Raw genomic sequence first — 220,781 nt, forward strand, 5'->3', positions numbered from 1 at the left:
CGACAGCGCCAGATCGGCCGCATCGGCGGGGAGCGGACGATGCGAGCCATTGGGCTTGATCGTTTCCTTGAGGTGCAGGCCGGTCGCGCGGCCGAACACCACAAGGTCGATCAGCGAATTGGAGCCCAGACGGTTCGCGCCGTGGACCGACACGCAAGCCGCTTCGCCGACCGCATAGAGGCCCGGCACCACGACTTCCGGATCGTCGCCGACCTTCGTCACCACCTGCCCATGATAGTTACAGGGAATGCCGCCCATATTATAATGGACGGTCGGCGTCACCGGAAGCGGCTGGCGGGTCAGGTCAACGCCCGCGAAGATCTTGCCGCTTTCGGTGATGCCCGGCAGACGCTCGGCCAACACCTTGGGATCGATATGGTCGAGGTGCAGGAAGATGTGATCCTTGTTCGGACCAACGCCGCGCCCTTCGCGCATTTCCATCGCCATCGAGCGCGACACGACGTCACGCGACGCGAGATCCTTCGCCGAGGGGGCATAGCGCTCCATGAAACGCTCGCCTTCGGAGTTGGTGAGGTAGCCGCCCTCGCCACGCGCGCCTTCAGTGATCAGCACGCCCGCGCCATAGATGCCCGTCGGGTGGAACTGCACAAACTCCAGATCCTGGAGCGGCAGGCCCGCGCGCAGCACCATGCCGCCGCCGTCGCCGGTGCAGCTATGCGCCGAAGTGGCGGAGAAGTACGCACGCCCGTAACCGCCCGTCGCCAGCACGACCGCCTTGCTGCGGAAGCGATGGATCGAACCATCTTCCATGCAGATGGCGATGACGCCGCGACACTCGCCATTTTCCATGATCAGGTCGATGGCGAAATATTCGATGTAGAAGTCCGCGTCATATTTCAGGCTCTGCTGATACAGGGCGTGCAGCATGGCGTGGCCGGTGCGGTCGGCGGCGGCGCAGGTGCGCTGCACCGGCGGGCCAGCGCCCATATTCTGCATGTGACCGCCAAACGGACGCTGGTAGATGGTGCCATTCTCGTTGCGGCTGAACGGTACGCCCGCATGTTCCAGCTCGATCACGGCCGCAGGCGCTTCCCGCACCATATATTCGATCGCATCCTGGTCGCCCAGCCAGTCCGATCCCTTGACGGTGTCGTACATGTGCCAGGTCCAGTGGTCGGGCGAGTTGTTGCCGAGGCTGGCCGCAATGCCCCCCTGAGCAGCAACGGTGTGCGACCGAGTTGGGAACAGCTTGGTGATGCAGGCGGTCTTCAGGCCCGCTTCGGCGCTGCCCATGGTGGCGCGCAGGCCCGATCCGCCCGCACCCACCACGACTGTATCGTAGGTGTGATCGATGATCTTATAGGCTTCGCTCATTACTTGACGATCCCCGTGAAGGCGATCTTGGCGATCGCGAAGACGCCCGCGGCCGCGCCGCCAAAGGCATAAAAGTTCAGCAGCAGCATGGAGAGGAAGGCCAGACCCTTGTCATGGACATAATCCTCCAACATCACCTGCATGCCGAGGCGCAGGTGCCAGAAGATGCTGACCAGCATCAGCATCAGCGGCACCGCGACCAGCGGGTTGGCGATCCAGTTATGGACGCTCTGATAATCCAGCCCCGGCAGCGCGATCAGGCTGAACAGCAGCCACAGCACCAGCAGCAGGTTGCCGATCGCGGTATAACGCTGCGCCAGCCAGTGATGCGCACCGTGACGGGCAGAGCCCAGTCCACGAACGCGGCCGATTCCGGTTCCCGTTCCCATCAGAATTTCCCCGTGCAGATAGCGGCCCAGAAGGCGATGGTGAGGAGCGTCGAGATGACGAAGGTCAGCACGGACCAGGTCCGGTTGTTCTTCAGTTCATAGCCAGCGCCCATGTCGAGCACGAAGTGGCGCAGGCCCGACGTCAGATGCTGGAAAAAGAACCAGCTCAGGCCCGCCATAACCAGATAACCGATCGGCGAGGTCGCGCATGCCACGAAGGTCGCATAGGCTTCCGGCCCCGATGCTGCGGCCATCAGCCACCAGACGAGACCCAATGCACCCGCCGTCGCCAGGCCATTGCCCGTCACGCGGTGCATGATGGAAACGGCCATAGCAGGCCCCCATTTCCAGATCGTCAAATGCGGCGAGAGCGGCCGGCTCGTGGTTCGCGCCATATCTACCTACGTCCCTGATGCTTGTCCCTGATTCCCGTCCCCTTAAGAGCGATCGGTCAAGAGGGCAAGCCGCGCCGAAAGAGCGGCCGGGCGATCACGGCTAAGAACTGATTAACCAGATAGCGCTATGACCCGACGGACAAACAAGAGAATTGAGGTTTGCCGCATATGACGTCCGTCGCACCAGCGAAGAGCGCAATGATCGCCAGCATGGCGGAAATAGATCCCACCGGCGAATTGGCGGCGGGGCTTCGCGAGATTCGGGACATGATAGGCGACGGCGCGTCGATCGCGGCCCGTACCTTCTTCGACAGCTACATGGATCAATCTCATCTGCGCAGCGTCCTGGCCGCCTCCACGATCGCCAAGATCGAAACCGAAGCACATGAATATGTACGGCAGAAGCTCAGCTTCTATGAGGCAGGCAGTTGGGCGGGCAGCTCCATCGCCTGCGTCCGGTTGGCCCGCAAACGCGGCTTGCCCCTGGGCCTCGTCCTGACGGCGGTATCGGAAGCCAACAAGCAGTTGACCAACCTCGTCTGGCAAAAGGCGGCGGACGATACCACCCGCCAGCGGCTTGTGAACATCATCACCATGGTCAGCATGGTCGATGCCAGCATGATGACCAACGCCTTCGCGGGCGACGAGGCAGAAGCGCAGCGCAACGAACGCCAGCGCATCGGCACCCTGTTCGAACAGCGCATCATGGGCGAGATCGACGGTGCCTCCCAGCTCGGCGAATCGCTGCGCGAACAGGCGAAGGATGCCTCTGCCGCCACACGCGGCATGTTGGGCAAGGCTTCGGAAGTCGCCGCCGCCGCCGAACAATCGGCAATCGCGATGCGTGAAGCAGCCCGCACCTCGGCAGGGCTCATCCGCGCAATCGAGGATGCCCGTACCGAAGTCGAAAGCGCCGCGGATGTTGCGCAGCGCGCCGCCCGGCAGTCGGGCGATGCGGTGACGATGTCGGCAACTCTGACTGAGCATGCGAAATCGATCGAGTCGATCCTGGGCCTGATCCGCGACATCGCGGGCCAGACGAACCTGCTCGCTCTCAACGCCACCATCGAAGCGGCGCGCGCGGGCGACGCGGGGCGCGGCTTTGCCGTCGTGGCGCAGGAAGTGAAGAGCCTTGCGAACCAGACGGCGCGTGCGACCGATGAAATCGCGGGCAAGATCGCGGATATTCAGGCTTCGACGCGGCAGTCGGTGGAAACCAATGAACGAATCCGCGATACGGTTGGGGAAGTGCAGTCGAGCGCCGATCGCATCCGTCATGCCATGGACGCCCAGGCGCAGACGGTTACCATGATCACCGCCGCTGTCGATGAGACGGCGCTGGCGGCCGACTCCATGTCGAGTACCATTTCCGCCATCCGTCAGGATACGGAAGTCGTTGCTTCCGAAATCGACCAGCTGGAGCGTGGCTTCATGAGCGTCGAGGGCAAGCTTGCCAGCCTGCGGGCCGCATCCTCCGATTTTGGACGACAGGTGGCCTGAATTTCAGGGAAAAGGCAGCCGGAGAGCGACTGATGCCCTCTCGACTTCCCCTTCCCGCTTGAAGCTTCTAAAGGGCGCGGCATGACTGATGCCGCGCCCTCTTCCGTCCAAAGCTGGAAAGTCACCTTGCCCTGCACACGTGCGGAGGCGGAGGCGTTGGACGGTGACATCGCGGGCTTCGCGCTCATGGACAAGCCGCCGGTGCTGATGACCAGCGAAGCGGCGCCGGATGATGAAAATGCATGGCAACTTGATGCCTATTTTGAAGGCAAGCCCAGCCCCGCCGCCATCAAGCTGCTCCGTACCCTCGTCCCCAGCGCGAGTGGGACCAAGCCGCAGATCGAACAGTTGCCCGATGAGGATTGGGTAACCCTGAGCCAGCAGGGACTGGAGCCAGTCACGGCCGGACGCTTCCACATCCGCAATCTTGCCAGCGATGCGGAGCAGCCGGGCCACGTCAATTTCCTGATCGAAGCGAGCCGCGCCTTTGGCACCGGGCAGCATGAGACCACCGCAGGCTGCCTTCTGATGCTGGACCGCATGCGGCGCGTCGGCATGCGCTTTGGCAATGTGGCGGATATTGGCACGGGCACCGGATTGCTCGCCTTCGCAGCGCTCCATTTGTGGCCCCACGCCTATGCCACCGCTTCGGACATCGACCTGGTCGCCGTCGACATCAGCGCGGAAAATGCCTCGGCCAACGACATCGCGGTCGGCAAGGGCCAAGGCCAACTGGCGCTGTATGTCGCGGCGGGCGTTGATCATCCCGCCATCGCAACGCGTGCGCCTTATGATCTGCTGATCGCGAACATACTCGCTGGCCCATTGATCGAACTCGCGCCCTCACTTTGCGCGCTCGTGGAGGAAGGGGGCACGATCCTGCTCGCCGGACTGCTGAAGGAACAAGCGTATGCCGTTCTGTCAGCCTACCGCGCTCAGGGCATGCGGCTTGCCGAGCGCATGGACAATGGCGACTGGCCGACGCTGCGGCTGCGCAAGCGTCCGCGCATCGGCTGGAAACGCCCAACCCGGCTGGACAGGCAGGCGCGCGGTGAGGCGCCGGGGTTCGGCAGCCTCTAAAACCGGACCGAGCAACGGATGGCCCTGGCACGGTCATCCGGCTGACTAGGGCGCCAGGAATCCATTTCAAGACGTGATGCAACATTGCCACAGTGCGTTGTGCAATGCGGTATGTCGTTGTTTGTGATGCTTTACTCATCCCGCTCAGCCTCCCTAAAGCGCGCTCAGACAACATCCGGTTACCCCAGAAAAGGAGCCCCTCATGAAAAAACTGATCGCTTCGGCGTTGCTGCTTGCCAGCGTTTCCGCACCGGCCTTCGCTCAGGACGCCGTGCCCTTTTCCGGTCCCTATGTCGGCGCAGTCGTCGGTGTGGACCATGTCGATTTCGACTCGGTCAACCATGACAGCGGCCTGCTGTATGGCGGCGTGATCGGCTATGACGTCAACGTCAACGGCGCCGTGTTCGGCATTGAAGGCGAATATGCCGATTCCGACGTCAAGAAGTTCGGCGTTCGCACCGATCGCGACCTCTATGCCGGCGTCCGCATCGGCGGCGAAGTGGTGCCGAACGTGTTGGCCTATGCCAAGGGCGGCTACACCAACGCCAGACTGGAAGACGCGCTGAACAACAACGTCAAACTGGACGGCTACCGTCTGGGCGCCGGTCTGGAAACGACGGTCCAGGGCTTCATCGTTCGCGCTGAATATCGCTATTCGCGTTACGAGCAGATCGGTGGCGTGAACCCTGAGCGTCATCAGGGCGCGCTGATCCTCGGCTACCGTTTCTAAGACACGGCTATAGCAGAAAAAGAAGGGCGTCCCTCTCATGAGGGGCGCCCTTTTCTTATGCGCTCGGAGTGTTGGGCAGGGCAACGCTTGCCACGCACTCCCAGCGGCCTAATGTTGCCTTGCCACTCTCATCAGCGAGGCTTGCCATGACTATCACTCGCCGCGTCACGGTTCATGAAGGCCCCGGTGGAACCTTCGAGAGCATGGCCGTCTTCGACAAAGCCGCAGGCGCACCCCGGCCCGGCATCCTGCTTTTCCCTAATGCACTGGGGACCAAAGAAGCGGACTTCGCCTACGCCGAGAAGGTCGCGGAACTGGGATACACGCTATTCGTCGCGGACATCTATGGTCAGGGCAAGCGAGCCAGCCGCGATGACCCCGACATGGGGCGCTACATGAACGAGGTGAACGCCGACCGCGCCCTGCTGCGCGACCGGCTCAACGCGGCTCATTCCGTCCTCAAATCACTTCCCGAAGCGGACGCGAGCCGGACGGCCGCGATCGGCTTCTGCTTCGGCGGCAAATGCGTGCTAGACCTTGCGCGCAGCGGAGCCGACATCGTCGGCGGCGTCAGCTTCCATGGAATTTATGACGCGCCACCTTTTCCCAACGCCGCCATCAGGGCGAAGCTGTTGGTGTGCCACGGTTGGGACGATCCCTTGGCTCCTCCAGCAGCCACGGTGGCCTTGGCCGACGAACTGACGAAATCCGGATGCGACTGGCAGATCCATGCCTATGGCCATACCGGGCACGCATTCACCGATCATGCGGTCAACATGCCGGACAAGGGCCTCGTCTACAACCCTGACGCAGACCACCGCAGCTTCCGGTCGATGAGAGACTTTCTCGCCGACCTGTTTAACTAGGCTGACCCCCTTCAGGGCATCCAGCTCAAAGCTCCCCGATCATCTCCGCCAAAACCGCAAGGCAGTCCTTGGCAAGCTGCTTCGACCGTGCGGGGGACCAGCCAAATTCGGGATCGGGCAAATCGTCATTGTCCTTGAAGGGCATTTCCAGCGTCATCGCGACCGCGCCGAAACGTTCGGCGACCTGATTGGTGGACATGGTCAGATTGCCCTTGCCCGGCGCCGATGAAGGATAGCCGCGCGTCGTCTGGAAATCAGGCGTCCGGGCCGCGAGCGTATCCCGAAAGCGATTATAGAGGGCGAGTTGCCGCTCGCTGAGTGAAGGGATGCCTTCAAAGCCCGCCAGGAAGACTGCGGCTATGGCTTCGTCGCCATGCACGTCCATGGCGAAATCGACACCCGTCCGGTCCATCTCCTGCCGGACAAGGTAGACCTCCGGACTGCGGTCCATCGACGGTTCGTGCCATTCACGGTTGAGGTTCACGCCCGCCGCATTGGTGCGCAGATGCCCCCGGCGGCTGCCATCAGGGTTGATGTTGGGAACGATGTGGAATGTCGCCTTGGCGCGGAGCAGCCGGGCGACGGCATCCTCCTCGTCGCAAAGCCGTTCCAGCGCGCCTTCCATCCACCATTCGGCCATCGTCTCGCCGGGATGCTGGCGGGCGTAGAGCCAGACCTGCTTTGGCCCGTCGCCCAGCGTCAGAAGGTCGAGTGGCTGCTTGTCGAGCGTCAGGCCCAATTCCCGATGCTCGACCCCGAGCTGGCAACCCGCCCAGGCGATCAGGTCATGATGCCGCTCCATCGAATAGGGCGCGAAATAGGCGACCCACAGCACGTTGCGATCCGGAGAGAGGCTGATGGTGAGGACGCCGTCGGCATAGCTGGTATCCGCCTGCGTCCAGACTTCCCGATCCTCGCTGATCCGCGCCTTATAGCCCGGCCAGCCATCGGGATAGGCGGAGGTCCCGCCATTGACGATAGCCAGTTCCACTTCGCGCCCGGCAACGCCCGCGATGCGAAAGTGGAACCATTGGTAGAAATCGCTTTGCCTGTCCTTGACGATCTCCAGCTCGGCCCGGACCCGATCGCCAGTATCGATTATGGAAAGAACACGAATATTGCCGCTGTCGAAGGCATTGCTGATCGAGATGGTCATTTCACGGTTATAGTGCGCCCCGATTCCCCCGGATAGCCCCCGATCAACGCACTGGCGAGCTTTTGCGCGGCGATACCGGGCTGAGCGGCTGGTGTACCCTCCCGCGCCTGGGTGAGCGCCCGGCCTTCCCAGATCGTCGTCGAATCGGATCGCCTGCGGATTTGCACCTGCAACTCCGTCGTCACCATATCCTTCGGCCGCCCCGAGAGGTTGATGCCGATGCCCAGGCCCAGCCCTGAATAGCCGCCGCTGCCCACCGCACCGCCAACGCCTACACTCACGGGCTTGCCATCATTGCCGTATCCGGTCGGACGGAAAGATCGGCGGAAGCCGACCGATGCGACATAGTCGCTGCGCGCTCCGGCAGGTGGGGCGCTGAAGCCCGCACGCTGCAACTCCTGCTCGACAGCGGCGGCATAGGTCCGGAACTCCAGCCCTGCATCGGGATTCGCGGCCATTTCTTCCACCACCAACGTTCCGCTTTGCGCCGGATTTCCGACATGGAAGCGGGTTACCTCGACGGGCGGCACCGCCGTTGCGCATCCAGCGAGTGACAGGGCAAGGAATGGGGGCAGGAGTATCTGCTTGATCATGCTAATCTCCGACAAAGATGCGGCAGTCCATAGACGATGCCGAACCAGATATTCCTTCAACAGTTGAAGCCATGTCTTTGCTGCATATGGCATGAACGGGGCAAAAGTGCAGCCAGTCGCCCTTGACTTTCAGCCGCCCCACCCATAGGGGCTGCGCTTCGATTTTCCGATCACGCAAGATTCTTAGAAGGCTGACTTCCATGAAGATCCGCAACTCGCTCAAGTCGCTTAAGGGCCGTCACCGGGACAACCGCGTGATCCGCCGTCGCGGCCGTACCTATGTTATCAACAAGACCAATCGCCGCTTCAAGGCCCGCCAGGGCTGATTGAGCGAGCCGATCTCCGCCGTCATATTCGACGTCGGACAGGTTCTGTACCATTGGGAGCCCCGGCTCCTCTACGAGCGCCTGATCGATGATGATCGGGCGCTCGACGCGTTTCTGCGCGATGTCGTGTCGATGGAATGGCATTGCCAGCACGACATGGGCCGCCCCTTCGCGGAAACCAGCGCTGAACTGATCGATCGCCATCCGGAACATGAAGCGCTGATTCGGATATGGGGCGAGCGTTTCATCGATAGCGTCCAGCCCGCCGTTGCGGGCATGGCGGAATTGGTCGGCGAATTACGTGCGCGGGGCGTAGTGCTCTACGGCCTCACCAATTTCAGCGCCGAATTCTGGAAGCCATTCCATGCGCGGGAGGCGGATTTCTTCACCCACTTCCGCGACATTCTGGTTTCTGGCGCTGAAGGGTTAGTGAAGCCCGACCCTGCCATCTACCGCCTGGCGCTCAGCCGGTTTGGCCTGCGCGCCGAGGAAACATTCTTCATCGATGATCGGGAAGAAAATGTCGCGGCGGCGGAAGCGCTGGGCATTCGCAGCCACCTCTTTCGCGACGCAAAGACCTTGCGTCGCGATCTGGCAGCGCAAGGCCTGCTACAGCTTAATCCCGCCCTGTAAGCTCATCGCCGCGAATTGCGGTGACATGCAGCACGTTGGTCGATCCCGGAGTGCCGAAGGGGACGCCTGCCAGCACCACGATCTTGCTGCCCTTCTGGGTCATGTTGTGCCGCAGCGCCATGCGTCGGGCCTTGCCGACCATTTCCTCGAACGTGTCGATATCCTTCGTGCGCACCGCATGCACGCCCCAGGTCAGGCCCAACTTGCGCGCTGTGTCCAGCCGAGGGGTTAGCGCCAGGATTGGCGTCAGTGGACGCTCACGCGCCACCCGGCGAACCGTGCTGCCTGATGAAGTGAAGCAGGTGATCGCGCTGGCCCCAACGACCGAGACGATACCCGCCGCCCCTTCCGCCAGCGCGTCGGCGGTGGTCGCGTCGGGCTTTGTTTCGGTGAAATGCAGCCGCGCGACATAGCCGGGGTCACGCTCGACGCTGTGGGCGATGCTGTCCATCATCGCGACTGCCTCTTCAGGCCAATCGCCCGCCGCCGTTTCCGCCGACAACATGATCGCGTCCGCGCCATCATAGACGGCAGTGGCGACATCCGACACTTCCGCGCGGGTGGGCGTCGGCGCCTTGATCATCGATTCGAGCATCTGCGTCGCGACCACCACGGGCCGCCCCATGCGCCGCGCCGTCGCGACGATCTGCTTCTGAAGCGGCGGCACGGCTTGGGGCGGCAGTTCGACGCCCAGGTCGCCGCGCGCGACCATCACGCCATCGGCCAGCTCCAATATCTCCTCCAGCCGCTGGACCGCGGCAGGCTTCTCGATCTTGGCCATCAGCGCGCCATGGCCGCCCATCAGCTTGCGCGCTTCCGCAAGGTCTTCAGGACGCTGGACGAAGCTCAATGCGATCCAGTCGCAGCCCTGCTCCACCGCGAAGCTGAGGTCGCGCCGGTCCTTTTCCGTCAAGGCGGGGACGGGCACAACCACATCGGGCACGTTGACGCCCTTGCGGTTCGACAGGGTGCCGCCGACCTCGACCACCGTTTCGATCCGGTCATCGGACACATTCTTCACCCGCAGCACCAGCTTGCCGTCGTCCAGCAGCAGCCGCGTCTCAGGCACCAACGCCGCGTAGATTTCCGGATGCGGCAAGTTCACGCGCCGTGCATCGCCCGGCGTTTCGTCGCGGTCGAGTATGAAGGATGCACCCACCTCCAGAACGGCAAGGCCGCTCTTGAACGTACCGACGCGCAGCTTTGGCCCCTGCAAGTCGCCCAATATGGTCGTCGGCCGCCCGAATTCCTTTTCCAGCGCCCGGATGGACGCGATACGCGCCGCATGCTCTTCATGCGCTCCATGGCTCATGTTGATGCGGAAAGCGTCTGCCCCGGCGATGAACAGCGCGCGGATCACTTCCGGCGTGTCGCTCGCGGGGCCAAGGGTCGCCAAAATCCGGACCTTGCGCGAACGGGGCGGCAGTTTCGTCATTCTCAAAAAGCTCCTGGCCGTCATGGTCGCGCCCTGGCTTGCCAGAGCGCCGTTTTCGATTATCCCTACTGCACGACAGGATGATGTAGATCAGCGAAAGGATCGCCTTGGCCGACAATATGCTCAACGATGCGGTTGCCGCAACCGCCTTCCGCCGCCTGATTGCGCATTTGCAGCACAGGACCGACGTCCAGAACATCGATCTGATGGGAACGGCGGGCTTCTGCCGCAATTGCCTCGCCGACTGGATAGCGGAAGCCGACGGCAATCTGAGCAAGGACCAGGCGCGCGAAATCATCCACGGCATGCCCTTTCCGGAGTGGAAACAGCGCCATCAGAGCGAGGCGACGCCGGAACAGATCGCAAAGATGCAGGAGAGTGTGGCGAAGAACGCTGACAATCATTAGGAGCGTGCGCCAACCCGATTCACATTCTATCCGGAGATACATTATATGAGCGAGGGCAACGTCGCCGCCGATCAGCTACGCCTTCTTATCGAGCGCATCGAGCGGCTCGAGGAAGAGAAAAAGGGCATCGGCGACGATATCAAAGACGTGTATCTGGAGGCCAAGGCGACCGGCTATGATCCGAAGATCATGCGCCAGATCGTCCGCCTGCGCAAAATGCCGCAGCATGACCGGCAGGAAATGGAAGCTATTCTCCAGACCTATCTATCCGCCCTGGGCATGGAATAACGCACTCGTCTTCCGTTCGTCCTCAGCTTGTCGAAGGCCCCTTCTTTCTTCAAGAAGGACCTTCGACAAGCAAGGCGCGGGAGACACATCATGTCCGAGATCATCGTCAGCACCACCAGCCGCCTCGAAGGGCGTCCGGCAAAGGAATATCTCGGCATCGTCACTGGTGAGGTGATCGTCGGCGCCAACCTCTTCCGTGACCTGTTCGCCAGCGTGCGGGATATCGTCGGGGGGCGTTCGGGCGCTTATGAGGATGTCCTCCAACGCGCCCGTGAACAGGCAATCGGGGAGATGCGGATGCGGGCGGCGACGCTGGGCGCCAATGCCGTGGTAGGCGTCGATCTCGATTATGAAGTGCTGGGTTCCAACGGGTCGATGCTGATGGTGTCGGCATCCGGCACCGCGATCCTCGTCTAGTTGCGCTTGGGCAGGACGCCCGCTAGAGAGCGCGCTTCGGATCAGACAAGATTAGGAGCAGGCCGTGGCCGGCCATAGCAAATTCAAGAACATCATGCATCGCAAGGGCGCGCAGGACAAAAAGCGTTCCTCGATGTTCTCCAAGCTCAGCCGCGAAATCACCGTGGCGGCGAAGATGGGCATGCCCGACCCGGACATGAACCCCCGCCTCCGCCTGGCGATCAACGCCGCCAAGGCGCAGTCCATGCCCAAGGACAATATCCAGCGCGCCATCGACAAGGCGATCGGCGGCGACACGGAAAATTACGAAGAAATTCGCTATGAAGGCTACGGCCCCGGCGGGGTCGCCATCATCGTCGAGGCGCTGACCGACAACCGCAACCGTACCGCGACCAACGTCCGCACCGCCTTTTCCAAGAATGGCGGCAATCTGGGCGCGTCTGGCGCGGTCAGCCATGGCTTCGACCGCATGGGCCTGATCACCTATCCGGCGAGCGCCGGCGATGCCGATGCGATCTTTGAAGCCGCTCTGGAAGCGGGGGCGGACGATGTGTCGTCGAACGAAGACGAACATGAAATCTGGACCGCCATGGACGCGCTGCACGAAGTCGCCAAGGCGCTGGAAGGCAAGCTTGGCCCGGCCGAAGGCGCGAAGCTCGCCTGGAAGCCACAGACGACCGTCGAAGTCGATGAAGGCAGCGCCGCGACCCTGATGAAGCTGGTCGACACGCTGGAAGATGATGACGACGTCCAGACCGTGTGGGGCAATTATGAAGTGTCCGACGAGGTCATGGAGAAGCTGGGTTGATAAACACCCTCCCCTCTCCCCGGCGGGGAGAGGGTTGCTCGGCGTCGAGAATACGGCTGCTACCTTCCCCTCTCCAAGTCCGGCTAACCGGCAAGCCGGCAAGCCTCCCTATCCTCTCCCCTGAAGGGGCGAGGACAAATCCATGATCATCCTTGGACTCGACCCCGGGCTTGGCACCACTGGCTGGGGCTTGATCGCGGCTGACGGCAATCGCCTCACGCACATCGCCAACGGGCAGATCAAGACCGACGCCGACATGGCGCTGGCGACGCGGTTGCTCGCACTTGATCTTGCACTGACCGACCTCATCCTTGAACATCAGCCCAATGGCGCTGCGGTCGAGGAAGTGTTCGTTAATGTGAACCCGCAATCAACGCTGAAGCTGGGGCAAGCGCGCGGCGTCGTGCTGCTTGCGGCATCCCGGTCGGGGATGGAGGTTGGCGAATATGCCGCGCGGCTCGTCAAAAAATCCGTCGTCGGCGTTGGCAACGCATCGAAGGATCAGGTCCACGCCATGGTTTCGCGGCTGTTGCCGGGAGCCAAGGTGGCGGGGCCGGATGCGTCCGATGCGCTCGCCGTGGCGATAACGCATGCCCATCACCTTGCCAGCGCGCGTCGCATTCCGCGCCGATGAGGGAGCAGATAGGCCTGGAAGCGGGATCCCGGATCAAGTCCGGGATGACGGATGTGTTATAAGGCGGTCACTGCCAGTCGAAGGGCAGCGGCGCTTCCCGAAAGGCAAATCGGTCGAGATGGTCGGCCACAACTTGCTTGAAACGATCCACGTCAGCACCCTCCACCGGGTCGATAGTCACCGTCAACGCCTCGTCACCGGCCATCATGCGGATCGGCCCCATAGGAAAGGCGATCACGCCCTGCTGCGCATCGAAGTCGGTTTCAAACTTGTGGCTCCAATGCTTGCAGAGCTGCTGAAGATAGCGACTGGCATTTTTGGTCGGCACATTGGCGGTCAGGGTCATAGGTCGAGCCTTTCGATCTTGCTGGCCGCTTTGTCGATCAGCGCGGCGACGTCGAACATGCTTTGGGAACCGGCGCCTTCCCTTTCAAGCCGCCCACGCACGTCCATGGAAAGATTGTGCATCACCCTCAGGAGCCTTCTGCCCTTCCGCATGTGAAAAAACCCGCCGGATCAAGCCCGGCGGGTTTTTGGATTGGCTAACGAATGGCCGTCAGTCGGGTTTCTTGGCAACGCTCACCAAGGCCGGGCGCAGCAGGCGATCGCGGATCGTATATCCCGCCTGCATTTCCACCAGCACGGTCCCGGGCTCAACATCATCCGACGGCACTTCCATCATCGCCTGATGCTTGTTGGGATCGAGCGGCTCTCCGACCGACACGAGCTTTTCAATGCCGTTGCGGCCAAAGACGCCTTCCAGTTCGCGGCCCGTCGCTTCGAGGCCAGCGACCAGTCCCTTGAACTTTTCATCGTCACGCAGTTCCGCCGGGATAGCTTGCAGCGCGCGGCCCAGATTGTCCGCGACCGACAGCATATCCCGCGCGAACGACGTTGCGGCATAGGCGCGCGTGTCGGCCAGTTCCTTTTCAAGCCGCCGACGGACATTCTGCGTTTCGGCATGGGCGTAGAGCGCGTCCTGCTTCGCCGCCGCCAACTCACCCTCCAGGGCTGCAAGGCGTTCGGCAGCCGCACCGCCCGCAGGCGCTGCGTCTTCGGGCAGTTCGTCAACGACTTCAGTATTTTCGATATTCAGCTTGTCTTCGCTCATCTCATCAATCTCGATAACGTCTGCGCAGTGAAATCCACCATGGGGATCACCCGCGCGTAGTTCAAGCGCGTTGGGCCAATGACGCCAACCACGCCGACAACACGGCCATCGCCGCCACGGTAAGGCGCGGCTATGACCGAAGAACCGGAGAGGGAAAAGAGCTTGTTTTCCGAGCCGATGAAGATTTTCGTCGCGCTGCCCGCCAGCGCGCCTTCCAGCAGGCGCGAAATCTCCTGCTTGCCTTCCAGTTGTTCGAGCAACTGGCGCACCCGTTCAAGATCGGCGGCAGTGCCGTCATCCAGCAGATGCGCCTGACCGCGAACGATCAGTACCGGACGGTCATCCGCATCCTGCGACCAGACAGCAATTCCGCGCGCCACTAGTTCCCGCGCCGCACCCTGAAGCGCGGTTCGCTCGCCCTCCATCTCGCGGCGCAGCGCTTCGCCCGCTTCCCTGAGCGTCAGGCCCGCGAAGCGCGCCGACATGAAGTTCGCTGCTTCATTCAGCATGCTGGGCGTCACGCCTGCGGGCATGTCGAGCACGCGGTTTTCTACAGAGCCGTCCTGTCCCACCAGCACGGCCAGCGCCTGACGACCATTGAGCGGCACAAAGCCGAATTGGCGCATCACCGGCTCGCGCTTGGGCACCATGACGATGCCCGCGCAGGCAGAGAGGCCCGATAGCGCGGCAGTCGCTGCGGACAATGCTTCCTCGATCGGGCCACCCTCGGCAATGCCTGCCTCTATCGCACGGCGTTCCTCGACCGAGGGTTCGGCGGCCTGCATCATGCCATCGACAAAAAGGCGCAAACCGGTTTCGGTCGGCATGCGCCCTGCCGAAGTGTGCGGGGCGGCCAGCAATCCCAGCTCCTCCAGATCCTGCATGACGTTGCGGATCGATGCGGGCGACAGGCTGAGCGAGGCGATCTTGCTGATGGTGCGCGAACCCACAGGCAGGCCGGTGCCGAGATAGCTTTCGACCACCACCCGGAAAACGTCGCGCGCCCGCTCATTGAGTTCGGTAACCGGTGTGACCGCCATGCGCCCCTATCTAGGCGAGCGAAGGGCCGTACTCAAGCCGGGGCTATCTGACGGCGGACGGCTTCACCATCGCGTTGATGTCCAGCATCCGGGGAACGGCCGCAATGGTAGCACGCAGCTTGCCATAGCTGGCGTCCATGCACCCCGACTGAAACTCCAGTCGGGTGGTCGGCTGCTGATCCCTGGTCCATTCGATGGTGTAGCCGGGCATGTCGGTCGCGAATCGGGTGCAATTCTCCCCATGGGTGATGCGCCGGACTGTTCCTGCGGGAGGCCGGAACTGCGCCAGCGCGGCGCGGAAACGGCGATATTGCGCTGGGGTGACAGTGAAGCGCGTCGCGCCCGGAACGGTGGTGAACCGCTCCGGCTCCAGCAGGCCCGAACCATCAGGCGTCACCTGCAGACTGTAACTGGGGCAAATGCCGAAACAGGGACCCGCCGAAAAGCGGATCGTGTCTCCGGCGGCGGTGGGCTTTTCAAGTTCGGGCCTTTCCGCCGCACAACCAGCCGTCAGGGCAACGCCCGCCAAAATCATCATCCAACGCAACTGCATGCAGGCTTCCTATCATCTTTCACGCGTATCGCCACTGGCATGACGCCGCGCCCGGCGCTAAGCCCCACCGACTGAACGCTTCGGAGAAATAATTTTATGCGTCCTTCCGGCCGCGCGCCCGACCAGATGCGCGACATCACCATGGAGCCCGGCTTCACCATTCATGCCGAGGGCAGCTGCCTGATCAGCTTCGGCGATACGCGGGTGCTGTGCACCGCTTCGGTCGAGGAAAAGGTGCCGCCCTTCCTGCGCGGCAAGGGATCGGGTTGGGTCACGGCCGAATATGGCATGCTGCCCCGCGCCACCCACACCCGCGGCAGCCGTGAGGCAGCCAAGGGCAAGCAGTCGGGGCGCACGCAGGAAATCCAGCGGTTGATCGGCCGGTCGCTGCGCACCGTTGTCGACCTCAAGAAGCTGGGCGAGCGGCAGATTGTTGTCGATTGCGACGTTATCCAGGCAGATGGCGGCACCCGCACCGCCGCGATTTCCGGCAGCTGGGTGGCGCTGCGCATTGCCATCGACAAGCTGATCGCTTCGGGCGCGCTGGCCGAAGACCCGATCATCCAGAAGGTCGCCGCGATCAGCTGCGGCATCTATAATGGCACACCCGTGCTGGACCTCGACTATGCCGAGGACAGCAATGCCGAGACTGACGCCAACCTGATCCTGACCGGCGACGGCAAATTTGCCGAAGTGCAGGCGACGGCCGAGGGCGCGGCATATGACGAGGAAGAATTGCTCCGCCTGCTGCGTCTGGCGCGCATCGGTTGCTCGCAGATCTTCGCCGCCCAGGACAAGGCGACGGGCCGCTAAGCGCATTCGTCCGTTCGTTTCGAGCGTTTCGAGAAATGCCATCTATGCACTACGCGCTTCTCGACTATGCTCGAAGCGAACGGGGAGAATGACATAATCATGAGCGACGATTTCGGACAGGAACAGGCGATCCGCAAGCTGGGGCCGGGCAAGCTGGTGATCGCCAGCCATAATCCCGGCAAGGTGCGGGAAATCGGCGAACTGCTGGCCCCCTTCGGGATCGAGACTGTGTCAGCGGCGGCGCTGGACCTGCCTGAGCCGGAAGAAACCGGCACGACGTTCATCGCCAATGCAGAGCTGAAGGCGATGCAGGCGGCCGACCTGTCGGGGCTCCCCGCGCTGGCCGACGATAGCGGGCTGTGCGTCGAGGCGCTGAATGGCGATCCGGGCATCTTCTCCGCTCGCTGGGCAGGCGAGACGAAGGATTTCAACATCGCGATGCAGCGCGTATGGGATGCGATCGAAGCCAAGGGGCCTGACGCCGGGCATGGCGCGCATTTCATCTGCGCGCTGGCGGTGGCTTGGCCCGATGGTCATGTCGAGGCGTTTGAGGGGCGGGTTGACGGCATCCTCAGCTGGCCGCCGCGCGGGGACAAGGGCTTTGGCTATGATCCGATGTTCCAGCCGTTGGGCCACACGATCAGCTTTGGCGAGATGGAGCCGAAAAAGAAGCATGCGATGAGCCATCGTGCGGATGCCTTCGCGCAGCTGGTCGCGGCGGTTTTCTAAAGAAGCAAGGCGGGCTTATTCGCCCATGCTGGCCAGACGGGAGCCGAAGGGGCTGTCGTCTGCGTCCAGCGGGCCTTTTCCGAAAGCGTTGCCCGCTGGGAAATAGCGGCAGACGAGATAATCGTAGTTCTGCCCTTCAGCGAGGGCGCAGCCGACCTTTTGCGTGCCGCGCCAGATCATCTGCGTATAATGGCCGACATCTTGCCAGCGGCCAGACATGCTGATGTCCGGCAGCTTGCCTCCACGCCGGAACAAGCGCTTTTCATCGAGGAAAGCGCCGATCATCGCCTCATACCCGTAGAGGCGTCGCGGACCCATCCAGAGATTTTCACCGCTGGGAACAGCGCGAGACGCACGCGGGGAATGTTGGAAGCGGTTGGTCACGGCCATCTGCCGGGCATATCGAGCAGCGTCCTGGGCGAGGTCGCTGTCCCATGCCAGAGGCGTGAGGCCCAGCGATTGTCGCTCATCATTGTGCATGCCCAGCACCACGTCGCGCAGCAATATGTTGCCACGTTCCGCCTCCTCCATGCCGTAATAGGCGGCGGGCATGACCGCCTGGGTGGGCGCCGCTCGGCTCGACGGCGAGGCTTTGACGGGCTGAGTCGCAGTGATTCCCGTCATCGCCAGCGCTGCCGTTGCTAGCCCTGCGGCCCAAAGCCGTCTAAGGACGCCCCCATTCATGCCCCTGCCCCTGATCGATTCCCCGGCCCCCGCGCCTGAAGCTATGGCCTTATATGTGCATTGGCCATTTTGCGTTTCCAAATGTCCTTATTGCGATTTTAACAGCCATGTCCGTGCGGAGATCAATACCGATGCGTGGCGGGCGGCGCTGCTGGACGACCTGGCTCATGAAGCGGGGCTGACTGGCGGTCGACCGCTCTCATCCATCTTTTTCGGCGGTGGCACGCCATCGCTGATGCCGCCGGAGATCGTCTCGAACATCATCGACGCTGCTGCCAGCTACTGGCGGCCCACGGCGGACATGGAAATCACGTTGGAGGCCAATCCGAGTTCAGTGGAAGCGGCGCGGTTTGCCGATCTGGCGCGTGCGGGGGTTAACCGGGTGTCACTGGGGGTGCAGGCGCTGGATAATCAGGCGCTGCATTTTCTGGGCCGCGCGCATGATGTGGGCGAGGCGCTGGCCGCGCTGGATGTCGCCCAATCGGTATTCGGGCGGGTGAACCTGGACCTCATCTATGCCCGTCCTGAGCAGAGTGAGGCGGACTGGGAGGCGGAACTGGCGCGCGGCCTTGCCTTCGGAACGGATCATCTGTCGCTTTACCAGCTGACGATCGAGCCGGGGACGCGGTTCGCCACGCTCGTGGCCCAGGGGAAACTGGTGCCTGCTGATCCCGACCATGCCGCGACCCTCTATGAGCAGACGCAGGCCATGACCACAGCCGCCGGTCTGCCCGCCTATGAGATCAGCAACCATGCCCGGCCGGGTCAGGAGAGCCGACACAATCTGACCTATTGGCGTTACGGCACATATGCGGGCGTCGGTCCGGGCGCCCATGGGCGGCGCGGTGGGATGGCCACACTGCGGCACAAGAAGCCAGAAAACTGGATGGGCGCGGTGGACCGGAACGGCCATGGACTGCAAAGCGAGGAACTGCTTACGCAGGAGGATCGCGGGCGCGAGGCACTGCTGATGGGATTGCGCCTGGCCGAAGGAGTCGATCTCAGCCGGATTTCAGCGCTATCCGGCCTGACGGTGGAGCAGTTGATCGACGGAGAGGCTGTGGCGCGGCTTGCCAAGCTAGATCTGATCGAACGGAAGGATCAGCATCTGCGCATCACGCCAGCAGCAATGCTGCTGCTGGACGCCATCCTTCCCGAGATCGTCAGGGTCTAGCTGGAGCCGGCAGGAAGTCAGTTAGCCGCTGCGACGCCTTCGTCGGTCATCAGCTGCTGAAGCTCACCGGCTTCATACATTTCCATCATGATGTCGCTGCCGCCGACAAATTCACCCTTCACATAGAGCTGGGGGATGGTCGGCCAGTCGGAGAATGCCTTGATCCCCTGCCGCACCAGCTGGTCTTGCAGGACATCGACAGTTTCATAGGCAACGCCAAGATGTTCGAGGATCGCGATGGCGCGGCTGGAAAAACCACATTGCGGGAACAACGGGGTTCCCTTCATGAAAAGCACCACATCATTGCTGTTCACGATATCGGCGATCCGCTGATGCACGGCGTCGGTCATGGTTGGTCCAGTCCTGTCGGGCGCCGCAGGAGACAAGCGGCGCGCTTGAAAAACGATATCGGTTAGTTGGGAACGGCAGTCGTCAGTTGCAAGGCGTGGAGCACCCCACCCATCCGACCGCCAAGCGCAGCATAGACCGCGCGCTGCTGGGCGACCCGGCTCATGCCCCGGAAGCTTTCCGCCACGACGCGCGCCGCATAATGATCGCCATCCCCGGCGAGGTCGGTAATTTCCACGTCCGCGTCCGGAATAGCCGCCCGGATCATGTCCGCAATGTCTTGCGCAGCCATCGGCATGGGGCGTGTCCGTCCTGCTTACTGGGCTTCGATGAACTGGCGGCGCGCGATCACCTGCTGCTCTTCCAGAGCCGCTCGCACGCCGGGCTCGTCAATGTCTACGCCCGCCTGGGTCATGTCGCCCACCAGCTTGCGAATGACATCCTCGTCGCCCGCTTCCTCAAAATCGGCCTGCACTACGGATTTGGCGTAGGCGTCGGTCTCCTCCGGCGTCAGCCCCATCTTGACCGCGGCCCATTCGCCGAGCAGCCGGTTCCGCCGCGCCTGGATGCGGAACTGCATTTCCTGGTCATGGGCGAACATATTTTCAAAGGCCTTTTCGCGGTCGTCGAAAGTCGTCATGCCTGTGCCTTGTCAAAAAGAAGCTGAAGTCTGGGATGAGATAGGAAGATCGGGACGGTTACGCAACGGCAGGAACAAGCCACGGCCGCACCCCGGCGTCCTTCGCCTCGAACTGGCTGATCATATCGGCCTGCCCCAAAGTCAGCCCGATCTCGTCCAGCCCGCCAAGCAGGCAATGCTTGCGGAACGGATCAATTTCGAACTGGAACCGGTCCTGAAACTGCGTGGTAACGGTCTGATGCTCCAGATCGACATGGATGGGATCGGTCTTCGCGACCTCCATCAGCCGGTCGATCGCTTCCTGGGGCAGAACCACGGTAAGGATGCCGTTCTTGAACGCGTTGCCGGAGAAAATGTCCGAGAAGCTCGGCGCGATCACTACCTTGATGCCAAGGTCGGCAAGCGCCCAGGCGGCATGTTCGCGGCTCGAGCCGCAGCCGAAGTTGTCGCCCGCGATCAGGATGGGGCTGCCAGCATATTCCGGGTCGTCAAAGACATTGCCCGGCTCCTTGCGCAGCACCTCGAACGCGCCCTTGCCAAGGCCCGAGCGAGAAATGGTCTTCAGCCAATGCGCCGGAATGACGATGTCGGTATCGACATTCTTCATCCCGAACGGATAGGCCTTGCCCTCAACGATATTCAGCTTGTCCATCAATGCGCCCGCTTGGTCTCCAGGCGGCGGCTATCTTCCGCACGCCCGAGAGTCGCCGCCATGGCGGCACTGGCCAGCGCGCCGAGCGCCAGCACCCAGAATACCTTCTTCATGCGACCACCTCTCCCTGTTTTTCGTTCAGCAATTCCCGCACGTCGGTCAAATGCCCCGTAATGGCCGCAGCGGCTGCCATGGCTGGGGAGACGAGATGAGTCCGCGACCCCGGTCCCTGACGGCCCATGAAGTTGCGGTTGCTGGTGGATGCGCAGCGTTCTCCGGCTGGCACCTTGTCGGGATTCATGCCCAGACACGCCGAACAGCCCGGTTCGCGCCATTCGAAGCCCGCCTGGGTGAAGATGCGGTCGAGCCCTTCGGCCTCCGCCTGCTGCTTTACGAGGCCAGATCCGGGAACGACCAGCGCCTGCTTGATGCCGCTGGCGATATGCTTGTCCTTCAGCAGGGCGGCGGCGGCGCGCAAATCCTCGATCCGGCTGTTGGTGCAACTGCCGATGAAGATATGTTCGACGGCTACATCCTCCATGCGCTGTCCGGCGGTGAGGCCCATATAGTCGAGGGACTTTTGCGCGGCGGCGCGCTTGGACGCGTCGGCGAAGCTTTCCGGATCGGGGACGACGCCGGTCACCGGCACGACGTCCTCGGGGCTCGTGCCCCAGGTGACGTTGGGCACGATATCAGCGGCATCGATGACGACCGTCTTGTCGAACTGCGCGCCTTCATCGGTGGCCAGCGTCTTCCAATAAGCGACGGCGGCATCCCAATCGGCGCCCTTGGGGGCCATCGGGCGCCCCTTCAGGTAAGCGAAAGTCTTTTCGTCCGGCGCGAAGAGACCGGAGCGCGCGCCCGCCTCGATCGACATGTTGGCAACCGTCAATCGTCCCTCGATCGACATGTCGCGGAAGACAGAGCCGCGATATTCCATGACATAGCCGGTGCCGCCCGCCGTGCCGATACGGCCGCAGATCGCCAGCGCCACATCCTTGGGCGTAACGCCAAAGCCCAATTCGCCTTCGACGACCACTTCCATCGTTTTCGATTGCTTCAGCAGCAGTGTCTGCGTGGCGAGCACATGCTCAACCTCCGACGTGCCGATGCCGAAGGCCAGCGCGCCTAGCGCCCCGTGCGAGCTGGTGTGGCTGTCGCCACAGACCAGCGTTGTGCCCGGCAGGGTGAAGCCTTGCTCAGGTCCCACGACATGGACGATCCCCTGCTCCCGGTCAGCGTCGCCGATCAGGCGAACGCCGAATTCCGGCGCGTTCCGCTCCAGCGCGGCAAGCTGCTGCGCGCTTTCGGGATCAGCGATGGGAATGCGGTTGCCCTGCGCATCGCGGCGGGGCGTCGTGGGCAGATTGTGATCCGGCACCGCAAGCGTCAGATCGGGACGGCGCACCGGGCGGCCCGCTATCCTTAGACCCTCGAAAGCCTGGGGACTCGTCACCTCATGAACGAGGTGGCGGTCGATATAGATGAGGCAGGTTCCATCGGGACGGCGTTCAACGACATGCGCGTCCCAAATCTTCTCGTACAGCGTGCGGGGCTTGACCATAACCCTTTCCCCCTAGACCCAGAGCGGGCGCGGCGAAAGGGGGCATGGGACCAATATTTGCTGTCTACGCCGATAGCATGCTTGCCAAAGGCCGGTCAGGATGCGCGGTAATCCTTTATGATGCGGCCAGCGGCGCCGACATCCGCCTCATGGCTTTCCTCGCGCCAGGTTTCGGCGAGAGCAGCGGTCTCCCATTCCTGCATTGCGGGGTGGGCCAGCATGTGATCGACCCATCCGTGCGCTACTGGCCCGACATTCAGGTCATAGGTCCGTACCCGGAATGCGACGGGCGCGTAAAAGGCGTCGATCGCGGTGAAGGCTGGCCCGGCGAGGAAGGGACCGCCAAAGCGCTTCAGCCCCTCCCCCCATAATTCCGAAAGGCGCGCTATGTCGCGGTTCAGCTGTGGCGAGGGCAGGTCGCGTTCGACTCGCACGCCGACATTCATGGGACATTCGTTGCGCAGGGTCGCAAAACCGCTGTGCATTTCCGCGACGGCGCTTTGGGCGAAGGCGCGGGCGGACTCCTCCTGTGGCCATACGGCAGGGTGGCGATCGGCGAGATAGAGGGTGATGCCGAGCGAATCCCACACCGTTCGATCGCCGTCGATCAAGGCAGGCACCTGCCCGGTCGGTGAAAAGTTGCGGAAGGCAGAGTAATTTATGCTCTGCACAAATGGCTCAAGCCTATCCGTGAAGGGAATGCCGAGCGCCTTCATCAATACCCAGGGACGCAGGGACCAGCTGGAATAATTCCGGTTCGCGGTAATGAGCGTGTAAGGCATGGGGCTCTCCCGTCGGGTCTGACACCTCCAGGATAAGCGTCCGGCCGTTCGGGCGAAAGCGCAAAGCGGGCTCGTATGCGCTTGCTAAGCGATCGACAAAAAGCCCGCCGCCAGGGGCCGTCGGCGGCGGGCTTCCTGTCATCGGTGCGGGCAATCAGCGCAGGCGGCCGAGCCGGTGATAGAGGTTGGCGAACTTCACCGAATCCGGCGTGTCCTTCACCTTCTGCAGATAATCCGCCACCGCCGTCCTGAGCAGCGAGAAATCCTCGGTCGAGAAAACCGCGCGGGACCTTGTAGGTTCAGTCATTTCGTCCTCCTTTCCTTGGTTCTTCAAGCTGCGAACTGGTTCATCGTATTATGGGAGCCGCCAGCCTTGAGTGCGGCCTCCCCGGCGAAATACTCCTTGTGATCATCGCCGATGTCGCTGCCCGCCATATTCTGGTGCTTAACGCAGGCGATGCCTTCGCGGATTTCGCGGCGCTGGACGCCCTCGACATAGCCGAGCATCCCCGCGTCGCCGAAATATTCCCGCGCCAGATTGTCGGTCGACAGCGCAGCCGTGTGATAGGTCGGCAGCGTGATGAGATGATGGAAGATGCCCGCCCGCGCTGCGGCGTCCTTCTGGAAGGTGCGGATCTTCTCGTCAGCCTCGCGACCAAGATCGGTGGCGTCATAGTCCGCGCTCATCAACCGGGCGCGATCATAGGCGGAAACGTCCCTGCCCTCGGCCTGCCAGCTGTCGAATACCTGCTGACGGAAGTTCAGCGTCCAGTTGAAGCTCGGCGAGTTATTGTAGACAAGCTTGGCGTTCGGGATGACCTCGCGGACGCGATCGACCATGCCCGCAATCTGTTCGACATGGGGCTTTTCGGTTTCGATCCACAGCAGGTCGGCGCCGTTCTGAAGCGAGGTGATACAGTCCAGAACGACCCGGTCCTCGCCCGTGCCGGGACGGAACTGGAAGAGGTTGGACGCCAGGCGCTTGGGCCGCAGCAGCTTGCCGTCGCGGGCGATGACGACATCGCCGCGCAACGTCGATGGATCGGCGACCTCTTCGACATCGAGGAAGATGTTATACTGGTCGCCAAGGTCGCCCGGCTCGCGGCTGAAGGCGATCTGCTTGGTGAGGCCCGCGCCCAGCGAATCGGTACGCGCGACGATGATGCCGTCGTCGATACCCAGTTCGAGAAAGGCATAACGGCAGGCGCGAATCTTCGCGAGGAAGTCCTCGTGCGGAACGGTGACCTTGCCGTCCTGATGACCGCATTGCTTCTCGTCCGAAACCTGGTTCTCGATCTGGAGCGCGCACGCCCCCGCCTGGATCATCTTCTTGGCGAGCAGATAGGTCGCTTCGGCATTGCCGAAGCCTGCGTCGATGTCGGCGATGATCGGGACGATGTGGGTTTCGTGATTGTCGATCGCGGTGGTCAGGCGATGAACCTCAACCTCGTTGCCGGCGTCGCGCGCTTTGTCGAGGTCGCGGAACAGCATGCCCAGTTCACGGGCGTCTGCCTGACGCAGGAAGGTGTAGAGTTCCTCGATCAGCGCGGGAACACTGGTCTTTTCGTGCATCGACTGGTCGGGCAGCGGGCCGAATTCGGAACGCAGCGCCGCGATCATCCAGCCGGAGAGGTAGAGATATTTGCCTTTGGTCGTGCCGAAATGCTTCTTGATGCTGATCATCTTCTGCTGGCCGATGAAGCCGTGCCAGCAACCTAGCGACTGGGTGTAGTTCGCGGGGTCAGCATCATAGGCGGCCATGTCGCGGCGCATGATCGCGGCGGTGTAGCGGGCGATGTCGAGGCCGGTGGGGAAACGGTTCTGGAGGCGCATTCTGGCGACCGAATCGGCGGCGATGCCGTTCCAGTTGGGTTCTTCCCCCAGCAGGGTGGAAGCGCGGGTGATTTGTTGGGCGTAGGTCATGGAAATCCCCTGAATGAATTGGCGAATTAAAAACGTTCTGGGGGAGGACGACCGGATACGGGAGGGGGCCTGAGGTTCAGTTGTCGATCTTTACAAACTTTCTCTGTATAGTTGTAATGTCTGCACAGGAGCGCACGCGAACATGGCCAAGGATCGTCCCGTCTATATGGGGCCGCGATTGCGGCGGTTGCGGCGGGAATTGGGGCTGACGCAGTCGGATATGGCGGCAGACCTGGAGATTTCCGCTTCCTATGTCGCGCTGCTGGAGCGAAATCAGCGGCCCTTGACCGCCGACATGCTGCTGCGGCTGGCACGCACCTATCGCATGGACATGAGCGAGCTGGCGGGCGACGGCGGGGCGGAGCAGACGGCGCGGTTACAGGCGGCACTGAAGGACCCGATGTTTGCCGACATCGACCTTCCCGCGCTGGCGATGCAGGACGTCGCGATCAACTATCCCGGGTTCAGCGAAGCGCTGCTGCGGCTGCATACCGCCTATCGCGAGGAACAGTTGGCGCTGGCGGATCGGAGCGGCGATCGCGCCGACGCACCCGACGAAGCGCCCGACCCGGCAGCGGAGGCGCGCCGGTTCCTGGGTGCGCGACGCAACAGTTGTCCGGCGCTGGACGATGCAGGGGAGAGGATCGCCGCGCAAATCGAACAAGCAGGCGGCACGGCGGCATGGCTGAAAAGCAAGCATGGCCTGCGCGTCCGGCGCCTGCCGCCCGATGTCATGGCGGGGTCAATGCGGCGGCTGGACCGGCATCGCGACGCGGTACTGATCGACGATGCGCTGGACGGCGCGAGTACCGCCTTTCAGTTGGCAATACAGATCGCCTATCTGGAAATGCGCAGCGAGATGGAGTCGCTGCTGAAGGACGGGCAGTTTTCCAGCGCGAGCGGACGCCAGCTGGCCCGCCAAGGCCTCGCCAATTATGGCGCCGCCGCCATATTGATGCCCTATGGGGCCTTCGCCAAGGCGGTGGAGGCGCGGCGCTACGATGTCGAAGCGCTGGCCCGGCAGTTCGGGACAAGCTTTGAACAGACGGCGCACCGGCTGACCACGTTGCAAAAGCCCGGCCAGGAACGCGTGCCCTTCTTCTTCCTGCGCGTCGATAGGGCGGGCAATATCAGCAAGCGACTGGACGGCGCGGGCTTCCCTTTTGCCCGTCATGGCGGATCATGCCCGCTCTGGTCGATCCATCATGTATTCGAGCGCCCCGGCGAGGTGGTGCCGCAATGGCTGGAATTGCCGGACGGGCAACGCTTTTTCTCTATAGCGCGGACAGTGACGGCGGGCGGCGGCGGCTGGGGCGCGCCGCGCGTGGAGCGGGCGATCGCGCTCGCCTGCGCGGCCGAACATGCCCATCGGCTGATCTATACGCAGGGATTGGGACCTTCCGATCCGACACCGATCGGACTGACATGCCGCCTGTGCCACCGCAGCCAGTGCATGGCGCGATCCGCGCCGCCCATCGGCCGTGAAATGCTACCCGAGGACTATCGCCGGGGCTATGCGCCTTTCGGCTTTGCGGACGGTTGAGCAGCGCCGCTGCGCGGGTAATTGGATTGGTTCAACCTGCTGCCCGCGCTTGGGGCGCCGTCGGGTCCACGGGCATTGCAAGCCAATCAAGCGCCTCCTGCTCGGTATTGAAATAGCCGTAGCAGGTGTTCGCATTTTGCAACCGCTTCGTCTGCATGCGCAGGAGTATCGAAGGGGAAACTATGGCAATCCGACCCGTTTCCGCATCCTTGTGCGAATAGGAGATACGCGCGAGCGCCTCGCTGACTTCCGGCGTGTGGACTTCCGTGCGGTAAGTGTCGACGAGGGTGTCGCACATCGGGTCAGCGTTACGCACTGCTTCCGCGATGGCGCGGCCGAACTGATCAACCACATCCAGATTCCAGAAGCCGTAAGTGGTGATCCGTAGCAGCTTGCGATCGCGGTCATAGCCGACCTCGAAAAAGCCTTCCAACTTCTGCACAAACCCCTCCTAATCCAGGAGGGCCAGGTTCAGTCCTCCTGCAAATCCAGCCAGGCAACCACGTCATTGTCGGTGGCGATGAACAGCCCGTCCTGGATTTCCTGGGGCTGTTGCCGCGCTATATGCACAGCTTCGCTTAACGGGCCGTAAAAGAGGGTGGTCGCGGCGCCGCCTTCTTCGCTGTCGCTCAGATGATAAAGGCGGACGGTGGCGGAATCATAGGTGCTGCGCATGGCGCCATTATCGGGCGGGGCAACCGCGCGCGCAAGCGGGGGCCGTCAACGGCGATCGCTGACCTTGATACCGGCGCCCAGGCGATTCGCGCCGATCTTCACCGCGTCGCCGGTGAAATTGGCGACGAAGCTGCTGCTGCGTTGCAGGCCCGGCACGAAAGAGGCGCTGTTGCCAGCGATCGACAGGCCGCTGCTGTCATGTTCGCGCCCTTCCGGCGCGACGGTGATGAAGGCGCTGTAATTATCCTTGTCCCGGCCCTGCACCATTTCATTGCCGCTGATCTCTCCGCTGGCGCCGTTGGAAAGGTCGATCATATAGTTGGTGAGGTGGCCGTGGCTGTCGTCGAAGCTGTTACCGGTGATGGTGACGCGGGGCGTGCGGGTTTTCAGATAATGGCCGCCATCGCCCTGATCGAATCGCGACCGCGTGACGGTAAGTTTGCCATATCGACCGATATAGATGCCATGGGCGCAATCCAGATCGCGGTCGCACCGGCCAAGATGGCGAAAGGTGGATTTGTCGATGGTGACGCTGTTGCCCGGCGCATCGCCGCTCAAAATCCCTTCTTCGCTATTGCGGAAGAGACTGTTGGTGACGGTGAGGTTGCCGCCTTCCAGCCGGATGCCCGCGCCATTGCCATCGGGCACGCGCAGATTCTGGAACACGATACCGTCCACGCTGCTGGACCGGCCGCGTAAGACCAGCGCCGCCTTGCCCTCACACGGCATGCCATCAAGGATGACGCTGCCCGCCGTCTGGGCGCGGAAGGCGACGTCCCCACCCTGCTGCACCGCGCATTGCGCATAGGTGCCGGGCGCGATCAGGACCGTGCCCTTGCCATTGCCGATCGCTGCCACCGCATCTTTCAGCGAGGTGTAGCCGCGTCCGCTTTCGACCACGGTGAAGGGCGTCGGCATCCCCTGTGCCAGGGCAGCTGCGCCAGCGGCGGCGGAAACGAGCAGGATCGTCGAAAGGATACGCATAACTAAAGACATAGACGGTTGGGAAAGGGCGGCCAATGCGGAGTCGTGGTTAATGAAATCCTGTTCCGGGACAGATGCGATCGCCCTACCCCCTCACTCGTCCTGCTGAAACGATCTGGCGGAGGCTCGATTTTAGAGCATGGTCATGTTCGAGTAATCGTCACCCCGGACTTGATCCGGGGTCCCGCTTCTTTTCCGACGCTGCTGAGGCAGCGGGACCCCGGGTCGAGCCCGGGGTGACGGAAGATCAACCTTAGTACCAATGCTTCCATGTAAGACGATCACGCTCTAAAAGCTTCAACTTGAGCCTGATAAACCCTAAGCCTGTCATACGCATGACCGTGGCTGCTCCCCTGCTTCGATCGATGGCTGTCCTGCTGGGCGCGGCCGCGATGATGGCGGGCTGTTCGCAGGAGGCAAGCGGGCCGGTGGTCGTGAGCGTGATCGGATCACCCGGCGATTTCGCCAAACCGATCGAGAACCTGCCCAATCCGGGCGCCAAGCTGATCCTGGAGGCCACGGCGCAGGGGCTGGTCGCCTTTGACGCCGGTGGTGAGATCCTGCCCGCGCTCGCCCAACGCTGGATCGTCGAGGAGGATGGGCGCAGCTATATCTTTCGCCTGCGGCGCGCGCAGTGGGCCGATGGGACGAAGGTGACGGCGAAGGATGTCGCGGCGCTGTTGATGGCGCGGATCGAGACGTTGCGGCGGCTGGACCCGGACGGGCCGCTGGATGCGGTGGAGGCGGTCGTGCCGATGACCGGCGAGGTGATCGAGATCCGCCTTGCCTATCCCCGTCCCTATTTGTTGCAGATGCTGGCACAGCCACAAATGGCGCTGTTGTCGCGGCAGGGCGGCACCGGGCCTTATCGGCGCGAGGCTTGGGGCAAGGCGCTGACGCTGACGCCGGTCGACAAGGCACCCAGGGACGACGATGGGGAAGAGGCGAAGGCCGCGGCGTGGGAAACACGCATCCTGCGCGCGGACAAAGCCGCGTTGGCGATCATTCGCTTTCGTGAGGGCAAGGCGGCGGCGGTGCTGGGTGGCCGGTTCGCCGACCTCCCGCTGCTGGTGCCGGCCGGGGTTGATCGCGATGCGGTGCGGATCGACCCGGTGCAGGGCCTGCTGGGGTTTGCCGTGACGGGGAAGAGCAAGCTGCTGGACGATGACGGCGTGCGGCGGGCGATCAACATGGCGATCGATCGCAGCCAGTTGCCCATATTGTTCCCACTGGGCGGATGGGCGATTACCGACCAGATTGTGCCCGCGCAGCTGGACCTGCCACGGCCGCCGACCGCGCCGGATTGGTCCGCCATGCCGCTGGAGGACCGGCGGGCGGCTGCCAGTGCGGTCATCACGCGGTGGCGCAGCGACAATGGCGACGCTCCTGTGCTGCGGGTGGCTTTGCCGCAAGGGCCGGGCGCGACGAGCCTGTTCGCGCTTGTCCGCCATGACCTGGCGATGATCGGGCTGGGCGTCGAGCGGGTAGGCATGAAGGATGATGCCGACCTGCGGTTGATCGATGAAGTCGCCGCTTATGACAGCGTGCTCTGGTATCTCGGCCGCGCCGGATGCGCGCGCAAGGTGCATTGTTCGGCAGAGGCCGACGCCCAATTACGGGCGGCGAGCATGGCGGGCAGCGCGGCCGAGCGGATGGCGCGGGTAGCGCAGGCCGAGGCGTTGATGCAGGCGAATAACGGCTATATTGCGCTGGGCGCGCCGGTGCGGTGGTCGCTGGTGTCGCGTCGGTTGACCGGCTTCATGCCTTCGCCACGGGCGCGGCATCCATTGAACCATCTGTTCCGCAGCCCCAATTAAGGGGGCAGGAGGAACAGCATGGCGTTATCGCAAGACCAGTTTGACCGCGTGGTGCGTGACCTGCCCGGCTTTGGCCGCGATCCCGCTTCGGTACGGCGGCGGATCGAAGCGATGGAGGCGATGCTGGAAGGGCTGTTCGTCATTCCCGGCACGAACCGGCGCGTGGGGCTGGACAGTCTGGTCGGCCTGATCCCGGTGGTCGGCGACCTTGCGACTGCGGCCATGGGCGCTTGGATCGTGTGGGAAGCGCGTAATCTGGGCATGTCGAAATGGCAGCTGACGCGGATGGCGGCCAATGTCGGGTTCGACACGCTGGTGGGCGCGATCCCGTTCGCGGGCGATGTGTTCGACTTTCTGTTCAAATCCAACACGAAGAACCTGCGCATCATCCGCAAGCATCTGGACAAGCATCATCCTTCGACCGTGACGATCGAGGGTTAGGGGGCTTTACGCAAAGGCGAAGTCCAGGCCGATGTCGGCAGCGGGGGCGGACTGGGTGAGGCGACCGACGCTGATGTAGGTGACGCCGGTTTCCGCCTTGGCACGGATGGTCTGGAGCGTGACGCCGCCCGATGCTTCGGTGGGCACGCGGCCGCCGACGAGGGTGACGGCGCCACGCAGGGTGGGCGCGTCCATATTGTCGAGCAGCAGGTGGGTGGCCCCGGCGGCGAGAGCGGGTTCGATCTGGTCGATGCGATCGACCTCGACGATGATGCTTGCGATCCCGGCGGCGGCGGCGCGGCGGACGGCTTCCTCGACAGAGCCAGCGACCGCGACATGATTGTCCTTGATCATCGCCGCGTCCCACAGGCCCATGCGGTGATTGGTCGCGCCGCCCTGACGGGTGGCATATTTTTCCAGCACGCGCAGGCCCGGAATCGTCTTGCGCGTGTCGAGCAGGGTCGCGCCGGTGCCCAAAATCGCATCGACATAGGCGCGGGTCATGGTGGCGATGCCCGTCAGATGCTGGACGGTGTTGAGGGCGGATCGCTCCGCCGTCAGCATGGCGCGCGCCTTGCCACGGATGCGCATGATGTCGGTGCCAGCGGACACGCGGTCGCCGTCTTGACGCAACAGCTCGATCTCGACGTCCGGGTCCAGCGCACGGAAGAAGGCGGCGGCGACGGGCAGGCCCGCCAGCGTCACCGCGTCGCGGCTGTCCATCACGCCTTCGAAGATCGCATCGGCGGGGATCACTGCTTCGCTGGTAACGTCGCGGCCATCCGGGCCAAGGTCTTCGGCCAGGGTGGAGGCGATGAAGGTGTCGAGGTCGAAGCCGGGCAAGGTGAAGGTCATTGTCCCTCTTTATATTGATAGCGAAGCTGGTGATGAACCTCACCCCCTCGTCATCCCGGCCTTGAGCCGGGATCCCGCTTCTGAGCGGTTGGAGCGGGAGCGGGACCCCGGGTCAAGCCCGGGGTGACGGAAGGACGCGGCTATACGTCAGCGGTTGCCCACATCGCCCTTCCCCACCGTGCCGCTGGCCAGTTCCAGCATGCGGTCGAGACTCTTTTTCGCGGCGAGGCGCAGGCTTTCTTCCATCTCGATGCGCGGTTGCAGGTCACGAAGCGCCAGGTACAGCTTTTCCAGCGTGTTGAGCGCCATATAGGGGCAGACATTGCAGTTGCAGTTGCCGTCCGCGCCGGGCGCGCCGATGAAATTCTTATCTGGCACCGACTTGCGCATCTGGTGGATGATGTGCGGTTCGGTCGCGACGATCAGCGTATCGCCGGTCATCGTCTTGGCATATTGCAGGATGCCGCTGGTCGAACCGACATAATCGGCATGATCGACGATATAGGGCGGGCATTCGGGATGCGCGGCGATCGGTGCGTCGGGGTGCTGGGCCTTGAGCTTTAAGAGCTCCGTCTCGCTGAAGGCTTCGTGGACGATGCAGACGCCCGGCCACAGCAGCATGTCGCGGTTGAACTTGCGCTTGAGGTAACCGCCCAGATGCTTGTCGGGACCGAAGATGATCTTCTGGTCGCGCGGAATCTGGCTGAGGATCGTTTCCGCCGATGAGCTGGTGACGATGATGTCGGAGAGCGCCTTCACCTCGGCCGAGCAGTTGATGTAGCTCAAGGCGATATGGTCGGGATGGGCTTCGCGGAACGCCTTGAACTGGGCGGGCGGACAGCTGTCCTCCAGCGAACAGCCGGCGTCCATGTCGGGCAGGACGACAATCTTTTCAGGGCTGAGGATCTTCGCCGTCTCGGCCATGAAGCGGACACCGCAGAAGGCGATGACGTCCGCGTCGGTTTCCGCCGCCTTGCGCGAGAGTTCGAGGGAGTCGCCGACGAAATCGGACAGGTCCTGAATCTCTGGCTTCTGGTAATAATGGCCGAGAATGACGGCGTTGCGTTCCTTGCGCAGCCGGTCGATCTCCGCGCGCAGGTCGGTCCCCTGCGGGATTCCGGTGATGGCGTTCATGTCCCTAACTCCTCACGGCCTTTGAACGCGCCCCTAGCGGGCTGCGCCACGGTTGGCCAGTAGCTGTTTCCCCTAGCGCAATTGCCAGCGGCCATCCCCTGCGACCTCCGCCATGCCCCGCCCATCCAGGTCGATGAGGTGGGCAAGGACCGATCGCCCGGCGGCGGGATGAAGGCGCGGATCGATGCCCTTGTACATCTCCGCCACCATCGCCGGGATTTCGGATGCGCCGTTACGCTCAAGAAAGCGCATGATCTGCCCTTCCCGCTGCTTGCGATGCCCCATCATGCCGCGCACCAGACGGCGCGGATTGGGCACCGGATCGCCATGGGCGGGATAGTAGATGGCATCATGCCGATCGAGGAGCCGCTGCATCGAGCGCATATAGTCGGCCATGTCCCCGTCCGGGGGCGAGATGACGCTGGTGGACCAGCCCATGACATGATCGCCGGTGAAGAGGGCGTTTTCCTCCGCCATGGCGAAGCAGAGATGGTTGGAGGTATGGCCGGGCGTGGCGACGGCTTCAAGCGTCCAGCCCTCGCCCCTCACCTGCTCCCCGTCGGCAAGGATGCGGTCGGGAGAATAGGACGGATCGAAGGCGGCGTCGGCGCGCGGGCCGTCATCGTCCAGCACCAGCGGCGCGCAGCCGATGATGGGCGCGCCTGTCTGCGCGGCGAGCGGCGCGGCGGCAGGGCTGTGATCGCGATGGGTATGGGTACACAGGATCGCGCGCACGGGGCGGTCTGCGATCGCGGCGAGCAGCGCAGCCAGATGATCGGGATCGGCGGGGCCGGGATCGATCACCGCCACCTCCTCTGACCCGACCAGATAGGTCTGGGTGCCGGTATAGGTGAAGGGCGACGGATTGGGCGCCAGTACGCGGCCGATGCGCGGCGAGATTTGCAGCAGCGTGCCCGTGGGCATGTCGGCCATGTCAGGTGCGGTTGCCATACGCTCCATGTGCCCATCTGGCCGGGATTTTCAAGGGCCGGTTGATCGGGGGGGATTCCGTTTGGGGACGCCATCGCCTAGACTGGGCGCCATGAGCGCGAGCGGTGATCTTGTGGAGGCATGGCGGCAGCATCTGGCGCTGGACCGGCGGCGATCCACGCATACGGTGCGCGCCTATATGGCGACAGCGGAGCGGTTGATCGCTTTCCTGACCGAGCATCGCGGGGAAGCGGTGACGGCGGCGGGGTTGGCGCGCGTCGATCAAGCCGACCTGCGCGCGTTCCTGACGGCGCGGCGGATGGACGGGATCGGCAATGGATCGGCCGCGCGGGAATTGTCGGCGGTGCGCGGATTCCTGAAGTTCACCGGCGGCGAGGATGCGCGGGTGCCACTGCTGAAAGGGCCGAAGGTGAAGCGGGGTTTGCCCCGGCCGATCTCGCCGGACGAGGCGGTGGCGCTGGCGGGTGAGATTGCCGAGACGGCGCGCGAAGGATGGATCGGCGCGAGGGACTGGGCGGTGCTGCTGCTGCTTTATGGCGCGGGGCTGCGGATCGGCGAGGCGATGGGGCTAATGGGCGACGTGCTGCCGCTCAGCGATACGCTGCGGGTGACGGGCAAGCGGGGCAAGAGCCGACAAGTGCCGCTGCTGCCGCAGGTGCGGGCGGCGATCGAGGCTTATGTGGCGGTTTGTCCTTATCCGGTGGCGCGTGAGGAGACGCTGTTCCGGGGTGCGCGCGGTGGTCCGCTGTCGGCGGCTTTGATCCGGCGTGCGGTGCAGGGTGCGCGCGGGCGGCTGGGGCTGTCGGATCGGACGACGCCGCATGCTTTGCGGCACAGCTTTGCGACGCATCTGCTGGGGCGCGGCGCGGACCTGCGGTCGTTGCAGGAACTGCTGGGGCATGCGAGCCTGTCATCGACGCAGATTTATACGCAGGTGGATGCGGCGCATTTGCTGGATGTTTATCGGAATGCGCATCCTCGGGCTTGAGGTGGGGAGAACTGTTCCCCCTCCCGCAAGCGTTCAAACGAGGCACGTGACTCGTTTGAAGGGTCAGGGGGTGGGCTAGTGCAACGCCGAAGGCATTTTCCAACGGCATAGCCGGGAAGCTCGCTCCGCTCGCGCCCACCCCCTAGCCCCCTCCCGCTTGCGGGAGGGGGAACAAGCAACTGTCAGCCCCTCGGCTTCCAGGTTGCCAATCGCCACAGATAAAGCCCGATCGCTCCGACCACGCACGCCGTCGCGGCGGGTCCGACATATTTGTCGATGTCGCGGAAATTCTGCCCCAGGACATAGCCTGCATAGGCAAGGATGATGTTCCAGATCAGCGCGCCGCCAGCCGTCCAGGCGAGAAATTTGACATGCCCCATGCGGAACAGGCCCGCCGGGAGCGAGATCATGGTGCGGAAGGCGGGCAGGAAGCGGAACACGAACACGACGATCTGGCCATATTTGCCGAAGATATGGTCGAGTTTCTCCACATCCCTCCATTCCAGCGTCGCCCAGCGGCCGTAACGGTCAATGAGGGGCTTCAGGCGCGTGAAGCCGAGGATATGGCCGACCAGATACCAGAAATAATTGCCGACCGTAGTGCCGAGCGTGCCCGCAAGAAGCAGCCACTCCATCGCCATGCGGCCCTGCCCCACGCGGATACCGCCGATGCCCATGATGAGTTCGGAGGGAATCGGGGGGAAGACATTTTCGATCACCATCAGGGCGAAAATGCCCCAATAGCCGCCTGCGTCGATGAGGTGGAGGACCCAGTCGGTCATGCGACAGGCCGCCCGGTACTGTTACGTGCTCCTGCGAAAGCAGAAGCCCAGGTGCACCGGCGAGGCTGGGCTCCTGCCTTCGCAGGAGCACATTGCGCTATCCAGATCAGACGGCCGCCCTTACCGCCAGACGGGCGTCGATCGCGTCCCAGATCATCGCGCCCGTGTCGGTGCCGTTAAAAGCGTCGATCGACACGATGCCGGTGGGCGAGGTCACGTTGATTTCGGTCAGCCATTCGCCGCCGATCACGTCGATGCCGACGAAGAGCAGGCCGCGACGCTTGAGTTCCGGCCCCATGGCGGCGCAGATTTCCAGCTCGCGGTCGGTGAGTTCGGTGCGCGCGGCCGATCCGCCGACCGCCAGGTTCGATCGGATTTCGCCTGCGCCGGGGATGCGGTTGATCGCGCCTGCGACTTCGCCATCGATCAGGACGATACGCTTGTCACCCTGAGCGACGCCGGGAATGAAGGCCTGAACCATGAAGGGCTCGACCCATGAAGCGTTGAACAGTTCCACAAGCGCGGAGATGTTCGCGCCGGACTGGCCGACATGAAAGACCGCGTTGCCCGCATTGCCGTAGAGCGGCTTGACGACGATTTCGCCATGTTCGGCGAGGAAGCTGCGCACTTCGGCCAGATCGCGGGTGATCATGGTCGGCGGCATGAAGCGCGCATAATCGAGCACGAACAGCTTTTCGGGCGCGTTGCGGACGGCGGCGGGATCATTCACCACCAGCGTTTCGGCCTGCACCCGCTCCAGCAGATGGGTGGCGGTGATGTAGCTCAAGTCGAAGGGCGGGTCCTGCCGCATGAGGACGACATCGACGTCGCGGCCAAGGTCGAGCAACTCTGGCTCGCCGAACGCGAAATGGTCGCCCTTGACCTTCTGCACCTTCACCGGGCGCGCCTTCGCCAGCACACGGCCGTCGCGATAGGTGAGGTCGGGCGCAAGATAATGATAGAGGCGATGCCCCCTCGCTTGGCCCCCCAGCATGATGTGGAAGGTGGAATCGCCCGCGATGTTGATCCCTTCCATCGGGTCCATCTGCACGGCGATGGTGAGAGGGTTGAGTTGGGTCATTTCCGATCCTTGTTCCGGGGCTGAACAGATCACCCCCCATGCCAGACATTCGCCAGATGGCGCGGCGGGCGGCCCGGCGCAAGGAGGATCACGTCGATGCGCATGTCGTCGCCGGGTTTAGCGAGGTCGTAGAAGAGCATTTCGGCGGCGGACGCGACGCGCGCGAGGCGGCGTTCGTCGATGGCGAGGTCGAGTTCTGCGGCGGTGGCGCGGGCCTTCACCTCGACAAAAGCCAGCATCGCACCGCGCCGAGCGACGAGGTCCACCTCTCCGGCGGGCGTGCGCAGGCGACGGCCGACAATCTGCCAGCCCTTGAGACGCAGCCACCATGCGGCAATCCGCTCCGCCTGCCGTCCGCGTTTCTCGGCCTGTTGGCGCCTCACCCCTTGAGTTCCAGCGCGCGGTCGTAAAGGGCGCGGCGGTCGAGGCCGAGTTTCTTGGCCACTTCTCCGGCGGCCTTGGAGACGGGCAGGCGCTCCATCGCTTCGATCAGGGCAGCGTCAGCGTCTTCGGCGCTCGCGGGCGGAGCTTCGCAGGGCGGGCCGACGATGACGACAATCTCTCCCTTGGGCGGGGCGTCGGCGTAGCGGGCGGAAAGTTCGGTTAGCGTGCCGGTGCGGGTTTCCTCGAACGTCTTGCTGATTTCCCGGCTCACGGCGGCTTCGCGGTCGCCCAGCCCATCGGCCATGGCGGCGAGGCTTTCGGACAGGCGCGGGCCGCTCTCGTAGAAGATGAGCGTGGCGCGCAGGGCAGCGACTTCGGCGAGGGTGTCGGCGCGGGCTTTTTGCTTTGCGGGGAGGAAGCCCATGAAAAGGAAGCGGTCTGTGGGAAGGCCCGACAGGGTGAGCGCGGCGATGGCGGCGCTGGGGCCGGGCAAGGTCGTGATGTTGCGCCCTGCCGCGCGGGCGTCGCGGACGAGCTTGTAGCCGGGATCGGAGATGAGCGGCGTTCCGGCGTCGGAAAGCAGCGCGACCGATTCGCTCGCCATCCGGTCGATCAGGCGGGCACGGACGCCTTCTGCGCTATGGTCGTGATAGGGGACCATGGGACGATCCGAGCCTGCATGGCGCAGCAAACGTGCGCTCACCCGTGTATCTTCCACGGCGATTACATCGGCCAGCCGCAGGACATCGGCCGCGCGCGGGCTAAGGTCTCCGAGGTTGCCGATCGGCCCCGCAACGATGTAAAGCCCGGGCTCCAGCCCAGAAGTTGTAGTTTCCATAAGGACGCCAGATGACAGAGACGGATGCCCTCCGGCAAGCGGACATGTTCGCGGCAATGAAGCGCGGTGCGCGTATTTTGTTCGCCGCCAGCGCGTTGCTGGTCGCTGCCTGTCAATCGATCGTGCCGCGCGGGCCGGGTCCGGTGGGGCCGACGGAGCCTGTGCCGAGCGGCCCCGATGTGACGCAGGGCCTGCCCACCGACACGCTGCGCCACCGCGTCGCGCTGCTGGTGCCGATGAGCGGACCCAATGCGGGCGTCGGCCAGTCGATCGCCAACGCCACCACGCTGGCGCTGCTGGATACCAAGGCGGACAAGGTGCGTATCACCACCTATGACACCAGCATGGGCGCGGCTGCGGCGGCGAACAAGGCGCTGGCGGAGGGCAACCGCCTGATCCTGGGGCCGTTGCTGGCCGAGGATGCGCGGGTGGTCGGGCCGATCGCGGCGCGGGCGAACGTGCCGGTGATCAGCTTTTCCAACGATGTGAGCGTGGCCGGGAACGGCGTCTACATCATGGGCTATAATCCCAACCAGTCGATCGAACGCGTCGTTGAATTCGCGAAGGGCAAGGGGCTGTCGAAGTTCGCGGCGCTGGTGCCCAAGGGCATCTATGGCGAGCGGTCGGGCACGTCCCTGCTGCGCGCGGTCGAGGGTGCGGGCGGGACGGTCGTGTCGATGCAGACGTTCGACCGGTCGCCGACCTCTATGACGGCGGCGGTCAAGAAATTGCAGGCGTCCTCCAGCTATGACGCGCTTCTGATCGCGGACAGCGGGCGGGTGGCGATGCAGCTGGCGCCGATCGTGCGGAAGAATGGCGGCGCGACGGCACGACTGCTGGGCACGGAACTGTGGAATACCGACAGCAGCCTTGGGTCCAGCCCGGCGCTGCGGGGGGCTTGGTTCGCCAGCGTGTCGGACGGGCTCTATGGCCAGTTGGCGGGTAAATATCGGGCGCGTTATGGCAGCGCGCCGTTCCGGCTGTCGGCGCTGGGATATGACGCGGTGCTGCTGACCGTGCGGATTGCGCGGGATTGGAAGCCGGGGACAGTGTTTCCGGCTGCCCGGCTGCGCGATTCGGGTGGCTTTTCCGGGATCGACGGGGCGTTCCGCTTCGGGCGCAGCGGGATTGCGGAGCGGGCGCTGGAAGTGTCGGAGGTTGGTGCCGGGACTTACGCGGTCGTAGCGGCTGCGCCTAAGGCATTTGGGGAGTGATATAACCTCCGTTCGCCCTGAGCTTGTCGAAGGGCTCTTCTTTCTTCCAGGAAAGTAAGGGGCTTCGACAAGCTCAGCCCGAACGGATGTGGTGGTGATTAGCTTTTGATCCGCCCCGTAGGCAGGATCAGGGGCCACTCCCCATCAGCCCCGATGCAAGCCGAGATGCCGTAGACCTCGGCAAGGCTTTGTTCGGTGAGCACCTCCATGGGCTTGCCGTCAGCTACGAGGCGGCCCTTGTCCATCAGCAGCAGGCGGTCGCAGTAGCGCGCCGCCATACCGAGGTCGTGAAGGACGGTGACGACCAGCGAACCGGTGCGGGCTTCGGCCTGGAGCATGTCCATGACGTCCAATTGATGACCGGGGTCGAGCGCGGCCAGCGGCTCGTCGGCGATCAGTGCTGGCGCGCCCACCGCGAGCGCTCGCGCCAGGAGGACGCGGGCGCGCTCGCCGCCTGATAGTTCGGTGGCGATCCGGCCTTTCAGATGCAGGACATCGGCGCGGGCGAGCGCGGCATCGACCAGCGCTTCGTCCTGGGGCGACAGGCGGGACAACGGGCCAAGGTGCGGCATGCGGCCCAGCGCCACCAGCCGTTCCACGAGCAAGGGCCAGTGCAGCGTCTGGCCCTGCGGCAGATAGGCGACGCGGCGCGCTATATCCTTGCGGTTGAGGCTGGTGATCGGACTGCCGTCGATCCAGACTTCGCCGCTTTTCGAGTGAGCGAGGCCGAGCAGCGCGCGGATCAGGGTCGATTTGCCCGCACCATTGGGGCCGATGATGCCGACCAGATGGCCGGGCTCCAGTACCGTCGTGACGCCCGTCACGGCCGCATGACGGCCGAGGCGGACGGACAGGTCTTCGGTGCGGATGGTTACCATAGCCGCCGCTCCCGCATCAGATGGACGAGGAAGACGGGGACGCCGAGCAATGCGGTGAGGACGCCCAGCTTCAACTCGCTGCTGGTGGGAATGAGGCGCACACCGATGTCGGCGAGCGTCAGCAGCGCCGCCCCGCCGAGCAGCGAGGGGAGCAGGATGGCCGAGGGCGAGCGATCCGTCAGGGGACGGACCAGATGCGGCACGATGAGGCCGACAAAGCCGATCGCGCCCGAGACCGCGACGGCTCCGCCCACGCCGATGGCGACGCCCAGCATCATGCGCAGCCGCGCCTTCCGCAGGTCCACCCCCAATGCCTGCGCGCCCTCCTCCCCCAAGGTCAGGGCATCCAGGCTGCGCGCATCGGCAATCAGCAGTGCCGACCCGATAATGACGCAGGGCAGCGCGATCCAGACATGAGCGTAGCTGCGGTTTTCAAGGCTACCCATCAGCCAGCTCATAATCTCCATCGCGGCGAAAGGATTGGGCGACAGGTTGAGCGACAGGCTGATCCCCGCCCCCGCCAGCGTTGCGACGGCGATGCCCGCGAGGATGAGGGTGAGCGGGCTTTCCGAGGGGCCTGCCAGCAGGAAGAGCGCGGCAATGGCGATGAGGCTGGTGGTGATGGCGAGGACGGGGAGGATCAGCGGGTGAAGCTGTGCCAGGCCGAAATAGAGCGCGCAGACGGCTCCCAGCGCGGCGGCGTTGGATGCGCCGAGCACCGAGGGTTCGGCGAGCGGATTGCGGAGATAGCCCTGAAGCGCGCCCCCCGAGAGGCCGAGCATGGCTCCGACGATGAGGCCGAGCAGCATGCGGGGCAGGCGAAGGTCGATGAGGATCGCGCGGGCGACCTCATCACCGCCGCCGCTGAGGACGGCGATGATGCGGGCCGGGGCGAGCGGGACGGCGCCGAGGGTGAGGGAGCCGAGCGCGGCGAGAAGGGTGAGCGCCAGCAGGACCGGCAGGAGCAGCGGGTGGCGGCGGGCGCTCATGGTTTGCGTCCTTGCCGTTGCTTGCTAAGGCCCATTTCATGCGGGGAAAAATAGCAATCGCGGCGCTTTGCCTGCTTGGCCTGACGGGCGCAGCCCCTGCCCCGCCGCGGCGGATCGTGTCGCTCAATACCTGCGCCGATCAATATGTGCTGGCGCTCGCCGATCCGGGGCAGATCGCGGCCTTGAGTCCCTATGGGCATGACCCGGAACTGTCGGCAGCGGTCGCCAAGGCGCGACGTTTCCCGGTGCTGAAACGCCCGGCCGAAGAGGTATTGGCGCTGCGTCCCGATTTGGTGATCGGCTTTCCCGATGGCGCTGGCGGTGTTGTCGGCGCGCCGGATGGGCGATGGCGCAAGCTGGGGCTGGCGAGCGCAGACAGCTTTGCCGTGATCCGGGAGCAGATCCGGCAGGTGGCGCTGGCGGTCGGCCATCCTGCGCGTGGAGAAGCGCTGATCGCGGGAATGGAGCGCGACCTTGCCGCCCTGCCCCGTTCGCGGCGCAGCGAGGTGGCGGCCTATTATCAGCGGCGCGGCTATATGACCGGCACGGGAACGCTGGTGGATGAATTGATGCGGCGCGCCGGCCTCACCAATCTGGCGGCGAAGCTGGGCAAACCGGCGCTGGCGCAGGTGCCGCTGGAGGAAATGATCGCCGCCCGGCCCGACTATCTGATCGTGGAAGAAGACAGCAAAAAGGTCGTCGATCAGGGGACGGAGATGCTGCACCACCCGGTGCTGCGATCCATCCCCCGCATTCACGTGCCGCAAGCCTGGACGGTGTGCGGCGGCCCCGCTTATGTGCAGGCCGCGCGCAGCATCATCGCGCAAGCGAACGCTGCGGGCAGGCGTTGAGGGGCGAAGCGTCACGCCCGCCCCTCTTTCCCGTCATCAGAAGCGGACACGTGCGCCGGCATAGGCCGACCGGCCGTAGGTGTTGTAACCATAAACCGTCGCGTATTCCTCATCGGTCAGATTGTCGATGCGGCCGTAGATTTCGAGATGTTCATTGATGGGCAGCGAAGCGCGAATGTCGAGCCGGGCATAGCCATCCAGACGCTGGGTGTTGGCGAAATCGTTAAAGCTGTCGCCGACCATGGTGAGCGTCGCGCCGGTCGATAGGCCGAATGCCCAGTCATAGTCAGCCGAGACGCTGACCGCATCCTTGGCGCGACGGGGAAGACGCTTGCCTTCGTTGAGGCCGCCTTCGGAGCGATCGATCGCGTCGATATAGCTGTAGGCGGCAGTGACGGTAAGCGCATCGACAGGCTTCAGCGTGACGGCGGCTTCCACACCCCTCGCACGCGTGCGCGTAAGATTGACGTAGCGGCCGAACGGCAAGGCGAAGCCATCGAAATAGATCTGGTCGCGGGTATCGCGGCGGAACGCGGTGACAGAGATCATCGCCCGGCCACCATCCAGATTCTGGTCGAAGCCTACATCATAGCTTTTCGACCGTTCAGGCTTCAGGCTGAGATTGCCATAGGTGCCGTCATAGATCTGATAAAGCGAGGGCGCTCGGAAGCCTTCGCCATAGCTGGCACGAATGTTGGTGCGGCCTTCATTGGGCGTGTAGTTCGCATTGGCGCCCAGCGTCGTCGCGCCGCCAAACTGGCTATGATCGTCATGGCGCACGCCGCCGGTCAGCGACAGCCCCGAAAACGGCTTCACCACCGCCAGGGCGTAGACGCTGTCGATATTGACCTTGGCCGCGCTGACGACCTTGTCGCCTGTGAAGAAGTCATAATAGAAGGAATCATAGTCCGGCCGTTCATGCTCATAGCCGAAAACCAGCTTGGCCTGATCGACCGGCTGATACACGCCTTCATATTCGAAGCGCAGATTGGTGCCCGAATAGCCGTAGTCCGGCGCGGCGGAGCTGGGCGCGAAGAAATAGTCGCGGTCGTTGCGGAACCAGGTGACGGCGGCCCGTTGCGTCAGCTTGCCATCGAACGACGCAAGGTTGAGCCCTGCATAGCCGACATATTGATCGAGCTTGCTGCTGTCCGTGGACTCCATCGGCGCGCCGAAGAAGATGTCGGTGTCGAGGTTCGCATGGATATAATAGCCGCGCAGGTCGAGGCTGAGATTGTCCGTGAACGCCAGTTTCAGCTTGGCGTGGGTGGCGATATTCTCATAGCCGTCCTTTTCCGTGCCGCCCTTGGCCGCGGAGATGCCGTCGGTGCGGAAATAGGCGACGCCAGCGCTGCCCGAAGCAATGCCCGCGCTGCCCGACACATCTGCTTTCGCATTCAGGGTGTCCGCATAGCCATAATCCACCGAGGCGGTGCCGCCAAAGCCTTCACCCGGTTCGGCTGACATAATGTTGACGACGCCGCCGATCGCCTGACTACCATAGACCACGGAGTTGGAGCCGCGCAGCACTTCGATGCGGCGGATGTTGCCGGTCAGCAGATTGCCGAAGTCATAGGCATCGCCAATGATGCTCGGATCGTTAATCTTGACCCCGTCGAGCAGCACCAGCGTCTGCGTCGTTTCCGCGCCCCGGATCGAAATGCCGGTCACGCCGCCTACTGCGTCAGCCCGGTTGAAACGGATGCCGGGCGTGGTGATCAGCAGGTCCGCGATGCTGACGTTCTGGCGGGTTTCGATCGTCTTTGCATCGATGACGGTGATGGCTTGGCCGACTTCATCGGTCGGCTGTTCGATGCCTAGCGCGGTGACGACGATATCGCTGGATTCCTCCGCAAGCGCGGGGGTGGCGGCGAGGAGCGCCAGCAGTGAAATTCCGGTCCTGATCATATTCTTGTCTTCCCTGAGCGTCATGCGACATGAGCCCAGGGCGTCCGCATAAGCGGCCAGTGCGCGAGAAAGAGAGACGCCAGTCCCGCCCCGCGCACTGATGCGGCCCTGCGCCGCTTCGTCGCTCAGACGGAAAACCGTGCCCGGGCCGATCCCTGGACCCAAGGCAAGAGCGACCAAGCGCCGGCAGGTCTCCTGGCTCGCGGGTCGTCGCGGCGATGCACGGGCCTTCCCGGACGCATGCGTCCAGTGGCCGGTCCCCCTCGCCTTCCCCTTTTTGAAGGTCGCAGGTTCCCCTGTGCATCGCGCTCGCCGCTTACAGTTGCAGGGGCAGCTGCGGAATGGGATGGCTTGAGGCCACCCGCACCGCATTCCCTTTCCGGCGCGATCTTTGTGTCAGCGGTTGCCCGCTCACGCCGCGCGCCATAGGGGAAAGTGAGGGTTCTGCCAAGGAGTGGATCGATGCGATTGCTGGGCGCGGTGCTGGCCGGGGGACGATCCAGCCGGTTCGGGAGCGACAAGGCGCTGGCGCTGATGCCGGACGGGCGCACGCTGATCGAACATGCGGTCGCGGCGATCGCGCCCCATGTCGAGGCGGTGGTGGTCTGTGGACGGGTGGTCGAGGGGCTGACCAGCCTATCCGACCGGCCCGCGCCGGACATGGGACCGCTGGGCGGGCTGAACGCGGCACTGCATCATGCGCAGAGCGAGGGCTATGACGCGGTGCTGACGACGGGGTGCGACATGCCTGTCTATCCTGCGGTGCTGGTGGAGGCGCTGGCGGGAAAAGGCGCTGCGGTGTTGAAGGGGCAGCAACTGGCGGGGTTCTGGCCTGCCGGGCTTGCGGGTGAACTGGACGCGCATCTGGCGGAAGAGAATAGCCGGTCGATATTCGGCTGGCTGGAGCGAATTGGCGCGCGGATCGTGGAGCGGGCGGATATCGTCCTGCCCAATTTCAACCGGCCGGATGATCTGGAGGCTTTTACCTCCGTTCCCCCCGGCTCAAGCTGAGCTTGCCGAAGCCCCCGCCCTTCCTTCCAACTAAGTTTGGGGGCATCCGGCAAGCTCAGGGCAAAGGTCGCGGAGAGCCGGTCTTCAAAGCTGAAGAGCGACGCTGGCTGCGGCCTCTACTGGCATGGACGTGCCCGCCACCGCTTCACCAATCAGAAGCAGGGTCGGGTCTTCGTCACTGATCGTGGCCACCAGAAAGGCAAGCGCTGACAGCTTCCCCCGGATCAGGCGTTCGGTGGGCAGCGATACATTGACGGCCACCATCACCGGCGTTTCGGGATCGCGTCCGGCGGCGATCAGCTGGCGGCTGATCTCGCCAGCCGCGGCGCGGCCCATATAGATGCCGAGCGTGCCGCCGGGGCGGGCGAGCGTTTCCCAGTCGAGCTTGAGCGGCTCACCGGCTTTCAGATGCGCGGTCACCATCGTCAGGCCCCGCGCCTTGCCGCGCAGGGTGAGCGAGGCGTTGCCGCTTGCCGCCGCCGCGCTGGCGGTGGTGATGCCGGGGCAGATGTGGGTGCGGATGCCGTCAGCGGCGAGATGCTCCATCTCCTCGGCCGAGCGGCCGAAGACTGACGGATCGCCCCCTTTCAGGCGCACGACGCGCTTGCCCGCCTTGGCAGCGGCGAGGAGCAGGTCGTTGATGCTTTCCTGATCCTTGCTGTGGCGCCCGGAGCGCTTGCCGACGCTGACGCGCTCGATGCCCTGTGGGATGAGGTCGAGGACGCCGGGTCCGACCAGTGCGTCATAAAAGACGATGTCGGCCGCCGCCATAAGCTTTTCGGCCTTGCGGGTAAGGAGGTCCGGGTCGCCGGGACCTGCGCCGACCAGCCAGACTTCACCGCGGGTGATCAACTCATTCGGCTGCATGGAGCGTCTCCTGCGGGATTTGAGCGAGGATGTTGGCGAGCGCGGGGCGGCAGGACCCGCAATTGGTGCCCGCGCCGATCGCTTTGCCGATGGCGGGAACATCGACCAGGCTCTGGTCGCGAATTGCGGCGACGATCTGGTTGAGGCCGATGTCGAAGCAGACGCAGATGGTCGGGCCTTTGTCGGGCTGGCTGCCGGGGCCGCGCGCGGCGAGGACGGAAGCGCCCACCTCTTCGGCTTCAAGCTGGCCGATGAGCCAGTCGCGCGAGGGGAGCAGGCCGGTGCGGGTGACGAAGAGGACGCCTGCCAACCTGCCATCCTTGATGATCGCAACGCGGCGGGTGCCGCGCGACATGTCGATGGCTTCGACACGATCACCCTTGGGCAGGCAGGCTTCGAGGCGGGCGGGATCGCCATTGCCCGCGACTTCGTAGAGCGCGCCGCCCGGCACGGTGACCTTTGTCGCCCACAGGCAGGGAACCTTGGCGGGCAATTCACCGCGCAGGATGAGGAAGCCCTTCCACTCGGTCGCGACCTTTTCGATGCTGGCGGGCGTCGATTTGAAGCCCGGCTGGCCCGAATGGGGATCGACGAGCGGACGGGGCAGCATGCCGGTACGGCCACCGGTCGAGATTTGATCGGTCCAGTGGATCGGGGTGAAGATTTCGCCGACGCGCTGGCCTTCGTTCAGGCTCACGCGGAAGATGCTATTGCCCTGCGCGGTCTGGACGCGCGCCAGATCGCCGTCGCAGATATCCAGCTCCCCGGCGTCCTGCGGGTGGATATCCACCAGCGGCTCCTCGCGGTGGCGGGCGAGCTTGGGCGACAGACCGGTGCGCGTCATCGTGTGCCATTGGTCGCGATAGCGGCCGGTGTTGAGCGTCATCGGCCACTGTTTGAGCGGCTCCTGAAGGTCCATCTGCTTGGTCAGCACCAGCCGCGCCTTGGCATCGGGGGTGGAGAAGCGGCCGTCCGCGAAGGGTTTGTCGCCGCCCCAGCGGAAGGGCTCCATCGCCTCATAGGCGTCGTTGCCGATGGTCGCCTGCGCGCGGAGGTTGAGGAGCCGTGCGCCATCATTCTGATAAGCGGTCAGGCGGGCATGTTCGCGCCAGATGTCGGCGGGCCGGTCATAGGCGAAGGCGTTGCGCCAGCCCATGCGACGGCCGACTTCCTTGACGATCCACCAGTCGGGCTTGGCCTCGCCGGGCAGCGCCAGGAAGGGGCGTTGGCGGCTGATGGTGCGGTCGGAATTGGTGACGGTGCCGTCCTTCTCTCCCCAGCCGGCGGCGGGCAGGCGGACGTCGGCATGGACGCTGGTGTCGGTGTCGGCGATGATGTCCGACACGACGAGGAAGGGCACGGCCTCCAGCGCTTCGCGGACGCGGTTGGCGTCGGGCAGTGAGACGGCGGGGTTGGTGGCCATCACCCAGAGCGCCTTGATCCGGCCTTCGTTGATGGCGCGGAACAGGTCCACGGCTTTGAGGCCCGGCTTGGTCGCCATGGTGGGCGCGGCCCAGAAACGGCCGACCCGCTCCACATTTTCAGGCGCGAAGTCCATATGGGCCGCCAGCGTCGAGGCAAGGCCCCCGACTTCGCGGCCGCCCATGGCGTTGGGCTGGCCGGTGATGGAGAAGGGCGCAGCGCCGGGCTTGCCGATCCGGCCGGTGGCGAGGTGGACGTTGATGATCGCGTTGACCTGATCGGTGCCGCGGATCGACTGGTTGATGCCCTGGCTGAACAGGGTGACGGTGCGCGGCGTGGCGGCGAACAGCTTGAAGAACTGCTCCAGCAAGGCCGGGGCGATGTCGCAGGTCTTGGCGGTGGTCCAGAGATCGTGGCCGGTGCGAATATGCTCCCAGAAACCTTCGGGCGCATTGAGATGGTCGGCGATGAACGCATGGTCGGTGACCCCTGCCTGATCACACCATGCGAGCAGGCCGTTCATCAGCGCGACGTCGGTGCCGGGCTTTACCGGCAAGTGCAGGTCCGCGCCTTCGCAGGTTTCGGTGCGGCGCGGGTCGATGACGACCAGCCTGGTCCCGCGTGCGGCGCGGGCGGCCTGAATGCGCTGATAGACGATCGGGTGGCACCAGGCGGTGTTGGAGCCGAGGAGGACGATCAGGTCCGCTTCGTCCAGATCGTCATAGCTGGCGGGCACGATGTCTTCACCAAAGGCGCGGTTATGGCCCGCGACCGCGCTCGACATGCACAGGCGGCTGTTGGTGTCGATGTTCGCCGTGCCGATGAAGCCCTTCATCAGCTTGTTGGCGACATAATAATCTTCGGTCAGCAGCTGGCCCGAGACGTAAAAGGCGACGCTGTCGGGGCCGTAGCGATCGACGGTATCGCGAAATTTCTTCGCGACGAGGTCCAGCGACTTGTCCCAGCTGGCGCGCTTGTTGCCGATCATGGGGTGCAGCAGGCGGCCGGTCAGCCCGACGGTTTCGCCCAGATGCGTGCCCTTGGAGCAGAGGCGGCCACCGTTCGCCGGATGCGCCTCATCGCCCTTGATCGTGACCGACCGGGGTCCGGTCGGCGTGGCCGAGATGCCGCAACCGACGCCGCAATAGGCGCAGGTGGTGCGGATGGCCTCTGTCATGCTCTTACCTCATCTTCCCGAGGAATAAGAATTGGGTGGAGGCGGCTTGCCGCAAGGGATGGCCAACAAGACACCCCCACCCAGATCCCCGCCGTTATGGCTGGGGACCGGAAGCTTGATGCCGCTTTCAGGCAGCCGCCTTCATCGCCGTAGGCCGGGCGATCAGGATGCGACCGCCTTCCTCTTTCACCGCGATGGTCGGCGTGCAGCCCTCATCATTGCCCTGCGCCTCGCCCGTTTTCAGGGCGATGTTCCAGTTGTGCAGCGGACAGGCGACGCTGTGGCCGTGGACGATGCCCTGGCTCAGCGGACCCTTCTTGTGAGGGCATTCATTGACGAGCGCGAAGACCTTGTCGTCGCTGGTGCGGAAGACGGCGATTTCCTTTTCGCCGGCAATCTGTACCGTGCGGGCGCCGCGCTGGGGAATGTCGGCCAGCGTTCCGATGTCGATCCAATCGGTCATGGTCATTACTCCGCAGCGATGGCGATGGGTTCGAGATGCTGGTGCAGTTCTGCATTCGCACCGGCTGCGCGCTCGGCCCAGGGATCATCCTGGCTGAAGCTCTGCGAATAGAGGAAGCGGGCGCGCAGGGCTTCACGGCCTGCGTCGTCTTCCACGATCCGCTGCTTGACATACTCGACGCCCACGCGCTCGATCCACGGCGCGGTACGCTCAAGGTAGCGCGCCTCCTCGCGGTAGAGCTGGGTGAAGGCGGCGCAATAATCGAGCGCTTCCTGCTCGGTCGATACCTTGCACAGCAGATCGGTGGCGCGGACATGGATGCCGCCATTGCCGCCGACATGCAGCTCATAGCCGGAGTCCACGCAGACCACGCCGAAGTCCTTGATCGTCGCCTCCGCGCAGTTGCGGGGGCAGCCGGATACGGCGATCTTGAACTTGTGGGGCATCCATGATCCCCAGGTCATCCGCTCCGTCTTGACGCCAAGGCCGGTCGAATCCTGCGTGCCGAAGCGGCACCATTCGGACCCGACGCAGGTCTTCACCGTACGCAGCGACTTGCCATAGGCGTGACCCGACACCATCCCGGCAGCGTTCAGATCGGCCCAGACGGCGGGCAGATCTTCCTTCTTGATGCCGAAGATATCGAGACGCTGACCGCCGGTGACCTTCACCATCGGCGCGTCATATTTCTCGACCACATCGGCGATCGCGCGCAATTCCTTGGGGTTGGTCAGGCCACCCCACATGCGCGGGACGACCGAGTAGGTGCCGTCCTTCTGGATGTTGGCGTGCATGCGCTCATTGACGAAGCGGCTCTGCTGGTCGTCGATATATTCACCCGGCAGCGCGCAGAGCAGATAATAGTTGAGCGCAGGGCGGCAGGAAGAACAGCCATCCGGCGTCGACCAGTGCAGCTTCTGCATCACCTCGGGGATCGAGCGCATATTCTGCGCGACGATCTCGCGGCGGACATCGTCATGGCCGAAGCTGGTGCATTTGCACATCGTCTTGGGACCGGACTGGACGTCATCGCCCAGCACTACGGCCAGCAGGTTTTCGACCAGACCGGTGCAGCTACCGCAGCTGGCCGACGCCTTGCAGGTGGCGCGGACGGCATCAAGGCTGCATGCGCCCTTTTCGATGCAGGCAACGACCTGGCCCTTGCTGACGCCGTTGCAGCCGCAGATCTCGGCATCGTCCGAGAGCGCCGCAACGGCCGCCTTAGGGTCCAGCGCGCCTCCTCCAGAGGCGAAGGCCTGGCCGAAGATCAGCAGGTCACGGATTTCGCCGACATCTTCTTCGCGCTTGAGCAGGTCGAAATACCAGCCGCCGTCCGCCGTGTCGCCGTAGAGAACCGCGCCGATGACCTTGTCATCCTTGACCACGACGCGCTTGTAGACGCCGCGTGATGCGTCACGCAGGACGATGTCCTCGCATCCCTCGCCGCCTGAGAAATCTCCGGCGGAGAAGACGTCCAGACCCGCAACCTTGAGCTTGGTCGAGGTGACGGAGCCTTTGTAGCCGGTATGCTGGTCGGTGAGGCCATCGGCCAGGCTGCGGCACATGTCCCAGAGCGGCGCGACCAGGCCGTAGACATTGCCGTCATGCTCGACGCATTCGCCGACCGCCAGCACATCGGGATCGCTGGTGACCATATGGTCATCGACCTTGATGCCGCGATTGACTTCGAGGCCAGCTTCGCGCGCCAGAGCGGTCGAAGGGCGGATGCCCACGGCCATGACGACGAGGCTCGCCGGGATTTCGGTGCCGTCCTTCAGGCGGACGCCCTCGACCTTGCCCTCGCCATAGATGGATTCGGTGTTGGCGCCGGTCAGGATGGTCTGGCCCCGGCCTTCCAGTGCGGACTTGAGCAGCCAGCCTGCGGCTTCGTCCAGCTGACGTTCCATCAGCGTGTCCATGAGGTGGATGACGGTAACCTTCATGCCGCGCAGGGTCAGGCCGTGCGCCGCTTCGAGGCCGAGCAGGCCGCCGCCGATCACCACCGCGTTGCCGCCCGCATCCGCAGCGGCCAGCATGGTATCGACATCCTTCATGTCGCGGAAGCTGATGACGCCCGGCAGATCCTTGCCCGGAACCGGAATGATGAACGGATCGGAACCCGTTGCGATCAGCAGCTTGTCATAGCCAACAGTGCGACCCGACTGGCTCGTGACGGTCTTGGCGGTGCGGTCTATGGCCGTCACCGGATCACCCGCGATCAGTTCGATCTGATTGTCATCATACCATTCGCGGCTGTTGATGATGATGTCATCGAAGCTCTTTTCGCCAGCCAGAACCGGCGAGAGCATGATGCGGTTATAGTTCACATAGGGCTCTGCGCCGAAGATGCTGACGCGATAACGCCCCGCATCCCGTGCCAGCAGTTCCTCAACCGCACGGCAACCGGCCATGCCGTTGCCAACAACCACCAGATGTTCGCGAACATCCTCCGACGGCACGAAGATTTCCTCTTCGTTGGCCGTTTCCGGTCCGGTGTTGTTCTGAAAATCCATCCCTTGACTCCAGACAATAAAAAAAGCCGCCATCCGGACCCCTGGCTTTGAAACCAGGAGTCTGGATGGCGGCTTTGCCATCATTCACGCCTTGACGATCCGTCCGTGGATCACCGCAGCTATGTCGTTAGAGGACAACCTTGTCCTTCGCAGTGCAGCATAAATGAAACGGCCTCGGGGTCAAGTGATTCCTTAGCCGGAAATTCCGCCGCAACGCAAAAACAAGGGCGGCGGCTCCCCTTTCGAGTGCCGCCGCCTCCCTCTCCAATACGTCAGATTCAGATGCGCGCGGCGCTGCTCCAGGTCGTGCGCCAGCGGGCACGAACCATCGAAATGCCGAGGAACGCGACCACGGCGAGACCCGCGAAGATCAGGAAACCGGGGGCGAAGCTGCCGGTGAACTGCTTGGCGATGCCCAGCGACGAGGCGAGGTAAAAGCCGCCGATGCCGCCCGCCATGCCGACGAGGCCGGTCATGACGCCGATTTCTTCCTGGAAACGCTGCGGCACCAGCTGGAACACCGATCCATTGCCCACGCCCAGCGCCAGCATCGCGGCGACGAAGAAGCCAAGAGCCGAGAACAGCGTCGGCGCATAGGACACGCCCGCCAGCGCCAGCGCGGCGACGATATAGACCATCATCAGCACCTTGACGCCGCCGATCTTGTCAGCCAGCGCGCCGCCCATCGGACGGATCAGCGACCCGGCGAACACGCAACCCGCCGTGCAATAGCCTGCGACGATCGGGGTCAGACCGAATTGGTCGGTGAAGTAGATCGGCAGCGACGCGGCAAGCCCGACGAAACCGCCGAAAGTCACGGCGTAAAAGCCCATCAGCCACCAGGCGTCAGCGCTCTTCAGGGGACCGAAATAGTCCGCCAGTTTCTTGGGCGCGGGCGCATTGGGGGCGTTCTTCGCCATGATCATGTAGGCGATGAAAACGATGGTGAGCGGGATGCAGGCAAGGCCCAGCACCGAGTTCCAGCCGAACAGCTTGGCCAGCACCGGTGCGAAGAGCGAAGCGAGCACCGTGCCCGAATTGCCCATGCCTGCCAGGCCCATGGCCTTGCCCTGATGCTCAGGCGGATACCAGCGGCTGGCCAGAGGCAGCGCGATGGCGAAGCTCGCCCCCGCAAAGCCCAGGATGACGCCCAGCGCCAGCGTGCCGCCGAAGCTGTTGACGCCCATGAACCAGGCGGTGAAGAGGCCAAGGATAACAATCACCTGGCTGATCGCCCCTGCCTGCTTGCAACCGATGCGATCGACCAGCAGGCCGTTGACGACACGGAGCAGAGCGCCCGCAAGCGTCGGAACGGCGACCATCAGGCCTTTTTCAGCGGGCGTCAGGCCCAGCGTCTTGGAAATGGACGGCGCGAGCGGCCCGAGCAGCACCCACACCATGAAGGCGAGGTCGAAATAGAGGAAAGCGGCAATCAGCGTCGGCGTGTGGCCAGCTTTCCAGAAGCTGGTTGGACCCGCTTCCCCTTGGCCTTCCGGGCGATCCCAATAAGCAGTTGCCATGATGACGTCCTTCAATCCTTGTGAATTGGACACAAAAAAAGCCGCTCTCCGGACGCCCGTTGTTGACGGGACCCGGCCAGCGGCTTTGCTGCAAATTTTGATTCGGGAGAGCGCGACCCCATCCTTGGGCGTGCTCATCCATAAACGCGCTTCGTCGCGCGACCTTGGTCTTATCTAATGATTCGCTTTATGTTGCAAGGCACAATTTTCTTCCTCCCTACGCGACAGCGTGGGGAGGGTTTTAGAAACTCGCCAGGAAATCCTCGATGCGTTCGGGGTCGAATATGCGACCGTCGAAGAACCTGTCCGGACCCAGCGTCAATTCGCCACGCTTGGAACCAACCGCCAGCGGAGAGGCGACGGCGCCCTCCACCTTCATGCTGGCGCCGGGGATCGGCACATTGCTTTCGGCCAGCGCGCGGCGGAAAATGTCCGGGCGGAAGACCGATCCGGCCTTCGCCGCATTTTCGGGCGTATGTTCGACCATCTTCCATCGGGCCATCTGCGAATAGAGCCAGAGCGCCTGGCTGCGCCACGGAAAAGGCGTGGCTTCGCGGGAGAAGAGCATGAAATCGGGCATGTCGATTGGCGGCATTTCCGGCCGGGCGGTGATGCGGCCCGACAGCGCACGCGCGATGAGGTCGGCGGGCTGATCGACGAAGTGCGGTTGCGACAGGAGATGCGCCAGCGCTTCATGGTTGGCGGGGTCGTCGCACCAGGCGGCGGCGCGCGCCAGCGCACGGATGAGCGCGTCCACGGTCTGGGGATTTTCCTCCAGCCATGGCGTGCGGAAGGTCAGCACCTTTTCCACGCCACGCTGCCAGATGCGCTCCCCGATCGCCACGGCTTCAGCAATGCCCGCGTCCACGGCGGCGCTGCCCCATGGTTCGCCAGCGATGAAGCCGTCGATCTCACCCGCGTGCATCGCCTCCACCGTCAGGGACGGCGGCACGACGCGCAACAGGACATCGCGGTCAGGATCGACACCCGCGCTTGCCAGCCAGTAGCGCAGCATGAGGGCGTGGCTGGAAAAGCGGTGGACGACGCCGATCACCGGCTTGCGCTTCCACAGGCCAATCGCGGCAGCAAAGTCATGAGCGGTGCCGAGCGGATCATTCAGGCGAGACGCGACATCGGGGTCCAGTGCCTGCGCAAACTCCCGGGCCATCACCAGCATGTTGCCGTTGACGTTGAGCTTGTAGGGCGCGGAGAGCGGCGCGGGCTGCTGGCTAAGGCCCAGCGTCACCGCAATGGCGAGCGGGGCCAGCATGTGCGCGGCCTGCACCTGACCAAATACCAGCCGGTCGCGCAAGGTCGCCCAACTGACCGTGCGGACAAGGTCGAGGCTCAGCCCCTCTTCCTCCGCGAAGCCCTTTTCCCGCGCCACCGCGAGTACGGCGGAGTCGGTCAGCGGCAGATAGGCGATGCGCAGCGATGTCGTCATAGACCCCCTCCGAGAAGGTCGCTGGCCGTGATCAGGGCCTGGGCGACGTCCACGATTTTCTTCCCCTGGTTCATCGCGCCCGACCGCAGCAGCGCATAGGCGTCCGGCTCGCTGATGCCCCGCTGGCTCATCAGGATGGATTTGGCGCGGTCGATGATCTTGCGGTCGGAAAGCTGCGTTCGCGCTTCGTCCAGTTCGGTCTGGAGCCGGGCGAAGGCGTTGAAGCGGCGGACGGCCAGTTCCAGCACCGGCTTCACCCGTTCCTTGCGCAGGCCATCGACGACATAGGCGGAAACGCCCGCGTCGATCGCCGCGCCGATCATCGATTCGTCCGACTGATCGACGAACATGGCGATCGGGCGGGCGAGCGCGCGGCTGACCGAGAGCATTTCCTCCAACGTGTCGCGACTGGGGCTGCCGAGGTCCATGAGAACGACGTCGGGCGCCATGCGCTCGAGCCGCGCGACGAAGCCGCCGCGCGGTGGGACGATGTGGATATCGTCATAGCCCGCCTCGCGCAGTCCGTCTTCGAGTACCGTCGCGCGCAGGCCGCTGTCATCGATGATGACGATTCGCATTTGGACCCAGCCCTTTTGGCCCTTCAGTGACCGCGATGCTGCGCCGCGTCAATCGGGACGGGACGCGCCGGTTGCCAGCGGGACAGCCCTGCTATATTAGCACAGGCCAGCTTCCGGAGGATCATAATCATGGACTTGCAACTGATCGCATAGCCCCAACGCTTTGCTTTCAGGAAGTTTTTTGTCCATGCCTGCGATTACCCTCTCTCATATCGGCTGGTCCGCGCCTGACGGGAATTCCGTCGTTTCGGACCTCGATTTTCGTTTCACCTCCGAACGGATCGGCCTTGTCGGACGCAATGGCGTCGGCAAATCGACACTGCTCGCGCTCATTTCCGGCAGGCTGAAGCCCGCCAGCGGCAGCGTTCAGCGGGACGGCACCGTGGCCGAGCTGCGCCAGACGGTGCAGGTCGCGCCCGGCGAGACGATCGCCGACCTGTTCGGCGTGCGGGAAGCCATGGCGTTGCTCTCCAAGGCCGAGCGGGGTGATGCGGACATGGCCGAGCTGGAGGCGTGCGACTGGACGTTGCCTTCCCGGATCGAGGAAGCGCTGGCGGAGGTCGGACTGAGCACGCAGCCCGATACGCCGCTTAGTCAGTTATCGGGCGGACAGCGGACGCGGGCGGCGCTTGCCGGGGCGATCTTTGCCCGGCCCGATTTCCTGCTGCTGGACGAACCCACCAATAATCTGGATGCGGACGGGCGCGCGGCGCTGATCGCCTTGCTAGCGCGCTGGCGGGCAGGTGCGATCGTGGTCAGCCATGACCGGGCGCTGCTGGAGGAGATGGAGGCGATTGCCGAGCTGACGACGCTGGGCATCAGCCGTCATGGCGGCAACTTCTCTTCATGGCAGGAGCGCAAGGCGATCGAACTGGCGGCGGCCGAGCAGGACCTCGCCCATGCCCAGCGGCACATGAAGGAGATTGCCAAGCGGACGCAGATCGCGGCCGAACGCAAGCAACGGCGCGATGCGGCAGGCGCTCGCAAGGGCGCCAAGGGTGACATGCCGCGCATATTGATCGGCTTGCGGAAGGATCGGGCGGAGGGTTCAGGCGGCGAAGCCGCGCGGCTGGCCGAGCGCCTGCGCCGCGAGTCCAGTCAGGCGGCCGAAGCAGCGCGGCAACGGATCGAAGTAGTGGAAAGCCTGACCGTCGCCCTGCCCTCCACCGGCGTTCAGGCGGGGCAGCGGATCGTGACGCTGGACCATGTCATGGCCGGCCATGATGCCAGCGAGCCGGTCCTGCGAGAGCTGTCATTGAGCGTCAACGGGCCGGAACGGATCGCGATCACCGGGCCTAATGGCGCGGGCAAATCGACCCTGCTGCATGTGATTGCGGGCAGCCTCCCTCCCTTGGCGGGGAAGGTCGAGCGGCCGGTGGCCTGCGCACTACTCGACCAGAAAGTGGAACTGCTCGATCCGCGCGCCAGCATCGCGGATAATTTCGCCCGCTTGCATCGGCAAGCTACCCATAATGAAGTGCGGGCGGCGCTGGCGCGCTTCCGCTTTCGGGCGGATCTGGCGTTGCAGCAGGCGGGTAGCCTTAGCGGCGGGCAGTTGCTGCGCGCGGGGCTCGCCTGCGTGCTGGGCGGCGCCACGCTGCCGCCGCTGCTGATGCTGGACGAGCCGACCAACCATCTCGACCTCGACAGCATCGCGGCAATCGAACAGGGCCTGCGGGGCTATGACGGCGCGCTGATCGTGGTGAGCCATGACGCGGCTTTCCTGCGCGCCATCGGCATCGGGCGGGAGATCCGCCTGTCCTAATGCGCCGCCGACATGTCCACCTGGCCGGTGGGCTTGGGCGCAAGCCAGACCAGCGCGCCCGCGAGGAACAGAACCAGCGCGGCGATGAAGAAGACGTGGTTCATGGACAGCACCGTCGCTTGCTGATCAACCAGATCGGCGATCATCTGCGGCGTTTGCTGAGCCGATAGGCCGGACCCGGCGAGCGAGGAGCCGACACCCGGATCCAGCGCGGAGACCATTTCGTTGCGCGCGACCCGCTGTCCATTGCCCCAGCCGGTGAGAACGATGGAGGTCGAGATCGCCACCGCCAGCGTGCGCAGGAAGCTCTGCATGCCCGCCGCCGACGCGGTTTCTTCCGGCTGGACCGACCCGAGCGTCAGGGTCGTCAGCGGGATCATGAAGAAGGGCATCGCAAAGCCCTGGACAATCTGCGGCATGGACAGAGTCCAGAAGTCGGCCGTGGTGGTCCAGCCCGATCGCCACATCGTGACCATGCCCATCCAGATCACTGACCCCGATATCAGCAGGCGCACGTCGATCTTGCCGACCGCCCGGCCCGCAAAGGGTGCGGCCAAGATCGCGGTCATGGCCGTGAAGGCGGTGACGAACCCTGCCGAATAGGCGGGGTAGCCCATGGACATCTGAAGCCATTGCGGGATGATCACGATGCCGGCGAAATAAGCCCCGAAGCATAGCGACAATGTCAGCACGCCTGATGTGAAGCCGACATGGCGGAACACCCGCAGATCGACGATCGGATGCTCCTCCGTCAGTTCCCAGATGATGAAGACAAGGAAACCGATCGCGGCCATCACGGCCAGCGCGACGATCATCGGATCGCCGAACCAGTCATGATCGCGGCCGGTGTCCAGCATGATCTGGAGGCAACCGATCCAGAATATGAGCAGCGCAAGGCCGATAAAGTCGATGGGGAGCTTATGCCGTTCCGTTTCGGCCGAACGCAGCAGCACCATAGCGGCGAACACGCACACCACCGCGATCGGGAGGTTGATGAAGAAGATCCAGTGCCAGCTCCAATTGTCGCTGATATAGCCGCCGATGATCGGCCCCACCGCTGGGCCAGCGAGCGTGGTCATGGCCCACAGGCCCATCACCTTTGCCCGCTGTTCGGTGGGAAAGATGCGCATCAGCAGGGTTTGCGACATCGGCATCAGCGGGCCGCCGCACAGCCCCTGCCCGATACGGCAGGCGACGATCATGCCGAGCGTCGTCGAGAGGCCGCAGAGAAGCGAGAACAGCCCGAAGCCAATCATGCCCCAGATGAACAGGCGCACCGTGCCGAACCGCTGGGCGAGCCAGCCGGTGAGCGGCACGCAGATGGCCTCCGCCACGGCATAGGACGTGATGATCCAGGTGCCCTGGTCAGGCGAAATGCCGAGGTTCCCGGCGATATGCGGCACCGACACGTTCGCGATCGTCAAATCGAGCACGACCATGAAATTGCTGAGCGCCAGCACGAACCCGGCCAGCATCCGCCGCCGGGGGTCCATGAAAAATCTTTCCGCCGCCTCCGTCACCGCTTGGCTCCTCAGGCGCCCGAAAGGTCGATCTCGACCTCGGTAGAGAGGCCTACGCGGAGCGGATGCGCAGCAAGTTCCTTGGGATCAAGCGCGATGCGCACGGGCAGGCGCTGAACCACCTTGATCCAGTTGCCGGTCGCATTTTGCGCGGGGATCAGCGCCAGCGACGATCCGGTGCCGCCGGAAAAGCCGATGACCTTGCCATGATAGACGACATCGCCGCCATAAATGTCGGCCACGACCGTGGCAGGCATGCCGACGCGTACGCGGCGCAGCTGCCGTTCCTTGAAATTGGCATCGACATAGACTTGGCTGAGCGGGACGATGCTCATGATCGGGCTGCCCTGCGCCACGCGCTGGCCGACCTGCACCTGACGGCGCGTCACTACGCCATCGATCGGCGCGCGGATGATCGTGCGGCCAAGATCGAGCCGGGCATTTTCCAGCTTCGCCTTGGCAGCAAGCACAGCGGGGTCGGTCTCAACCGTTGAGCCGGTTACAAGGGCATCGTTGGCGGCGAGTTCGCCTTCGGCCGCGCCCTGGGTGGCACGTGCCGTCGCCACGCCTGCGCGTGCCTGTTCAAGGCCCGCGCGGGCTGCGGCGAACGCCTTGCGCGCGCTGGTGACTTCTTCGCCCGAGACGGCACCTTCGGGCGCCAACGCCTCGCGCCGCTGGAGATCGACGCGCGCCTTGTCATAATCGGCCTGAGCTGCGGCGAGCTGCGCGCCCGCCTGCGCGATGTCGGCGCCCCGCGCCTGGACCTGAGCGGCGAGCGATGAACTGGTCGCGGCGGTCTGGCGGAAACGGCGGCGCGCTTCGGCAAGGTCAGCCTCCGCCTGCGCGACGGCGATGCGCGCGTTGGTGGGGTCCAGCCGCACCAATATGTCGCCCCGCTTCACCGCCTGCGTGTCGGTCACCCTCACCTCGATGGCCTGAGCGGAGATGAGCGGCGTCACCTGTGCGATCTCGGCATTCACATAGGCATTGTCGGTGCCGACATGATTGCGGCCCACGAGCAGATACCAGAGAGCGTAGACCGCGCCGATCACGAACACGGCAAGAGCGAGGCGGACCAGCCACTTCTTGCGCTGCTCCATCCGTGCGCTCTTGTCGGCGCTGCCGGTATCGGCGGTGAATTCGGGGGCTGCATCAGCCATTGGGCAGGTCCTTGGACGATGTGCCGCTGGCAGCGAAGCCGCCGCCGAGCGCGCGAATGAGGGCAATGTCAGTGGAAAAGGTCAGCGCTTCAAGCTCCGCGACGGATTGGCGGGCGGAAAGCAGCTGATCCTCGACATTCAGCACGTCGAGGAAGGTGAAAAGCCCCCCCCGGTAGCGCTTCTGCGCTATGGCATAGGCTTCCTCCGATGCGGCCAGCGCGGCACGGGCCTCCGTCAGCCGCTGACCCAATATCCTGCGGCCGGTGACGGCATCGGCCACGTCGCGATAGGCGCCAAGGACAGTCTTGTCATAATTGGCGACGGCTTCGTCGAAGGTCGCCCGCGAGCCACGATAGCGGCCACGCAGTTCCCCGCCATGAAAGATCGGCAAGCTGATCGCAGGCCCGACATTGCCGAACAGCGAATCCTTGCTGAACAAGGTGTCGAGAAAAGAGCGGGGACCCGACGTCGAGGGATCGAGGAAGGATGTGTTGTAGCCAAGCGACTGCACCCCGACGAGGGCGCTGAGGCTGATGGCGGGGAAGAAGTCGGCGCGGGCAACCTTGATGCGCTTGGCGGCCGCTTCCGTCCGGGCGAGCGCGGCGGCGACATCGGGGCGGCGCGCCACAAGGTTGGTGGTGACATCGGCGGGCAGACCCAAATCCGCGACCTTGCCCAAATGCGGCTGCGTGATGGCAAGGCCGCGGTCGGGGCCTGCGCCGATGAGCGCGGCGATCTGATGCCGCCGGACGGCGATGGATTGGTCGATGCCGGCCAGCACGGCGCGGGCGGCTGACACGGTCGCATCGGCTTGCCGCACGCTACCCCGCGTTTCCAGCCCGTTGCGCTGCCGCTCTGTCACCAATTTCTGGCTGGCGGATCGGATGTCGAGCGCGCGCTGCTGTATCACCCGTTGGTCGAACAGGCGGGCAAGGTCGGCATAGGCATCGGCGATCCCTGTCGTGAGCACCAACCGCGCCTGCTGCGCATCGATGCTGGCAGCCTCCGCCTCTGATGTGGCGGCCGCCAGCGCGGCCCGGTTCCGGCCCCACAGATCAAGGTCGAAATTCAGGTCGAGCGCCGCTTTCCCCGTACCCAGCCAGCCTTTGGGCACGAAGTCCTTGGGAAAGCCCATATTATAGCTCTGCTTCGTCGCGGCGGCCGATCCGGTAAAGTCAACGGACGGCAAAAGCGGGGCTCCTGCCTGCTGCGCGGCGGCGGATGCCTGGCGAAAGCGGGCGGAAGCCGCCGCGATGTCCGGAGAGGCGGCAAGCCCCTCCTCCATCAACGCATCAAGTTGCGAGTCGCCATAGCTTTTCCACCATCCATCGACTGGCCATAGCGCGGCGCCCTGCCCCAGCGTTTGCGAGGCGGCGATGCTGGAGGCTGTCCGGGGCGCGGGCGCCTTGCCGAGATCAGGCACCGCCGCGCAGGCGGAAAGCGCCAATATCGCGCCCGGCAAAAGCCCGGCGTGCGCGAAATTAATGAGACGATGCAGGGACATAAGAAACCGTACCATGTGGTATGAAAACCGCCTTTGCGCCTGCCGCACGGGCTTGTCAACAATATTATCGTACTCTATGGTACACATTTATGACCACCCCGACAGACATTACTACCCTATCCCGTCGTGAAGCGAACAGGCGCGATCGCCGTGACGCGATCGTCGCAGTCGCCCGGCGCTCGTTTTTGGAAAATGGCTATGCTGCCACCACCATGTCCTCCATCGCCGCCGAACTGGGTGGGTCGAAGGGCACCCTGTGGAGCTACTTCCCCGGCAAGGAGGAACTGTTTGCCGCTGTCCTGCGAGGCGCGACCGAAACCTATCATGCCAGCCTTGCCCAGCTTCTGGACACGGGTGACGAGCTTGAGCAAACGCTCCTCCGCTTCGGTCATGATCTGCTGCGCAAGATGACGTCGCCTGACGCGATCGCGTTGCATCGGCTGGTGGCCGCGGAGTCGAGCCGCTTTCCCAAAATGGGTGCGATCTTCCTGGAGCTTGCGCCCTTATATACCCGCAACCTGCTCGCCCGCTTTCTGGAGGCGGCGATGGAGAAGGGGCAATTGCGGCGCGCCGATGCTCAACTGGCGGCGCGGACGCTGGTAGTGCTCACTTTGTCAGGCTGTCATCAGCAGATGATATGGGGCAACAGGCAGGGTCCCACGACCGAGCAGGTGGACGCCGACGTCGCATTCGCGGTCGATTGCTTCCTGCGCGCCTATGCGCCTGAAGCGGAGGCACCTTCACAGGCAAGATCGCATTAACCATTTATTTGCGCACTTATCCTAGATCAGGGCGTGTGAGGAGACGCACGCCATGCAGTTTTTCAAATCCGCGGCGAGGACGCTCAATACCGACAGCGACAAGGCGAAGAACGCTCGCCCGCTCCGCCGCCGGAGGCTTTTGCTGATCGAGGAGGACGACACGGCCCGGGCCGTGATCGCGCGCCGCCTTTCCCATCTCCATTATGACGTGGTGCTGGCCGAAAATGGCTTCGTGGCGCTGAACCGCCTTCTCAGCCGGTCGGTGGACATCATCCTGATCGACATGGGACTGGCGATCCTGCCGGGCATAGCCACCTTAAAGAAAATCCGCGCCGCTGGCCTTGCCGGTCAGGCGAGTTTCGTGATGATCGCGGGCAAGCAGGATAACGCCAGCGTCGTGGAGGCTTTGGAAGCGGGCGCGGACGATTATGTCACCAAGCCGTTCGACTTCGATGTGCTGGACGCACGGCTCCGCCATTTGTGCCAGCGCGCCGATGAGTTGAACGCCCTCACCCGGCATAATGCCGAACTCGACGCCCGTATTGCGCGACGCGCAGTGGAACTGGGCGAGACGCGCGACGCGCTTGAGGAAATGCAGGTCGACAGGGCGCGGCTGGTCTCATCGATCCAGGCGTTGAATGATGAAATCGCCCGGCTGAACGCTGCCCGCCCCTGAAACAATCAGGGTTTCAGCGCTTCAACCAGCGAGTCGCGGTGAACCAGCCGCCAATCCCGATCGCCATGGCGACGCAGACCCCTACAACGCCCCAAAAGGCCCAGGCTTCATGGGCAAAGGGAATGCCGTTGACGTTCATGCCGAGCAGTCCGGTCAGGAAGGTGAGCGGCAGGAAAACCAGCGCCACGACCGATATGATCAACGCCTGCCGGTTCATCTGTTCCGCGCGCAGGTCCGTCAGTTCTTCATGCGCCAGCGCCGATCGCTCGCGCACCGCCTCCAGCTCCTCCGCCATGCGGGCGCAGCGATCCGCCGCTTCCTGCAAATGCAGCCGGTCATCGGGATGAAGCCAGGGCGCATCCGCAGCCGACAATCTTTCGAGCGCCTGCCGCTGCGGTGAGATGAAGCGGCGGTAACTGATCGCCGACGCCCGGATTTCGGACACCTGCCGCCGCACCTCCGCCGCGCCATTGTCGCTCAGCGTGCTTTCGATCTCGTCCAGATCGTCGCCAAGCTGCGCGACTTCCGGATCAAGCGCTTCGGTGATTTCCTGCGCAAAAGCGGCGATAAGGTCGCCCGGGTCGCGAATCTCTCCGGCCAGCATCTGCTTCACCACCGGCTCCATCGCCGCGAGCGGGCGGTAGCTGACGGTGATCACCCGCGCATGTTCGGCCCACAGACGGATCGACACCAGCGGATCGCCGCTTGCCTCATCGTCGGCCCCCAGACCGCGCAGGTTGATGAGCGCACCATGCGCCATCACCGTGCAACGCGGCCGGGTTTCCTGCGCCAGCAGCGCCGACAGCGCCGCCTGCGGCATATGGTCGCAGCGCGAGACGATGCTCTGCGCGTCCTCCCGCCAACCATCGGCATGAATCCAGCTGAAAGGCGCATGGTCGGCCTGCGCGCAAAAATCATCGAGGGAGATTTCGCGGGCATGGCCGCCTTCATTGACGAACACCCGGCTCATTGCGGCATCTCCAGCCAGAGCGAGAGCCCCTCGCCCGGTGTAGCCGACGGCGCGGTTGCGGGGATGCGAACGGCATCGGCGCGGGCACGATCGAGGATCGCCGCTGGCACATCGGGCTTATGATAGATGCGATCAGCCTCCCCGAGCAGGCGCGCCGCGCGGAGCGTCAGGTCATCGGGGTCCCCCGACAGCAGGCGCAGCGCGACAAGACGGGAGGGTTCGGCATCGCCCTGCTCCGCCAGCCAGCGGGGCACCTCGTCAGCAGCATCCTCGCGCAGCGGGTCGATCAGGCCGCCAGCCGACAGCCCGGCATCGATCGCGCGGCGGCGGGCGCTGGCATCGGGCCAGCGAGCGCGGATGGCGGCGCGCGCATCGTGCAGCGCAGCAGCGAGCCTACCCAGCTTTTCCGGCAATATTGCCTCGATCCGCTGGCGCAGCGCCTTCGCCAGCCCCGCCGACGCACCGCCCGTGCCGATGGCGATCAGCACGGGATCGCGATCGATGATGGCAGGCAGGGTGAAATCACAAAGCTCCGGCCGGTCGGTCGCATTCACCAGCACGCCCCGTGCCTTCAGCCGCGCAACCGTCGCATCATCGCCATCGGCAACGATCGCGATGGCCGCGTCCTCAGCCTCCCCGACGACGCGCGCGCCCGCACGTTCCAGCAACCGGCGCTTGGCATCCGCAGCCTCACCGCTTCCCGTCAGGATAACCGGCCTGCCCTTCAACACCAGAAAGACGGGCAGGCTTTGCATCAGCCCTGCACCCAGTCGGGGATCTTGTCCGCCTCGATCAATGCCTCGATCGGCGGGCGGGCGCGGACGACGGCCCATTTGTCGCCGGACACCAGGACTTCGGGCGTCAGCGGGCGGCTGTTATAGGTGCCCGCCATGGTCGCGCCATAAGCGCCCGCCGTCATAAAGGCGACCAGATCGCCCGCCTGCACCACGTCCATGTCACGGTGCATGGCAAAAGTGTCGCCCGTCTCGCAGACCGGCCCCACCACATTGGCAGTCTCCCGCGCGCCCGAAGGATCAACGGCGCGAATGTCATGCCAGGCATCGTAAAGGCTGGGCCGCATCAGGTCATTCATCGCCGCATCGACGATGACGAACGGCGCCTGCGCGCCCTGCTTCACGCGTACCACCCGCGACAGCAGCGCGCCCGCATTGCCGACGATGACCCGGCCCGGCTCGAACATCAGGCGCACATTCCAGCCCTGCGTGACCCGCGTCACCATCTCGCCATAGACAGCTGGCAGCGGCGGAATCGGGAGCGACGGGTCGTAAGGAACGCCCAGTCCGCCGCCCAGATCGGCGGTGCGGATGGCATGCCCAGCAGCGCGTAGCTGCTCGATCAGCGCGCCGACCTTCGTGAAGGCCGCCTCAAGCGGGGCAAGGTCGGTCAGCTGGCTGCCGATATGAACGGCGACGCCCTGCACGTCCAATCCCGGCAGATCACGCGCGGCAGCATAGCTTTCCAGCGCGCGGTCATAGGGGATGCCAAACTTGTTTTCCGACTTGCCGGTCGAAATCTTGGCGTGCGTCCCCGCATCCACATCGGGGTTGATGCGATAGGCGACGGGCGCTTGTCTGCCCATGGATAGCGCAACTTCGGACAGCATCTCGGCTTCCGGCTCGCTCTCCAGATTGAACTGGAAAATGCCGTGTTCCAGCGCCAGTCGCATCTCCTCGGCGGTCTTGCCGACGCCGGAAAAGACGATGCGATTCGCCGGGATGCCCGCCGCAATCGCGCGCAGCAGTTCGCCACCCGAAACCACATCGGCGCCCAGCCCCAGCTTCGCCAGCGTCGCCAGCACCGCGCCATTGGGATTGGCCTTCACCGCAAAGGCGATCAGCGGATCGTCCAGCCGCGACAGGGCATCGCGAAACACGGTGACGTGGCGCGTCAGCGTAGCGGTCGAATAGATATAGACCGGCGTGCCGACCGCCTGCGCGATGTCCGCCATCGGCACCTGCTCCACATGCATGGCGCCGTTCACATAGTCGAAATGGTCCAAGGCTTGTCTGTCCTAGCGAAGCGTATCAGGGCTGGTTTTCAGGCGGCAGGTCGAACGAGTCATCCTTGCGCTCTTCCGACTGCGAGAGGATATCGACGCTCCGCTCCGGCCGGGCCTGAATGGAAGGAGTCATGAGCTGCTGCGCGGTCGGTGCGGCAGCGGCGCCGACCGGCACGGCAGGCATTTTCTGCCCTTCAATGGGCTTCAATGGCTGGCGCCCGCCACAAGCGGCGACCCCAAGCGCCAGCAGGGCGAAGGCGACTTTCCGGCTGATGGCGATCCTCATGCCTGTTCCTTCCGCGCTTGGGCGATACGCGCGCGCACCTGATCGGGCGCGGTGCCGCCATGGCTTTTTCGGCTCGCCACCGATGCATCCACCGTCAGCACCGCATAGATGCGCTCATCGATGCGGGCGTCAATGGCTTTCAGCGTCTCGATCGGCAGGTCGGCAAGCGGCGTGCCCGCGCTCTCCGCCGCCGCAACGGCGCGGCCGGTAATATGATGCGCCTCGCGGAACGGCACATTGGCTTCGCGCACCAGCCAGTCGGCCAAGTCCGTCGCAGTAGCAAAGCCGCTCTCCGCAAGGCCGCGCATGCGATCGGTGCGGAACGTCACCGTTTCGATCATCCCGGTCATCGCCGCGATGGACAGGCCCAGCAGATCATGCGCCTCGAACACCGGCGGCTTGTCGTCCTGCATATCCTTCGAATAGGCGAGCGGCAGGCCCTTCATCGTGACGCAGAGCGCCGTCATGCAGCCCATGATCCGCCCGGCATGGCCGCGCACCAGCTCGGCGGCGTCGGGGTTGCGCTTCTGCGGCATGATCGAGCTGCCGGTCGAATAGGCATCGGGCAGCTTCACAAAACCGAAGGGCTGGCTCGCCCAGATGATGAACTCTTCCGCCAGCCGCGACAGGTGCAGTGCTACTTGCGTCGCCGCCATCAGATAATCGAGCGCGAAGTCGCGGTCGCTGACGCTGTCGAGGCTGTTGTCGGTCGGCTTGGCAAAGCCCAGCGCCGCCGCCGTCGCATGGCGATCGATCGGAAAACCCGTCCCAGCCAGCGCCGCTGCGCCCAACGGACATTCGTTCAGCCGCTCGCGCGCATCGGCAAAGCGGCTGCGGTCGCGGCGGATCATCTCAAAATAAGCCATCAGGTGATGGCCCAACGTCACCGGCTGCGCGGACTGAAGATGCGTGAAGCCCGGCATGACCACATCGGCATTCTCCTCCGCGCGAGCCAACAGCGCCTGCTGCAACGCGTCCAGGCCCGCCGCCACCTCATCGATGGCATCGCGCACCCACAGGCGGAAGTCCGTCGCCACCTGATCGTTACGCGAGCGCGCCGTATGCAGCCGCCCGGCCGCCGGACCGATCAGCTCAGCCAGCCGGGACTCGGTCACCATGTGGATATCTTCAAGGTCCAGATTCACCGGCACGCCATTCGCTTCATACTCCGCGGCGATGCGGTTCAGCCCCTCGGTGATTGCCTGCGCGTCCTCGCCTTCGACGATGCCCTGTTTGGCCAGCATCGCGACATGCGCCTTCGACCCGGCGATGTCCTGCTTCCACAATCGCTTGTCGAACGGGATGGAGGCATTTATCTCGCGCATGACCGAAGCCGGACCAGCTGCGAAGCGTCCGCCCCACATGCTGTTGGAGCCGTCTCCCGTGCGACCTTCCCCGTCCCGATCAACTTTGCCCTGCGTAATGACACTGCTCCTGCTGGCTGGCCTCGGCGCGTGCGATAGGCAATCGCCGGGCGCGGGGCAAGATCAAGCCAATAGCAGCGCGCCAGTCCCCCCGACAAGCGGCGAGGCGCCAAGAGAGGGGGGGGCTGCCCCGCAAAGCGGCAAGGGCGCGTTCAGCTTCACGCTCGACCGTTCAAAAGCGGGCACCCCCGCCCCCGATTTCGCCTTCGCCGGGCCGGATGGCAAGGACGCCACCTTGCAGGATTTCGCGGGGAAGCCGCTGCTGGTCAACCTGTGGGCGACATGGTGCGCGCCCTGCATCGCGGAAATGCCGACGCTCGATGCCGTCGCCAAGGCGTACGGGGGCAAGGGTCTGGCCGTGCTGACCATATCTCAGGACAGTCAGGGCGAAAGCGTGGTGAAGCCCTTCTTCGCCAAACATACCCTGCCGCACCTCAAAAGCTTCATCGATCCGGAAAATCAGTTCGGCTTCCACTATGCGACCGGCATGCTGCCCACCACCGTGCTGTACGACCGGGAGGGCAAGGAGATGCTACGCGTCGTCGGCGCGATGGACTGGAACAGCAAGGAAGGCCGGGATCTGATCGAGGCGGCGTTGGAGTCCTAGGGCTCCCTGATCGCACCCACCCCTTCAACCGTCACCCCAGCGAAAGCTGGGGTCTCAGGGAATAGGGCACGACCAAGCCTCACAAGATCCCAGCTTCCGCTGGGATGACGGGAGTATCAGAAGTTAAAGCGCCCGCGCCTCGCGCACCACCATCACCGGCACCCCATCGCGCACCGGAAAGGCCAAACCAGCCGCATCCGACACCAGCTCGCTGCTCTCGTCATCCCACCGCAACGGCGTCCGCGTCACCGGGCACACCAGCTTCGCCAGCAAATAAGGATCAGGCGCCACGCTCATTGCATCGTCGCCCCGCCATCACGCTCCATCCGGCCGACGATCTGCATCAACTGAATGATCCGGTCGCACCGCTCGCTTAAGCCGTCCGCCTCCAGCAAAGTCTGCTTGGCGGCCGGATCGAATGGCGCAATCTGGGCTATGCCGTTCACCAGCGAAGTGTCGTCGAGCCGCGACACGGCGGTCCAGTCCACGACATAGCCCAACGCTTCGGCAAAGCGCCGCGATTCCTGTTCCAGCGCCGCCCGTTCGACGGCGTGAAGCACCTCATCCTCCGGCGCCTGCTCGACATCGGCCTCGATCTGGCGAAAGGCGGTGGTGACGTCGAGCTCGCGGATCACCCGAAAACGCGCCAGCCCTTCCAGGATGATGTTGAAACGGCCGTCATCCAGCACTTCGAACTCGCTTATGCGGCCGAGGCATCCGACATCGTACAGGGCGGGCCTGGCCCCCTCCCCGCGCGGCTGGATCATGCCGATGCGCCGATCCCTCGCCATGGCGTCATGGATCAGCGCCCGGTAACGCGGCTCGAATATGTGCAGCGGCATGTCCATGCCCGGCAGCAACAGCGCCCCGGACAACGGAAAGATGGAGACGCGCGCGCGGTTCACCGGCCGCGCCGTCAGGAAAAGAGGATCTGCGACAATTTCCGCCGCTGCCCTGCGACCCATGGGTCTTCAAGGCCGGTGGCCTCGAACAGCTTGAGCAGTTGCGCCTTTGCCGCGCCTTCATTCCATTCACGGTCGCGGCGGACAATCTCCAGCAGTTCCTCGGCCGCCCGGTCCCGCTCGCCATTCGCCATCAGGCCGCCCGCCAGTTCGAAACGCGCGTCATGATCATCGGGATTGGCGGCGACCTTCGCCTCGACCCCGGACAGGTCGGCAACGGGCTTGGCGTCCCGCGCCAACGCAAGGGCTGCGCGGGCGCGGTCGATCGCCTGATCCTTGGCGACATCAGCGGGCAGCGCGGCGAGTACCGCCTCCGCCTCGTCCAGTCGGCCAAGCGCCACCAGCGCGCGGGCATGGCCGGAAGCGACATCCGCATTGTCAGGCACCATCTGGCCAACCTGCTCGAACACCGAAAGCGCCCGGTCTGGCTCGCCACCCGCCAGCATTTCCTCGCCCATTTCAATGAGCGGGGCGATTTCCTCCAGTTGCGTCTTCTCATCCGATTCGATCGGCAATTGCGCCAGCAACTGGTCGAGATATTGCTTCAACTGCCCCTCGGTGCGTGCCTGGCTGAGGTCGGCGACCGGCTGGCCCTGGAACACGGCATAGACGGTCGGGATCGACTGGACACGAAACTGGGCGGCGATGAACTTATCTTCATCGACGTTGATCTTCACCAGCTTCACGCCCTTGGAAGCATAGTCGGCGCAAACCTTTTCGATGACCGGCGTCAACTGCTTGCACGGCCCGCACCATTCCGCCCAGAAATCGACGATGACAAGGCTGGTGCGCGACGGGTCCACCACGTCACGGCGGAACGCCTCCACCGCTGCCTTATCGGTGTCGCTCATTCCTAGGGTCGCCACTGCCGTATTCTCCTGCCTTGTTGCGCTTGGGTGCCGCGTCCATACAGCGCCTTATGTGGGGCGTCACCCTATCCGCACAAGATCAGAAGGTATAGCCGACGCCGACCGCACCGATCCATTGGTCCTTCGACCCTGCGATGCTCACGATGGGCGAGTCCGCATAGTCGCCCAGCATCCGCGAATAACCGCCGAGTGCGAACAGCGCCCATCCCTTACGGATGTCGCCCGACAATGACAGGCCGCCGGTCAGGTTGACGCCTACCTTCTTGAAACCCGAACCATCGCCCGCGCGAGAATATTCCGGCAGGCCGGACGCCAGCGCCCCGGCGGCATCGACATCATAATAATAGCGGCCATATTTCTTGCCCACATAGTCGGCCGACACGCCCAGACCCACGAAGCTGCGCGTCGAAAGCGGCGTGAAATATTCGATCGCTGGCGTCACGATGAAGCTTTCATGCGCGCCCGCGACATCCTTTGTCACGGCCACGCGCACCGACAGATTGTCGTAGGCGCTGGTAAAAACGCCGGTTTTGCCGATGCCAACAAAGCCGCCAAGCTCCACCGCCTTATCGCGTTCGCCAAGCGCGCGCACGGCGGCATCCTTGATATTCTTGCGGCTCGACCGATCAAACCGAACGCCCGCCACCGGTCCCAGCTGAAGATCGACGTCCTGCCCACGATTGGGGATGACGTCGAAATAAAGGCTCGGCCCGCGCGTCCAGAAGGCGAAATCGCTCACCTTGCCGCGCAGCTGCGGGACGGGGATCACCCGATAGTCGTCCGACCCTTCATAGCTGGGAATGACGGCAGCGCCGATGCCGACGGTCAGCGCATTGCTGTCCTCCGACTGGGCAAAAGCCGTGTCGGCGGCACCCAGCGCAATAAAGGCAAGGCCCGAGAACAATATCCGTCGATGGTTCATAAATCCCCTGTTCCATCAATATGGTCAGCTTTTAGAATGTTTCGCTGCCATTACAGTTCCGGGCGAATGCAATCAGAGGAAATATTTGACCTTTATATCCTGACGCATCGCCGATCCGGTCACGGTAAATTGCGCAGAACGGAAACTGGGTGCGCCGAACCGAATGGCGGGGTTCCGGGAAAAGCCTACGCCCTCGCGCGGAATACCGGCGAACGTATCGAGCTTCCCATTGCCATTTTCGTCATGGATGATCGCGACGCCATAGGTGCCGGGCGCCAGATCGCCCAAGGAAATCGCCGCCGATGTAGCGGCGACGACCAAGTGGCGCTTCTCCGGATCATGGCTGCAATCGGGAAAATAGGCGGGCGACCGGGCGACGCAGACGAGCAGGTTTCCCTTATGCGATCGCAGGCCTTCAACCCCGATGCTGATCGGCTGCGGCTGGCCCACCGGCGCGGCGCCGGGCAGGATCCACATGGCCCCGGCCGCGAGCAGCAATTTTTCCTTCATCCGTGCGCCTTCCTGAAATCGCCTAGTCCCCTGTCGGTCCCGCACAGCCGGTCCCAGACCCGAAAATAAAGCCCATAATTGCAATTATACAATTCATGATGCCGCTGATGATGGCTGGCGGTGATCAGCCAGCGGCCCGCCGGTCCCTGCACCAGCCAGCGCGGAAACATCTCCCACCCCATATGGTTCGACACACCCATGACCGTCATGATCGCCAGCACGCACCCCAGCGCCCCGACATGGATCGGGGCCCGGAACACCAGCGCCGGAATGACGATGGCGCCGCTCAACGCCTCCCATGGGTGAAAGCTCATCGCCGCCCAGGCCGTGGGAGGTCGGCTCGCATGATGCACGGCATGGGCGGCGCGGAACAGGCGCGGCCGGTGCATCCAGCGATGCGTCCAGTAAAACCAACTGTCATGCGCCGCGAGGTATAGCAGCACCGATACCGGCAGATACCAGAGCGGATAGGCGGCGGCATCGGTATAGATGCGCGTCCAGCCCTGCGCCTGCCATCCCCACGCGACCACGCCCGCTGGAATGCCGTAGATCCATGCCGACGCCAGCGACCACGCAATCTCCCGACGGATCTGCGGGTCCAGCCCGGCATAGAGTCCCGGCTGCCGGACACGCGTCGCCAGCGCAAAGCCGCCGCTGGTGAGCAGATAGCGCACCGCCACGATCACGCTCATGGCAAGAGCGGAAAGAAGGATCGCGACCAGCATGGGATCGACTATAGGCAGCAGCGCCCGGCCCGTCACCCCATCAGGTCCCTCCATCACCTCCGTGGCCGCGCCTGACGATAGCTGCCCAGCATGCGCACCCACTTGCTGTGGAATTCCAGCTCGGCGAGCGCGCGATCCACGGCGGGGTCGCCCGGCATGCCCTCGATATCGCAGAAAAACTCCGTCGCGGCGAAGCTGGCGCCCCGCTGATAGCTTTCCAGCTTCGTCATGTTGACGCCGTTCGTGGCAAAGCCCCCCATCGCCTTGTAGAGGGCGGCGGGGACATTCTTCACCTCGAACAGGAATGTCGTCATCACCGGCGCCTCATCGGGCTCCGGCATGGTCGGCTCACGCGATAGCACAAGGAAGCGCGTCATATTGTCGTCGCTATCCTCGATATTCTCCGCCACCATCTTGAGGCCATAGAGCTCCGCCGCCAGATAGGGCGCCACGGCTCCCTCGCCAGGCTTGCGCGATTCCGCAACCAGCGCCGCTGCTCCCGCCGTATCGGCATAGGTCACCGGCTGGATACCCCGCTCGCGAAGATAATGGCGGCATTGGCCCAGCGCCTGCGGATGGCTGATCGCGCTTTTGACCGGGCTATCGTCGATGGCCATCAGGCAGTGGCGGATGCGCAGGAAATATTCGTCAACGATGTGCAGCCCCGATTCGGGCAGCAGGAAATGCATGTCGGCGACCCGGCCATGCAGGCTGTTTTCGATCGGAATGATCGCCCGCGCCGCCAAACCATTACGCACCGCATCGATCGCATCTTCAAAAGCGAAGCAGGGCAACGGCACCCAATCAGGCGCGTAGCCAATCGCGGCAAGGTGCGAATTGGCGCCCGGCGCGCCCTGATAAGCGATGGCGCGCGACGGGTCCGCTGCGGCCTTTTCGGCGAGTTCCGCGACCAGCGCGCGGGCGGGGGCAGGATAGTTTTCCATGGATGAAGCGCGCTTAGGCACTCCTCCGCGCGCGCGCAAGCGTGTCGGAATCCCCGACTGACACCGGCGAAGGCGCAACAGCTTCCAACCATGCTTGCACGTTCGCTCTTGCCTCATTATGGCAGCGCGCTAGAGGGGGCGCGGAAACCAAGCCGCCAGAACAGAAATTCAAGGGAATCCAAGCGAAATGAGTGATCGTTTCAACACCATTGCAGGCTGGGCGTTGTTTGCGGGGATCATTGCGCTGGGTGGCGGTATCGTCAGCTCCAAATATTTCCATGACGAACGGCCCGAAAAGATGGGCTACGCGATCGAAGGCGTGGAGGCCGAGGGCGCAGGCGCTGCGGCTAGCGGCCCCGGCCTGAACACGCTGCTCGCCAGCGCGGATGTCGCCGCCGGTGAAAAGGTCTTCGCCAAGTGCGCGGCCTGCCACACCGTCAACCAGGGCGGCGCCAACGGCATCGGCCCCAACCTCTACGCGACCGTTGGCGAAGCCATCGGCCAGGGCAAGGGCGGCTTCGCCTTCTCCGACGCTCTGAAGAAGAAGGGCGGCGAGTGGACATTCGAAAATCTCGACCACTGGCTGACCAGCCCGCGTGAATTCGCGCCCGGCACCAAGATGACCTTCGCCGGCCTCGGCAACCCGGCCGACCGCGCGAACCTCATCGCCTGGATGAATACGCAGGGCTCCAACCTGCCCCTGCCCGCCGCCGACGCCGCACCCGCCGAAGCGAGCGCAACGCCGGGCGAAGCCGCCGCCAACGCCACGAACGCCGCGGAAAGCGTCGCGGGCAAGGCTCCGGCCAATGCGGCTCCGGCGACCGGACCCGCCGCTGCTGGCAAATAACGCCGGAGGGGGCAGCCCCTCCTGTTGAACCTGACGGGCGCGGCAGTGAATGCCGCGCCCGTTGGCGTTTGGGAAATGCGCCTTTTTGAAACTCGGATCGTCTCAGGGCTTTACGACTTCACCATCTTCCTTGGTAAATCGATCGGGCTGGCGGTCCAATAGGGTCAATACGACCTCTGACGGACGACACAATTTTGTGCCCAGGGGGGAGACCACAATAGGGCGGTTCACAAGGATGGGATGCTCAACCATCGCCGCCAGGATTTGATCATCCGTGGCATCCCCGCCCAGCAAGCCGAGTGCTGCGGCAGGCGTACCCTTTTCTCGCAACAGATCACTTGGCGACGCGCGCATATCGGCAATCAGGCGCTCCAGTAGGGAACGGGTCCAGCCGATGTCGCGATACGCAATGACCATGGGAAGGTAGCCCGCAGCCTGGATCATCGCGAGCGCGTTACGCGAAGTGCCGCAATCGGGATTATGATATATCGTAATGGGAAAGGCGTCAGGCACGATAGGGGTCCTCCTGTAAAAGCCAGCCGAACACCATCAGCGCGACTATGGCGCCCGCACTTTGGCCGCCGATGAACAAGGGGATCGATGATGGTGCAATCCCCGCAAAGCTGTTGGTAAGGCCGCGAGCCACGGTCACCGCAGGATTGGCGAAGGATGTGGACGCCGTGAACCAGTAAGCGGCCGTGATGTAGAGTCCCACCGCCGTCGGCGTGAACTCGGGTCGGGACCGCTGTGTCGTCAATATCGTCCCGATCAGGCCGAAGGTGGCGACGGCCTCCGCAAAGCCCTGCCCCCAGCCGTCGCGCAATTTGGTCGAGATTTGCAACACTGGCTCGGCAAACATCGCATGCGCGGTCCATACACCAACAACAGCGCCGCAAATCTGTGCGACCACATATTGCAAAGCCTTTTGAGGGGTAACCTCACCCCGCAGCAGGAAAACAAGCGTTACCGCCGGATTGAAATGTGCGCCTGACAGCGGCGCGAACATATGGATCAGAACGACGAGCCCCGCCCCGGTCGCCACCGTGTTCGCCAACAATGCAATCGCATCGTTACCGGCGGCAAGTCGCTGTCCCATGATGCCCGACCCGACGACGACGGCCAACAGCATGGCCGTGCCCAAGGCTTCAGCGGCAATGTTGCGGATGACTGTCATTGAGGCGAACAGCAATTTGCGGTGTCCACCATGGCGACCAAAGGTGCGCAGATTTCCGGACGTCCTGCGCAGCAATCGGAAACGAGGAACTTCAAAAGATCACCCATCCCCTCATAATCGGCGGAGTAAATCACTGACCGCCCCTCCCGTCGGGACTGGATCAGGCCAGCGTGTCCCAGGATGGTGAGATGCGTGGAAAGCGTGCTTGGCAATGCGCCCACTTCGCGCGCTATTTCTCCGGCCGGGACACCCGAGGCCCCTGCACGAACAAGCAGGCGGAAAACGGCCAGCCTGTGATTATGTGCCAGCGCCGACAATGCCTCAACGGCGTCCGGCAACGACATCTGCTGATTTTCATCTGTCACGGACGGCGACCCTTCGATTCGACTATTCGATAAAATCCGAAATATCGAATTATGTCGCCTAAGCCAATGGGTGCGTGCGCCTATCGGAACAAGCATCCTTATGACCGGCCTTGGTCACAAGCCGACCCCGGTCTCCCGCAACGTCGCCGGAAGGCCCTTTTAACGCTCCGCCACCAAAAGCTTGTCGATCTTGCGCCCATCCATGTCGACGATCTCAAATCGCCACCCCTGATCGTCGATGAAATCGCCGACCTCGGGCAAGCGCTTGAGCAACCACAAGGCGTGGCCCGCGACCGTGGCGTAATCGCGGTCCTCGGGCAGGTCGATGCCGATCCGATCCGCGAGCAGGTCAACCGGCATCTGGCCCGATACCAGAAGGCTGCCGTCCTCCCGTTCGACAAGGTCGGGTTCATCATGCACGTCGCGATCGGACGCGAAATGACCTGCGATGGCGGACAACAGGTCGGCGGGCGTCGCTATGCCTTCGAAATGGCCATATTCGTCATGCACCATCACCATGGGCACATCAGCGCGGCGCAGCACTTCCAGCGCGTCCATCGCATCGACCTGATCCGGAACCACTTCCACACGGCGCATCAATGAATCAAGGTTCAGCCGCTCGCCCCTGAACAGCGCGGTCATGATGTCGCGCGCCTGCACGACGCCGATAATATCCTCAACCGTTCCACGGCCCACCGGCAGACGCGTATGCGGCGTTTCCAGCAACCTCGCCCGGATGGTTTCATCATCCGCGCCGATGTCGATCCAGTCCACATCCATGCGCGGCGTCATGACTTCGCGCACGGGCCGGTCGGCCAGCCGCACGACGCCCGAAATGATCGCGCGCTCGCTTTCCTCGATCACCCCAGACCGGCTCGCCTCCGCGACGATCAGGTGCAATTCCTCGGCCGTCACATGATGTTCCGATTCCCGCGTCATGCGCAGCAGGCGGAAAATGAGCGCGCTCGACCCGTCCAGCACCCACACGACCGGCGCGGTGATCTTGGCGAGCCACAGCATCGGCGTCGCCATGAGCACCGCAATGGGTTCAGGCGAGCGCAGGGCAAATTGCTTGGGCACCAGTTCCCCGATGATCAGCGAGGCATAGGTGGTCAGGCCGATGACCAGCGCAAAACCCAGACTCTCGGCGCTGTTGGGCGACAATCCGAGTTGCTGGAGCCGCTCGCCGACGGGTCCGCCAAGGCTCGCGCCGGAATAGGCGCCCGCGATGATGCCGATCAGGGTGATGCCGATCTGGACCGTGGAAAGAAACTTGCCGGGATCGCTCGCCAGCATCAGCGCCGTGTGCGCGCCGCGACGTCCCGCCTTCTCCATCGCCTGCAATCGGGGACGCCGAGCCGACACGATCGCCAGTTCCGACATGGCAAAAACGCCATTCAAAGCGACCAGCGCCAGAATGATGACGAGGTCTGCCCAGGGAAAGGGCGTCGGAGCGTGCGGGGGGATCGTGGCCATGGTGGTCAGCTACGCCCTATAGCCCTGTTCCTTACAATTTCACAACCGTCCCATCACCTGCGGTTCAGTTCGCCTGTGGAACAAAAGGCGGGCTTTGACGATTGGGGCCTGCATCCGCACTTTCGGGTGCAAGATATAAAGGGAACTGAATCTATGCGGATTTCTCATCGCATCATGGGTACGGCAGGTCTGGCCGCCATGCTCGCCACCGCCGCCTGCACGACCGATCCCAACACCGGGCAGCGTCAGATTTCCAAGGCCGCAATCGGCGGCATCGGCGGCGCGCTGGGCGGCTATCTGCTCGGCGACCTGGTCGGGGGCAAGCGTGACCGCACCGAAAAGATCCTGGGCGCAGGCATCGGCGCGGTCGCGGGCGCAGGCATCGGCGCCTATATGGACGCGCAGGAACGTAAGCTGCGCGAGGAAACCGCTGGCAGCGGCGTCGACGTGATCCGCGACGGCGACAATCTGGTGCTGCGCATGCCGTCGGGCATCACCTTCACCACCGATAGCGCCGCCGTGCAGCCGCAGTTCCGCCCGACCCTGGACGAAGTATCGTCGGTGCTCGCGCAATATCCCAAAACCTACATCGACGTGTACGGCCACACCGACAGCGACGGCGCGGACGCCTATAACCAGACCCTGTCCGAACGCCGCGCCCAGTCGGTGGCGGACTATCTGACCAGCCACGGCGTCCAGTCGGCCCGCATCGCAACGCGCGGCTTTGGCGAAACCCAGCCCATCGCGTCCAATGCGACGGCAGAAGGCAAGGCCAGCAACCGCCGCGTCGAAATCAAGATCGCGCCGGTCACGGAAAGCGACGTTCGGGCTTAAGCCTGTCGCTGTTTCTCAACGGAGCCGGGACGCGCCCCAAGCGCTCCCGGCTTCTTTTTTAGCGGGCATTCGGGGCGTATTGTCGAAACGATCCTAAAGCATGATCATATGTGAGTGATCGTCACCCCGGACTTGATCCGGGGGTCCCGCTTCTTTTCTGACGCTGCCGAGGCAGCGGGACCCCGGGTCAAGCCCGGGGCGACACAAGGGAGCCTAGATGCGGATGCTTCCACGTACGACTATCGCGCTCTAAAAACTCGCCTTCAACCCATCGATCACGAACTGCGCGGCCAGCGCCGCCAGCAGCACCCCCAGCAAGCGGGTAATCACTGCCTCGATCTTGGTGCCCAGCCGCGCCATGATCGGCCCCGCCGCCAGCAACGACCCCAGCATCAGCACCAGCGTCGCCAGAACCGCGCCGATGACGACCAGTCGCTCGCTGATACCATCCGCCTGCGACATCAGCAGCATCACAGTGGCGATCGACCCCGGTCCCGCGATCATCGGCATCGCCATCGGGAATACCGACACATCCTCGACCTCAGGCGTCTCGGCGATCTTGTGCGCGCGATCCTCGCGCCGCTGGGTGCGCTTTTCGAACACCATGTCCATGGCGATGATGAACAGCATGATCCCGCCCGCGATCCGGAAGCTGTCTAGCGCGATGCCCAGCACGCCCAGCAGCTGTTTCCCCCACAGCGCGAAGATGAACAGGATCACCGCCGCGATGCCAACGGCACGGATCGCCATCGCCCGGCGCTGCGCATGGCTCGCCCCGGTGGTCAGGCTGGCATAGATAGGCGCGCAACCGGGCGGATCGATAACCACGAACAGCGTGACGAAGGCGGAGATGAACAGCTCGATCATGCCCCCGGCGCCGCCACCCTGTCGTCGATCACAAGGTCATAACCTGCCCCGTTCCACACGCGCACCATGACATGGCGGCCCCCATCAGGAAAAACCTCCGCATTCCACAACAAGCTCTCATCCGCAGGCGGCACCGGCGATTTGACCTTAGCTCCTGCACCCTCCGGTGCTTTGCCCCGCTTGCAGGTGGCGACCTTCCCCACCAGAAACTCCGACGCAGGACGCGGCGCGGCAAGCGTATCGCCATGATCCAGCACCCATTCCCACGCGCCCCGCTTGTCCCGCCGCCAGATCGTCGTGAAATAGCCCACCGTTCCATCCGGCCGCTGCCAATTGCCCGTACTCGCCGCCAGATTGCCGTCGCACGACACATATATGACGGACGGCGTCCAGCTCACCGGCTTGGGCGGATCGGCGCGACCCTTCAACCATTGTTTGGCGAGCACCCGCTGCGGCACGAACATCACCGCATCCTCGGCGGCGGTCTCGCGGAAGGCGGTCCATTGCCCCTTGTCGCGCGCAAGACGGTTGAAGGCAATTTCGGCGGCGAAGACGGAACTGGGATCAGGCTGATGCCGCATAGGCGGCCGCGCCGCGACCAGCCCGATAAGGCAAGCCGCGATCAGGACGGCTCGCCTTGCTGTCACAGCCCCTCCGGCTTTGTCAGCCCCGCGCGCGCATGAGCCGCCACCAGCGTATTACGCAGCAGCACCGCGATCGTCATCGGCCCCACCCCGCCCGGCACAGGAGTAATCGCCCGCACATGCGCCAGCGCTTCCGCCGTGGCGACGTCGCCGACGATCCGGCTCTTGCCATCTTCCGTGTCGGTGACGCGGTTGATGCCGACGTCGATAACGGTGGCGCCCGGCTTGATCCATTCGCCCTTTACCATCTCGGCACGGCCCACCGCCGCCACCACGATGTCAGCGCGATGCACGACCGAAGCCAGGTCCCGCGTGCGGCTGTGCGCGATCGTGACAGTGCAATTCTCGGCCAGAAGCAATTGCGCCATCGGCTTGCCCACGATGTTGGACCGGCCCACGACCACCGCCTCCATGCCTGACAGGTCGCCCAACTCATCCTTCAGCAGCATGATACAGCCCAGCGGCGTGCAGGGCACCAGAGCCTCCTGCCCCGTCGCCAGCCGCCCGCTATTGACCACATGGAATCCGTCCACATCCTTGGCCGGGTCGATCGTGCCGATCACCCCCGCCTCGTCAATATGGCCGGGCAGCGGCAACTGGACGAGAATGCCGTCCACCCGGTCATCGGCGTTCAATTCCTCGACCAGTTCGAGCAACGCATCCTCGCCAATGCTGGCGGGCAGTTTGAACTCCAGGCTTTCCATGCCCGCCTCGACCGTCATCTTGCCCTTGTTGCGGACGTAGACGGAACTGGCCGGGTCCTCGCCCACCAGCACGACGGCGAGACCCGGCTTGCGCCCGGTACGTTCGACAAAGGCGGCGACGCCGTCCGCCACTTTCGCGCGCAGCGTGGCGGCGAAGGCTTTTCCGTCGATGATCTTGCCGATGGTCATGCTGCCTCAACCCGTTCCTTGATGATGGCGGACAGGCGCGCCAGCGCGTCGACACCGCCCTTGATACGAAGCCGCTTTAGCCGGTTGCTGTCACCGGATTCCAGCGAAATCGCGCTCCTTGGCCAGTCCAGTCCCTTGGCGAGCAGCGCAATGAGCGCCACGTTCGCCCTGCCCTTTTCCGCGACGGCGCGGACTCGCGCGCCCAGCCACTCAGCGCCCTTCTCGTCGGTCCAGCACCCGCCGATATCTTCACGCGCCGCGCCCGGCGTCAACCGGACGGAAAGCAGCAGGTCGGTCCCGTCCTGCCGCCAGACGCTCACACCAGCCCGAAGAGCGGCGGCAATATGGCCTGTCGGGTGATCAGTATGGCGAGCAGCACGACCATCGGCGACAGGTCGAGCGCGCCAAGGTCAGGCATCACCCGTCGGATCGGATTGTAGATCGGCGCCGTCATCCGGTCGAGCGCCACGATGATTGTGCGCACAATATCACTGGACGTGTTGATGACATTGAAGGCGATCAACCAGCTCATGATCGCCTGGATGATAATGATCCACCACAGCACATCGAGCAGGATGACAATGATCTGATAGAGCGCGTAGGCCATGCGGTCTCCAAATTGACTGCCGCTGCTCTAGCCGAGCACGGGAGGCCGCGACAAGGGTTCCCGAGTTCTTCTGCCTTCTCACCGTCATCCCAGCGAACGCTGGGATCTCAGGATAGGAAGCGCAACCGGGCCTTAGATCCCAGCTTTCGCTGGGATGACGGTGCGAGAACCCCTCACCGCCGCACTAAAGTACCCGCACCACGCTTCGTGAAAATCTCCAGCAGCATCGCATGCGGCACCCGCCCGTCGAGGATGACGGCAGCATCGACACCGCCCTCCACCGCCTTCACGCAGGTTTCCAGCTTCGGGATCATGCCGCCACTGATCGTGCCATCCTCTTGCAGCACCTTGATCGCCGCCGGGTCAAGGTCAGTCAGCAACTGCCCCTGCTTGTCAAGCACGCCCGCTACATCGGTCAGCAGGAAGAAGCGCGAAGCCTGAAGCTCCGCCGCAATCGCGCCCGCCATCGTGTCGGCATTCACATTATAGGTGTGTCCGTCAGCGCCAATGCCCACCGGCGCGATGACCGGAATGATGCCGCTTTGCGTCAGCGTGTCGAGGATCGACCGATCGACCTTCACCGGATCGCCGACAAAGCCGAGGTCGACATTGCGCTCAATGCCCGAATTGGGATCGGGCGCGCGCGTATCGCCCACCTTTTCACACAGGACGAGCCCGCCATCCTTGCCGGAAATGCCGACAGCTTTCCCGCCCGCGCCGGAAATCCAGCCGACGATTTCCTTATTGATGGAGCCCGCCAGGACCATTTCGGCGATCTGCGCCGTTTCCCTGTCGGTGACGCGCAGGCCGTTCACGAAATGCGATTCGACGCCCAGCTTCTTCAGCATCGCGCCGATCTGCGGCCCGCCGCCATGGATGACGACGACATTGATGCCGACCGCCTTCATCAGCACCACGTCCTCGGCGAAATCGCGCGCTGCCTCGGGATCGCCCATGGCGTGGCCGCCATATTTCACGACGAACGTCTGCCCCGCATATCGCTGCATATAGGGCAGCGCCTCCACGAGCGTTTCGGCCTTGGCGAGGAGAGCGGGGTCTGGGGCGTGCTTGCTGTTCATGGGCGCGCGCAATAGGACCTTATAGATGCGGGGGCAAGTTGGCGGGAAAATGCTTTCATTTCCCTGTCCGGTTCCAGGTGTAGCGATGACGGCAGAGTGAATTGCCTTCCCCTCTCCCCTTCAGGGGTCGGCCAGAGGCACGTGACTCTGGCCGAGGTGCCGAGCGTAGCGAAGGCGGGAGAGGGGACTATAACGTCGAGAGGGTGGCCCCCCTCTCCCCAGCCCTCTCCCCTGAAGGGGAAAGGGAGTAAGGTTCGCCTTCACCCCACCCCACTCACCAGGCCATCCGGTACTTGACCCCCATGGCCTGCGCCAGATGCCGCTGTCGCCGCTCGACCGCCTCGCCGAACAGGTCCATGTCCACGCCTTTCAACCGCAATTCCAGCGTGTCGCCCACCATCTCCAGCGTCGACGCCAGCAAAGGCCCCTCGACGCCACCCGAGAGCCGCTGGCCGAGGCGGATCGCCAGCCCCCACAAGGTCGCCCGATTCAACGCAGCAGGAGAGGCCAGTTCGTCAAACCCTGCCAAAGGCGGGGCGGCTCCGCCGAAATTGCTGTACAACGCCTGCGCCAGCATCGCCCGTTCGGACGCGGTGATGCCCACCCAATTGCTGTGCAGCGCGATTTCCACCCCCCGCTCGGCGCGGAAATCAGGATTGGCGCGCCAGCCAACATCGGCGAGTAGGCATGCCGCCCGCCGAATGCGCCGCCATGACGGCTCATCGTCGCGGAACAGCGGCCCGATCCAGCGGTCGATCATGTCGCCATGGCCCGCAAAACGCCCCTGCGCCTCGCCTTCCGCTTCCGCGGCGACCAGCAACGGATCATGGGTGCGAATATCGGCGGGCAAATCTTCGAACAGCAACCCTTCGCGCAGGCCATAGGCCGACACGACCAATTCACTGGACTTCAACTGCCGGACGACAACCGACAGCAACGCCGCCGCATCGGGCAGAGTCGGCACGCGCGATCCGGTGATCGACGGAATATCCTTCAATCGCGCCCGGCCCACATGGGACACGATCCGCGTCAACTGCTCCGCCCGCGCGGCGGGCATCGCATATTGATGCACCACCGGCAGCGGGAAGTTGGTCAGCTGCATGTCGAACCGGGCCAGCGCGCGCCACGACCCGCCCACCAGATAGAAGGGCAGGTCCGGCCCGGCATTCCAGCCCGCCTTCGCCAGCATCTTCTTCACCTGCCGTTCCAGAACGGCTGGACCCTTCGCCCGGATCTGCGGCAGGCGCAGCACGCCCAGCGGCAACGAGATGGTTTCATGCACCGCGCCGTCGCGCACCCGCGCCAGTTCCAGACTGCCGCCGCCCAGATCACCGACAATGCCGTCCGCGCCCGGTATGCCCGACAGCACGCCATAGGCGGCCGCAACCGCCTCCTGCGCACCGGTCAGCAGTTCGACCTCCAGCCCCATGTCCCGGGCGCGCAGGATAAACTCATCGCCATTGGCGGCGTCGCGCACGGCGGCAGTGGCGACGCAGCGCACGTCCCGCACCTCCATTTCGCGGCAAAGATGCGCAAAGCGCCCCACCGCCCGCAATCCGCGCTCCATCGCTTCGGGCTCGATCCGTCCCGTCCGCCCGAGCGAGGCGCCCAGCCCCGCCATCACCTTTTCATTGAACAGGATGAAGGGGATGCGCCGTGGCCCGTCATAGACGACCAGACGAACGCTGTTGGACCCGATGTCGATGATTGCCGTACGCGCCTTGGCATGGGCGGGGGAGGTCACCATCGTTTCAGCGATGGCGCGCACCTGGCTCAGCATCGAATTCATGACCGTTCAGGCCCGTCCGCGCAGGCGCAATGTGGGGACCGCCCCGCTATCCAGAGACGCACCTCGGCCTGACAAAGACGGGTTCGTCATGAAATAACGGTGCAGGTTGAACGGCCGATCGGTCGAATCGACGCGGGCATAATGGCCGTCGCTGTCCAGTTCCCAACTCTGTTCGGTGTCGATCAGGTTGGCGACCATCACCTGGTCCAATATCTGGTCGTGAACGGTCGGGTTCTCCACAGGAGCCAGAAATTCCACGCGGCGGTCAAAGTTCCTCGGCATCCAGTCGGCCGAACTGATGAAAACCTTCGCGCCATTGTTGGGCAGCGCCTTGCCATTGCCGAAGGCGGTGATGCGGCTATGTTCCAGAAAGCGGCCGACGACCGATTTCACCCGGATATTTTCAGACATGCCCGGCACGCCCGGCCGCAGGCAGCAGATGCCGCGCACGATCAGGTCGATCTGCACCCCCGCATTGCTGGCGGCATAGAGTTTCTCGATGATCGCCGGATCGACCAGCGAGTTCATCTTCGCCCAGATGTCGCCGGGGCGGCCAGCGCGGACATGCTCGATCTCCGCATCAATCAGCTGACAGAGCCGATTGCGCAGGTCGCGCGGGCTCATCACCAGCTTCTCAAGGCTCTGCGGTTCGACATAGCCGGTGATATAGTTGAACAGCGCGGCGGCATCGCGGCCATAAGCAGGATCGGCGGTGAAGAAGCTCAAATCGGTGTAGATGCGCGCAGTGACGGGATGATAATTGCCCGTGCCGAAATGGCAGTAGGTGCGGAACGCCTCCCCTTCGCGCCGGACCACCATCGACACCTTGGCGTGCGTCTTCCAGTCGATGAAGCCATAGACCACCTGAACGCCAGCCCGTTCCAGCGCATCGGCCCACATCAGGTTCTGTTCCTCGTCGAACCGGGCCTTCAGCTCGACCACCGCCGTCACCGACTTGCCCGCTTCGGCGGCATCGATCAGCGCGCGGATGATCGCCGACTGCTTGCCCGCGCGATACAGCGTCTGCTTGATCGCGACGCAGTCCGGGTCGGACGCCGCTTGTTTCAGGAACGAAACGACGACATCGAACGCTTCATAGGGGTGATGGACGACAATGTCCTTCGCCCGGATCGCCGCAAAGCAATCCCCGCCATATTCACGAATGCGCTCAGGGAACCGGGGCGCATAGGGTTCGAACTTCAAATCCGGCCGGTCTTCTTCAACGATGCCGCTCAGGTCGCCAATGCCGACAAAGCCCTCGACCTCGGCAATGATCGCCTCATGCCCCTGGAGCATGTCCTGCAACATTTCCTCGACCGGCTCGGGAATGCGCTCCTCAATCTCCATGCGGATCACGCGGCCCCGGCGGCGGCGCTTGATGGCGCTGCGGAAATAGCGGACCAGATCCTCCGCCTCTTCCTCAATCTCGATATCGCTGTCGCGGATGATGCGGAACACGCCGCTGTTGCGTACCCGATAGCCGGGGAAAAGATCGCCGGAGAAACGACGGATCACCGCCTCCAACGCCATGTAGCGTGCCGGATTGCCGGGCATGCGGACGAAGCGGGCGAGCGAGGACGGGATCATCACCAGTTCGCGGATCGGCTGCTTGTCCGACAGCCTTTCGAGGTCAAAGACGATCGACAGCCCCTGATTGGGGATGAAGGGAAAAGGATGCGCCGGGTCCAGCGCCTGTGGCGTCAGGATCGGAAAAACCTGGCTGAGGAAATGCTCGCGCAGCCATGTCTCGCTGGCCGCATCGATCTCGCTCGCAGGCCCCATGACCTCGATCCCGACCCGCGTCAGTTCACCATGCAGCGCGCCCCAGACCTTCTGCTGCGCCGTCATCAGCCGCGCGGTTTCGTCGGTGATCGCGGCAAGTTGCTGCGCCGGGGTCAGCCCATCGGCCGACCGCATATCGACATCCTGCAACTGCTGGCCTTTGAGGCCCGCCACGCGCACGCTGAAAAACTCATCCAGGTTCGCGCCGGAAATCGACAGGAAACGCAGCCGCTCCAGCAACGGGTGGGCCGGGTTCATCGCCTCTTCCAGCACGCGCTGGTTGAACGCCAGCCAGGACAGCTCCCGGTTGAAATAGCGGTCGGTGGGCAGTGTCAGGCTGGCGGACGGATCAGCTTCGGCCACGTCTCTCTCACTATGATGAGGGGTGCGGATCGTCCGCCACTATAGGCAAGAAACCCGCCGCTTGCAGGCTCTCTTTGGCCATAGCGACAGAAATCTTACGTCCCGATGACAATGCCGCTTCATTAAGCAGGCGAACAGCCTCGGCGATCGCGGCATAGCTGCGCTCGATCCGGCGCAGCAGCCAGTCGGGCAGATCCTGCGCATAGCGCGAACCAGCCCGGCCAAGCGCCCGTTCGACAAGCGCCAGGGCAAGCGGCTCGTCAGGCTGCTCGATCGCGACGTGCGGCGCGGCGGCAAGGCGCGATCGCAGGTCCGGCAGAGCCACGTCCCACAACGTCGGCGCGCTGTCCCCGATCAACAGCAGCGGCTTGGCGCTCGTCTGCGCATCGTTCCAGGCGTTGAACAGCTGCCGGTCGTCCTGCCCCTGCGCATCGTCGATCACCATGCCGCCACTCATCGCGGCAAAACGGCGACCCAGCATCGACCGCCCCGACCGGGCCGGGCCACTCAACACGCTGATCGCCAAAGGCCATTCGCGCCAATTTTCCAGATGGCGGACGGCGACATGATTGGCGTCGCTGACCAGGAAGTCATCGTCCGTCCCCTGCCCTGGCCATTCGAACGGCAGGCTGATCTGGCTCATTGCGGCGCCGATGTTCCCGCTCCGCCAAGCGCCGCGCCGCCCCGCCTGATGCGCAGCACATTGCCGGACCCCGATACGGTGAAGCCCCGCGCCTGAAGCCCGGCGCGCAGGGCATCGACGCTGCCGTCGAAGCTGACCTGCATCACCGAAGTTCCTCCCAGAGCAAGGCTGCTGGTCGCCGCCGACCTGACGCCCACGATAGACCGCACCGCCGCCTCGCCCTGCGCCACCGATCCTACATCGGGCGTGTCGAACTGGATCGAGACGCTGCTGGTCGTCGCCGATGACACCGGCGTTTCGGTCGTCTCCAATGACTGTTCGGTCCCATTCTCGATCGCGAGCGCGTCCGGATCGACCGGCTCCTCGATGATCAGCGACGGGTCGGGCCGCAGGCGGCCGTCATTGAGGGCGGTGGTATAAAGCTGATCGATCCGCCGCGCCGCTTCATCGAGCATCTGCGGGATCGCGCTTTCAGCCGACGCGCGCAGCGAGAAACTGCCGATCAACGTATCGTCCGGCCCATAGCGCGCCGTAAAGGTGCCCGTTACCGGACCGCCGGGATATTCCCGCTGAAGCCGCGCGATCGGCACCACCACATCGGCCGCGCCATATTGATCCAGCAACACGCGCCACCACAGCCGCCCGCGCCGCCCCACCTGACCGGCATTCAGCAGGACGGGGTCGGCTATCGAACCGCTGACGCGCACATAGTCGATGGCGCTATCCCCGGTGCGAAAACGCGCCCAGGCCTTTTGCCATTCGTTGATCCGTTCATAGGACACGGCGGCCCCGCCATCCCACATCACCGGGATCACCAGCAGCGGCGGCGAACGCATGACATGGCCGGACACGCCCAGCAGTTGCCCGGTGCGCGCGCGGTCGAACAATATGCCGAGCGTCGCGACATAGCGCGTCGGCCCGATCTGCTCATATTCGATCTCAATGCCGGATATCATCGCTTCTAGCTGCGAATCGGACAGGCTGGGCACACCCGCCGCGCCATGGGTGCGCGTCCACAGCATCCGCCACCCCTGCCGCTGCGCCAGCCGCCATCCGGCGAGGCGAGCGCTATTGGCGTCCTTGCCCATCACGTCGACCTTGATGCCGCCCACCTGATAATCGCCCCCGCTGGCGATCGGCGGCACGCCGCGTTCGCCCTCCATCTGCGCGAACAAGGCTGCGGCAGCGAGGCCCAGCATGATCGCGCCCAGAATCTGGACGGGCCGCGACAAGCGGCGGATCAGCGACGAAGGCCGGAAAATCTGGCTTTGGAAGGCAGTGGACAGGCTCACGCGCGCCCTTTTGGCGAGATTTCCCCCATCTGCCAAGCGGCAACCCATTTGCCGTTCCGTTTTCCGCGTCATTGTGCGTTTTCTGGACTGCCGCATTTTCCGAGCCGCCAGATGTTTCCATCTGGCTCGAAAATGCTTTAGGGGGCGCGGGCATGAGCGACACCGAATCCTACAGCTACGCCAAGGCTGGCGTGGACATCGCGGCAGGCAATGCGCTGGTCCGTGCCATCGCCCCCCTTGCCAAGGCGACCCGCCGTCCCGGCGCTGACGCGGAACTGGGCGGCTTTGGCGGTTTCTTCGACCTGAAGGCCGCTGGCTATGACGACCCGCTGCTGGTCGCGGCCAATGACGGCGTCGGCACAAAGCTCAAGCTCGCGATCGATCATGACCGCCATGATGGCGTCGGCATCGACCTTGTCGCCATGTGCGCCAACGACCTCATCGTGCAGGGCGCGGAGCCGCTCTTCTTCCTCGACTATTACGCCACCGGCAAGCTGGAGAGCGGCGTCGCCGAACGCGTCATCGCGGGCATTGCCGAAGGCTGCAAGCAGGCCGGTTGCGCCCTCATCGGCGGCGAGACCGCCGAAATGCCAGGCATGTATGCCGCCGGAGACTATGACCTCGCCGGCTTCTGCGTCGGCGCGGTGGAACGGTCGAAGGCCCTTACCGGCAACAAGGTGAAGGCCGGCGACGTCCTCCTCGGCCTCACCTCCTCGGGCGTCCACTCCAACGGCTTCTCCCTCGTCCGCCGCCTCGCCACCGACAAGGGCTGGAAGCTCGACCGCCCCGCCATCTTCGACAATGAAATACTGCTGATCGACGCGCTGATGGCCCCGACCCGCATCTATGTGAAGCCGCTCCTTCCGCTGGTACGCGGCGGCAAGATCAACGCCCTCGCCCACATCACCGGCGGCGGCCTCCTTGAAAACATCCCCCGCGTCCTGCCCGAAGGCTGCCATGCGGTCGTCGATGCCGACGGTTGGGAACAGCCGCGCCTGATGGCCTTCCTGCAAGCGCAGGGCCATATCGAGCCGGAAGAAATGGCCCGCACCTTCAACTGCGGCGTCGGCATGGTGCTCGCGGTGGACGCGGACGCAGCAGACAGCGTAACCGCCGAGCTGGAAGCCGCAGGCGAAACGGTCGTGCGCGTCGGCATCGTCGAAGCGGGCGAAAAAGGCTGCACCGTCAAGGGCAGCCAGGAGACCTGGAGCGCCAAGGCCGACTGGACCGCCACGCATCTGGGCTAGATCAGAGGGTCAAATAAGAAAGCCGTTCGCCCTGAGCTTGTCGCCCGACAGGGGAGCTTGCTCAACGGCTTCACTTCTCTTCAGGAAAGAGCGGGGCTTCGACTAGCTCAGCCCGAATGGGGTCTATATGGTGAAGGCAAAAGTCGGCATTCTCATATCCGGACGCGGGTCCAACATGGCGGCGCTGCTGTACGCCGCCAAGCATCCGTCCTGCCCCTATGAGCTCGTCCTTGTCGCCGCCAACGATCCGGACGCCGCTGGCCTCACCCTCGCCCAGGCCGAAGGCATCCCCACCTTCGCCCAAAGCCACAAGGGCCTCAAACGCGCCGAGTTCGACCAGATCATCGACAGCGAACTCCGCAAGGCTGGCGCAAACTATGTCGCCCTTGCCGGTTACATGCGCCTGCTCTCGCCCGAATTCGTCGCAGGCTGGGAAAACCGGATGCTCAACATCCACCCCAGCCTGCTCCCCAAATATAAGGGCCTCGACACCCACCAGAAGGCGTTGGACGCGGGCGACAGCCATGCGGGCTGCTCCGTCCATGTCGTCACCAGCGAACTGGACGACGGCCCGGTGCTGGCGCAGACCGAAGTCGCGATCCTCCCCGACGACACCGCCGACAGCCTCGCCGCGCGCATCCTCATCGCCGAGCATCAGCTTTATTCCCGCACCCTCGCCGACTTCGTGACCCGCGAACGCCAGCCCGAATGGCTGCTCGCCAAAGTCCGCGAACGCGCCCTCGCCCTCCCCCAGGCGGACGAGGTGACGTCGCACGGCATGCCCTGCTTCGGCATCGAAAAGGGCAAGAAATTCGCCTATTTCAGCCATGATCATCATGGCGACAACATCACCGCCCTGCTCGTCAAGATCACCGCGCCCGAAGAACAGGCGATGCTGATCGACAGCGATCCCGCCCGCTATTTCCGCCCCGCTTATTTCGGCGACGGCTGGGTCGGCATCCGCCTCGACCTTGGCGACACCGATTGGGACCATATCGGGGACCGGCTTCACAAAAGCTGGCGTGAGATCGCCCCGCGCAAGCTGCACGGCCTCATGGACATCGCTGACCAGTTCTAGGGAAGGCGTGTTCCTGCGCAGGCAGGAACCCAGTTGAAACGGCCGAACTGGGCTCCTGCCTGCGCAGGAGCACCTCCACTTCCATTTTCAGCGGTTTCGCACCACATAGGCAGCCATGACCGACAGCCCCACCGCCGCCATCGAGATCACCAATCTCACCAAAATCTATGCGGGCGGAAAACGCGCGCTCGACAATATCAACCTCACCATACCGCGCGGCCAGATCTACGGCCTGCTCGGCCCCAATGGCGCTGGCAAGTCTACCACGATCAACATCCTCGCTGGCCTCGTCAACAAGACCAGCGGCACCGCGAAAATCTGGGGCTTCGACATCGACCAGAACCCCCGCAATGCCAAGAACAGCATCGGCATCGTGCCGCAGGAAATCGTCTTCGATCCCTTCTTCACGCCGTTCGAGACACTAGAGAATCAGGCAGGCTATTATGGCGTGCCCAAGGAACGCCGCCGCTCGCTAGAACTGCTGCGCGCCGTCCATCTGGAGGACAAGGCCAATTCCTATGCCCGCACCCTGTCCGGCGGCATGAAGCGCCGCCTGCTTGTGGCGAAGGCCATGGTCCACTCCCCGCCGATCCTCGTACTGGACGAACCGACCGCGGGCGTGGACGTCCAGCTGCGCCAGCAACTCTGGGCCTATGTGCGCGAACTCAATGCGCAGGGCGTGACCATCGTCCTCACCACCCATTATCTCGAAGAAGCCGAGGAACTGTGCGACCGCATCGGCATCATCAACCATGGCCGATTGATCACCGACAAGCCGACGCGGGAACTGATCGCGATGGCGCAGGAAAAGGTCGTGCAGGTGACCGTCGATCGCGACATCACCGCCGCGCCCGATGCCCCCTGCTTCGAAAAGGTCGAGCTATCCGACCCGCGCACGCTGACCATCACCTATATGAAAGACCGCGCCAATGCCGGGCAGGTGCTGAGCGCCGTCCAGGCAAGCGGCCTCTCGATCGTAGATGTCGTCACGAGAGACCCGGATCTTGAGGACGTCTTCCTGAACCTGACGGCAGCGGCTTAGTGGTTAATGATGCCGATACGGCTCCCCCTCCCGCAAGCGGGAGGGGGTTGGGGGGTGGGCCAGCGCGACCTTTCAAACCACGCGCAACCACCCGCGCCAAATCCCTCCGCAACGAAGCCTCACCACCCGAACGCCTCCTCTGGCAGCACCTCCGCAATCGCCAACTCGCAGGCCACAAATTCAGCCGCCAAATCCCTATCGGCCCCTATTTCGCCGATTTCCTCTGCCGCGAAGCCAAGCTCATCATAGAACTAGACGGCTCCACCCACGACCACAGAACCGATTATGATGCCCGCCGCGACGCCTATTGCCGCGCCCAAGGCTATTCCATTTTGCGCTTCACCAATGCAGATGTGCTGACCAAGCTGGAAGGTGTGATGTCACACATAGCCACCACGCTTGCGCATTTGCCCACCCCCAACCCCTCCCGCCTGCGGGAGGGGAGCGAGTAAGTCCATGCCCACCACCACCCACGACGTCGTCATCATCGGTTCCGGCGCGGCAGGCCTTACCGCCGCCATCAACCTGGCGCAGGACCGCAAGGTCGTCGTCCTCGCCAAAGCCGCGCTCGACAGCGGCTCGACCAACTGGGCGCAGGGCGGCATCGCCGCTGTCCTCGACGCGGGCGACAGTTTCGAAGCCCATGTCAACGACACCATGGTCGCAGGCGCAGGCCTCAACAACCGCGAAACGGTGGAGTTCGTCGTCTCCGAAGCCCCCGCCGCCATCGAAAGGCTGGCGGAGCTGGGCGTCCCCTTTAATCCGAATGAAGAGGGGGGGGGCGAAGAGTTCGGAGAACGCTGGCACCTGACGCGCGAGGGCGGCCACAGCCACCGCCGCATCGTCCATGTCGATGACGCCACCGGCCACGCGGTGCAGGTCGCCCTGCTCAAGGCCGCGCGCGCCAACCCCAACATCACCCTGCTGGAGGATATGGTCGCCATCGACCTCATCACATCCCGCCATGGCGAGCGCTATTCAGGCGACGGCCATGTCTGGGGCGTCTACGCCTTCAATAAACGGACCAAGCATGTCGATGCGCTGCTGGGCAAGGCGACCATCCTCTGCACCGGCGGCGCGGGCCGCACCTACCTCTTCTCCACAGCGCCACGCGGCGCGACCGGCGACGGCATCGCCATGGCCTGGCGTGCGGGTTGCCGCGTTTCCAACATGGAAATGAACCAGTTCCACCCGACCTGCCTCTACAATCTGGAGGTCAAGAATTTCCTGATCACCGAAGCGGTGCGCGGTGAGGGCGGGCATCTGAAGCTGCCCCCCGGCGTCCCCGGCGGCGGCGAACGCTTCATGCCCCGCTTCGACCCCCGCGCCGAACTCGCCCCCCGCGATGTCGTCGCCCGCGCTATCGACCATGAAATCAAGCGGCTCGGCCTCGACTATGTCCATCTCGACATCAGTCACAAGGAACCGGAGTTCGTCAGGCAGCACTTCCCGACCATCTACGCCCGGCTGCTCGACCTCGACATCGACATCACCAAGGAGCCGATCCCCGTGGTGCCCGCTCAACATTATACCTGCGGCGGCGTGGCCATCGATCTCGACGGACGAACCGACATGCCCGGCCTCTATGCCGCGGGCGAAGTCACCGAAAGCGGTCTCCACGGCGCCAACCGTCTGGCCTCCAACTCGCTGCTCGAATGTTTCGTGTTCGGCGAAACGGCGGCCCGACACATCCGCGCGCATTGGGATGAGCTACCCTCCCCCCCGCCAATCCGGCCATGGGACGAAAGCCGCGTCACCAATTCCGACGAAGAGGTCATCGTCCAGCACAACTGGAAGGAAATCCGCCGCTTCATGTGGGACTATGTCGGCATCGTCCGCACCACCAAGCGGCTGGAGCGCGCGCAGCACCGCATCGACCTGCTCGCGAAGGAAGTGGACGAATATTACGGCCATTTCCGCGTGACGCCCGACCTCATTGAGTTGCGCAACCTGCTTGAGGTGGCGAGGCTGGTCGTGCGATCCGCTCTGCGACGCAAGGAAAGCCGGGGCCTGCACTACACGCTGGACTATCCGGACATGCTTCCGCAAGCAGTCGATACGGTGCTGGCGCCCTGATGCCAGGCGGCTCAGCTCGTCAGGAATTGCTTCACCGCCGCACTGAACCGCGCAGGCTGATCCGCCATGATGACATGGCCGCCCGGCCCGATCGGCGTCAGCGTCAAATCCTTCTTGGCAGCATAGGCCGCGCGAAAGTTTCGACCGATCTGCGCCGCCTGACTGGCATCGGACCCGGTGGCGTAAACGACCTCCATGGGCACGCTGATACGGCCAAGCTGCGGACCAAGGTCGATATTGGCGAGGTCGCGAAGGGCGTTGGCAATGACGTCCGGGTCACTGCCCCTCGCGCCCGGAGCTTGCGCCAATATCTGCGCAAGGTAGCTCCGCCCTGCCTTGGTGCCCGTGAAATATTGGCTAAGTTGGTCGGCAAGATAGCCCATGCCGCGCGCCGTGCCGCCCACCATGGCCGCGCCATCCGGCAGCATATCGACCACCATCAATCGTCCAGCGACCCCCTTCAGCCCCAGCATCATAGCCAGCGTACCGCCCATGGAATGCCCGACGACCGCTGGCCGCCGCAGCCCTGCCGCACTGATGTAGCGCGCAATCTCATCCGCCAGTGGCTGGATCAGGGGACCGCTCGCATTGGCATCGGCTGCCAATCCCGCAAAGCCGCGCACATGGACAAGGTGCCAGCGATAGCCCGGCAAAGCCGCCATCACGCCATTCCACAGCCCCGGCCCGCTCGCCAGCCCTGCTATCAATACCACGTCGCGTCCGGTGCCCCGAACTGTCACGGCGATCCTGCGCGACACGAACGGCGCCGCCAAAGCCGCACTGCCGAACATCAGCGCGCCCGCCGCAGCCGCGGCGCCCAGCAGGAGCGTTCGCCGGTCCAAAACCTCTATGTTCATCTCGTCTCCATCCCCGGTCGCGGCTTAACCTTAACTGAGCGCAAGAAGCATTCCGTTCAGACTCCTTACATCGCAATTGTGGAATCATTCGTCGCATGAACCTTGTCAGTCGGAAGGCTCGCGCCACCAAGAGAGGTAGGGAGAGCGCGGGGACGCAGATGAAGAATGGAAATGACGGGCGCGACGCGCGTCCTTATGGCGGTTCGGCCCGTCTTGTCTTGTTGATGGCGGCGCTTTCGGCTTGTGTCAGCGCCCCTGTGGAACCTCATGCGCGCGCCACGCAGCGGGTGCAGCCCACGACATCGACCTTCCCGATCAAGCCTGTCGCCAATCCGCCAAAGCCTTTCCAGGCGCTGGAGGTCGATCAACGCGAAACGCCGCCCCCCGCTCTCGTCAGCGTCGTTCGTAACCTGGGTCAGAGCTTCAACGGGAAAGTCGGCATCGCCGTTCGCCGCATCGGCAGCGACTGGACCGTAGCGTGGAACGGCAATTCGCTGTTCCCGCAACAAAGCGTGTCAAAGCTCTGGGTATCGATGACGTTCCTTGACGCGGTGGATCGCGGCAAGATCCGCCTGTCCGATTCGGCGACGATCACGCGGAAAGACCTGACCCTGTTCCACCAGCCGAGTGCAGCGCTGGTGGGCAACAGCGGATGGACGACCACCTATTCCGACCTGATGCGCCGCGCGATGACGCAAAGCGACAATACGGCGAACGACACCCTGCTACGCGCGGTTGGCGGGCCGGAGGCTGTGCGATCCTATCTTTCCCGCCGCTATATCAAGGATATCCGTTTCGGGCCGGGCGAACGGCTGCTACAGGCGACGACCGCAGGTTTGGAGTGGCGACAGGATTATTCGATCGGCCGCAATTTCTACGCGGCTCGCGCCAAACTGCCGATGGCGGCGCGAGCGAAGGCGCTCGACAATTATCTCGCCAGCCCGCCTGATGGCGCCGCGCCCTCTTCGATCGTGCAGGCGCTCGCCAAGCTCAAGGAAGGCAGCATGCTGTCTCCCGCTTCGGCCCAATTGCTGATGTCCATCATGAGCGAAGCCAAGACCGGGCCGCAGCGTATCAAGGGCGGCGTCCCCGCTGGCTGGCATTATCTGCATAAGACCGGGACCGGGCAGGAACTGGGCGCCCGCTCGACCGGCTTCAACGATGTCGGCATCATGACGGCGCCGGACGGGACAAGCTATGCGGTCGCGGTAATGATCGGCAGCACCACCGAATCGATCCCGACGCGCTGGCAACTCATGCAGGCGGTGGCAAAGGCCGTGGCCGCGAACCACGAAAAGCGGTAACGCCGCCTTAGCGATCAAGCATCCTGTCGAGCGCGGCCGCAATGGCGGTCATGCCCGGTAGCTTGGGATGATAGGGCGCGCTGACCGGCTTGCCGCCTTGCACCGGATAACCGTTCATCCACGGGTCCGGTGCACAGACATCATGACCGACGGTAAGGCGCGAGGCCGCAACAATGGATGAGCCGGTCTCCCGCGCCACGCGCGCCGTCAGCGCCGCCAGCCGTTTCGCCATGGCCCGCGCCATATCCGCATCTTGAGGAGAAACCGGCGTGGCAGCACAAAGGCCTTTCCCCGGAAGCACCACAGGATAATCGACCCATATCAGCTTGGCCTTGGGCGCGCGCTGCCGCACTTCGGCCGCGATACGGCGGAGCGCTGCGTCCAGCGCCGTCCATCTTTCTTCCTTAGGCGCCAGGGTGGGCGGACAGCGAACCCCGCTCGCCGCATTCACCTGACGGCAGGACGCCCCCATCAGCCCCCCGATATAGCCCACATCATTGCCGCCAATGGTGATGGTGACGAGCCGCGTTTCCGCAGTCAGCGCTTCAATCTGCGGGCGGATGCCAGCCCAACCGTCGAGTACCCCGCTGGTCGTCGCCCCGCTGCAACTGACATCGATCAGTTCCAGCCCACGCCGTTTTGCAAGCTGCTGGGCATAATTGTTTGCGGAGCGGGCGCACATGGCCGGCTTGCTGTTCGCGGATGGCACAATGCCCGGCCCTGCAGCGAAGGAACTGCCCATCGCCACATAGACCGATCCCGGAGCAATGCCGCCATCGTGCCGAACGCTCTGGTCATGCGCGCAGCCGGTGACGGCAGCAACCAACCCCAGCAGGAAAAAGCGAGGGAAGGAAGTCCGGAAAAACCGCCGCATCGGCCTTGCTCCTCAATCCAGATTCGGCCGCAGCCAACGCTCCGCCGTTTCCAGGTCAATCCCGCGCCGTTGCGCATAATCTTCCAACTGGTCCCTGCCCACGCGCGCCACGCCGAAATATTCCGCCTGCGCGTGGCCGAAGTAAAAGCCGCTGACCGCTGCGGTCGGCAGCATGGCAAAGCTCTCCGTCAACGTGATGCCCGTCGCATGATGCGCGTCCAGCATGTCGAACAGCAGCGGCTTCAGGCTGTGCTCGGGACAGGCAGGATAGCCGGGAGCCGGGCGGATGCCACGATATTGCTCGCGGATCAGCGCTTCGTTGGTCAACTGCTCGCCCTCCGCATAGCCCCACAGAGCGGTGCGGACATAATGGTGCAGTCGCTCGGCAAAGGCTTCGGCCAGACGGTCGGCCAGCGCCTTCAAAAGAATGTCCGAATAGTCATCGATAGCCGCCTTGAAGCGCGCGAGATGCGGCTCGATGCCATGGATCGACACGGCAAAGCCGCCCATCCAGTCGCCATTGGGGCTGATGAAATCGGCAAGGCACATGTTTGCCCGGCCCTCGCGCTTGGCGATCTGCTGGCGCAGCATCGGCAGTGTGACATGCTTTTCGTCCTCGACATGGACGATGATGTCGTCGCCCTCGCGGCGGCAGGGCCACAGCCCGACCACTCCGCGCGCCGTCAGCCACTTCTCGCTGACGATCTTGTCCAGCATCTTCTGCGCATCGTTGAACAGGCTGGTCGCGCTTTCGCCCACCACCTTATCCTCCAGGATCGCCGGATAATTGCCCGCCAGTTCCCAAGCGCGGAAGAAAGGCGTCCAGTCGATATAGTTGATCAGGTCCTTTAGGTCCCAATCGGGGAAGCCGTGGATACCCGGCAGCAGCGGACGGGGCGCCTTCAGCGCCTCATCCATCTCGAATGCGTTGGCACGGGCATCCTCGATTGACAGCAGCTGGCTCTGCCCCTTGCCTTCGCGCGCCTTGCGGACATGGTCATAGTCATCCTTCGTCTTCTGGACGAAATCGGCTTTCTGCGTTTCGGAAACGAGCGCCGTCGCCACGCCAACCGCGCGGCTGGCGTCCAGCACATGAACGACCGGGCCGGTAAAGGCCGGATCGATGCGCAGCGCGGTATGCACTCGCGAAGTGGTCGCGCCGCCGATCAGCAGCGGCATGGTCATGTTGGCGCGCTGCATTTCCTGCGCCACCGTCACCATCTCATCCAGCGAGGGGGTGATGAGGCCGGACAGCCCGATCATGTCGGCATCATTCTCATTCGCCGCCTTGATGATGTCCTGCCACGGCACCATCACGCCCATGTCGATGACTTCAAAGCCGTTGCACTGAAGCACGACGCCGACGATGTTCTTGCCAATGTCATGAACGTCGCCCTTGACCGTCGCCATGATGATCCGGCCCTTGCCCTTGGCGCCCGGTTCCTTCGACGCTTCTATGAAGGGTAGCAAGTGCGCCACCGCCTTCTTCATGACGCGGGCGGACTTCACCACCTGCGGCAGGAACATCTTGCCCGCACCGAACAGGTCGCCGACGACATTCATGCCGTCCATCAGCGGGCCTTCGATCACTTCGATAGGCTTGACGGCGGCCAGACGGGCCTCTTCGGTATCCTCGACCACATACATGTCGATGCCCTTGACCAGCGCATGTTCCAGTCGCTTGGCCACCGGCCAGCCGCGCCACTCCTCTGCCGCCTTTTCGGACGCCGCATCCTTGCCCTTGAAGCTTTCGGCCAGCTCCACCAGCCGATCGCCCGCCTCCGGGTCGCTGTTCAGCAGCACATCCTCACACGCCTTGCGCAGCGCCGGGTCGATCGCGTCATAGACGTCGAGCTGCCCGGCGTTGACGATCGCCATGTCCAGACCCGCCGGAATGGCGTGGTAGAGGAAGACGGAATGCATCGCCCGCCGCACCGGCTCATTGCCACGGAAGGAGAAGCTGAAGTTCGACAGCCCGCCCGAAATATGGACATGCGGGCAGCGTTTCTTGATTTCACGACAGGCCTCGATGAAGTCGACGCCGTAATTATTATGCTCCTCGATCCCCGTCGCCACGGCGAAGATATTGGGGTCGAAGATAATGTCCTCGGGCGGAAAGCCGATGCCGACCAGAAGCTTGTAGGCGCGCTCGCAAATCTCGACCTTGCGCTGCTGCGTGTCGGCCTGCCCGGTTTCGTCGAAGGCCATGACGACCACCGCCGCACCATAGGCCATGCAGAGGCGGGCATGATGCAGGAAAGCCTCCTCGCCCTCCTTCATGCTGATCGAGTTCACGATCGGCTTGCCCGACACGCATTTCAGCCCCGCCTCGATCACTTCCCATTTGGAAGAGTCGATCATCACCGGCACGCGGCTGATATCCGGCTCCGAAGTCATGAGCTTGAGGAAAGTCGTCATCGCCTCGACCGCGTCGAGCAGCCCTTCGTCCATGTTGACGTCGACAATCTGCGCGCCGTTCTCCACCTGATCGCGGGCGATGTCGATGGCAGCGGCATAGTCGCCCGCCATGATCAGCTTCTTGAACTTGGCCGAGCCGGTGACGTTGGTGCGCTCACCGATGTTGACGAATGTGGCGGTGGAGGTCTGGGTCATTTTATTCGCTCGTCACCCCAGCGAAAGCTGGGGTCTCCTGATTTGAAGCGCGCCCCTTGAGGCACGAGATCCCAGCTTTCGCTGGGATGACGTTTATATCTTAAGCAGCGATATGCATGGGCTCCAGCCCAGCCAACCGTGTCACCACCGGCAATTCCGGCACCTGTCGCGGCTTCTGCCCTGCCAGCGCCTTCGCCACCGCGCCGATATGCGCGGGCGTCGTGCCGCAGCAGCCGCCGACCATATTGACCAGCCCCTCATCCACCCACTGGCGGATCAGCGAAGCCGTCGTCTCCGGCAGCTCATCATATTGCCCAAGTTCATTAGGCAGGCCAGCATTGGGATAGGCCAGGATCAGCGTATCGGCATTCTTCGCCAGTTCGCTCAAATAAGGCCGCAGCAAATCCGCCCCAAAGGCGCAATTCACCCCGATGGTCAGCGGCTTCAAATGCCGCAGCGAATACCAGAAGGCGTTAATCGTATGCCCGGACAGGTTGCGCCCCGACATGTCGGTAATCGTGAAGCTCAGCATCAACGGCACCGGCCGCCCCGCCGCCGCCTCGGCCTCGCGCGCGGCCATCCCAGCCGCCTTGGCGTTCAGCGTATCGAAGCAGGTTTCGACCAGCAGGAAATCCACCCCGCCATCGATCAACGCGTCGCACTGCTCGCGATAGTCGGCCTTCAGCGTGTCATAATCAACCTCGCGATAGGCCGGATCGTTCACGTCGGGCGAGATCGACAGCGTCTTGTTCGTCGGCCCGATCGACCCCGCCACGAAACGCGGCTGCCCGTCCTTGGCCGTCGCCGCTTCGCACGCCTTGCGGGCTAGGTTCGCGGCGGCGATGTTGATCTCCCGCACCAGATGCTCGCAACCATAGTCGGCCATGGCGATCTTCGTGGACGAGAAAGTGTTCGTCTCGATCATGTCCGCCCCGGCGTCGAGATAGGCGGTATGGATGCCCTCGACGATATCAGGCCGGGTCAGGCACAGAAGGTCGTTATTGCCCTTCTGATCCTTTGTCAGGTCGAGCGTGCCGCGATAATCCGCCTCGGTCAGCCCATGCTTCTGGATCGACGTGCCATAGCCGCCGTCGAATATCATGATCTTCTCGGCCGCGACTGCGCGGAAACGTGCCTCGGCGGTCATGCCGTCTTCTCCAATTGCGGCCGAAGCCCGAGCAAGTGACAAATCGCATAGCTCAGTTCCGCCCGGTTGAGCGTATAGAAATGAAAGTCACGCACCCCGCCCGCGTACAGCTTGCGGCACAATTCCGCCGCCAGCGTCGCAGACACCAGTTGCCGCGCGGCGGGCAGGTCATCCAGTCCTTCAAACAGCTTGCCCATCCAGCCGGGCACATCGGTATTGCACATGGCCGACATGCGCTGAACCGCCGCGAAGTTGCTCACCGGCATGATGCCCGGAATGATGTCCGCCGTGATGCCCGCCGCCGCCACCGTATCACGAAAGCGGAAGAAGGTTTCGGGTTCGAAGAAGAATTGCGTGATCGCTCGGCTAGCACCGGCATCCAGCTTGCGCTTGAGGTTATCGATATCGCTCTGGGCGCAGGACGCATCCGGGTGCGTTTCGGGATAAGCGGCCACCGAAATCTCGAACGGGTGACGCTTGCGCAGACCCTCGACCAGTTCCGCTGCGCCCTTGTAACCCTCAGGATGCGGCTGAAACTTCGTGCCCGCTTCCGGCGGATCACCGCGCAGGGCAACGATATGGCGCACACCCGCTTCCCAATAGGCGTCCACCACCTCGTCGATCTCGGCCTTGCTCGCCGCGACACAGGTCAGGTGCGCGGCAGCCGACAACGGCGTTTCCTTCGCGATCCGCGCCACCGTATTGTGCGTCCGCTCCCGCGTCGAACCGCCAGCGCCATAAGTCACCGACACGAACTTAGGCGCGAGCGGCGTCAGCGTCTCGATCGCCGACCACAGCTGCTCTTCCATCTTCTCCGTCTTGGGCGGGAAGAATTCGAAGCTCACATTCAGATCGCCCGCCAGATCGGCGTAGAGCGGCGCTTGCCAAGCCCGCGCGGCCTCTTCTTCGACGGATTGGAAGCTCAGGGTCATAGGGAAAGTCGTCCTTCGATAGGCAGGATTCGCGCGCCCCGGCGGCGGCCCAGCCATAATACTACCGTCAATTCCTGGCCGGGCAGCACTTCCACCCGTTCCAGCTCCAAACCTGCGTCCGCAAACCAGCTTTCGATCTGCTCGTCCGAAAAGCCAAGCCGCGCATGCTGATCGCGCAGCCGCAATTCTTCCCGTTCATGCGCCGCGAAATCGGCGATCAGCACCCGGCCGCCTGCACCGGTGACGCGCGCCGCTTCCGCAATCGCCGCTTCGGGCGCCTGCGCATAATGCAGAACCTGATGCAGAACCACGGTGTCCACGCTGCCCGGCTCCAGCGGCAGGGCGCCGAAGTCGCCCAGCACCAACGCATATTTGTCACCTGCATCGGCAGGCAGCTTGGCCCGCGCCAGCCGCAACATATCGGGGCTACGGTCGAGCGCCGTAACCTGACCCGCCGAGCGCCCGAACAGCTCGATCATCCTGCCCGTACCCGTGCCGATATCGAGCAAATGGCCGATCGCCTCCGCACTCAAAAGCGCGGTCATGGCCGCTTCGACATCGACATCGGGCACATGCAGCGACCGGATCGCATCCCATTCCTCGGCATGTTCCGCGAAATAGCTTTCCGCCGCCCGTGACCGATCCGCACGAACCGCCGCCAGCCGGGCAAGGTCGGCCTTTTGCCACAAATCTTCGCTTTCCGACGGCACCAGCTGATCGAACAGGGTCAGGAAAGGCGCCATGGCCTCGCCCCTGACCAGTCGCAGGAAAACCCAATTGCCTTCCTTGCGCCGTTCGACCAGACCCGCCTCCGCAAGGATACGGACGTGGCGGGATACGCGCGGCTGGCTCTGCCCCACGACCTGCGCGATTTCACCGACCGCAAGCTCCATGGCGCGCAGAAGATAGATGATGCGCAGCCGCGTCGGATCGCCAAGGGCGCGAAAAATGTCGAGTGCGGCGCTCATGGGCACATCATATAAAGAAATCTTTATATACGTCAATGGGCCTGCCGCCCTTCAAACAGGCCATGGAAGTGGAAGCCCGGAAATTGGCGAGTCGCACTATGGGGATTGCCTTGAGTGATCCAAGGCATTACGAATCGGCCCCGCAGGCGCAATGGGGGGTGAACTTTTCTCCGAGAGTGGTCTGCGACGTTTTTATCTCTGAGAGGGGTTTGCCCATGTCCAAGTCGATTGCTCTTTCGCTCGTTCTCGCCGCTTCGCTCGGCCTCGCTGCTTGCTCGAAGGGCGAAGACAACGCCGCCAATGCTTCGGCCAATGCTGCTGAGAACGCTTCGAATGCTGCTGACAACGCCATGAACGCTGCCGAGAATGCTGCTTCGGACGCCAGCAACGCCGCTTCGAACGCCAGCAACGCTGCATCGAACGCTGCCGCGAACGCGATGTAATTCCCTTCTCGGGATTTTTGGAAACAGGGCCGCCCGGCAACGGAGCGGCCCTTTTCTTTTGGGATGCGCGATTTCAATGAAAAGGGCCGCCCTTTTGGGGCAGCCCTCCGCTATCCACCAATGGGCGGCTGATCAGCAGTCCCGATCGATCGCCCGGCCAGCCAACGCACCCACGCCTGCCCCGAGGATCGCGCCCGTCGTGCCGTCGCCGCGGCGGCCATAGCGGCCACTGCCCTTGCCGATTTCATTGCCCAGCAGGCCACCGGCGATCGCGCCTATGATCGTGCCGCCCGTGCCATTGTCCCGGCAGCGATAGCCACCACGATAGCCACGATAATAATTGTCGCGATAGTAGCGGTCGCCACGATAGCCGCGATAATAATCACCCCGGTATCCGCGATAGCCCCGATCGCCGCGATAATAGTCGCCGCGATCATAACGGCCCCAGCCGTCGCGTGCCTGCGCAGGCGCGGCGGTTACGGCCAAGGAAGCAACGCCCATTGCCAGCGCGGCCCCCATATTGATCAGAAACTTGGTCTTCATGGCGTGCTCCTCAATCATCTCGTTACCGACTCCGGCGCGTCTCCGCCGCCCCATCGATTGCACCCCTTTTGGCCGATTCGCATTGAGCCAAGCCTGAATGGGCGTGTCAGCCACCGTTCAGATAAAAAGCACCGTCCCCAGCGGGTTGCCACTCATCACCGCACCGGAAAAACTGGCCCCTGTCCCGCAGGCGAACAGCATATATGAGCAATCAGCCGTTGGTCCGGCAGGCCGGATTGCCTATGGCGGGGCGATGCGCCGTATTCTGATCGTCCTGCTGCTTGCGATCCTGCTTTTGCCGGCGCCCCACAAGAACAAACCTGAACTATTTGGGCCTGGTCCGCTGCTCGTTACCGCGCGCGCCCTGCCACTAAACGCGTCCGATCCAGCTATTCACAGCATCGGCCCTCTCGATTATCTGGGAGGCTGGCAACTCAGCAGCCCGCACCATGGATTTGGCGGCATCTCATCCCTGCTGGTAGATCAGCAGGGACAGGTTCTGGCGCTGAGCGATTCCGGCACTCTGATGGGTTTCGCGGTCAACCCCGCCCTCGATAGCCGCCATCCCTTCATCGCTCCCCTGCCAATCAGGGCGCAGGACGGATCCCAGCCATGGTGGGCGTGGGATTCAGAGGCGATGGCCCATGATCCGGAATCGGATCGCTACTGGGTCGGCTTTGAGATGCTTCAGCGCATCTGCCGCTACGCCCCCGGCTTTTCGCGGGTGGAAACGTGCCGCACTTGGCCGGAGATAGAAGCCTGGCCGGAAACGGGCTCGATCGAATCCATGGCGCGCTTACCCGACGGGCGCTTCCTCGTGATCGCGGAAATGGGAATGACGGCGGATGGAAGCCATGACACGCTGCTCTTTGCCGGAGACCCGGCGGAGCAAAGCACCGCATCGCCAATGCACCTTCGCTATGTAGCGCCACGGGGCTATCGTCCGACGGATGCCGTCGTTCTGGATGACACTCACATTCTGGTGCTCAATCGCCGCGTGACGCTGCGCGATCTGTTCACGGCCACTCTGGCCCTCATAGAGCTGCCATCCCATCCGGAATCCGGCGATCGGTTGACCGCCCGCACTATCGCCCGTCTTGCTCCACCCCTGCTGGCCGATAACTTCGAAGGGCTGGCTATCACGCGCGAGGCCGGGCGCACTATCGTCTGGATCGTGTCAGACGATAATCATGAATTTTTTCAGCGTACCCTGCTGCTGAAATTCGCGCTGCGCGGGGCGCCCCGCACCCATTGAGAAAAAAGCAGCATCAGGCAGCAGGAATGACGTGCGGGCGCATCCTCCCGGCACGCAAAAAAGCGGCCCGTTTCCAGGCCGCTTCTTAAAGCCGAAACGAATCGAACCGAATCAGGCGGCCGGAGCGGCCTGCTTCTTGACGATGTCGCGCTTCAGACGGCGCGCCTTCAGCGACAGCTTGTCGTCGTTGGTCTTCAGCAGCCAGTTGTCCAGCCCGCCATTATGTTCAACCGAACGCAGGCCATGCGTCGACACGCGCAGCTTGACGGTGGTTTCCAGCGTTTCGGAAATCAGCGACACATTCTGCAGGTTGGGCAGGAACACGCGCTTCGTCTTGTTATTGGCGTGGGAAACATTGTGACCCACCTGGCGGCCCTTGCCGGTCAGCTCGCAAATGCGCGACATAGTCAATCAACCTTGTAGTTCATGTTCGTTCGGAAAGCGGCGCCAGTAGCGGGATTCCGGAAAGCCGTCAACCCGCCCACCGGCCAGATCGGATCGCTTTCGCAACCCTTTCCACGGCTCGGACGTTTGCAGCCGATAGACGAAAGGAGGGAGCAATGCGACTCATTGGTGGCTTGTTGGTAATTGTTTTGCTGATGCTGGCTGCTGGCATCGCGACCGGCTTCATCGACCTGCAAAAGACCCAGGAGGGCAGCCTGCCCAAAATCGCCGTGGAAGGCGGGCAAATGCCGAAGTTCCAGGCCGACGTGGCCAAGGTCGAAGTGGGCACGCGGAACGAAACCGTCGAAGTGCCAACCGTCGATGTGAAGAAGCCCTGATCATTTTATAGACGATAGCTATGCTGTAAGGGCTGGCGGATGGCACCGCCCTTTCCGCTTCCCGAACCCATGCGCCGCGCGCTCGAACTCGCACGCACGGCGGAACTTGCGGGTGAGGTGCCGATCGGCGCCGTCGTCACGCTAGAGGGGCGGATCATTGGCGAAGGAGAGAATCGCAACAGGCGCGATTGTGACCCGACCGCCCATGCCGAAATCGTCGCGCTTCGAGCTGCGGCAGAACGGCTGGGCGATTTCCGCCTCACCGGCTGCGACCTTTGGGTAACGCTGGAACCCTGCCCCATGTGTGCGGGGGCCATATCCCACGCGCGCATCGCCCGGCTCTATTATGGCGCTGCCGACCCCAAGGGCGGAGCGGTCGAGCAAGGCCCCCGACTTTTCACGCAACCCCAATGCTTGCACCGCCCTGAAGTCTATGGCGGACTGGGCGAAGCGGAAGCGTCAGCGCTGCTGCGTGACTTTTTCGCTGCCCGCCGCTGAATAATCGATGCGATAGAGGGTGTAGGGCAAGGCAAAGCCGCTCTTCAACGCCACGGGATGCAGCCAGCCGGGAACATCACCCCGCATCAACCCTGCATAGAAGCCGCGGGGGCTGCGGGATTGGTAAACCGTCCCTTCCGGAAAGCCGGGGCAGATCAGCAGGTAGGTCGCATGATGCCGCGCGGCGATCGGCCGGAACCCGTCTGCCGATCCGTCAAAGGCATGATGCAGGTCCAGGATCACCTTGCCGTTGCGATGATAGGGACCCGCGATCGCGCTATGATGCGTGGTCGCGATCAGGCGCGGCCCCAGGTCCACCATTGTGAAAATGGTAGCGGAAGGAAGCTGGTTCAGCACCTCCAGCGCGGGCAGCGACCGGCAGCGGCCATTGGCCTTGCTGATCGACTGTAGTCGAGTTTTCGCCGCCGGGCGTTGCGGTTTTAGCTTTTCGCCGGTGACGCTGGCCCACAACTGATTGATCTGCGGATAAAGCGGCGTCGCGAATGCGGCCACGGCGAGCAGCGCGGCTCCGACGATGCCGAACACCCGCGCAAGAGGCCTGCCGAAGAATATAAGCTGAAGCACACGATGGGCGGCCCACGCCGCCGCCGGGATGGCGAGAAGCTGCGCCGCTGGTCCGGCCCGCAACTGCCAAAAAAGCAGCGCCGTCGAGAACAGCATCATCAGACCGACCGTCGCCCAGGCCCACAGCCGATCGCTATCGCGCCGCGACTCCCAAAGCGCCCAGATCAGACCGAACAGCCCTGCGACGGGAATGGCCATCAGCGGCACGATCAGGCTCCACGCCTGAACCGTGATCGGCTTGGCCTCACGAATATTGGCCAGCCACAGCCGCTCCAGTTCCGGCGAAATCTGATAGGCGCCCGTCAGGCATTGGGGCCAGTTCAGCCATGCAAAGGCCGCGACGGCGCCCCCCACCAGCACGCCAGCGCCCAGCCGGGCCTGCCAGCTGCGTAGTGGCAGCAGTGCCAGCAGCGTCATGCCCGCGCCCACTGCCCCGAATATGGCGACCCAGATAGGCGAGATAGCGTCGCACACCATCTGCCGGTTCGCGTAGCTGGCAAAGAGCAGGAACAGGATGGAAACCGAGCCAGCAAGGCTCACCGCATAGGGCAGCATCCGCCTCGCCGCGCCTTCCTTGAATACCCAGCGAAGCGCGATCAGCGCCCCGCCCGCCGCCAGATAGACGATCATCTCCATGCCGATGGTGATCGACAGCGCGCTGCTCACCCCCGCCACGATGCCGCCGCGCAACCAGTTACGGTCGATCAGCCCCGCGAGCATCAGCACCGTCAGGGCCAGCTGCCACCCATGGTGGTCGATCCGCATCGGCAGGAACATGCTGATGCCCATCTGCGCGGCGAAAGGAGCCAGGGCGGCCAGTATCCAGCCATTGCCCCCAGCGAGGCGGCGCGCGATGAAGCCGAGCCCCAGCATCAGCGGCAATAAGGGTAGCGTCGGCGCGATGGCGCAGGCCAGCCGATCCGCCAGCCCCTGCTCCAGGAAAGCGCGGAAGAACAGCATCAACGCCGCAATCGGCAGATCGACCAGCCGCGACCAGTGAATGTTGAACCCGGCAGGCGGATCCAGCCTATACTGCCGTAGATCGTACCACCCCTGCCCCGCCAGCCAGTCCCTAACCTGCAAATACCGCATATTGTCGTCGGTATCGTTGAGCGTCAGCCAGTGGATGGCAGGCCAGCGCGAATAGAGCAGCCAGGTCACGGCCGCGACCCACATCAGGAAGGTCAGCCATTTCCAGTGCACCTGCGCCCATGCAGACGTCCAGACGAGGGCGCGCCGGGATCTTTCCCGCAGGGTGAAGCCGCTTTGCAAGTTCATGGCCGGTGGATTAGAGCGTTCGCATCAAATCGCAACGGGGCCTTCATGAAATTGCTGTCACGTCTGACGCCGGAACGGCAGGCCCTGTTCTGGCAGATCGTGCGATATGGCCTCAGCGGCCTGTTCATCACAGCCTGTCAGGCAACCATCTACTGGACGCTCGCGGCTCTGGCCGGATGGCACCCGCAGCTTGCCAACATGACCGGTTATGTGGCGGCGGTCCTGATCGGCTATGTCACCCACAGCCTCTTCACCTTTCGCGATCAGGGGAGCGGTGGCAGCCAAGCCGCGCGCGGCGTCAAATTCGTGGCCGTATCCCTACTGAGTTATGCGCTGAATGCGCTCTGGGTCTTCCTCTGCGTCACCCATATGCGATGGCCGGAATGGTCGCCCATCCCGGCCATGATATTCGTGACGCCAGCCATAGTGTTTGGCCTCAACCGCCAATGGGTGTTCCGCTAGGCTCGCCTCAATGGACGAAGCGGGCCACCACATCCCTGTACGACCGGCTGACCTTCACCTGAGCGCCTGATTCCAGCACCAAAAAGCATTCGCCATTGGTATGCGGCTTCACCTGCCGCACTTGGCTGAGGTTCACGATGGTCGACCGATGCACCCGCTGGAAATTGCGCGGGTCGAGCCGCTTCTCCAGATCCTTCATCGTCTCGCGCAGGATGAGCGAATTGTCGGCCGTGTAAATGCACATATAGTCGCCCGCGGCATCGATCCGCTCGATCGAATCGACATCGACGCGGAAAATCTGACCCCGGTCCTTGATGTTGATGAGCTTCTCGAACCGATTTGACGACGGCGCCTCTTCATCCGCGTTGAAATCGTTCATGGCATCAGGAGCGACCTCCGCCAGCACCTCGCGCAGCTTCTCCGCTTCCTGCACCTGCTTCTTTTCGGACAGGCGCTGGCGCACGCGGTCCAGTGCGTCGGCAAGCCGCCCTTCATCGACCGGCTTCATGAGGTAATCCACCGCCTGCGCCTCAAAAGCCCGAATCGCATGATCGCTATAGGCGGTGCAGAAGATGAAAAGCGGCGGCTCAACCTCCATCAGGCCCTGAACGACGGAAAAGCCATCGAATCCCGGCATCTGAATGTCGAGGAACACAAGGTCGGGTTTATGCGTCTTTATGGCGCGGATGGCTTCGCGGCCATTCGAGCAAGTTTCTACGATTTCGACATCCTCATGCGCTTCCAGACGCAGCTTGAGGCCTTGAATAGCCAGGCTTTCGTCATCGACGAGGATTGTTCTGATGGTCATGCGGCCACTTTCGATGGTTCATCCAGATTAAGCGGCATTTCGATATGGACCGAAAAGCCGCTTGGCGTGGAACGCGTTTCAAAGCTCTGTCGTTCCCCGAACGCCTGAATCAGGCGATCGCGGATATTCGCCAGGCCAACGCCTGTCCCCTCACTCACTGGGATGTTCGGGCGAGTGAACCCCTCGTTCAATCCCGGGCCGCTATCCGATACGACGATCCGGACATTTTCACCGGCAGGCTGCGCCGTGATGGAGATTTCGGCGCCTTCCTCCTTGGGGGTGACCGCATATTTGATGGCATTTTCCACCAGTGGCTGGAGCAGCAGGGAAGGCAATCGCGACTGCGCCACTGCCGGATCGATGTTGAATACCGGCCGCAAGCGGTCCTCGAACCGCATCTTCTCAATCTCCAGATAGAGTTTGAGCGTCTCCACCTCCTGCTCGATCGTCACCTGCGCTGTGGGTTCATTGATCAGTGTATAGCGCAAAAAGGACGACAGGCGTGAAAGCATCGCGTTGGCGCGATCCGTCTGCTTCAAAAGCACCAGCGTGGATATGCTGTTCAGCGTATTGAACAGGAAATGCGGATTGAGCTGATAGCGCAGCATGGCGAGTTGCGCGCTCGACGCCTGATTTTCCAGATGCAGCAGCTGGTCCGCCTGCTCCTCCACCTGAAGGTAGAAGTTGATCGCATAGTAAAGCGCCGACCAGGCACCCAGCAGCGTTATGCTGAGATAAAAAGCGCCAAGGAAGAGTTGCAGCCCCGCCGTTTCGCTCGCCCGGTTCTGGGTCGAAAAAACCCAGGCGTCGATAAAGGCGACCAGTCCAGCCGCCATTACCACGGTAACGATCGACGCACCCCATGTGATGATCGGCCGCTGTCTTTGCAGAAACCGGAATATGACCGCGATCAGCAGGGTCACCGAATAGCCCGACACGGTTGAAATCATCACCGGGATCAGGCTGGAAAGCGGTTGCCCATTGGCGATGGTGGACGACCCGCGCAGCAGGAACGCACCCGCCCATCCGACGGATTGCAGGTTCCAGAAAGCGCGGTTCTTGTCAGCGAAAAAAGGCTGAGGCTGAATAGGTTGAACAGACATCGCCGCCAGCCTAGGCGAATTCAGGTTCAGGGTGAAGCCACCCAAGTTACGCCGCCGTAGCAGCTTCCTGATCCATCGGCGTGACCTCGTCGGGGCAAAGCCAGACAAGGTCCCTCAACTCCAGCGACCGGCCGTCATGGGCCTGAATGGTCACCCGGCGGATGGGCTGACCGTCACGCTTGTCCGCCAGCACCTGGCAAGACGGCGATCCGCATCCCCATTTCTCGCCCCATTGACGCAGCGCGATCATGACCGGGGCCAGTTCCTGCCCCTTTTCCGTCAGGCGGTACTCGATCTTGCGCCGGTCGCACTGCATCGGCTGACGCAGCATGATCCCATTCTCGACCAGCCGGGACAGCCGGTTCGCCAGAATGTTGCGCGCGATGCCTAGCGACGACTGAAAATCTTCAAAATGCCGGATGCCCGACAACGCGCCGCGCAGGATGAGAAACGACCAGCGCTCGCCCATCGCTTCCAACGCGCTGGGGAGCGCGCACTGTTCCAGGTCCTGCGCCAGATTATGTTTCATCGTCCGTCTAGATAGCTCAAAGCCACAGCCCATGCAAAAGAGCAGCCATTTTGCGTCAAGATGGGATTTTTTTGTTGCACAGCAAGATGCTTCCCGGACAATCGGGTCACGATGCTGCGTCAATATGAACTTGTTGAGCGGGTGAAGCGCTACGATCCGGATGCGGACGAAGCGATGATCAACCGCGCCTATGTCTTTTCCGTCCAGAAACACGGGTCTCAGAAGCGCGCCAGCGGCGACCCCTATTTCAGCCACCCCATTGAAGTCGCGGGCATCCTGACCGATTTCAGCCTGGACGATCAGACGATCGTCACCGCGCTGCTGCACGACACCATAGAAGACACGCTCGTCACCTATGACGAGATTGAAAGCGCGTTCGGCAAGGACGTCGCCAAGATGGTCGATGGCGTCACCAAGCTGTCGAAGATCGAAGCGATGTCGGAAAATGAGCGGGCGGCGGAAAACCTCCGCAAATTCCTGCTCGCCATGTCGGACGATATTCGCGTGCTGCTGGTGAAGCTCGCTGACCGGCTGCACAATATGCGCACCCTGCACTTCATCAAGAATGAGCAGAAGCGCCGCCGCATCGCCCGCGAGACGATGGACATCTATGCCCCGCTGGCTGAGCGGATCGGCATGTACGACTTCATGCGCGAGATGCAGCTGCTCGCCTTCCGGGAACTTGAGCCGGAAGCCTATGACAGCATCACCAAGCGCCTCGAACAGCTGAAGGAAGGCGGCCACGGCAAGGTCGATCGCATCGGCGCGGAACTGCAACTGCTGCTCGGCGGCAAGAACCTGCCCGTCACCGTGTCGGGCCGCGAAAAGCACCCCTATTCCATCTGGAAGAAGATGCAGGAGCGGCACATCAGCTTCGAACAGCTGACCGATGTCATGGCCTTCCGCGTGATCACCGAGACGACCGAGGATTGCTACCGCGCGCTCGGGGTCATCCATCAGACCTACAAAATGGTGCCGGGCCGGTTCAAGGATTACATCTCCACGCCCAAGCGCAACGGCTACCGCTCGTTACACACCACGGTGATCCATCAGGATAACGCCCGGATCGAGGTGCAGATTCGCAGCCGCGACATGCACAACGACGCCGAACTCGGGCTCGCGGCGCACTGGGCCTACAAGCAGAAGGGTGACGCGGCCGACCATCATGCGGCGTGGCTGCGCGACCTCGTCGAAATCCTGGAACAAAGTCAGGATGCGGACGAGCTGCTCGAACATACCCGCATGGCGATGTATCAGGACCGCATCTTCGCCTTTTCGCCCAAAGGCGAGCTGCACCAGCTGCCCAAAGGTTCAACGCCGGTGGACTTCGCCTATGCCGTCCATACCTCGCTGGGCAACCAGACGGTCGGTGCCAAGGTCAACGGCCGCGTGGTGCCCTTGCGTACCGGCCTTGAAAATGGCGATCAGGTCGAAATCCTGAAATCTGAAGGGCAGGAGCCGCAGCCGGGCTGGCTGACCTTCGCCATCACCGGCAAGGCCCGCGCCGCCATACGCCGCTATATCCGGCAGAAGCAGCGCGGCGAGGAAGTGGCGCTGGGTGAGAAGCTCTATGAGGAGATCATCGGCCGCTTCTCACCCGAATTGGCGAGCGAATTGGGTGACAAGGCGCTGAAGGCCGCGCTGAAGCGGCTGAAGCTGGATGATCGCGCGTCGCTGATGGTGGCCATCGCTACCCATCGCCTGCTCGATTCAGAGGTGATGGAGGCTCTTATCCCCGGCTCCACCAGCGTAGACGGGATAGAGGAAGCGCATCCGCGCCAGCACGCCCCCGTCTCGATCCGCGGCCTGACGCCCGGCATCGCCTATAATCTGGGCGACTGCTGCCACCCTGTACCCGGCGACCGCATCGTCGGCGTGCGCCGCACGGGCGAACCGATCGAGGTGCACACCATCGACTGCCGGTCGCTGGAAGCCGGGCAGGACGACGATTGGGTCGATCTCAGCTGGGACAGCAAGTCCAAGGGCGGCACCGCGCGGCTCCAGGTCATCGTCAAGAACCAGCCCGGCGCGCTTGCCGCCGTCGCCAACGTGTTCGGCGCGACCAAGGCGAACATTCTAAACCTCCAGTTGGTCAACCGCGAAGGGCCGTTCCACACCGACATCATCGATCTTGAGGTCAACGACGCCCAGCACCTGAACCGCATCCTCTCGGCATTGCGAGCACTGGACGCGGTGGTGCAGGCCGACCGGGTTTAATCCGCGAAGGCGTACCTGCTCCCCCTCCCGCAAGCGGGAGGGGATCAGCCTGATCTTCTCCCCTCCCGCAAGCGGGAGGGGGCCGGGGGGTGGGCTAGCGCAACGTCGGAGCTTATTCATCAGCGGCCTCGCCAAAGGCTCGCTACGCTCGCGCCCACCCCTAGCCCCTCCCGCTAGCGGGAGGGGAATAAAGCGCACTCAACACCCCCTGCCCGTCACTCACCCCCCACCTGTATCCCCCAAACCACACCCCCTACAAAAAACATCCTATTTCCCCCACACCCTCCCAATACCGCTGTCCTACACAGCCCCAACCTGCCTATCCCCCAGCCGTCCTCGAAACGTCGAACCGCTTCCCACGACGCCCACGCGCGCTCGGGCACGCGCGCGCATATGGTGTGAACTTCGGGACAAAAATGGCACTTTTTCGCCATTCCCTACGTCACTTTCAACTTTCGCGTGACAGGAAACCTCCAATTCTGTAGAGGCCCCCGCAGCAGACCCTTCGGGGTCTTCCGTCCGAGACAGTCGGTGAAGGGAATCTGCCCTTCTTAATTTCCGGCCTAGACGGGGAAAAGCTCTTTACCGGCCGGGCCTTGTTCCTGTTCGGGTCTGCCTGTTCTCCTCCAGGGATACGGGCCAGTCGATCTCTCCCCTTCGGACCAATGCCCCGCGCAAGTCGCGGGTTTTTGCCGTTCATCGGGTCGTCCGATGAACATGAAGTGGAGAATGGCATGGATCGTAATCAGAAAGCTGAGGTCGTTTCCGCGCTGAACGCACATCTGGCAGATGTTGGCGTGGTCGTCGTGACCCGCAACCTCGGGCTGACGGTCGCACAGTCGACCCAGCTGCGTCAGAAGATGCGCGAAGCCGGTGGCACCTACAAGGTTACGAAGAACCGCCTCGCCAAGATCGCCTTTGAAGGCACCAGCTATACCAGCCTCAGCGACCTGCTGACTGGTCCGGTTGGCCTCGCCTCCTCGGCTGATCCGGTTGCAGCCGCCAAGGTTGCAGTCGATTTCGCCAAGACCAACGACAAGCTTGAGATCGTTGGTGGCGCGATGGGCGAAGTGCTGCTCGATGTAGAGGGCGTCAAGGCGCTCGCATCGTTGCCGTCGCTGGATGAACTGCGTGCGAAGATCGTTGGGCTGCTCGTTGCACCCGCGACCAAGCTCGCGACTGTCACCCAGGCACCGGCTGCGCAGCTCGCGCGGGTCTTCAACGCCTATGCGGAAAAGAACGCGGCCTAAGGGTCACGGCTTTTCCCGAAATACGTTTTCAACTCAATCATGGGGCACATGCCCCACCCAGAAGGGAATATTATCATGGCAGACATCAACGCACTGGTCGATCAGCTCTCGGCTCTGACCGTTCTCGAAGCCGCTGAGCTCTCGAAGGCTCTGGAAGAAAAGTGGGGCGTTTCGGCCGCCGCTGCTGTCGCAGTTGCCGGTCCGGCTGCTGGCGCCGCTGCTCCGGCTGCTGAAGAGCAGACCGAATTCGACGTGATCCTGACCGGCGACGGTGGCAAGAAGATCAACGTCATCAAGGAAGTCCGCGCCATCACCGGCCTGGGTCTGACCGAAGCCAAGGCGCTCGTCGAAGGCGCACCCAAGGCTGTCAAGGAAGGCGCCAGCAAGGACGAAGCCGAGAAGATCAAGAAGCAGCTGGAAGAAGCCGGCGCGACTGTCGAGCTCAAGTAATCGGTTTTGCTCCGCCCCGCGCGGAGTACCGATCCAGCTCAGCTGGAAGGAGGGCGGTATCTTCGGATGCCGCCCTTTTTTCTGTACCATACAGGCGGAGCAGCCTGCCTGGGTCCTCCTGGATCAGTCGACCCTAAACGCGCGCCAGCGCTTCTATAAGCGCCTGCCCAAGCCCCTTTACGGCCGCATCATCAACGCCCGCGTCCACAGCCTCCTCCAACGCGGACGCATGACCGCCAATATCGGCATAGCCAAAAATCCCGGCCACGCCCGCCAATCCATGGGCGAGATGCAAAAGGCGGGAGCGATCCCCGGCTTCAAGCGCCGAAATGATGGCACTCCGATCTGACGCGGCCCGCGCATGGAAGCGCTGTCGCAACTTCTGCATTTGCGCTTCGGCATCGCTCATGGCTCCAGCAATGTCCGCACGGTCCCCGCAAGGCTCATCGGGTCGAACGGCTTGGCCAGCACGGCTCGCGCACCGAGGGCTTTGAGGTTAGTGACGTGCCGTGGATGAGTTTTGGCCGTGATGAATGCGACGCGAATTGTCGCGGTGGCGGGGTCGACCTGCAACGCCGCCAAAGTCGCAGGCCCATCCATGCCCGGCATCATCACATCAAGCAGGATGAGAGCAGGCTGCCACTGCCTCGCCTGCTCCAGCGCTTCCGCACCCGAGGCCGCCGTTCGCACCTCGAACTCCGGGTCCAGCTCAAGCGACATGGCCGCGATCTCCCGCAGGTCCGCCTCGTCATCAACATAAAGAATGCGGGTCAACTTGGGCCTTTCTGTCAATTCGGCATCACAGCGGCAATTCGACAATGAACGTCGCCCCTGTTTCCGCCGCGGAATCCAGCGCGATGCTTCCGCCATGCGCCTCTACGATAGCTTTGCTGATCGCCAAGCCAAGGCCGGTGCCCGCATGGCCATGCTGATGCGCACCGTCCTCCTGCTCGAAACGCTTAAACAGCCGCGCACGAAACTCCGGCGAAATCCCCGGCCCCTCGTCAGCAACGCTGATCCGCGCGACATCCCCTGCCCGATCAAGGGAGACATGGACGGTCCCGCCCGAGGGCGAAAATTTGCAAGCGTTGGACAATAGGTTGGCCATCACCTGACACAGGCGATTGCCATCAACCTTCGCGACGACCGCTTCGGCCGGGCGATCGAATTCAAGCTTAACACCGAAACGCTCGGCATATGGCCCAATCTGCTCGATCGCCTCGGTCAGCAACAAGCCCAATTCCCGTTCGTCGAAATGGAAGACCAGCTTGCCCGATTGAAGCTTGTCCATGTCCAGCAGATCATTGACCAGATGAATGAGCCGCTCCGCATTCTTGCTGCCGATCGCGACCAGTTGTTTGGCCCTGTCAGGCAATTCCCCAGCGGCGCCACCCGCCATTAGTCCCAATGCGCCAGAGATAGCGGTCAACGGCGTCCGCAATTCGTGACTGACGGTCGATACCAGTTCGTCCTTCAAGCGGCTGATCTGCCGCTCCTGCGTCACATCCCGCGCCGTCATGATGAACCGCCCCCCACGGATCGACTCGCGCCGTATATCCAGGATGCGTCCATCCCTGCGCTGAATCTCCAACCGCCGACTATCACTAGTGCGGATGGACTCGACAAAGCCTGCGACGATCTGATCCGGGTCGCCGGGTCCCAGTTCGCCGCGTTGCGCGGTCAGGCGGATAAGTTCACGCGCATCCCTTCCGCCCGTCACGCTATCGGGAGCATAGTCGAACAGATCGACGAAGGCCTGGTTCCACAGCATCAGCCGCAGGTCCCGATCTACCACCGCGACGCCGCCGCTCACATTCTCCACTGTCAGCTTCAGCAACTGGCGTTCGTCATCAAGCTTGCGCCGATGTTCGTCAGCCGCAAATCCTTCGACCCGCAATTCTATCAGGTCGATCACCGTCCGTGCCAGCTGGGCGAGCCGGTGCCGATCACCGTCGCTGAAATCACGCGGTTTGTAATCGACGATGCACAAGGTTCCAAGCGGCTGGCCATTGGCCACCCGCAAAGGCGCACCGGCGTAGAAGCGGACGTGCGGCGGCCCTGTGACCAATGGGTTGCCGCTAAACCTCGGATCCTTCGTCGCATCCGGCACCACCATGACCTCCGGTTGCAGGATCGCGAAGGCGCAAAAGGCAACGTCCCGTGAGGTATGGGTTTCATCGATGCCACACGCACCGCGAAAACATTGCGTGTCCGATCCCACGATCGACACCAGCGACATTGGCACATCGAACAGGTCAGCTGCGAACTGGGTTATATGGTCGAACGGGCGTTCGCGGCCGATGCCGCCAAGCCGGTAATGCTCCAGCGCTCGCAACCGGTCGGCCTCATCCGCCGGGATGGGAGGCTTCACCGCCTCGGTGCCCTTGGGCTGGCGCTCCTGCATCGTTGGCATCGGTCCTCAAGTCCCGCTTATGATCACGGCACCAATCGACACCTTAACCGGAACGAAATCAACACCTTCCTTGAGGATCCATGTCAAAGCGGGTCGGGATCGAGATAGAGATAGCGCGCGTCGAATTCGGCGAGAGACTTCAAACCCTCAAGGTCAATGATCTGCGCTTCACCCCGCTGATATTTCAGAAGCCCCCGGTCGCGGAGCAATCTGAGAGTGCGGTTTACATGGACCGCCGTCATGCCAAGGCTGTCGGCGAGCTGAGATTGGCTCATCCCAATGTAGAACCGGTCATTCGCCTGACCGATCACCTGTAGACGGACATATAGTTCGCAAAAAAGAGCCGCCATCCGGCCCGCCGCCGAACGCTGGCCGAGCGACAATTCCCATTCGCGGCTCATGCACGCATCCAGGTTTGTGCTGAACCAGTACAGACGGCCGATACGCGGCCACTGCTCGATCAACTGGCGGATTTGCTCATGGGGCACCAGGGTCACGACGCAATCCGTCAGAGCCATGACATCATGCTCAAGCCGCTTCAGCGTGAAGCCATGAATGTCGACAAAGTCGCCCGCTACGTGGATTTGCGTAATCTGCCGCTTGCCGTCCGCCAAATCCTTGAAGCGGCACATCACCCCTTCGAGCAGCAATGTACTCGCCTCCAGAGGTTCGCCCTCATGCACGATGATGCTGTTGCGAGACACATGACGGCCCGGCGGCGTGATCGCCCGGATCGCCTCTTCCTCTTCCGGAGATAACGGGTGACGGAACCTAAGCTTGGCGAGATGCGCCTCTACCATCGCGGTCTCCTGGGGCGAGCCGGAGACACACAGCCTCGCTGAAGGACACCCGTCCCATCTGTACGCCAGAATCACTCCTTATGTCGATCCAGCCCGTCAGATCGACGACGCCCATCAGCACTTCCTCGCTCAGGATCGAGCGGATGCTGCTTATGGCAAGAGCACGGGCATCAACCTCTTCGGCCAACTCCCGGCCCTCGTAATCGCGGGTAAAGCCCGTGCCGTTGTGTAGATCGAAATGAAGGCGGCGCATGGCATGGGAACGCCGCCTCTGACGGTAAGTTTCACGTTGCTCAAGACACACACTTCATGCCGCGCGCCTGGAGCCGACTTTTCTGCTATTTAACGCGCCGCGAGCAGGATCGGCCGATCGGCCGCCGCCTGCGCAAAGTGTTGAGCGCGCAAACTGCTCAGCATGTTGTCCCTGTCCGTCGCGTCATTCGCCACAATCACCCATGCCTCGAACTTCGACCCGGGGCGCACCTCCTGCGGTAAGGGGTAGAGCGATCCCATCGATCGGATAGCGCGCATCGATATGCGATCGACACTGCGGGATGCCGAAGAGCCCGCCAGAGAAATATTCTCCGGCCGTCCTTGTTCTCCCAGACGGAATTGCACGCGGGAATATCCGACCGATGCTCCGTCACGATAAAGGGACGTTGCCTGACGGATGCTCCGCGACAATCTTGATGCTGTCCGATCCGTCCACTTTTCATAGCTTATTGCGCTTTTATCGGGTGCTACCACCGTCAGTTGCCCAGATCCCTGCCTGGCATCTGCCGCCATCGGCACAGCCAAGCAGACGCAAAGCGCCGCCATCACAGGCTTGGCATACATAGAGGCCTCCTCTGTTTCTCTAGTAATTTTTACTGAAAGGCCGCTGCGGCAGCGTCGGACCAGCCGAGAGCAGCGGGAGCTTATATATTGCAAAGCCGCCTGGCCGGGTAACAAATTATCACCAATGAAGTCATGGGCATAAGAATTATTTCATCGGAGCTTAATTTTCTGATCGAATGTGGCTTACCCGCGTTACTTGGCTGAGCTTGGAAAGAATTTTGGCTAAGCCTCGGCACGGATTTGATTTTCAGACCTTACCTTACGGCAACGCCGCACGACTCAGGTGGAAATCGCCAAGCCGACGGCTTCCCCAACCTTGATGCCATCAATGGCCGCCGACAATATGCCGCCTGCATAGCCCGCGCCTTCGCCAGCCGGGTAAAGTCCGGCCACATTCAGACTCTGAAAATCCTTGCCGCGTGTGATGCGGATGGGGGATGAGGTTCGGGTTTCGACACCGGTCATGACCGCATCAGGGTGATCATAATTGGCAATCTGTCGACCAAATGCAGGCAGCGCCTCGCGAAAGGCGTCGATTGCAAAGTCAGGCAGGCAAAGGGACAGATCGGTCATGGTGACGCCCGGCTTGTAGGAAGGGACGACTTCCCCCAGCGTCGTGGAGGGACGCCGCGCCATGAAATCGCCGACCTTTTGGCCTGGAGCCCAGTAGGAGGAGCCGCCCGCGACAAAGGCCTGGCTTTCCCAATGCCGCTGAAGGTCGATGCCCGCCAAAGGCCCTCCGGGGAAATCCCGATCCGGCTCTATGCCAACCACCAGGCCTGAATTGGCGTTGAATTCCGCGCGGCTATATTGGCTCATGCCGTTGGTGACGACACGTCCTTCTTCAGACGTGGCAGCGACCACGCGTCCCCCCGGACACATACAGAAGCTGTAAACGGTGCGGCCGTTCTCGCAATGATGCGCAAGGCTGTAGGCCGCCGCTCCAAGTACCGGATGACCCGCACAATTGCCGTAGCGGGCTCGATCGATCCAGCTTTGTGGATGTTCGATCCGCACCCCTATTGAAAAAGGCTTGGCTTCGATATGAACGCCGCGCCGGTGCAACATCTCGAAAGTCGGGCGGGCGCTGTGTCCGACGGCAAGTACGACATGGTCGGCCTCTATAAAGCTGCCGTCGGAAAGATGCAGTCCGCGCAGGCGCTGCGTTCCGTCGCCTTGCCGCTCCATTTCCAGTTCGTCGACCTTGTGCTGCCAGCGATATTCGCCGCCCAACTGCTCGATCTGGCGGCGCAGGCTTTCGACCATGCTGACGAGGCGAAACGTCCCGATATGGGGATGCGCTTCGGTCAATATATCTTCAGGCGCGCCCGCAGCGACAAATTCCTCCAACACCTTGCGGCCCAGGAAACGCGGGTCCTTCACACGGCAATAGAGCTTGCCATCCGAAAAAGTGCCCGCGCCGCCTTCCCCGAACTGAACATTGCTATCGGGGTTCAGCTCGGCCCGCCTCCACAGGCTCCAGGTATCTTTGGTCCTTTCCCGCACAACCTTGCCTCGGTCCAGGATTATGGGCCGGAAGCCCATCTGCGCGAGGATCAGTCCCGCGAAAATCCCACATGGGCCTGCGCCCACCACGACCGGGCGCTTCCCCGACCAGCCCTGTGGCGCATGCGTGACAAAGCGGTAGTCGGTGTCCGGGCGGCGGCGCACGTCATGGTCGCCCGCCAGCCGTTCAAGCACTGCGGCCTCGTCCACCAGCTCGACATCGACAGTATAGACCAGCTGGATTGCACTCTTTCGCCGGGCATCATTCCCCCGGCGCACGATGACGTGACAGACGAGGTCCGATGCCTCAATTCCCAGCCGCTCGCAAATGGCGGCAGCCATCGCATCGGCCGGGTGGTCGAGGGGCAGTTTGAGGCCGGAGAGACGCAACATGGCGCCGCCTCTAGCCGCATTTACCGCCCCGCTCCACCCTCTCATGAGGATAGGCCGCTGCCTTTTCAGAGACGCGCGCGCAGGCCCGCGTAAACCGCCCGGCGTTCGATGGGATAGAAAGCCGCACTGGCTTGGTTCCCAGGGATCGATGGATCGTCCGGTTTGTAGCTTACGAGCGCTCCGATATCGCCTATCGCTCGCTTACCCGTCAGATTGCGTGCATCGACGAACAGGCTGACGCCCTTCGTCAATTGCGCCTGCGCCCCGAGGCTGAACATCGCATAGCCATCAACCCGCTTGCTATTGCTATAATCAGCCCAGGCACCCTGCGGCACCCATTCCACAGCCGGAGCGATGCTGACGCGATCGGTTCCCAGCTTAACTTCGGCGCGGTAGAAATGACGTGGCACGACGGGCAGGCGGTTGTCGCCAAATTGCGCGTCATTCCGGAAACGGAAGTCGCTATACTGGTAGACCTGCCGCAACGTCGCCCACGGCGCGATGGTCAGGTCCAGCGCGGCCTCGATGCCCTGGTGCCTTGTCCGATCCGCGTTGAATGTTGCCGCCGGAATGACGCCCGGCTGGATATTATATTGCAGCAACTCGCCTTTCAGGTCCGCGCGATAGAGGCTTATGTCCCAACGGGCTGGCCCCATGCTGCCACGCGTGCCGATTTCCACCGTCCAGGCCCGCTGCGCGTCGAGTGGCGTGAAGCCGGGGAGCGGCCCACTTGGTCCAGCGGCAATCTGGCCCAGTTCGATGAAGCCAGGCAACTCCACAGACCGGCTGTAATTTGCATAGACCTGCACTGTTTGAGAGGGTGCATACAGAAGCCCGAATTTAGGCGCGAAGCTATCGAACTTAGCCTCGCCGCTGCGTGAAGGCGCGAGGCGATTGTCCAGTTGCCGCTCACCATGCGTATAGATGCCGCCTGCGATCAGCCATAGTCCCTGAACCGGAGCGATCCTGGCCTCCGCATAACTGTTGATCGTCTGCGCCCGCGCCTTTTGCATGGACGTGAGAGCGCCCGCTTTGCCGTCGATATTAACAAACTGCCGGAAATCACCATGGCCAAAACGTGCCTGCGTTCCCAAGGTCAGCTCGACCGGGAGGCCTTGCACCTCTCCCGAAAGGTCAAGGCTGGCGAACAGTCCACGATCCTCTGATTTCTGATCGACCACTTGATAAATGGGATGGTTTAGAGCTTTCGCATTGAAATAGGCGCCAAAGGCCAGTTGACCGCCGTCCAGTTCAACCGTGGTGCGGTTTTGAAACCGGATGGAATCGATGTTGCGCGCCTGATCACCTGCGAAGTTGCCCTTTGCCGGGTCATTCAAGGCATCCGCTTCAGTCAGCGCTCCCGACAGCTTCTGCCGGATCGTTTGGGCGCTGACATAGAAACGGGTTTCCACCCGATCGTTCAGCTTGATCCCAACATTGCCGTTGAAACGCAGGGCGCGCCTCTGTCCGTGAGCGCGGTCCCCATCGGACCTGTCGGCGGTAATCGCCGCCCAGGCGTCACCACGAGCATCGGCATAACCATAGGCCGCCTTCGCACGCAGCGTATCGAATGAGCCGCCATCTATGCGCAGTTCCGCGCCCGGCATCGTCCGTCCGGTGGGTGTCACCGCATTGATGGCGCCACCCAATGTCGACCCGCCAAGTCGCAGCGCATTGCCGCCGCGATAGACCTCCAGATGCTGGAACACCTGCGGATCCAGTTCCTGAAAGTCTCCGTTGTCGTCCGCCATGTTGATCGGGATGCCATCCTGCAACAGCGTCAGGCCCCGCATATGGAAGCTCCGCGACAGCCCCGAACCGCGTATCGAAATGCGCACCTCCTGACCAAAGCGCGGTTGTGTGTAGACACCTGCGGAGAAGCCCAGCGCATCGCGCAGCGATACGGCCAGCTTGTCTTCGAAATCCTTGGCAGCAACGATATCGGCGCCGCCCGCCGTCCGGCTTATATGGGTAACGGCGTCCTCCACTGTAGGACTGGCGGTCACGATGATACGGCCCTGATCGCCAGCTTCATCAGCGAAAGCGGGGGTGGCAAGCAGCGAACAGGCAAGAGCGCACAGCGACACGCTGCGCAAAGCGGTAAATGCAGACATGAATTCATTCCTCGAGAAAATCGTGCCGCGCTCAGCGCAGCATAAACGACAGCTTCAGGAGGACAGAGGAGGACCGGATGATGGCGGAGGCGGTGCGGCAAGTCGGGCGATCAGCCCCGTCTTGAGCGCGAATGCGATAGGCCCGGAAACAGTCTGCCACGCTGGCAACGGCAGATCGGCGAGAATGAGCGGAGGAACAACCGGCTGAACCGAGGCGGCAAAGGAGCAATGTTGCTGAACCGGGACGCCGTCATCCTGCGAATGATGCACTTTCCCGGGAGCTTGATCGCGATCGACCAGGACGCTGACTGCGCCCTGCCCCGTACAGAGGGTCACCATCACGCCCCGCTCTGTACGAACCGGCATGAAACCGGCGGGCGTAATCAACTGGATGGCCAGGACAAGCAGCGCCAACGCGGAAAGCAAGCCCCGCGCGACTTCCGATTGTCTGATTGCCCCCGTCATTAGGGGCCGCTTAACCTCTCCAGGCCCGACTGTCATCAGGGCAAATTGCCGCAGATCATGCTTGACGTTAACGTCAACCTTTCTTAGCTAAGACGCCATGGACCAGCGCAGCAGCATCGCGGGCATCGAACTGCCCGACCACAAGGAACGACAGAATTACACGATCACCGATCTGTCGGAGGAGTTCGACGTCACGGCCCGCGCTCTGCGTTTCTATGAGGATGAAGGACTGATCGCACCGGAACGTCATGGCCTCGCCCGCATCTATTCGCGCCGTGACCGCGCTCGGCTTGCCTGGATTCTGCGTGGCAAAAGGGTCGGGTTCAGCCTCGCCGAGATCCGCGAAATGATCGATCTTTACGACGCGGATGAGGAACATGAGGAGCAGCGGCGCGTCACAGTCGCCAAATGCAAGGCTCGCATCGAACTGCTCACCCGCCAGAAAAGCGACATAGATGCCGCCATCGCGGAACTTTCGGGCTTTGTCACAGCTCTCGACAAGCCCTGAGCATTCGCGACGAGAAAGATAACCGGAGAAGATTGATGCCCAGCTATTCCGCCCCGATTCGCGAAACCCGCTTCATACTCGACCATGTGGTGGGCCTCGATCGCTATGCCAATCTGCCCGGCTTTGAGAGCGCGACGCCGGATCTGGTGGATGCCATCCTCACAGAGGGCGCGAAGATAGCGGAGGAAGTACTCTTTCCGCTCAATGCCGTCGGCGACAAGGAAGGCTGCGTTCGAAACCCGGATGGCAGCGTCACAACGCCGCCGGGCTTCAAGCAGGCATTCGACACCTATGTAGAGGGCGGCTGGACGACACTGCACGCGCCGGTCGAATATGGCGGACAGGGCCTGCCCAATGTCGTCGCGTCGGCGGTTGGCGAATATGTGCTGTCGGCCAATCACAGCTTCGAAATGTATCATGGCCTAACCAGCGGGGCGGTGTCCGCTTTGCTCGCCAAGGGCAGCGAAGAGCAGAAGCAGAAATATCTCCCCAACATGGTGTCTGGCAAATGGACGGGCACGATGAACCTGACCGAACCCCATGCGGGCACGGACCTTGGCCTCATCAAGACCAAAGCGGTGAAGCAGGGTGACGACAGCTATTCAATCACTGGCACGAAGATCTTCATTTCTTCCGGTGAGCAGGACCTGACCGAAAATATCATCCACCTCGTCCTCGCCAAGACTCCGGACGCGCCCGAAGGCAGCAAAGGCATCTCCCTCTTCGTCGTGCCCAAGCTGCTGGTGAATGACGATGGGTCGCTGGGTGAGCGCAATGCGGTGTTCTGTGGGTCGCTCGAGCACAAGATGGGCATTCACGGCAACGCCACTTGCGTCATGAATTATGACGGCGCCAAGGGATGGATTGTGGGCGAGGAGAATAAGGGCCTCGCCGCCATGTTCATCATGATGAACGCCGCGCGCATGTGGGTCGGCATGCAGGGCCTCGGCCAGGCAGAAATCGCGTTTCAGAATGCGGTCCATTATGCGCGCGACCGGCGGCAAGGCCGCGCCCTTACCGGCCCCAAGGACAAGGAAGAGAAGGCCGACACGCTGTTGGTCCATCCCGACGTCCGGCGCATGCTGATGGAAGGAAAGGCGCTGACCGAAGGGCTGCGTGCGCTGATGCTCTGGGGCGCGCTTCAGGTCGATCTGGCGGAGCACGCCGCGACAGAGGAGGAACGGCAGGCCGCCGACGATCTGGTTCAACTGCTAACGCCGGTGATCAAGGGCTATGGCACGGACAAGGGCTTCGACGTCGCCGTCATGAGCCAGCAGGTGTTCGGCGGCCATGGCTACATCTGGGAAAATGGCGCCGAACAATATGTACGCGACGCCCGTATTGCCCAAATCTACGAAGGCACCAACGGTGTGCAGGCGATGGACCTGGTTGGCCGCAAGCTGCCCATGAATGGCGGCCGGGCTTTGCAAGCGTTCCTCAAGCTGGTGGCTGACGAGGTCGCGCAGGCGAAGGGCAATGAGAAGCTGGCTGGCGTGGCCGAGGCGCTGGAGAAGGCCAGCGGGCAGCTGGGCGCGGCGACCATGTGGCTGATGCAGAATGCGATGGCGAACCCCGACAATGCCGGGGCAGGCGCGGTGCATTATATGCATATCCTTGGCATCGTCTCGACTGGCCTTATGTGGCTGCGCATGGCCAAGGCGGCGGCGGGCCTGCTGGAAACAGGTGAGGGCGACGCACGCTATCTGGAAGCGAAGCTGGTCACGGCGCGGTTCTTCGCGGAGCGTATCATGCCGGATGCGGGCGCGTTGAGGCGGAAGATCGAGGGTGGCGCCGAGAGCCTAATGGCGATCGATCCGGACATGTTTTTGGCGGCCTGAGGGGGCAGGCGGCCTTTCCTTCAGTCACGTCAGCGGAAGTTGGCCCGCTTTCCACGAGGGGCCGTTCTTGTGAGAACCCTGCTTTCGCTGGGATGACGGGAATTGGGGGGAGCGGACGTCGCGCCTGCCTAGGGAGATCCCAGCTTTCGCTGGGATGTCCGGAATGGCTCGAGAGACTGGGGCTAGTCCCTCGTCCAACTCCGCCTGCGGGAGAAGGAAGAAGTCAGTCGCCCCAGAGTTCCTTGAGCTTGCTGAAGAAGCCCGTCGACTGCGGGCATTCTTCACCGGTTTCCGTATCACGAAAAGCTTCAAGCAGTTCCTTCTGCTTGGCAGAGAGGCGTGTCGGGGTTTCGACATCCACCTGGATGACGAGGTCGCCCTGCCCCCGGCCGTTCAGCACGGGCATGCCCGCGCCGCGTTGGCGGATCTGTTTGCCGGACTGGATGCCGCTCGGAATCTTGATCTCATGCCGCTGACCGTCGAGGCCGGGCACTTCGATGCAGCCGCCCAGTGCCGCCGTGGTGAAACTCACCGGCGCGCGGCAGAAGAGCGTCGTGCCGTCGCGTTCGAACAGAGTGTGCCGTTTTACATGGAGGAAGATGTAGAGGTCGCCCGCAGGTGCGCCGCGTGCGCCTGCTTCGCCTTCGCCCGACAGGCGGATGCGGGTGCCTTCATCGACGCCGACCGGGATGTTGACGGACAGCGTCTTGGGCTTGTCCACACGCCCTTCGCCGCGGCAGGTGCGGCAGGGGCTTTCGATGACCTGACCCGCGCCGTGGCAGCCGGGACAAGTACGCTCGACGACGAAGAAGCCCTGCTGAGCGCGGACCTGGCCATGACCGCCGCAGGTGCCGCAGGTCTTGACGCCGGTGCCGGGCTGCGCGCCCGATCCGTCGCAGCTTTCGCAAGAGGCGGAGACTTCGATCTCTATCTCGGTCTTCTTGCCATGATAGGCTTCGTCGAGCGTGATCTCCATGTCGTAGCGCAGGTCCGCGCCGCGCCGCTGCGCCTGACGACCACCGCCGCCGAATCCGCTCTGGCCGAAGATCGTCTCGAAAATATCGCCGAGGTCAGAAAAGCCGCCCGCGCCGCCACGCCCGTTGAAGCCGCCACCGCCACCATTCTGGGCATTGGTATAGGCAGCGTGACCGTAGCGATCGTAGGCTGCGCGCTTCTGCGGGTCTTTCAGGCACTCATAGGCTTCGGAAACCGCCTTGAATCTCGCTTCACCGTCGCTGCATCCCCCGGTTTTGTCCGGGTGATATTTCATCGCCAGTTTGCGGTAGGCGCTCTTGATCACGCCCGCGTCGGCGGTGCGCTCGACCTCGAGCAGTTCGTAATAGTCCAATTCGCTACTCATCTCGCCCCCGGCGCGCGCACGTCCCTCGGCTTCGCCCGGTACGAACGGCGGTAGCGGCTACCATAACCGTTCGGTTCGAGCGAAGTCGAGAACCGTTTCATCGGGCCTTATGCCTTGTTGTCGTCCACTTCCGAAAATTCGGCGTCCACGACATCGTCATCAGCCTTCGGAGCTTCAGCACCCGGAGCAGAGGCCTGAGCCTGTTCCTTCTCGTAGATCGCCTGGCCGAGCTTCATCGCGACCTGGGCGAGTTCCTGCGCCTTGGCCTTCATCGCTTCGGCGTCACCGCCCTCGACAGCCGACTTGGTCGCGGCGATCGCGGTTTCGATTTCGGACTTGAGGGCTGCATCCACCTTGTCGCCATGCTCATTGAGTTGCTGTTCAGTGGTGTGGATCAGGCTTTCGGCGTTGTTCTTCGCCTCCGCGCCTTCACGCCGCTTCTTGTCTTCATCAGCGAAGCGTTCGGCGTCCTTCACCATCTGATCGATGTCGGCGTCCGACAAACCGCCCGAAGCCTGGATGCGGATCTGCTGTTCCTTGCCCGTGCCCTTGTCCTTGGCATGGACGTTGACGAGGCCGTTGGCGTCGATGTCGAAGGTGACTTCGATCTGCGGCACGCCGCGCGGTGCGGGCGGGATGCCGACCAGGTCGAACTGGCCGAGCAGCTTGTTGTCCGCCGCCATTTCACGCTCGCCCTGGAAGACGCGGATCGTTACCGCCTGCTGATTGTCGTCGGCGGTCGAATAGACCTGCGACTTCTTGGCAGGGATAGTAGTGTTGCGGTCGATCATGCGGGTGAATACGCCGCCCAGCGTCTCGATGCCGAGGCTAAGCGGCGTCACGTCGAGCAGTAGCACGTCCTTGACGTCGCCCTGCAAAACGCCCGCCTGGATCGCCGCGCCCATGGCGACGACTTCGTCCGGGTTCACGCCGGTGTGCGGTTCCTTGCCGAAAAATTCCTTCACAGCCTCGCGCACCTTGGGCATGCGGGTCATGCCGCCGACAAGGACGACTTCGCTGATCTCGCTTGCAGAGATGCCCGCGTCGGCCATCGCCTTCTTGCAGGGCTCCATCGTGCGCTTGATGAGGTCGGTCACCAGCCGCTCCAGATCGGCGCGGGTGATGTTCTTCACCAGATGCTTGGGGCCATTCTGGTCAGCGGTGATGAAGGGCAGATTGACTTCGGTCGACTGTGCCGAAGACAGTTCGATCTTCGCCTTTTCGGCTGCTTCCTTCAGACGCTGGAGCGCCAGCTTGTCCTTGGTGAGGTCGATGCCCTCATCCTTCTTGAAGCCTTCGGCCAGATATTCCACCAGCTTGGCGTCGAAATCTTCGCCGCCCAGGAAGGTGTCGCCGTTGGTCGACTTCACCTCGAACACGCCGTCGCCGATCTCCAGGATGGAAATGTCGAAGGTGCCGCCGCCAAGGTCATAGACAGCGATCGTCTTGCCGTCCTGCTTGTCGAGACCATAGGCGAGCGCGGCCGCGGTCGGCTCGTTGATGATGCGCAGCACTTCCAGGCCCGCAATCTGGCCAGCGTCCTTGGTCGCCTGACGCTGGGCGTCGTTGAAGTAGGCCGGAACGGTGATGACCGCCTGGGTGACGGTTTCGCCCAGATAGCTCTCGGCGGTTTCCTTCATCTTCTGAAGCGTGAAGGCGGAAATCTGTGAAGGCGAATAATCCTTGCCGCCCGCCTGGACCCATGCGTCGCCATTGCCACCCTTCACGATGTGATAGGGGACAAGCTCCATGTCCTTCTTGGTGGTCGGATCATCAAAGCGGCGGCCGATCAGGCGCTTCACCGCGAAAATCGTGTTGTCCGGATTGGTGACGGCCTGGCGCTTGGCAGGCTGGCCGATCAGGCGCTCGCCATCCTTGGTGAAGGCAACGATCGACGGCGTGGTGCGCGCGCCTTCCGCATTTTCGATCACCTTGGGCTTGCCGCCATCCATTACAGCCACGCAGCTGTTGGTGGTGCCAAGGTCAATGCCGATTACTTTTCCCATCTTGTCCTCTTTGAACCCCAATTTCATTCAGCGGTTGACGGCCCCATACCTCACGAAAGCGCCAAGGCAAGGCCGTTTGCGGATGGGATATAGGCGTGATCTTTCTTGGCACAAGAAGCGCGGGCGATTACCGTAACAACCGACCGGAAACGAGACAGTCACGGAAGCCTCCTGATGCGCGCACTCTTCAGCCTCTTTGCCCTTGCCGCTCCTTTCACGCTTGCGGCATGCGGCGATCCTGCACCGACCTATATTGACCAGGCCTGGTTACGCCTCAGTCCCAACAAGGATACGCCATCGGCTGGATATTTTGTGGTGCATGGCGGTGATGCGGCCACACAACTACGCGGCGTGCTCACCGATTATGCGCTCAAGGTAGAGATGCACGAGAGCATGGATCATAACGGCATGATGATGATGCAGAAGATCGATTCAGTCGACATTCCCGCCAAGACGAAAGTCGCCTTTGCGCCCGGCGGCAAGCATCTGATGATCTGGGGAGTCAATGATACGGCTATCAGCCGGGGCAAGATGACGCTGACCTTCCTCCTCGCCAATGGCGACCGCCTGCTGGTCGACGCCGCGATCCAGAAGCCTGGCGCGCCAACTCCCAAGGCCGAGGAAGTAAAATAAGCATTGACCAGCCGACCTCTGACCTTGGGAGAAGTCGCGCTAGCTCGCTCGGTCTTTGGCGATGCGATCGCCTATGATCAGGTGCGGGCTCACAATCATAAATGGTGGCCATTTCAGCCCGCCCGCGTGACCATGTCGCCGGACGGGCATATTTGGTTCAATCCCAAGAGCGGCCTCTTCTGCGTCGATTTCTGCGACCAGGGGCTGCACTTGCAGGGTCATTTCATCCACGAGATGACCCATGTCTGGCAGGCGCAAAGGGGCGGCAAATGGTATCTGCCGCTGATGCGCCACCCCTTCTGCCGCTATGGTTACGACATAGTGCCGGGGCGGCCTTTCGGCAGGTATGGACTTGAACAACAGGCGGAGATCGTCCGCCATGCGTTCCTGATGCGGAAAGGCGCGCGCGTGGAAGGGAAACCACCGCTCCAGGTTTATGAAGAGCTACTCCCCTTCAGCCGGGTCTAGTCGCAAGACAGGCTTTCGTCGCCAAAATCTGTTATCTTGGCTCGCATGCGGCTGATCGCACCCTTCCTACCGCTGGTGGCCTTCTTCGCCACAGCAGCCTTGGCAGAGCCTTCACCAACTCAGCGGGCGGGCCATTATTATCTTCGTGGAGTCATGGAAACCGGCTCTGAATTGATGCTCCGGCCGGATGGGCGGTTTCAATGGTATCTCGTCTACGGCGCTCTTGATCTTTTCGCCGAAGGACGCTGGCAGGAGGAAAACGGCACCGTCAGACTGCTGGCCGAACCGACGAAAGACGTGCCGCAGCCCGGTTTCAATATGCTGACACTGACCATAAGGAATAACGAACTGATCCCGCCCGATGGGCGCGGAGCTTACATCCGTCCCTCAGACGAAACGGAGTGAATCCTCAGCTAACCGCCGCCTCCAGCAAGCGGATGCTCCCCGCATCAGCATCAATTTCCGCGCGCACGCCCAATGGCAGGCTGAACTGGCTCGCGACATGACCTATGGCAGCGCCTTGAAATGCTGGAACGCCAAGGGGACCGAAATGCTGTTGCAGCACTTCGGACAAGGTGAAACCGCCATAGGACGGCTCGCGTGCGCCACAGCCTGTGCATTGACCAAAAACCACGCCCGACACCTTGCCCAGAATGCCTGCCTGCGACAGCTGGGTCAGCATCCGGTCGATCCGGTAGGGTGCCTCATCCACATCCTCCAGAAACAGGATGGCACCCGCAAAGTCAGGCAGCCAGCCCGTGCCGATCATAGCCGCCAGCACGGTCAGATTGCCGCCCAGTAATCGCCCGCTGGCACGTCCTCTCACAAAGGTCCGGATGCGTCCGCCCAATGGAACCAGCCGGTCCTCCTTGGGCTGCGGGTTGATCAAGGTCGGTGTAGCGCCTTCGAAGGCAATCGCGCGAAAGACGTCCCAGCTGAATTGCGGCCAGCTGCTTGCAGCATTGGGGCCATGGATGGTGGTAAAGCCCGCCCGCGCCGCAAAGGCCATGTGTAACGCGGTAATATCGCTGAATCCGATCAGCAGCTTGGGATTCGCGCGAATCGTTGCAAAGTCCAGATGAGGCAGGATGCGCGCGCATCCCCATCCGCCGCGAACAGCAAACACGGCCCGAACCTCCGGATCAGCGAACATCGCGTTCACATCGGCGGCCCGGTCTTCGTCCTTGCCCGCCAGATAGCCATATCGCTCGACAAGATGGCGGGCAGGCTTGGGCTTTAACCCCATCGCCATTATCGTTTCCCGCACGACAGCCAGATCGAACATGTCATCTGTAAAGCCCGCTGGCTCGACAAGTCCCACGACATCACCCGGGCGCAAACGCGGCGGCTTGATCAGGGTTGGAACAGGTGCCTTGGCGGCCAGCAGCGCGGCTCCCATTCCCGCCAGCATCATCCGCCTGTCGAAGCCCGGATAGCCGCTCAAAAAGCGCTCCCGTCCTTGCGCCGATAGCTTCCCATCGACCATCTAAGATCGATGTCAGGATAATGCGCGTCTCCCTGCGGCACCCGCCCGAAAGCCAGGAACTCGCAATCGCCGTCGCTTTCATTGATCAGTTGATGCCCGTTCGGCTCTCCCTTGGGGAAAGCTGCCATGTCACCTGCCTGCATCGAAAAGCGGCCTTCTTCTTCGATCAGCACGGCCTGCCCGCTCAGCATGACGACGAATTCATCTTCGTCCTCATGCCAGTGCCGCTGCGATGAAGCCGCGCCTGGTTTCAATATGACATGACTGATGCCAAAATCGGCGAGTCCGCAACCATGGCCGAGCTTTCGCACCCAGCGTCCATCGACTACCACAGAATAGGGTGCCGGATAACCGGTCCTGTTACTCTGCTCTATGGCTGCAAGATCGATCTTGGGCATGATCTCTTCCTCCGCTGGCAAAGGCGTTCGGCTTTCGCTAACGCAGCCTCATGAGCATGACCAGCACCAATGCCGACACAGTGGACATAGCACGAAAGCTGATTGCATGTCCTTCGGTAACGCCCGCGCGGGGTGAGGTTTTCGCCGTTCTGGAAGCAATGCTGGTTCCGCTCGGCTTCACCGTCGATCGCTTTGTTGTGGGGGAGGAACCCGACGGTCCGGTCGAAAATCTGCTCGCCTGGCGGACAACCGGGGCGGGTCCGCACTTCGCCTTCGCCGGACATCTGGACGTAGTACCGCCCGGGGATGGCTGGACAAGCGACCCTTTCACACCCGAACTTCGGGGCGACCTGCTCTATGGTCGCGGCGCGGTCGATATGAAGGGGTCGATCGCTGCATTCGTCGCCGCGCTTGCCAGCATTCCGGAAGACTTGCCGGGTACGGTCAGCCTCATCATCACTGGCGACGAAGAAGGCCCTGCGATTTTCGGCACGCTGGCACTCATGGATCGCATGGCCGCGCATGGACTGCGGCCCGACCTCTGCCTGGTCGGCGAGCCTACCTCGTCCCAACGGCTGGGCGACGTCATCAAGGTGGGCCGACGCGGTTCGGTGAACATGTGGATCCGGGTGGAAGGGATGCAGGGCCATGTCGCCTACCCCCATCTGGCCGACAATCCCGTGCCACGGCTCGTTCGCATTCTTGCCGCCATAGATGCCGTGGTGCTGGACGAAGGCACCGACTGGTTTCAGCCAAGCAATATCGAAATCACGGACCTGGAAGTGGGTAACCCCGCGACCAATGTCATTCCAGCCGCAGCGAACGCGCGTATCTCCATCCGCTTCAATGATCGACATAATGGCGCGCAGTTGATTGAACGGATCAACGCGATCGCCGCGGCGGAGGGCGGCACCGTCACTGCAAAGATCAGCGGCGAACCATTCCTGACCGAACCCGGAGCCTTGTCCAGCCTTGTAACAGGAGCGATCAGGGAGGTGACCGGGGTGGAAGCGGAACTTTCCACCACTGGTGGCACTTCGGACGCCCGTTTCCTCTCGCGCCTCTGCCCCGTGGTCGAATTCGGCTTGAACAATGCGACGATGCACAAGCTGGATGAGGCCGTGGCTCTGCAGGACCTGCAAGATCTGACGCGCATATACGCGCTTGTTGTTCGCAGAGCGTTAGCGGCCTGACCTTCAAACCATGCGGCGCTGGATGGCCTGCTTTGGTGCGAAGCGGGCCAGATAATCCTGCTCGCTGGTGGGTCGGGCGAAATGATATCCCTGGAACAGCGTGCAACCGATAACGCGCAGCATTTCCATTTGCGCTTCCGATTCGACACCCTCCACCACAACCTCCATCCCCAACCCTTGGATTAGGCCGACAACGGCACTGCAAATCGTACGTGCCTCGGCCGATACGGCGATGTCGCGCACCAAACTCCGGTCGATCTTGACCCGATCGACAGGCAGCTCCTTCAGGCGGGACAGGTTGGAATAACCAGTCCCGAAATCATCGATGGCGATCCGCACGCCTTCCTCACGCAGCGCTTTCAGCTGCGCACGCACCCGCTCGTCCATTCCCATCGCCAGCGATTCGGAAATTTCCAGCTCCAGCATGTGCGGCGGGGTCTGATGCGCCGCCATGGCATGCCGCAGCCGCAGGAAGAAATCCGCTTGGGACAGTTCCCGTGACGAGATGTTGACCGCGATGCGCTGCCCGATCTCGGCCTTCGACCAACGCGCCGCCGTTTCGCAAACGCGGCTCATTACCCAATCGCCCAACGCCACGATGGCACCGCTTTCCTCCGCGACAGGTACGAAGAAGCCCGGCATGACCATGTCACGTTCGGGATGCTCCCAGCGGATCAAGGCTTCGGCCGTGACGACCCGGCCACTCACAGCCTCCACTTGCGGCTGGAACTCCAGAATAAACTCATCCCGTTGCAGCGCCAGCAACAAATCCCGCTCCAGTTCGGCGCGGTCGGCGGCTTCCAGCGCCAGTTCGGCAGTGAACATCTCGGCCCGGTTCCGGCCGCGATGCTTGGCATGATACATGGCGATGTCGGCGGATCGCAGCAGGGCAGAGAGGGTATCGCCGTGATCGGGGTAGCAGGCGATGCCGATCGATGCGCCCAACTCTATATGCTGGCTGCCCAGATCGAAGCGCTCGCTCAGCGCGAACTGAATAGCGCGCGCGATGCGGCTCGCGGCCTCCGGTGCGGACAGCCGGGGGAAGAACATCGTAAACTCATCACCCGCCAGCCGACCGATGACCGCGTCGTTCATGCCTGCACTGACCTGCGCCATCACGACTTCGCGAAGGCGCCCGGCGACACGAGCGAGCAGCTGGTCGCCAGCAGCATGGCCCAGCGTGTCATTCACCCCCTTGAAGCCATCGAGATCGATAAAGAACAGCGCCGCTGCACAGGTCTCTTCCCGCTCGGCAAGCAGCCTTTCGACCTGTCGGCAAAAGCTCGTGCGGTTGGCTAGGCCCGTCACCTGGTCAAACAATGCGAGCGTTTGCACATGGTCCAGATTGGTGCGGACCTGACTGAACAGGCTGGTCATCGCCACCGACAGGTCCGGCAATTCGACGGCGATCTCAGGCGGTACGGACGATTGCAGATCGCCATGGGCAGCAGCGATCAACCTTTCGGTTGCGACATCAATGGCGCTCGCGGTCGTGGCGACCGTCTGGCGCGCCGAGGCCCAGCTCAATGTGCCGCACAGGATCGCGACGATCAGCGATCTGCCGATGCCCAGGATATCGTCGGCCTGATCCTGCCCCAGCACAAGCGACAGGATGAACACCAGCGCCCCCGCGGCGCAGGCGAAGGCAGTGGCGCGGCTTTTCAATGTCACGCCCTGCATGTGCCTCCTGCCCAGAGCGCAGCTCGATAATGAGCCACGGATCGGGATGCTTATGGAGGATGCTGGTTAAGAAAAGGTCAGTGGCAGACCTTGGGGCGGCTATTTTTTGCGCCGCAATATGATGTAGATAGCTCCATCGCCGCCATGGCGCGGATGGGCCTGTCTGACGCTTGCGATCCGGTCTGCAAACGGGCTGGTTTCCAGCCAGTGACCGATCTCACCCCGGATTGCGCCCCGCCGGGATTCGCGGTTTGGAACGGCCGCTTTGGGAGGCTTCCCTGTAATCACGAGCAAGATGCGCAAATCACGGGCCAATGCGGAAGAAAGCGCCTGATTCAGCATTGCATGCGCGCTCGATAGGGTATGACCGTGAAGGTCGATGGCCATGTCCGGCACCAGCGTCCCGCCACGGATACGGCGCTCCCACCCATTATCGAGAATAGCTGCCGGGGAGCGGGATGGACGGTTTTCTATCGGCCGCAAGGGAACAGGCGGCAAAGCTCGACTGCCCGGCACCGTTGCGACAGGCTCAGCCATATCGACTTTATGCCGACCGGGCCGCAGCGGGCGAACGGATCGAGTAAGAGCGCTCCAAAGCGCCTGTTCGTCAGAGGAAAGATGCCGCCGGGCCATCGCCAGCAGCAATTATTGTGACGCCAGCCGCGCCGCCGATCCAACGGGCAGCAGGATCAGCGCGCTTCCGCGTGCCGACATGCCCCCGGCGATCGATCGCGCGCGACTGCCTACACCCCAGAAGCTGTCGAACCGATTGGCGCCTTTGATGGCACCGCCCGTATCCTGGGCGATCCAGACTCCATTGGGCTCCGCGCGATCAAGCGAAAGCAGCACCGGCGCCCCCATCGGGACATATCGCGGATCAGCGGCCACGGTCGCCTCAGCCGTCACCGGCACGCCCATGGCGCCAATCGGCCCCGGCCCGGTCAATTCGCGAAAAAACACGAAACTCTTGTTTTCATTCATGATCTGCGCCCCCTCCACCGGGTTGGCGCGCAACCATGCCATGATATCCTGCATCGATCCCGCCTGGATCAGCCCGCGATCCTTCATCAGCTTGCCGATGCCAGCATAATCGCGGCCATTCTGCCCGTCATAGCCGATCCGCATGACATCGCCGCTTGGCAGTAGCAGACGTCCACTGCCCTGCACCTGAAGAAAGAAGAATTCGACCGGATCCGCCGCCCACGCAAGTTCAAGTCCACGACCGGCGAGCGCACCAGCGACGATTTGGGAACGCTCGTCAAAGGGGACGAAATTGCTCCCTTGCACCTTGCCGCGAATGGTCTTGCCTTTCAGACTGTCGCTGAACAGGCCAAGATTGACGTCGATCAGCTCGGGGGGACGGCGATAGATCGGGACTTGGTAGCCCGCTTGTTCAGTTCGCGATCCGGAAATTTCCGGCTCATAATATCCAGTGACGAACGCTGCACCGGGGCCGACCTGCACCGCCTCAAAATAGCGGGCAAAAAATTCGTTGGCGCTCGCTCCTGGCCAGCTGGACGCAGCAGCGCAGGCGTTGTTCCAGTCCGACCCTTTTGTAAGGCCGCTCTGATCGATGCGCTTCATCAGCGACGGGCAGGAAAGACGAAATGCCTCCAGCGCCTTGCGTGAACGCTCTCCCGCTTCGATCAGTGGTGTAATATCGGGACCACGCGTAACTCCGGCGGCGACCGCCGTTAAATTATCAACGGCCTGGGTCGATGGCGTAGCGGACGGCAAAGCTGGGCGCGGCGTAGCGGCAACTGCGCTGACCGGGGCCTCGGAGCCGCGCACTTGCCTTGAAGGGGCAGGACCTGTCGCTCCGGGTGGGATGACACCGCCCGCGCATGCCGACAAGAGCAGCGCAGCCGACAGCCCTGCCCACGGCTGCCTGAAGTTCATGCGGCCTCGTCGGTTTCGCTAAGCTTCCAATTGGGATCGGTGCTGCGCAAGTCGCGCGCGAATGTCCAGATATCGTTGGTGCCCACTGCATCAGTCAGCGAACCAGCGACGACATTGCCTTCCTTGTCCCTGGTCACCGCTGCAATATCGGCCTCGAACCGAAGCGAAACTTCGGCAACACGTCCATCGACGCTGGCGCCCACGATCTGCGCCTTTTCGATACGAACAAGCCGGTTGTCGAGCACATGACCCGCAGCCTCGCGCTGTGCGATCGCTTCCTCGAAAGAGGCCAGCACTTCTGTATCGCACAACCATTCCAGTTCCGAACGATCGCCCCGCCAGAATGCCTCCAGCACCATCTTGTAGGCTGCTTTCGCACCCTCGACAAATTGCGGGACATCGAAATTCCGGTCGGCCGCGATCAATGCGCGCACGCCAGCTTCGCCACCCTGGGCAATCAAGCCATCGGCCAACCGCACCGAATCACCGGCCATGTCCGTCATCGTGCGAGGCTGGAGGACAGTTACCTTCGCCCTTTCCTCAGCCGGACGCAACGCAGGTTCCTGCTCATGCCCCGTCCGCTTTCCCAGTACGGAGTAGAGCCGCAACGCCAGAAAACCGGCGATGAGGGCGAGGATCACGATTACATACACGGGGCAAAGAACCCTTTAGACTAGATCTGAAAACGACAACGCAATCAACATAGGCATGTTTCCGCCCATATTCAAATGGCGCCTTTAGGCGGCGGCATTGCCCTGCCCCGCCGCCCCTGCTAAGCGCACGGGCCAACGTCTTGGGGCTTGTTGCCCCCGGACCAACAGGAAATTCAGGGAACTCAAATGGCCGACGAAGCCGATACGATCCAGACCAGCGCAGGTAACGGCGCCGATACTAGCCCACAGATCGCGCTCATCAGCCAATATGTGAAGGATCTCTCGTTCGAGAACCCTAATTCGCCCGCCGTCTACCAGTGGCCGGACCAGCCGCAAATCGATGTTCAATTCAACATCGGGGCCGACAAGGTCGGTGATGAAGTCGTAGAAGTTTCGTTGAAAATCGAGGTAAAGGCGCTCGCTCCGCAGGGCACGGCTTTTGCCGTCGAGCTGTTGTACGCCGCGATCTTCGGCATGCGCAATGTGCCGGACGAACAACTTCAGCCGTTCATGCTGGCAGAAGCGCCGCGCCTGCTCTTTCCCTTCGCCCGCCGCGTGCTGGCCGATGCGATCCGCGATGGCGGTTTCCCGCCACTGTTGCTCGACCCGATCGATTTCGGTGGACTTTACGAGCAGCAGGCTCAGGCGATCGCACAAACCGCAGGCGAACCGGCTGGTCACGCCTGAAGCACATATGAGGTCGCGCTCCGCTCCCGCTGGGCTCGCCAAGCTTGCGGTAAGCGGAGTAAGCGAACTGCCCTGCGCTTCGGCCGTAGGCAGAACGGACCAGCCCAACCTCGCTCGGCGGGAGAGATAACCCCATGAAGTTGGTCAAGGCGCTTGGCTCGGTAGGCGGGCTGACGCTCGCCAGCCGGGTGCTGGCGCTGATCCGTGACTCGTTGGCCGCGCGCTATGTCGGTGCAGGCTTTGCGTCGGACGCTTTCAATGGCGTAGCTTTTCGCCTGCCCAACATGTTTCGCGCCCTGTTTGCGGAGGGCGCCTTTTCCGCGGCATTCATTCCGATGTTCAACCGCAAGGCGGCCGGGCCGGGCGGTGTCGCGGACGGCTATCATTTCGCAGAACGTGCGCTTGCCGTCCTGCTGCCGGTGCTCATTCTTTTCACCGTCATCCTGATTGCTGCGGCCTACCCCATCACCTGGCTGTTGTCCGGCGGCTTCTCGCGTCAAAACCCGACGCCGGAGCAGTTTGCCTTTGCGGTACTATTGTCGCGCATCACCCTGCCCTATCTCGCGTTGATCAGCCTTGCTTCGTTGCTGGGCGGCATATTGAATTCGCTCGATAAATTCTGGGTGAATGCCGCCGCGCCCATATTGCTGAATGTCGCCATGATCGTTGGGCTGTGGTTTTTCCACGGGGCGGACGAATATGAAACGGCTCGTGTCCAGGCCATGTCGGTCACTGTGGGCGGAGCGTTGCAACTCTTATGGCTGATCTGGGCCTGCCGTCGCGCGGGCGTTTCGATGAAGCTCAAACGCCCTCGCCTTGATGGCGATGTGCGTGAGTTGCTGCGTCTCATCGTGCCAGCTGCCGCCGGTGCTGGCGCTTCGCAGATCAACCTGCTTATTTCCACTGCCTTGTCCGGTTGGCTGCTAGCCTCTGGGTCGATCACCTATATCTACTATGCCGATCGGTTGAACCAACTGCCGCTCGGACTGATCGGGATCGGCCTTGGCACCATATTGCTGCCGACCATTTCCCGGCTTCTGTCGACGGGGCAGGAGCAGGTGGCCATGGAAACGCAAAATCGCGGCGTCGAGTTGGCCCTGTTTCTCACATTGCCCGCGACGATTGCGTTCATCACGGTCGCCGAGCCGATCGTTCGCGGCCTTTTTCAATATGGCCGTTTCACCGTTGAGGATGCGCGTCGCTGTGGCTGGGCATTGTCCGCCTTTTCGATCGGCCTCCCGTCCTATGTTCTCGTGAAGGTTCTGACGCCTGGCTATTATGCACGTGGCGACACCAAGACCCCGGTGCGTTATGCGATGCTGTCGATCCTCATCAATATCATCGGCAATATCGCGCTAATCCCCCTGCTCGGGCATGTAGGCCCGCCGCTGGCAACTGCGATGTCCTCGACCGTCAATGTCGCCATGCTTTATGCAACGCTGGTAAAACGCGGCCATTTCATCGCTGATGCGCAGCTGCGCCGACGGCTTCCTCGACTTGCGCTGGCGGCACTCGTCATGGGCGGTGCGCTCATCGCGGGCGAAAGCCTTCTTGAACCATGGTTGGCTGGGGCAATGATCCAGCGTTATCTTGCGCTGGCCGTGCTTGTCGGCGCGGGGATAGCGCTTTACGGGATAGCCTGTTTCCTGACGGGCGCCTATCGCGTGTCCGACCTTAAGGCACTCATGCGCCGACGGGGTTCAACCACAACCCAAGAGAATGGATAGAAGAATGCGCGTCCTTTCCGGCATCCAGCCGACCGGTAATCTGCATCTGGGCAATTATCTGGGCGCGATCCGCAATTGGGTGCGCATGCAGGACGAGATGGATGCGGCAAGCCAATGCTTCTTCTTTCTGGCCGACATGCATTCGATCACCGTGCATGAGGGACGCGAGCAGCGCATTCGTAATGTCCGGGACATGGCGGCGGCGCTTGTCGCTGCGGGGATTGATCCCGATCGCTCCGTACTGTTCAATCAGGCACGGGTCCCCGCCCATGCGGAGCTATGCTGGTTGCTGAACGGCACGGCGCGGATAGGCTGGCTGAACCGTATGACACAGTTCAAGGACAAGGTCGGCAAGGATCGCGAGGGCGCCTCGATAGGCCTGTTCGTCTATCCGGTACTCCAGGCAGCCGACATCCTCGTGTACAACGCTACCCATGTGCCTGTGGGCGAGGACCAGAAGCAGCATCTCGAACTGGCCCGGGACATCGCCACAAAGTTCAACACGGATTTCGGGGTCGAGCTGTTTACCTTGCCCGATCCGATCATCCCCAAGGAATCGGCGCGCATCATGTCCTTGCGCGATGGCACCGCGAAAATGTCGAAGTCCGATCCGTCGGACATGAGCCGCATCAACCTCACCGATGAGGATGACGCGATCATGCAGAAGGTGAAGAAGGCCAAGACGGATCCGGAACCATTGCCCGAAACGGCAGAGGGTCTGCAGGGTCGGCCGGAAGCGAATAATCTGATCGGCATCTACGCGACTTTGACTGGAAGAACGGCAGACGCCGTGTGCGCCGATTTTGCGGGCAAAGGATTTGGGGCTTTCAAACCAGCCTTGGGCGAGCTGCTGGTTGAAACCCTCCGGCCCATTCGTACGCGTTTCCTTGAACTGCGCACGGATGACGCGGCGCTCGACGCCATACTGGAAAATGGTGCCGCCAAGGCGCGCGCCGCAGCGGAGCCGACCCTGCGGGCGGCCTATGATGCGATGGGCCTGATGCGCTGAATCGCTGCCCTTCGCCATCGACGGAATAACGATCGCCGTGACGTCTTGCCTATAGCTGACATAATTGCGTCCGCCCGCCTTGTTCGAGCGTTCAAATGATGTTCAGTTGCGTTCTGCTATTGTCGGGCGCAAGGTTGTATTGGCTCTCTGCCTTAGGGACGCAGGAATATGAAACTTATCAAAAAGATTGGTATGGTTGCGGCACCGACGTTGGCGCTGATCGCCCTTTCTGGCTGTGCTTCATCCTTCAAAGCGAATGTCGCGCGCTTCCAGCAATTGCCTGCACCCGCTGGGCAGAGCTTCACCGTCGTTGCCGATGACCCCCGTCTCGCCGGTGGCCTAGAATTTTCGCAATATGCAGGGATGGTAGGTCAACGCCTGGCCCAGACCGGCTACACTCCAGCATCTGATCCGGCCCGCGCTGACCTGATCGTCCGCGTCGCCTATCATGTCGATAATGGGCGTGAAAAGGTGCGCTCTACGGGCTTCGGCCCGCCCGATCCGTATTTCTATGGCGGCTGGGGCTGGCGCGGCCGCTGGGGTAGGCCATGGGGCTACGGCTTCTATGATCCGTGGCTGTTCGGCCCCGGTTACAGCGACGTCAGCAGCTATACCGTATATACCAGCGACCTCAGCATGAAGATCGATCGGGCGGCCGACAATAGGCGGCTGTTCGAAGGCAAGGCTTCCGCACAGTCCTTGTCGAACAGGTTGACCTATCTCGTCCCCAACTTGATCGACGCGATGTTCACCGGCTTTCCGGGGCAGAATGGAGAGGATGTGAAGATCACCCTGCCGCCCGAACGGAAGGGCTGACCTCGGACGAAACGCTCGTCGGCGGTCTTCGCTTCGGAGCAGGAGCCCGCCGAATTTTTCTGCTCGGCAGGATCAGGGAAGCCGACGGGCTGTCGTGATCCTTATCGGGTGCTGAAGCATCTGCCCCTTCATAACGCCCTCGCCCGCAGTCGGCGACTTTGGTGTCGACAGGATTGCGCGGACCACGTCCATACCCTCCACCACATGGGCAAACACAGCGAAGCCCTGATTATCGCCCGGCGACGCGGTTTGCGCATCCATGCTGGGCATCTCGCCAAGAACGACGAAGAAATCGCCAGCGGCGCTTCCCGGCGCATAGCGTGCCATGGAAAGCGCGCCTTCATCGTGGGTAAGCCCGGTTTGCGTGGTCGATTCATGGGCGATGGGCGGGAGTGTGCGCGCGGGATCATTCTGCGTTCCGCCCTGAACGAAGCCATAATCGACAGTACCCACAGCGCGGTAGAATGTGGTGCCGTCCAGCCGCTTCTGATCGACGTAGCGCAAGAAGTTGCGCGCGGTGATCGGCGCCATGGCTACATGGACGGCGACGATGATGATGCGGCCAGCACTTGTATCGAGCGCGACCTGGACATCGTGTGAAGGAGAAGAAGCCGTAACCTGAGCGGCAGCGGCCGTGAAAGAAAGTAGAGCGGCGAGCAGAAGGGCGACATATCGGATCATCGCCGCACCCTAATTCATCGCCCCATTGCTGTCAGCGTCAGTTTTCCAGCTGGCGCAGGAGGGTGCGGATGTCGGCATCGATGTCCGCGTTTGTTTGCCGCAGTTCCTCGATCGTGCGCACGGCGTGGATGACCGTGCTATGATCGCGGCCACCGAAAATGCGTCCGATTTCGGGCAGCGACCGAGGCGTCATCTTCTTGGCGAGATACATGGCCACCTGACGGGGTCTCGCCACAGCACGAGCGCGGCGCTTGGACCGCATCTCGGAAGCGTCAATCTTGTAGTGCGCCGCGCAGACCTTCTGGATCTCGTCTACCGTGATGCGGCGCGCGTTGGCGCGCACCGCGTCGGCGAGCATGCTTTGGGCAAATTCCAGATCTACGGAGCGGCCGGTGAGTTGGCCGTAGGCGATCAGTTTGTTGAAAGCGCCTTCTAACTCACGAATGTTTGAGCGAATTGAACGCGCCAGGAAATCGACGACGGCGTCAGGGACTGGCGGGTCGCCGGCGATGGCGCGCTTGGCTTCCAGGATGGACAGGCGCAGGTCGAGGTCGGCCGGGCGGATGTCCGCGACCAGCCCTCCGGCAAGGCGGGAGAGGATGCGGGCGTCGATCGAGTCGAGCAGTTGCGGGGCGCGATCGGCGGTCACGACGATGCGGGCGCCGGAATCGATCAAGTCATTGATAGTGTGTAGAAATTCTTCCTGCGTCGAACCCTTGCCCGCGATGAACTGGATATCGTCGATCAGCAACAGCCGGGCGGCGCGCAGGCGCGCCTTGAACATCATGGTCTCGTTCGCGCGCATCGCGTTCACGAACTCCATCATGAACCGCTCCGCCGACATGTAGAGCACAGGTGCGGCCGGGGAATGGGTGGAGAAGTGCTGGGCGATGGCGTGGAGCAGGTGCGTCTTGCCCTGTCCCGTGCTGCCATGGATGAAAAGCGGGCTGAAGCGGGGCTGCGCTTCTGCCGCGATCGCCTGCGCCGCGGAAAAGGCGAGGTGGTTGGATTCACCGGTTACGAAATCGGCAAAGCTGTGGCGCGGCTGGAAGTTGCAGGCGGGGGCGGCATCAAGCGAGACGGGATCACCAACGGCCGCCTCCTCCACCGGCGCGGCTTCGAGCAGGCGCGGGCCGATGGAGTTAGGCGCGCGGCGAAGCCTGACCTCCCGGACCCCCACGCCAGCACAGCGCCATGCCATGCAGAGGCGGTCACCAAAATGACCGGACACGAAATTGGCCGTGAAGTCGGAGGCGAACAGCAGGTCCAGCGTCTGGGATTCGGGGCAATAGTCGCCCAGCCGAGCGGCCTTCAGCCACTGATCGAACATACGCGGGCCGATGTCGCGGCGAAGCCCGGCGCGGATCGCGTCCCACGCCGATTCCAGACGCGCATCATCATGCGATGCCTGAACGCTCAAACTATCCGCCACTGCCGTGAAACCCTTCATAAACAGTCGACCCCCATCAACTGTGCCCCTGCCGGGCAGGGACCATCAGACGCAAAAATCCCTTTGGAAAAGCGGGAGCTTCCCCAACAAGTCTGCGCAAAAACAACCTAATGACGATCACCGGAATCGATTCGAGTGGCGATCAGAGAGTTGAAAATAGACAGGCAATCTTCGCCTGATCAAGGGCAAGGCCCTTCAAAAATATGAAATAAAGACGTTGACGCGGAAAACCGGGGAAAATGGCGAAATGAACATAATATCACGCAAATTCAGATAGTTAGCAAATATACACCCCTGCGCCCTTTTGCTCGAATCGTGAGGGAATCGCGGGAAACTGCGGATGTCCGTTACGGCCGCGTGACGGAATCATGAAAAAACCCGCCCCAGAGCGGGACGGGTTTTTCGACTTTTACGTGACGATCGAGTGAAGCGGCTCAGGCGAGCGCGCTAACTCGCTTCGTGAGACGGCCGAACTTACGAGCCGCAGTGTTCTTGTGCAGCACGCCGCGTGCGACGCCACGAGCCAGTTCAGGCTGGACGGACTGAAGCGCCGTGGCCGCAGCCGACTTGTCGCCAGCGGCGAGAGCGGATTCGACCTTCTTCACCAGGGTACGAATCCGGCTGATGCGGGCGCCGTTGATTTCGGCGCGGCGTGCGTTGCGGCGGATGCGCTTCTTGGCTTGCGGCGTATTGGCCATTTAAAGTCCTCGGTCTCGTCAAATCTCGTGAATAGGGTCAGCCGGAATCGCCAGCCGTCCCTGTGAAGGTGCGCCCCTTACAGGGGATAAACCCAAGCGTCAACGGGAAGGCGCGTGCTATTTCTGGCATTTCGGACAGTAGAAGGTCGACCGCCCGCCGTCCACGCGTCGCCGGATCACGCCGCCACAGGCGCAGCTTTCGCCTTCCCGGCCATAGACGCGCCACTGTTTGGAGAAATAGCCAAGCTCCCCATCGGGCCGGGCATAATCGCGCAGGGTGGAACCTCCGGCCGCAATCGCGGCTGTCAGCACCTCCCGAATCGCGTCGGCCAGCAGCCCGAGCCGCGCCCGACTGATCCGCCCCGCCTCGCGCGTTGGGGAGATGCCCGCCATGTTGAGCGCTTCGCAGACATAGATGTTACCAAGCCCTGCCACGATTCGCTGATCGAGCAGCGCCGCCTTGATCGATGTCGCCTTCCCTTTCAGCACCTGTGCCAGATAGACAGCCGAAAAATCAGGTCCGAGTGGCTCCGGCCCCATGCGGGTGAAGGGACCGTAAGCCTGTGAGCCGTCGGTGCGCACGAGGTCGATGGACCCGAAGCGGCGTGGATCGTTAAGGGAAAGCAGGTGGCCGCTTCCGGTCTCGATCAGAAGATGGTCGTGCGCCCCGATCTCCGCCGGGTCGATTCGCCAACGCCCCGACATGCCAAGATGAAAGATCAGCGTGTCGCCGCGATTGGTTTCAATAAGTCCATATTTGGCGCGGCGGGACAGCGATGTGACGGTCGCGCCCGTCAGCCGCTGCCGCAAATCGACAGGTATGGGGAAGCGGAGATCCGCGCGGCGTGGTTCGACACGGGTCAGAACCGCGCCCTCCAGCACCGACCGAAGGCCAGCGACCGTGGTTTCGACTTCGGGCAGTTCAGGCATTCAAATCTCTCTTGGATAGCGATCGGATCGTCAGGCCGAATTATGCCGACAAGTCACTGAACATTTTCGCCGATCTGGGGTGTTTCCACCGGACATGCAAATGCTCTAGGAGGCTGGCCTATGAACGACACTGCTTCTTTCGGCTATCGCGACGTGGATGCCTCTGAAAAACAGGGGATGGTGCGCGCGGTCTTTTCCAATGTCGCGTCCAAATATGACCTGATGAACGACGCCATGTCCGTCGGCGCCCACCGGCTGTGGAAGGACCAGTTTGTCGGACGTGTGAAGCCGCGCAAGGATGAAGCGATCCTGGATATGGCGGGCGGCACCGGCGACATCGCCTTTCGCTTGGCCAAACATGGTGCACATGTCACCGTGTCCGACATCAACCCGGAAATGCTGGCGGTGGGCGTCGAGCGCGCGAAGAAGAAGGGCCTGGAAGGGCTGATCTGGTCGGAGCAGAATGCGGAAGAACTGACGTTCAAGGACCGCAGCTTCGACGCCTATACGATCGCCTTTGGCATCCGCAACGTGACGCATATCGACAAGGCGCTGCGGGAAGCGCATCGCGTTCTGAAATTTGGCGGGCGCTTCTTTTGCCTGGAATTTTCCACGACAACCTGGCCGGGCTTTGCCGATGTGTATGACATCTATTCGCATCGGCTGGTGCCGAAGCTCGGCAAGCTGCTCGCCGATGATGAGGACAGCTATCGGTATCTGATTGAATCGATCCGGCGCTTTCCGCCGATGCCTGAATTCGAGCGGATGATCCGCGAGGCGGGCTTCGTGCAGACGAAGGTCGAGCCGATCCTTGGTGGGTTGGTGGCGATCCATTCGGGGTGGAAGATTTGATGGTGGGGCACTCAAAGCCCCTCCCCTTCAGGGGAGGGTTCGAAGCAATCACGTGCCTGCTTCGAAGGGTGGGGACGAGCAACGCGAGCGTCTTCCGTTCCGAGGTCAGAGCAGCGCCGCTGCCGCGGCGCACCCACCCCAACCCCTCCCTTGAAAGGGAGGGGCTTAGGTAGATGCCATCCCACATTACGCATATCTGGCGGCTGCTGAAATGGGGCCGGACGCTGGCGCGACATGGGGCGCTGCGGGGGATTGAGCGCGATCCGTTGACGCCTACGCCCGTGAGGCGGCTGGTGCGATTGGCGCGGGTGGGGGCGCGGGTGCCCAGGCAACCTCGCTATGCCGATGCCTTTCAGGCGATCGGGCCTGCGGCGATCAAGCTGGGACAGACATTGGCGACTCGTCCTGATCTGGTTGGGGAAGAGGCGGCGGACGATCTGCTGCGGTTGCAGGACGCGCTGCCGCCTGTGCCTTTCGCGACCATTCGCACGCAGATAGAGCAGAGTTTCGGGCGTCCGCTGGAGAGCATCTATACCAGCTTCGACGAGGCGCCGGTGGGCGCCGCATCGATCGCGCAGGTGCATCGCGCCATCACCACCGACGGCCGTGATGTCGCGGTGAAGGTGATCCGGCCAGGCGTCACGGACCAGTTCAACCGCGACATCCAGACCTATGAATGGGCCGCTGCCCATGTGGAAATGTTGGGGGGCGAGGTCGCGCGATTGCGGCCGCGCCTGGTCATCGCCAACATGAAGCGCTGGACCGCGCGCGAGTTGGACTTGCGCCGCGAAGCCGCTTCGGCATCCGAATTGGCCGAGGCGATGGAGGCGATGCCGGGCTATCGCGTGCCCATGATCGATTGGGATCGCACGACCGGCAAGGTCATGACGATGGAGTGGATCGACGGGATCAAGATTTCCGATCGAGACGCCCTGATCGCGGCGGGTCATGATGTGAAGGAACTGGGCGCGCGGCTGGTCAACGCTTTCCTGCGGCAGGCGATTGCCGAGGGATTTTTCCACGCCGACATGCATCAGGGAAATCTGTTCGTCACCGCCAATGGCGACATTGTGGCGATCGACTTCGGCATCATGGGGCGGATCGACCGGCGGGCGCGCATGTGGCTGGCGGAGATTCTCTACGGCCTGATTACCGGCAACTACAAGCGGGTCGCCGAAATCCATTTCGAGGCGCAATATGTGCCCGGTCATCATAATGTGGAGGAATTCGCGACCGCGCTACGCGCCGTGGGCGAGCCGATGCGGGGCAAGCCGGTGCGCGAACTATCGGTCGGGGGCATGCTGGACGGGCTGTTCGCCATCACCCGCGATTTCGACATGCAGACGCAGCCGCACCTGCTGCTGCTCCAGAAGACCATGGTGATGGTGGAGGGCGTGGCGACCGCGCTCGATCCCGACATCAACCTGTGGGAGACGAGCGGCCCCTATGTGAAGGAATGGCTGCGCGCGGAACTGGGGCCGGAAGCCAAAGCCGCCGATGCGCTGATCGAAAATTGGCGGACGCTCCAACGGCTGCCCGGCCTTGTGCGGCGGATCGAGGAGGCGTTTCCCGAGAAGGGCGGTGCGCCGCCGCCGCCGCCGCTGACCGAAGTCAGGCTGATCCGCATTGGCGGGGGATGGCGCTATGCCGCCGTGGCGGGAATGGCCGCGATGACTGGAGCGGTCGTTACGGCCCTGCTACATCTACAACTATGACTCAGCGCCGCATCCTCCTGATCGTCGCCGGTGGCATCGCGGCCTACAAGTCGCTGGAGCTGGTGCGGCTTCTGAAGAAGCGCGGCATCGCCGTGCGGGCGGTGCTGACCGAGAGCGCCACCAATTTCGTGACGCCGCTGTCCTTGGGCGTGCTGACCGAGGATCATGTCTATGGTGACATGTTCGACCTGAAGGAAGAGCGCGAGATCGGCCATATCCAGCTGAGCCGTCAGGCTGATCTGGTCGTGGTCGCGCCCGCCACGGGGAACATTCTTGCCAAGATGGCGAATGGCATTGCCGACGATCTTGCGACGACGCTGCTGCTGGCGACCGACAAGCCGGTGCTGGTGGTGCCCGCGATGAACGTGCGCATGTGGCATCATGCCGCGACGCAGCGGAACCTTGCGCGCCTGCATGCCGATGGCGTCCATCTGATGGAGCCTGACAGCGGCGAGATGGCCTGTGGCGAGTTCGGCAAGGGGCGTTTGCCGGAACCCGAAGCGATCGTGGAAGAGATTGAGCGGTTGCTTGAGCATCCGGTTGCGAAAGATCCGCTTGCCGGTCAGCCGGATTTTGAGGGCGCGGAACTGCCGCTTAAAGGGCGGCATATTCTGGTTACCGCTGGGCCGACGCATGAGCCGATCGATCCGGTGCGCTACATCGCCAATCGCTCTTCGGGGAAGCAGGGCTTTGCCATCGCGGCGGCGGCGGCGCGGGCTGGTGCGCGGGTGACTTTGGTCGCCGGGCCGGTGCATCTGCCGACGCCTGCGGGCGTGGATCGCGTCGATGTGGAAACCGCGCGGGAGATGCTGGCGGCGGTCGAGGGCGCGCTGCCAGCCGATGTGGCGATCATGGTGGCGGCGGTTGCCGACTGGCGCACGGCTGATGCTTGCGAACAGAAGCTGAAGAAGGATGGGTCAGGCAAGCCTGCGCCGCTCGCGCTGGTGGAGAATCCTGACATTTTGGGCACCTTGGGCAAACATGCGGGGCGCCCTGCCCTGCTCATTGGTTTTGCCGCCGAGACCGAGAAGGTTGCCGAACATGCTGAGGCCAAGCTGGCGCGCAAGGGTGCGGACTGGATCATCGCCAATGACGTGTCAGGTGACGTGATGGGCGGCGACAGCAACAGCGTGCATATCGTCACGGCGAACGGCATCGAAAGCTGGGAGCATTTGCCCAAGGATGCCGTCGCCACCCGAATCATCGAAAAGGTTGCCAATGTCCTCCCCTCTCTCTCCGATTGAAATCCGTCTGAAGCGCCTGCCCCATGGTGTGGGGCTGCCGGTGCCTGCCTATGCGACCGAGCATGCGGCGGGCATGGACGTGGTGGCCGCCGAGGATGTGATCATCGTGCCGGGCGGGCGGCATGCCGTGGCGACGGGCTTCGCTATGGCGATTCCCGATGGCTATGAGGTGCAGGTGCGGCCACGGTCAGGGCTGGCGCTGAAGCATGGGATCAGCCTGCCCAATACGCCTGGCACGATCGATGCGGATTATCGGGGGGAATTGAAGGTCATCCTCATCAACCTTGGCGCTGAACCCTTCGTCATTTCACGCGGGGACCGCATCGCGCAGCTGGTGGCGGCGCCCGTGCAGATGGCGCGCTTCGCAGAGGTCGAGGAACTGGACGAAACGGTCAGGGGTTCGGGTGGTTTCGGATCGACGGGAGTGAGTCGCTCATGACCTTTTCCGACGAGCAGCTGGAGCGCTACGCCCGCCATATCGTCCTCAAGGAGATTGGCGGCGCGGGTCAGGCGCGGCTGCTGTCGGCCGATGTCGCGGTGATCGGCGCGGGCGGCATCGGTAGCCCCGCTATCCTCTATCTCGCGGCGGCGGGCGTTGGCACGATCCGGGTCATCGATGACGACCATGTCGCGCTTTCCAATTTGCAGCGGCAGGTGCTGTTCGGCACCGGCGACATCGGTGTCGCGAAGGCCGAAGGGGCGATGGCGGCGGTGGCGCGGCTCAATCCCGATGTGAAGCTGATCCCCCTCAATGCGCGGATCGATGCGGACAATGCCGCGCTTATGCTGCGGGACGCGGATGTCGTTCTGGATGGATGCGACAGTTTCGCGACGCGGTTGGCAGTGGCGGACTGCGCGCAGCGGTTGCGCATCCCGTTGGTGTCGGCGGCGGTCGGGCCGTTCGAGGGGCAGCTCGCAACCTATCGCGGCTGGGAAGCCGATCAGCCCTGCTATCGCTGCCTTGTCGGCGATCCGCAGGATGCGCCGGAGCGGAACTGCGCCGAGACAGGCGTGATTGGCGCTCTTACCGGCGTGATGGGAAGCCTGGCCGCGCTGGAGGTCATTCGGGCGCTGGTGCCCTTCGGCACGGACATGGCAGGCAAGCTGCTGCTCGCCGACCTGCTCTCCATGCGGTTCCGTACGGTCAGCGTCGCCAAGGACCCCGGCTGCAAGGCGTGCGCAACTGAACTATGCGCGAGCTGAGGATTGTCGTCGTCACGGCTGACGCAGAGCGGCTACGCGGCGCACTGGTGCTGGCGAGCGCGCAAGCGGCCTTAGGCGGAGCGGCCAGCATCTTCCTGCAACTGGATGCGGTGGCGCTGCTGCGGCAAACCGCCCAAGCGCCAGAGGACGCCGCACATCTGGCAGCGGGCCTGCCTTCCCTTAGCCAATTGATCGCCGAGGCGTTGGCGCTGGATGTCACCATCCTTGCTTGCCAGAGCGGCATGGCGCTGCATGATGTCGTCGCCAGTGAATTGCCGGACGGCATTTCGATTAGTGGTCCCATCGCCTTTCTTCAGCAGACCGGGGATCAGGCGCGGCTGCTCTTCGCCTGATCAGAAGGCCTTCCCCCAGAATCTCGCGACCTTGGGGTCGGCCGCGCAGGAGGAGCGCAGCGCCTGCCATGCAGCGCGGTCGAGGGCGGGGCGATAGGCCGAACCCGGCTGGACCGCATCGGCGAAACGGCGGCGGCGATCGGCGGAGAGCGGGTGCGAGGAGAGCCATGTCATGGCCCTTTCTTGCCTCCCCGCCTCCTTGCCGCCGAGCTTTTCGAAAAAGGCCGCGGTGGCGGCGGGGGAAATGCTGGCGGCGCGCATCTGATCGATGGCGACGCTGTCGGCTGCCGCTTCGGCCTCCCGCCCATAGCTGAGCGCGAGCACACCGTTGAGGTAGCTGCCTGCACCGCCTCCTGCTCCGCCGAGCACAGCGCTAAGGCCAAGTTGGCGGACAAGGCCGGTCAATGTGTCGCGGTGACGAACATGGCCCAGTTCATGGCCAAGGACACCCGCGACCTCGTCGGGCGAGCCGGCCTGCTGGATGAGGCCGTCGAACAGGATGATGCGGCCGCCGGGCAGCGTTACCGCATTGACCATCGGGATGTTGGCAAGCGTGATTTCGCGCGCTTCATGATGGGGATCGATCCTCTCTGCCAACGTCCGCAACGCGGCATCCCCGGCGGGCGTGTGGCAGAAGCGGCCGCCAAAATCCCCGACCATGGTATCGCCCATCCGGTTTTCCCAGGATTGCGGGATCAGCGGGGCGATGGCGCCGGGGGCTTCAAGTGCACCCCAGACAACCAGTCCCGCCACAACCGTGAACAGCCCGGCCGCACGCCAGAAGCCGAAGCGGTCGATCCAGCGGCCATAGCGTTCGCCCCGGGGCAGATGCGCGGACAGACCCGCTGGCGGCTCTCCTGAAAAACCCATGCGCCACCCGGGAATGGCGCTGTGCCCATAGGTAGAACGCCCGCTGTCCGCGCCGATCACGGTCAGGTCGGACCAGATGGCTGGCGCACCAGCCCATCCGCTTTCCGGCTCCTCCAGCACGAAACCGTCCCCGACCGGACGGAGAAGCACGCTCCGTCGGGTCGCGGTGACGCCGTCATAATGCCAGAGCCGGAAATCGGGCAGGCCGGTCAGAAGGCACCTACGTCGAGCGCGTCGAGCAGGCCTTCGCCATGGCGGCTGGTCTTCGTCTGCGACTGGGTAAGTTCGTCGGTGTAGATTTCGCCGGTCGCACCCATATGGGTGACGAAGAATTTCCAGTGCCGATATTGAAGGAAAATCGACCCAATACCGAGGGTGCAAATGACTAGCGCGATGTCGCCGAGGAACAGCAGAAGCCAGTCCTTTGTCCGGGCACAGAATTGGAAATTGAGCCCGGCAAGCGAAAGCCCCTCGATCGCCAGACGGAAGAATTTGGCGTAAAAGGCGAGCGCAATCAGGCCCAGACCAAGGTAAAAGGTCAATACGAAGGCGGCGATGCCCAGAATCATTCCCGTCATTTGCTGTCCAGCGGTGCCCGCCTCAGGAGAGCGCATCATCACAGCCATCATCCCTCCCCCCATGAACAGCAAAATGGGCAAGAGGTAGAAAAGCAGAAACCGCTTGAACGCCGGACCATGATCGCCCGCCGCTTCGAACATATGCGGGCCGAAGCTCATCTTGTTCCAGCGCTCGTTCCACAATGACATCATCGACCAGGGTATCATCAGGCCAAGGCAAAGACTGCCGACGGCACTTTTCCACATATATGAGATGCCATAACCGAAGCCCTGATCATCGCTACCGCCGCGAATGCCATGCCACCAGGTACGGCTGAGCCGGTAGCGGAGAGCGCGGAAGCGGGCGAGGCCGACCATGTAGAAGATCACGACAAAGGCGCCCAGCGTCAGTATGGCCGCCGCGCCGCCATGCCCTTGAAGGATAAGCGCCTGGGCACCGAACTGCAGGAAAAGGAATGGCGCGCCAACGAGCGCCACCACCATGAGGAAGCCCAGGAACAACTCCTTACCGGTGCCCGTCCATTCGAGCCGATCGTCGATGAAACGCGTATTGGCCCAGAGATAGCGCCGCGTCCGCGTTGTCGCCCAGAAGCGGTAAATGCCCAGTGTGACGATCGTCAGCAGCAGGTTGGTAAAAGCGATGGGCGCATATTCGCGCCAGCTTCCTTCAAAGGCGAAGCTCTCGCCGTAAAAGCGTTCCTGGTCCATGAATCCCCCCTGTAGTCCCCGATGAGAGAAGACTATGCGCCGGGCGACTGGTCAAGAGGGATCATGTTGGCGGTCCTTCCGTCAGAAGGTGGCGTAGCGCTCGTTACCAACAAAGCCCATATTCTTGACGCCCGCTCGGCGAATGTCGGCGAGCACTTCGTCCACCACGACATAGCGGGCGTCAGCGGCGGGCTGGAACTGCAACTCCGGTTCGACAGGCTTCGCAAGGGACGCGGCGAGATATTGGCGCAGAGTGAGCCGATCGATTGCCGCCCCGTTCCAGCGCAGCACCCCTTCCCCATCGATCGTCAGCCTGTTCTTGACTGGATTTACCGGCGGCTGCGTCACCGTGTCAGGCGTTTGGGGAAGGTCGACGCCGACACTGTGGGTCTGGATCGGTATCGTGATGATGAACATGATCAGCAGCACCAGCATCACGTCGATCAATGGGGTGGTATTCATCTCGCCCATCGGTTGTTCGGGCAGAGACGTGTTGGATTGCGCAAAGCTTGAAGCCATGAACCCCTCCTGTTGAATGATATATCAACACATTCATCTTGCCTGGCGCGGAGGTGCTTGGCAAGAGCCCTTCTATTGACAGACGGGGCCGCCCATTTATGGGGAAAGCGCGGCATTTTGCGCCGCCATCCAACCACAGAAAGACTTGTCCCTTGTCCGCGATGCTCAAGATCACCCTGCCCGACGGTTCCGTGCGTGAAGTCGCGCCCGGCACGACGCCGGCGGATATTGCAGCGGCGATCGGGCCGGGTCTGGCCAAGGCGGCTATCGCGGCGCGGGTGGATGGCGAGTTGCGCGACATCATGCGGCCTTTGGAAGGCGACGCGCAACTCGCGCTGGTGACGAGCAAGGATGAGGCGGACGCGCTGGAACTGGCGCGGCATGACTTTGCGCATCTGCTGGCGGAGGCGGTGCAGGCGCTGTTTCCGGGGACGCAGATCACTTTCGGCCCGGCGACGGACGACGGCTTCTACTATGACTTCGCGCCGAAGGATCGGCCGTTCACCGAAGAGGACCTGCCGGCGATCGAAGCGAAGATGCGGGAGCTGATCGCCGCCGACAAACCGCTGCGCCGCGAGGTGTGGACACGCGAGGACCTGATCGCGCGCTGGAAGGCGGAAGGCGAGACGTTCAAGGCGGAATGGGCGGCCGAGCTGCCCGAGGGTGAGGAACTGACGGTTTACTGGTCCGGTGGCGAGTGGCTCGACATGTGCCGGGGGCCGCATCTGGCTTCGACGGGGAAACTCGACCCCAACGCCTTCAAGCTGACCCGCGTTTCTGGCGCTTATTGGCGTGGCGATCAGAAGAATGCGATGCTCTCGCGCATTTACGGCACCGGCTGGCTCAACAAGAAGCAGCTCGATGCGCACCTCACGCGCCTCGAAGAAGCGGGCAAGCGCGACCATCGCAAGTTGGGCGCGGAGATGGACCTGTTCCACCTTCAGCAGGAGGCGCATGGTTCGGTCTTCTGGCATCCCAAGGGCTATTTGATCTGGCGCGAGCTGGAAGCCTATATGCGCCGCGCCATCGACGATGCGGGCTATCGCGAAGTCAAGACGCCGCAGGTGATGGACGCGCGCCAGTGGGAGCAATCCGGCCATTGGGGCAAATATCGCGAGAATATGTTCGTGATCCCCGACGAGGTGCCGAATGTCGAGGATGAAGGGCCGCTGGTGTCCGACGATGTCGACTGGATGGCGCTCAAGCCCATGAATTGCCCGGCACATATTTTGATCTTCAAGCAGGGGATCAAAAGCTATCGCGACCTGCCGTTGCGTTTCTATGAGAATGGCTGCTGCCATCGCAACGAACCGCATGGCGCGCTGCACGGGTTGATGCGGGTGCGGCAATTCACGCAGGATGACGCGCATATCTTCTGCCGCGAGGACCAGATCGTGGCGGAGGTGCGGGCCTTCTGCGAACTGGCAGATCGGATCTACAAGGATTTTGGTTTCACTTACTCGATCAAGCTCGCGCTTCGCCCGGACAAGCGCTTCGGCACCGAGGAAATGTGGGACAAGGCCGAGGAGGAACTGCGCAACGCAGTCGCGGCTGCGGGGCTGAACACGCCTGAATATGGCTGGGAGGAACTGCCGGGCGAAGGCGCCTTCTATGCGCCAAAGCTGGAATGGCATCTGACCGATGCGATCGGGCGGACCTGGCAGGTGGGCACGATCCAGTCGGATCGGGTGCTGCCGGAGCGACTCGAAGCGTCCTATGTGGGTGAAGATGGCGAGCGGCATCGGCCGGTGATACTCCATCGGGCGATTTTCGGGTCCTATGAGCGGTTCATCGGCATCCTGATCGAACATTATGCAGGTAAATTCCCGCTCTGGCTGGCGCCGGTGCAGGCGGTTGTCGCGACCATCGTTTCAGACGCGGATGACTATGCGAACGCGGTGGTGGAAAAGCTTCGCGCCGCCGGGATTCGCGCCGAAGTCGATGTCCGCAACGAGAAGATCAACTATAAGGTGCGCGAGCATAGCCTTGCCAAAGTGCCGAATTTGCTGGTTGTTGGCCGTCGCGAGGCCGATGAAGGCACGGTGGCGCTGCGTGCGTTGGGCAAGGAGGGGCAAAGCGTCCTTGCGGTCGATGATGTAATCACCCGTCTTGCAAAAGAGGTACTCGCCCCCGATATGCAGTGAGGCAGCGATGCCACATGGGGCCGGTGATTCCGTAACTGCGGACTTGCCGCCCCTTTCGGCTTTGCGCTAAAGGCCGCCAGAGCCGTTTTGGAACAACCATAGGAGAAGCCGCTATACGTCCCCCAATGATGCGCCGCCCGATGGCGCCGCCGCCTAAGTCCGGTCCCCGTTACAATGAGTTCATCACCGTGCCCAAGGTGCGCGTGATCGACGACGAAGGCGAAAATCTGGGCGTGATGTTAACGCAGGAGGCCATGGAGCGCGCTTACGAACTGGGCCTGGACCTGGTCGAAGTGTCGCCGACCGCCGATCCGCCGGTCTGCAAGTTCCTCGACATCGGCAAGTTCAAATATGAGGCCCAGAAAAAGGCCAATATTGCCCGCAAGACCCAGAAGACGCAGGAACTCAAAGAGATCAAGATGCGTCCGAACATCGACGATCATGACTATGATACGAAGATGAAGAAGGTCCATGACTTCATCGGTGACGGCGACAAGGTGAAGATCACCCTGCGCTTTCGCGGTCGCGAATTGAGCCATCAGCAGCTCGGTATGCAGCTGCTCCAGCGCGTGGCGGAGAATGTCGGTGAGATCGCGAAGGTCGAAGCCTATCCGCGCATGGAAGGCCGCCAGATGCTGATGGTGCTGGCGCCGAAATAAGCTTCGCGGCTTTAGAGTGACGCTGTCGGGCGGGGTCTGGATGCAGGCTCCGCCCATTTGCTATGGTTCAGCGGAGATAGGCTGCGATCTCATCGCGTCTCCTCAATGCGCGTGGATATTTCCGGCTTCCATTATTCGAAGCCTTTCCTAAACTAGCCAGTGAGCGCGGTTGGTTGCCGACCGCTCGAAATGGCAGAGAGGATGCATATGTTCAGCCACATCATGGTTGGTGCCGACGACATTCAGAAATCCAAGCAATTTTATGACGCGACGCTGGGCGCTCTGGGCGTCTCGCCGGGTTTCATCGACGACAAGGGCCGTGTCTTCTACATGACGCCGACCGGCGCGTTTGCCATTTCCAAGCCGCTCAACGGTCAACCGGCCTGCGCGGCCAATGGCGGCACCATCGGCTTTTCGGTCTCTTCGCCCGAGCAGGCCGATGCATGGCATGCGGCGGGGATCGCGGCAGGCGGCACGACTTGCGAAGATCCGCCCGGTGTTCGTGATGGCGGCATGGGCAAATTGTACCTGGCCTATCTGCGCGACCCGGCAGGCAACAAGCTGTGCGTGCTGCACCAGATGGCGGCCTGACAGTTTCAGACTTCAGGAGCGCGGCAACGGCGCTCCTGAAGTTTCGCGCTCCAGATCAGTTCGGAACGATCAGGTATTTCTCGCCGGTGCGCCGGGCATTGTAGGTGAGCACGGCTTCACGGCTGAGCGCTTCGGACAGCGAGATATGGCCCTTATAGTGGCTGGCGAAGGTGGTCGTGATATTGTCCATCACGCGCCGCTTCATCCGTTCTATCGTTTCCGGTCCCGCCTTTTGCAGGAAGGGGAAGAGCAGCCAGCCGCCAACAGACCAGCCGAAACCGAAGCTGCGCGTCAGGATGGTGGGGGACAGGTCAAGCGCGCCGTAAATATAGGCTTGCTTGGGGCTGTCGGAGCCGTAGCGGCTGTAGGGCGCATCCCTGCTCGCAACCTGTTCCATCGCGTGCAGTATCTGGCTGACCAGATTGCCGCCGCCGATCGCGTCGAAGGCGATGGTCGCGCCGGTTGCTGCGATGGCGGCTTCAAGCTGAGCCGGGAAGTCCGCTTCTGAACTGTTGAGGACATGGTCCGCGCCGATGTCCTTCAGGATGGCCACCTGCGCGTCGTTGCGCACGATGTTCACCAGCGGAACGCCGTCTTCCTTAGCGATGCGCACCAGCATCTGGCCCAGGTTGGAGGCGGCGGCGGTGTGGACGATGGCCTTGTGCCCTTCCCGCTTCATGGTCTCCACAAAGCCGAGCGCCGTCATGGGGTTCACGAAGGCGGAAGCGCCCTGTTCCGCCGTCACCTCATCGGGCAGGACCATACAGGCGCGGGCGTTGACGATGCGATATTGCGCGAACATGCCACCACTGATCAGGGCGACGCGCTTGCCGAGCAGGGCCTGAGCTTCCGGGGATTCGCCAGCGGCGATGACGGTGCCAGCGCCTTCATTGCCGATCGTCATGGGCTGGCCCACTCGCCCCGCCAGCGCGCGACGGGCCGCGTCGGGCATAGGGACGACGATCCGGCCTTCGCTGTAATCAGCTTTTTCAACGTCGGCGGAGGCGAAAAGCAGGGCAAGGTCTGATGGGTTGATGGGTGCAGCTTCTACGCAGACCAGCACCTCGTCGGCCCGAGGCGGCGGTAGCGTCTCATCCGCCAGTTCCACGGTCAGCCGACCATCCTCGTCCAAGGTCGATAGAAGTTTCAATCCTTGGATCCGAGTCATGGCTATGTCCTTTTCAGGCTGAGGGGCGGACGCTGTAGAGGTTGGGGTACATCGCCTTGAACGCGGCGAGCTTGGGCATGTCCCAACGCTTGATATAGGGATGGCGTGGGTTCCGGGTCAGGAAATCCTGATGATAGGCATCCGCGGACTGGAAGCCGGTGAAACGCTCGACCTTCGTCACGATCGGGTCGCGCCAAAGTCCCGCCTTGTCCAGTTGCGCCAGATAAGCGCGAGCGGCCTTGTCCTGCCCCGGAGTGAAGGGAAAGAGCGCGCTGCGATATTGAGTGCCGCGATCGGGGCCTTGATAATTGAGTGTAGTGGGGTCCGCGATCACCGAGAAGAATACTCGCAGCAATGTGCCGTAGCTCACCTGTCGGGGATCGTAGGTGACGCGGACGGCTTCGGCGAAACCCGTGTCGCCCTGGCTGACGCGGTCATAGTCAATCTTGAGGTTGGCAGGGCCGCCAGAAAAACCGGAGGTGACGAGACGGACACCCTTGATGTGGGAAAAGACGCCCTCGACTCCCCAAAAGCAGCCGCCAGCAAAAACTGCGGTCTCCAGCTTTCGGGTTGCCGGGGCATCTATTGCGGGTGCCGGGGCCAATACGGGGCGCTCGGCGCGCAGGGGAGAGGCGACGGCGGCGGCCGCAGAGAGGGCAATGAGAAAGGCGTTAAAGGGCCGCATTTGAATTCGCCTCGGGAGCGCTGTCGGACGCGGCCATGGCCGGGGTCGTCAGGGCCGGAGGATCGGCGAGGTGGAGGGCGAAGACGCCAGCGGACCCGATCGCAAACCCGCCGAGAAAGCGCAGGAACAGGTCGGATTTCAGGAATGCCAGCATGGCCTTCTTCCTTTCTATCATTTCCCGGAAGGACGGGGATTAGCAGTGGGAGGGTTAGCCTTTGGTGAACGAGGCCGGGCAATCCAGTTTCAAGTTGAAACGGGATATAGGCGGCCTTGTTCTGGCTGCAAGACGGTGCGCCGGATCGGAGTCCGTTTTTTTTCGGAGAGGATGGAGGAAACGGCTTGTGTTGCGCCTTTTCCCCTCCACCAGCTTCGCTGTCGAAGAGAGTCACGTGCCTCTTTTCGACCCTCCCCATGCTCGGCATGGGGAGGATTAAGGGGACTTATTTGAGGGCGGCGCAGGCTTCCTGGATGCGCTTGCACGCCTTGGCCAGCACCTCTTCCGACGTCGCATAGCTGATGCGGAAGGCGGGCGAGAGGCCGAAGGCGGCGCCGTGGACGGCCGCGACGCGGGCTTCGTCGAGGAAGTAGCCGATCAGCGTTTCGTCGCTATCGATCAGTTGGCCCTTGGGCGTGGTCTTGCCGATCACGCCGCTGGCGTCGGGATAGACGTAGAAAGCGCCTTCAGGCGTCGGGCAGTCGAGGCCCGGCGCATCGTTCAGCATCGACACGACCATGTCGCGGCGGCGCTTGAAGGCGGCGTTGCGTTCTTCGAGGAAGTCCTGTTCGCCGGTCAGCGCGGCGACGGCGGCTGCCTGGCTGATCGAGCAAGGGTTCGACGTGGACTGCGACTGGAGCTTGCCCATCGCCTTGATGATCCATTCGGGGCCACCGGCAAAACCGATGCGCCAGCCGGTCATCGAAAAGGCCTTGGAGCAGCCGTTCACGGTCAGGGTGCGATCATAAAGATCCGGGCACACCTGCGCGATGGTGGCGAAGGGGGTCGGCGCGTACCAGACATGCTCATACATGTCGTCGGTCATGATGAGGACATGCGGGTGGCGGCGCAGCACTTCGCCCAGCGCCTTGAGTTCGCTGGCCGAATAAGCCGCACCCGAGGGGTTGGAGGGCGAATTGAGGATCAGCCACTTGGTGCGCGGCGTGATCGCGGCGTCCAGCTGCGCGGCGGTGATCTTGTAGCCCTGGCTCGCCGGGCCTTCTACGAAGACGGGGGTACCGCCCGCGAAGTTCACGATGTCGGGATAGCTGACCCAATAGGGCGCCGGAATGATGACTTCATCGCCCACATCGACGGTCGCGACCAGCGCGTTGAACAGGGTGTGCTTGCCGCCCGAATTCACGCTGATCTGGCTGCGCTTGTAGGTCAGGCCGTTGTCGCGGCTGAACTTGAAGGCGACCGCGTCCTTGAGTTCGGCGGTGCCGTCTACGTCGGTGTAGCGGGTCAGGTTCTTGCGGATGGCGGCAATGCCCGCTTCCTTGACGAAATCGGGCGTGTCGAAATCGGGTTCACCCGCCGAGAGGCCAATGACATCGACGCCTTCGGCTTTGAGGGCATTCACACGCGCGCTCATCGCCAGGGTGGCGGAGGGCTGGATGCGGCCGAGGGCAGCGGAAGTCTGGCTCATCGTGACACTCTTTCTGAAGGATCGCTTTGAGTCCGCCTGGGCGGACGGGGGCTCCTTAGTGCGCTATGACTTTGGGGGCAACCGGGAGTTGCCCAACCTTCGTCATTCCAGCGGAAGCTGGAATCTGCGGGAGGGTCGCGTGTCCGGCCGGAGATCCCAGCGTTCGCTGGGATGACGGATTATTTTACCAGTGACGCCGCTACCATTCCGCGTGCGGCGTTGCCGATGAAGAAGCCCTTTTGCAGGTCGCGGGGTTTGAGGTCGTCTTCGACCGCTTCGCCCATTTCGATGAGGCTGCGGCGGAGGACGCCGGGGAGGATTCCGCGTGAGAGGGGCGGTGTTACCAGCTTGTCGCCGCGTTCGACGAAGATGGAGGAGAAGCAGCCTTCGGTGAGATAGCCTTCGCGGTCGGTCATCAGCACTTCATAGGTGCCGCCGCGTTTCAGGGCATCGCGATAGACGGCGCGGTCGGTGGTCTTGTGCGCGAGACAGAGGTCATCGCCGGGCGCCGCCCGTGGCACGACCGCCACCTGCATGATGGCCTGCGGCCATGTGCGATGTTCCCGCACCTCAATGGCGATCGATCCCCGGCGGGACACGAGAAGGCGCAGGCGGCTGCGTTCACGCAGGCGGAAGGTTGCGGCCTGGAGTTCGTTGCGGACATCGTGGCGGTCGAAGATGAAGTCGAGTGCCGCAGCGCTCTCCTTCAGCCGTTCCAGATGCAGTTCCAGCAGTCTGATGCCTTCGACCGGATCGAAAGCCATGGTTTCGAGCAGATCGAACCGTCCGTCAGCCAATGACATCGAAACTAATCAGCCCCCTACTGCCTTGCGGTCGTGAGGAAGCGCCCCTTGGCAAGGCATTCCGCCCACTCGGATGCCGCATCCGAGTCCGCGACGATGCCGGAGCCCAATCCCAGGCGCCCCTCCCTGCTGCCTTCTTCAACCCAAATCGTGCGAATGGCAACATTGAAGGCAGCGTCTCCGTTCGGATCGATCCAGCCCATGGTGCCAGTATAGACATCGCGCGGATGGGCCTCCACCGTGTCGATAATCTCCATGGCGCGCACCTTTGGCGCGCCGGTGATCGATCCGCAGGGAAAGAGGATGCGCAGGATATCGACGGACGACAGACCGGGCAGCATCCGCGCGCGGATGGTCGAGACCATCTGATGCACCGTCGGATAGGTTTCCACATGGAAGAGGTCGGGGACGATCACCGTGCCAGCGCGCGAAACGCGGGATAGATCGTTGCGCAGCAGGTCGACGATCATCAGATTTTCGGCGCGCTGCTTGATGTCCTCCTCCAGTTCCCGCGCCAGGGCAGCGTCGCGAGCCGGGTCGGACGAGCGGCGCGCGGTGCCCTTCATCGGCCGGGCGGTCAGTTGCCCACGCACATTGGTGAAGAAGAGTTCGGGCGAGAAGGAGAGGATATTGTGCGCGCCAGTGCGGATGATGCCGCCATAGCCAGCGCGCTGCCGGGGACGGATGGCAGCATAAAGCGCCATCAGGTCGCCATCGAAGCGCGCCGTGCAGGGGAAGGTCAGATTGGCCTGATAGATGTCGCCCGCCCGAATATATTCCTGCACCCGCGCGAAGGCGGCGCGATAGGCTTGCTCGTCCATCAGCGGCTGCGGCGGTTCGATGCTGGCGGTGGCGGGATCGGGCAGCAGATCCGGCAGCAGTGCGGGATCGATCAGCCGATGTCCTTCGAACAGGCCGAACCAGAGCAGCGGCATGGCGGGCGTGCGATCACCCTGGCCCAAGGCGATCGGCTGGAGCCGGTCCTCCAGCATCAGCCCGGCCTCGTAACTCATATAGCCCGCAGCGTGCAGGCCCATCTCGCCCGCTTCGGCAAGGCGGTCGAGGGCGGGCTGCACCTCCTCCAGGCAGTCGGCGGTGATGACATCCACCGGGTCGCGGTAGAGGCGCGCTGGCGCGGCATTGCGCTCTCGCGCATCGTCGAACAGGACAAAGGCTTCGGAAGGACCCGGCAGTCGCATGGTGGCCGTCTTAACAGCCTTTTAGCCGGGCGAAAGGGAGGCAGCGGCTTAAACCGTTATTGCATGGCCCGCCGCGCGGCCATAGAGACGGCGCATGAGCGATCATCCCGCCGCAGATGCCGCAGCGCGGCCGCTTTTCCCGGCGCTGACGCTTGCGCTGCGGGGCCGTTGCCCAGCCTGCGGTGAAGGGGCGATGTTTGCGCGCCTTCTGAAGCCGAGCCCGGCCTGCAATGCGTGCGGGCAGCCATGGGACGTGTCGCGGGCGGACGATTTCCCCTCCTATATCGTCATCCTGCTGCTGGGGCATATATTGGTACCTTTGATGATCGAGGTGAACCATGCGTTTGCCATTCCACTAGGGGTGCAGGCAGCGCTTTGGCCCGGACTAGCCGTGGTGCTGGCGGCGGTTATGATCCAGCCGGTGAAGGGTGCGGTGATCGCCTTTCAGTGGGCGCGGCGGATGGATGGGTTTGCGGGCTGATCTAGCTCCACCCGTTCATCACTCCCCCTTCCCTTCTCTTCAAGAAAGGAAAGCCCTTCGACAAGCTCAGGGCGAACGGAGGTGAGGGTCGTGGTTGCGCCCAAACGGGGGTGAGGGACGGTGGTCCGGGGAGACGGCGCGGTCCAGCCTCACGAGACCCCAGCTTTCGCTGGGGTGACGCGTAATCAAGGCGCGTGCGGTCAGCCTGGCTGGCGGAGGAAATTGCGTTCCATGGCTTCGCGCAGACTGGCGTCGATGCTGCGGCGGCCTTCCGATCCGTGGGTGACGACAGTGGTGTCGCAGGTGGCGACGCAGACGCCCTTCTGAAATGCGGCGGAGCTGACGGTCCAGCTGGTACGGCCGATATGGCCGATGCCGCAATGCACTTCGAACGGATAGGGGAAGTGCGATTCCTCGACGAAATTCAGCGACACGGCGGCGACGAGCCAGCGCACGCCCTGTTCCTGCGGGTGGCGGCCGAGATGATGGTGGAAACGGATGCGGGCGGTTTCGAAGATGCCCGATATCGCCACATTGTTGATGTGGCCCATCGTATCGATATCCTGGAAGCGCGTGTCGATGCTGGTGATGAAGCTGTAGGCTTCGGGGCTCAAGCGCCAGGATTCGGGTTTTGCCATGTCCTGCTTTCCGATCGTTATTCCTTGAAGCTCTTACGCTTCGCCGACGCGGATTCAATCGTTCAGGGAAAATTGACGCAACTGCGACCTTTTTGACACAGCGGATGTTGGTCGCGGTGCAAAAGCGCCCCCATCGCGCTGGAGATGGACTTTTGCCCCTCATTTCTGCCAAAGCGCGAACATGACCGACAAGCCACAGAATGTCCGCATCGAAGATGGTGTCTTCCTGGGCTTCGTTCTGCTGGTGTCGGTGGCCTTTGCGCTGGTGATCGAGCCGTTTTTCGCGGCGATCCTGTGGGGCGTGATCGCCGCTATATTGTTCGGCCCCATCAACCAGAACCTGTTGCGGCAGATGCCGGGCCGCCCCAATAGCGCAGCGGGGCTGACGCTGTTGCTGATCGTGGCGGTCGTCATCCTGCCTGCGATCGTGCTGGCTGTTTCGCTGGTGCAGGAAGCGGGGCTTTTCTACGCCAAGATACAGTCGGGGCAGATCAATATCCCCGCCATGTTCGACGCATTTCAGGCAAGCCTGCCGGATTGGGCTTCGAACCTGCTGGCGCGCGTGGGCATCACCAATTTCGCGGCGGTGCGCGACATGTTGGGACAGAGCATCGCCAACAGCTTCCGATCCGTCGCGGCGCAGGTCTTCCAGATCGGGCAGAGCGCATTCAGCTTTTTCGTGGCGTTGAGCGTCACGCTTTACCTCACCTTCTTCCTGCTGCGCGACGGGCCGGCGCTGGCGACGCGGCTGGATCGCGCGGCGCCGCTGCGCATGACGCACAGGCGCGCGCTGATGCAACAGTTCGTCGTCGTCACCCGCGCCACGATCAAGGGCAGCGTCGTCGTCGCCATCGTGCAGGGGATGATCGGCGGCATCGTATTCTGGATGCTGGGGATACAGGGGCCGCTGCTGTGGGGCGTGCTGATGGGGTGCTTTTCGCTGATCCCGGCGGTGGGTACGGGATTGGTGTGGGTGCCGGTGGCGATTTACCTGCTGGCGACGGGCGCGGTGGTCAAGGGGATCATCCTGGTCGTTTGCGGCCTGTTCATCATCGGTCTGATCGACAATCTGCTGCGGCCGATGCTGGTTGGGCGGGATACGCGCATTCCCGATTATGTGGTGTTGATCACGACGCTCGGCGGCATCGACATGTTCGGCTTCAACGGTATCGTCATCGGGCCGGTGATCGCCGCGCTGTTCATCGCGACATGGAACATCGTGACGCGGATGCGGACGGGTAATGGGCTGGAAGGGCCGCTGACGCAGGAAGACACGCCGTCCGCCGAGGCGGATCGCCGAGCGTTGGACTAACCGCCGCTAGAGCATCGTGCGCAAAAGTGGGAAACGGTTTTGCGTCTTAAAACGATGTGAAAACAAAAACTGGAGCGCGCGCCTGCGTCCAATTAAACGCAGCATGCTCTTAGGATGAGACGTTGTCGGCGATATCCTCTGCAAGGCGGTCGAGTTCGGCTGGCTGCTTCTTCTTGCTGATCAGGGCGTAGGCCAGTTCACCCTCCTGCCAATAGGCGACGGTCTTGCCATCGCGGGTGAGCACCGCCGGTTTGGCGGGCGCTACGCCATCGTCACGGACGGCGAACAGGGATACCGGGCGGCTGACGTCGTTGGTGATGGTCATTTGCAAGCTAGGGCCGCTGTCGGAAGGGAACAGCTGTACATCGGTGATGCGCCAACCCTGCGGCAGGATGGGAAGCGCGATGCGGGCGAAGGAGCCGACTTCGCCGACATTGAACACCGTGGGCGGCGAACGGCGCAGGACGGCCCGCATTTCCGCGACTTTGTGCGACTGCAAGGCTTCCTTGATGAAATATTCCTCCGCCCGGCCGCGATCGACCGACACGCCCTTGCCCATCGCGAACCAGCCGCCCGCCAAAACCAGCAGGGCCGCAGCGACGCGCGCGAGGCGGGATGTTCGTCGAGCGCGCGGGAGCGAGACGGGGGCGGCATGAGAAGGCCGCTGACGAAACGGCGTGACGTTAGCACAAGCCGTGACTGGGACTGCGGAGTCAGTCCGGCGGTGGAAAACCGCGTCGAAATGATCGCCTGCTCCATCAGGATCGACGCGGGTAAAGCCATGGCGCTCTAGCAGGGTGAAGACTTCGCCTGCATCAGCGCCATAGCGGTGAAGGTTCCGGTGATCGATTTCGACGACCGCTGCCCGCGTTTGCGGGAGGGCAAGGATCGGCGCCAGCCCCTGAAGGACGGCATATTCAAATCCCTCCACATCGATCTTCACCGTGATGGATCGCTCGCCGATGAGCTTGAGGAGACCGGGAAAGTCGCCGATCGACAATGTCATGACCCGTTCCCCCTCCTCCACAGGTTCGCTGGCGATGGAGAAGCGCCCGGAATGCCCTGTCGCGCGATTGTCGAGCAGGTCGGGGCGGGTCAGGGCTGCAAGGGCCAGGTTGAAGGGCAGGACATTGCCAAACGCGTTCAGGCCGATGTTCCGGACCAGCTTTGCAAAGGTGGAAAAGCAAGGTTCAAAGGCGACCACCAGCCCGTCCGGCCCCACGCGTTCTGCCGCAAGCAGGGTGAAGATGCCGCAATTGGCGCCGACATCGATGAAGCAGTCGCCAGGACGGAGGCATTCCACCTCATCGGAGACTCGCGCGCCATATTCCCCGGTCAGCCCAAGCAGATGAGTCCGGTCGCGCACATCGAAGGCGAGTCGGACATTGCCATAGCTTGACCGAATGGGTGTGCCATCCAGCACCCCGGCGAAAGGCGACAACAGCCGCCACTTCCCGCGAAAGCGAGGCAATCGATGGACATAGAGGTTCAACAGCCAAGGTCGAACCACCCTGAAACCCGGCATCAGCGCACCTCGCTTCCCTTATGGCCGGCAATTTACGTCATGCATGATCGTCAGTGGCCGACTTTTCCGGAGTACCCCCGCAGTTGCCCGCCCCACCAGTTAGCGGACATGCATGCGGGTCGGGCTGACGCTCCCTATGGCGTCAGATAAGCAGTGGCCATTACTGGAGAATGACGGCGCGCATCACTTCGCCGCCACGGCGTGAGCGTCCCTTAACGCGAGATCGCCAGTGATCCAGTGGCGCAAATCCATCTGGAGAATGTCTTGCAGGATCAACAGATCCTCGCAGTAAAAATCGCGCAGCATCTGCTGTAATTCATCCGTGAGGGGCGGGTAGCGGATCGGCGCCGCCAGCGACGCGCGCAGCTTCGCCAGATGAGGATTGGAGCGGAGCGGGTCGAGCACCGGGCGCATCGGTTGCAGCATACGGCGCAGCGGCAGGGGCAACATCGGGCTGGCGCTGTCATTTTTCCGGCTGGCCACCTCTTCGGGCGCGATATGCACCGGCACACCGATATGAGTGCAGACGTCCGCGATGACCTGTTCGGGCTGCTCCCGAAGCGACTCGTACAAGATCACGTGGATCTGATCGCGCGGATAATGGCGGAGGAAGCGGCGCAGATGGGCGCCGTAAAGCCCACCCGACAGGAATCGCGACTGTTCAGGCTGCGCGCTTTCCAGATATTTGCGGGGATCGCCGCCGACCTGTCCGCGTCGGAAGAGCATGCAATAATCGGAATAGGCGCGCTGAACCGGGTCGCGCAGCTGAACGATGAGCCGGGCGCCCGGAAGCATGGCCGCCATGCGCTCCGCGGCTTGCGGATGCGCCAGATAGTCCGCCGACTTCTCCCCAATGATACGGCCGGGCGGCGCAGGATCGAAGAGGGAGGCATACCAGTCTGGGCCGCGATCATATTCCGAACTGAAATAATGCGGTTCGGCGTCGGGGAGCCACAGCCCGGGATGATTGCGGAGTTGATGAGCGATCCAGGTGGTCGCGCCTTTCATGGCGCCGATAACGACGAAGCTTGGCTGGCGATCAATCATGTTCCTCAAATAGGGCGAATGGGGACGCAGGGCAGTTGGGCATAGGTACGATCCGAAGATGGGTAGCGGTCTTATCCCTTTGAGCAGAAATCAAATCCCCATCCCCATTCGTCATCCGAAAGGATGGGCAGCTGGCCTCAAGTATAGGTGCGGAATGGTGCGGCGTTTTCCGGACGCTTTGTCCTATGGTTGCGCTTGCCGCCCCCTGTAGCGCGGCGATCCGGGAACAGTCACGGGACCGCATGAAGATCATCGTCATCGCCAGCCTCGCCTATTCGGTGATCAATTTTCGCGGGCGGCTGATCGCCGCAATGATCGGCAACGGGCATGAGGTCATTGTCTGCGCGCCCGGCCGCGATCCCGAAATTGAGGCGAAGCTGGCGGCGATGGGCGCGACCTATCTGCCCATGCCCATGGCGCGGGCAGGGATGAACCCCTTTGCTGATATGGGCACGCTGAGCTGGCTGATCGGTTGTTTCCGGAAACATCGGCCGGACGCGGTAATGGCCTATACGCAGAAGCCGATCATCTATGGCGGCATCGCCAGCCGGTTTTTCCCGTCCATCCGCTTCTACGCAATGGTGAGCGGGCTTGGTCATGTGTTCAGCGACGGTGAATCGCGCCTGCTGCCTTATGTACGGGCGATCGTGTCCATTCTGTACCGGCAGGCACTGCGTAGCGCTAAAGCAGTGTTCGTCTTCAATAGCGACGACCGTGGCGAGATGCTGCGCCACCATATTCTGCGCCCCGACAGCCGGGTTATTCAGGTGCCGGGGTCGGGCGTGGACCTTTCCCATTATGCGCAGGCGGCTTTGCCGGAAGGACCGCCCGTCTTCCTGATGATTGCGCGGCTGCTGCGCAACAAGGGCCTGATCGAATATGTCGAGGCGGCCCGGATCGTGCGGGCGCGCTTTCCCGATGTGCGCCTGCAACTGCTCGGGCCGCTCGATGAAAATCCGGCCGCCGTTTCGCGCGAGATGATCGCCCAGTGGCAGGATGAGGGCATTATCGAATATCTGGGCGAGACGCGCGACGTGCGCCCCTATCTGGGGCAGGCCAGTATCTTCGTGCTGCCAAGCTGGTATCGGGAGGGCCTGCCGCGCACGATATTGGAAGCAATGGCGGTGGGCCGGGGCGTGATCACGACCGACATGCCGGGTTGCCGCGAGCCGATCAGGCAGGGGGTGAACGGTTTCATCGTAGGGCCGCGCGATGCCAACGCGCTGGCCGACGCGATGGTGAGGATATGCGAGCAGCCGGGCCTGCCCGCGCAATTGGGCCTGGCGGCGCGCAAGACGGTTGAAGACCATTATTCGGTCGAGATGGTGAACGCGCTGCTGCTTTCGACCATGGAGATGAACGGCCCCGTGGCCGGGCGGTCCGAGCGGAAGAGGGTCAACGCGCCGATCCTTGCCGGAGAATCCTGATGGGCGTGAGGCGACTGATCGACATGCTGTTCGCGGCCACCGCCCTGCCGCTGGCGCTGCCGGTCATGGCGGTCATAGCTGGAACCATAAGGCTGACCGATGGCGCGCCGGTGCTGTACAGGCAGGTCCGCGTGACGAAGGGCGGGCGGCGCTTTCCCGTCATCAAGTTCCGGACGATGACCGACGCCCACGACCGGGATGGTCGGTTGCTGCCCGATGCGATGCGGACGACCCGGATCGGTGGGTTCCTGCGGCGTTCGCGGTTGGACGAACTGCCGCAGCTGTGGAACATCCTTACCGGGACCATGAGCCTGATCGGCCCCCGCCCCCTGCTGCCCGCGACCATAGAGGAAGCCGGAGAGCGGGGACGGCAGCGGTGCGCGGTCAGGCCCGGCCTTACCGGATGGGCGCAGGTCAACGGCAACACGCTACTGGGTGAGCGGGACAAGATCGCGCTCGACCTCTGGTACATTGCGAACCGCTCCTTGTGGCTCGACCTCACTATCCTTGCCCGGACGATCAGCGTGGCGGTGCGCGGCGAACGGTCCAACCAGTCATCGATCAGGAGGGCGCATGAAGGCCATAGTCGTTGGCGCGGTTGAAAGCACACGGGTCGCGGTGACGGCCCTTGGCGCATCCCGCCAGTGGGATCTGGCGGCAGTCTTCACCCTGCCGTCCGATCTTGCCCATCGCCATTCCGATTTCGTCGATCTTTCGGGCGATGCTGAAAAAGCGGGGGCACGGATGGTGCGAACCGCCAATATCAATTCCGATGCGGCGTTGCAGGCGCTCCGCGATCTGGCGCCCGATTATATCTTCGTCATCGGCTGGTCTCAGATTTGCGGAGAAGCATTCCGCGCCATCGCAAGGCGGGGCGTCGTGGGCTATCATCCCGCGCCCCTGCCTCGCCTGCGGGGCCGCGCCGTCATTCCATGGACCATCCTGTTGGATGAACCCATTTCCGCTTCCTCTCTCTTCCTGATCGATGCGGGGGTGGATAGCGGGCCGCTGCTTGGCCAGCGCTATTTCCATTTAACGCCGGATGAGACGGCGGCGACGCTCTACGCCAAGCACATGGCCGCGCTGGAAGCGATGCTGCCGGACGTGCTGGAGGATATTGCGGGCGGATCGCCGACGCTCACCATACAGGATGAGCGGTGCGCCACCTATGCCGCGCGCAGGCGACCGGAAGATGCGCTGATCGACTGGTCAGCGCCGGGATCGGCAATCTGGCGCTGCGTCAGGGCCTGCGGTCACCCCTATCCGGGCGCCTGGACGAGCTATGCGGGCGAGAAGATCGTCATCGAAGAGGCAGCCTTGGTGCCGCTGCGTCATCATGCCGCTGCGATGCCGGGGCAGATTGTCGAGCGTATGGCGGAAGGCTTCGTCGTGCGCTGCGGCGACGATCAGGGATTGCATGTGTTGCGGTGGCAGACGGCGCGGGAAGCGCCCTTGCCCAACCACGCCATATTGGGGCGGACCAAGGCAGCGGCATGACCATGATCGATAGCATAGAGCGCGCGCTGGTGATCGCGCCCCATCCCGACGACGAAGTGCTGGGCTGCGGGGGAACGATCGCGCGCCTTGCCGCTATGGGTTGCCATGTCGAGGTCGTCATCGCGACGCAGGGGAAGCCGCCGCGCTTCACTGCGGCGCAGGTGGAACGGGTGCAGGCCGAAGCGCGCCAGGCTCATAAGGTGCTGGGCGTTGGGCGGACCCATTTCCTGGAATTTGAGGCAGCGGCGCTGGATTGCCTGCCGCGCGCGGAGTTGAATGAGGGCATCGCCGCCGTGGTCGCCGAGAGCCGTCCCGACACATTGTTCCTGCCCTTCCCCGGCGACCTGCATTTCGACCATGGCCTGATATTCGAAGCCGCGATGGTGGCGGCGCGGCCGGTTGGGGCGCATTACCCAAGACGCGTCCTCGCCTATGAGACAGTATCGGAAACCAATTGGGCGGCGCCTTTCCTGACGCCTCCGTTTCAGCCGCACGTCTTCATCGACATCAGCGAGCATCTGGATCGGAAGATCGAGGCCTTTGGCTGTTTTGAATCGCAGGTTCGTCCTTTTCCCAATGAACGATCCTTTGAAACCCTGCGCGCGCTGGCGCAGGTGCGGGGCAGTTGCGTCAGCCGGAGCGCGGCGGAAGCCTTTGTGCTGATAAGAGAGGTAGCCTGACATGGACGCACCCGCGACCCGGACTGGAGGAGCATCGGCAACCTTGGGCACGGATTGGGAAGGACCCGACCGCAGCGGCCGGGCGCTGCGCATGATGCTGAGTTCCGCCGGGCGGCGGGTCGGCCTGATGCGGAGCTTTCGCGACGCGGCGGGGGCACTGGGCGTCGATCTTGCCATGTTCGCATGCGACCTGAAACCGGACTGGAGCCCGGCCTGTATCGAAGCGGACGGCAGCTTTGCCGCGCCGCCTGCGGAGAGCGACACGTTCATTCCGGCGATGCTGGATATTTGCAGGCGCGAGCAGATCGAACTGATCGTGCCGACGATCGATACCGAACTTATCGCCTATGCCAATGCGCGCGAGCAGTTCGCCGCGATCAATTGCCATGTCGCGGTTTCTGACGCGCCGCTGGTGGAAATGGCGCGGGACAAGCTGGCCACGGCGCGGTTCCTGACGGGTGCGGGCTTGCCCTCTCCCGCCACCATAGCGGTGGAAGACTATCTGGAGGGATCGGCCGATCTGCCGCTGCCACTGCTGGCCAAGCCGCGGCATGGCAGCTCCAGCCGGGGCATCGGCATGGTCTATGATCGCGAGGAGGTGGCGGCGCTCGACAAGAGTGAGCCTTATGTTCTCCAGCAGTTTCTTGCGGGGCGTGAATTTACGATCAGCCTCTATTTCGATGACGAAGGACAGCTGCAATGCGCGGTTCCCCATGAGCGGCTGCGGGTGCGGTCGGGGGAGGTTGAGAAGGGCATCACGGTGCGGGATGCCGTCATGCAGGACCTGGCCTGGCGATTGGGTTCCGCCCTTCAGGGCGCGCGCGGGGCGATGTGCTTCCAGCTTCGGGTGGATGCAGACGGGAACGCTTCCATTTTCGAGATCAACGCCCGTTTCGGCGGGGGCTATCCATTGGCGCATCGGGCGGGCGCGCGGTTTGCGCAGTGGATGCTGGAAGAACGGCTGGGACTGCCGCGTACAGCGCATGATGGCTGGCAGGACAATGTCCTGATGCTGCGTTTCGATGATGCCATTTTCATCTGAAAGCACCCGATTCGAGCGCGTCATCGTGTTCGATCTGGACGACACGCTCTATCTGGAGCGCGACTATGTGCGGAGCGGGCTGAGGGCTGTAGGGCGATGGGCGAGCACCGCGCTGGGCATGGATGGTCTGGGCGAGGTAATGCGCGCGCGGTTCGAAGCGGGGGCGCGCAGCCACATATTCGACGACAGCTTGCAGGAGATGGGGCTTACGCCGTCATCCTCTCTGATCGGGCGGATGCTGGCTACTTACCGGCAGCACCGACCCGACATCTGCCTTGCGCCCGACGCGGAACGGTTCCTCGCGGGACATGATGGCAGTACGGGCTTTGCGGTAATCACCGACGGCTTTCTTGATGCGCAGAGGCGCAAGATCAGGGCGCTGGGCCTATATGCGCGCGGCATTCACCTTGGTATCTGCACCGACAAATGGGGACGGGAGTGCTGGAAGCCAAACCCGCGCGCGTTCGAGCATGTCGAGCAGATTTTCGGTCGGTCGGGCGGATCGCTGACCTATATCGCGGACAACCCTTCCAAGGATTTCACGGCCCCCCGATCACGCGGGTGGCGGACGGTGCAGATTGCCCGGCCCGACCGTATCCACAAGTTCGGCGTGAATGAGGGCGTGAAGGCCGACCGGATCATCGAGACGCTGGAAGAGTTCTGACGATCGCCGTTATTTCCGCCCCTCTTCCACCGCCCACGGGGCGGCACTGATCGCCCGGCGCAGGCACAGCGTCAGGCTACCGAGCCAGATTACGCCGAACAGCAGATGGGCGATGTTCGCGCCCATTGCTCCGACCAGCGGAACCAACGGAAACACGGCGCAGTAGAAGGCGAGCGTGCACGCCATCACCGTGCGAAGAAGCGCGCGCTGGTCACCCAGGGCAAGCAGCCCGGCGCGGCTGGCGGACCCGCTGATCGCGAAGGTGACCGCCAGTATCTGGACAGTGAGCAAGGGGACGGCTCCAGCAAAATGCGGCCCCACGGCGAGGCGCATCAGCGGCCCGCCCACTAACAGCATGGCGACAAAACAGATGACGCCGAAAGCCCCCAGCAGCAATTCGGTCTGGACCAGCACACGGACGAAGGCGTGGCGCTTGCCCGCCGCCACCAACCGGCTGAGGTCGGGATAGACCACGGCCTGCACCTGCGCGCCGACCTGGAGAAGGATGCGACTGATGCGCTTGGCGATATGGAACAGGCCCGCGCTTGCCGGGTCGGCGAGCCATCCGACGATCAGCGTATCGACCACCTGCACACTCGACCACAGGGTGAGCGAGAGGTTCGACCCCAGCGCGAAGCGCCAGATGTCGGGAAAGCGACCGGTGATCCCTTTCGCCCTTGCTCGTAGCAGCTGACGAAATCCAGGCTGGGGCAAAAAACGCATGGCAAAAACGAAATTGGCAATCGAGCCGAGGATTTGGGTGATCGTCCATATGAGGATGATCTGGAGCATGCCCGCGCCCGCCAGATAAGCAACCGCCACGCAGAGGAGGCGGACGAACGCGTTCGCGACCTGAATCTGCGCCACCGCCCGATATTGGCCCGCAAGCCTGAATATGGCAGTCGAGACACCGTTGAAGTTGAACAGTAGCGAGGTGGCGAACACGAGCGTGTAACCGACATACTGGAAGGAGAAGCCGAACAGATAATGTCCGGCGATCGTCAGCACGCTCGCGATCGCCCATGCCGCGATGCTGCCGCCGATGTCGAGCAGCCAGCCGAATTTGAGCAGCGCGAAATAGGTGGCCGGGTCCGCATCGGGATCGACGGTCGCCCCATTGCGGATCAGCGGCTGCCACGACTGAAAGCTGAGCAGCCGTTCACACGCCTGGCCGAGAGTCAGGATCATGGCGAAGATGCCATAGGTTGCAGGCCCCAGAAGCCGTGCGACCAAAGCAATGGACAGAAGCGTCAGCGCCAGCGTCGCGGCGGTGCCGGACAGAAGATGGAAGACGGCCCGCGCACGCCGATGAGTCAGCGCATCGCGCAATCGAATCGCGGAAAAGGTCATCTTCAATCGAAATCCCACCGCATTCATCGGCACGCCACCTTCAGTCCTGTTTTTCGAGACTTATGATGGGACCGAAGCAGGGAAGACGCAGCTTCTCTGTCGTCTTAACTCCGAATAGCCGGTGCGGGGGAAGAATTGCGAAACGGGGCCGCGCACTCAACCAGCAGGCGAGCGGTGCCCCGTTCCGTTCAGAAACAGCCGGTCTGCGACGCCATCAGGCGAAGATGAAATCCGCAGCCGTGAAATTATGGGCGGTCAAAGTTCCCAGGGGATCGCCGATGTCGATGCTGAACTTCACCCCGGAAGAGGTGACGACATCCAGCAACACGTTGCCCGAGGCTCCATCATGCGCGAACACCGTACCCGGCGCCCCGCCCGCAGCATATTTGGTGACTCCCAGCTTTTCCAGCACGATGCGGTCGGCACCGTCCTGAAAATCCTCTATCCGGTCGCCGCCATCCAGCGCACCCGCGCCCTTGAAGACGAACCAGTCGGCGCCCGCGCCACCCCATAGCCTGTCCGCGCCCAGATCGCCGGTCAGCTTGTCGATTCCGGCATCACCGTGCAACTCGTCGGCACCGTCGCCACCCAAGAGCAGGTCGTCGCCATCGCCGCCAAAGAGGATATCGTTTCCAGCCTCCCCGTTCAGGGAATCCGCGTCCTTGCCGCCGTCGAGGAAATCATTGCCCGCGCCCGATTCCATATTATCCCGGCCGTCGCCGCCATAGAGCTGATCCACGCCGCCTTCGGAATCCAGAATATCGTCGCCGCTGCCGCCCGACAGATAGTTGTTGCCGTCGCCGCCATCGACCCTGTCATTGCCGTTTCCGCCGTAGACATGGTCGTCGCCCGACTGCCCCTTCAGCTTGTCGTTGCCGTCTTCGCCATAGATCCAGTCATTGCCAGCGCCGCCGGCCACGGCCTGTGTCGTCAGCTTGCCCGTCGCCGGATTGATTTCGTTCAGGAACCCGTCATCGCCAGCGCCAGCGTAGATGATGTCATCTCCCGCGCCTCCATCGATATAGTCGCGGCCCCCGCCTGCAAGGATGGTGTCATTCCCGGCATCCCCCAATATCTGGTCGTGCCCATCGAGCGTTTCGATGCGATCGTTGCCGTCGCCGCCCGTGACGATGTTGTTGCCCAGGCCGCCGTAAATACGGTCGTGTCCCGCGCCGCCGTCGAGCGAGTCATTGCCATCCTCGCCCCAAAGCTGGTCATCGCCCAAACCGCCCTTGAGGAAATCGGCGCCCGCTTCCCCATGAAGCACGTCGTTGCCATCATTCCCCTCAATATAATCGTCGCCTAATCCGCCCCACAGCTGATCATTGCCTGCGCCACCGAATATACTGTCGATTAGGGATGTTCCCTTGATGATGTCGTCTCCGACAATCCCGTAAAACTTCGCCATTCACCCGCTCCCAGTAGAGGCCCCACGCGCATGAAAATGGCGCGGGACCGACATAACTGTCTCACGCTAATCTAAACGATAGGTTGATTGGAACCGCCGGGCGGGTGCGGATTCCGGCGAGTCCGGGAGGCACGAGAAGGCCGATTTGGGGGCGCGCTTCCGGCATTATGCGTTTTAGCGCAGTGACTTCCCCCGGATAGGAATCCGGTTCGCACGCCTCAGGACGCGCGCGCCGACACGAAATCAGCGTCGTTTAGAAGTGTCAAAAACAGGCTGCACCGTTCAGATAGCGACAGGCCTGATTGAGCTTGCCCCGGACTGGCGCGGGGCGATCGCCTCCATCGCTGCGCGCTCCCATTGGACAAGGACGCGGTCGACGGTGAAACGCTGAGAGGCGGCCCGCGCCCCTTCGGACAGGCGGCGGCGCTGATCGGGGTCGGCGCACAAGGCGGCGATGGCCGCGCCAAGAGCGGACACGTCGCCATCCGGGACCAACAGACCGCTGATCCCGTCGGCGATCATTTCGCCGGGGCCGAAGTGGCAATCAAAGGAAATCACGGGGACGCCCGCCGCCATGGCTTCGCCCACGACGATCCCCCACCCTTCAAAGCGGGAGGAGAGGACGAAGATGTCGGCTTCACGCAGCCAGCCGCCATGATCCTGTGTGACGCCCGGCATCGACACCCGGTCTTGCAGGCCGAGCGCGTCCCGCTGCGCTTCGAGCTTCGCACGTTCCGGCCCCTCCCCCCAGATGGTGAGCGACCAATCGGGGATGAGAGGGGCCGCGCGGGCGAAGGCGTCCAGCAGCAGGTCGAACCCCTTTTGCGGCACCAGCCGACCAACGGCGACGACCTGCCTGCCGCAGGGGCGCGCCTCATCGATCGTGACAGGAGCATAGGTGGGATTGGGAATGACCCACTGGCGGGGACGCATGGCCTTGGGGAAATATTGCATCGCGCCTTGCGTCATCGTCACCAGCCCGTGCGCGCGCGCATAGGTGTAGCGGCGCAGAGCCGACCAGAAGGCGCCGGGTCGTTGCTGGGCGGGATTGTTACGTTCCGACACGATCACCGGGATGCCGAGCGGCTTTGCGGCAAGAACGGTGACGACGTTGGTGCGTGTCAGGAAACTGATGATCAGGTCGGGGCGCGTGCTTGCCAATGCCTTGCGGAGCGCGCCGATGCGATTGAAGACCGCGAGGGCCGATCGCAGCACCGGCAAGCGCCCGACGGGAAAGCCCAGCTGCGTGATGCTGACCGCCGGATCATGCGCATAATAGGGGCGCGCTCCGGGCTCTTCGAAGGCGAACAGGCTGACCGTCCAGCCCGACCGGCTGAAATGATTGCACAGCAGGCTGACGATATGTTCCGATCCCCCAGCGCGCAGGCCAGGCAGAATGAAGGCGATGTGCGGCTTGCCTCTGGCTGAGGCATCCGTCCGGATCGGCATTGTCATCCGCGCACAGTGAGGCCTTGGCCGCGTCAAATCCATGGGACTTGCGGATTATCGCCAGTTGGTCGCGGCGACCAAGCGGCTTAGCCAGAACCGCAGGCCGCTCGCATTTGGGCTAATCCCTATTGGCCTGCGTCATAGCCAAGCGCCCACTTCATGACGCCGCCACACATTGTAGGCTCAACGGCTATGATAGTAGCAGCAACGCAATTTTTCTCGCACCCGGCAGAAGCCCTTCCGCAACAGGTGGAAGACGCCTTCTTCAGTTCCATCAAGAACCCGAACAATACGTTCAAATGCACTTGGGGCGGACGGTTCGGGGCGCTGGACGGACGTCTGGTGGAAGCGGTCAAGGCACGCGGGCTGGATGTGCGGGAACTGCTGGATGTCGGCGTATCGTCGGGGACGACCACGCTGGACTTGTGCGACGCCTTTGCACGCGAGGGATATCGGCCGCGCATCACCGGCACCGATTATGCCATCCATGCCTGGATCGTCCCGCTGGGCAAAAGGTGCGCAGCGCTGCTGAATCCCGAAGGTCAGCTGTTGCAGGTCGATCTGTTCGGCCGGTCGATACAGCCTTGGCGGCGCCGTCTGGATTATCTGACCGGCATGTGGCTGGTGCGGCCGATCCTGTCCCGCATCGTCGGCGGTCTGGCGGCCCACAGGCTGCGCGAGGGTGTGGGCGTCAGGAAGGTCGAACTGGTCAGCCCGCGCGTCCGCAACCATGGCCTCATCACGATTGTCGAGGATGATGTGCTGGCCCCGCGTGACGGTTTCGGTCGGCGTTTCGATCTGGTGCGCGCCGCCAACATCCTCAATGAAAATTACTTCGCCGAAGCTGACCTTCAGAAGGCGGTGGATAATCTGCGTTCCTATCTCAAAGGTCCAGGATCGCTGTTGTTCATCGTGCGCACGCGGGTGTCCGGGGACCATCATGGGACACTGTTCGCCATGAGCGACAGTGGCGCCCTGGAGGTGGTGGAACGGATCGGTGCCGGATCGGAAATAGAAAAGTTGCTGACCGCAATGTGAGCGGCACGGCTTCAGGAGCCCCCATGAAGATTCTCCACGTCATAACCGCTTTGAATGTCGGGGGCGCGGAAACCATGCTCGCCAAGCTGGTGGATCATGAACGCAGGCAGGGCGGCGCGATGCAGCCGTCGGTTGTGTCGCTGATGCCGCCGGGTGTCGCTGGAGACCGCATCCGCGCGAGCGGCGTTCCGCTTCATCATTGCGGCATGACGAGGGCCATCGACCTGCTGCCGGGGCTTGCCCGCCTTCGCGCCGTCATTCGGCAGGAACAGCCAGCGGTCATCATGGCGTGGATGTATCACGCCCATCTTGCCACCCGGCTGGCGACACTGGCGGGCGCGGACATTGTGCCGGTGATCTGGAATGTCCGCCACAGCATCGACGAGTTGTCGCAGGAAAAACCCTTGATGCGGGTCATCGTACGGCTGGCCGCCGCATGTTCATCCTGGCCGCGTACGATCATCTATAACTCCCATGCGGCGGCAGCGCAGCATCAGCGGCTGGGCTTTCACGCGGAAGATATGGCGGTCATCCCCAATGGGTTTGATTGCGACCTTTTCCGCCCGCGCGAAGAGGCTCGCGATGCGCTTATTCGCGATCTGGGAATTGCACCGGGCGCGCTGATCGTCGGGATGGCGGCGCGCAATCATCCGATGAAGGATGCGGCCACTCTGGTCGAAGCGGTGCTACGTGCACGCGAACGTGGCACGGATGTTCACCTGCTGCTGACGGGTCAAGGCATGGACGAACCCACCGGAGCGCTTGCGCGTCTGCTGGCGTCCATGCCTGCCGATCGCCTGACCCTGCGGAGCCATGACCGGAATCTTGAGACATTGCTGCCCGGCCTCGACATAATCGCGCTGCCTTCGGCCTGGGGTGAAGGTTTCCCCAATATTCTGGGCGAGGCTATGGCATGCGGCGTGCCCTGCATCGCGACCGATGTCGGGGATAGCGGCTGGATAGTCGGCAAAAGCGGGATGATCGTTCAGCCACGCGACCCGGCGGCGCTTGCTGAAGCGATCATCGCCATGGACCGGCTGGGTCCCGATGGCCGCCGCCAATTGGGCGAGATCGCTCGCGCAAGGGTGCAGGAGCAGTTTTCGATGAACCAGATCGCGGCGCGTTACCACCAGCTTTACCGGGATGTATCCGGTTCCTCCTTTCAGGAACGGGGAGCCCCCGCCTCGCCACGCCGCGCGCAGGTGATGTGAACATGTTGCAGGTCTTGCCCGCCTCCCCCTCTCTGTCCGGAACCGCCGCGACGCTGGACCGCGAAGCTGGAAGCACTGCCCCGGTGCGCATCTGCTTCCCCTTTGCCGGGGGCGCGATGGGGGGCAGCCATATCTCCGCGACCAAGCTCATCCATCAGCTGGATCGGAGCCGCTTCTCGCCCCTCATCGTCCTGCATTATGGATCGGGACAGTTCGGCGACTTCCTGCGATCCGAGGGGCTGGAGTTCGTCACTCTGCCCGATACCCGATTCTTCGGCGAATCGCCTGGCGTTCCCAAAGCGGGGGGCAGGTCGGAGACGGTGAGCGCCATGATCGATCAGTGGCGCATGACCCGCTTTCTGAGGCTGAACGACGTCCGGATCGTCCATACCAATGATGGGCCGATGCATATGTCCTGGGCATTGCCCGCGCGTCTGGCGGGCGCCAAGATGCTGTGGCACCATAGGGGCAGTCATGATGCCCGAGGCGTCCGCTTCGTCGCCCCCTTCGCGGCGGATCGCATCGTCGGCGTGTCAGCCTATGCCTTGTCTGAGGTGCGCCGTCTGAAGCGCGCGGCGCGCAAGACTTCCGTCATCTACAGCCCCTTCGACGCGGACGCGGAGCCGATCGACCGGGCGCAGGCGCACCTGGCGCTGACATCGGAGCTGGGCGTCGATCCCGACACCCGCCTTCTTGGCTTTTTCGGCCATTTCATCGACCGCAAAAGGCCGCTGATGTTCGTGGAAACGCTGGCACATATTGCCCGGACGCGGCCCGATCTTCCGGTGATGGGATTGATGTTCGGATTGCCGCTGACGGACGGGATAGAGGAACAGATCAACGAAAAAGCCAAGGCGCTGGGCGTAAGCGATCGCCTGCGCCTCATGGGCTTTCGCTATCCCTCCGCCGCGTTGATGGCGGGCTGCGACATTCATGTGGTGACGGCCGTCAACGAGCCCTTTGGCCGGTCCCTGATCGAAGCCATGCTGCTTGGCACGCCCGTGATTGCTGCCGCGTCGGGCGGCAATATCGAAGCGATCGACCATGGCGTGACGGGCATGCTGGTCGAACCCGATGATCCCGCCGCCATGGGGCAGGCCATCGTCGAGTTGCTCGATTGTCCCGATCGACTGACGGCGGTCGCCGCACAGGCGCAGATCCTGGCGAACCGCCGTTACGGCGTGGAGCAGCATGCGTCGCAAGTGTCCGCAATCTATCAGTCGCTCCTCGGGACGGGGCCGCGCCGGAACCGGAGGCGATGGTGAGTTCCAATGCGGTGGCCGCCCTGGGTGTCGGGATCGCCGCGCTACTGGTGGCTCCGTTTGTCACGCCTTCCGATATCGTGCGGCAATTGACGGGGACCGGCGATTCCGATGGAACTTCAGTATTGCCCGAAGTACCCGGTGCCGAAGCGTTCCCCGGAGCCGAAGGCTTTGGCCGACGGACCCGTGGCGGACGTGGCGGCGTGATCATGCCTGTCACCACGCTGGCGGACCACGGCCCCGGTTCCCTGCGCGCGTGCATAGAGGCCAAAAAGCCCCGCATATGCATCTTCCGCGTCGCTGGCGTGATCCGTTTCACGACGGATCGGCCCGTGATCCGCCACCCCTATATCACCGTCGCCGGTCAGACCGCGCCTGGCGGCGGAATATTGATCACCCATGCAGGAGGCGAAGGCGGCAACACCCCGATCGTTGCCAAGAATACGCATGATGTTATCATTCGTCACATCCGCGTACGAACCGATCTCAACGGCAATGCCGCCGCCAGCAACGGGTCATTTCTTTTTGAGAACAGCCGCAACATCATCTTCGATCATGTCAGCGGCGCCTGGGCATTAGGTCAAATCATCAGCGGCTTTGGCGTGAACGACAATATCACAATGTCCAATTCCATCTTTACAGAGGGCATTTCCCGGCGGAGCAAATGCGCGATGCTCGCTTTCGACCCGCGGGAGCCGCAGAAGGTCAGCTTCATCCGCAACCTGTGCGCTCATAATGGAAGCAGAAGTCCGGACGTGAATTTCACACCCAAGTCATGCGTGGAGATCGTCAACAATGTTCTTTATAATGCCAGGTCCCAATTCACCCGCGTGCAGGAAATCTATGGCGGAACACCCGTCAACATCGTCGGCAACTATTACAAAAACGGTCCCGACGGGACGGACAAGATTGCCGCAATAGATCGTGATGTGGGCGCCAGCACGGGCCAATCGGAAATATTCATGGCCGACAACAGGCTGGATCAGGTCAAGGTCATGACAACCCGCGCCGCAGCCGCTGCACGTGCGGGGCGGCCCGTCTGCCCCCTCAGCATGAAAGTCGCCTCACCCGAAAATGCCTATATCCAGGTACTGAACGGCGCTGGAGCATTTCCGCGAGATGCGCTCGACCTGCGTGCCGTCAGCGACGTTCGCAACCGGACAGGGAACATCCTGCGTGATGCAAGAATGCGAACCGGACCACGCCCGCTACCCCGGATTGCTTCCGGAACGCCCTATGTCGATCTGGATGAGGACGGGATGGCCGACAGCTGGGAGCGGGCCAATGGCATGAACACCCGGCGTAACGATGCCTGGCAGGATGCCGACCATGACAACTGGCTGAATCTGGACGAATTCCTTGATTTCGCCCATCGCGAAGTCATGGCCGGGCGGCAGATACGCTGATCCTCTATCCGATCAATATTGCAGGCGGATTTCCGCACCGACGATCGTGCGATCAAAATCATCGAACGCTCTTGTGCTATCGCGATTGGCGATGCGTCCTGTGAGCGCGAAGGAAATATTGCGGTTCACCAGATATTCGACTTCGGCCACACCGGCGATCGTCCGTTCGTGCTGGCCCGAACCGATGAAATTGCTGCGGCGATACAGCACAGAAGCCTGCCAGCGCAGATTGTGGTAAATCTCGTTCTGCACACCCAGACGGAACCTCGTGTCAGTCCGCGACTGCGCACCGGTGCGGACGGTGGCGACATCGCCCCGGAACCCGTCGAGCGTGACCGCCCATCTGGGCGACGGCGTATAGGTCAGCCCGGCCGAAACCGACAGGCCGGTCCTGCTGTCAAATCGCGCGTCGTCGGGTTTGAAGCGGAACACGCCGACGGACGCTTCGCCACGGATCAGGCCGCCGGGTTCAAAAGCCACCCCCGCCCGTGCGCCATAGGTTTTTGAATCGCGGTCCACACCCGACGCGTCCACCGGCAACCGGAACTCCCGTCTGGTGACAAAGCCTTCTCCAAAGACATTCATCATGCCGCTGACCCGGTATCCCAGCCGGGCAGAGCCGGAATATTGGTCGAAATCGCGTTCGGCATCGACGGCGGCCAAGGCGTTGTTCTTCAGCCAGGTGCCTTTCACGCCGAGATTGAAGCGGGCGCCCTGATGCGTGTAGCCAAGGTCACTCTGCCACTGGTCATATCTGCGCGGCGGCGTGCCGACGCCCGTGCGGGATTCAGGTTCGCCGCGGTCCTCGACCAGCCGCATCCAACCCGCGCTAGCGGTGATATTATCGGCGCCCGACAGGTGATATACGCCGCCGATACTAGTATTTATTCCCTCGGAATTTTCACTGTCATTCTTGAAATAGCGCCGGACTACCCCCCGCGCCTGCGCCGCCAGCTCGAACTTGTTATCGCTCAGCCGCAGGTTGAGCCAGGGCGAGATCGTCAGGCGCTCGTCATCGACTTCATTTGATGACAGGGCATAGATGTTGGAATCATATTCAAGCCGGGCATCCGCGCCGAGATAGGCCGATATTCTGCCCAACTGCACCGCCCTCGCCTCATACTCCTCCGGCGTTTCCAGCAGCGGCGTGGCTCGATCCAACTGCTGTGCGGCAGCAGGAAAGGCCATGCCCGTCAAAATGACGCATGAGCAGAAGGGGATGAGGCGCTTTGCTGTCAAAACCATTTCTCCACGACTTTGATGGTGTCACCCGGCTGGATCGGCGTATTTTCGGAAGCCTTGGCGGTGGACGCCTGGCCATTCACCTGACGGATGATGGCAACCGTGTTGCGATTGGCGCGAAATGTGTACCCGCCTGCCACCGATACTGCGGTGACGACGGTCATGCCGGGCCGATAGGGATATTCGCCGGGGCTACGCACTTCACCAAGGATATAGATGGGCCGCAGCTTCACCGGCTGAACACTGACTGCGGGCGAGACCATCAGCCGTTTTTCCACCAGCAGGGCGGCGATGCGCTGTTCCAGTTCGGGGATGGTCGATCCCCTGACCGGAATCCCGCCCATCAGCGGCAATGTCAGTTCGCCGCGATCATTGACGACGAAGGCCGTGCCATTGTCGATTTCGGTAAAGCCGGGGACGATGATGCGAAGTTCATCACCCGGGCCAAGCCGATATTGATCGGCGTTGGCGGTGGAAACGGCAGGCAGGCCGGACACAGAGCCGGTACAGGCCGAAAGCGCGAGCATCAGGGAAATGCCGATAGAGTGAACTAGCCGCATGACCACCTCCCATTTCCTGGCCACTTCTGGCCATTTTTGTTACAGTTTCAGAACAGAAATAAATTAATGTCAATTGCTGCTGGATAGTTATTTGTTCGGAAAGGATAAACTCTGGTCGCCTTCACGAGCATCTTCGAGCGCCTCCAGCAGCGCATCGATGATGATTTGCATATCTTTATCGCCCAGCAGATGATCGACCGGCAGCATGAGGCTGCGTTCGCCTATTTCGGCGGCGATCGGCAGGGGATGGAGATTGGGGTGGGCACTATTCCGGACGGCCAGTTCCCGGGACATGTCCGGGCATGATCCTGTCCCGGCGGGTATGCCATGGCGGGCGAGCGCGGCGATGACGGCAGGTCTAGCGACCGCCGCATCCAGCATGAGGTAGAATTTGTAGAAAGCGTGATCCACCCCCTGCGGCACCTGTGACACATGGATCAGCGGATGATCGCTCAATCCTTCGCGCAGGATAGCGGCATTGGCGCGCCGCCGCGCCAGCCAGGACGGCAGCTTGCGTAACTGCGCCCGCCCGATCGCAGCCTGCATTTCCGTCAGCCGCCAGTTGGTGCCGAAACTTTCATGCAGGTAGCGGAAGGCGTTACCTGCCGAAGGCGCCGAGAGCATCGCGGGGTTCTTGCCGTGGTCCTTATAGGCCCACGCGCGTGCCCAATGCGCTTCGTCCTTCAGCAGCAACATGCCCCCTTCCCCGCCCGTCGACATGATCTTGTCGGTGCAGAAGGAGAAGGCGGCGGCGTGGCCGAAGGAGCCGACCTTCTTTGCATCGATGGCGGCGCCATGCGCCTGGGCACAGTCCTCCACCAACCACAGGCCATGCCGATCCGCGACGGCCGACAGCGCGTCCATGTCACAAGGCCAGCCAGCCAGATGGACGCACAATATGGCCCTCGTCCTTCCGTTGATCAGCGGAATGACGGCGGCGGGATCGATCGTGTGGCTGTTGGCGTCGATGTCCGCGAATATTGGCACCGCGCCGACCGCCGCCACGGCAGAGGCGCTGGCGAAGAAGCTGCGGGCCGGAACGATCACCTCATCGCCCGGCCCGACGCCCAGCGCACGAAACGCCAGCTCCAGCGCCAGCGTGCCATTGGCGAGGGAGATCGCATGGGGCATGCCGCAATAGAGCGCGAACTCGCGTTCGAAAGCGCGGCACTCGTCACCATGTACCAGCGAGTTGACGCGGCCGCTTTCCAGCACCCGGACCACGGCATCGATCTCGTCCGGCTCATATTGGGGCCAGCGCCGGTCTGACTGCGGGAAAGGAGGGATGGCGACGGCCGCAGCCCCTAGTTCGCGCGTCTGGGGAATAGGATTCATATCACCGCTCCCAGGCTTCCAGGCAACGGCTGTCGCAAATGAGCGCGCCCGGTCATTCATTCGCAGCCTTGCCGACAAGGTCGATCTCCCGAGTCAATTCTCGCAGCGTCTTTGCCCAGTTCGATTGGGCGGGCGCGCGCAGCAATTCCTTCATCAGGTCGCGCACCCCATCCTCGTCATGGGTATGGATGAGGTTTGCCAATTCGATGAAGGCGTTCACCAGCTTTTCGAGCGGGACCGGGCAAGGGCTCGCTTCGATCACGCCGGGGATGGTGGAACGAAGCTGTTCCTCGGTGGTGTCGAACAATTCCTCGTAAAGCTTCTCGCCGGGACGAAGGCCGACGAACTTGATCGGCACGTCGATGTCGGGACGCAGGCCTGCCAGACGGATCATCCGCCGGGCGATGTCGACGATCTTGATCGGCTCCCCCATGTCGAGGACGAAGATGGTGCCGCGATCGATGTTTGTTTCCATCGCACGGGCGCTGCTTTGCAGGATGAGCTGCACCGCTTCGCCCACGGTCATGAAATAGCGCTTGATGTCCGGGTGCGTGATGGTGAGCGGCTTTCCAGCGGCCATCTGCTGCTGGAGCAGCGGCACGAGCGACCCGCTGGAACCCAGCACATTGCCGAACCGCACCGTCATGAAACGCGGGCTGTCGGGGTCGCACTGGCCGATCAGGTCAAGCGCCTGACAATAAAGTTCGCCGAGGCGCTTGGTGGCCCCCATGACGCCCACCGGATTGACCGCCTTGTCGGTCGATACCTGGATCATCGCCAGCGAGCCATAAGCGCAGACGGCATCCGCGACGTTTCGCGTGCCGAGCACATTGGTATGCGCACCCTCGCACGGATTGGCCTCGACAATGGGCACATGCTTGAGCGCGGCAGCATGGAAGACGACCTCCGGCTGATGCCGCTGAAAGACGTCATTGAGCGCGGCGCGGTCGCGGATCGAACAGAGTTCGGGTCGGCAAATGACATCCGGGAACTTGTCCCGCGCTTGCATCTCGATGGTGTAGAGATTGAATTCGCAATGGTCGAGGAGAACGATCTCCGCCGGGCGGAAGGTGGCGATCTGGCGCACCAGTTCGCCGCCGATCGTGCCGCCCGCGCCCGTCACCAATATCCGGCGAGCGCGGATCAGCCGATCCACGATGCTGCGCTGGAGGGAGACTTCGGGTCGGCCGAGCAGGTCGGCTAGCTCGAACTGCTTGATTTCCAGGCGCGCCGTGCCGTCCTTCGCCTTTTGCAGGTCATTGGCGTGCGCAACCGTCAGGTCGCACTGATCGGCCAGCTTCACCAGATGGGAGAAGGACCGGCGCGGCATCGCCCTGTCGCCGCGTATGACGAGGCTTTCGGGCTTTAGCCCCCGCGTCGCCAGCATTTCCACGATCTGCGGCAGTTTGTCGGGCGAACCCAGCACGGGTACACCGGCGACCTGCAACCGCGTCTCGCGTCCGTCAAAGGTCAGCGCGCCGACGACATTGAACTGATTGGTCCGTTCGGCGCGGAGCATGTCCATCAGCGACCGTATCCAGTCCAGTTCGCCCAGCAGCAATATGTTGTGGCCGCCGCCGGGAGGGACGATATGCGCCAAGGCGAATTCGCGCAGGCCCCGGCGCACCGTTCGAACGCCGATCATCGCCACCAGCAGCAGCGCTGAATGCAGCAGCGCGAAACCGACCGCCTCCAGCGGCACGGCCCGTATCTTTGCCGAGATGATCAGGCACATGCTCCATGCCGCCGTCGCTCCGCCCGCGACCCCTGTCGAAAGCGCGATGCAGTCGCCGAAGGAGAGGAAGCGCCAGCTTCGCCAGTAAAGGCCCGTCAGGCAGAGAGCGAACACCGCCACCAGGGTGAAGAAGATCATGAGGCTGGGACGGTCATAGAAGGCCGCCGAAACGCTGCCCGGGATGGCCATCACGACCAGAAGCAGGGTGGTCAGGATCAACGACGCGTCGATCAGCATCAACGCAGCGAAACGGGCCGGGCCGGGAAATCCGGTTGGCCGCGTCAGCAGATCATGCAGCAATATCGCCCAGCCCGGCCCACCAGCGGAAACCTCCGCCCGCGGGTCTGCGAGATCGTCGAGAAGCGGGTCAGATCCAGCGGGCGGTGCGCTCGCATCCATAGCAAAACCCTTGCGGTTCAAGAAAGGGACCTTCGACGAACAAACCCCGCATGCTGCCAAAGAGGGCCTGTCGCAGCATGCAGAGCGCGATCGTCCAGATCACGAGTAAAACGGTAACAACTTGGCCCCCGGCCGCAATGAACCAGACAGCTATCATCCCTTGTGGCAGGAATCGGTGCAGGCGTTGGCCGAACGAGCAGAATATCCGCAGGCCGTCGCCCCGAATGATTTGCGGGAGGAAGCTGGATTAAGTCTTTTGGCTAATTGACATGTGCGGCGGATCGCCCTTGCCCACGGCATCGACTGAAGGGCTGAATCCAAGCCGCTGCCAGAAAATCATTTCCACAATAGGTTACGCGCGAATCACACATGCTTTTCAGCACATGCCATCAGGCCGTCCTAAAGGACAACGCTTGCTTGCTATTTAGGATGGTTCAGACAATTTCATGAGCAGACAAGCGGTTAGCGAAATCGAGCCAATGCACGATCTTCATGTAAGTTAAGTTTTTCCAAAATGTTACGCCTATTGTTCAACGCTGCATTTGTGATACTCTCCGACCCGATAAGACAGGGGTCGCCTTCAGCAAGTGCTTTTGCATTCAATCCATCACGGCCTGTCTGTGATGTTGAGGGAGGCGGACGATGACAATGGATTCAGATGTTGTGCTTGTGGGCGGAAGCTCCATCGTCAGAGAGGGTCTCCGGCGACTTCTTTCGTCACAACAGCGTCAGATCCTCTATACCGGGGCCAGACTGGACGAGCCTTGCCCCGCCAACATCGCCGATTCCGACTGCCTTTTGCTGCTGATCGAAGATCAGGACATGGAATGGAACGGCGCGGCGCTTGCCCAAGCGCGCGAATATTATCCAAGCGCGCGGATCGCGATACTCGCCAACAAATTCGATTTCGACGCAATGCTGGATGCTTTTCGATCGGGCGCCGAAGGCTATCTGATCAATGACCTGTCATGCGAACGATTGGGAGGGTATCTCGACCTGATCGCGTTGGGGGAAAAGATCTTTCCTTCGCAACTGGCCCAGAAGCTGATCGACCAATCCGCCGTTTGCGAGGAGACGCCCAACGCCGTGTCTATCGACTGCGCAAATCTGTCGGCACGGGAAATGGAGATATTACGGCGCCTGATCGCAGGGTTGCCCAACAAGGTCATCTCGCGCGAGCTTTCGATCAGCGAAGCCACCGTCAAGGTTCATGTGAAAGCGGTCCTGCGCAAGCTGCGGGTATCCAATCGCACCCAGGCGGCCATATGGGCGGCAGGACAGGGACTGCATGGTCAGGCAGCTGACAGCGCAACGCCCTCGCCACCCAAGGCCAGCTCCGCCGCTTTCCCGCCGAGAGGCGCCACGCGCGGCACCGCCGATTGTTCGGCAAGCGTGTGACCACCGCCGGAAGACAGAGGCAGCATTTTTTCACGAGCGGCGCTAACCATCCGTTTTCATTGCCTGACCCCCTACCCAATCGGGTATCGCCCCTGCCCTTTTGAACGCCTGGCAGGCTTTATGTGCAATGGACTAAGTCCGGCCAGATTTGCATCCTACTCACGGAACAAGGCAGCAAAATAGCCGGAGCGCCAGGCGTGCAAACCAGTCAGTATCAGGCAAGCCATTATCCATTGCCCGGCGGCCGTCGTGCCAGCCCCGCTCAGGAACGAACGCAATTCTGGACAGATGAACTCCACAGATGGGAATTCGTCCTGCTGCAAGGCGCGGTGTTTTTCGCGCCTTACAACGCCTTCCGCCATCCCAGCCTGTACATAACCCTGAGCGACGTGATGTTCGCAGGGGCCTTCTTCCTACGCGTATCCACAGGAAGGGTCGCATCGCCCTTTGCCAGCCTGACCTGGCTCTGGGTACTGGGCCTGTTGATGCTCAGTGGCGGCCTTTTCATAGGCAGCGTTTTCAAGGGCGATATGGTCCGATGCCTGGTGCTGGTCACGCAATATTCCTTCGCCTATCTGCTCGTGCCGCTCGTCCTGTTGCGTCGGCCGGAGGAGGAAGTCGTCCGCCTCATCAAATGCGGGATCTGGGGCATGGTGGTCATGTGCGCGCTGGGGGCGGTGGTCTACTCGGCGGGCTATTACAGCACCGACAGGGAACAGATGGCCCTCGTCACGGGCAACAAGCGGCTACAGGGCTTTGCGGGCAATCCCAATGGCATGGGCGTGCTGACGGTCATGGCCATGACGCTGGTCTGGCTGATGCTCCTGTCCAAACAGATGCGGCCGATGATTGCGCTGCCCTGCCTCGCCATTCTCATCACGGGCGTGATCCTGACCAGTTCGAATACCGGACTTTACAGCATGATCGCCGCTGCCCTGATTTTCTTCGGCGGCCGACGGAATTTCAAGACCCTGATCATCGTCGCGTCGCTGGGCGCGACTGTACTCGCATTCGGGCAGAATTATCTTCCCGCGACATTCCAGACCAGGGTCCTTTCCGCCCTGAACTCGGGCGATCTTTCGACCGCTGGGACGTTCGAGTCCCGGCAGGAACTGAACAGGGAAGCGTTGGAGATGGCCGACAAGAATCTCGTCATCGGCCTTGGTGCGGATCAGTATCGGCAGGAAAGCCGCTATGGCCTTCCTGTCCATAACCTTTATCTGCTGCTGTTGAACGAAGGTGGCGGCCTGTCTTTGCTCGGCTATCTGGTGCTGATGACCGTTCCGATATTGGCGGGCATCGTCGGCTATCGAGCGCGATATGGGAAGCTGGTGCTGCTGACGATCGTCACGACGCTCGTAACCTTCGCCAACGCGGTGATGGGCATGCCGCACGTCTATGGGCGATGCTGGTTCCTGTTCGTGTTTCTGGCCGTCAGTCCCGCACTGATCGGCTCGGGAGTGATCAGCCCTCGCTTCTTGCCTTCGCCCTCGCAACGCAGAGGCATGCGCGGCCATCTTCCCCCGCTGGAAAGCTGAAGGCTCTTCCTGGTTTCCAGTGACCGTTGCCCTTGCTCGCGCTCCTGGGCACCATTGACACACCTTCCGGATCATCACCCTCCTTCCGTCTGGGGCCTGCGAGAGGCCGGACAGAAGGGTTAAATGGGCGTGTCGATTTGGCAGGATATGCGGGCGCCATGGCATCAGCGGCGATTGCGATTTCGCGGGACATCTCTGTGCGCCTGGCTGTTAAGTCCATCGTCCCTCAGCAGCGTTCATGGCCCAAATTCGCGCATGAGATTGTATGAGGTTCGTTTCGGAAGAAAGGCGCTTCAGCCCCTTCCCGCCGACAGCTTCCGATGAGCGTGCGACTTGGCACTCTACTTGGGGGGAGCGCATGCCCTGGCGCGCGCAGCGACAGGCCAATTCGCGGAAGGCTGCACGAAGGGATCGCGCAGCCTTCAGGCCGTCATGCCATATGGTCGGCGCGGTCGCGCCAGCGCGACGGGGCCATCCGCTCATACCAGCGGCGGCGAGTCGGCATCTCGCCAGTGAAATATTCCGCTGAGTCCATGTAGAACTGGACCGGATCGCCATAACCGCGACGGGCGTGTTCCGCATAATCCACGCGATTGATGACCACCCCATCCACCGGCTTTTGCAGCACCTGCAATGCCGCGCGCACCTGTTCGATCGTGGTACGGCCCCAACGTACGACCAGCAGCGTATGATCGGCCGCGTCCATCAGCATGCGCGAATCCCGCGTGGCAAGCGTGGGAGGCGCATTGATGATCAGCAGATCATAATGTTCGCGCAGATGGTCCAGCAGGTCGTTGACCTTCCCCAACCGCATGATCGCGGCCGGATTGCGCGCAGGTTCACGCGCGCTGAGGACGACGGGTTCATAGGTGGTGATTTCGGACGGCTGCTCCGCGCCTGGCCTTTGTGTCAGGGCGAGTGTTGGAAGCATATGGCGCGCATCGACCGCACCGCTGAGATAATCGATGAGGTCCGGCTTCCCCCCCCCATCATCGGTAGGACGCAGAACGTCACTGGGACGGCGCAGATCGAGGTCGATCACGATCGCGCGGCGGCCCATGGCAACGGCCGCAGCCAGCAGCGTGAGCGTGACGGTCGATTTGCCGTCTCCGGTGATGGGCGAGGTGATCAGCACGGTCTGCGCCCTTCCCGGCTGGGCCAGTTCGGCGACCTCGCTTCCCAGCCCACGCGCCACCTCGGCAAAGAGCGACTGGGGGTCCTGAAGCACCGGATTCGCCTTTGCCGACCTAAGGGCGTCGCCATCCAGTTCGGGCAGCAGGGCAAAGGTGCGCAGGCCGAATTGATGATATATCTGCTCGGCATTCCAGAGGCGGTTATCCGTCAGTTCGATGCCGAACACCACCAGCAGTCCCAGGATCAGCGATCCGACGAACGCGGCGAACGTCGCGGACTTGGGTCGGGGCGAAATCGGATCCTGCGGAACGGCGGCGGGCGACATCAAACGCGAATGGATGCCGGATGCGGCGAGGCTGGCCTTCACCTGCTGCGCACGCGTGCTCATGGCGGTGAAAGCACTGCGAGCGGCTTCCGCATTGCGTTCGAGCGAGTTCAGCTCGACCGTCGCGGCGGTGTTCGCGAATGCCTTGCCAGTGATCGAACGGAGCGTTCCTTCCAGCTGGCCTGCGCGCGATGCGGCAGAGGCTGCCTCGCTTCTCGCGATGCCCGCTTCACGGGCGGCGGAGTTCTGCGCCTGCGTGGTTGCCGCGGCGATGACCCTGGCCTGTTCCTGCTGCATGTTGCCGGTGGTTTCCGCGATCTGCGCTTCTACTCCGCGCATCTTGGGATGTTCGGACCCATACATCATGGCCAGTTCGCTACGCGTGCGGTTCAGATCGTCCAGTTGCCGCCTTTGCTGGTCGAGCAGCGGGGACGTCGCGCCCGCTGTCGTGATGTTGCTCACCGCGCTCGCGATGCCGGCTGCCCGCGCGCTTTGCGCGGCGCGCATGGCGGCGGCGGAGGCGGCTTCGGTGGCGATCCGGTTGATCTGCTGATAATCTTCCGACCCGCCAGCGCCGGTAAGCATCTGATGCTGGCGGCGAAAATCGGCGACCGCCTGTTCCGCCTGATGCGCCTCGGTCGCAAGCCGCGCCCGCTCGTCATCCAACTGACTGACGATCTTGCCCTGCCGGTCATCGCGCATGATGGAGCGGTAGGCGGCGAGGCTGGCGGGATATTGATTGGCGATTTCCGACGCCAGGTCAGCCGACTCGGATCGCACGGTGATGTCGATGAAATCGGAATCCTTGGAGCTTGAAATCGATGTGCTGGATATCAGCCTGCTCGCGAGGCGGGACAGGCGGCGGTTGTCGATGACGGCGTTGGCGGGAAGCGGCGTTTCGACGAAGCGCGGATCGGACGCGAGCTTCAAATCCTGCACCACGCGTTCGGCAAGGGAACGGGACCGGTAGATGCCCGCTTCGTTGGCAACGCGCTGCTGGTTGCGCGCGGCCATGTCGGGCGATCCGCTGTCATCATTCAGTTCGACCTGCGCCGTCGCCGTCGCCTGATAGATGGGCGTGGAGGTCAATTGAACCACAAGAACGATGAGGACCGCGAAGAACACAATGGCGCCGAGCAGCAATTCGTGCCGCCGGATGATCTTGATGACCTGGCGGGCCGAAAGGCTGGAGGGCCGGGAGCCCCCCTCCATCGGCCGGTCAGACATTGCCTCGAGCAGGGGCGCGTTCAGCGTTCCCGATTGCGATAGCATGAATAGATCCTCCACAGCGGCATTCTGACCTCATTGGCCGCCGACCCTCCCGCTTTTGCCAGGTCCGATCAAACAATCTTCGGTCGCAGAGCGCAGGAATAATGATTAACCCCTTCGGGCATCGCGTGACGCAAGAGGCGCAGCCCTGCCCCCTTCCGCGCAGCCGCGCGCGGCAGTCTTCAAATCCGGGAAAGCGGCATCACGGCTAACCACTTCCACCCGGTGCGATTTTTCGATAGATTACCAATGCGGTTATTTCCGGGGCGACTCAATAAAAGCCGGGTCAATGGCTGTGAGGCGTGCCCGCATCGATGGGAGAGAGCCTGTGCCGATTGCGGTCGCCATCGCCATGCTGGTGTTTGGTTCGGTCGCATTTCACCTGTTCAGCCCATGGTGGCGGACGCCGATCGCTTCAAATTGGGGCTCCATTGATTCCGCGCTGGACGTAACGCTCTGGATTTGCGCGGCGGCCTTCATCATCCTCAACCTGTTCCTGGCCTGGGTGCTGGTTCGCTACCGACACCGCACCGGGCACAAGGCCCATTATGAGCCGGAAAACGCCTCATTGGAGAAAAGGCTGACGCTCTGGACGGCGATCGGCATCGCCGGGATGCTGGCCCCGGGTCTGGCCGCATGGGGCCGCTATGTTTCCGTGCCGCAAGACGCCACGGTCATCGAGGCGGTGGGGCAGCAATGGCAGTGGTCGTTCCGCTATCCCGGACCCGATGGGGTGCTGGGTGCTGCGGCAGTCAAATATGTGACGCCCGACAACGCGCTAGGCCTCGATCCCCTGGACCCGTTCGGGCGCGACGATCTGCTGGTCGAGGCGGGCGATCTGCATCTGCCGCTGGGCAAGCCGGTCAAGATGGTGCTGCGTTCAAAGGATGTGCTGCACGACTTCTATGTGCCGGAGTTCCGGGCGAAGATGGATTTGGTGCCCGGCATCGTCACCTATTTCTGGATGACCCCGACCAAGCGGGGCACGTTCGACATCCTCTGCGCCGAACTGTGCGGCACGGGCCATCATGAGATGCGCGGGCGCGTAGTGGTGGAGTCGCCCAAGGCGTTCGCCGCCTGGCAGGCACAACAGACGAGTTTTGGACAAATCCTGGCCGAAACGCCGCCCGCCGCCATGTCCATCCTGCTGATCAAGGCAAATGCCTGCAGCGTCCCTGCGTCCTGGAGCAAGAGTTGATGGCTACCACCCTGGCTGACGACCTGCGGCCGCTGCATCATCCCCACAGTTGGGTTACCAGATATGTCTGGAGCCAGGATCACAAAGTCATTGCCATCCAATATAGCCTGACCGCCATCGCGATCGGACTGGTGGCACTGGTGCTGTCCGCGCTTATGCGGCTGCAACTCGGCTTCCCCGGCGCCTTCCCGGCGATCCAGCCCGACAATTACCTCCAGTTCGTGTCAATGCATGGCATGATCATGGTTGTCTATCTGCTGACCGCGCTGCTGCTGGGGGGATTTGGCAATTATCTCATCCCATTGATGATCGGCGCGCGGGACATGGTGTTCCCCTTCGTCAACATGCTGAGCTACTGGCTCTACCTGTTGTCGGTCATCGTGCTCGTATCGGGCTTTTTCGTTCCGGGCGGCCCTACGGGCGCGGGCTGGACGCTCTATCCCCCGCAGGCGATCAGCGAGGGAACACCGGGACACCAGTGGGGCATCGCCACCATGCTGGTGAGCCTCGCCATCTTCGTGGCCGCTTTCACCATGGGCGGACTCAATTATGTGACGACGGTGTTACAAGCGCGCACGAAGGGCATGACGCTGATGCGGATGCCACTATCGGTCTGGGGCATCTTTACCGCGTCGATCATGGGCCTGCTCGCCTTCCCGGCGCTGTTCGTCGCGGCAATCATGATGCTGTTCGACCATTTCGCGGGCACCAGCTTCTTCATGCCAACGATGCAGTCGATGGGCGCGATTACCCCGACCGAGGGAGGAAGCCCCCTCCTCTTCCAGCATCTCTTCTGGTTCTTCGGTCATCCCGAAGTCTATATCGTCGCCCTGCCCGCCTTCGGCATCGTATCGGACCTGATCAGCGTCCATGCCCGGCGCAACATATTCGGTTATCGCATGATGGTGTGGGCGATCGTCATCATCGGCGCGTTGAGCTTCGTCGTATGGGCGCACCATATGTATGTGAGCGGCATGAATCCCTATTTCGGGTTCTTCTTCGCGACATCGACGCTGATCATCGCGATCCCTACCGCGATCAAGGTCTATAACTGGCTGCTGACCTTGTGGCGCGGCGACATTCATCTACGCGTGCCGATGCTGTTCGCGATCGCCTTCATCTTCACCTTCATCCATGGCGGGCTATCGGGACTGTTTCTGGGCAATGTCAGCGTCGACGTGCCGCTGTCCGACACCTTCTTCGTCGTCGCGCATTTCCACATGGTCATGGGCGTGTCGCCGGTGCTGGTGATCTTCGGCGCGATCTATCACTGGTATCCCAAGATCTTCGGCCGGATGTGGAACGAGACCTTGGGTAAGCTCCACTTCTGGATCACCTTTCTGGGCGTCTATGCGATTTTCCTGCCGATGCATTATCTGGGCATCTTGGGTGTGCCGCGCCGTTATTATGCACTGGGTGAAACCGGGTTCATCCCGCCGTCGGTACATCTGGCCAATGAATGGATCAGCATTGCGGCGCTGATCGTGTTTGCGGCGCAGGGACTGTTCTTCTTCAACATGATCTGGAGCCGGTTTTGGGGACCGCGCGCCGATCCGAACCCGTGGGGCGCGGCCAGCCTGGAGTGGCAAACGCCACAGACGCCGCCAGCACATGGCAATTGGGGACCGACGCTGCCCACCGTCTATCGCTGGCCCTATGATTATAGCGTGCCCGGCGCACCGCGCGACTTCATTGCCCAGACTGAGCCGCGCTCATGACGATTCTGTCGCGCCTTGCGGAAAGAAGCTGGGAACCGGCGAGCGATCGTGACCCAGCAACTCCATCCGCGAGCCGCCCGTCCGCCGGGAGCGTGGGGCTCCGCGTCTATTTCGCCGTCGCAATGGTCATGTTCTCACTGCTGGGCGCGGCCTATTTCATGCGCATGGGGCTGCACGCCGCCATGGGGCATGCGGACGACTGGGTCGCCATGCCCGATCCGCCGCTGCTCTGGGTCAATAGCGGGATATTGGTCGCGAGCAGCATAGCATGGGAGATCGCGCGCCGCTCCAACGTAACTGGACGAGCGGCAGGCGCGTCCCTAGCGGGTGCCGCGCTCGGCCTGGCATTCCTCTTCGGTCAATGGCTGCTGTGGCGTCACTATCTTGCGCAAGGCTATTATCTGTCATCCAATCCAGCCAACGCCTTCTTCTATCTGCTGACGGCGCTTCACGGTCTTCACATCGTCGGAGGCCTGATAGCCGCCGCCTGGGTGCTGGCGGAGCGAAACCCCGCCCATGTCCGCCTTTGCGCCGTCTATTGGCATTTCCTGCTCTTCATCTGGATTTTGATTGCCGCCCTGCTCGTATCGACATGAGGTCCATCGCCATGGCTCACACGGTGCCCGACGGAAGAGACAAGGAGATTATCACTCCCGCCTTGCGGGAGATTGTCGCTGACTGGTCGGCTGATCAGGAAGTCTTCCGCCATACCCATTGGGGCAAGGCGATGATGTGGATTTTCCTGCTTTCGGACACATTCATATTTTCCTGCTTCCTGACAGGTTACATGACAATGCGGTCGTCGGCCGTGGAGCCATGGCCCAATACGGCGGAAGTCTTCGCACTCAATATCGGTGGGCACGACATTCCGCTGGTCCTGATCGCGATCATGACCTTCGCGCTGATCAGTTCCAGCGGCACCATGGCGATGGCGGTGAACTTCGGATACCGGCGCGACCGGCGAAAGACAGCTATCCTCATGCTGCTGACGGCGCTGTTCGGCCTGACTTTCCTGTCCATGCAGGCGTTCGAATGGAGCAAGTTGATCTTCGAGGAAGGCGTGCGTCCCTGGAGCAATCCGATGGGCGCGCCGCAATTTGGCGCCAGCTTCTTCATGATCACCGGCTTCCACGGCCTGCATGTGACGTGCGGCGTCATCCTGCTGCTGATCATCGCGTCCAAGGTGGCGCGCGGGCATTATGACAGGACTGGCGACTATAGCCCCGTGGAGATCGCCGGACTGTACTGGCATTTCGTCGACCTCGTCTGGGTCTTTATCTTCGCCTTCTTCTACCTGTGGTGATGTCCATGAAGCATGAAATAGCCAGCAGCGATAGCTCCATAGTCCATGAGGGGCAGCATCATCCGATCAGCCTTTACCTGAAGGTCTGGGGCTATCTCTTCGTGCTGAGCGCCATGTCCTACATGGTCGATTATATGCATGTGCAGGGGATCGTCCGCTGGACGCTGATCATTCTGTTCATGCTGCTTAAGGCAGGGCTGATCCTGTCCATCTTCATGCATCTCGCCTGGGAAAGGCTGTCGCTGATCTACGCGATCCTCGTGCCGCCGCTGCTTCTGCTGGTGCTGGTACGGATCATGACGATCGAGGCGGACTATGCCTATTGGACGCGCGCGATCTTCATGGGTGGGGGAGGATGAAGCCATGAACCGGATGCGCTGGCTGGTGACGGGGCTGTGCGTCGTGGGGGCCACGGGCGCGCTCTGGAGCTTCAACTGGTTTGCCGGGCGGCTTTATCCAGATGCCAATGCAGGCTCACTTGCCTACAAGCCCGCCGACGACATGCCGCCGCGCGTGGACATGGCGGCGGTGCAGCGGGACTGGCCATCCAGCCTTGGCGACCCAGGCGAAGGCAACCGGCTGATCGCCTATCACCGGGATATGCGTGGCAAGGCGCCTGCGCCATCCTCCGGCGCTGGTTCTGCGCCTGCGGCGGCGCCAGTCGACCTTGGCACGTTGCTCGCCAGCGCGGATGCGAATGCTGGCAAGGCGAAAACGCAGCTTTGCGCCAGTTGCCACGACTTTGGCCAGGGAGGACCAAACCGTATCGGGCCTAATCTTTGGGGCGTGGTAGGACGGCCGGTCGCCAGCCATGCGGGCTTTGCCTATTCCCCTGCGATGAAAGCGCATGGGGGCAGTTGGACCTACGACCAGCTATTCGCGTTCCTCGCCTCGCCGATGCGGGATGTGCCGGGAACGAAGATGAGCTTTGCAGGACTTCGCCGTCCGGAAGATCGGGCGGCCGTCATCAAATATCTGGCGACGTTGGGAGGCGGAGCGCCACCCCTGCCGAAACCAGCCGCCCAAGCTGGTCAATGACCTGCCCGACACCTGCTCCCTAAAAGTGGAGCAGGTGTCGTCAGCACAACCTCAGCGCACGACCGCGCGCGTGTAGAGATGCCAGGTCGAATATCCCAGCAGCGGCAGCACTACGGCCAGTCCGACGAGCCCCGGCAATGCGCCCAGGATCAGCAGCCCCACCACGATCAGCCCCCAGGCCGCTACGGTCACGGGACTGGTCCGCGCGACCCGAACCGAAGTCCTCAGGGCGTTGCCCCAACTGACCTTTTTGTCGATGATCATCGGGAAGGACACCACGCTGACCGCCAGCGTGATGATGGCGAAACACAGACCCACAAGATTGCCGACGATGATCATCTGCCAACCTTCGGCGGTTCCGAACACCGCATTCACAAAGGCCCCAAAGGATGAAACGACTTCAGGTCCGAACCGGCCCACGGTCGCATTATAGATGAACCAGGCGGCCGCCAGCCATCCCAGGAACAGCAAGGCTGTAATGCTGGTCAGGTCGAACAGCGACGGCGCCGACGGCCCCCGGACCACATCCAGGAAATGGCGCCAACGGGAATCCAGTCCATGTTCCCGGCGCCGGGCAAGTTCATAAAAGCCGCTGGCCAAGGCCGGGCTGAACAGGACGGAGCCCGCCAGCAGGGGAAACAGCAGCGGCAGGATCGACACGCGGCTGGCGATCAGAATGGCAAACAACACAACCACAGGATAGATCAGTCCAATGAACACCAGATCGCCGCGCTTGGCCTGGAAATCTTCCCAGCCCTGCCGCAGCGAGATACGCAGATCATCAAAGCCGATCTTGCGGATTTCATAATCGTCCCGATTGGAAGCCAGATCAGCTGGATGCGTAATCGCCATGGTCGCTCTCCCTTCGCGAAGTCACCATGACGGACGCTCAACCTTCAATCCTCAGTCGGGACCGGTAACGGGGGCGGCCTTTTGACCTGCGCAGCGCATCGTCTCGGCATGAGGGACGCCTCATGGCCAACAGCGGCAGATTACACCAAAGCGTAATGGAGCGGAACCAAAAAGCAGCCTATCCTTGCCCCAGGAGCCGTCCTGACGAGCCTTCAGTGATCGCTTTTATCGATCATCATGACCAATCTTAATCGCTTCCTTAGCTAGCAGGCCGGGTTTAGCCTTCCCCTCTGTATTCAAAAGGAGCCAAAATCATGGACGCGAAAACTGGCGGAAGCCCATTGAGCTGCCCGATGAAGGAGCCAGCCGCGCTGCGGTCACTGCTCGGACGCACCAATCGCGACTGGTGGCCCAATCAATTGTCCCTCGAAATCCTTCATCAAGATGGCGCTCACGCCAATCCGATGGGCAAGTCCTTCGACTATGCGAAGGAATTCGCGTCGCTCGACCTGGAAGCGGTCAAGAAAGACCTCCACGCGCTGATGACCGACAGCCAGCCATGGTGGCCAGCGGACTACGGGCATTACGGCCCCTTCTTCATCCGCATGGCGTGGCACAGCGCAGGCACCTATCGCACCGGCGACGGACGCGGCGGCGCGTCTTCGGGCGGGCAGCGTTTCGCGCCCCTCAACAGCTGGCCGGACAACGCCAATCTGGACAAGGCGCGCCGTTTGCTGTGGCCGATCAAGCAGAAATATGGCCGCAAGCTGTCTTGGGCGGACCTGATGATCCTGACCGGCAACGTCGCCATTGAGTCGATGGGCGGTCCCGTCTTCGGCTTCGGCGGCGGGCGCGAAGATGTGTGGGAACCGGAGAAGGACATTTATTGGGGCACGGAAGAACAGTGGGTCGGCAATCCCGACAACCAGACCCGCATCCAGCCCGACAAGGAAATGGTGCTGGAAAATCCCCTCGCGGCGATCCAGATGGGCCTCATCTACGTCAATCCGGAAGGGCCGGGCGGCAATCCCGATCCCTTACAGTCGGCGCGCGACATTCGCGAGACATTCGCTCGCATGGGCATGAATGATGAAGAGACGCTGGCGCTGACCGCTGGCGGCCACACCTTCGGCAAGGCGCATGGTGCGGGCGACGCTTCAAAGATCGGGGCGGAGCCCGAAGGCGCGGACATCGCGCAGCAGGGCCTTGGCTGGCAGAGCGGACATGAAAGCGGCGTTGGCGATCACACGATCACCAGTGGCATCGAGGGCGCATGGACGCCCACCCCCATCCAGTGGGACATGAGCTTCTTCCACATGCTGCTCGATTATGACTATGAGCTGGTGAAGAGCCCGGCGGGCGCGCATCAATGGCAGCCCATCAACCAGAGGCCGGAAGACATGGCGCCGGGCGCGCACAGCCCCGACAGGCGGCTGCCAACGATGATGACCACGGCCGACATGGCTTTCAAGGAAGACCCGGAATATCGCAAGATTGCCGAGCGCTTCCGCAATGATCCGGACGCCTTCGCCGACGCGTTCGCCCGCGCCTGGTTCAAGCTGTGCCATCGCGACATGGGTCCCAAAAGCCGCTACCTCGGGAGCGATGTTCCTGCCGAGGATCTGATCTGGCAGGACCCGATCCCGGCTGCGGACTATGCCCAGATCGAGCAGGCAGACATCGCCGCGTTGAAGCAGGAGATCGCGTCGTCCGGGCTGAGCGTATCGGAACTGGTGCAGACGGCATGGGCTTCGGCCTCCACTTTCCGGGGATCGGACAAGCGCGGCGGCGCCAATGGCGGACGCATCCGGCTCGCGCCGCAGAAGGATTGGGAGGTGAACCAGCCCGATCAGATGGCCCGCGTGCTGGGTGTGATGGAAGGCATCAAAGCCAAGTTCGACGGCGCAGCTTCCGGCGGCAAGAAGATCAGCATCGCCGACCTCATCGTTCTGGGCGGCTCTGTCGGCATCGAAAAGGCAGCGAAGGATGCGGGGCATGATGTGACCGTGCCCTTCACGCCGGGCCGCACCGACGCATCGCAGGAGCAGACCGATGTCGATGGCTTTGCCGTGCTGGAGCCTAAGGTGGACGGTTTCCGCAACTATCTGCCAGTCAGCTATCGCGTACCGGTGGAGGAATTGCTGATCGACCGCTCCAACCTGCTGAGGCTCAGCGCGCCTCAGATGACGGTGCTGATCGGCGGACTGCGGGTGCTGGGCGTCAATCATGGCGGATCGAAGCATGGCGTATTCACCGATCGGCCGGGTCAGCTTACCAACGACTTCTTCGTTAACCTGCTCGACATGGGTACGGCGTGGAAGGCGGAAAGCGACAAGGGCGACATGTTCGTCGGCAGCTGCCGCAACTCTGGCGAACCGAAGTGGACGGGCACGCGCGTCGATCTGGTCTTTGGATCGAACTCACAGCTTCGCGCGCTGTCGGAGGTCTATGCGTCGGCCGATGCAGGGCGCAAGTTCGTTGACGACTTTGTCGCTGCCTGGGTCAAGGTGATGGACGCCGACCGGTTCGATCTTCAACGATCGGCACTAACCGCCACCGCCTGAACACAAAGGCCGCCGCAACTTTCATGAGGAAGCTGCGGCGGCCAAATTTCATCTAAGCTCAATGAAGATCCCGACGGCCATAATCCGTGTCGCCAAAGCGGCTGGACCGCGTCATGGGGGACATGCCGTCAGGTTCGCCGGGTTCGTGCACCAGTTCTTCAAAGAGCGCGCGATAATGGATCATCGCCTGACGCAGATCCTCGGTATCGGCCTCCCCGCGTGCATGGCGTATGGCGATGTCATGGGCAGAACGATAATTTTGTACAACTTCCGGGTGATAAACGGACAAGTCGGCTGAACGCCTGTCGAAATCGACGATGGGATAGCCACGCGCCTCCATTACTTCGGTCAACAGCACGTCGGCGCGTGACACCGCACCTTGAGGATCATCAACGAACTGGTTCTGGACCTTCATCCAGCCATCGGTGAACATGTCGGTCTGCTGCGGGGAAAGGCGGCGCAGCGAAAAGCTGGCCACGCGCTTTTCCCGTTCCTGCAATTCTGCTTCAGCCTTGCGGGAGCTACCCGCCTCCTCGACGGTGCGATCATATTCAGACCCGAATTTCGATCGCAGATTGGCATGCTGCCGGTTGCGCATGATCAGCACGGCTAATCCGGCCAGCAGGACAAGGACCACCAGCCCAAGGCCCATTTCCAGCGGAGTGAGCGTCACCATGACATCTCCTTGGCCTGTTTTTAAGGCCGCTTATGACGCCCGCCGCCAGATGTTGTTAACCGGGGTGAATGGGCTTTGTTCCCGCAAGACGAAGACGAGGAAATCGAAGCGAAGGGAACGATGCGCCGCGCCACCGGTTGCCCTCACTCCCCTATCAGGAGTGGCTCCCATGCATATCGAAACCCGCGAAGGTCATGTCATCCATGTAAAAGACATGGGGTCGGGCCACCCGGTGATCTTGATCCACGGCTGGCCCCTGACCGGCGACATGTGGGAATATCAGACGCTTGCGCTGCTGGAGTCGGGATATCGCGTAGTCACCTATGATCGTCGCGGTTTCGGGCAATCGGGTCATCCCGCCGATGGCTATAATTATGACGTGTTCGCCGACGATCTCGCGGCCGTCATTGATAAGGTGGGGGCGCCCAAGGTCTCGCTCGTCGGATTTTCCATGGGAGGCGGCGAAATCGCCCGATATCTGTCGCGCCATGGTTCGGCAAAGGTGGACAGGGTAGCGCTGATCAGCTCTGTCGTGCCGTATCTTCTGAAGGATGACAGCAATCCCGACGGTGTCGATGAATCTGCACTGGACCAGATGCAGGCGCAGGTACGCGAGGACCGTTTCGCTTTCCTGCAAACCTTCGCCAAGACCTTCTATGGCATTGGCCTCGTCTCCAAGCCCGTCAGCAGCGCGCTGCTCGATTGGACCTTCATGCTGGCGATCATGGCAAGCCCCAAGGCGACGATCGATTGCATCCACGCCTTTGGCCGAACCGATTTCCGGCCCGACCTGAGCGCGTTCACCATACCGACGCTGATCATCCATGGCACGAGCGACAAGACGGTGCCGATCGATTCGACCGGGCGAGCAGCGGCCGCTGCGATCCCAGGCGCGCAATTGATCGAATATGATGGCGAACCGCATGGCCTGTTCGCAACGGCGCCGGATCGGTTGAACACCGATCTGCTGAGCTTCCTCGTGCAATAGCTGCGGCGCGTCGTCATGCAGAAGACGAACCCGTTCAGCCTTTTCATGGACAGCTGGCAGCTGGGGCTGGAAGCCTGGACGGTGATCGGCCTCAGGATACCCAGGCTGCTGACAGGCAACCCGGCAGCACCGCGGGAAGCGCATCTCATGATCGCCGAGAAGATCGAAGCGATGGGCGTATTGCAATGGAGGGCGATGACCGGCGATCTGGGGACCAGCCCAGATGCCGCTATGCGCGGTTCAATCGCCCATTATCGCAAAGCCGTTGGCCGCAATCGGCGACGTCTCGCCCGGCGGAGAAAATGACCCAGCCGAGCCTGTTCGACGCGCCCCTGATCCCCGGACTGGATTATCGCGAGGATATGCTGGCCAGCGATGAGGAAACGATGCTCATCATGAAGATGGACGCGCTGCCCCTGTCGCCGTTTCGTTTTCAAGGATGGACCGGAAAGCGGCTGACGCTATCGCTCGGGTGGACTTATGATTTTGACAATGGCCGCTTTGGCCCAAGTGACCCTATTCCGCCATGGCTTGAACCGATCAAGGCGCGCGCCGCCGGGTTCGCCGACGTGGCGGATGCCGACTTGGTGCAGGCGTTGTTGATCCGATACGATCCCGGCGCGGGCATAGGCTGGCACAGGGACCGTCCGCTCTTTGAACATGTTGTCGGGATTTCATTGGGCAGTCCCACGACATTGCGCTTTCGCAGACGCACGGCGAAGGGGTTCGACCGCCTGTCCGTTCCGGTTACCGCTCGATCCATCTATCATCTATCCGGCGAAGCGCGGCATGAATGGGAGCATAGCATCGCGGGCGTGGACGCACCCCGCTGGTCGATCACTTTCCGCTCGCTGTCCGCCAAGGGCGCTGAAATGGCGCGCGCCTAACCCTTGTTCTCCCCAAACACACACCCATATCCCGATCATCGTCAACAACGGAAAGGAGGTGGTCTGATGTCTCATTGTCATATGCCGATCACGGCAAATACGAAGAGCCTGACCTCCGCCGCGGGGGTCCGCCTCTTCTGAGCGCGTCCAATCGGCTGACAATGGAAAGGCCGTCCGGAACCAGCCGGGCGGCCTTTTGATTTGGGCGGGTTTCTGCAAGCCCTCGAACCAATCGGGCCACGAAACGTCTTGTGAAAAGACATGAGGATCGCGACCTATAATGTGAATGGCGTGAACGGGCGCCTTCCGGTGCTGCTGCGGTGGCTGGAGCAGGCTGAGCCCGACATTATATGCTTGCAGGAGTTGAAAGCACCGCAGGAGAATTTTCCTGAGCGTGCCATCCGGGAAGCGGGATATGATGCAGTCTGGCACGGGCAGAGCCGATGGAATGGCGTCGCGATCCTGAGCCGGGTTGGCGCCATCCATGAAACCCGGCGCGGACTGCCCGGGGATTTGGATGATGTGCAGAGCCGCTATATCGAAGCGGCGGTGAACGGGGTCCTCATAGCCTGCCTCTACCTTCCAAACGGCAACCCCCGTCCCGGCCCCAAGTTCGACTTCAAGCTCCGCTGGTTCGATCGGCTGCACGCGCATATGGCCTCGCTCATCGACGTGGACGCGCCGGTGATCGTCGCGGGCGACTATAATGTGATGCCGACCGACCTTGATGTGTATGCGCCCGACCGGTGGCGCGACGATGCCCTGTTCGCGCCGGAGGTTCGCGCCGCCTACCAGCGCCTCCTCGATCAGGGATGGAGCGACGCAATCCGGCAGCTACACCCCGATGAGGTGATCTATAGCTTCTGGAAATATTGGCGTGGCGCCTTTGAGCGCAATGCCGGTCTGCGGATCGATCATGCGCTGCTGAACCCGGTTGCCGCCGCCAAGCTGGTCAGCGCGGAGGCCGATACCCGGCCTCGCGCCTGGGAAAAGACGAGCGATCATGCGCCGGTCGTGATCACGCTCGACCTGGGCAGAGCGGAGCCATGACGCCGACCGACCCCAAAGGACTGGCCTTGCCGCTGCCGATGGAGGCTCGGCTCGTGTCCGAGCTGCCCACGCCGCCGGGATGGCAATATGAGCCCAAATGGGACGGCTTCCGCGCAGTCGTGGGCCGTGACGGCCCGCAGGCCGACATCCGATCCAAATCCGGCAAGTCGCTGGCGCGTTTCTTTCCGGAGATCATCGATGCACTGCTCACAACGACCGAGCGCCGCTATGTTCTGGACGGCGAGTTGATCCTGCCGCTGAACGGCGTGCTGTCCTTCGATGCGTTGCAGCAGCGGCTGCATCCGGCGGAGAGCAGGATAGCGCGCCTGTCCCGCGAAACCCCGGCGCAGCTTATGCTGTTCGACTGTCTCGCGCTGGGCAAGAGCGACATCATGGACGCGCCGTTGCGGGAACGGCGAAAGACGCTGGAACGCTTTCACGCAAAGAATGGGACCGGGATGCTGCTCCTGTCCCCTGCCAGTGAGCGGATCGCGGATGCCGACCGCTGGCTGGAAGGCAGCGGCGGCGCACTCGACGGGATCATCGCCAAGCAACTGGACCTGCCCTATCGATCTGGCGAACGCGCAATGATGAAGTTGAAAAATTATCGCGGCGCCGACTGTGTGGTTGGGGGTTTCCGCCGCACGGCTGATGGGCGCGGCGCTGCATCCTTGCTGCTGGGCCTCTATGATGAGGCGGGCAAGCTCAACCATGTGGGCTTCACCTCCGGGTTCAAGGCGGATGAGCGACCTCTTCTGTTGCAACGCCTTGAGCCGATTGCGGGAGGCTCCGGCTTCACCGGCAAGGCACCGGGTGGGCCAAGCCGCTGGAACAAGGGCGCGGAAAGGCTCTGGGAGCCTCTAGCTCCGGAACTGGTTGTGGAAGTGATCTATGATCAGGTGACCGGCGGGCGCTTTCGCCATGGCACGCGCTTTCTACGGTGGCGGCCCGACAAGGCGCCGCGTCAATGCACATGTGATCAGTTGCAGATGGAACTGCGCCCGGCCGAGATCGATCAATTGCTGAACGGTTGAGTGAACTGCCAGAACCCGCAAACAAGCGGGCCGACCCGCTTTTGTCGAAGTAAACACCCTCATACTGATCCCTGTTAGGCATTTTTGAGGGAACGCCGCGCTCTCCCCCGAATTGAACAGGGGTACAATCAGGAGAGTATTTTCCGTGGCTACCCGTTTCGTCAGACCCGAGTGCGCATCGCAATTTCTTCAACAGAGTTTTCAGGAACGCCTCAGTCATTGGAACCGGCAACGTCTGGCTCCATCCTATCCCGAGGATTGGGAAAGCCGGTTCCGCCAGGATGAAGCCATGCTGCGGCTGGAGCATGGCTTTATGGAAGAACTGCGCGCCATGGTCCGCGACCGCGCGGCGGAGGCACCAACCGATCCCGAAGGCTTCATTCAATGGTTCGAGGCGCTGGAGCAGACTGGCCCCGGCCAGCATGACGCGCTGTTTCCCTGGCTCGCCGACCATGCGTCGAGGGACGAAATCCGCTGGTTCCTGACGCAGGAAGCGGCAGGCGAGGCTGGCTTCGACGATCTCGTCGCCCTGACGCAGGTGAAGCTCCCCGATTCCGCCAAGCTGGAACTTGCACGCAACTATTGGGATGAGATGGGGCGCGGCCAGGAAAAGGGCATGCATGGGCCGATGCTGGCGCAGTTGGTAACAACGTTGGAACTGACTCCGACGATCGAGAACACCGTCTGGGAAAGCCTGGCGCTGGCTAACGCGATGACCGCGATGGCGACGCAGCGCTGCTATGCCTGGCACAGCGTCGGCGCGTTGGGGGCGATCGAACTCACCGCGCCGGGCCGATCGGCACACACGGCTCGCGCCTTGCGACGAATTGGGCTCAGCCAGTCGGAGCGACGATATTTTGACCTGCATGCCGTGCTGGACGTCAAGCATAGTCGCGACTGGAATGAGCTGGCCATCAAGCCGCTGGTGGCGGAAGACCCTCGCCGCGCCGTTGCAATCGCGGAAGGCGCGTTGATGCGCCTCAGTTGCGGCGAGCGCTGCTTCAACCGCTACCGTAGCCATTTCGGTCTGGAGCAAGAATGATGGCGCGATCCAACGGCCGCATCCTGATTGTTGAGGACGACCCGCTGCTGGCTGGCATGATGGTCGATCTGCTGCTGGCGGAGGATTACGAAGTCGACGGTCCCCATGCAAGTGTCAGCGAAGGCATGGCCGCTCTAGCCACCCATATGCCCGATGGCGCGGTGGTTGATCTGCATCATCCCAGCCGGAGCGTAAGCCTATTGAAGGACGATCTTGAGACCTACGCCATTCCGTTGCTGGAGGGAGAGGATAGCGAGGTGCAGGATCTTCAAAGGCGCTTGCTCCCTTGGCTTCGACATATGCGGCATTGAAGACGCGCGGGATAAGCAACTCTTGTCCCGCGCTATATCGCGGCTATGACCCTGCATCGTCATCGAAGCAGGAGACGGCATGGGCCGCATCATCGGAAAAGTCTTTCGCGGAGCGGGCATCGGGCTGCTGTTTCTGGTAATCGCATTGTGTCTTGCGATCACGATCATCCCGCCCTTTCTCGATCGTATCTATTATGACGGGCCGGTCAGCCGCCATTATGATGGCGAGCACTTTTTCAATCCCGATGGCGAGATCGAGTTTTCCGGTCCTCCGGGGACGAACCGCCGGGGCTTTCTCCTTCGCTGGCTGACGGGGCAGGACGAGCGCCCCGAATGGCCGCTGACGATTGCAATAAAGCCCACGCGCCCGCCAGCCTTCGCCGCGCCCCGCGGCATGGTGGCGACATGGGTCGGCCATGCCACGGTGCTGGTGCAGGCGGCGGGGATCAACATCCTTACCGACCCCACCTGGTCCGACTATGCGAGCCCCTTGCCACCTTTAGGACCGAAGCGGGTAGCAAAGCCGGGCATCCGGATGGATGATCTGCCGAAGATCGACCTCATCATCGTCAGCCACAATCATTATGACCATATGGACATCCCCACGCTTAAGAAGCTGTGGGAACGGGATCGACCCAAGATCATCGTCAGCCTCGGCAATGAGCGCATCCTGAAGGACAATGGCATTCCGGCGATCGCGCTGGATTGGGGCCAGTCAGTGACGGGTGCTGCCCTCAACAATCTGGGGACGCAAACCGTCATCCAGTGTGAAAATTACGAACATTGCCCAGACTATCGCGTCCATGTGCTGCGCAATCATCATTGGAGCAGCCGGTGGGGCACTGACCGCAATCGCGCATTATGGTCGAGCTTTCTCATCGAAACCCGCGCGGGCAATATCTTCTTCGCGGGGGACACGGGGGCTGGCGATATGGCATGGCCCACCGAAGCGGCGCGGTTCGGCCCGATCCGCCTCGCGATGATCCCGATCGGCGCCTTCCGCTTCTGGCCGGGGCAGATGGAGGCGGACTCCCACATCGGGCCACAGCGCGCGGTCGAGGTGTTCGAAAAGCTCAAGGCATCGACCGCCATCCCCATCCATTGGGGCACATTCAGGCTGTCTTATGAAAAATGGGACACACCGCCCCGCATGCTGGAGCTTTTCCTGAAATGCGAAGGCATAGAGCGGCAGCGCTTTGCGCCGTTGCGGATCGGCCAGTCCATCCAGGTGCCCGCCTATTCCGCCGTGCCGCACAGTCCAAAACGATGCGACCAACGCGCCATCCGGGCATTGCAATAGGTCAGGCGGGAGGGCCTGCTTCCAGCATCGCGCGCCAATTGTCGGTCGTCATCGCCGTCAGATATTCGGCCTGCATCTCGGCGGTCAGCATCTCCACCATCTGCCGCCCTTCGATCCACAATTCGATCACGCCGAACACGCCGCCACGCTTGCGATATTTGGCGGGCCAGCCTTCCCGCTCCGCGATCGCCATGATCTCTTCGCGGGACAAGGGCGTGGCCAGCGCGGCATGTGTCGCGGTGTAACGCGTTTCGCCAGTCCGCTCCCCGAAGCCATCGGCGTCGCCTTCCTCCTCGCGCAAGACGGTGTCGATCGGATAGACCTCTATGGCGGTGCCCCGGTCATCGCCAGCCATTGCGATCCAGCTGCCCGGCGTCACGGGCGGAAAATAGAGCGCCTCACCCCGCCACATTTCGGCGATGACCTCCGCAACATGCTTTGGATCATGCGCGGCAATCGAAAGATGAAAGAGCATGTCTCGACTCTCCGACATTCTGATGGATGCCGGGCGCGACAATGGCACAGAATCCCGCCACCAGCACTAGAGATTCCGGACAGGAGCCCCTCCGCTGGCAGGCAGCGGAGGGTTTCTTAAGACAGGCCGTTCAGGCCTTGCTGCACTCCCCTGTGCGTTTGCCCGTTACATCATGGGTGGTGCGCAATACTGGGCTGCCCCCGTCCGTCTTTGTCATGGTGCTGCCCAGCGTCAGCGTGTCGGCGGTGTAATTGCCCTCCAGCACGATTTCCGATGTCGCCCCGCCGGACTTGCAGGCCAAAGTCGCGATCAACCGCCCCTTGCGCAGCAGCTTGTCCTTATAGGTGCAATCCTTGCCCTCATCCCCTGCCAGAGCATCGGCATCGGGTGTCCCCTTGGCATCGACGGCGATGCACAGTTTTTCCTCGTCAACCTGTTTCAGCGCGACCTGATATTGTTCGGGCGTGACGGTCGGCGTGTTGTAGCCCGTAGTCTTGCGGGTGATCGTCCATTCGCCCCCCTTCATCACGATCGGCGCTTCGACCGCTTCGGGTGCAGGCGCCTCATTGCCGCATCCGGCCAAGCCAAGCGTCATCGCCAGCGGCAAAGCCGCTATTATCGTCTTTCGCATATCCTCTTCCCCTGTTCTCTTACGGAACAGGCAGAGGCTCGCTTGGCGCGCGGCGAAGCGCAAGAGAAAAAAACGACGCTAGCGTTTCCTGTAGGTCGGCGCGTGGAAGTCGGGCGGCTTGGCCGCGACCCAGCCGAGAAAGCGGGCGATGCCGGGATGCGCGCGAAGGGCGGCGGGATCCCCCTGCGTTCGGGCAAGCTCCACATTACTGAGCTGCGCATGGATGGCGCGATGGCAGATTGGATGGACGGGCACCGTGCTGCGCCCGCCCCGGCTTTTCGGCACCGGATGATGCCATTCAACCCGTTTGCTTAAAGGACGCGCGCAGAGCCAGCAAAAGCCCTCCGCGCGCTCCATCATATCAGGAGGCAGCGCAGTCCGCGCCGACCCATTTACCCGTGGTCTTCGCCTTCATGCTCATGTTCATGCCATTGGGCGCGCCGCTCATCTTCATGTCCATGTGCATTTCATAGCTTTCCGGCGCGTAGTCGCCGGACATGACGGCATTCATCGTGCCATGTTCCGATTTGCAGGCGATCTCACCCTTCACCGATCCGCCGCTGACATCGAAGCCCTTGTACGTACAATCCTTGTTTTCCTGGCCCGAGAACATCTTGCCGCTGGGGTTCGCCGCTTCTTCAGGTGAGACGCAATATTTGATCGAAGTGCGGCTCATCATCTTCTTCATCTGCTCTTTCATCTGATCGCCACCGCCGGGCATGTTCGGCATATCGATATCCTCGAGCGTGTAGGCGCCTTCCCACTGGCCGGGTTTCAGCTGCACCTTCTGAACCTGGGCTTTCACCTCCTCGCGTGTCTGCGGTTCGCCGGAAGGCTTGTCGCCGCAGCTGGCGAGCAACAGCGTGGCAGGAATAATGACGGCCAAGGCTTTAAGCATGATCTTCCCCCGTTGATGCCGGAATGACCCGGCCTGTCTAACCATCAGCATATCAGGACGGGAATAGAATGAAAAATGATCCTGCGGGCTATTGAGCCAGCGCCGCAGCTTCCTGCGCGCAATCGGGCGCGGTTTCCGAGGATTTGCCGCTCAACGCGGCGACTTCCTTGCGCGCGGCGGCAAGATCGGCGGCGAAGGCGGGTTCGGCATTGAGGCGCATCACGGTGGCGGAGGCGATGACGCGCCCTTCTTCGATATCGCTCAGCCAGTGCACATTGCAGATGCGGCGGCTGTCGCCAAAGGCGCGACCCCGCGCCACCAGCCTTGCCGCGCGATCGGGCATCAGTTCTGCCAGGATAAGGCCATAGCCGTAGCCGATGGCACTGTGACCCGAGGGATAGGAGCCATCACGGCGCAGAAACTTGTCCCAATCCGGCGTGCAGCTGGGCTTGCCATTGTCCATGAAGGGGCGCGGGCGCATGTACTGCTTCTTGACGTCGGCGGTCGACATGCCGAGGTCCCCCATTGCGCGGGTCAGGAGGCGCGTCAGCGCGGGGGCATGAGCCTGATCGATCAGGAAGCCTGCCGTGCAGGAAAAGGCGCCTGCAGCGCGGGCGGGGCGCAAGTCGGCATCGGCCTTGGCGAGATTCCAACGTGCGCTACCCTGCATCGCAACCGCTGCGGCCGCCCCCTCCCTGTCGCGCGCCTCGGCCACTGATCCTGCGGCTGGCGGTGGCGGGGAGAGCAACGGGCTGTCAGGAAGCGCACCGCCGCCAAGATAGCCGCTGCCCAGCGGGTTCTTTCCCTGCATGACCGATGGCGGCGTCTGCGCCGATCCAGCCCCGCCGGTCGTCGTCGCGCATGCCTGCAACATGGCCAGCGTGGTGAACAGGAAAATGGCCTTGCGCATCGGGTCCTCCGCTATCGTCATTCGGGATGCCTGCCCCACATTGCTGTGGTGCGGGACCATGCCCATATTGGCCCGCATGTCCATTCAGATTCGCACCACGCTGGACGAGCCTCAGACCGGCGAAGGCTTCGTCCCCCACCGCCCCGCGCGCCCGGAAAAGAGCGAAGGCGGGCGGCCGTTCAAGCTGATATCCGACTATGAGCCCTCCGGCGACCAGCCCACCGCGATCGCCGAACTGGTGGAGCAGGCAAGGGCGGGGGAAAAGGACCAGGTGCTGCTGGGCGTCACCGGTTCGGGCAAGACATTCACCATGGCCAAGGTGATCGAGGCGATGCAGCGCCCCGCGCTGATCCTGGCCCCCAACAAGATTCTCGCCGCGCAGCTTTATGGGGAGTTCAAGAGCTTCTTCCCGGAGAACGCCGTCGAATATTTCGTCAGCTATTACGACTATTATCAGCCCGAAGCCTATGTGGCGCGATCCGACACCTATATCGAGAAGGAGTCGAGCGTTAACGAGGCAATCGACCGAATGCGCCACTCCGCCACCCGTGCGCTGCTGGAGCGGGACGATGTGATCATCGTCGCTTCGGTTTCCTGCCTCTATGGCATCGGCTCGGTCGAAACTTATTCGGCCATGACCTTTTCGATGAAGAAGGGCGGGATCGAGGATCAGCGGGAGATCATCCGCAAGCTGGTCGCATTGCAATATAAGCGCAATGACGCGGCCTTCGCGCGCGGGAACTTCCGGGTGAAGGGGGACAATCTGGAGATTTTCCCGTCCCACTATGAGGACACGGCCTGGCGCATCAGCTTCTTCGGCAATGCGATTGAGGAAATTGTCGAGTTCGATCCTCTGACGGGTAAGAAGATCGCGACCCTCGATTATGTGAAGGTCTTCCCTAACAGCCACCATGTGACGCCGGGGCCGACGCTGAAGCAGGCGATGGAGGCGATCCGTTTCGAGCTGACCGAACGGCTGAAGGAGTTGCAGGCCGAGGGCAAGCTGCTGGAGGCACAGCGGCTGGAACAGCGGACGAACTTCGATCTGGAGATGATCGCCGCGACCGGAAGCTGCGCCGGGATCGAAAATTACAGCCGCTTCCTCACCGGCCGCCTGCCCGGCGAGCCGCCGCCGACCTTGTTCGAATATCTGCCAGAAAACGCCCTGCTGTTCGTAGACGAAAGCCACCAGACCGTTCCGCAAATCGGTGCGATGGCGCGCGGCGATCATCGGCGCAAGATCACGCTCGCCGAATATGGCTTCCGCCTGCCAAGCTGCATCGACAATCGCCCGCTGCGCTTCAATGAATGGGACGCGATGCGGCCGCAGACGGTCAGCGTGTCCGCGACGCCGGGACCATGGGAGATGGAACAGACCGGCGGCGCCTTCTCCGAACAGGTCATCCGCCCCACCGGCCTCATCGACCCGCCGGTCGAGATCAAGCCCGTGGAGGATCAGGTGGACGACCTGATCAACGAATGCCGCAAGGTCGCCGCGCAGGGCTATCGCACCCTCGTCACCACGCTCACCAAACGCATGGCGGAGGATTTGACCGAATTCATGCACGAGGCGGGGATCAAGGTCCGTTACATGCACAGCGACGTAGAGACGCTGGAGCGTATCGAGCTGATCCGCGACCTGCGGCTGGGCGTCTACGACGTGCTGATCGGCATCAACCTGCTACGCGAAGGTCTCGACATTCCGGAATGTGGCCTGGTCGCGATCCTCGATGCGGACAAGGAAGGCTTCCTACGATCGGAGACATCGCTGATCCAGACCATCGGTCGTGCGGCGCGCAATGTGGATGGGCGTGTCATCCTCTATGCCGATCGCATCACCGGCAGCATGGAGCGCGCGCTCAACGAAACCAGCCGCCGTCGCGAGAAGCAGCAGGCCTATAATCTGGAACATGGCATTACGCCGACCACGATCAAGCGCAACATCGGCGACATCATCGCCCACGTCGCGAGCAAGGATCAGGTCACGATCGATACCGGGCTGGACGACCGTCCGCACCTCGTCGGCCATAATTTGCGCGCCTATATCGAGGATCTGGAAAAGAAGATGCGAGCCGCCGCGGCGGACCTGGAGTTCGAGGAAGCAGGCCGCATCCGCGACGAAATCCGCAAGCTGGAGGCGGAGGAACTAGGTCTGCCCGCCGACGAGCAGGTCGCAGCGCCGCGTGGGCGGGCGACCGAAGGCAAGCCGGGGACCCGCAAGCTGCGGTACGGCAAGACCCAGCGGAAGTTCGGGCGCTGACGCAAGTTCAGCATGACGAAAGGTTCAGGGCCGTTTAAGCGGGCATCATGAAGAACTTGCCTCTCGCCCGCGCTATCGCCCTTGCCGTGCCGCTGCTGCTGCTGGGCGGCGCCTACGCTTCGCAATATGTAGGCGGTCTGCATCCGTGCGAGATGTGCTGGTGGCAACGCTATCCGCATATGGCGGCGATCCCGCTCGCGCTGATCGCCTATGCGGCGAAAGGGCGCCCCTGCATCAGTGCACTGTTCGCGGGGCTAGCCGGGCTGGCGATCGGGATCAGCGGCGGGATCGGCCTGTTCCATGCGGGGGTAGAATATGGCTGGTGGCAGGGGCTGACCGCCTGCTCCACCTCTCCGGCGGCGGGCAACCCGGCCGACATATTGAACCAGATCATGGCCACCCCGATCACCCGTTGCGATGTCGCCCCCTGGACACTCTTCGGCATTTCGCTCGCGGGCTTCAACGGGCTCTTGTCCGGAGCCAGCGCGCTCGCCATCTTGGCCTCGCTGATCAAGTCGAGGAAACAGGCATGAACGCGCCCAGGGAGTTCCCCCGCCCCGGCCGGAAAGTGACGGCCGATGATCGCGCGGCAATGCTGCGCGTCGATCAGGCGGGTGAGTTCGGCGCGACGCGCATTTATGCCGGGCAGCTTGCCGTCCTTGGCGATCGCCACCCAGACGCGCGCGTCATCGCGGGCATGGCGGCGCAGGAAGAACGGCATCGCAAGATATTCGACGCGATGATCGCGCGGCGCGGCGTGCGGCCGACAGTATTGCAACCGATCTGGAACGTCGCGGGCTTCGCGCTGGGCGCGGTGACCGCCACGATCGGCCCACGCGCCGCCATGGCCTGCACTGCCGCGATCGAGACGGAGATCGACCGCCATTATGGCGAGCAGTTGGCGGAATTGGCGGGCGATGATCCGGAACTTGCCGCCACCATCACGGATTTTCAGGCGGAAGAAGTCGAACATCGCGAAACCGCGATCGCCCGTGGAGCGGAGCAGGCACCCGCCTATCCGCTGCTTTCGGGCGTCATTCGCCTGGGGTGCCGGGCTGCCATCGCGCTGTCGAAGCGGATCTGAGGAGATAAAGACGATGATGAAGACCGCGACAGCCGCCATGCTGCTGATGGCTGCGAGCACACTGCCCGCCATGGCGCAGCAGCAGGCTGGACCCACGCAGGAGCAGGCGCCCACCGCCGCTGCCGGCACGACGGGATCGGAGCGCGTCAATCTGGTCATCGTCTATGGCGAAGACGCGTGCCCGCAAAGCGCTGGCACCGACATTGTCGTTTGCGCGCGTAAGGGGGAGGAAGAACGCTACCGCATTCCTGAACCGCTGCGCGGCGATCCCAACAAGCCGAGCAATCAGGCATGGGGCGAGCGCGTGCGGTCGATGGAATATGTTGGCCGCACCGGCACGGAAAGCTGCTCTGCCACTGGCCCCGGCGGTTTCACCGGCTGCTTCAACCAGTTGGCAAGGCTTGCCAAGGCGGAACGGCAGGCGGCGGACAACGCCAGCTGGAAGGACTTGGTAGCCGCAGAGCGCGCGCGGCGGCTTTCCACCATCGATGCGGATAGCAAGGCGATCGAAGCGCGAGCCGTATCGGAGGAAAAGGCGCAGGCCAGCCAACCACAGCAGACCGCGCCGCAACCGGCTACACCGACGCAGCCCTGACGGTTGCTCCGGGCGCTTGGCGTCTGGGTAAGGCTGGCGGAATTGGGCACTCCGCCGGTGGACAGGGGCGAAAAGAGGATATCACCTATGCGCTTCCCGGTTCATGCCTTCCTCGCCATGGCGGTGCTCGCGCCCGTAGCCTTACTCGCCCCAGCCAGGGCCGAGCCGCCACAACGTGTGTTCAATCTGATCGTCTATGGGAACGACCCCTGTCCCAAAGGCGAAGGCGACGAGATCGTCGTTTGCGCGCGCAAGCCTGAGTCCGAACGCTACCGCATCCCGAAGAAATTGCGCGAAAAACCCACCCCGTCCGGTGGGCCGGGCTGGGGTAGCCAAGTGGCGACGATGGAAGATGTACAGCGCCAGAATCTTCCCGGCAGCTGCTCGGCGATCGGCAGCAATGGCTTTACCGGCTGCACCGCCAAGATGCTGGAACAATGGTTTGCCGAACGGCGGATGCAGGAGTCCAAGGGCGAGCCTTGAGCTTTTGATGCTCGACGATCGCCCATCCCCCTTCACCATCTGAATTTCAGATTGCGAAACTGTCCGTGGCGCGGATCAGGGCGTCGAGGATGCCGGGTTCATTATAGGCGTGCCCGGCGCCCTCGATCATCTCGAACCGTGCTTCGGGCAATGCCTTGTGCAGCGCCCAGGCGGTCTCGACAGGACAGGCCATGTCATAGCGACCCTGAACGATCACGCCGGGAATATCGCAGAGCTTGCCCGCATTGCGGATGAGCTGTCCTTCCTCCAGCCAGCCGCGATGGACGAAATAATGATTTTCGATCCGCGCGAAGGCGAGTGCGAACGCATCATCCTCATGCGTTGCTGACAGTGCAGCGTCTGGCAGCAAACGGATCGTTTCGCCTTCCCAGACGCTCCACGCCTTGGCCGCCGCGACCTGCGCCAAACGATTTTCGCCCGTCAGGATGCGGTGATAGGCATGAAGCAAGTCGCCACGATCCGGCTCCGCTATGGGAGCAAGGAAGCGTTCCCACTTATCTGGATAGATGCGGTTGGCACCTTCCTGATAATACCAGTCGATCTCCTGTTGGCGCAGCGTGAAGATGCCGCGCAGAATCAATTCGCTGACATGGGACGGATGGCTCTGTGCATAAGCAAGCGCCAGCGCCGAACCCCAGCTGCCTCCGAAGACAAGCCATTGATCAACACCCATCAATTCCCGCAAGCGCTCTAGGTCCGCCACGAGATGCCAGGTCGTATTTGCTTCCAGAGCCGCATGCGGCGTCGACCGGCCGCAACCGCGCTGGTCGAAGAGTAAAATGTCGTAGCGATCCGGATCGAACAGGCGGCGGTGATCGGGCGAGATGCCGCCTCCCGGCCCACCGTGGAGGAAGACCGCAGGCTTTGCCCCCGGCGTGCCGACGCGCTCCCAATAGACGGAATGACCATCGCCGACGTCGAGGTGGCCGTGAGCGTAAGGGTCGATTGCAGGGTATAAAGTGCGCATGCACTCAGCCTAGGCGAGCCGATGAACGAAGGGAACCGCAGTGCGTGAGGGCGTTTGCTACAATTTGCGACAAATTCGCCTTGGCCTTGCCAAGATTTTGAGACAGTTCGCCCCTAGTGACGGACCATCAAAGGTTCGCTTTTTCCAAAAGGGGTATGTTCGTGCGCCGACCGGCTTCGCTGATGCTGTTTTTCATGATGGGCGCATCGCCCGCTGCGCTGATGGCGCAGACTTCAGCCCAGGAGCCGCCTGCGCAGATGGAGGAAGGCGACGAAATCATCGTCACCGGCCAGCCGCAGCGGGGCGCGGTGCTGGGCAATATCAAGCCCGAACAGCAGCTTTCTTCCGCCGACATCCGCGCTCTGGGCGTCACATCCATTTCGGAAATGATCACCGAATTGTCGGTACAGACGAACGGGACCCCGGTCGTGCTGCTGAACGGAAAGCGCATTTCCAGCTTTTCCGAAATCCAGGACATCCCGTCCGAGGCCGTGGCGCGGGTCGACATCCTGCCGGAACAGGTCGCCCTGTCCTACGGCTATGCACCAACGCAGAAGGTAGCGAACATCGTCCTGCGCCAGCGTTTCCGCGCGGAGCTGGCCGATTTGCGAGCAGCCACGACCACCGATGGCGGGCGAGAAAGCGGGTCCGCCGAGGCAGGTCTGCTGCGCATCCGGGGCGACAATCGCTTTACGTTGAACGTCAAATATAATGCCGCCGCTTCACTACTGGAAAGCGAGCGCGGGATCGAACGGACGGCGATCAGTCCGGCGTTGATCGACATCACCCGCTTTCGCACGTTAAGCCCGGCGACCGAGAGCGTGTCCGCGAACGCCACCTATGCGCGCGCGCTCGGCGGCGTATCGATGACCGTCAACGGTCGGGTCGAGCTGTCGGACAATGACTCGCTGCAAGGACTGTCTGCCGCCGCACTTGCCGCGCCGATCGGCAACGGGCCGCTCTATACCGAATTTCTGCGGGATAACCGGCTCGACCAGCAGATTCGCGGAACGACCGGCCATCTGGGCCTCACTTTCAACGGCCTGCTCGGAAAGGGCTGGCAATGGTCCTTTACTGGCAATGGCGACGTGTCGGATACGCGCACGCGAACCGACCGATCGGCGTCGACCGACCAGGCGAGCGCGCGATCGCAGACCGTGACGGGCGACCTGCTGCTGTCAGGCCCTGTCTTCGACCTGCCTGCGGGCGCCGTCACAAGCTCCGTCCGGGTGGGGGCGTCGGCCAATGGATTTGAGGGCTGGTCGATCCGCAACGGGTTCGAGCAGGACGTCGATTATGACCGGCAGATCGCGAGCGGGCAGATCACTCTCGATGTGCCGATCACCAGCAAGGCGAGAGGCGTGCTGGGCGCGGTTGGCGATATCGGCGTCAATGTGAATGCGGCGGTGCAGGAGCTTTCGGACTTCGGCACGCTCTCCACGCTTGGTTATGGCCTCCGCTGGCGGCCGATCCCTGCGGTGCAACTGCTGGTGTCCGCGAACCAGGACCGAGCCGCGCCAACGGGCAACCAGCTTAGCGATCCTGAAGTCAGGACGGAGAATGTACCCGTCTTTGATTATCAAAGCGGCCAGACCGTCTTCGTCACGCGGGTGACGGGGGGCAACGCCCAATTGAAGGAAAGCGTGCGCGACCAGTTCCGGCTGAGCGCAACGGTGAAGCCTTTCGACAAGCCCAACCTGACCCTGACCGCGACCTACCTCAACAGCCGGACGAGTAATCCAATCGCGGCTTTCCCGGAACCCACCCCCGCGATCGAGGATGCCTTCGGTGGCCGCTTCACTCGCGTCGGCGGTTTGCTGACCGAAATCGATGCGACGCCGATCAATTATCTGCGCTCACAAAGCGAACAGCTGCGTTGGGGCTTCGACCTCTCCTTCCCGCTGAAGTCTCGCATCCAGAAGTTGGCAGAGGCTTGGCGCGCTGCCGGTGCAAAGCCGGAAGATCGCCCCAAGGAGTTGCAGGATATGCGCGCCCTGTTCGGCAATCGAGGCGGACGCGGTGGAGAGCGTGGAGCACAGGGCGGCCAGGACGGCGGAGACCGGCCGCGTGGAGAAAGCGGCTTTGGCGGCCCCGGCGGTGGCGGACGACCGGGCGGCGGTTTTGGCGGGCCGGGCGGCATGGGCGGCGGACGTGGAGGCGGCGGCGGGCGCCTCAACTTCAGCCTCTACCACACATGGCATTTTACCGAGAGCATCCTGATCGCGCCGGGCGTGCCGGAACTCGATCTGTTGAATGGCGATGCGACGGGATCATCGGGCGGGCAGCCCCGGCATGAGGTGGAGGCGCGCGTCGGCTACACGAACAACGGGCTTGGCGCGCGGCTGAGCGTCGATTGGGAAAGCGGCACGCATGTCGATGGCGCGCTGGGCGGCACGTCTCGGCTCGATTTCGGAAGTCTGGCAACCGCGAACCTGCGGCTGTTCGCCAATCTGGGACAAATGCCTTCGCTGGTTAAGAACCATCCCTTCCTGCGCGGATCGCGGGTGTCGGTCGGCATCGACAATATCTTTAATACGCGCCGCGACGTGACCGACGCGACCGGAGGCACCCCGCTGCGCTACCAGCAGGGCTATCTCGATCCGCTGGGCCGCACGATCAGCATTTCATTCCGCAAGCTGTTCTTCTGACTTTTGCCTAAAACTCTCTAAATTCCGTCCGTTATGATCTTGGAAGACAAGGGTCGGAGGAATGCATGGCAAAGCCGATACGGATCGTGGTGGTCGATGACTCGCTGACCATTCGCGCCATGATCGAGACGCTGCTGGAACGCGATTGCCGGTTCGATGTCGTGGGCATCGCCCGCAACGGCGAAGAAGCGATCGACCTCATCCGCATGGAAAAGCCCGATGTGGTGACGATGGACGTCGCCATGCCGGGCCGGGATGGGCTCAGCATCCTTGACGAGATCATGGACATCGATCCCTGCCCCGTCATCATGCTGTCCAGCCTGATGCGCGACGGAGCACCGATCATGGCCGAGGCGCTGGACCGGGGTGCTGCGGCCTGTTTCAACAAGGCGATGATCGCACGGGAAGCCGGACGTTTCATCACATTGGTCAAGGATGTCGCGCATGGCCTTGTTCAGGCCGAACAGGTAGCGATCGCCGCCTGAAACATCCGCCACGTACAACAAAAGGAGCTGTCACCCGACAGCTCCTTTTTTATGCGCCTGCGAGCGTCGCCACCCGAACCGGGTCAGGTCAGGATGCCAATGATCGAGGCAGGGCGCAGGCAGCGGCGATGTCGATGGCGCTGGTAAATTCAACGCCCATCCGATCCTCGCGCGACCAGCGAACCACAGCGCTCACATTTTGGCTGTCACTGAACTCGATCGACAATTGGGTGCCCTGGGGCACATGCCACAGCCCCTCGATCATGGCACCGGTGGAGGAGATGTTGCGGATGCGGCCGGTATAGGCGTGACCATCGGCATGCACCGCGATCGTCCGCAGCATCGTCTTGCGCTCCGGGCGGCTGGACTGGAAACCCTCCACCAGCGCCACCGTGCCGTGCGCGCGGTGCCGGGCCAGCACGTCGCTGGCAACAAGCGGGCGGCCATAGACATAGCCCTGTATATGGCTGCACCCCAGATCGCGGATCAGCGCCAGTTCGTCCTGTGTCTCCGCGCCCTCCGCCGTGGTGTCCATGCCAAGCGCCTCAGCCAGGCTGACGATTGCCTTGATGATCGCGCTGTTGCGGCTGCCGGTCATCACCGCGCCGCGCACAAAGCTCTGGTCGATCTTGATCTTGTCGAAGGGCGCTTTCTTCAAATAGCCAAGCGAGGAGTAGCCTGTGCCGAAATCGTCGAGCGCCAGACGGACGCCTATCCCTTTAAGCCGGGCGAACATCGAATCCGTTCCGTCATTGTCATTCAGGAACACGCTTTCGGTGATCTCAAGCTCCAGCCGCTGGGGCGCGAGTTGGGAAGCGGCAAGCGCATTCATGACCGTGGCGGGCAATCCGGGGTTGGCGAACTGGATCGGCGAGACATTGACGGCGACGCGAATATCTTCGTCCCACTCCGAAGCGTCGCGACAGGCGGTGCGGAGTACCCAGTCACCCATTGGCCCGATAAGCCCTGTCTCCTCGGCGATGGGCACGAAAATGGATGGCGAAATCTCACCACGTACGGGATGCGTCCAGCGCAGCAGCGCTTCATAACCAGTGACCCTCTCCGTCCTCGAAGACACGACCGGCTGATAGACAAGGTGCAGCCCGTCCGAAGCCAGCGCGTGGCGCAGATCCTCCTCCAGCTGCCGACGCCCCTCTGCATCGGCGTGCATTTCGGACGAATAGAAGCGATGGACGCCACGCCCGTCGCCTTTTGCAGCGTAGAGCGCGAGATCGGCGTTGCGGATCAGCGCATCGGCCGTGTCGCCGTCATGCGGGCAACAGGAAATCCCGATGGACACGCCGATGACGACCGCCTTCCCCTCAATCATATAGGGTTGCGACAGCGTGTTGATGATCATCGTAGATAGTTGGGACAGCAGTGCACGATCATGTCTGCCGGGCAGCAGCACCTTGAATTCGTCACCGCCCTGCCGCCCTACAAGCCCGCGATCGCCCGCGACACGTTGGAGACGCTGGCTCACCTGCCGCAGCAGCGCGTCCCCGGCGGGGTGGCCGAGAGTATCGTTGACGGTCTTGAAGCGATCCAGATCCAGCATCAGCAGCGCGCAATCGCCCGGCTTTCCGGGCGCACCGGCCACGGCATCTTCCAGCGACCGCAGCATCTGCACGCGATTGGCAAGCCCGGTGAGCGAATCGAACTGGGCAAGACGCTTCACCTCCGCCTGGCTTCGGCGCATTTCGGTAAGGTCGGTGCCGCTCCCGCGAAAGCCGTGGAACTGGCCAAATTCGTTGAACACCGGCTGTCCGGATATCGACCACCAGCGCTCGTCGCGGGTCGCCGCGGCTCGAACATGGATGTCTGAAAAGCCGGTGCGCGTCGATAAATGGAAGCCGAGCGTGCGCTCGCCCCCGCCATTTTGATGATCACCCGCAGAGACAATGTCGGTGATCAACTGGCCGACAAGTTCGTCCTCCGCAATATCCAATGTCCGCGCAAGCGTTTCCGAAAGATAAGTAAGGCAGCCCTGGCGATCGGTTTCCCAGAACCAGCCCTGCCCCGACTGCTCATATTCCTGCAACAGGCGGTCGGATCGTTGCGCGCGAAGGTCCTGTTGATGTTGGGCGATTGCCCGTTCGAAATCAGACGTTGCCTGGCGCACCGCGGCAATCATCATGACCGCGATGCAACTCACCAACAAACCCAGTTGCGCAAAGCCCGCTTCCTGAAACGCCGAAACGATCAATGTGCCCAGAAAATAACTGACGCCCAGCAACCGCCGGTCGCCGAATATCGACACGGCGATCAACGCCATCGCGACTTCTGCCGCGAGAGAAATCGACAATGGTCCTGCAAATTGCGCCGGACCCAGCAACATGCTGAAGCTCATGCTCGACAGCAGCACCATCGGCAGCATCAGCCATTTCTGCACATGCGGCCGTAGATTCTGGAATCGTTCCGCACGTGGAGCGGCGATCAGCACGCCATCTATCAGCAACATCGCCAGGAATGTGA

Annotated in this window: 227 protein-coding genes and 1 riboswitch (2 of these 228 only partly in view); of the genes, 96 read left to right on the top strand and 131 right to left on the bottom strand. The window is 62.8% G+C overall.

Translation table 11 applies throughout. The annotated features are described in order from the left end of the window. The 3 genes in view from sdhA to sdhC are tightly spaced (each overlapping or abutting the next) and all read right to left on the bottom strand, a layout consistent with a single transcriptional unit that may run on beyond the window. Positions 1 to 1,335: the 5' portion of a succinate dehydrogenase flavoprotein subunit gene (gene sdhA / locus AC6JBC_RS11295; RefSeq protein ID WP_498024319.1), read on the bottom strand. It extends 468 nt beyond the left edge of the window; the window shows 1,335 of its 1,803 coding nt (coding positions 1-1,335); the start codon lies at positions 1,333 to 1,335; the stop codon falls past the left edge of the window. Next, a complete protein-coding gene (gene sdhD, locus AC6JBC_RS11300) occupies positions 1,335 to 1,724 on the bottom strand; it encodes a succinate dehydrogenase, hydrophobic membrane anchor protein (protein ID WP_498024320.1) in 390 nt (129 codons plus the stop codon). The genes sdhA and sdhD overlap by 1 nt, the downstream gene beginning before the upstream one ends. Continuing rightward, complete coding sequence (gene sdhC / locus AC6JBC_RS11305; RefSeq protein ID WP_464778948.1) at positions 1,724 to 2,119, bottom strand: succinate dehydrogenase, cytochrome b556 subunit; 396 nt, start codon at positions 2,117 to 2,119, stop codon at positions 1,724 to 1,726. The genes sdhD and sdhC overlap by 1 nt, the downstream gene beginning before the upstream one ends. Before the next feature lie 168 nt (positions 2,120 to 2,287). Between sdhC and AC6JBC_RS11310 the strand changes: the two genes are divergently transcribed. From AC6JBC_RS11310 to AC6JBC_RS11325, 4 genes are all read left to right on the top strand, one after another. Beyond that, on the top strand, positions 2,288 to 3,619 hold the full coding sequence (locus AC6JBC_RS11310) for a methyl-accepting chemotaxis protein (RefSeq protein ID WP_464788148.1): 1,332 nt from the start codon (positions 2,288 to 2,290) through the stop codon (positions 3,617 to 3,619). An 81-nt stretch (positions 3,620 to 3,700) separates the two neighbouring features. Further along, positions 3,701 to 4,699 (top strand): 50S ribosomal protein L11 methyltransferase, encoded by a 999-nt coding sequence (locus AC6JBC_RS11315; RefSeq protein ID WP_498024321.1) that lies wholly within the window; start codon positions 3,701 to 3,703, stop codon positions 4,697 to 4,699. 202 nt (positions 4,700 to 4,901) lie between these two features. After that, positions 4,902 to 5,429: a porin family protein gene (locus AC6JBC_RS11320; protein WP_498024322.1), complete on the top strand. Its 528-nt coding sequence runs from the start codon at positions 4,902 to 4,904 to the stop codon at positions 5,427 to 5,429. A 146-nt stretch (positions 5,430 to 5,575) separates the two neighbouring features. Further along, positions 5,576 to 6,295, top strand: coding sequence for a dienelactone hydrolase family protein (locus AC6JBC_RS11325; RefSeq protein WP_464788145.1), 720 nt, complete (start codon positions 5,576 to 5,578; stop codon positions 6,293 to 6,295). Positions 6,296 to 6,320: 25 nt separating this feature from the next. Here AC6JBC_RS11325 and AC6JBC_RS11330 read toward each other — a convergent pair whose 3' ends face one another. After that, positions 6,321 to 7,451, bottom strand: a complete 1,131-nt coding sequence (locus AC6JBC_RS11330; RefSeq protein WP_464788144.1) for a M14 family metallopeptidase — start codon at positions 7,449 to 7,451, stop codon at positions 6,321 to 6,323. Further along, a complete protein-coding gene (locus tag AC6JBC_RS11335) occupies positions 7,448 to 8,044 on the bottom strand; it encodes a hypothetical protein (protein ID WP_498026060.1) in 597 nt (198 codons plus the stop codon). The genes AC6JBC_RS11330 and AC6JBC_RS11335 overlap by 4 nt, the downstream gene beginning before the upstream one ends. A gap of 200 nt (positions 8,045 to 8,244) precedes the next feature. Between AC6JBC_RS11335 and ykgO the strand changes: the two genes are divergently transcribed. Together ykgO and AC6JBC_RS11345 are read left to right on the top strand one after the other, a co-directional pair. Continuing rightward, positions 8,245 to 8,370, top strand: coding sequence for a type B 50S ribosomal protein L36 (ykgO, locus tag AC6JBC_RS11340; protein WP_004210176.1), 126 nt, complete (start codon positions 8,245 to 8,247; stop codon positions 8,368 to 8,370). Then, complete coding sequence (locus AC6JBC_RS11345; RefSeq protein ID WP_498024326.1) at positions 8,371 to 9,003, top strand: HAD family hydrolase; 633 nt, start codon at positions 8,371 to 8,373, stop codon at positions 9,001 to 9,003. Here the strand turns inward: AC6JBC_RS11345 and pyk are convergent. Next, on the bottom strand, positions 8,987 to 10,438 hold the full coding sequence (gene pyk, locus AC6JBC_RS11350) for a pyruvate kinase (RefSeq protein ID WP_464788141.1): 1,452 nt from the start codon (positions 10,436 to 10,438) through the stop codon (positions 8,987 to 8,989). The genes AC6JBC_RS11345 and pyk overlap by 17 nt on opposite strands. A gap of 119 nt (positions 10,439 to 10,557) precedes the next feature. Here pyk and AC6JBC_RS11355 point away from each other — a divergent pair, with 119 nt between their 5' ends. The 5 genes from AC6JBC_RS11355 to ruvC all read left to right on the top strand — a co-directional run bounded on the left by AC6JBC_RS11355 (position 10,558) and on the right by ruvC (position 12,992). Next, positions 10,558 to 10,845 (top strand): DUF1244 domain-containing protein, encoded by a 288-nt coding sequence (locus tag AC6JBC_RS11355; protein WP_498026061.1) that lies wholly within the window; start codon positions 10,558 to 10,560, stop codon positions 10,843 to 10,845. A gap of 45 nt (positions 10,846 to 10,890) precedes the next feature. Then, the gene (locus tag AC6JBC_RS11360; RefSeq protein ID WP_449471166.1) at positions 10,891 to 11,133 is read left to right on the top strand and encodes a DUF2312 domain-containing protein; all 243 of its coding nucleotides are present in this window, start codon (positions 10,891 to 10,893) and stop codon (positions 11,131 to 11,133) included. Positions 11,134 to 11,223: 90 nt separating this feature from the next. Next, positions 11,224 to 11,550: a heavy metal-binding domain-containing protein gene (locus AC6JBC_RS11365; protein WP_174525906.1), complete on the top strand. Its 327-nt coding sequence runs from the start codon at positions 11,224 to 11,226 to the stop codon at positions 11,548 to 11,550. Positions 11,551 to 11,614: 64 nt separating this feature from the next. Next, positions 11,615 to 12,358, top strand: coding sequence for a YebC/PmpR family DNA-binding transcriptional regulator (locus AC6JBC_RS11370; protein ID WP_449471164.1), 744 nt, complete (start codon positions 11,615 to 11,617; stop codon positions 12,356 to 12,358). Positions 12,359 to 12,500: 142 nt separating this feature from the next. Then, positions 12,501 to 12,992, top strand: a complete 492-nt coding sequence (gene ruvC / locus AC6JBC_RS11375; RefSeq protein ID WP_464788140.1) for a crossover junction endodeoxyribonuclease RuvC — start codon at positions 12,501 to 12,503, stop codon at positions 12,990 to 12,992. 67 nt (positions 12,993 to 13,059) lie between these two features. Here ruvC and AC6JBC_RS11380 read toward each other — a convergent pair whose 3' ends face one another. The 5 genes from AC6JBC_RS11380 to AC6JBC_RS11400 all read right to left on the bottom strand — a co-directional run bounded on the left by AC6JBC_RS11380 (position 13,060) and on the right by AC6JBC_RS11400 (position 15,696). Then, positions 13,060 to 13,338, bottom strand: a complete 279-nt coding sequence (locus tag AC6JBC_RS11380) for a DUF2218 domain-containing protein (RefSeq protein WP_498024329.1) — start codon at positions 13,336 to 13,338, stop codon at positions 13,060 to 13,062. Beyond that, entirely contained in the window at positions 13,335 to 13,460 is a 126-nt protein-coding gene (locus AC6JBC_RS11385; RefSeq protein ID WP_498024330.1) for a hypothetical protein, read from the bottom strand. The genes AC6JBC_RS11380 and AC6JBC_RS11385 overlap by 4 nt, the downstream gene beginning before the upstream one ends. Before the next feature lie 88 nt (positions 13,461 to 13,548). Further along, positions 13,549 to 14,103 (bottom strand): nucleotide exchange factor GrpE, encoded by a 555-nt coding sequence (locus AC6JBC_RS11390; RefSeq protein ID WP_498024331.1) that lies wholly within the window; start codon positions 14,101 to 14,103, stop codon positions 13,549 to 13,551. Further along, on the bottom strand, positions 14,100 to 15,143 hold the full coding sequence (gene hrcA, locus AC6JBC_RS11395) for a heat-inducible transcriptional repressor HrcA (protein WP_498024332.1): 1,044 nt from the start codon (positions 15,141 to 15,143) through the stop codon (positions 14,100 to 14,102). The genes AC6JBC_RS11390 and hrcA overlap by 4 nt, the downstream gene beginning before the upstream one ends. 43 nt (positions 15,144 to 15,186) lie before the next feature. Continuing rightward, positions 15,187 to 15,696: a DUF6438 domain-containing protein gene (locus tag AC6JBC_RS11400; protein ID WP_498024334.1), complete on the bottom strand. Its 510-nt coding sequence runs from the start codon at positions 15,694 to 15,696 to the stop codon at positions 15,187 to 15,189. Between the two features lie 96 nt (positions 15,697 to 15,792). On the opposite strand from AC6JBC_RS11400, the gene rph reads away from it, so the two are divergent. Both rph and rdgB read left to right on the top strand, forming a co-directional pair. After that, positions 15,793 to 16,509 (top strand): ribonuclease PH, encoded by a 717-nt coding sequence (gene rph, locus AC6JBC_RS11405; protein ID WP_464788134.1) that lies wholly within the window; start codon positions 15,793 to 15,795, stop codon positions 16,507 to 16,509. Between the two features lie 99 nt (positions 16,510 to 16,608). After that, a complete protein-coding gene (rdgB, locus tag AC6JBC_RS11410; protein ID WP_498024336.1) occupies positions 16,609 to 17,238 on the top strand; it encodes an RdgB/HAM1 family non-canonical purine NTP pyrophosphatase in 630 nt (209 codons plus the stop codon). 15 nt (positions 17,239 to 17,253) lie between these two features. On the opposite strand, the gene AC6JBC_RS11415 is transcribed toward rdgB, so the two are convergent. Beyond that, complete coding sequence (locus AC6JBC_RS11415) at positions 17,254 to 17,790, bottom strand: CAP domain-containing protein (RefSeq protein ID WP_498026062.1); 537 nt, start codon at positions 17,788 to 17,790, stop codon at positions 17,254 to 17,256. 130 nt (positions 17,791 to 17,920) lie between these two features. Between AC6JBC_RS11415 and hemW the strand changes: the two genes are divergently transcribed. Then, positions 17,921 to 19,096: a radical SAM family heme chaperone HemW gene (gene hemW, locus AC6JBC_RS11420; RefSeq protein WP_498024338.1), complete on the top strand. Its 1,176-nt coding sequence runs from the start codon at positions 17,921 to 17,923 to the stop codon at positions 19,094 to 19,096. A gap of 17 nt (positions 19,097 to 19,113) precedes the next feature. On the opposite strand, the gene grxD is transcribed toward hemW, so the two are convergent. The 8 genes from grxD to AC6JBC_RS11460 form a co-directional block, all read right to left on the bottom strand. Further along, on the bottom strand, positions 19,114 to 19,446 hold the full coding sequence (grxD, locus tag AC6JBC_RS11425) for a Grx4 family monothiol glutaredoxin (RefSeq protein WP_498024339.1): 333 nt from the start codon (positions 19,444 to 19,446) through the stop codon (positions 19,114 to 19,116). Positions 19,447 to 19,508: 62 nt separating this feature from the next. Further along, positions 19,509 to 19,742 carry a BolA/IbaG family iron-sulfur metabolism protein gene (locus tag AC6JBC_RS11430; RefSeq protein WP_498024341.1) on the bottom strand — a complete coding sequence of 78 codons (234 nt, stop codon included), beginning with the start codon at positions 19,740 to 19,742 and terminating at the stop codon, positions 19,509 to 19,511. A gap of 18 nt (positions 19,743 to 19,760) precedes the next feature. Continuing rightward, positions 19,761 to 20,084 carry a DUF1476 domain-containing protein gene (locus AC6JBC_RS11435; RefSeq protein ID WP_196225322.1) on the bottom strand — a complete coding sequence of 108 codons (324 nt, stop codon included), beginning with the start codon at positions 20,082 to 20,084 and terminating at the stop codon, positions 19,761 to 19,763. Positions 20,085 to 20,142: 58 nt separating this feature from the next. Next, positions 20,143 to 20,736, bottom strand: a complete 594-nt coding sequence (leuD, locus tag AC6JBC_RS11440; RefSeq protein ID WP_498024343.1) for a 3-isopropylmalate dehydratase small subunit — start codon at positions 20,734 to 20,736, stop codon at positions 20,143 to 20,145. Positions 20,737 to 20,845: 109 nt separating this feature from the next. Further along, positions 20,846 to 22,300, bottom strand: a complete 1,455-nt coding sequence (gene leuC / locus AC6JBC_RS11445; protein WP_464788130.1) for a 3-isopropylmalate dehydratase large subunit — start codon at positions 22,298 to 22,300, stop codon at positions 20,846 to 20,848. 95 nt (positions 22,301 to 22,395) lie between these two features. After that, the gene (locus tag AC6JBC_RS11450; protein ID WP_498024346.1) at positions 22,396 to 23,082 is read right to left on the bottom strand and encodes a glutathione S-transferase family protein; all 687 of its coding nucleotides are present in this window, start codon (positions 23,080 to 23,082) and stop codon (positions 22,396 to 22,398) included. A gap of 154 nt (positions 23,083 to 23,236) precedes the next feature. Beyond that, positions 23,237 to 23,389 carry a hypothetical protein gene (locus AC6JBC_RS11455; protein ID WP_464771841.1) on the bottom strand — a complete coding sequence of 51 codons (153 nt, stop codon included), beginning with the start codon at positions 23,387 to 23,389 and terminating at the stop codon, positions 23,237 to 23,239. A gap of 23 nt (positions 23,390 to 23,412) precedes the next feature. Then, entirely contained in the window at positions 23,413 to 25,005 is a 1,593-nt protein-coding gene (locus AC6JBC_RS11460; RefSeq protein WP_498024348.1) for an isocitrate lyase, read from the bottom strand. 142 nt (positions 25,006 to 25,147) lie between these two features. Here AC6JBC_RS11460 and AC6JBC_RS11465 point away from each other — a divergent pair, with 142 nt between their 5' ends. Then, positions 25,148 to 26,548, top strand: coding sequence for a helix-turn-helix domain-containing protein (locus tag AC6JBC_RS11465; protein WP_498024350.1), 1,401 nt, complete (start codon positions 25,148 to 25,150; stop codon positions 26,546 to 26,548). A 31-nt stretch (positions 26,549 to 26,579) separates the two neighbouring features. Here AC6JBC_RS11465 and AC6JBC_RS11470 read toward each other — a convergent pair whose 3' ends face one another. The 3 genes from AC6JBC_RS11470 to AC6JBC_RS11480 are packed head-to-tail and all read right to left on the bottom strand — an operon-like array spanning position 26,580 to position 28,207. Continuing rightward, the gene (locus tag AC6JBC_RS11470; RefSeq protein WP_498024351.1) at positions 26,580 to 26,990 is read right to left on the bottom strand and encodes a hypothetical protein; all 411 of its coding nucleotides are present in this window, start codon (positions 26,988 to 26,990) and stop codon (positions 26,580 to 26,582) included. 29 nt (positions 26,991 to 27,019) lie between these two features. Next, positions 27,020 to 27,223 carry a hypothetical protein gene (locus AC6JBC_RS11475; RefSeq protein WP_464788125.1) on the bottom strand — a complete coding sequence of 68 codons (204 nt, stop codon included), beginning with the start codon at positions 27,221 to 27,223 and terminating at the stop codon, positions 27,020 to 27,022. Between the two features lie 45 nt (positions 27,224 to 27,268). Next, the gene (locus AC6JBC_RS11480; RefSeq protein ID WP_498026063.1) at positions 27,269 to 28,207 is read right to left on the bottom strand and encodes a right-handed parallel beta-helix repeat-containing protein; all 939 of its coding nucleotides are present in this window, start codon (positions 28,205 to 28,207) and stop codon (positions 27,269 to 27,271) included. Between the two features lie 335 nt (positions 28,208 to 28,542). Here AC6JBC_RS11480 and AC6JBC_RS11485 point away from each other — a divergent pair, with 335 nt between their 5' ends. Both AC6JBC_RS11485 and AC6JBC_RS11490 read left to right on the top strand, forming a co-directional pair. Next, positions 28,543 to 30,024, top strand: coding sequence for an ABC transporter substrate-binding protein (locus AC6JBC_RS11485; protein ID WP_498024353.1), 1,482 nt, complete (start codon positions 28,543 to 28,545; stop codon positions 30,022 to 30,024). A gap of 18 nt (positions 30,025 to 30,042) precedes the next feature. Beyond that, complete coding sequence (locus AC6JBC_RS11490; protein WP_498024355.1) at positions 30,043 to 30,465, top strand: DUF4112 domain-containing protein; 423 nt, start codon at positions 30,043 to 30,045, stop codon at positions 30,463 to 30,465. A gap of 6 nt (positions 30,466 to 30,471) precedes the next feature. On the opposite strand, the gene nadC is transcribed toward AC6JBC_RS11490, so the two are convergent. The 3 genes from nadC to AC6JBC_RS11505 form a co-directional block, all read right to left on the bottom strand. Further along, the gene (gene nadC / locus AC6JBC_RS11495; protein ID WP_498024356.1) at positions 30,472 to 31,320 is read right to left on the bottom strand and encodes a carboxylating nicotinate-nucleotide diphosphorylase; all 849 of its coding nucleotides are present in this window, start codon (positions 31,318 to 31,320) and stop codon (positions 30,472 to 30,474) included. A gap of 147 nt (positions 31,321 to 31,467) precedes the next feature. Further along, positions 31,468 to 32,454, bottom strand: a complete 987-nt coding sequence (gene nadA, locus AC6JBC_RS11500; RefSeq protein WP_498024358.1) for a quinolinate synthase NadA — start codon at positions 32,452 to 32,454, stop codon at positions 31,468 to 31,470. Positions 32,455 to 32,526: 72 nt separating this feature from the next. Beyond that, positions 32,527 to 33,405 carry an MBL fold metallo-hydrolase gene (locus AC6JBC_RS11505; protein WP_498024360.1) on the bottom strand — a complete coding sequence of 293 codons (879 nt, stop codon included), beginning with the start codon at positions 33,403 to 33,405 and terminating at the stop codon, positions 32,527 to 32,529. 91 nt (positions 33,406 to 33,496) lie between these two features. Between AC6JBC_RS11505 and AC6JBC_RS11510 the strand changes: the two genes are divergently transcribed. Further along, positions 33,497 to 34,393, top strand: coding sequence for a tyrosine recombinase XerC (locus tag AC6JBC_RS11510; RefSeq protein WP_498024362.1), 897 nt, complete (start codon positions 33,497 to 33,499; stop codon positions 34,391 to 34,393). A gap of 182 nt (positions 34,394 to 34,575) precedes the next feature. On the opposite strand, the gene AC6JBC_RS11515 is transcribed toward AC6JBC_RS11510, so the two are convergent. From AC6JBC_RS11515 to rsmI, 4 genes are all read right to left on the bottom strand, one after another. Next, on the bottom strand, positions 34,576 to 35,175 hold the full coding sequence (locus AC6JBC_RS11515; protein WP_498024363.1) for a DedA family protein: 600 nt from the start codon (positions 35,173 to 35,175) through the stop codon (positions 34,576 to 34,578). Between the two features lie 106 nt (positions 35,176 to 35,281). Next, positions 35,282 to 36,256: a glutathione synthase gene (gene gshB, locus AC6JBC_RS11520; RefSeq protein WP_498024364.1), complete on the bottom strand. Its 975-nt coding sequence runs from the start codon at positions 36,254 to 36,256 to the stop codon at positions 35,282 to 35,284. A gap of 29 nt (positions 36,257 to 36,285) precedes the next feature. Then, on the bottom strand, positions 36,286 to 36,639 hold the full coding sequence (locus tag AC6JBC_RS11525) for a YraN family protein (RefSeq protein WP_498024366.1): 354 nt from the start codon (positions 36,637 to 36,639) through the stop codon (positions 36,286 to 36,288). Then, on the bottom strand, positions 36,636 to 37,478 hold the full coding sequence (gene rsmI / locus AC6JBC_RS11530; protein WP_498024367.1) for a 16S rRNA (cytidine(1402)-2'-O)-methyltransferase: 843 nt from the start codon (positions 37,476 to 37,478) through the stop codon (positions 36,636 to 36,638). Before rsmI ends, AC6JBC_RS11525 begins: the two co-directional genes overlap by 4 nt. Positions 37,479 to 37,489: 11 nt before the next feature. Here rsmI and AC6JBC_RS11535 point away from each other — a divergent pair, with 11 nt between their 5' ends. Then, positions 37,490 to 38,692, top strand: a complete 1,203-nt coding sequence (locus AC6JBC_RS11535) for a penicillin-binding protein activator (RefSeq protein ID WP_498024368.1) — start codon at positions 37,490 to 37,492, stop codon at positions 38,690 to 38,692. Positions 38,693 to 38,790: 98 nt separating this feature from the next. Here AC6JBC_RS11535 and AC6JBC_RS11540 read toward each other — a convergent pair whose 3' ends face one another. Both AC6JBC_RS11540 and AC6JBC_RS11545 read right to left on the bottom strand, forming a co-directional pair. Next, positions 38,791 to 39,570: an ABC transporter ATP-binding protein gene (locus AC6JBC_RS11540; RefSeq protein ID WP_498024369.1), complete on the bottom strand. Its 780-nt coding sequence runs from the start codon at positions 39,568 to 39,570 to the stop codon at positions 38,791 to 38,793. Continuing rightward, positions 39,564 to 40,559 carry a FecCD family ABC transporter permease gene (locus AC6JBC_RS11545; RefSeq protein ID WP_498024370.1) on the bottom strand — a complete coding sequence of 332 codons (996 nt, stop codon included), beginning with the start codon at positions 40,557 to 40,559 and terminating at the stop codon, positions 39,564 to 39,566. The genes AC6JBC_RS11540 and AC6JBC_RS11545 overlap by 7 nt, the downstream gene beginning before the upstream one ends. 38 nt (positions 40,560 to 40,597) lie before the next feature. On the opposite strand from AC6JBC_RS11545, the gene AC6JBC_RS11550 reads away from it, so the two are divergent. Beyond that, complete coding sequence (locus AC6JBC_RS11550; protein WP_498024371.1) at positions 40,598 to 41,410, top strand: ABC transporter substrate-binding protein; 813 nt, start codon at positions 40,598 to 40,600, stop codon at positions 41,408 to 41,410. Between the two features lie 36 nt (positions 41,411 to 41,446). Here the strand turns inward: AC6JBC_RS11550 and AC6JBC_RS11555 are convergent, their stop codons facing one another. Then, positions 41,447 to 43,318 carry a TonB-dependent receptor plug domain-containing protein gene (locus AC6JBC_RS11555; RefSeq protein ID WP_498026064.1) on the bottom strand — a complete coding sequence of 624 codons (1,872 nt, stop codon included), beginning with the start codon at positions 43,316 to 43,318 and terminating at the stop codon, positions 41,447 to 41,449. A gap of 168 nt (positions 43,319 to 43,486) precedes the next feature. Next, positions 43,487 to 43,753: riboswitch (cobalamin riboswitch) on the bottom strand. Between the two features lie 27 nt (positions 43,754 to 43,780). Here AC6JBC_RS11555 and mobA point away from each other — a divergent pair. Next, entirely contained in the window at positions 43,781 to 44,329 is a 549-nt protein-coding gene (gene mobA / locus AC6JBC_RS11560) for a molybdenum cofactor guanylyltransferase (protein WP_498024372.1), read from the top strand. 84 nt (positions 44,330 to 44,413) lie between these two features. Here mobA and cobA read toward each other — a convergent pair whose 3' ends face one another. The 7 genes from cobA to AC6JBC_RS11595 form a co-directional block, all read right to left on the bottom strand. Next, positions 44,414 to 45,196, bottom strand: coding sequence for a uroporphyrinogen-III C-methyltransferase (gene cobA / locus AC6JBC_RS11565; protein ID WP_498024374.1), 783 nt, complete (start codon positions 45,194 to 45,196; stop codon positions 44,414 to 44,416). Then, positions 45,183 to 47,795: a molybdopterin-dependent oxidoreductase gene (locus AC6JBC_RS11570; RefSeq protein WP_498024375.1), complete on the bottom strand. Its 2,613-nt coding sequence runs from the start codon at positions 47,793 to 47,795 to the stop codon at positions 45,183 to 45,185. The genes cobA and AC6JBC_RS11570 overlap by 14 nt, the downstream gene beginning before the upstream one ends. A 127-nt stretch (positions 47,796 to 47,922) precedes the next feature. Further along, positions 47,923 to 48,258, bottom strand: coding sequence for a nitrite reductase small subunit NirD (gene nirD / locus AC6JBC_RS11575; protein WP_498024377.1), 336 nt, complete (start codon positions 48,256 to 48,258; stop codon positions 47,923 to 47,925). 5 nt (positions 48,259 to 48,263) lie between these two features. Next, positions 48,264 to 50,771 (bottom strand): nitrite reductase large subunit NirB, encoded by a 2,508-nt coding sequence (gene nirB / locus AC6JBC_RS11580; RefSeq protein WP_498024378.1) that lies wholly within the window; start codon positions 50,769 to 50,771, stop codon positions 48,264 to 48,266. A gap of 278 nt (positions 50,772 to 51,049) precedes the next feature. Beyond that, positions 51,050 to 52,291, bottom strand: coding sequence for a nitrate/nitrite transporter (locus AC6JBC_RS11585; protein ID WP_498024380.1), 1,242 nt, complete (start codon positions 52,289 to 52,291; stop codon positions 51,050 to 51,052). Between the two features lie 241 nt (positions 52,292 to 52,532). Continuing rightward, on the bottom strand, positions 52,533 to 53,735 hold the full coding sequence (locus tag AC6JBC_RS11590; RefSeq protein ID WP_498024382.1) for a CmpA/NrtA family ABC transporter substrate-binding protein: 1,203 nt from the start codon (positions 53,733 to 53,735) through the stop codon (positions 52,533 to 52,535). Continuing rightward, on the bottom strand, positions 53,732 to 54,313 hold the full coding sequence (locus AC6JBC_RS11595; RefSeq protein ID WP_498024383.1) for an ANTAR domain-containing response regulator: 582 nt from the start codon (positions 54,311 to 54,313) through the stop codon (positions 53,732 to 53,734). Before AC6JBC_RS11595 ends, AC6JBC_RS11590 begins: the two co-directional genes overlap by 4 nt. Positions 54,314 to 54,500: 187 nt before the next feature. Between AC6JBC_RS11595 and AC6JBC_RS11600 the strand changes: the two genes are divergently transcribed. Then, entirely contained in the window at positions 54,501 to 56,078 is a 1,578-nt protein-coding gene (locus tag AC6JBC_RS11600; protein WP_498024385.1) for an ABC-F family ATP-binding cassette domain-containing protein, read from the top strand. Here AC6JBC_RS11600 and AC6JBC_RS11605 read toward each other — a convergent pair. Genes AC6JBC_RS11605 through AC6JBC_RS11615 form a run of 3 tightly spaced genes read right to left on the bottom strand, consistent with a single transcriptional unit; the run spans position 56,075 to position 60,262 of the window. Continuing rightward, on the bottom strand, positions 56,075 to 57,571 hold the full coding sequence (locus AC6JBC_RS11605) for a DHA2 family efflux MFS transporter permease subunit (protein WP_498026065.1): 1,497 nt from the start codon (positions 57,569 to 57,571) through the stop codon (positions 56,075 to 56,077). The two genes, AC6JBC_RS11600 and AC6JBC_RS11605, sit on opposite strands and share 4 nt — an antisense overlap. Before the next feature lie 38 nt (positions 57,572 to 57,609). Next, entirely contained in the window at positions 57,610 to 58,758 is a 1,149-nt protein-coding gene (locus AC6JBC_RS11610) for an EmrA/EmrK family multidrug efflux transporter periplasmic adaptor subunit (RefSeq protein WP_498024387.1), read from the bottom strand. Next, positions 58,751 to 60,262, bottom strand: a complete 1,512-nt coding sequence (locus tag AC6JBC_RS11615) for an efflux transporter outer membrane subunit (protein ID WP_498026066.1) — start codon at positions 60,260 to 60,262, stop codon at positions 58,751 to 58,753. Before AC6JBC_RS11615 ends, AC6JBC_RS11610 begins: the two co-directional genes overlap by 8 nt. A gap of 89 nt (positions 60,263 to 60,351) precedes the next feature. Here AC6JBC_RS11615 and AC6JBC_RS11620 point away from each other — a divergent pair, with 89 nt between their 5' ends. Then, entirely contained in the window at positions 60,352 to 61,023 is a 672-nt protein-coding gene (locus AC6JBC_RS11620) for a TetR/AcrR family transcriptional regulator (RefSeq protein ID WP_498024388.1), read from the top strand. A 52-nt stretch (positions 61,024 to 61,075) separates the two neighbouring features. Then, the gene (locus tag AC6JBC_RS11625; protein WP_498024389.1) at positions 61,076 to 61,699 is read left to right on the top strand and encodes a response regulator transcription factor; all 624 of its coding nucleotides are present in this window, start codon (positions 61,076 to 61,078) and stop codon (positions 61,697 to 61,699) included. A 13-nt stretch (positions 61,700 to 61,712) separates the two neighbouring features. Here AC6JBC_RS11625 and AC6JBC_RS11630 read toward each other — a convergent pair whose 3' ends face one another. The 5 genes from AC6JBC_RS11630 to argH are packed head-to-tail and all read right to left on the bottom strand — an operon-like array spanning position 61,713 to position 66,339. Beyond that, complete coding sequence (locus AC6JBC_RS11630) at positions 61,713 to 62,669, bottom strand: zinc transporter ZntB (protein WP_498024391.1); 957 nt, start codon at positions 62,667 to 62,669, stop codon at positions 61,713 to 61,715. Further along, positions 62,666 to 63,424: a precorrin-2 dehydrogenase/sirohydrochlorin ferrochelatase family protein gene (locus AC6JBC_RS11635; RefSeq protein WP_498024392.1), complete on the bottom strand. Its 759-nt coding sequence runs from the start codon at positions 63,422 to 63,424 to the stop codon at positions 62,666 to 62,668. Before AC6JBC_RS11635 ends, AC6JBC_RS11630 begins: the two co-directional genes overlap by 4 nt. Beyond that, positions 63,424 to 64,689 carry a diaminopimelate decarboxylase gene (lysA, locus tag AC6JBC_RS11640; protein WP_498024394.1) on the bottom strand — a complete coding sequence of 422 codons (1,266 nt, stop codon included), beginning with the start codon at positions 64,687 to 64,689 and terminating at the stop codon, positions 63,424 to 63,426. The genes AC6JBC_RS11635 and lysA overlap by 1 nt, the downstream gene beginning before the upstream one ends. Positions 64,690 to 64,714: 25 nt before the next feature. Then, on the bottom strand, positions 64,715 to 64,975 hold the full coding sequence (locus AC6JBC_RS11645; protein ID WP_498024395.1) for a hypothetical protein: 261 nt from the start codon (positions 64,973 to 64,975) through the stop codon (positions 64,715 to 64,717). Then, positions 64,972 to 66,339 (bottom strand): argininosuccinate lyase, encoded by a 1,368-nt coding sequence (gene argH, locus AC6JBC_RS11650; protein WP_498024397.1) that lies wholly within the window; start codon positions 66,337 to 66,339, stop codon positions 64,972 to 64,974. Before argH ends, AC6JBC_RS11645 begins: the two co-directional genes overlap by 4 nt. Positions 66,340 to 66,397: 58 nt before the next feature. Between argH and AC6JBC_RS11655 the strand changes: the two genes are divergently transcribed. Beyond that, positions 66,398 to 67,006 (top strand): TlpA family protein disulfide reductase, encoded by a 609-nt coding sequence (locus tag AC6JBC_RS11655; protein ID WP_498024398.1) that lies wholly within the window; start codon positions 66,398 to 66,400, stop codon positions 67,004 to 67,006. Between the two features lie 123 nt (positions 67,007 to 67,129). Here the strand turns inward: AC6JBC_RS11655 and AC6JBC_RS11660 are convergent, their stop codons facing one another. The 7 genes from AC6JBC_RS11660 to AC6JBC_RS11690 all read right to left on the bottom strand — a co-directional run bounded on the left by AC6JBC_RS11660 (position 67,130) and on the right by AC6JBC_RS11690 (position 71,938). Further along, positions 67,130 to 67,303 (bottom strand): Trm112 family protein, encoded by a 174-nt coding sequence (locus AC6JBC_RS11660; protein WP_498024399.1) that lies wholly within the window; start codon positions 67,301 to 67,303, stop codon positions 67,130 to 67,132. Then, on the bottom strand, positions 67,300 to 67,911 hold the full coding sequence (locus AC6JBC_RS11665) for an LON peptidase substrate-binding domain-containing protein (protein ID WP_498026067.1): 612 nt from the start codon (positions 67,909 to 67,911) through the stop codon (positions 67,300 to 67,302). The genes AC6JBC_RS11660 and AC6JBC_RS11665 overlap by 4 nt, the downstream gene beginning before the upstream one ends. 11 nt (positions 67,912 to 67,922) lie before the next feature. After that, positions 67,923 to 68,834, bottom strand: a complete 912-nt coding sequence (locus AC6JBC_RS11670) for a tetratricopeptide repeat protein (protein WP_498024400.1) — start codon at positions 68,832 to 68,834, stop codon at positions 67,923 to 67,925. Positions 68,835 to 68,916: 82 nt separating this feature from the next. After that, a complete protein-coding gene (locus AC6JBC_RS11675; protein WP_498024401.1) occupies positions 68,917 to 69,759 on the bottom strand; it encodes a MipA/OmpV family protein in 843 nt (280 codons plus the stop codon). A 72-nt stretch (positions 69,760 to 69,831) separates the two neighbouring features. Further along, complete coding sequence (locus AC6JBC_RS11680; protein WP_498024403.1) at positions 69,832 to 70,269, bottom strand: DUF2141 domain-containing protein; 438 nt, start codon at positions 70,267 to 70,269, stop codon at positions 69,832 to 69,834. Then, the gene (locus tag AC6JBC_RS11685) at positions 70,266 to 70,994 is read right to left on the bottom strand and encodes a sterol desaturase family protein (RefSeq protein ID WP_498026068.1); all 729 of its coding nucleotides are present in this window, start codon (positions 70,992 to 70,994) and stop codon (positions 70,266 to 70,268) included. The genes AC6JBC_RS11680 and AC6JBC_RS11685 overlap by 4 nt, the downstream gene beginning before the upstream one ends. 53 nt (positions 70,995 to 71,047) lie before the next feature. Next, positions 71,048 to 71,938, bottom strand: a complete 891-nt coding sequence (locus AC6JBC_RS11690) for a prephenate dehydratase (protein WP_498024405.1) — start codon at positions 71,936 to 71,938, stop codon at positions 71,048 to 71,050. A 187-nt stretch (positions 71,939 to 72,125) separates the two neighbouring features. Here AC6JBC_RS11690 and AC6JBC_RS11695 point away from each other — a divergent pair, with 187 nt between their 5' ends. Further along, a complete protein-coding gene (locus AC6JBC_RS11695) occupies positions 72,126 to 72,785 on the top strand; it encodes a c-type cytochrome (RefSeq protein ID WP_498024406.1) in 660 nt (219 codons plus the stop codon). A gap of 102 nt (positions 72,786 to 72,887) precedes the next feature. Here the strand turns inward: AC6JBC_RS11695 and AC6JBC_RS11700 are convergent, their stop codons facing one another. The 4 genes from AC6JBC_RS11700 to AC6JBC_RS11715 all read right to left on the bottom strand — a co-directional run bounded on the left by AC6JBC_RS11700 (position 72,888) and on the right by AC6JBC_RS11715 (position 75,800). Then, complete coding sequence (locus AC6JBC_RS11700) at positions 72,888 to 73,229, bottom strand: ArsC/Spx/MgsR family protein (protein ID WP_498026069.1); 342 nt, start codon at positions 73,227 to 73,229, stop codon at positions 72,888 to 72,890. Between the two features lie 61 nt (positions 73,230 to 73,290). After that, positions 73,291 to 73,959 carry an aquaporin gene (locus tag AC6JBC_RS11705; protein ID WP_449471068.1) on the bottom strand — a complete coding sequence of 223 codons (669 nt, stop codon included), beginning with the start codon at positions 73,957 to 73,959 and terminating at the stop codon, positions 73,291 to 73,293. Continuing rightward, positions 73,956 to 74,324 carry an ArsR/SmtB family transcription factor gene (locus AC6JBC_RS11710; protein WP_498024407.1) on the bottom strand — a complete coding sequence of 123 codons (369 nt, stop codon included), beginning with the start codon at positions 74,322 to 74,324 and terminating at the stop codon, positions 73,956 to 73,958. Before AC6JBC_RS11710 ends, AC6JBC_RS11705 begins: the two co-directional genes overlap by 4 nt. 159 nt (positions 74,325 to 74,483) lie before the next feature. Next, on the bottom strand, positions 74,484 to 75,800 hold the full coding sequence (locus AC6JBC_RS11715) for a hemolysin family protein (RefSeq protein WP_498024408.1): 1,317 nt from the start codon (positions 75,798 to 75,800) through the stop codon (positions 74,484 to 74,486). 153 nt (positions 75,801 to 75,953) lie between these two features. Here AC6JBC_RS11715 and AC6JBC_RS11720 point away from each other — a divergent pair, with 153 nt between their 5' ends. Beyond that, positions 75,954 to 76,634, top strand: coding sequence for a YiaD family glycine zipper/OmpA-like lipoprotein (locus AC6JBC_RS11720; protein WP_464788081.1), 681 nt, complete (start codon positions 75,954 to 75,956; stop codon positions 76,632 to 76,634). A 249-nt stretch (positions 76,635 to 76,883) separates the two neighbouring features. Here the strand turns inward: AC6JBC_RS11720 and AC6JBC_RS11725 are convergent, their stop codons facing one another. The 10 genes from AC6JBC_RS11725 to AC6JBC_RS11770 form a co-directional block, all read right to left on the bottom strand. Continuing rightward, positions 76,884 to 77,501 (bottom strand): MarC family protein, encoded by a 618-nt coding sequence (locus tag AC6JBC_RS11725; RefSeq protein ID WP_498024409.1) that lies wholly within the window; start codon positions 77,499 to 77,501, stop codon positions 76,884 to 76,886. Then, positions 77,498 to 78,148 (bottom strand): Cif family virulence factor, encoded by a 651-nt coding sequence (locus tag AC6JBC_RS11730; RefSeq protein ID WP_498024411.1) that lies wholly within the window; start codon positions 78,146 to 78,148, stop codon positions 77,498 to 77,500. The genes AC6JBC_RS11725 and AC6JBC_RS11730 overlap by 4 nt, the downstream gene beginning before the upstream one ends. Continuing rightward, positions 78,145 to 79,038, bottom strand: a complete 894-nt coding sequence (folD, locus tag AC6JBC_RS11735) for a bifunctional methylenetetrahydrofolate dehydrogenase/methenyltetrahydrofolate cyclohydrolase FolD (protein WP_498024412.1) — start codon at positions 79,036 to 79,038, stop codon at positions 78,145 to 78,147. The genes AC6JBC_RS11730 and folD overlap by 4 nt, the downstream gene beginning before the upstream one ends. Continuing rightward, the gene (locus tag AC6JBC_RS11740; protein ID WP_498024414.1) at positions 79,035 to 79,358 is read right to left on the bottom strand and encodes a DUF167 domain-containing protein; all 324 of its coding nucleotides are present in this window, start codon (positions 79,356 to 79,358) and stop codon (positions 79,035 to 79,037) included. The genes folD and AC6JBC_RS11740 overlap by 4 nt, the downstream gene beginning before the upstream one ends. Continuing rightward, positions 79,355 to 79,645: a YggT family protein gene (locus AC6JBC_RS11745; RefSeq protein ID WP_498024416.1), complete on the bottom strand. Its 291-nt coding sequence runs from the start codon at positions 79,643 to 79,645 to the stop codon at positions 79,355 to 79,357. The genes AC6JBC_RS11740 and AC6JBC_RS11745 overlap by 4 nt, the downstream gene beginning before the upstream one ends. A 173-nt stretch (positions 79,646 to 79,818) precedes the next feature. After that, entirely contained in the window at positions 79,819 to 80,724 is a 906-nt protein-coding gene (gene argB / locus AC6JBC_RS11750; protein ID WP_498024418.1) for an acetylglutamate kinase, read from the bottom strand. Positions 80,725 to 80,998: 274 nt separating this feature from the next. Continuing rightward, positions 80,999 to 82,513: a Ppx/GppA phosphatase family protein gene (locus tag AC6JBC_RS11755; RefSeq protein WP_498024419.1), complete on the bottom strand. Its 1,515-nt coding sequence runs from the start codon at positions 82,511 to 82,513 to the stop codon at positions 80,999 to 81,001. A 6-nt stretch (positions 82,514 to 82,519) separates the two neighbouring features. Continuing rightward, positions 82,520 to 84,658 carry an RNA degradosome polyphosphate kinase gene (locus AC6JBC_RS11760; protein ID WP_498024420.1) on the bottom strand — a complete coding sequence of 713 codons (2,139 nt, stop codon included), beginning with the start codon at positions 84,656 to 84,658 and terminating at the stop codon, positions 82,520 to 82,522. A gap of 10 nt (positions 84,659 to 84,668) precedes the next feature. Then, positions 84,669 to 85,301, bottom strand: a complete 633-nt coding sequence (locus tag AC6JBC_RS11765; protein ID WP_498024422.1) for a P-loop NTPase family protein — start codon at positions 85,299 to 85,301, stop codon at positions 84,669 to 84,671. Next, the gene (locus AC6JBC_RS11770; protein ID WP_498026070.1) at positions 85,298 to 86,500 is read right to left on the bottom strand and encodes a heavy-metal-associated domain-containing protein; all 1,203 of its coding nucleotides are present in this window, start codon (positions 86,498 to 86,500) and stop codon (positions 85,298 to 85,300) included. Before AC6JBC_RS11770 ends, AC6JBC_RS11765 begins: the two co-directional genes overlap by 4 nt. Positions 86,501 to 86,745: 245 nt before the next feature. Here AC6JBC_RS11770 and purM point away from each other — a divergent pair, with 245 nt between their 5' ends. From purM to nadB, 5 genes are all read left to right on the top strand, one after another. Beyond that, entirely contained in the window at positions 86,746 to 87,840 is a 1,095-nt protein-coding gene (purM, locus tag AC6JBC_RS11775; protein ID WP_498024424.1) for a phosphoribosylformylglycinamidine cyclo-ligase, read from the top strand. Between the two features lie 127 nt (positions 87,841 to 87,967). Next, the gene (gene purN, locus AC6JBC_RS11780; RefSeq protein ID WP_498024426.1) at positions 87,968 to 88,918 is read left to right on the top strand and encodes a phosphoribosylglycinamide formyltransferase; all 951 of its coding nucleotides are present in this window, start codon (positions 87,968 to 87,970) and stop codon (positions 88,916 to 88,918) included. 115 nt (positions 88,919 to 89,033) lie between these two features. Further along, the gene (locus tag AC6JBC_RS11785; RefSeq protein ID WP_498024427.1) at positions 89,034 to 89,960 is read left to right on the top strand and encodes an ABC transporter ATP-binding protein; all 927 of its coding nucleotides are present in this window, start codon (positions 89,034 to 89,036) and stop codon (positions 89,958 to 89,960) included. After that, positions 89,960 to 90,412, top strand: coding sequence for an endonuclease domain-containing protein (locus AC6JBC_RS11790; RefSeq protein ID WP_498024429.1), 453 nt, complete (start codon positions 89,960 to 89,962; stop codon positions 90,410 to 90,412). The genes AC6JBC_RS11785 and AC6JBC_RS11790 overlap by 1 nt, the downstream gene beginning before the upstream one ends. A gap of 4 nt (positions 90,413 to 90,416) precedes the next feature. Further along, positions 90,417 to 92,036 (top strand): L-aspartate oxidase, encoded by a 1,620-nt coding sequence (gene nadB / locus AC6JBC_RS11795; RefSeq protein ID WP_498024430.1) that lies wholly within the window; start codon positions 90,417 to 90,419, stop codon positions 92,034 to 92,036. 11 nt (positions 92,037 to 92,047) lie between these two features. Here the strand turns inward: nadB and AC6JBC_RS11800 are convergent, their stop codons facing one another. Next, positions 92,048 to 92,893: an alpha/beta fold hydrolase gene (locus tag AC6JBC_RS11800; RefSeq protein WP_498024432.1), complete on the bottom strand. Its 846-nt coding sequence runs from the start codon at positions 92,891 to 92,893 to the stop codon at positions 92,048 to 92,050. A 158-nt stretch (positions 92,894 to 93,051) separates the two neighbouring features. Between AC6JBC_RS11800 and AC6JBC_RS11805 the strand changes: the two genes are divergently transcribed. Beyond that, positions 93,052 to 94,197 (top strand): serine hydrolase, encoded by a 1,146-nt coding sequence (locus AC6JBC_RS11805; protein ID WP_498024434.1) that lies wholly within the window; start codon positions 93,052 to 93,054, stop codon positions 94,195 to 94,197. 7 nt (positions 94,198 to 94,204) lie between these two features. Here AC6JBC_RS11805 and AC6JBC_RS11810 read toward each other — a convergent pair whose 3' ends face one another. From AC6JBC_RS11810 to AC6JBC_RS11830, 5 genes are all read right to left on the bottom strand, one after another. Next, a complete protein-coding gene (locus AC6JBC_RS11810) occupies positions 94,205 to 95,071 on the bottom strand; it encodes an SGNH/GDSL hydrolase family protein (protein WP_498024435.1) in 867 nt (288 codons plus the stop codon). A gap of 12 nt (positions 95,072 to 95,083) precedes the next feature. Next, a complete protein-coding gene (metH, locus tag AC6JBC_RS11815; RefSeq protein ID WP_498024436.1) occupies positions 95,084 to 97,684 on the bottom strand; it encodes a methionine synthase in 2,601 nt (866 codons plus the stop codon). Positions 97,685 to 97,784: 100 nt separating this feature from the next. Further along, positions 97,785 to 98,831, bottom strand: a complete 1,047-nt coding sequence (locus AC6JBC_RS11820) for a homocysteine S-methyltransferase family protein (protein WP_498024438.1) — start codon at positions 98,829 to 98,831, stop codon at positions 97,785 to 97,787. Further along, positions 98,828 to 99,763, bottom strand: a complete 936-nt coding sequence (gene metF / locus AC6JBC_RS11825; protein ID WP_464788062.1) for a methylenetetrahydrofolate reductase — start codon at positions 99,761 to 99,763, stop codon at positions 98,828 to 98,830. Before metF ends, AC6JBC_RS11820 begins: the two co-directional genes overlap by 4 nt. Beyond that, on the bottom strand, positions 99,760 to 100,731 hold the full coding sequence (locus AC6JBC_RS11830) for an ArsR/SmtB family transcription factor (RefSeq protein ID WP_498024440.1): 972 nt from the start codon (positions 100,729 to 100,731) through the stop codon (positions 99,760 to 99,762). The genes metF and AC6JBC_RS11830 overlap by 4 nt, the downstream gene beginning before the upstream one ends. Positions 100,732 to 100,946: 215 nt before the next feature. Here AC6JBC_RS11830 and AC6JBC_RS11835 point away from each other — a divergent pair, with 215 nt between their 5' ends. Continuing rightward, a complete protein-coding gene (locus AC6JBC_RS11835) occupies positions 100,947 to 101,174 on the top strand; it encodes a circumsporozoite protein (RefSeq protein ID WP_498026071.1) in 228 nt (75 codons plus the stop codon). A gap of 132 nt (positions 101,175 to 101,306) precedes the next feature. On the opposite strand, the gene AC6JBC_RS11840 is transcribed toward AC6JBC_RS11835, so the two are convergent. Further along, positions 101,307 to 101,717, bottom strand: a complete 411-nt coding sequence (locus tag AC6JBC_RS11840; RefSeq protein WP_498024441.1) for a hypothetical protein — start codon at positions 101,715 to 101,717, stop codon at positions 101,307 to 101,309. 253 nt (positions 101,718 to 101,970) lie between these two features. Here AC6JBC_RS11840 and AC6JBC_RS11845 point away from each other — a divergent pair, with 253 nt between their 5' ends. Continuing rightward, the gene (locus tag AC6JBC_RS11845) at positions 101,971 to 102,972 is read left to right on the top strand and encodes an esterase-like activity of phytase family protein (protein ID WP_498026072.1); all 1,002 of its coding nucleotides are present in this window, start codon (positions 101,971 to 101,973) and stop codon (positions 102,970 to 102,972) included. A gap of 111 nt (positions 102,973 to 103,083) precedes the next feature. Here the strand turns inward: AC6JBC_RS11845 and rpmB are convergent, their stop codons facing one another. After that, a complete protein-coding gene (gene rpmB / locus AC6JBC_RS11850) occupies positions 103,084 to 103,377 on the bottom strand; it encodes a 50S ribosomal protein L28 (RefSeq protein WP_196225248.1) in 294 nt (97 codons plus the stop codon). Positions 103,378 to 103,532: 155 nt separating this feature from the next. Between rpmB and AC6JBC_RS11855 the strand changes: the two genes are divergently transcribed. Both AC6JBC_RS11855 and AC6JBC_RS11860 read left to right on the top strand, forming a co-directional pair. Further along, positions 103,533 to 103,754: a hypothetical protein gene (locus AC6JBC_RS11855; protein WP_498024442.1), complete on the top strand. Its 222-nt coding sequence runs from the start codon at positions 103,533 to 103,535 to the stop codon at positions 103,752 to 103,754. Positions 103,755 to 103,793: 39 nt separating this feature from the next. Continuing rightward, a complete protein-coding gene (locus AC6JBC_RS11860; protein ID WP_498024443.1) occupies positions 103,794 to 104,252 on the top strand; it encodes a nucleoside deaminase in 459 nt (152 codons plus the stop codon). Here AC6JBC_RS11860 and AC6JBC_RS11865 read toward each other — a convergent pair. After that, positions 104,214 to 106,115: a hypothetical protein gene (locus tag AC6JBC_RS11865; protein WP_498024444.1), complete on the bottom strand. Its 1,902-nt coding sequence runs from the start codon at positions 106,113 to 106,115 to the stop codon at positions 104,214 to 104,216. The two genes, AC6JBC_RS11860 and AC6JBC_RS11865, sit on opposite strands and share 39 nt — an antisense overlap. Before the next feature lie 45 nt (positions 106,116 to 106,160). On the opposite strand from AC6JBC_RS11865, the gene AC6JBC_RS11870 reads away from it, so the two are divergent. Further along, positions 106,161 to 106,577 carry a GtrA family protein gene (locus AC6JBC_RS11870; RefSeq protein WP_498024445.1) on the top strand — a complete coding sequence of 139 codons (417 nt, stop codon included), beginning with the start codon at positions 106,161 to 106,163 and terminating at the stop codon, positions 106,575 to 106,577. A 7-nt stretch (positions 106,578 to 106,584) separates the two neighbouring features. Here the strand turns inward: AC6JBC_RS11870 and AC6JBC_RS11875 are convergent, their stop codons facing one another. The 3 genes from AC6JBC_RS11875 to AC6JBC_RS11885 are packed head-to-tail and all read right to left on the bottom strand — an operon-like array spanning position 106,585 to position 109,017. After that, complete coding sequence (locus AC6JBC_RS11875; RefSeq protein ID WP_196225243.1) at positions 106,585 to 107,385, bottom strand: LytR/AlgR family response regulator transcription factor; 801 nt, start codon at positions 107,383 to 107,385, stop codon at positions 106,585 to 106,587. Further along, positions 107,382 to 108,488: a sensor histidine kinase gene (locus tag AC6JBC_RS11880; protein ID WP_498024446.1), complete on the bottom strand. Its 1,107-nt coding sequence runs from the start codon at positions 108,486 to 108,488 to the stop codon at positions 107,382 to 107,384. Before AC6JBC_RS11880 ends, AC6JBC_RS11875 begins: the two co-directional genes overlap by 4 nt. A gap of 46 nt (positions 108,489 to 108,534) precedes the next feature. Beyond that, positions 108,535 to 109,017: a winged helix-turn-helix transcriptional regulator gene (locus tag AC6JBC_RS11885; protein WP_498024448.1), complete on the bottom strand. Its 483-nt coding sequence runs from the start codon at positions 109,015 to 109,017 to the stop codon at positions 108,535 to 108,537. Between the two features lie 111 nt (positions 109,018 to 109,128). On the opposite strand from AC6JBC_RS11885, the gene AC6JBC_RS11890 reads away from it, so the two are divergent. The 3 genes from AC6JBC_RS11890 (at position 109,129) to rplL (ending at position 112,934) form a co-directional block, all read left to right on the top strand. Beyond that, positions 109,129 to 111,234 (top strand): RelA/SpoT family protein, encoded by a 2,106-nt coding sequence (locus AC6JBC_RS11890; protein ID WP_464788054.1) that lies wholly within the window; start codon positions 109,129 to 109,131, stop codon positions 111,232 to 111,234. A gap of 734 nt (positions 111,235 to 111,968) precedes the next feature. Then, positions 111,969 to 112,484 (top strand): 50S ribosomal protein L10, encoded by a 516-nt coding sequence (rplJ, locus tag AC6JBC_RS11895; protein WP_498024449.1) that lies wholly within the window; start codon positions 111,969 to 111,971, stop codon positions 112,482 to 112,484. Positions 112,485 to 112,559: 75 nt separating this feature from the next. Then, complete coding sequence (rplL, locus tag AC6JBC_RS11900; protein WP_449471019.1) at positions 112,560 to 112,934, top strand: 50S ribosomal protein L7/L12; 375 nt, start codon at positions 112,560 to 112,562, stop codon at positions 112,932 to 112,934. Between the two features lie 133 nt (positions 112,935 to 113,067). On the opposite strand, the gene AC6JBC_RS11905 is transcribed toward rplL, so the two are convergent. The 9 genes from AC6JBC_RS11905 to AC6JBC_RS11945 all read right to left on the bottom strand — a co-directional run bounded on the left by AC6JBC_RS11905 (position 113,068) and on the right by AC6JBC_RS11945 (position 121,462). Then, complete coding sequence (locus AC6JBC_RS11905; protein WP_498024450.1) at positions 113,068 to 113,343, bottom strand: Hpt domain-containing protein; 276 nt, start codon at positions 113,341 to 113,343, stop codon at positions 113,068 to 113,070. Then, positions 113,340 to 113,708, bottom strand: coding sequence for a response regulator (locus AC6JBC_RS11910; RefSeq protein ID WP_498024451.1), 369 nt, complete (start codon positions 113,706 to 113,708; stop codon positions 113,340 to 113,342). The genes AC6JBC_RS11905 and AC6JBC_RS11910 overlap by 4 nt, the downstream gene beginning before the upstream one ends. 25 nt (positions 113,709 to 113,733) lie before the next feature. After that, entirely contained in the window at positions 113,734 to 115,338 is a 1,605-nt protein-coding gene (locus AC6JBC_RS11915; RefSeq protein WP_498024452.1) for a GAF domain-containing sensor histidine kinase, read from the bottom strand. Positions 115,339 to 115,430: 92 nt separating this feature from the next. Continuing rightward, positions 115,431 to 116,147, bottom strand: coding sequence for a Crp/Fnr family transcriptional regulator (locus AC6JBC_RS11920; protein ID WP_498024454.1), 717 nt, complete (start codon positions 116,145 to 116,147; stop codon positions 115,431 to 115,433). Next, positions 116,119 to 116,400: a DUF6894 family protein gene (locus AC6JBC_RS11925; protein WP_498024456.1), complete on the bottom strand. Its 282-nt coding sequence runs from the start codon at positions 116,398 to 116,400 to the stop codon at positions 116,119 to 116,121. Before AC6JBC_RS11925 ends, AC6JBC_RS11920 begins: the two co-directional genes overlap by 29 nt. Positions 116,401 to 116,489: 89 nt before the next feature. Then, positions 116,490 to 116,984, bottom strand: coding sequence for an energy transducer TonB family protein (locus AC6JBC_RS11930; RefSeq protein WP_498024457.1), 495 nt, complete (start codon positions 116,982 to 116,984; stop codon positions 116,490 to 116,492). Between the two features lie 279 nt (positions 116,985 to 117,263). Further along, positions 117,264 to 118,883 (bottom strand): NAD(P)/FAD-dependent oxidoreductase, encoded by a 1,620-nt coding sequence (locus AC6JBC_RS11935; RefSeq protein WP_498024458.1) that lies wholly within the window; start codon positions 118,881 to 118,883, stop codon positions 117,264 to 117,266. Between the two features lie 65 nt (positions 118,884 to 118,948). Next, positions 118,949 to 120,997 carry a TonB-dependent receptor family protein gene (locus AC6JBC_RS11940; protein ID WP_498024460.1) on the bottom strand — a complete coding sequence of 683 codons (2,049 nt, stop codon included), beginning with the start codon at positions 120,995 to 120,997 and terminating at the stop codon, positions 118,949 to 118,951. A gap of 54 nt (positions 120,998 to 121,051) precedes the next feature. Beyond that, positions 121,052 to 121,462, bottom strand: coding sequence for a hypothetical protein (locus AC6JBC_RS11945; RefSeq protein WP_498024461.1), 411 nt, complete (start codon positions 121,460 to 121,462; stop codon positions 121,052 to 121,054). A 97-nt stretch (positions 121,463 to 121,559) separates the two neighbouring features. Between AC6JBC_RS11945 and AC6JBC_RS11950 the strand changes: the two genes are divergently transcribed. Both AC6JBC_RS11950 and AC6JBC_RS11955 read left to right on the top strand, forming a co-directional pair. After that, the gene (locus AC6JBC_RS11950; protein WP_464788044.1) at positions 121,560 to 121,970 is read left to right on the top strand and encodes a MerR family transcriptional regulator; all 411 of its coding nucleotides are present in this window, start codon (positions 121,560 to 121,562) and stop codon (positions 121,968 to 121,970) included. A 35-nt stretch (positions 121,971 to 122,005) separates the two neighbouring features. Then, positions 122,006 to 123,808 carry an acyl-CoA dehydrogenase C-terminal domain-containing protein gene (locus tag AC6JBC_RS11955; RefSeq protein WP_498024463.1) on the top strand — a complete coding sequence of 601 codons (1,803 nt, stop codon included), beginning with the start codon at positions 122,006 to 122,008 and terminating at the stop codon, positions 123,806 to 123,808. Between the two features lie 223 nt (positions 123,809 to 124,031). Here AC6JBC_RS11955 and dnaJ read toward each other — a convergent pair whose 3' ends face one another. Next, a complete protein-coding gene (gene dnaJ / locus AC6JBC_RS11960) occupies positions 124,032 to 125,168 on the bottom strand; it encodes a molecular chaperone DnaJ (protein ID WP_498024464.1) in 1,137 nt (378 codons plus the stop codon). Positions 125,169 to 125,275: 107 nt separating this feature from the next. Beyond that, positions 125,276 to 127,174: a molecular chaperone DnaK gene (gene dnaK / locus AC6JBC_RS11965; RefSeq protein WP_498024465.1), complete on the bottom strand. Its 1,899-nt coding sequence runs from the start codon at positions 127,172 to 127,174 to the stop codon at positions 125,276 to 125,278. A 174-nt stretch (positions 127,175 to 127,348) separates the two neighbouring features. Here dnaK and AC6JBC_RS11970 point away from each other — a divergent pair, with 174 nt between their 5' ends. From AC6JBC_RS11970 to AC6JBC_RS11980, 3 genes are read left to right on the top strand one after another with little or no spacing between them, the layout of a single operon-like run. Next, complete coding sequence (locus AC6JBC_RS11970) at positions 127,349 to 127,807, top strand: copper chaperone PCu(A)C (protein ID WP_498024466.1); 459 nt, start codon at positions 127,349 to 127,351, stop codon at positions 127,805 to 127,807. A gap of 3 nt (positions 127,808 to 127,810) precedes the next feature. Next, a complete protein-coding gene (locus AC6JBC_RS11975) occupies positions 127,811 to 128,275 on the top strand; it encodes a vgr related protein (RefSeq protein WP_498024467.1) in 465 nt (154 codons plus the stop codon). A 45-nt stretch (positions 128,276 to 128,320) separates the two neighbouring features. Continuing rightward, positions 128,321 to 128,680: a hypothetical protein gene (locus AC6JBC_RS11980; RefSeq protein WP_464788038.1), complete on the top strand. Its 360-nt coding sequence runs from the start codon at positions 128,321 to 128,323 to the stop codon at positions 128,678 to 128,680. Positions 128,681 to 128,684: 4 nt separating this feature from the next. On the opposite strand, the gene AC6JBC_RS11985 is transcribed toward AC6JBC_RS11980, so the two are convergent. Both AC6JBC_RS11985 and AC6JBC_RS11990 read right to left on the bottom strand, forming a co-directional pair. Next, positions 128,685 to 129,689, bottom strand: a complete 1,005-nt coding sequence (locus AC6JBC_RS11985) for a S66 peptidase family protein (protein ID WP_498026073.1) — start codon at positions 129,687 to 129,689, stop codon at positions 128,685 to 128,687. 26 nt (positions 129,690 to 129,715) lie between these two features. Continuing rightward, positions 129,716 to 130,159 (bottom strand): cupin domain-containing protein, encoded by a 444-nt coding sequence (locus tag AC6JBC_RS11990; protein ID WP_464788037.1) that lies wholly within the window; start codon positions 130,157 to 130,159, stop codon positions 129,716 to 129,718. Between the two features lie 50 nt (positions 130,160 to 130,209). Here AC6JBC_RS11990 and dapE point away from each other — a divergent pair, with 50 nt between their 5' ends. After that, the gene (gene dapE, locus AC6JBC_RS11995) at positions 130,210 to 131,352 is read left to right on the top strand and encodes a succinyl-diaminopimelate desuccinylase (RefSeq protein WP_498024468.1); all 1,143 of its coding nucleotides are present in this window, start codon (positions 130,210 to 130,212) and stop codon (positions 131,350 to 131,352) included. 3 nt (positions 131,353 to 131,355) lie between these two features. Here dapE and AC6JBC_RS12000 read toward each other — a convergent pair whose 3' ends face one another. From AC6JBC_RS12000 to AC6JBC_RS12015, 4 genes are all read right to left on the bottom strand, one after another. Beyond that, positions 131,356 to 133,032, bottom strand: a complete 1,677-nt coding sequence (locus AC6JBC_RS12000) for a putative bifunctional diguanylate cyclase/phosphodiesterase (RefSeq protein ID WP_498024469.1) — start codon at positions 133,030 to 133,032, stop codon at positions 131,356 to 131,358. 99 nt (positions 133,033 to 133,131) lie between these two features. Continuing rightward, positions 133,132 to 133,665: a Smr/MutS family protein gene (locus AC6JBC_RS12005; protein ID WP_498024470.1), complete on the bottom strand. Its 534-nt coding sequence runs from the start codon at positions 133,663 to 133,665 to the stop codon at positions 133,132 to 133,134. Positions 133,666 to 133,677: 12 nt separating this feature from the next. Next, positions 133,678 to 134,931, bottom strand: a complete 1,254-nt coding sequence (gene mltA, locus AC6JBC_RS12010) for a murein transglycosylase A (protein WP_498024472.1) — start codon at positions 134,929 to 134,931, stop codon at positions 133,678 to 133,680. Next, positions 134,928 to 135,584 carry a Tim44/TimA family putative adaptor protein gene (locus tag AC6JBC_RS12015; RefSeq protein WP_498024474.1) on the bottom strand — a complete coding sequence of 219 codons (657 nt, stop codon included), beginning with the start codon at positions 135,582 to 135,584 and terminating at the stop codon, positions 134,928 to 134,930. The genes mltA and AC6JBC_RS12015 overlap by 4 nt, the downstream gene beginning before the upstream one ends. A gap of 186 nt (positions 135,585 to 135,770) precedes the next feature. On the opposite strand from AC6JBC_RS12015, the gene secB reads away from it, so the two are divergent. The 4 genes from secB to AC6JBC_RS12035 all read left to right on the top strand — a co-directional run bounded on the left by secB (position 135,771) and on the right by AC6JBC_RS12035 (position 139,823). After that, positions 135,771 to 136,271 (top strand): protein-export chaperone SecB, encoded by a 501-nt coding sequence (gene secB / locus AC6JBC_RS12020; RefSeq protein WP_498024475.1) that lies wholly within the window; start codon positions 135,771 to 135,773, stop codon positions 136,269 to 136,271. A gap of 134 nt (positions 136,272 to 136,405) precedes the next feature. Then, on the top strand, positions 136,406 to 137,998 hold the full coding sequence (gene murJ / locus AC6JBC_RS12025; RefSeq protein WP_498024476.1) for a murein biosynthesis integral membrane protein MurJ: 1,593 nt from the start codon (positions 136,406 to 136,408) through the stop codon (positions 137,996 to 137,998). A gap of 4 nt (positions 137,999 to 138,002) precedes the next feature. Next, positions 138,003 to 139,007, top strand: coding sequence for a tryptophan--tRNA ligase (gene trpS / locus AC6JBC_RS12030; RefSeq protein WP_196225213.1), 1,005 nt, complete (start codon positions 138,003 to 138,005; stop codon positions 139,005 to 139,007). 168 nt (positions 139,008 to 139,175) lie between these two features. Further along, the gene (locus AC6JBC_RS12035) at positions 139,176 to 139,823 is read left to right on the top strand and encodes a DUF4136 domain-containing protein (RefSeq protein WP_460987330.1); all 648 of its coding nucleotides are present in this window, start codon (positions 139,176 to 139,178) and stop codon (positions 139,821 to 139,823) included. Between the two features lie 72 nt (positions 139,824 to 139,895). Here AC6JBC_RS12035 and AC6JBC_RS12040 read toward each other — a convergent pair whose 3' ends face one another. From AC6JBC_RS12040 to mutM, 4 genes are all read right to left on the bottom strand, one after another. Beyond that, a complete protein-coding gene (locus AC6JBC_RS12040; RefSeq protein ID WP_498024477.1) occupies positions 139,896 to 140,504 on the bottom strand; it encodes a peptidylprolyl isomerase in 609 nt (202 codons plus the stop codon). A gap of 37 nt (positions 140,505 to 140,541) precedes the next feature. Beyond that, positions 140,542 to 141,954: a chromosomal replication initiator protein DnaA gene (gene dnaA, locus AC6JBC_RS12045; protein ID WP_498024478.1), complete on the bottom strand. Its 1,413-nt coding sequence runs from the start codon at positions 141,952 to 141,954 to the stop codon at positions 140,542 to 140,544. A gap of 434 nt (positions 141,955 to 142,388) precedes the next feature. Continuing rightward, positions 142,389 to 142,652 carry a 30S ribosomal protein S20 gene (rpsT, locus tag AC6JBC_RS12050; RefSeq protein ID WP_449470969.1) on the bottom strand — a complete coding sequence of 88 codons (264 nt, stop codon included), beginning with the start codon at positions 142,650 to 142,652 and terminating at the stop codon, positions 142,389 to 142,391. A gap of 117 nt (positions 142,653 to 142,769) precedes the next feature. Continuing rightward, positions 142,770 to 143,582, bottom strand: a complete 813-nt coding sequence (mutM, locus tag AC6JBC_RS12055; RefSeq protein ID WP_498024480.1) for a bifunctional DNA-formamidopyrimidine glycosylase/DNA-(apurinic or apyrimidinic site) lyase — start codon at positions 143,580 to 143,582, stop codon at positions 142,770 to 142,772. A gap of 120 nt (positions 143,583 to 143,702) precedes the next feature. Here mutM and AC6JBC_RS12060 point away from each other — a divergent pair, with 120 nt between their 5' ends. The 6 genes from AC6JBC_RS12060 to AC6JBC_RS12085 all read left to right on the top strand — a co-directional run bounded on the left by AC6JBC_RS12060 (position 143,703) and on the right by AC6JBC_RS12085 (position 148,949). After that, a complete protein-coding gene (locus AC6JBC_RS12060; protein WP_498024481.1) occupies positions 143,703 to 144,434 on the top strand; it encodes a class I SAM-dependent methyltransferase in 732 nt (243 codons plus the stop codon). Between the two features lie 173 nt (positions 144,435 to 144,607). Further along, on the top strand, positions 144,608 to 146,149 hold the full coding sequence (gene ubiB / locus AC6JBC_RS12065) for a 2-polyprenylphenol 6-hydroxylase (RefSeq protein WP_464788023.1): 1,542 nt from the start codon (positions 144,608 to 144,610) through the stop codon (positions 146,147 to 146,149). Next, positions 146,146 to 147,393, top strand: coding sequence for a bifunctional phosphopantothenoylcysteine decarboxylase/phosphopantothenate--cysteine ligase CoaBC (coaBC, locus tag AC6JBC_RS12070; protein ID WP_498024483.1), 1,248 nt, complete (start codon positions 146,146 to 146,148; stop codon positions 147,391 to 147,393). The genes ubiB and coaBC overlap by 4 nt, the downstream gene beginning before the upstream one ends. After that, positions 147,368 to 147,832, top strand: a complete 465-nt coding sequence (gene dut, locus AC6JBC_RS12075; protein ID WP_498024485.1) for a dUTP diphosphatase — start codon at positions 147,368 to 147,370, stop codon at positions 147,830 to 147,832. Before coaBC ends, dut begins: the two co-directional genes overlap by 26 nt. Next, on the top strand, positions 147,829 to 148,596 hold the full coding sequence (locus AC6JBC_RS12080) for a HesA/MoeB/ThiF family protein (RefSeq protein ID WP_498024486.1): 768 nt from the start codon (positions 147,829 to 147,831) through the stop codon (positions 148,594 to 148,596). The genes dut and AC6JBC_RS12080 overlap by 4 nt, the downstream gene beginning before the upstream one ends. Continuing rightward, positions 148,584 to 148,949, top strand: coding sequence for a DsrE family protein (locus AC6JBC_RS12085; RefSeq protein WP_498024488.1), 366 nt, complete (start codon positions 148,584 to 148,586; stop codon positions 148,947 to 148,949). The genes AC6JBC_RS12080 and AC6JBC_RS12085 overlap by 13 nt, the downstream gene beginning before the upstream one ends. Here the strand turns inward: AC6JBC_RS12085 and AC6JBC_RS12090 are convergent, their stop codons facing one another. The 3 genes from AC6JBC_RS12090 to AC6JBC_RS12100 form a co-directional block, all read right to left on the bottom strand. After that, positions 148,950 to 149,969, bottom strand: coding sequence for a M48 family metallopeptidase (locus AC6JBC_RS12090; RefSeq protein ID WP_498024490.1), 1,020 nt, complete (start codon positions 149,967 to 149,969; stop codon positions 148,950 to 148,952). Positions 149,970 to 150,028: 59 nt separating this feature from the next. Then, positions 150,029 to 151,105, bottom strand: coding sequence for a YjgN family protein (locus tag AC6JBC_RS12095; protein ID WP_498024492.1), 1,077 nt, complete (start codon positions 151,103 to 151,105; stop codon positions 150,029 to 150,031). Positions 151,106 to 151,186: 81 nt separating this feature from the next. Next, positions 151,187 to 151,624 carry an ExbD/TolR family protein gene (locus AC6JBC_RS12100; RefSeq protein WP_498024494.1) on the bottom strand — a complete coding sequence of 146 codons (438 nt, stop codon included), beginning with the start codon at positions 151,622 to 151,624 and terminating at the stop codon, positions 151,187 to 151,189. A gap of 161 nt (positions 151,625 to 151,785) precedes the next feature. Here AC6JBC_RS12100 and thrS point away from each other — a divergent pair, with 161 nt between their 5' ends. The 3 genes from thrS (at position 151,786) to AC6JBC_RS12115 (ending at position 155,018) form a co-directional block, all read left to right on the top strand. Then, entirely contained in the window at positions 151,786 to 153,768 is a 1,983-nt protein-coding gene (gene thrS / locus AC6JBC_RS12105; protein WP_498026074.1) for a threonine--tRNA ligase, read from the top strand. Between the two features lie 125 nt (positions 153,769 to 153,893). Continuing rightward, positions 153,894 to 154,427 (top strand): translation initiation factor IF-3, encoded by a 534-nt coding sequence (gene infC, locus AC6JBC_RS12110; RefSeq protein WP_449470959.1) that lies wholly within the window; start codon positions 153,894 to 153,896, stop codon positions 154,425 to 154,427. A gap of 207 nt (positions 154,428 to 154,634) precedes the next feature. Then, positions 154,635 to 155,018 carry a VOC family protein gene (locus AC6JBC_RS12115; RefSeq protein WP_498026075.1) on the top strand — a complete coding sequence of 128 codons (384 nt, stop codon included), beginning with the start codon at positions 154,635 to 154,637 and terminating at the stop codon, positions 155,016 to 155,018. Positions 155,019 to 155,073: 55 nt separating this feature from the next. On the opposite strand, the gene AC6JBC_RS12120 is transcribed toward AC6JBC_RS12115, so the two are convergent. From AC6JBC_RS12120 to pabB, 6 genes are all read right to left on the bottom strand, one after another. Continuing rightward, positions 155,074 to 156,186: a zinc-binding dehydrogenase gene (locus AC6JBC_RS12120; protein ID WP_498024496.1), complete on the bottom strand. Its 1,113-nt coding sequence runs from the start codon at positions 156,184 to 156,186 to the stop codon at positions 155,074 to 155,076. A 13-nt stretch (positions 156,187 to 156,199) separates the two neighbouring features. Next, positions 156,200 to 156,871 carry a peptide-methionine (S)-S-oxide reductase MsrA gene (msrA, locus tag AC6JBC_RS12125; RefSeq protein ID WP_498024497.1) on the bottom strand — a complete coding sequence of 224 codons (672 nt, stop codon included), beginning with the start codon at positions 156,869 to 156,871 and terminating at the stop codon, positions 156,200 to 156,202. After that, positions 156,858 to 157,025, bottom strand: a complete 168-nt coding sequence (locus AC6JBC_RS12130) for a hypothetical protein (RefSeq protein WP_464771752.1) — start codon at positions 157,023 to 157,025, stop codon at positions 156,858 to 156,860. The genes msrA and AC6JBC_RS12130 overlap by 14 nt, the downstream gene beginning before the upstream one ends. A 286-nt stretch (positions 157,026 to 157,311) precedes the next feature. Beyond that, a complete protein-coding gene (locus AC6JBC_RS12135) occupies positions 157,312 to 158,514 on the bottom strand; it encodes a pyridoxal phosphate-dependent aminotransferase (protein WP_498024498.1) in 1,203 nt (400 codons plus the stop codon). Between the two features lie 179 nt (positions 158,515 to 158,693). Next, complete coding sequence (locus tag AC6JBC_RS12140; RefSeq protein WP_498024499.1) at positions 158,694 to 159,317, bottom strand: aminotransferase class IV; 624 nt, start codon at positions 159,315 to 159,317, stop codon at positions 158,694 to 158,696. Between the two features lie 17 nt (positions 159,318 to 159,334). Beyond that, positions 159,335 to 160,516, bottom strand: coding sequence for an aminodeoxychorismate synthase component I (pabB, locus tag AC6JBC_RS12145; protein WP_498024500.1), 1,182 nt, complete (start codon positions 160,514 to 160,516; stop codon positions 159,335 to 159,337). 94 nt (positions 160,517 to 160,610) lie between these two features. On the opposite strand from pabB, the gene AC6JBC_RS12150 reads away from it, so the two are divergent. Beyond that, positions 160,611 to 160,997 carry a DUF983 domain-containing protein gene (locus AC6JBC_RS12150; protein ID WP_498024502.1) on the top strand — a complete coding sequence of 129 codons (387 nt, stop codon included), beginning with the start codon at positions 160,611 to 160,613 and terminating at the stop codon, positions 160,995 to 160,997. Between the two features lie 200 nt (positions 160,998 to 161,197). Here AC6JBC_RS12150 and AC6JBC_RS12155 read toward each other — a convergent pair whose 3' ends face one another. Next, entirely contained in the window at positions 161,198 to 161,635 is a 438-nt protein-coding gene (locus AC6JBC_RS12155; RefSeq protein WP_498024503.1) for an acyl-CoA thioesterase, read from the bottom strand. Between the two features lie 181 nt (positions 161,636 to 161,816). On the opposite strand from AC6JBC_RS12155, the gene AC6JBC_RS12160 reads away from it, so the two are divergent. After that, on the top strand, positions 161,817 to 162,947 hold the full coding sequence (locus tag AC6JBC_RS12160) for an AI-2E family transporter (protein WP_498024504.1): 1,131 nt from the start codon (positions 161,817 to 161,819) through the stop codon (positions 162,945 to 162,947). A gap of 109 nt (positions 162,948 to 163,056) precedes the next feature. Here the strand turns inward: AC6JBC_RS12160 and AC6JBC_RS12165 are convergent, their stop codons facing one another. Together AC6JBC_RS12165 and AC6JBC_RS12170 are read right to left on the bottom strand one after the other, a co-directional pair. After that, positions 163,057 to 164,472, bottom strand: coding sequence for an FkbM family methyltransferase (locus tag AC6JBC_RS12165; RefSeq protein ID WP_498024505.1), 1,416 nt, complete (start codon positions 164,470 to 164,472; stop codon positions 163,057 to 163,059). A gap of 183 nt (positions 164,473 to 164,655) precedes the next feature. Next, entirely contained in the window at positions 164,656 to 165,519 is an 864-nt protein-coding gene (locus tag AC6JBC_RS12170) for a sulfotransferase family protein (RefSeq protein WP_498024506.1), read from the bottom strand. Between the two features lie 242 nt (positions 165,520 to 165,761). On the opposite strand from AC6JBC_RS12170, the gene AC6JBC_RS12175 reads away from it, so the two are divergent. From AC6JBC_RS12175 to AC6JBC_RS12200, 6 genes are read left to right on the top strand one after another with little or no spacing between them, the layout of a single operon-like run. Continuing rightward, positions 165,762 to 166,946 (top strand): glycosyltransferase family 4 protein, encoded by a 1,185-nt coding sequence (locus tag AC6JBC_RS12175; RefSeq protein WP_498024507.1) that lies wholly within the window; start codon positions 165,762 to 165,764, stop codon positions 166,944 to 166,946. Then, entirely contained in the window at positions 166,946 to 167,548 is a 603-nt protein-coding gene (locus AC6JBC_RS12180; protein WP_464788004.1) for a sugar transferase, read from the top strand. Before AC6JBC_RS12175 ends, AC6JBC_RS12180 begins: the two co-directional genes overlap by 1 nt. Next, complete coding sequence (locus AC6JBC_RS12185; RefSeq protein ID WP_498024509.1) at positions 167,520 to 168,443, top strand: methionyl-tRNA formyltransferase; 924 nt, start codon at positions 167,520 to 167,522, stop codon at positions 168,441 to 168,443. The genes AC6JBC_RS12180 and AC6JBC_RS12185 overlap by 29 nt, the downstream gene beginning before the upstream one ends. Beyond that, positions 168,440 to 169,123 (top strand): PIG-L deacetylase family protein, encoded by a 684-nt coding sequence (locus AC6JBC_RS12190; protein ID WP_498024510.1) that lies wholly within the window; start codon positions 168,440 to 168,442, stop codon positions 169,121 to 169,123. Before AC6JBC_RS12185 ends, AC6JBC_RS12190 begins: the two co-directional genes overlap by 4 nt. Position 169,124: 1 nt before the next feature. After that, a complete protein-coding gene (locus AC6JBC_RS12195) occupies positions 169,125 to 170,165 on the top strand; it encodes an ATP-grasp domain-containing protein (protein WP_498024511.1) in 1,041 nt (346 codons plus the stop codon). Further along, positions 170,146 to 170,829: an HAD family hydrolase gene (locus tag AC6JBC_RS12200; protein ID WP_498024512.1), complete on the top strand. Its 684-nt coding sequence runs from the start codon at positions 170,146 to 170,148 to the stop codon at positions 170,827 to 170,829. The genes AC6JBC_RS12195 and AC6JBC_RS12200 overlap by 20 nt, the downstream gene beginning before the upstream one ends. A 9-nt stretch (positions 170,830 to 170,838) precedes the next feature. Here the strand turns inward: AC6JBC_RS12200 and AC6JBC_RS12205 are convergent, their stop codons facing one another. The 3 genes from AC6JBC_RS12205 to AC6JBC_RS12215 all read right to left on the bottom strand — a co-directional run bounded on the left by AC6JBC_RS12205 (position 170,839) and on the right by AC6JBC_RS12215 (position 175,042). Further along, a complete protein-coding gene (locus AC6JBC_RS12205; RefSeq protein ID WP_498024513.1) occupies positions 170,839 to 172,179 on the bottom strand; it encodes a lipopolysaccharide biosynthesis protein in 1,341 nt (446 codons plus the stop codon). Positions 172,180 to 172,393: 214 nt separating this feature from the next. Then, positions 172,394 to 173,587 carry a calcium-binding protein gene (locus tag AC6JBC_RS12210; RefSeq protein WP_498024514.1) on the bottom strand — a complete coding sequence of 398 codons (1,194 nt, stop codon included), beginning with the start codon at positions 173,585 to 173,587 and terminating at the stop codon, positions 172,394 to 172,396. A gap of 282 nt (positions 173,588 to 173,869) precedes the next feature. Continuing rightward, positions 173,870 to 175,042 (bottom strand): glycosyltransferase family 4 protein, encoded by a 1,173-nt coding sequence (locus AC6JBC_RS12215; RefSeq protein WP_498024516.1) that lies wholly within the window; start codon positions 175,040 to 175,042, stop codon positions 173,870 to 173,872. Between the two features lie 186 nt (positions 175,043 to 175,228). On the opposite strand from AC6JBC_RS12215, the gene AC6JBC_RS12220 reads away from it, so the two are divergent. Genes AC6JBC_RS12220 through AC6JBC_RS12235 form a run of 4 tightly spaced genes read left to right on the top strand, consistent with a single transcriptional unit; the run spans position 175,229 to position 179,953 of the window. Further along, positions 175,229 to 176,074 (top strand): hypothetical protein, encoded by an 846-nt coding sequence (locus AC6JBC_RS12220; RefSeq protein WP_498024518.1) that lies wholly within the window; start codon positions 175,229 to 175,231, stop codon positions 176,072 to 176,074. Between the two features lie 23 nt (positions 176,075 to 176,097). Next, complete coding sequence (locus AC6JBC_RS12225) at positions 176,098 to 177,285, top strand: glycosyltransferase (protein WP_498024520.1); 1,188 nt, start codon at positions 176,098 to 176,100, stop codon at positions 177,283 to 177,285. Positions 177,286 to 177,287: 2 nt separating this feature from the next. Then, complete coding sequence (locus AC6JBC_RS12230) at positions 177,288 to 178,550, top strand: glycosyltransferase family 4 protein (protein ID WP_498024522.1); 1,263 nt, start codon at positions 177,288 to 177,290, stop codon at positions 178,548 to 178,550. Next, positions 178,544 to 179,953 carry a pectate lyase gene (locus AC6JBC_RS12235; RefSeq protein WP_498024523.1) on the top strand — a complete coding sequence of 470 codons (1,410 nt, stop codon included), beginning with the start codon at positions 178,544 to 178,546 and terminating at the stop codon, positions 179,951 to 179,953. The genes AC6JBC_RS12230 and AC6JBC_RS12235 overlap by 7 nt, the downstream gene beginning before the upstream one ends. A gap of 12 nt (positions 179,954 to 179,965) precedes the next feature. Here the strand turns inward: AC6JBC_RS12235 and AC6JBC_RS12240 are convergent, their stop codons facing one another. The 4 genes from AC6JBC_RS12240 to AC6JBC_RS12255 form a co-directional block, all read right to left on the bottom strand. After that, a complete protein-coding gene (locus tag AC6JBC_RS12240; RefSeq protein ID WP_498024525.1) occupies positions 179,966 to 181,198 on the bottom strand; it encodes an outer membrane beta-barrel protein in 1,233 nt (410 codons plus the stop codon). After that, on the bottom strand, positions 181,189 to 181,755 hold the full coding sequence (locus AC6JBC_RS12245; protein WP_196225176.1) for a polysaccharide biosynthesis/export family protein: 567 nt from the start codon (positions 181,753 to 181,755) through the stop codon (positions 181,189 to 181,191). The genes AC6JBC_RS12240 and AC6JBC_RS12245 overlap by 10 nt, the downstream gene beginning before the upstream one ends. 87 nt (positions 181,756 to 181,842) lie before the next feature. Next, positions 181,843 to 183,090 (bottom strand): DegT/DnrJ/EryC1/StrS family aminotransferase, encoded by a 1,248-nt coding sequence (locus tag AC6JBC_RS12250; protein ID WP_498024526.1) that lies wholly within the window; start codon positions 183,088 to 183,090, stop codon positions 181,843 to 181,845. A gap of 52 nt (positions 183,091 to 183,142) precedes the next feature. Next, positions 183,143 to 185,224, bottom strand: coding sequence for a polysaccharide biosynthesis protein (locus AC6JBC_RS12255; RefSeq protein WP_498024527.1), 2,082 nt, complete (start codon positions 185,222 to 185,224; stop codon positions 183,143 to 183,145). A gap of 642 nt (positions 185,225 to 185,866) precedes the next feature. On the opposite strand from AC6JBC_RS12255, the gene AC6JBC_RS12260 reads away from it, so the two are divergent. Next, complete coding sequence (locus AC6JBC_RS12260; RefSeq protein ID WP_498024528.1) at positions 185,867 to 186,622, top strand: LuxR C-terminal-related transcriptional regulator; 756 nt, start codon at positions 185,867 to 185,869, stop codon at positions 186,620 to 186,622. A gap of 197 nt (positions 186,623 to 186,819) precedes the next feature. Further along, on the top strand, positions 186,820 to 188,160 hold the full coding sequence (locus AC6JBC_RS12265) for an O-antigen ligase family protein (RefSeq protein ID WP_498024529.1): 1,341 nt from the start codon (positions 186,820 to 186,822) through the stop codon (positions 188,158 to 188,160). A gap of 430 nt (positions 188,161 to 188,590) precedes the next feature. Here the strand turns inward: AC6JBC_RS12265 and AC6JBC_RS12270 are convergent, their stop codons facing one another. Beyond that, on the bottom strand, positions 188,591 to 190,891 hold the full coding sequence (locus AC6JBC_RS12270) for a GumC family protein (RefSeq protein WP_498024530.1): 2,301 nt from the start codon (positions 190,889 to 190,891) through the stop codon (positions 188,591 to 188,593). Positions 190,892 to 191,216: 325 nt separating this feature from the next. Here AC6JBC_RS12270 and AC6JBC_RS12275 point away from each other — a divergent pair, with 325 nt between their 5' ends. Genes AC6JBC_RS12275 through AC6JBC_RS12300 form a run of 6 tightly spaced genes read left to right on the top strand, consistent with a single transcriptional unit; the run spans position 191,217 to position 196,145 of the window. Continuing rightward, complete coding sequence (locus tag AC6JBC_RS12275) at positions 191,217 to 192,086, top strand: cytochrome c oxidase subunit II (RefSeq protein WP_498024532.1); 870 nt, start codon at positions 191,217 to 191,219, stop codon at positions 192,084 to 192,086. Then, a complete protein-coding gene (locus AC6JBC_RS12280) occupies positions 192,086 to 193,804 on the top strand; it encodes a cytochrome c oxidase subunit I (RefSeq protein ID WP_498024534.1) in 1,719 nt (572 codons plus the stop codon). Before AC6JBC_RS12275 ends, AC6JBC_RS12280 begins: the two co-directional genes overlap by 1 nt. Further along, entirely contained in the window at positions 193,801 to 194,400 is a 600-nt protein-coding gene (locus AC6JBC_RS12285) for a cytochrome c oxidase subunit 3 (protein ID WP_498024535.1), read from the top strand. The genes AC6JBC_RS12280 and AC6JBC_RS12285 overlap by 4 nt, the downstream gene beginning before the upstream one ends. Positions 194,401 to 194,411: 11 nt before the next feature. Then, on the top strand, positions 194,412 to 195,107 hold the full coding sequence (locus tag AC6JBC_RS12290) for a heme-copper oxidase subunit III family protein (protein ID WP_498024536.1): 696 nt from the start codon (positions 194,412 to 194,414) through the stop codon (positions 195,105 to 195,107). A gap of 5 nt (positions 195,108 to 195,112) precedes the next feature. Further along, positions 195,113 to 195,466: a cytochrome C oxidase subunit IV family protein gene (locus AC6JBC_RS12295; protein ID WP_464802030.1), complete on the top strand. Its 354-nt coding sequence runs from the start codon at positions 195,113 to 195,115 to the stop codon at positions 195,464 to 195,466. Between the two features lie 4 nt (positions 195,467 to 195,470). Next, the gene (locus tag AC6JBC_RS12300) at positions 195,471 to 196,145 is read left to right on the top strand and encodes a c-type cytochrome (RefSeq protein WP_498024537.1); all 675 of its coding nucleotides are present in this window, start codon (positions 195,471 to 195,473) and stop codon (positions 196,143 to 196,145) included. 51 nt (positions 196,146 to 196,196) lie between these two features. Here AC6JBC_RS12300 and AC6JBC_RS12305 read toward each other — a convergent pair whose 3' ends face one another. Next, a complete protein-coding gene (locus tag AC6JBC_RS12305) occupies positions 196,197 to 196,997 on the bottom strand; it encodes a DUF2189 domain-containing protein (RefSeq protein ID WP_498024539.1) in 801 nt (266 codons plus the stop codon). A 314-nt stretch (positions 196,998 to 197,311) separates the two neighbouring features. Between AC6JBC_RS12305 and katG the strand changes: the two genes are divergently transcribed. Then, positions 197,312 to 199,561, top strand: a complete 2,250-nt coding sequence (gene katG / locus AC6JBC_RS12310) for a catalase/peroxidase HPI (RefSeq protein WP_498024540.1) — start codon at positions 197,312 to 197,314, stop codon at positions 199,559 to 199,561. Between the two features lie 58 nt (positions 199,562 to 199,619). Here katG and AC6JBC_RS12315 read toward each other — a convergent pair whose 3' ends face one another. Continuing rightward, positions 199,620 to 200,237 carry a hypothetical protein gene (locus tag AC6JBC_RS12315; RefSeq protein WP_498024541.1) on the bottom strand — a complete coding sequence of 206 codons (618 nt, stop codon included), beginning with the start codon at positions 200,235 to 200,237 and terminating at the stop codon, positions 199,620 to 199,622. Positions 200,238 to 200,406: 169 nt separating this feature from the next. On the opposite strand from AC6JBC_RS12315, the gene AC6JBC_RS12320 reads away from it, so the two are divergent. The 8 genes from AC6JBC_RS12320 (at position 200,407) to AC6JBC_RS12355 (ending at position 206,849) form a co-directional block, all read left to right on the top strand. Then, the gene (locus AC6JBC_RS12320; RefSeq protein ID WP_498024543.1) at positions 200,407 to 201,225 is read left to right on the top strand and encodes an alpha/beta fold hydrolase; all 819 of its coding nucleotides are present in this window, start codon (positions 200,407 to 200,409) and stop codon (positions 201,223 to 201,225) included. Between the two features lie 15 nt (positions 201,226 to 201,240). Beyond that, the gene (locus tag AC6JBC_RS12325) at positions 201,241 to 201,531 is read left to right on the top strand and encodes a hypothetical protein (protein WP_498024544.1); all 291 of its coding nucleotides are present in this window, start codon (positions 201,241 to 201,243) and stop codon (positions 201,529 to 201,531) included. Next, the gene (locus tag AC6JBC_RS12330) at positions 201,528 to 202,112 is read left to right on the top strand and encodes an alpha-ketoglutarate-dependent dioxygenase AlkB (RefSeq protein ID WP_498024546.1); all 585 of its coding nucleotides are present in this window, start codon (positions 201,528 to 201,530) and stop codon (positions 202,110 to 202,112) included. Before AC6JBC_RS12325 ends, AC6JBC_RS12330 begins: the two co-directional genes overlap by 4 nt. 261 nt (positions 202,113 to 202,373) lie before the next feature. After that, positions 202,374 to 203,162, top strand: a complete 789-nt coding sequence (xth, locus tag AC6JBC_RS12335) for an exodeoxyribonuclease III (protein WP_498024547.1) — start codon at positions 202,374 to 202,376, stop codon at positions 203,160 to 203,162. Then, complete coding sequence (locus tag AC6JBC_RS12340; RefSeq protein WP_498024548.1) at positions 203,159 to 204,196, top strand: ATP-dependent DNA ligase; 1,038 nt, start codon at positions 203,159 to 203,161, stop codon at positions 204,194 to 204,196. Before xth ends, AC6JBC_RS12340 begins: the two co-directional genes overlap by 4 nt. Positions 204,197 to 204,341: 145 nt before the next feature. After that, positions 204,342 to 205,238, top strand: a complete 897-nt coding sequence (locus tag AC6JBC_RS12345; RefSeq protein ID WP_498024549.1) for an iron-containing redox enzyme family protein — start codon at positions 204,342 to 204,344, stop codon at positions 205,236 to 205,238. Next, positions 205,235 to 205,549, top strand: a complete 315-nt coding sequence (locus AC6JBC_RS12350; protein WP_464787973.1) for a response regulator — start codon at positions 205,235 to 205,237, stop codon at positions 205,547 to 205,549. Before AC6JBC_RS12345 ends, AC6JBC_RS12350 begins: the two co-directional genes overlap by 4 nt. A 79-nt stretch (positions 205,550 to 205,628) precedes the next feature. After that, entirely contained in the window at positions 205,629 to 206,849 is a 1,221-nt protein-coding gene (locus AC6JBC_RS12355) for an MBL fold metallo-hydrolase (RefSeq protein ID WP_498024550.1), read from the top strand. Position 206,850: 1 nt separating this feature from the next. Here AC6JBC_RS12355 and AC6JBC_RS12360 read toward each other — a convergent pair whose 3' ends face one another. The 5 genes from AC6JBC_RS12360 to AC6JBC_RS12380 all read right to left on the bottom strand — a co-directional run bounded on the left by AC6JBC_RS12360 (position 206,851) and on the right by AC6JBC_RS12380 (position 209,847). Then, positions 206,851 to 207,324 (bottom strand): hypothetical protein, encoded by a 474-nt coding sequence (locus tag AC6JBC_RS12360; RefSeq protein WP_464787972.1) that lies wholly within the window; start codon positions 207,322 to 207,324, stop codon positions 206,851 to 206,853. 130 nt (positions 207,325 to 207,454) lie between these two features. Beyond that, positions 207,455 to 207,955, bottom strand: coding sequence for a DUF3617 domain-containing protein (locus tag AC6JBC_RS12365; RefSeq protein ID WP_464787971.1), 501 nt, complete (start codon positions 207,953 to 207,955; stop codon positions 207,455 to 207,457). Between the two features lie 78 nt (positions 207,956 to 208,033). Then, positions 208,034 to 208,312 (bottom strand): HNH endonuclease, encoded by a 279-nt coding sequence (locus tag AC6JBC_RS12370; RefSeq protein ID WP_498026076.1) that lies wholly within the window; start codon positions 208,310 to 208,312, stop codon positions 208,034 to 208,036. Between the two features lie 4 nt (positions 208,313 to 208,316). Continuing rightward, the gene (locus AC6JBC_RS12375) at positions 208,317 to 208,853 is read right to left on the bottom strand and encodes a DUF3617 domain-containing protein (RefSeq protein ID WP_498024551.1); all 537 of its coding nucleotides are present in this window, start codon (positions 208,851 to 208,853) and stop codon (positions 208,317 to 208,319) included. Positions 208,854 to 208,941: 88 nt separating this feature from the next. Then, complete coding sequence (locus tag AC6JBC_RS12380) at positions 208,942 to 209,847, bottom strand: acid phosphatase (RefSeq protein ID WP_498024552.1); 906 nt, start codon at positions 209,845 to 209,847, stop codon at positions 208,942 to 208,944. Here AC6JBC_RS12380 and uvrB point away from each other — a divergent pair. The 5 genes from uvrB to AC6JBC_RS12405 all read left to right on the top strand — a co-directional run bounded on the left by uvrB (position 209,840) and on the right by AC6JBC_RS12405 (position 214,185). Then, the gene (gene uvrB / locus AC6JBC_RS12385; RefSeq protein ID WP_498024553.1) at positions 209,840 to 212,023 is read left to right on the top strand and encodes an excinuclease ABC subunit UvrB; all 2,184 of its coding nucleotides are present in this window, start codon (positions 209,840 to 209,842) and stop codon (positions 212,021 to 212,023) included. The two genes, AC6JBC_RS12380 and uvrB, sit on opposite strands and share 8 nt — an antisense overlap. Before the next feature lie 47 nt (positions 212,024 to 212,070). Next, on the top strand, positions 212,071 to 212,556 hold the full coding sequence (locus tag AC6JBC_RS12390; RefSeq protein WP_498024555.1) for a disulfide bond formation protein B: 486 nt from the start codon (positions 212,071 to 212,073) through the stop codon (positions 212,554 to 212,556). Next, positions 212,553 to 213,107, top strand: a complete 555-nt coding sequence (locus AC6JBC_RS12395; RefSeq protein WP_464787966.1) for a demethoxyubiquinone hydroxylase family protein — start codon at positions 212,553 to 212,555, stop codon at positions 213,105 to 213,107. The genes AC6JBC_RS12390 and AC6JBC_RS12395 overlap by 4 nt, the downstream gene beginning before the upstream one ends. Positions 213,108 to 213,120: 13 nt before the next feature. After that, entirely contained in the window at positions 213,121 to 213,702 is a 582-nt protein-coding gene (locus AC6JBC_RS12400; RefSeq protein ID WP_498024557.1) for a hypothetical protein, read from the top strand. Positions 213,703 to 213,789: 87 nt separating this feature from the next. Continuing rightward, positions 213,790 to 214,185 (top strand): hypothetical protein, encoded by a 396-nt coding sequence (locus AC6JBC_RS12405; protein ID WP_498024558.1) that lies wholly within the window; start codon positions 213,790 to 213,792, stop codon positions 214,183 to 214,185. Positions 214,186 to 214,231: 46 nt separating this feature from the next. Here AC6JBC_RS12405 and pip read toward each other — a convergent pair whose 3' ends face one another. Continuing rightward, entirely contained in the window at positions 214,232 to 215,173 is a 942-nt protein-coding gene (gene pip / locus AC6JBC_RS12410) for a prolyl aminopeptidase (protein WP_498024559.1), read from the bottom strand. A 155-nt stretch (positions 215,174 to 215,328) separates the two neighbouring features. On the opposite strand from pip, the gene AC6JBC_RS12415 reads away from it, so the two are divergent. Both AC6JBC_RS12415 and AC6JBC_RS12420 read left to right on the top strand, forming a co-directional pair. After that, positions 215,329 to 217,821: a TonB-dependent receptor gene (locus AC6JBC_RS12415; protein WP_498024561.1), complete on the top strand. Its 2,493-nt coding sequence runs from the start codon at positions 215,329 to 215,331 to the stop codon at positions 217,819 to 217,821. A gap of 65 nt (positions 217,822 to 217,886) precedes the next feature. After that, entirely contained in the window at positions 217,887 to 218,306 is a 420-nt protein-coding gene (locus AC6JBC_RS12420) for a response regulator (RefSeq protein WP_498024563.1), read from the top strand. Positions 218,307 to 218,394: 88 nt separating this feature from the next. On the opposite strand, the gene AC6JBC_RS12425 is transcribed toward AC6JBC_RS12420, so the two are convergent. Beyond that, positions 218,395 to 220,781: the 3' portion of an EAL domain-containing protein gene (locus AC6JBC_RS12425; RefSeq protein ID WP_464789232.1), read on the bottom strand. Its footprint extends 223 nt past the window's final position; 2,387 of the gene's 2,610 nt are visible here — the last part of the coding sequence; its start codon lies beyond the right edge, outside the window — the gene reads right to left on this strand; the stop codon is at positions 218,395 to 218,397.

The sequence above is a fragment of the Sphingobium sp. RC1 genome, from assembly GCF_059738765.1.

Excerpts from the sequence above, each read along its gene's own strand:
- sdhD (WP_498024320.1), bottom strand. The coding sequence starts at position 1,724 with ATGGGAACGGGAACCGGAATCGGCCGCGTTCGTGGACTGGGCTCTGCC.
- sdhC (WP_464778948.1), bottom strand. The coding sequence starts at position 2,119 with ATGGCGCGAACCACGAGCCGGCCGCTCTCGCCGCATTTGACGATCTGG.
- AC6JBC_RS11310 (WP_464788148.1), top strand. The coding sequence starts at position 2,288 with ATGACGTCCGTCGCACCAGCGAAGAGCGCAATGATCGCCAGCATGGCG.
- AC6JBC_RS11315 (WP_498024321.1), top strand. The coding sequence starts at position 3,701 with ATGACTGATGCCGCGCCCTCTTCCGTCCAAAGCTGGAAAGTCACCTTG.
- AC6JBC_RS11320 (WP_498024322.1), top strand. The coding sequence starts at position 4,902 with ATGAAAAAACTGATCGCTTCGGCGTTGCTGCTTGCCAGCGTTTCCGCA.
- AC6JBC_RS11325 (WP_464788145.1), top strand. The coding sequence starts at position 5,576 with ATGACTATCACTCGCCGCGTCACGGTTCATGAAGGCCCCGGTGGAACC.
- AC6JBC_RS11330 (WP_464788144.1), bottom strand. The coding sequence starts at position 7,451 with ATGACCATCTCGATCAGCAATGCCTTCGACAGCGGCAATATTCGTGTT.
- AC6JBC_RS11335 (WP_498026060.1), bottom strand. The coding sequence starts at position 8,044 with ATGATCAAGCAGATACTCCTGCCCCCATTCCTTGCCCTGTCACTCGCT.
- ykgO (WP_004210176.1), top strand. The coding sequence starts at position 8,245 with ATGAAGATCCGCAACTCGCTCAAGTCGCTTAAGGGCCGTCACCGGGAC.
- pyk (WP_464788141.1), bottom strand. The coding sequence starts at position 10,438 with ATGACGAAACTGCCGCCCCGTTCGCGCAAGGTCCGGATTTTGGCGACC.
- AC6JBC_RS11355 (WP_498026061.1), top strand. The coding sequence starts at position 10,558 with ATGCTCAACGATGCGGTTGCCGCAACCGCCTTCCGCCGCCTGATTGCG.
- AC6JBC_RS11360 (WP_449471166.1), top strand. The coding sequence starts at position 10,891 with ATGAGCGAGGGCAACGTCGCCGCCGATCAGCTACGCCTTCTTATCGAG.
- AC6JBC_RS11365 (WP_174525906.1), top strand. The coding sequence starts at position 11,224 with ATGTCCGAGATCATCGTCAGCACCACCAGCCGCCTCGAAGGGCGTCCG.
- ruvC (WP_464788140.1), top strand. The coding sequence starts at position 12,501 with ATGATCATCCTTGGACTCGACCCCGGGCTTGGCACCACTGGCTGGGGC.
- AC6JBC_RS11380 (WP_498024329.1), bottom strand. The coding sequence starts at position 13,338 with ATGACCCTGACCGCCAATGTGCCGACCAAAAATGCCAGTCGCTATCTT.
- AC6JBC_RS11385 (WP_498024330.1), bottom strand. The coding sequence starts at position 13,460 with ATGCACAATCTTTCCATGGACGTGCGTGGGCGGCTTGAAAGGGAAGGC.
- AC6JBC_RS11390 (WP_498024331.1), bottom strand. The coding sequence starts at position 14,103 with ATGAGCGAAGACAAGCTGAATATCGAAAATACTGAAGTCGTTGACGAA.
- hrcA (WP_498024332.1), bottom strand. The coding sequence starts at position 15,143 with ATGGCGGTCACACCGGTTACCGAACTCAATGAGCGGGCGCGCGACGTT.
- AC6JBC_RS11400 (WP_498024334.1), bottom strand. The coding sequence starts at position 15,696 with ATGCAGTTGCGTTGGATGATGATTTTGGCGGGCGTTGCCCTGACGGCT.
- rph (WP_464788134.1), top strand. The coding sequence starts at position 15,793 with ATGCGTCCTTCCGGCCGCGCGCCCGACCAGATGCGCGACATCACCATG.
- rdgB (WP_498024336.1), top strand. The coding sequence starts at position 16,609 with ATGAGCGACGATTTCGGACAGGAACAGGCGATCCGCAAGCTGGGGCCG.
- AC6JBC_RS11415 (WP_498026062.1), bottom strand. The coding sequence starts at position 17,790 with ATGCCCGCCGCCTATTACGGCATGGAGGAGGCGGAACGTGGCAACATA.
- hemW (WP_498024338.1), top strand. The coding sequence starts at position 17,921 with ATGCCCCTGCCCCTGATCGATTCCCCGGCCCCCGCGCCTGAAGCTATG.
- grxD (WP_498024339.1), bottom strand. The coding sequence starts at position 19,446 with ATGACCGACGCCGTGCATCAGCGGATCGCCGATATCGTGAACAGCAAT.
- AC6JBC_RS11430 (WP_498024341.1), bottom strand. The coding sequence starts at position 19,742 with ATGCCGATGGCTGCGCAAGACATTGCGGACATGATCCGGGCGGCTATT.
- AC6JBC_RS11435 (WP_196225322.1), bottom strand. The coding sequence starts at position 20,084 with ATGACGACTTTCGACGACCGCGAAAAGGCCTTTGAAAATATGTTCGCC.
- leuD (WP_498024343.1), bottom strand. The coding sequence starts at position 20,736 with ATGGACAAGCTGAATATCGTTGAGGGCAAGGCCTATCCGTTCGGGATG.
- leuC (WP_464788130.1), bottom strand. The coding sequence starts at position 22,300 with ATGGTCAAGCCCCGCACGCTGTACGAGAAGATTTGGGACGCGCATGTC.
- AC6JBC_RS11450 (WP_498024346.1), bottom strand. The coding sequence starts at position 23,082 with ATGCCTTACACGCTCATTACCGCGAACCGGAATTATTCCAGCTGGTCC.
- AC6JBC_RS11455 (WP_464771841.1), bottom strand. The coding sequence starts at position 23,389 with ATGACTGAACCTACAAGGTCCCGCGCGGTTTTCTCGACCGAGGATTTC.
- AC6JBC_RS11460 (WP_498024348.1), bottom strand. The coding sequence starts at position 25,005 with ATGACCTACGCCCAACAAATCACCCGCGCTTCCACCCTGCTGGGGGAA.
- AC6JBC_RS11465 (WP_498024350.1), top strand. The coding sequence starts at position 25,148 with ATGGCCAAGGATCGTCCCGTCTATATGGGGCCGCGATTGCGGCGGTTG.
- AC6JBC_RS11475 (WP_464788125.1), bottom strand. The coding sequence starts at position 27,223 with ATGCGCAGCACCTATGATTCCGCCACCGTCCGCCTTTATCATCTGAGC.
- AC6JBC_RS11480 (WP_498026063.1), bottom strand. The coding sequence starts at position 28,207 with ATGCGTATCCTTTCGACGATCCTGCTCGTTTCCGCCGCCGCTGGCGCA.
- AC6JBC_RS11485 (WP_498024353.1), top strand. The coding sequence starts at position 28,543 with ATGACCGTGGCTGCTCCCCTGCTTCGATCGATGGCTGTCCTGCTGGGC.
- AC6JBC_RS11490 (WP_498024355.1), top strand. The coding sequence starts at position 30,043 with ATGGCGTTATCGCAAGACCAGTTTGACCGCGTGGTGCGTGACCTGCCC.
- nadC (WP_498024356.1), bottom strand. The coding sequence starts at position 31,320 with ATGACCTTCACCTTGCCCGGCTTCGACCTCGACACCTTCATCGCCTCC.
- nadA (WP_498024358.1), bottom strand. The coding sequence starts at position 32,454 with ATGAACGCCATCACCGGAATCCCGCAGGGGACCGACCTGCGCGCGGAG.
- AC6JBC_RS11505 (WP_498024360.1), bottom strand. The coding sequence starts at position 33,405 with ATGGCAACCGCACCTGACATGGCCGACATGCCCACGGGCACGCTGCTG.
- AC6JBC_RS11510 (WP_498024362.1), top strand. The coding sequence starts at position 33,497 with ATGAGCGCGAGCGGTGATCTTGTGGAGGCATGGCGGCAGCATCTGGCG.
- AC6JBC_RS11515 (WP_498024363.1), bottom strand. The coding sequence starts at position 35,175 with ATGACCGACTGGGTCCTCCACCTCATCGACGCAGGCGGCTATTGGGGC.
- gshB (WP_498024364.1), bottom strand. The coding sequence starts at position 36,256 with ATGACCCAACTCAACCCTCTCACCATCGCCGTGCAGATGGACCCGATG.
- rsmI (WP_498024367.1), bottom strand. The coding sequence starts at position 37,478 with ATGGAAACTACAACTTCTGGGCTGGAGCCCGGGCTTTACATCGTTGCG.
- AC6JBC_RS11535 (WP_498024368.1), top strand. The coding sequence starts at position 37,490 with ATGACAGAGACGGATGCCCTCCGGCAAGCGGACATGTTCGCGGCAATG.
- AC6JBC_RS11540 (WP_498024369.1), bottom strand. The coding sequence starts at position 39,570 with ATGGTAACCATCCGCACCGAAGACCTGTCCGTCCGCCTCGGCCGTCAT.
- AC6JBC_RS11545 (WP_498024370.1), bottom strand. The coding sequence starts at position 40,559 with ATGAGCGCCCGCCGCCACCCGCTGCTCCTGCCGGTCCTGCTGGCGCTC.
- AC6JBC_RS11550 (WP_498024371.1), top strand. The coding sequence starts at position 40,598 with ATGCGGGGAAAAATAGCAATCGCGGCGCTTTGCCTGCTTGGCCTGACG.
- AC6JBC_RS11555 (WP_498026064.1), bottom strand. The coding sequence starts at position 43,318 with ATGATCAGGACCGGAATTTCACTGCTGGCGCTCCTCGCCGCCACCCCC.
- mobA (WP_498024372.1), top strand. The coding sequence starts at position 43,781 with ATGCGATTGCTGGGCGCGGTGCTGGCCGGGGGACGATCCAGCCGGTTC.
- cobA (WP_498024374.1), bottom strand. The coding sequence starts at position 45,196 with ATGCAGCCGAATGAGTTGATCACCCGCGGTGAAGTCTGGCTGGTCGGC.
- AC6JBC_RS11570 (WP_498024375.1), bottom strand. The coding sequence starts at position 47,795 with ATGACAGAGGCCATCCGCACCACCTGCGCCTATTGCGGCGTCGGTTGC.
- nirD (WP_498024377.1), bottom strand. The coding sequence starts at position 48,258 with ATGACCGATTGGATCGACATCGGAACGCTGGCCGACATTCCCCAGCGC.
- nirB (WP_498024378.1), bottom strand. The coding sequence starts at position 50,771 with ATGGATTTTCAGAACAACACCGGACCGGAAACGGCCAACGAAGAGGAA.
- AC6JBC_RS11585 (WP_498024380.1), bottom strand. The coding sequence starts at position 52,291 with ATGGCAACTGCTTATTGGGATCGCCCGGAAGGCCAAGGGGAAGCGGGT.
- AC6JBC_RS11590 (WP_498024382.1), bottom strand. The coding sequence starts at position 53,735 with ATGACGACATCGCTGCGCATCGCCTATCTGCCGCTGACCGACTCCGCC.
- AC6JBC_RS11595 (WP_498024383.1), bottom strand. The coding sequence starts at position 54,313 with ATGCGAATCGTCATCATCGATGACAGCGGCCTGCGCGCGACGGTACTC.
- AC6JBC_RS11600 (WP_498024385.1), top strand. The coding sequence starts at position 54,501 with ATGCCTGCGATTACCCTCTCTCATATCGGCTGGTCCGCGCCTGACGGG.
- AC6JBC_RS11605 (WP_498026065.1), bottom strand. The coding sequence starts at position 57,571 with ATGGACCCCCGGCGGCGGATGCTGGCCGGGTTCGTGCTGGCGCTCAGC.
- AC6JBC_RS11610 (WP_498024387.1), bottom strand. The coding sequence starts at position 58,758 with ATGGCTGATGCAGCCCCCGAATTCACCGCCGATACCGGCAGCGCCGAC.
- AC6JBC_RS11615 (WP_498026066.1), bottom strand. The coding sequence starts at position 60,262 with ATGTCCCTGCATCGTCTCATTAATTTCGCGCACGCCGGGCTTTTGCCG.
- AC6JBC_RS11620 (WP_498024388.1), top strand. The coding sequence starts at position 60,352 with ATGACCACCCCGACAGACATTACTACCCTATCCCGTCGTGAAGCGAAC.
- AC6JBC_RS11625 (WP_498024389.1), top strand. The coding sequence starts at position 61,076 with ATGCAGTTTTTCAAATCCGCGGCGAGGACGCTCAATACCGACAGCGAC.
- AC6JBC_RS11630 (WP_498024391.1), bottom strand. The coding sequence starts at position 62,669 with ATGAGCCGGGTGTTCGTCAATGAAGGCGGCCATGCCCGCGAAATCTCC.
- AC6JBC_RS11635 (WP_498024392.1), bottom strand. The coding sequence starts at position 63,424 with ATGCAAAGCCTGCCCGTCTTTCTGGTGTTGAAGGGCAGGCCGGTTATC.
- AC6JBC_RS11645 (WP_498024395.1), bottom strand. The coding sequence starts at position 64,975 with ATGAGGATCGCCATCAGCCGGAAAGTCGCCTTCGCCCTGCTGGCGCTT.
- argH (WP_498024397.1), bottom strand. The coding sequence starts at position 66,339 with ATGTGGGGCGGACGCTTCGCAGCTGGTCCGGCTTCGGTCATGCGCGAG.
- AC6JBC_RS11655 (WP_498024398.1), top strand. The coding sequence starts at position 66,398 with ATGACACTGCTCCTGCTGGCTGGCCTCGGCGCGTGCGATAGGCAATCG.
- AC6JBC_RS11660 (WP_498024399.1), bottom strand. The coding sequence starts at position 67,303 with ATGAGCGTGGCGCCTGATCCTTATTTGCTGGCGAAGCTGGTGTGCCCG.
- AC6JBC_RS11675 (WP_498024401.1), bottom strand. The coding sequence starts at position 69,759 with ATGAACCATCGACGGATATTGTTCTCGGGCCTTGCCTTTATTGCGCTG.
- AC6JBC_RS11680 (WP_498024403.1), bottom strand. The coding sequence starts at position 70,269 with ATGAAGGAAAAATTGCTGCTCGCGGCCGGGGCCATGTGGATCCTGCCC.
- AC6JBC_RS11685 (WP_498026068.1), bottom strand. The coding sequence starts at position 70,994 with ATGCTGGTCGCGATCCTTCTTTCCGCTCTTGCCATGAGCGTGATCGTG.
- AC6JBC_RS11690 (WP_498024405.1), bottom strand. The coding sequence starts at position 71,938 with ATGGAAAACTATCCTGCCCCCGCCCGCGCGCTGGTCGCGGAACTCGCC.
- AC6JBC_RS11695 (WP_498024406.1), top strand. The coding sequence starts at position 72,126 with ATGAGTGATCGTTTCAACACCATTGCAGGCTGGGCGTTGTTTGCGGGG.
- AC6JBC_RS11700 (WP_498026069.1), bottom strand. The coding sequence starts at position 73,229 with ATGATCCAGGCTGCGGGCTACCTTCCCATGGTCATTGCGTATCGCGAC.
- AC6JBC_RS11705 (WP_449471068.1), bottom strand. The coding sequence starts at position 73,959 with ATGACAGTCATCCGCAACATTGCCGCTGAAGCCTTGGGCACGGCCATG.
- AC6JBC_RS11715 (WP_498024408.1), bottom strand. The coding sequence starts at position 75,800 with ATGGCCACGATCCCCCCGCACGCTCCGACGCCCTTTCCCTGGGCAGAC.
- AC6JBC_RS11720 (WP_464788081.1), top strand. The coding sequence starts at position 75,954 with ATGCGGATTTCTCATCGCATCATGGGTACGGCAGGTCTGGCCGCCATG.
- AC6JBC_RS11725 (WP_498024409.1), bottom strand. The coding sequence starts at position 77,501 with ATGATCGAGCTGTTCATCTCCGCCTTCGTCACGCTGTTCGTGGTTATC.
- folD (WP_498024412.1), bottom strand. The coding sequence starts at position 79,038 with ATGACCATCGGCAAGATCATCGACGGAAAAGCCTTCGCCGCCACGCTG.
- AC6JBC_RS11745 (WP_498024416.1), bottom strand. The coding sequence starts at position 79,645 with ATGGCCTACGCGCTCTATCAGATCATTGTCATCCTGCTCGATGTGCTG.
- argB (WP_498024418.1), bottom strand. The coding sequence starts at position 80,724 with ATGAACAGCAAGCACGCCCCAGACCCCGCTCTCCTCGCCAAGGCCGAA.
- AC6JBC_RS11755 (WP_498024419.1), bottom strand. The coding sequence starts at position 82,513 with ATGAATTCGATGCTGAGCCAGGTGCGCGCCATCGCTGAAACGATGGTG.
- AC6JBC_RS11765 (WP_498024422.1), bottom strand. The coding sequence starts at position 85,301 with ATGAGCCAGATCAGCCTGCCGTTCGAATGGCCAGGGCAGGGGACGGAC.
- AC6JBC_RS11770 (WP_498026070.1), bottom strand. The coding sequence starts at position 86,500 with ATGCTGGGCCTCGCTGCCGCAGCCTTGTTCGCGCAGATGGAGGGCGAA.
- purM (WP_498024424.1), top strand. The coding sequence starts at position 86,746 with ATGAGCGACACCGAATCCTACAGCTACGCCAAGGCTGGCGTGGACATC.
- purN (WP_498024426.1), top strand. The coding sequence starts at position 87,968 with ATGGTGAAGGCAAAAGTCGGCATTCTCATATCCGGACGCGGGTCCAAC.
- AC6JBC_RS11785 (WP_498024427.1), top strand. The coding sequence starts at position 89,034 with ATGACCGACAGCCCCACCGCCGCCATCGAGATCACCAATCTCACCAAA.
- nadB (WP_498024430.1), top strand. The coding sequence starts at position 90,417 with ATGCCCACCACCACCCACGACGTCGTCATCATCGGTTCCGGCGCGGCA.
- AC6JBC_RS11800 (WP_498024432.1), bottom strand. The coding sequence starts at position 92,893 with ATGAACATAGAGGTTTTGGACCGGCGAACGCTCCTGCTGGGCGCCGCG.
- AC6JBC_RS11805 (WP_498024434.1), top strand. The coding sequence starts at position 93,052 with ATGAAGAATGGAAATGACGGGCGCGACGCGCGTCCTTATGGCGGTTCG.
- AC6JBC_RS11810 (WP_498024435.1), bottom strand. The coding sequence starts at position 95,071 with ATGCGGCGGTTTTTCCGGACTTCCTTCCCTCGCTTTTTCCTGCTGGGG.
- metH (WP_498024436.1), bottom strand. The coding sequence starts at position 97,684 with ATGACCCAGACCTCCACCGCCACATTCGTCAACATCGGTGAGCGCACC.
- AC6JBC_RS11820 (WP_498024438.1), bottom strand. The coding sequence starts at position 98,831 with ATGACCGCCGAGGCACGTTTCCGCGCAGTCGCGGCCGAGAAGATCATG.
- metF (WP_464788062.1), bottom strand. The coding sequence starts at position 99,763 with ATGACCCTGAGCTTCCAATCCGTCGAAGAAGAGGCCGCGCGGGCTTGG.
- AC6JBC_RS11830 (WP_498024440.1), bottom strand. The coding sequence starts at position 100,731 with ATGAGCGCCGCACTCGACATTTTTCGCGCCCTTGGCGATCCGACGCGG.
- AC6JBC_RS11835 (WP_498026071.1), top strand. The coding sequence starts at position 100,947 with ATGTCCAAGTCGATTGCTCTTTCGCTCGTTCTCGCCGCTTCGCTCGGC.
- AC6JBC_RS11840 (WP_498024441.1), bottom strand. The coding sequence starts at position 101,717 with ATGAAGACCAAGTTTCTGATCAATATGGGGGCCGCGCTGGCAATGGGC.
- AC6JBC_RS11845 (WP_498026072.1), top strand. The coding sequence starts at position 101,971 with ATGCGCCGTATTCTGATCGTCCTGCTGCTTGCGATCCTGCTTTTGCCG.
- rpmB (WP_196225248.1), bottom strand. The coding sequence starts at position 103,377 with ATGTCGCGCATTTGCGAGCTGACCGGCAAGGGCCGCCAGGTGGGTCAC.
- AC6JBC_RS11855 (WP_498024442.1), top strand. The coding sequence starts at position 103,533 with ATGCGACTCATTGGTGGCTTGTTGGTAATTGTTTTGCTGATGCTGGCT.
- AC6JBC_RS11860 (WP_498024443.1), top strand. The coding sequence starts at position 103,794 with ATGGCACCGCCCTTTCCGCTTCCCGAACCCATGCGCCGCGCGCTCGAA.
- AC6JBC_RS11865 (WP_498024444.1), bottom strand. The coding sequence starts at position 106,115 with ATGAACTTGCAAAGCGGCTTCACCCTGCGGGAAAGATCCCGGCGCGCC.
- AC6JBC_RS11870 (WP_498024445.1), top strand. The coding sequence starts at position 106,161 with ATGAAATTGCTGTCACGTCTGACGCCGGAACGGCAGGCCCTGTTCTGG.
- AC6JBC_RS11875 (WP_196225243.1), bottom strand. The coding sequence starts at position 107,385 with ATGACCATCAGAACAATCCTCGTCGATGACGAAAGCCTGGCTATTCAA.
- AC6JBC_RS11880 (WP_498024446.1), bottom strand. The coding sequence starts at position 108,488 with ATGTCTGTTCAACCTATTCAGCCTCAGCCTTTTTTCGCTGACAAGAAC.
- AC6JBC_RS11885 (WP_498024448.1), bottom strand. The coding sequence starts at position 109,017 with ATGAAACATAATCTGGCGCAGGACCTGGAACAGTGCGCGCTCCCCAGC.
- AC6JBC_RS11890 (WP_464788054.1), top strand. The coding sequence starts at position 109,129 with ATGCTGCGTCAATATGAACTTGTTGAGCGGGTGAAGCGCTACGATCCG.
- rplJ (WP_498024449.1), top strand. The coding sequence starts at position 111,969 with ATGGATCGTAATCAGAAAGCTGAGGTCGTTTCCGCGCTGAACGCACAT.
- rplL (WP_449471019.1), top strand. The coding sequence starts at position 112,560 with ATGGCAGACATCAACGCACTGGTCGATCAGCTCTCGGCTCTGACCGTT.
- AC6JBC_RS11905 (WP_498024450.1), bottom strand. The coding sequence starts at position 113,343 with ATGAGCGATGCCGAAGCGCAAATGCAGAAGTTGCGACAGCGCTTCCAT.
- AC6JBC_RS11915 (WP_498024452.1), bottom strand. The coding sequence starts at position 115,338 with ATGCAGGAGCGCCAGCCCAAGGGCACCGAGGCGGTGAAGCCTCCCATC.
- AC6JBC_RS11920 (WP_498024454.1), bottom strand. The coding sequence starts at position 116,147 with ATGGTAGAGGCGCATCTCGCCAAGCTTAGGTTCCGTCACCCGTTATCT.
- AC6JBC_RS11925 (WP_498024456.1), bottom strand. The coding sequence starts at position 116,400 with ATGCGCCGCCTTCATTTCGATCTACACAACGGCACGGGCTTTACCCGC.
- AC6JBC_RS11930 (WP_498024457.1), bottom strand. The coding sequence starts at position 116,984 with ATGTATGCCAAGCCTGTGATGGCGGCGCTTTGCGTCTGCTTGGCTGTG.
- AC6JBC_RS11935 (WP_498024458.1), bottom strand. The coding sequence starts at position 118,883 with ATGTTGCGTCTCTCCGGCCTCAAACTGCCCCTCGACCACCCGGCCGAT.
- AC6JBC_RS11940 (WP_498024460.1), bottom strand. The coding sequence starts at position 120,997 with ATGTCTGCATTTACCGCTTTGCGCAGCGTGTCGCTGTGCGCTCTTGCC.
- AC6JBC_RS11945 (WP_498024461.1), bottom strand. The coding sequence starts at position 121,462 with ATGACGGGGGCAATCAGACAATCGGAAGTCGCGCGGGGCTTGCTTTCC.
- AC6JBC_RS11950 (WP_464788044.1), top strand. The coding sequence starts at position 121,560 with ATGGACCAGCGCAGCAGCATCGCGGGCATCGAACTGCCCGACCACAAG.
- AC6JBC_RS11955 (WP_498024463.1), top strand. The coding sequence starts at position 122,006 with ATGCCCAGCTATTCCGCCCCGATTCGCGAAACCCGCTTCATACTCGAC.
- dnaJ (WP_498024464.1), bottom strand. The coding sequence starts at position 125,168 with ATGAGTAGCGAATTGGACTATTACGAACTGCTCGAGGTCGAGCGCACC.
- dnaK (WP_498024465.1), bottom strand. The coding sequence starts at position 127,174 with ATGGGAAAAGTAATCGGCATTGACCTTGGCACCACCAACAGCTGCGTG.
- AC6JBC_RS11970 (WP_498024466.1), top strand. The coding sequence starts at position 127,349 with ATGCGCGCACTCTTCAGCCTCTTTGCCCTTGCCGCTCCTTTCACGCTT.
- AC6JBC_RS11980 (WP_464788038.1), top strand. The coding sequence starts at position 128,321 with ATGCGGCTGATCGCACCCTTCCTACCGCTGGTGGCCTTCTTCGCCACA.
- AC6JBC_RS11985 (WP_498026073.1), bottom strand. The coding sequence starts at position 129,689 with ATGATGCTGGCGGGAATGGGAGCCGCGCTGCTGGCCGCCAAGGCACCT.
- AC6JBC_RS11990 (WP_464788037.1), bottom strand. The coding sequence starts at position 130,159 with ATGCCCAAGATCGATCTTGCAGCCATAGAGCAGAGTAACAGGACCGGT.
- dapE (WP_498024468.1), top strand. The coding sequence starts at position 130,210 with ATGAGCATGACCAGCACCAATGCCGACACAGTGGACATAGCACGAAAG.
- AC6JBC_RS12000 (WP_498024469.1), bottom strand. The coding sequence starts at position 133,032 with ATGCAGGGCGTGACATTGAAAAGCCGCGCCACTGCCTTCGCCTGCGCC.
- AC6JBC_RS12005 (WP_498024470.1), bottom strand. The coding sequence starts at position 133,665 with ATGGCCCGGCGGCATCTTTCCTCTGACGAACAGGCGCTTTGGAGCGCT.
- mltA (WP_498024472.1), bottom strand. The coding sequence starts at position 134,931 with ATGAACTTCAGGCAGCCGTGGGCAGGGCTGTCGGCTGCGCTGCTCTTG.
- secB (WP_498024475.1), top strand. The coding sequence starts at position 135,771 with ATGGCCGACGAAGCCGATACGATCCAGACCAGCGCAGGTAACGGCGCC.
- murJ (WP_498024476.1), top strand. The coding sequence starts at position 136,406 with ATGAAGTTGGTCAAGGCGCTTGGCTCGGTAGGCGGGCTGACGCTCGCC.
- trpS (WP_196225213.1), top strand. The coding sequence starts at position 138,003 with ATGCGCGTCCTTTCCGGCATCCAGCCGACCGGTAATCTGCATCTGGGC.
- AC6JBC_RS12035 (WP_460987330.1), top strand. The coding sequence starts at position 139,176 with ATGAAACTTATCAAAAAGATTGGTATGGTTGCGGCACCGACGTTGGCG.
- AC6JBC_RS12040 (WP_498024477.1), bottom strand. The coding sequence starts at position 140,504 with ATGATCCGATATGTCGCCCTTCTGCTCGCCGCTCTACTTTCTTTCACG.
- dnaA (WP_498024478.1), bottom strand. The coding sequence starts at position 141,954 with ATGAAGGGTTTCACGGCAGTGGCGGATAGTTTGAGCGTTCAGGCATCG.
- rpsT (WP_449470969.1), bottom strand. The coding sequence starts at position 142,652 with ATGGCCAATACGCCGCAAGCCAAGAAGCGCATCCGCCGCAACGCACGC.
- mutM (WP_498024480.1), bottom strand. The coding sequence starts at position 143,582 with ATGCCTGAACTGCCCGAAGTCGAAACCACGGTCGCTGGCCTTCGGTCG.
- AC6JBC_RS12060 (WP_498024481.1), top strand. The coding sequence starts at position 143,703 with ATGAACGACACTGCTTCTTTCGGCTATCGCGACGTGGATGCCTCTGAA.
- ubiB (WP_464788023.1), top strand. The coding sequence starts at position 144,608 with ATGCCATCCCACATTACGCATATCTGGCGGCTGCTGAAATGGGGCCGG.
- coaBC (WP_498024483.1), top strand. The coding sequence starts at position 146,146 with ATGACTCAGCGCCGCATCCTCCTGATCGTCGCCGGTGGCATCGCGGCC.
- dut (WP_498024485.1), top strand. The coding sequence starts at position 147,368 with ATGTCCTCCCCTCTCTCTCCGATTGAAATCCGTCTGAAGCGCCTGCCC.
- AC6JBC_RS12080 (WP_498024486.1), top strand. The coding sequence starts at position 147,829 with ATGACCTTTTCCGACGAGCAGCTGGAGCGCTACGCCCGCCATATCGTC.
- AC6JBC_RS12085 (WP_498024488.1), top strand. The coding sequence starts at position 148,584 with ATGCGCGAGCTGAGGATTGTCGTCGTCACGGCTGACGCAGAGCGGCTA.
- AC6JBC_RS12095 (WP_498024492.1), bottom strand. The coding sequence starts at position 151,105 with ATGGACCAGGAACGCTTTTACGGCGAGAGCTTCGCCTTTGAAGGAAGC.
- AC6JBC_RS12100 (WP_498024494.1), bottom strand. The coding sequence starts at position 151,624 with ATGGCTTCAAGCTTTGCGCAATCCAACACGTCTCTGCCCGAACAACCG.
- thrS (WP_498026074.1), top strand. The coding sequence starts at position 151,786 with ATGCTCAAGATCACCCTGCCCGACGGTTCCGTGCGTGAAGTCGCGCCC.
- infC (WP_449470959.1), top strand. The coding sequence starts at position 153,894 with ATGATGCGCCGCCCGATGGCGCCGCCGCCTAAGTCCGGTCCCCGTTAC.
- AC6JBC_RS12115 (WP_498026075.1), top strand. The coding sequence starts at position 154,635 with ATGTTCAGCCACATCATGGTTGGTGCCGACGACATTCAGAAATCCAAG.
- AC6JBC_RS12120 (WP_498024496.1), bottom strand. The coding sequence starts at position 156,186 with ATGACTCGGATCCAAGGATTGAAACTTCTATCGACCTTGGACGAGGAT.
- msrA (WP_498024497.1), bottom strand. The coding sequence starts at position 156,871 with ATGCGGCCCTTTAACGCCTTTCTCATTGCCCTCTCTGCGGCCGCCGCC.
- AC6JBC_RS12130 (WP_464771752.1), bottom strand. The coding sequence starts at position 157,025 with ATGCTGGCATTCCTGAAATCCGACCTGTTCCTGCGCTTTCTCGGCGGG.
- AC6JBC_RS12135 (WP_498024498.1), bottom strand. The coding sequence starts at position 158,514 with ATGAGCCAGACTTCCGCTGCCCTCGGCCGCATCCAGCCCTCCGCCACC.
- AC6JBC_RS12140 (WP_498024499.1), bottom strand. The coding sequence starts at position 159,317 with ATGTCATTGGCTGACGGACGGTTCGATCTGCTCGAAACCATGGCTTTC.
- pabB (WP_498024500.1), bottom strand. The coding sequence starts at position 160,516 with ATGCGACTGCCGGGTCCTTCCGAAGCCTTTGTCCTGTTCGACGATGCG.
- AC6JBC_RS12150 (WP_498024502.1), top strand. The coding sequence starts at position 160,611 with ATGAGCGATCATCCCGCCGCAGATGCCGCAGCGCGGCCGCTTTTCCCG.
- AC6JBC_RS12155 (WP_498024503.1), bottom strand. The coding sequence starts at position 161,635 with ATGGCAAAACCCGAATCCTGGCGCTTGAGCCCCGAAGCCTACAGCTTC.
- AC6JBC_RS12160 (WP_498024504.1), top strand. The coding sequence starts at position 161,817 with ATGACCGACAAGCCACAGAATGTCCGCATCGAAGATGGTGTCTTCCTG.
- AC6JBC_RS12165 (WP_498024505.1), bottom strand. The coding sequence starts at position 164,472 with ATGCCGGGTTTCAGGGTGGTTCGACCTTGGCTGTTGAACCTCTATGTC.
- AC6JBC_RS12170 (WP_498024506.1), bottom strand. The coding sequence starts at position 165,519 with ATGATTGATCGCCAGCCAAGCTTCGTCGTTATCGGCGCCATGAAAGGC.
- AC6JBC_RS12175 (WP_498024507.1), top strand. The coding sequence starts at position 165,762 with ATGAAGATCATCGTCATCGCCAGCCTCGCCTATTCGGTGATCAATTTT.
- AC6JBC_RS12180 (WP_464788004.1), top strand. The coding sequence starts at position 166,946 with ATGGGCGTGAGGCGACTGATCGACATGCTGTTCGCGGCCACCGCCCTG.
- AC6JBC_RS12185 (WP_498024509.1), top strand. The coding sequence starts at position 167,520 with ATGAAGGCCATAGTCGTTGGCGCGGTTGAAAGCACACGGGTCGCGGTG.
- AC6JBC_RS12190 (WP_498024510.1), top strand. The coding sequence starts at position 168,440 with ATGACCATGATCGATAGCATAGAGCGCGCGCTGGTGATCGCGCCCCAT.
- AC6JBC_RS12195 (WP_498024511.1), top strand. The coding sequence starts at position 169,125 with ATGGACGCACCCGCGACCCGGACTGGAGGAGCATCGGCAACCTTGGGC.
- AC6JBC_RS12200 (WP_498024512.1), top strand. The coding sequence starts at position 170,146 with ATGATGCCATTTTCATCTGAAAGCACCCGATTCGAGCGCGTCATCGTG.
- AC6JBC_RS12205 (WP_498024513.1), bottom strand. The coding sequence starts at position 172,179 with ATGACCTTTTCCGCGATTCGATTGCGCGATGCGCTGACTCATCGGCGT.
- AC6JBC_RS12210 (WP_498024514.1), bottom strand. The coding sequence starts at position 173,587 with ATGGCGAAGTTTTACGGGATTGTCGGAGACGACATCATCAAGGGAACA.
- AC6JBC_RS12215 (WP_498024516.1), bottom strand. The coding sequence starts at position 175,042 with ATGACAATGCCGATCCGGACGGATGCCTCAGCCAGAGGCAAGCCGCAC.
- AC6JBC_RS12220 (WP_498024518.1), top strand. The coding sequence starts at position 175,229 with ATGATAGTAGCAGCAACGCAATTTTTCTCGCACCCGGCAGAAGCCCTT.
- AC6JBC_RS12225 (WP_498024520.1), top strand. The coding sequence starts at position 176,098 with ATGAAGATTCTCCACGTCATAACCGCTTTGAATGTCGGGGGCGCGGAA.
- AC6JBC_RS12230 (WP_498024522.1), top strand. The coding sequence starts at position 177,288 with ATGTTGCAGGTCTTGCCCGCCTCCCCCTCTCTGTCCGGAACCGCCGCG.
- AC6JBC_RS12235 (WP_498024523.1), top strand. The coding sequence starts at position 178,544 with ATGGTGAGTTCCAATGCGGTGGCCGCCCTGGGTGTCGGGATCGCCGCG.
- AC6JBC_RS12240 (WP_498024525.1), bottom strand. The coding sequence starts at position 181,198 with ATGGTTTTGACAGCAAAGCGCCTCATCCCCTTCTGCTCATGCGTCATT.
- AC6JBC_RS12245 (WP_196225176.1), bottom strand. The coding sequence starts at position 181,755 with ATGCGGCTAGTTCACTCTATCGGCATTTCCCTGATGCTCGCGCTTTCG.
- AC6JBC_RS12250 (WP_498024526.1), bottom strand. The coding sequence starts at position 183,090 with ATGAATCCTATTCCCCAGACGCGCGAACTAGGGGCTGCGGCCGTCGCC.
- AC6JBC_RS12255 (WP_498024527.1), bottom strand. The coding sequence starts at position 185,224 with ATGGATGCGAGCGCACCGCCCGCTGGATCTGACCCGCTTCTCGACGAT.
- AC6JBC_RS12260 (WP_498024528.1), top strand. The coding sequence starts at position 185,867 with ATGACAATGGATTCAGATGTTGTGCTTGTGGGCGGAAGCTCCATCGTC.
- AC6JBC_RS12270 (WP_498024530.1), bottom strand. The coding sequence starts at position 190,891 with ATGCTATCGCAATCGGGAACGCTGAACGCGCCCCTGCTCGAGGCAATG.
- AC6JBC_RS12280 (WP_498024534.1), top strand. The coding sequence starts at position 192,086 with ATGGCTACCACCCTGGCTGACGACCTGCGGCCGCTGCATCATCCCCAC.
- AC6JBC_RS12285 (WP_498024535.1), top strand. The coding sequence starts at position 193,801 with ATGACGATTCTGTCGCGCCTTGCGGAAAGAAGCTGGGAACCGGCGAGC.
- AC6JBC_RS12290 (WP_498024536.1), top strand. The coding sequence starts at position 194,412 with ATGGCTCACACGGTGCCCGACGGAAGAGACAAGGAGATTATCACTCCC.
- AC6JBC_RS12295 (WP_464802030.1), top strand. The coding sequence starts at position 195,113 with ATGAAGCATGAAATAGCCAGCAGCGATAGCTCCATAGTCCATGAGGGG.
- AC6JBC_RS12300 (WP_498024537.1), top strand. The coding sequence starts at position 195,471 with ATGAACCGGATGCGCTGGCTGGTGACGGGGCTGTGCGTCGTGGGGGCC.
- AC6JBC_RS12305 (WP_498024539.1), bottom strand. The coding sequence starts at position 196,997 with ATGGCGATTACGCATCCAGCTGATCTGGCTTCCAATCGGGACGATTAT.
- katG (WP_498024540.1), top strand. The coding sequence starts at position 197,312 with ATGGACGCGAAAACTGGCGGAAGCCCATTGAGCTGCCCGATGAAGGAG.
- AC6JBC_RS12315 (WP_498024541.1), bottom strand. The coding sequence starts at position 200,237 with ATGGTGACGCTCACTCCGCTGGAAATGGGCCTTGGGCTGGTGGTCCTT.
- AC6JBC_RS12320 (WP_498024543.1), top strand. The coding sequence starts at position 200,407 with ATGCATATCGAAACCCGCGAAGGTCATGTCATCCATGTAAAAGACATG.
- AC6JBC_RS12325 (WP_498024544.1), top strand. The coding sequence starts at position 201,241 with ATGCAGAAGACGAACCCGTTCAGCCTTTTCATGGACAGCTGGCAGCTG.
- AC6JBC_RS12330 (WP_498024546.1), top strand. The coding sequence starts at position 201,528 with ATGACCCAGCCGAGCCTGTTCGACGCGCCCCTGATCCCCGGACTGGAT.
- xth (WP_498024547.1), top strand. The coding sequence starts at position 202,374 with ATGAGGATCGCGACCTATAATGTGAATGGCGTGAACGGGCGCCTTCCG.
- AC6JBC_RS12340 (WP_498024548.1), top strand. The coding sequence starts at position 203,159 with ATGACGCCGACCGACCCCAAAGGACTGGCCTTGCCGCTGCCGATGGAG.
- AC6JBC_RS12350 (WP_464787973.1), top strand. The coding sequence starts at position 205,235 with ATGATGGCGCGATCCAACGGCCGCATCCTGATTGTTGAGGACGACCCG.
- AC6JBC_RS12355 (WP_498024550.1), top strand. The coding sequence starts at position 205,629 with ATGGGCCGCATCATCGGAAAAGTCTTTCGCGGAGCGGGCATCGGGCTG.
- AC6JBC_RS12360 (WP_464787972.1), bottom strand. The coding sequence starts at position 207,324 with ATGCTCTTTCATCTTTCGATTGCCGCGCATGATCCAAAGCATGTTGCG.
- AC6JBC_RS12365 (WP_464787971.1), bottom strand. The coding sequence starts at position 207,955 with ATGCGAAAGACGATAATAGCGGCTTTGCCGCTGGCGATGACGCTTGGC.
- AC6JBC_RS12370 (WP_498026076.1), bottom strand. The coding sequence starts at position 208,312 with ATGGAGCGCGCGGAGGGCTTTTGCTGGCTCTGCGCGCGTCCTTTAAGC.
- AC6JBC_RS12375 (WP_498024551.1), bottom strand. The coding sequence starts at position 208,853 with ATGCTTAAAGCCTTGGCCGTCATTATTCCTGCCACGCTGTTGCTCGCC.
- uvrB (WP_498024553.1), top strand. The coding sequence starts at position 209,840 with ATGTCCATTCAGATTCGCACCACGCTGGACGAGCCTCAGACCGGCGAA.
- AC6JBC_RS12380 (WP_498024552.1), bottom strand. The coding sequence starts at position 209,847 with ATGGACATGCGGGCCAATATGGGCATGGTCCCGCACCACAGCAATGTG.
- AC6JBC_RS12390 (WP_498024555.1), top strand. The coding sequence starts at position 212,071 with ATGAAGAACTTGCCTCTCGCCCGCGCTATCGCCCTTGCCGTGCCGCTG.
- AC6JBC_RS12395 (WP_464787966.1), top strand. The coding sequence starts at position 212,553 with ATGAACGCGCCCAGGGAGTTCCCCCGCCCCGGCCGGAAAGTGACGGCC.
- AC6JBC_RS12400 (WP_498024557.1), top strand. The coding sequence starts at position 213,121 with ATGATGAAGACCGCGACAGCCGCCATGCTGCTGATGGCTGCGAGCACA.
- AC6JBC_RS12405 (WP_498024558.1), top strand. The coding sequence starts at position 213,790 with ATGCGCTTCCCGGTTCATGCCTTCCTCGCCATGGCGGTGCTCGCGCCC.
- pip (WP_498024559.1), bottom strand. The coding sequence starts at position 215,173 with ATGCGCACTTTATACCCTGCAATCGACCCTTACGCTCACGGCCACCTC.
- AC6JBC_RS12415 (WP_498024561.1), top strand. The coding sequence starts at position 215,329 with ATGTTCGTGCGCCGACCGGCTTCGCTGATGCTGTTTTTCATGATGGGC.
- AC6JBC_RS12420 (WP_498024563.1), top strand. The coding sequence starts at position 217,887 with ATGGCAAAGCCGATACGGATCGTGGTGGTCGATGACTCGCTGACCATT.